Genomic DNA, 226,777 nt, shown 5'->3' with positions numbered 1-226,777 from the left:
GCAGAAGGCCCGCACCAAACGGCTGCAGCGTGATGCCCTCGACCGGGTGCTGACCGAGCTGACCACCTGGTACCGCGACGTGCTCGGGATGCAGACCGGGGCCCTGGGTCCGGACCTGCCCTCAGAGACCGGGGGCGGGCCGCACCTGATCAACGCCGAGCAGGCCCAGCAGGTCACCCGGGCCGCCCGCTCGTCCACCCCTGAGCAGACCATCCGTCGCATCGACGCGATCCTGGCCACCCGGGTGGCGCTGGAGCAGAACGTGACGCCGTTGGTGGCGATGGAGTCGCTGATGGTGGGGTTGGCCGACCCGCGCTAGGTGTGGTGCGTCGTGCGTGTCCACCGGGGATCGGTCGCCGTGCGGTGTTTGAATGGACGCTGACTGAGCCCACGAGAGGAGCTGCGATGAGCCAGGAATCGCCGGTCACCCACGATCCGCGTGCCGAGGACGAGCACCACGAGGGCCACCCGGAGCACCTCGACGAGCAGGAAAACCTCGCGGAGCAGGAGCACCCCGAGGACGACAACCCGTTCACCTCGCACGGCTCCGACGACCAGCCCACCCAGGAGTTCACGCCCCAGCTGGACGAGTCGGACGAGCCCACCCGGCAGTTCGAGACGCACTCCGATGTCGCCGACGACGAGCCGACCCAGGAGTTCGACCCCAGCGACGACGGCGCGGACAGTGAGCCGACCGAGGTTTTCGTCCCGGAGGACAACGCGGACGACGAGCCGACCCAGGAGTTCGTCCCCAGCGACGGCGCGGACAGTGAGCCGACCGAGGCCTTCGTCCCGACCGACGACGCGGACGACGAACCCACCCAGGAGTTCGTCCCGCAGGCCGACGACCCGGAACCGACCATGGCCCTGCCGGTGACCGACGACTCGTCCGACACCACGGTGCGGCCCCGCTCGCAGGCCACCCCCAGCCAGCACTACCAGCGCCAGCCCGTGTTCAGCCCCCGCGGGTTCGACCCGGTCCCCGAGGCGGAAGCGCCCCCCGCAGGCCCGCTGGGTGCCGGCGCCGCCGCCTTCGCCGCCCCCCAGGAGTCCCCCGAACAGCGCGACGCCCGGATCATGCAGGAGCAGGCCGACGACGCCGAGCGCGCTCGGGCCATCGAGGCCGAGAACGCCCGCCGACGCGAAGCCGCCGAGCAGGCCCGCCAGCGCTCGCTGGGCACCGTGACCCCCGACCAGCAGGCCTTCGAACCGGAGCGCCAGCTGCCCCCGCGCCGCTCGACCGACAAGTGGTTCGCCTCGCTCGGCATCTTCCTGCTGCGCATCGTGCTCGCCGGCATCCTGGCCATTCGCGGCTACCAGATGATCACCGACATTCCCGGCACGCGTGACCTGCTCACCCAGATGGGCATGCCCTACCTCGACTACCTGCCCTGGGGCCTGGCGATCGTCCACGGCCTGGCCGCACTCGCCCTGGTCTTCGGGCTCGGCGTCCGCGTGGTCGGCCTGTGCGTGACAGCCCTGGCCGGCTGCGCGTTGGCCCTGGTCAAGTGGGGCGTCGTCCCCGTCTTCCAGGACGGGATGCCCGGCTTCAACGGTGAACTCGAAGTGCTCGTGGCCGCCGTCGGCTTCGTCCTGTTCACCCTCGGCAGCGGCGGCTGGGGCATGGACGCCGGGTGGCGCCACAACCGCTGGCGCGACAAGTACGGGACCGCCTAACCCGCCGGGGGGACGACCGGGCCCGGGCCGTGGTGCCGGGCCTGGTGGCGCTCGCGACGCAGCTGCCTGATCCGGGCGACGGCGCGCTTGCGGGCCTTCAGCATCACCCGCAGCTCGGCCACGGCCTCGGGATGACCGTAGAACCGGCGCACGCTGAAGTAGATCAGCGTGAGTGCGATCAGGCAGGAGGCCACCAGCGTCACCCCGACGGTGCGCCCCCCGACCAACCACCACCGCTCCGGGACCGGCCACCATCCCGGGGCGTCGGGCTGGACCAGCCACAGCACCCCGAACGCGCCGATGCACAACGCCCCCAGGCACGAGGCGACGATCCGCCAGCGCTGCTCGACCCCCTCCGCGGCCCCGAGCAGGGCGGTGAGCTTGACCGGACGCAGCAGGTAGCGCGCCCAGGAGTGGTGCCGTGAGAGCAGGTAGACCCCGCCGAAGATCATCAGCATCCCGGGGCCGGGCAGGAACAGGGCGGCGATGCCCACCAGCACCAGCAACCACCCGAGCATGATCACTGCGCCATGACCGATCATGCGAACGGTGGTCTTCCTGATCACAGGTGTCCCTTCTGGCGGTGGCGTCCGGTTGCCGGTGTCCAGTCTATTGATGTGCTCCAGCCCGTTGTTACGGTCAGTAGGGTGTCTGCATGACCCGGGTGATGGCGGTGACCTTTGAGCGGCACGGCCAGTTGCACTACCTGCGAGCCGGCGACGTCGCCTACGCCGTCGGCGACCACGTGCTGTACCCGACCTCCGGTGGGCCCGAGGTCGCCCAGGTGGTGTGGGCTCCGGAGTACTCACCCGACGAGGTCGGCGACATTCCCGAGTGCGCCGGTCGCGCCACCCCCGCCGACCTCGATCGTGACGCCCGCAACCGCTCCGAGCGCGCCAAGGCCCGGATCACGGCCAAGCGGTTGGCTGCCGAGCACGGGCTGTCGCTGAAGGTGGTGGCCGTCGACCTGGTCGACCGCGGCCCCGACCCGCTGGTCGCGATCTACTACACCGCCCCCGAACGCGTCGACTTCCGCGCCCTGGTTCCCGACCTGGCCCGGGCGCTGCGCTCCCGGGTCGACATGCGCCAGATCGCCTCCCGCGATGCCGCCTCGGTGGTGGGCGGTATCGGTTCGTGTGGACGGGAACTGTGCTGCTCGACCTTCCTGAAGAAGGTCGAGCCGGTCTCGCTGCGGTTGGCCCGCACCCAGAACCTGCCCAACAATCCCCTGCAGATCTCGGGTGCCTGCGGCAAATTGATGTGCTGCCTCAAATACGAACACCCGCTCTACGAAGACTTCGCCAGTCGTGCCCCCGCCGTCGGGGAGAATGTGGTCACCGACACCGGACGGGCCCGGGTCATCGGGCACGCGGTGCCCACCGACTCGGTGGTCGTCCGCTCGGCGAACGGCGCCGTGCGGCGCTGCCCGCTGGAGTCGGTCTGCCCGTCCCACCAGGCGCGCAGACAGCGCTCCGCCAGCCTGCAGGTTGATCACGAGGAGGAACCCTGATGCGACGCTCAATCGGCAGCATCGCCGCCATCGTCACCGCCGTGGCCCTGCTGACCAGCGGGTGCACCCTGCTGGGTATCGGCCCGTGGGGCAGCGACGACGAGACCACCGTCACCCAGACCGAGGTGCAGACCACCGAGGCCCAGCCGACGAACACCGAGACGGACGCGCCCTCGAGCGATGCGCCGGCGACCATCGACCCCAATGACGTGCCGGTGGCCTCCTACGACAGGTCGAAGCACGAGCTGTGGCCCAACGCCCCGACCGCACCCGACCGGCAGACGCTGACCTCGGATGCCAAGCCCGAAGGTTTCGCCGACCCGCCCGAGGGCCAGGGCATGGACCGCTACCTCAACCAGCGCATCACCTGGACCGACTGCGGCGGCATGCAGTGCGGCACCGTGCTGGTGCCGCTGAACTGGGACGACCCCGATGGCCAGGCCATCACCCTGAAGATGAAGAAGCGGCTGGCCAGCGCCGAGAAGCAGGGCACCATGTTCATCAATCCGGGTGGCCCGGGTGGGTCGGGGCAGGAGTACGTCGACGGCTTCAACGCCCGCGGCTTCCCCGGCTACGACATCATCGGCTGGGACACCCGCGGTGCCGGGGAGTCGACCCCCGTGGTCTGCGCTGACAACCAGCAGATGGATGACTACAACGACGTGGACATCTCACCCGACGACGACCAGGAGTTCACCGCGCTGGAGAATGCCCAGAAGGACTTCGCGAAGTGGTGCCGGGAGCAGTCGGGTGCGCTGCTCGACCACATCAGCACCATCGACACGGTGCGTGACCTCGACTACCTGCGCTATCTGGTCGGCGACCAGCACCTGACCTATATGGGTGTTTCCTACGGCACGTTCATCGGTTCGGTCTACGCCGAGCTGTACCCGAAGCGCGCCGGACGACTGGTGCTCGACTCGGCGGTGAACATCACCGACCGTGAGACGGTCATCCAGCAGATGGGCTTCGACCTGGCCCTGAAGGAGTTCGCGACCTGGTGCGGCGAGAACGCCGAGTGCCCCTACGGCGACAACCAGGACGCGGTGGTGCAGAACCTGACCGCGTGGTTCGCCGAGCTGGACCAGAACCCGATCCGGGGCGCGAACAACCAGGTGCTGAACCAGAACGACGGCGTCCTCGGGGTGGCGGCGTTCCTGTACTCGGGTGAGCAGGCCTACGACTCGCTGATGAACTCGCTGCGGTTCGCGCGGGAGGGCAGCGACCCGCAGTACCTCCTGCTGGCGGCCGGCTGGCTGCAGGGCAAGGACGACAACGGCAACTACGGCAGCCTGGCCTTCAGCTTCCCGGCCATCGCCTGCGCCGACTCCACCGATTCCGGTGCCGGCAGTGTCCAGGCCGACTGGGACGAGGCCAAGCGCCTCGCCCCGATCTTCGGCCTGTACATGGGCCCGGGCATGCAGTGCACGTTCTGGACGGCCAAGCCCATGGACCAGCTCAAGCTGACCGCCAAGGGTGCCCCGCCGATCCTCGTCCTCGGTGCCACCGGCGACCCGGCGACCCCCTACGAGCAGGCCCAGTGGATGGCCCAGCAACTCGAGTCGGGCACCCTGGTCACCTGGAAGGGCGCCGGCCACGGCGTGTACTCCTTGGGCAACCAGTGCGCCAAGACCGCGGTCGAGGACTTCGTGAACAAGAACGTCGTCCCCACCGACGGCCTCGAGTGCTGATGGGACCGTTCGTCCGCTGAGTACTCAGCCACCCCCGCCCGGGTGAGCGAGGTACGAGCGAACCCTCCCGCAAGCGAGTGAGGGACGAACGAGCGCGCCGGGATTGGTTGTCGGCGGCGCCGTCCGAGCGGAGCGAGGACAGAACACACTGCTATAGTCTTCCCGGCCGGGTCGCCCGGCAAGCCGTCTTAGCTCAGTAGGTAGAGCGGCGCTCTCGTAAAGCGCAGGCCACGGGTTCGATCCCCGTAGACGGCTCCACTCCTGTTTGCCCCTGAACGGTGCACTTGCCCCTGTTTCGGAACGGGGGCAAGTGCACCGTTCAGGGGCATTCTGCGGTGGGTGGCGCGTCCAACCGGTTGCAACGGTGGAGGGACAGGCCACCCCGCCCCATTCGCTGCGAACCCCCCTTTGTACAGTTGGGGCCGAGACCGTTGGAGAAGGGGGACTGTTGTGCTCGACTGCGTCATCATCGGTGCTGGCCCGGCTGGGTTGAGTGCCGCCGCCGAGCTGGTGGAGCATGGCCGCAGCGTGGCCGTCCTCGAGGCTCGTGACCGGATCGGCGGCCGGGTTGAAACGGCCGAACTCGGCAACGGCGATGTTGCCGACCTCGGCGGCCAGTGGATCGCCGACGCACACACCAGGATGCTGGCGCTGGTGCGCAAGTACGACCTGGAACTGACCGGTGCGAGCCGGGGTGATGTCTCCATCCGCATGGGCGACATGATCACCACCACCCCTAGTCAGGACGAGATTGACGCCAGCCTCAACCCCTTCGAGGTCGCTGACCTGGGGCAGGGGCTGGCCCGTTTCCGCCGTCTGGCCCACCGGATGAGTCGTGACCCGGCTTGGGCCCAGGGCAACAAGGCATGGCTGAACCAGCACCTGCGTCGCTGGGTGCACAGCAACCTGCGCACACCGGGCGGCCAGCAGTGGTTCGCCCGCGTCTTCGAGGGGGCCTTTGGGGTCGATGTCGATACCGTCACCCTCGCCGAGGGCCTGCGCCGCGCCAACAGCGGCGTCGACATGGAGTCGCTGATCGCCGTCAACGGCGGGGTCAAGCAGCAGCGCGTGGTCGGTGGCATGGCCCAACTGCCCCAGGCGATGGCCGCCGGGCTCGGCGATGTGATCCGGCTCGAGGCGGAGGTCGTCAGGATCGACACCACTGGTGACCATGCGGTGGTGACCCTGCACGACGGCAGTACCGTCGAGGGTCGCACGGTGATCGTCGCGATCCCGCCGAAGCTCGCGGTGCAGCTCGAGTACGACCCGCCGCTGGACCCGTGGCGTCGGGAGCTGGCCTCCCGCGTGCCGCTCGGCCGCATCGTGAAGGCGGTGGCCCGCTACCCGCGGGCATGGTGGCGCGACGCCGGTTTCTCCGGGCAGATGGGTGCCGACTCCGGCACCGTCCGGGTGCTGTTCGACATCAGTGACGACCCCGAGCGCGGGGGCATCCTGACCGGCTTCTTCGGTGCCGGCGGAGACGGCATGTCCGACCGCACGCCCGGGTTCCGCCAGGCTGCCCTGGCCCAGGCCGTCACCGCGGCCTTCGGTGAGGGTCCCGCGATGGAGGAGTACGTCGAGCGCGACTGGAGCGTCGCCCCGTTCACCGGCGGCTGCCACGGTGCCCACTTCGCCCCCGGGGTGTGGACCGCGTCCGGCCCGCCGCTGGCCGAGGCCCACGGGCCGGTCGAGTTCGCCGGCGCCGAGTACGTGGCCCGCTTCAACGGTTACCTCGAGGGTGCGGTGCGCTCGGGTCAGCAGGCGGCTGCGACCATAGGACGCCACCTCGGCGAACCGCTACCGTGAGGTCATGAAGAGACTCTTCCTGATGCGGCACGCCAAGGCCGAGCAGTGGGGGCCGGCCGGTGACAAGTCGCGCCCGTTGAACGACCGCGGACGACGCGACTCCCGCGAGCAGGGCGCGCGGCTGCGCGAGGCGGGCATCGACCTGGCCCTGGTCTCGTCCGCTGTGCGCACCACCCAGACGTTCACCGAACTCGGGCTGGACTGCCGGGTCGAGTACATGGACGCGCTCTACGACACCGATGTCGAGACCATGCGCCAGCGCATCGGTGAGATCGAGGACGACGTCACCGGCCTGCTGGTCGTCGGGCACGCGCCGACGATCCCCGCCCTGGCCGCGGAGCTGTTGTCGGTGACCCAGCCGCGGGCCGCCGACGACCTGCAGTGCCATTACCCGACTGCCACCGTCACCGCCTTCGAGGTCGAGGGCCCCTGGGACGAACTGGGGCAGCACACGGTCACCCTGATCGACTGAGCAGGGCCCATCGACTGATCCGGACGACCGGTCCGACCCGACCCGGGTCCGCCCGGTCAGCTCGGGGTGGACGAGGGCGTCGCCGGGGTGGACGCCACCGTCGGCGGCGGCCCGACGGGGTCCAACGGGTCCATCAGTTGGGAGGCCAGGAAGGTCACCAGCGCCAACGCTGCGATCACCAGCAGGGTCACCAGCACCGTCGCGATGATCGTCTGGCGCTGGGTGCTCGCCTCCGGGTTGTGCGCCGGTGCGGCCACGATCTGCTGGCCGTCGGTGGGGTCGCTGGGGGTGGACTGCACCTTCGGCACCAGCCGCGTCTCGAGTTCGGCCTCCTCGGCGTGGTCGCGCCGCAGCGAGCCCGCCATCGCCTCGGCCCGGCGCCGGGCCGCATCGTCCTCGTCAAGCCGGGCGACCAGGTGGTCAGGCAGCCCCAAGTCGGCGGCGTGCTCGTAGAGCCCACCGGCAGTCATCCGCAACGCCCCGGCGCGGGTCAGGTCGGCACCGCAGCCCAGGCAGACGATGGCCCTGGCGCCGACATCGGCGCCACATCGAGCGCAGTACATCGTCACCTCCCAAGCCGCGGAAACCCCGAAGTACCAGCATACAAAGCACCACCGACTCGACTCGAACCGCGACCACCCAGCCGCCCGGACCAGCCTGAAACCCAGCGGTAACACTCAAGCAGGCATTGAAACCTGATCGACGCGGACCGCACGGCCATGCGAAATATCGGCCCAGCAGAGTTTCCGCCATGAACATTCTCGAGCTCAACACCGGCGACACCGCATGGGTCCTCGCCGCAGCAGGCCTCGTCCTGCTGATGACTCCTGGCTTGGCGCTCTTCTACGGCGGCATGGTGCGCGCCAAGAGCGTCCTCAACATGATGATGATGTCGATCATCGCCATGGCCACCGTGGGTGTGCTGTGGGTGCTGTTCGGGTTCTCACTCGCCTTCGGGGAGTCCTGGAACGGCATCATCGGTGACCCGACCCAGTTCGCCGGCCTGCAGAACACCGCTGGTGTGCTGCTCGGCGACGAGGGCAACCAGATCCCGCTGCTGGTCTTCGTCGGCTTCCAGGCCGCGTTCGCGATCATCGCGACCGCGCTGGCCTCGGGTGCCGTGGCCGACCGGATGAAGTTCAGCGCCTGGGTGGTCTTCACCATCGTCTGGGCCAGCCTGGTCTACTTCCCGGCAGCCCACTGGGTCTTCGCCTTCGACGGCAGCGTCTCCGAAACCGGTGGCTTCATCGCCAACACCATCGGGGCGATCGACTTCGCCGGTGGCACCGCGATCCACATCAACGCCGGCATGGCCGCGCTGATGCTGGCGATCGTCGTCGGCCCGCGACTGGGCTTCGGCACCAAGCCGATGCGTCCCCAGAACCTCACCCTGGTCATGCTGGGTGCCGGCCTGCTGTGGTTCGGCTGGTTCGGGTTCAACGCCGGCTCGGCGCTGGGCGCCAACGAGCTCGCCGGCCTGACCTGGGTCAACACCCTGGTCGCCACCGGTGCGGCGATGCTGGCCTGGCTGGTCGTCGAACGTATCCGTGACGGGCACGCCACTTCGCTGGGTGCCGCCTCGGGCATCGTGGCCGGACTGGTCGCCATCACCCCCGCCTGTGCTGCAGTGACCCCGCTCGGTGCTGTGGCCGTCGGCGCGCTGGCCGGTCTCGGCTGCGCGCTGGCCGTCAAGTGGAAGAGCAAGCTGGGCATCGACGACTCGCTCGACGTGGTCGCCGTCCACCTGCTCGGTGGCCTGATCGGCACCCTGGCCGTCGGCCTGTTCGCCAAGGGTTCGCTCAATGACGGTGTCGCCGGCCTGTTCTACGGCGGCGGTGTCGACCAGCTCGGACGCCAGGCCCTGGGCGCGGTCGCGGTCATGGTCTACTCCGGCATCGTCAGCCTGCTGATCGCCCTGGCGATCAAGTACACCATGGGCATCCGGGTCACCCCGGCCGAGGAAGCCGCCGGCATCGACCTGGCCGCCCACGCCGAGAACGGCTACGACCTCAGCAGCGTCGGCTACTCCAGCTACCGGGTGCGTTCCACCCTCGTGGTGCCGGCCGCCCCGGCTGAGCCCGAGAGCCCGGCCGCCTCTGCTGTCGCCCGCGCCGCCGAGTCCGGCCCCACCCAGAAGGAAACCGTCTCATGAAGCTCGTCACCGCCATCATCCAGCCCGGCGTGCTCGCCGGCGTCCAGATCGCCCTTGCCCAGCACGGCATCCGCGGGATGACCGTCACCGAGGTCAGCGGGTACGCCCGCCAGCGTGGCCACACCGAGATCTACCGTGGTGCCGAGTTCACCATCGACTTCATCGCGAAGGTGAAGATCGAGATCCTGGTTGAGGACACCGAGGCCGACCCGGTCGTCGATGTGATCGTCGAACACGCCCGGTCCGGGTCCGTCGGTGACGGCAAGGTCTGGGTCACCCCGGTCGACCACGTGGTGCGGATCCGCACCGGTGAGGTGGACGCGCTGGCAGTCTGAGCTCCGGCCAGCTCGTCCACCCCCACCGAAACCAACCCATCCGATCCGACTCATTCGACCCGACTCATGCAGCCTCCGGGTCTGCTGACACAGCGTCAGCAGACCCGGAGGCTTGTCTCGTCCGTGGTGCCAGCCGCCGTCGTCCGTGGTGCCAGCCGCCGTCGTCCGTGGGCGCACGCGGCTCGCTGTCTGCAGAGCGTCCCGCCGTCTGCAGCGCGGCGCTGAGTCTGCGGGGCTGTACGACGTGCAGACACAGGCTCGGGCTGCAGACGGGGAGTGGGGCTGCAGACGTGGGTCCGGGCTGCAGACGGGGAGTGGGGCTGCAGACGTGGGTCCGGGCTGCAGACGGGGAGTGGGACTGCAGACGTGGGCCCGGGCTGCAGACCCGTGGTGGGGAGCCACAGACAGGCGGCCACAGACAGGCGGCCACGGACGGCCTAGGATCACGCCATGGCCCTCTTTGACCTCCCGCTGGACGAACTGCGCACCTATCGTCCCGACTTTGCCGAGCCCGCCGACTTCGAGGAGTTCTGGCAGGCCACGATCGACGAGGCGGCGCAGGTCGACCTGGGGGTCAGGGTCGAGCCGTTCGACAACCGGCAGAAGCTGGTCGATGCCTACGACGTGACCTTCGCCGGGTGGGGCGGCGCCCCGATCCGGGCCTGGTACATCGCCCCGACCGGCACCAGCGCACCGCTCAGCGTGGTGGTCAGCTTCGCCGGCTACGCCGGGGGACGACACCTGCCCTTCGCCTCCCCCTTCGTGGGCGCCGGGCACGCACAGTTGATCATGGACACCCGCGGCCAGGGCTGGAGCCAGCCCAGCGTCTTCGAACGCACCGCCGACCCCGACCCCAGTGCGGGGGAGTCCGCCTGGCCCGGGCTGATGACCCGCGGCATCGCCTCGCCCCAGACCTATTACTACCGCCGGCTCTACATCGATTGCCTGCGTGCGGTCCAGGTCGCCAAGACGCTGCCGCGGGCAGACCCCAGCGGGGTCTTCGTGCAGGGCGCCTCCCAGGGTGGCGGTATGGCCATCGCGGCGGCCGGGCTCGCCGCCATGGCCGACGTGTCCCTGGCCGGGGCCATGGTCGACGTCCCGTTCCTGTGCCACTTCGGACGAGCCGTCACCCTCACCGATGCCGGTCCCTACCAGGAGATCTCGCACCACCTGCGCAGCCACCCTGCCGACGAGCAGTCGGTGCTGCAGGTGCTGAACTACTTCGACGGCGTGCACCTGGCCAAGCGCACCGACATCCCGGCCATCTTCAGCGTGGGCCTGATGGACCAGGTCTGCCCGCCCTCGACGGTCTTCGCCGCCTACAACGCGTGGGGGTCGAGCCATGAAGAGGCGTCCGAGTCGGTGATCAAGGTCTATTCGCACGCCGGCCACGAGGGTGGTGCCGCGGTGCAGACCTGGGAACAGCTGGCCTGGCTCGAAGCCCTGTCAGAGGACTGAGCAGAGCCACGACTCCCGTCGTCAGAGCGGTTTGACGCCCACCATCAGGTCACGTTGGATCGCCGAGTCGACCCTGTGGGAGAACCGCAACCACGGCCCCTCGTCCATCACCTCGAGGCCCTCGGCCGCCATCATCGAGGCCAGGTTCTCGCGGGTGAGGCCGTGGGTGTTCCACGACAGCCCCAACGCCCCACCCGGACGAAGCTGTCCCGCCCACACCGGCACGGCCTCGGCCAGCAGCCCGGCGGGGGAACGGTCCCGCTTCCCGCCCGCCTGGCTGGCGCCGTGGACGACCCCGTAGGGCGCATCGGTGATGATGGCGTCGAACTTCCGGCGTCCCCACAGGGCACCCGAGTCGCGGGCGTCGCCGGTGAAGGTGGCCAACACCAGTTCGCGGCGGTCGGGCAGCCGCAAGGTGGCGTCGAACCGCTTGCCGATGGCCCGGCCCTCGCGGCGCACCGGGGTGGTCGCGGCGGTGTGCTTGTAGCGCTTGCGCCGCAGGTAGGTCTTCAGGAAGGCGCTCATCGCCTCGACCGCCTTCGGGTCGGCCTCGACGCCGAACCCGTCGTGGCCCATCGACCAGGCCGTCAGCAGGGTGGTGCCCCGCCCGGCCAACGGGTCGAGCACCTCGCGCGGCCCCGGCTCGCGGCGCACCGCCGCGAGAGTGACGTTGGTCAGCAGGCGGGTGAACTGCTCGTTGGTCTTTCCCGGGTACTTCTGGATGGTGACCAGGTCGTCGTCCAGCCAGTCGGGGTTCGCCAGCTCCAGCGGACGAAGCAGCTCACCGAGCCGCTCGAACAGCGCCAGGGAGGCGGACTGGCCGGCGACCACGGCGGGGTCGACCCGGTCGGCCTCCAGCGCCAGGTACTCGACCCCGGCAAGGACGGTCGGCTCGACGCTGACGGTGCCCGGGTGGGTGATCTCCAGTTCCGCGGCCGCCAGCACATCGGCGGCACCGGCGTAGACCCGGTTCGCGGAGGGGGCAAGCAGGACCAGGTACGAGCCCATCAGGCCAGGTTGGCGTGGTGGTGCTCGAAGGGGGTGCCCTTGGCGCGCTCGATGGAGGCGAGGATTTCCGCCTCCGCCTCGGGACGACCCACCCAGGTGGCGCCCTCGACCGACTTGCCGGGCTCGAGGTCCTTGTACACGGTGAAGAAGTGCTCGATCTCGAGCAGGATCATCTCGGAGACCGACTCGATGCCGGTGAGGTTCTTCTGGCGGGTGTCGGCGGTGGGCACGCACAGCACCTTGTCGTCGCCGCCCATCTCGTCACGCATGCGGAACATGGCCACCGCACGGCACTCGATCAGGCACCCGGGGAAGGTGGGCTCGGGCACCAGCACGAGCGCGTCCAGCGGGTCGCCGTCCTCACCCAGGGTGCCCTCGACGAAACCGTAGTCATAGGGGTACTGGGTCGAGGTGAACAGGGTGCGGTCAAGCCGGATGCGACCAGTGGTGTGGTCCATCTCGTACTTGTTCTTGGTGCCCTTCGCGATCTCGATGGTGACGTCGAATGTAAGGCCATCCGGGATGGGGCTGAGCTCAACAGACTGAGAATCGTTGGTCACGGCTTGCTCTCTCTATGATGGGGACACCCTCGTCAGAGGTTCAGCCTAGCGTGTTCGGAGGACGGACGTGGATCAGAACGATTCCGTGGCCGAACCCGCCCGCAAGCCCCGCCGCACCGGGTTGGCGGCGGCCGCGGTGGCGATGCTGACCTGCGGTCTGGTCGGCGGAGTGCTGTTCGCGCACAACCCGATCCTGGACGCCACCGGGCTGCGTGACACCGAGGCCCTGCCGCCGGCTGCGAGCACCCTGTTCCCGCCGCCGCCCAGCCCAACCAGCACCACCACGACCGGTGCGGTGACCGCCCCACCGATGGCTGAGCCTGACACCACCCTGTCCACCGAGACCCTCACAGCCCGCCTCAACGCGGTGCCCCGCCGCTTCGACGGGGTGTCGTCCGCGATGGTGCTCGACACGGCCAGCGGGACCGTGCTGTACGCGAACAACCCGGCCAGCATGCTGATCCCGGCCTCGAACATGAAGACCCTGACCATGCTCGGGGCGCTGGCCGCGATGCCCGGCGACCAGCAGCTGACCACCGCGGTCACCAGCCCGGCCGCCGGGGTGATCGTCCTGCGCGGCGGCGGTGACCCCTACCTGCGCAGCATTCCCGACCCGGACGAACCGGGTCTCGCCTCCACCCAGGTGCTGGCCGAACAGACCGCTGCGGCGCTGAAACAGGCCGGGACGACTACCGTCACGCTGGGCTACGACGAGTCCCTGTTCACCGGCCCGGACTGGGCCCCCACCTGGCCGACCGGCTACGTCGACCAGGTCACCCGGATCTCGGCCCTGATGGTCGACGGCGGCATGACCCGGGGGCCGGACGGCACCATCACCAGCACCGCCCGCAGCCAGACCCCGGCGCTCACCGCCGCGACCCTGTTCGCCACCCAGCTGGCTGCCCAGGGCATCACGGTCACCGGCCAGGTCAGCGCCCGTCCCGCGGGGGCCGGGGAGCCGCTGGCCGAGGTCGACTCCCTGCCGCTGGAACAAGTCGCCACTCTCGCGATGGTGGCCTCCGACAACACCGCCACCGAGATGATCCTGCGCCACGTCGCGATCGCGCGCGACGCCGAGGCCTCCTTCACCGGGGGGACGACGACGCTGGTCGAGGTGCTCACCGAGCTCGGGGTCTGGCGGGCCGGGGCCCAGTTCCACGACGGCTCGGGGCTGAGCCGTTCCAACCAGGTCAACGCCGAGATGCTGGCGGCGGCGTGGCGCACCATTGCCTCCACCGAACGGCTGCGGACCTTGATCACCGCCACCCCGGTGGCCCGGGTCTCGGGCACCCTGCGGGACCGGTTCCTGATCGACGAGTCGATCGGTGGGCGGGGTCGGGTGCACGCCAAGACTGGCACCTTGAGTGAGGTGTCATCGTTGTCAGGGTGGACAGTCACCGCCTCGGGGCAGAGCGTCATCATCGTGTTCATGGTCAACCAGTCGAAGGACGACTGGTGGGCCCGGGCCTGGATCGACACCGCCGCCGCGGTCGTCAGTGAGTGTGGTTGCGCGTGACCTCCCTGCCGTGGCTCGACTTCGACCTTGCCAGGAATGTCGGCCAGCGGCTGATGCCCGCCGGGCCCCCGACCACCGCCGAACAGCGCCGCGACGCCGTCGATGACCTGCGCCGTGCCGCCCGGGTGGCGCCGGCACTGATCTCGCAGGCCTCGGGACTGCCGCTGGTCACCGACGGGCTCGACCTGGTGATCGACCGCCGGTCCTGGGTGGCGTCCATGGTCAGCACCGCCGAAGCCATGTGGCAGCGGCTGGGCTCACCGGCCTCGCCGAACCTCGGCCAGCGCATCACCGGACGCGCGATGGCCTCCCAGCTCGGGGGGCTGCTGGCGGTGCTCGGCACGCGCATCCTGGGCCAGTTCGACCCGTTCAGCCCCACCCCGCGACTGTTGCTGGTGGCGCCGAATGTGGTCCAGGTGGAACGCCAGCTCGCGCTGGTGCCCCGCGACTTCCGGACCTGGGTGGCGCTGCACGAGCAGACCCACCGGGTGCAGTTCGCCGCCGCCCCCTGGCTGCCTGACCACCTGCTGGGGCTGGTCCGCCGGGTGCTGGCCGCCGAGGACGACGCGGGCGAGGGCATCCTCGACGTGCTGCTGCGGCTGGTCCGCCCGGGCGGTGGCCGGGCGAAGGACGGTGCGGACCAGTTGTCCGGGGAGCCCGCACGCTCCCACGGGGCGATGCTGGACGTGCTGTCGGCCCCACAGGCCGGCGAACCCCTCGACGAGGTCAATGCGGTCATGTCCCTACTCGAAGGGCACGCCGACGTCCTGATGGACCTGGCGGGGCCCGAGGTGATCGAAACGCTCCCGGTGATCCGCAAGCGGTTCGAGGCCCGCCGCGACGGCGGTGGGCGCTTCGCCGCCATCGGCAAGCTCGTCGGCATGGACGCCAAACTCGCCCAGTACCGCGATGGTGCCGTGTTCAGCCGGGCCGTGCTCGACGTGGCCGGCCACCAGGGGCTCAACCGGGTCTTCGAATCACCCCAGCACCTGCCCAGCCGCGACGAACTGCTCGAACCGGCGCTGTGGATGCGACGCGTCCTCGGCCTGGGTGGCCGACCGGCATGACCATGATCAGGCCCGAGTGTGGCACGGCGTGAGCTCGGCCCCGCGGCATGGCAGGTGGCCCGGGCGGTGCGGACTGCGCTGGAATCCGTAGCCAGCGTGGTGTTGCCGGGTCGCGCGTCATTGCCCGGACGGCCGCTGCCCGATCACCCGCTGCCCGATAACGGGCTGCCCGGACGGCCGGTGGTGCTCGGGGTCTCCGGCGGGGCGGACTCGATGGCGCTGGCGGCCGGGGCCGCGTGGGTACTCCGGGCGGCTCAGCGTGCAGGTGACCATGGTCCGGACCTGCGAGCGGTCATTGTTGATCATGGTCTTCAGTCGGGGTCGGACGAGGTCGCGGCGCTGGTCGCCGGTCGGGTTGAAGGGCTGGGGTTGGCCACCGAAGTGGTCCGGGTCGAGGTACGCGACCGCGGCCAGGGCCCCGAGGCGGCCGCCCGGGAGGCACGCCTGGCCGCACTGGCCCGGGTCGCCGACGGGGGCGTGGTGCTGCTCGGCCACACCCTCGACGACCAGGCCGAGACCGTGCTGCAGGGTCTGGCCCGGGGCTCGGGCACCCGGTCACTGGCCGGGATGCGGGCCGAGACGGCCGGTGGGGTGCGCATCCTTCGTCCGCTGCTCGGGCTGCGTCGGGAGGTGACTCGCGCGGCCTGCGCGGAATGGGGCCTCGAGGTCTGGGAGGACCCGCACAACGACCAGGACCGGTTCACCCGGGTGCGGGTGCGCCATCACGTGCTGCCCGTGCTCGAACGAGAGCTCGGGCCCGGGATCGCCGAAGCCCTGGCCCGGACCGCCGACCTGGCCCGGGCCGATGCCGACGCCCTCGACGAGTGGGCCCGCCGGGCCGGTGCCGCGGCACGCTCTGTGTTTGCTGACGGGGAGTCAGCAGACTCCGAGGCGCGCTCGGCACACTCTCACTCTGCTGACGGAGAGTCAGCAAACCTCGAGGGTCCGTCGCGCGGGCCCTTGCAGGAGCCCATGGGGCAGGGACTCGACTGCACCACGCTCGCCGAGTTACCGGTCGCGGTGTCGTCCCGGGTGGTGCGCAACTGGCTGCTCGACCTCGGCGCCCCGGAAGTCCAGGCCACCCACGTGGCCGCCGTGCTCGAACTGGCCACCCGCTGGCGGGGGCAGGGGCCGATCAATGTGCCAGGCCTGGTGATCGAGCGTCGAGGTCACGTGGTGCGGCGGGCGCCACGGCACTAGGGTGTTGCCCGTGGAAGCCAAGGACATTGCTGACGACCTCGACCACGTGCTGCACACCTCCCAGGAGGTGCAGGACCGCATTCGTGAGGTCGGCGCCCAGATTGATGCTGACTACCAGGGCAAGGAGCTGCTGCTGGTCGGCGTGCTCAACGGGGCGATCATGGTGATGGCTGACCTGTCGCGGGCGATGACCAGCCACTGCACCATGGACTGGATGGCGATCTCCTCCTACGGCTCGGGGACCCAGTCCTCGGGCGTGGTGCGCATCCTCAAGGACCTCAGCACCGACATCTCCGACAAGCACGTGCTGATCGTCGAGGACATCGTCGACACCGGCCTGACACTGAGCTACCTGGTGCAGAACCTGCAGTCACGAGGCCCCGCCTCGCTCGAGATCATGACCATGTTCCGCAAGCCCGAGGCGCTGACCAGCGACGTCACGGTCAAGTACGTGGGCTTCGACATTCCCAACGAGTTCGTCGTCGGTTACGGCCTCGACTACGCCGGCCGCTACCGCAACCTGCGCGACGTCGGCACCCTGGCTGAGCACGTCTACCGCTGAGATGATCAGCATCGAGCAGCGCCCGGTCTTCGCGGCCGGGTTCGACCGGCGTCCCGGCCTGCCGATCCTGCACGGCGGCGGCGGTCGACTCGCCACACCGGACGAACAACTGCTGCTCGGGGTCGGCGACGACCACGCCGAACGTCCGCCGACGATGCTGCCCTACCGCAACCAGCCGCGCTACAACCGCGACCCCCGGCTGTTCGACCAGCGGGTCGCCGTGGTCGAGAACCAGCACCTGCGCGCCACCTTCCTGCTCGACTTCGGTGGCCGGCTGTGGACCCTGACCGACCTCGACCACGACCGTGAACTGCTGCACCAGTCCGACTGGGTGCAGCCGGCCAACTTGGCCCTGCGCAATGCCTGGATCGCCGGCGGCGTGGAATGGAACCTGGGCGTCACCGGCCACTGGGCGCTGACCAGTGACCCCGTCAGCGCCGCGGTGGTCGAACGCGACGGCATCCAGGTGCTGCGGATGTGGGCCTACGAGCGCCTCCTCGAACTTGTCTGGCAGGTCGACGTCTGGCTGTCGGAGGACGCCACTGCCCTGGTCGTGCACGTCACCCTGGCCAACCCGCACCGCGAGGACCGGCCGGTCTACTGGTGGTCGAACATCGCCGTGCCGCAGGTCGAGGGCGGCCGGGTGCTGGTCGAGGCCGACTCCGCCTTCCACTTCGGCTATGTCGCCACCCTGCACCGGGTCCCGGTCCCGGTGCACCAGGGCGTCGACATCACCCGGCCCGACCAGGCCCGCCACAGCGGCGACTACTTCTTCGAGACCCGCGGCGAGCACCCCTGGATCGCCGCGGTCGACGGCCAGGGTCGGGGCCTGCTGCACGCCTCGACCCCACGGCTGACCAGCCGCAAACTGTTCGTCTGGGGCACCGGCTCGGGCGGCAACTCCTGGCAGCGGTGGCTCTCGGGCGGCGAGGGCGCCTACCTCGAGATCCAGGCCGGCCTGGCCGCCACCCAGCTGGAACACCTTCGCCTGCCGGCCGGTGAGACCTGGAGCTGGACCGAGACCTACACGGGCCTCGACCTCGGCCCGGGGGTGGCCGATGCTGACTACCCCGAGGCGGTGGCGGCCGCCGCGAAGGCCGTCGATGCCGACCTGGTCGACCGCGCCCACGCCCTGCTGGTCGACCTCGCGACCGAGCCCGTCTCACCCGGCTGGGTCGCGAGCGACGCGCCCGAAACCCAGGGCTGGGGTGCGCTCGCGGTGGCGGTCGGTGACCTGCCGGAGAACCCGGCCACTCCTTTCGCCCGCCCCTTGATCGTCGACGAACAGTGGTGGTGGTGGCAGACCGCGAGCACCGGTGTGGTCGCCGAGGAACTGCTGGCCGACGGCCTGTCGACCGGGGTCATCGCGGGCCGCGGCTGGCTGGACCGGTTGCGCACTGCCGAACCCGGCCCCGTCCGCGACCTCATGCTCGGTTTCGCCGAGCACGCCGCCGGTGACACCGAACGCGCCAGGCAGCTGTGGCAGGCCAGCGTGGACGAGCGCCCCACCGCGGCCGGGCTGCGCGCCCTCGCGCTGACCAGCGCCGATGCGGACGACCGCGCCGACCAGCTGCGCCGTGCCCACGCCGCGGCCCTGGGGCTGCGCGGGCCGGCGGTCGATGAGTTGTTGGTCGAGCTGCTGACCGCCCTGCGCGCAGCCGGCCACGACGCCGAGGTGCTGGAACGGGTCGAGCAGCTCGACGCCCACCAGCGCGAGCTGCCCCGCGTCCAGTTCCTGGAGACGGCGGCGCTGGTGGCCCTGGGCGAGGCCGACCGGGCCCAGGCGTTGCTGGCTCGTCCGCTGGTACTGCCCGACCTGCGCGAGGGCGACCTCGGCCTCGACCAGCTGTGGTTCGACCACCAGCGACTGCTGGGCACCGACGAGCCGCTGCCGGCCCACTACGACTTCCGGATGTTCGTCGACGCTCCCGGTGCAAACCAGTCGGGCGGTGCAGACCAGCCGGCCGGTGCAGACCAGTCGGCCGGGGCAGGCGACTCGTAACTCCTGGGCTCAGCGCCCCCGGTTGTAATGCAGCCGATTGGGGGTGCCGGGGCACTCGTCACCGATCATCAGCGGCGCAATGAGGTCAGCCTCACGCAGCTGGCCCAGCACCGGCAGCAGCCGGTCGCGCAGCGCGTAGGGGTCGAGAGTGTTCAGGTAGAGCTTGGTGCCGCCCTCGAAGCCGGCGACCGTTGACAGCCGCCACTTCACGGTGATGTGCCACGGCATCGCGACGTCCACGTCGGCGGGCCGGTGGTGCCATTCCTCGTTGCAGGCGATGTCCGACCCGGTCGCCGCGTGGATCGCGTGCAGCACGTCGCTCATGCCGCGCACCTCGTCGGCGGTCTGCTCGAAGGGGTTCGAGGTCGGTGACTTCGAGTAGATGTCGATGCTCGGGTAGCGGTGCCCGAACCCGGCGAAGGCGACCGCGTGCGCGTTCTCGGCCAGTAGCAGGTTGTGGTAGCTGGCGTAGTTCACCGCCGCCTCGTTGTACAGGTTCGGGTTGACCCGCAGCTTCGCGATGGCCGACTCGTTGTTGCCGCCACGCTCGTCGATGGCCACGACCTGTTTGTGCAGGTGGTCGAACGAGGCGCCGGCGGGCTTGAGCCAGTTCTGGAAGACCGCGACGTAGCGGGCGTAACGGTTGGTGGCGTACAACCGGGCCAGGGTCTCGACGGTGAACTTGATGTACTGGTAGTGCTCCTCGGGGGTCAGGGTTCCCGAGCTCGCCAACTGGGAGGTGTCCGAGGCGCCGTCGACGAAGTGGCGTCGACCCACGATCACGTCGTGGCAGCCGCCGAACAGCCCGTCGCCGGACTCGATGACCTCGTCGGGGCTCATCCGGGCCAGGTCGTCCTGGCGCCCGGCAGCCCGCAGCTTCGTGGTGGCGATCGCGAGTACATGCTCCCGGCCGGCGGGGGTGGCCAGGTAGGCGGCCCGCCGCAGCGCCACATGGTGGGGGATCTGGTAGCCGTAGTTGAGGTTCCAGTAGTCGAAGCTGAGGATCTCGAAGAGGTTGGGGATGCGCCGGAACTCGGCCACGGTGTCGAACAGTTCCTCGGCCGGCACGTGGCGAAGCGTCTGCCAGTGGCCGTCGTGGTGGATGACGCGGTACTTCTCCGGTGGGGTCTCCAGGTAGCGCTTCTCGCAGAAGGCGCAGTACCGGCCGTGGTCGGCCGGGTCCAGCGGCAGCGGTTGTTCGTGGTTGCTGGTCAATGGACGATGCCCGCGGCCGGGCACGGTCCACACGTTGGTGCCGCTGAAGGGGTTGCGCTGCTTGACCGTGCCGTCGGCCATGACGGAGATGTAGTTGTCGTGGTCCTGCGAGTGGAACGCCATGGCCCCAAGGCTAGTTGCCGACCCTGCGCGCGGTCGGGTCGCCCGCGGAACAGGCGCGCGGACGACACCGACGATGGGGCCGCCACCGACACGGCGCCTGCCCCTGGTGTAACGCCCTGATGCGGAGGTCGAGTCATGAACAACCGACTGCTGGCCGGTCTGGCTGCCGCGGCACTCCTCGCCGCCACCCTGGTGGGGCTGCACTCGGCATCAGCGGGCACTCTCATCATTGACGGCGGCGTCATCCAGGTCTGGGAGCAGCCGGTCGACCTGCCGACACCCACCGGGAGTCCCGCGGCGCCGAAGGTCGCTGCGCCCTCCACCGCCGGCGCGGAGACCGCGCAGGTCCAGACCACCCAACCCGAGACGACCCAACCCGAGACCAGGCCGGTCGAGCCCACCCAACCCGAGACGACCCAACCCGAGACCAGGCCGGTCGAGCCCACCCAACCCGAGACGACCCCGGCTGACACCACGCCGCCGTCGCCCTGAGCCCGGCCACGGGGTCGAATCCGGCTCCCGAGACGGCTGGATCCCCGCTGGTAGGCTTGCTCCGATCTGTCGGGCCCTTGGCGAGGACAAACATTGAACAACCTGAAAAAGGCTTTCCGCGGACCTGTGGTGTGGATCCTGATCGCACTGGTGCTGATCATCGCGGCGATGAACTTCGCCAGCCAGGCAACCGGGTTCAAGGACGTCCCCACCTCTGAGGCCGTGGCCATCATCAACAGCACCGACCACCTCGAGAAGGTCGAGCTGATCGACGGTGAGCAGACCATCCGCATCACCAAGGACGAAGGCCGCACCAAGGTGCAGGCCACTTGGGTGAACAACCAGGCCGACGAGTTGGTGGACAAGCTCAACGAGCGCTACGCCGCCAAGACCCTGGATGAATGGGTGGGCTCCAACCCCGGCCCGAGCTTCTGGTCGAGCCTGCTGTACAACTTCCTGCCGTTCCTGCTGCTCATCGTCGGCTTCTTCGTGGTCATGAACCTGATCCAGGGTGGCTCCGGTGGCGGGCGTGGCGTGATGGGCTTCGGCAAGTCGCGCGCCAAGGTCGCCAACAAGGACACCCCGCAGAACACCTTCGCCGACGTCGCCGGCTGTGAAGAGGCCATCGAGGAACTCCAGGAGATCAAGGAGTTCCTCTCCGAACCGGCCAAGTTCCAGCGGGTCGGCGCCAAGATCCCCAAGGGCGTGCTGCTCTACGGCCCGCCCGGCACCGGCAAGACCCTGCTGGCCCGCGCGGTCGCCGGTGAGGCCGGCGTCCCGTTCTACTCCATCTCCGGTTCCGACTTCGTCGAGATGTTCGTCGGTGTCGGCGCCAGCCGCGTGCGTGACCTGTTCGACCAGGCCAAGGAGAACGCCCCCGCGATCGTGTTCATCGACGAGATCGACGCCGTCGGACGCCACCGCGGCGCCGGCATGGGTGGTGGCCACGACGAACGTGAGCAGACGCTCAACCAGCTGCTGGTCGAGATGGACGGCTTCGACGTGCGCGGTGGCGTGATCCTGATCGCGGCCACCAACCGCCCCGACGTGCTCGACCCCGCCCTGCTTCGTCCGGGCCGTTTCGACCGCCAGATCGCCGTCGAGGCGCCCGACCTGTCCGGCCGCGCCCAGATCCTGCGGGTGCACGCCCAGGGCAAGCCGATGGCCGACGACGTCGACCTCAACTCCGTTGCCCGCCGCACCCCCGGGTTCACCGGCGCCGACCTGGCCAATGTGCTCAACGAGGCCGCCCTGCTCACCGCCCGGCTCAACCTGCCGCTGATCGGCAACCGCGAACTCGACGAGGCCATCGACCGCGTCATCGCCGGCCCCCAGAAGCGCACCCGCCTGATGAACGAGCACGAGCGCCTGGTCACCGCCTACCACGAGGGCGGCCACGCCATGGTCGCTGCGGCGATGCCCGGGGTCGACCCGGTGCAGAAGCTCACCATCCTCCCGCGCGGACGAGCACTCGGCTACACCATGGTGATGCCCGACCAGGACAAGTACTCCCAGACCCGCGGGGAGCTGCTGGGCCAGATGGCCTACATGATGGGCGGGCGCGCCGCCGAGGAGCTGATCTTCCACGACCCGTCCACCGGCGCGGGCAACGACATCGAGAAGGCCACCAAGGTGGCCCGGGCCATGGTCACCCAGTACGGCTTCAGCGCCCGCATCGGCACCGTGCAGCTCGGCGGTGGCGACTCCGAACCCTTCCTGGGCATGACCGGTGGCGCCGGCCGCAGCCAGGAGTACTCCGACCAGACCGCAGCCGTCATCGACCAGGAGGTCGCCGCGCTGCTCGAGACCGCCCACCAGGAGGCCTTCGAGGTGCTCGAGGCCAACCGGGAGATCCTCGACGACCTGGTCCGTGAGCTGGTCGCGAAGGAGACCCTCACCAAGGCCGACGTGGCCCGCATCTTCGCCGACCTGAAGCGCTGGCCCGAACGCGGTGGGTTCACCGGCTCCGACCAGCGGGTGCCCAGCGAGATCCCGCCGGTCGAACTGCCCGAACTGCCCAGCCAGCCGGACGAGCCGCACCCCGCCGGCGGGGCACAGCTGCCGCCGGGACAGTTGGGTGCCACCCCGCTGCCCGGTGACGGGCAGGGCCCGCACGAGCCCTGGCAGCCGCCGCAGGAGTGGGGCCCACCCGGGGGTGACGGGCAGGGCCCGCACGAGCCCTGGCAGCCGCCGCAGGAGTGGGGCCCACCCGGGTCGGGCCCGTCCCAGCAGCCCGGCCCCTACCCCGGGCAGCAGGGCCCCGGCCAGCAGTTCCCGGGCCCCTACCCCGGGCAGCAGTTCCCGGGCCAGAACTCCGGCCCCCAGAACCCCGGCGGGAACCCCTGGGGCCCGCCGCCGAGCAACTGAGCGGCCATGACCAGCAACGGCACGACCAGCAACGGAAACACCAGCGACCACTCCACTGACGGCTTCGACCTGCCCCGCATCGAGAACGCCGTCCGCGAGATCTTGCTGGCGATCGGTGAGGACCCCACCCGGGAGGGCCTGGACGGCACCCCGGAACGGGTCGCCCGCGCCTACACCGAGATCTTCGCCGGCCTGCACCACGACGCCGCCGACATCCTGTCGACCACCTTCGACATCGACCACGACGAGATGGTGCTGGTGCGCGACATCGAGCTGTGGAGCATGTGCGAACACCACCTGCTGCCCTTCACCGGGGTCGCCCACGTCGCCTACATCCCCGACGTCGACGGCAAGGTCACCGGCTTGTCGAAGCTCGCCCGGCTGGTCGACGTCTACTCCAAGCGCCCCCAGGTGCAGGAGCGGTTGACCAGCCAGATCGCCGACGCCCTGGTCGAACACCTGAAGGTGCGCGGCTGCCTGGTCGTGGTCGAGGCCGAACACCAGTGCATGACCATGCGCGGGGTCCGCAAGCCCGGTTCACGCACCACCACCTCGGCGGTGCGCGGCTCGATGCGGGCCGCCGAAACCCGCGCCGAAGCGTTCGCGCTGATCAACTCGACCAGGCGCTGAGCATGTCGGAGGCGCCCAGCCGCACCCTGGTGATGGGCATCCTGAACGTCACCCCCGACTCGTTCAGCGACGGCGGCGACCACTTCGCCCACGACGACGCCCTGACCCACGCCCAGCAGATGCTCGACGAGGGCGCCGACATCATCGACGTGGGCGGGGAGTCCACCCGGCCGGGGTCGGTGCGCCCGAGTGAGGACGAGGAACTCAGCCGCGTCATCCCGGTGGTCGACGCCCTCGCCGACCGCGGGGTCACCGTCTCGGTCGACACCATGCGCTCCAGCGTCGCCCGGGCGGCCATCGACCACGGCGCGGCCATCATCAACGACGTCTCCGCCGGGCTGGCCGACGAGGAAATGCTCAAGGTGGTCGCCGCTTCCGGCGCCGACTACATCGCCATGCACTGGCGCGGCCACGGCGCGGTGATGAACGACCTGGCCCACTACGACGACGTCACTGCCGAGGTCATGGACGAGCTGAGCGGCCGCATCGACGCCGCCCTGGCCGCAGGCATCCCCGCCGAACGGCTGATCATCGACCCCGGCTACGGCTTCGCCAAGGATGCCGACCAGAACTGGGAACTGCTGGCCGACCAGGAACACTTCCAGACCCTCGGCTACCGCGTGCTGGTGGGGGTGAGCCGCAAACGCTTCCTGGGCGAGTTGCTGCGCGACGCGAAGGGTGCTCGTCCGGTGTTGCAGCGCGACGACGCGGCGGTCGCCATCACCACGCTCAGCGCCCTGCAGGGGGTCTGGGCGGTGCGTACCCACACGGTGCGCCAGCACCGCGACGCCGTCGAGGTGGTCGCCCGGCTGCGCACCGAGTGGCAACAGGGGTGAGGGTCCACACGAGGGGGGTCCTCGAGGGCGTTTCCGGCGCTCCGGTATCGTCACGATCACAACTTGGAGGATGAATGGCAGCCGAACCCGTGTGGATCACCCTGACCGGTGTTCGTGCTACCGGTTTCCATGGTGTCCTGCCCGAGGAGACCCGAGTTGGCCAGGAGTTCATCGTCGATGTGCAACTGGAAACTGCCGTCGACCTGACCCGGGACGAGTTGGACGGTACGGTCAATTACGCCGAGGTTGCCGAGACGGTGGTGCGCCACATCACCGGGGAACCCCTGCAGCTGATCGAGACCCTGGCCGGACGCATCGCTGACGACATCGCGTCCATTGATGCCGTGACTACTGTGGAGGTCGTCGTCCACAAGCCCCATGCCCCCATCCCGGTGCCGTTCACCGACGTCACCATCACCGTGATCAGGAGCAAGCAATGACGTTCATTGACGTCGATACCCTCGGCAACCTGCGCCCCATCAGCAAGGTTGTCTTCAGCCTCGGCTCGAACGTGGGCGACAGCCTCGAGATCCTGCAGGCCGCTGTGACGCAGCTGGCCACCACGCCCGACGTGATCCCCGTCGACGTGTCGTCGGTGTACCTGACCGACCCGATCAGCGAGATCGAGCAGCCCGACTTCTACAACTTGGTCCTGATCTGCGAGACCACCCTCGAGCCGGTCACCCTGCTCGAGCGCGCCTTCGCCATCGAAGAGGCCTTCGGCCGCCGCCGCGACGTCCCCAACGGCCCGCGCACCCTCGACATCGACCTGATCATGGTCGGCAAGCGGGAACGGGTCTCCGACGAGCTGGTGCTGCCGCACCCGCGGGCCCACGAGCGTGGCTTCGTGCTGGTGCCGTGGCTGGAGGCCGACCCCCTGGGCGAGCTTCCCGGCAAGGGCAAGGTCGCTGACCTGGTCAAGGACGTCGACGTGTCCGGTGTGCACCTGACCGATGAGGTCATCGAGCTGCCGTGAGCCGCGAGTTCGACGACGAGCCCGAGCGTGCGCGTCGTCCTGAACCGCCCGCCTCGTCGAAGCTGAGGCTGGCCGGCCCCCGGCTCGTGCTCAGCGCCCTTGTGCTGGGAGTCGCCTTCGGTGCGCTGGCCGTCAGCCTGTTCCGGCTGGTCCAGGCGCCGCTGCCGGTCACCCCGTGGACGATGTCACTGCTGCTGGTGCTGCTGGGTGGTGCCGCCGCGCTGGGTTCGGTGTGGCTGCGCCGACGGCTGGACGACCCGGCCGGGCCCCCCGACTTCGAGGTGCCGGTGGCCGCGCTGGTGCTCGGCCGCAGCATGCTGGTCACCGGCTTGCTGCTGGCCGGCGGGCACGTCGCCTACGCCGCCTCACAACTCGGACGACTCGAGGTCGCGCTCTACCGGGAACGTGCCATCGCCGGCACTGCCGCACTGGTCGCCGCCTCGGTGTTCGCCCTCGGCGGCTACCTGCTGGAACGTGCCTGCCACGTCGAACCCGCCGATGACGACCAGAACGTGGATTTGTCGTAGTCGCGACGGCATGTCGCAAGGAGCGCAGGGCTCCCGACGCCTAGCATGACGCCCATGGCTTCCCATGCTCTTCCCCGCTCCATGTCCCGGGAGCGTCGCACCAGCCTCGTGCTGATGATCGTGGTCACCCTGGTCGGGTTGGCCTGTGCCTTCGGCCCCATCTGGATGGTGCGCGCCGGACTCCTGGCCAGCATCCTGGGTGCTGCCGCCTCGGTCTGGTTCGCGTTCCGTGAGATCAGCCGGCTCGAGGTGCTGCACCGCAGCGAGCTCAAGACCGCTCGTGATGCCGCCGCGCGTGCCGCGAACGCCCACCACGTCGAGTCGATGAACCTGATCGAGACCTTCACCACCCGATCCAAGGCCCACGCCGAACAGCTGGCCGGCCTGCGCGCCGAGCTGTCGGCCCGCAAGACTGAGCTGTCCTCGCTGCGCGGCAACCTCGTCTCGGCCCGCGCCGAGAGCGACCGTCGCGGCAGCCGGATCACCGAGCTGCAGGCCGAACTCGCCCAGCGCACGGCCGAACTGGCCACCCTCGAGCAGCAGCTGGCCGACCTGGCACCGGCCGAGGCCGAGGTCGTCACCCTGCCGCGCCGCACCGCGGCGCACACCGTGATGAACGGCAGCGTGCCCACCGCGGCCGAGCTGTGGAGCGACGGCAACCACCCCACCGTGGTCGACCTCACCCAGCTGAAGCTGAACTTCCCCGACCACCAGCTCAAGGAAGCCTGAGCAGCACCCCACAGGGACGCAGACAGATCGACCCCGCCGGATGGCGGGGTCGATCTGCGTTCCGGGCCCCGGTCTGCCGGGGACGGGGGCCGGGGCCACGGGGTCGGGGCTATTTGTCCAGGTCGCCAATGGTGTAGCCGAACGAGGCGATCACCGCGGGGGCCCATTGCTCGGGAACACCGACCAGCACCTGCTGCAGCACATTCACCTGGGCGAAGGTGGGGGTGCGCAGCTTGAACCGCCAGGCCGTGGTGCCCCCACGCGAGACCACGTGAATGCCGGCCAGGCCCAAAGGTGCCTCAATGGTCAGCCAGGTCTCGGCGTCGGGCAATTTGATGATCCGAGACAGCGGGGTGGTGATGGGTGAATCAATCCCTGCCAGTCTTTCGACGCATTGCCGCACCAACTGTGTCGAATATTGGATGTCATGTGTCAGCCAGAGGAATCGGGCGGTGACGTCACCGGTGGTGACCGGATTCTCGACGCTCGGCCACTCCAGGTCCGAATAGGCCAGATAGCCCGGTTGGCGGCGCAGGTCCCCGACCCATCCGCTGGCCCGCGCGGCCGGCCCGGATACCCCGAATGCCTGCACCTGCTCGAATGACATTTCCGCAAGCCCGCCCGGAAGTGCCAGATCAATGACGCCGTCACGCAAGGGCAATGAATCCACCTCGTCGAGCCACTGGGCCAGGGCCTTGAACCAACTCGGGTCGGGGTCGCCGGCCAGGCCCCCGAGGCGGTTCAGCATCGGGTGCAGGCGGTTGCCGCTCAGTGCCAGCATCAGCTCCCGGCAGGTGTCGCGCGCACGCCTCGTCCGGGCGGAGAGGCCCCTGTCGGCCAGGGCGTGGCCGACCCAGGTCAACAGGCCCAGGTGGGAGTGGATGCGGGCGACCTCGGCCAGCAGGGTGCGCAGCCAGACCGCCCGCGGCGGGGCGCTGAGCCCCAGCAGTTGTTCGCAGGCCAGGGCGGCCACCAGCTCGCCGCTGAACGGCGCCTGCCAATCATGGCGGTCGGCCAACATCAGCACCTGGCGGTAGTCGCGCACTTCGAACAATTTCTCGGCACCGCGATGCAGGAATCCGGGCTGAATGGCCACACTGCTGATGCGGCGTCGGTCGTCGAGGTCGACCCGCAGGCGCAGCAGCCCCGCGCGGCTGGGGTGTTGCGGGCCGAGGTCCACAATCTTTCCCGGGGGAGTGGCCACGCCGTCGGTGGTCTGCGGCGCCAACGCCCCGAGCCACCAATCCTCTGTCTGGTTCACCCCACCAGAGTGCCGTAGTTCGCCACTGGTTGCACCAGCGGCGGCCATCACCGGGTGGGGGGGCATATCCCCCAATTGTCGCGATGACCCCCCAGCGGGTAGGTTGACCATTAACTGGTGCACGCGACTTGCCCCAGAACGCGGGATTGCACACCGTCTGGGGTGCACAATAGTATTCATCGGCTGGTCGCCACCAGATGACCTAGATGATGACCGGGGGAGCCGGTCAATGTGACGATGGGGGATACACAGATGGTTCAGCGCACAATTCTGGTGCTTGAAGATGATCTCGACGGGGGTGACGCAGCCGAAACTGTCAGCTTCGCCCTCGACGGTGTCTCCTACGAGATCGACCTGAATGAGGCCAATGCCAGCAAGCTGCGCGACTCACTCGCGCTGTGGATCGGCAATGCCCGCCGCACCGGTGGTCGTGCCCGTGCCGGCGCAGCCTCGCGTGCGGCCCGTGGCCGCCGCTCCCAGGGTGCCGACATTCGCGCCTGGGCCCAGAGCCAGGGCATCAAGGTGTCCGAGCGGGGACGGGTCTCGAAGGAGATCGTGGAGGCCTACGAGGCCGCCCACGCCTGAGCGGTGCCGGTGGGCGATTGCCCCCGGTTGGTGAGCGCATGACGCCCGACCCCGTGAGGTTCGCGGGGGCGGGCGTCGTGGTCGTCCGATGCTGTTCACCTGCCAGCGAACCGCTGGAAGGTGTGTGGGGTTGGTGTCGTTACTAGACTGAAGGCACCGGCTGTTGGGATCATCAAGGACCCTGCGGCCCCAGACGATGCGAATCGTTCGGCTCACAGGTTCGTGGGAAGTGCGATGAAGGAGATTTATGTTCGAGCGGTTCACTGACCGGGCACGCCGCGTTGTCGTGCTCGCCCAGGACGAAGCCAAGATGTTGAACCACAACTACATCGGCACCGAGCACATCCTGCTGGGCCTGATCCACGAGGGTGAAGGCGTTGCCGCCAAGGCCCTGGAGCAGATGGGGATCTCACTCGAGGCCGTCCGTGAGCAGGTCGAGGAAGTCATCGGCCACGGTCAGACCGTGCCCACCGGGCACATCCCGTTCACCCCGCGTGCCAAGAAGGTGCTGGAACTCTCGCTGCGCGAGGCGCTGCAGATGAACCACTCCTACATCGGCACCGAGCACATCCTGCTCGGCCTGATCCGTGAGGGTGAGGGCGTCGCGGCCTCGGTGCTGATCAAGCTCGGCGCCGACCTGAACCGCGTGCGCAACACCGTCCTGCAGCTGCTCAGCGGCTACCAGGGCAAGGAGCCCTCGACCTCCGGTGCACCCGAGGGCAGCGCTGCGCCGCAGTCGGGGACCGTGCTCGACCAGTTCGGGCGCAACCTCACCCAGGCTGCGCGTGAGAACAAGCTCGACCCGGTGATCGGGCGCGAGAAGGAAATCGAGCGCGTGATGACGGTGCTGAGCCGTCGCACCAAGAACAACCCCGTGCTGATCGGTGAGCCCGGTGTCGGCAAGACCGCCGTCGTCGAGGGCCTGGCCCAGGCCATCGTACGCGGTGATGTCCCCGAGACCCTGCGCGACAAGCAGATCTACACCCTCGACCTGGGTGCCCTGGTGGCTGGTTCGCGCTACCGCGGCGACTTCGAGGAACGCCTGAAGAAGGTGCTCAAGGAGATCAAGCAGCGCGGCGACATCATGCTGTTCATCGACGAGATCCACACCCTGGTCGGTGCCGGTGCTGCCGAGGGTGCCATCGACGCGGCCTCGATCCTCAAGCCGATGCTGGCCCGCGGTGAGCTCCAGACCATCGGTGCCACCACCCTCGACGAGTACCGCAAGAACATCGAGAAGGACGCTGCGCTCGAGCGCCGCTTCCAGCCGATCCAGGTGGCCGAGCCGTCGATCTCGCTGACCATTGACATCCTCAAGGGCCTGCGTGACCGCTACGAGGCGCACCACCGCATCACCATCATCGACGAGGCCCTGACAGCGGCCGCGAACCTGGCCGACCGCTACATCCAGGACCGGTTCCTGCCCGACAAGGCCATCGACCTGATCGACGAGGCCGGTGCCCGGCTGCGGATCAAGCGGATGACCGCCCCGCCGGACCTGCGTGAGTTCGACGAGCGGATCTCGTCGGTGCGGCTGGAGAAGGAAGCCGCGATCGACGCCCAGGACTTCGAGCGGGCCGCCGGGCTGCGTGACGACGAGCAGAAGCTGCTCGCCGAGCGGGCCGGCAAGGAGGCCGAGTGGCGCGCCGGTGACACCACCACCGCCGCCGAGGTGGGCGAGGAGGAGATCGCCGAGGTGCTGTCCAGCGCCACCGGCATCCCGGTCTTCAAGCTCACCGAGGAGGAGTCGGCCCGCCTGCTGCGCATGGAGGACGAGATCGGCAAGCGCATCATCGGCCAGCGCGACGGCGTCAAGGCGCTGTCCCGTTCGATCCGGCGCACCCGTGCCGGGCTGAAGGACCCCAAGCGTCCCAGCGGCTCGTTCATCTTCGCCGGCCCCTCGGGTGTCGGCAAGACCGAGCTGACCAAGGCGCTGACCGAGTTCCTGTTCGGCGATGAGGATGCCCTGATCACCCTCGACATGTCGGAGTACTCCGAGAAGCACACCGCCTCGCGGATGTTCGGCTCGCCCCCCGGCTACGTCGGCTACGAAGAGGGCGGCCAGCTCACCGAGAAGGTGCGCCGCAAGCCGTTCAGCGTGATCCTGTTCGACGAGGTCGAGAAGGCCCACCCCGACATCTTCAACTCGCTGCTGCAGATCCTGGACGAGGGTCGTCTGACCGACGCCCAGGGCCGGGTGGTCGACTTCAAGAACACCGTGATCGTGATGACCACGAACCTCGGTTCGCGGGACATCGCCAAGGGCGCGAGCCTCGGCTTCAGCCGCAGCGGTGACGAGGTCTCCAGCTACGAGGCGATGAAGGCGAAGGTGGCCGACGAGCTCAAGCAGCACTTCCGCCCCGAGTTCCTGAACCGCGTCGACGAGATCGTGGTCTTCCACCAGCTGACCCAGGCCGAGATCGAAGAGATCGTCGACCTGATGGTGGCCCAGATCGAGTCGCGCCTGCGCGACAAGGACATGGGCATCGAGCTGACCGCTGCCGCCAAGTCGCTGGTCGCCAAGCGCGGCTACGATCCGGTGCTGGGCGCTCGTCCGTTGCGTCGTGCGCTGCAGCGTGACGTGGAGGACGTGCTGGCCGAGAAGATCCTGTTCGGTGAGCTCAAGCCCGGCGAGGTCGTCCTGGTCGACGTTGCCCCCGAGGGTGCCGAGCACCCGTTCACCTTCACCGGCACCCCCAAGTCGGAGGTGCCCGACGACCCGGCCGCCCTGGCCGGTGTCACCGGGTCCGCCCCCACCGAGGGCCCCGCTGAGACGGGTGAGGGTCAGGCCTGAGCCCAGCCTGAGCTGCCACATGCCGACGGACGGCGTCGAGATCTGATCTCGGCGCCGTCCGTGGTGCTTGTTTGGCCCTGAGGGGGTCACCCGGACGAGGAAGTGGGTGATCGTGGAGTCACGATGGTGTGCTGCGGGCTACTTCTGCTTGGGAGGCACCGCGCAGCTCGCGGTGGTGGTGTTTCCGGCCGCGTCGGTGGCGGTCAGCGTCGCGTCGCCCTTGAAGGTGAAGTGCCAGTCAACCGCCCCGGAGAAGGGAACGGCGCTGGGGGTGGCGCCCGGGGCCTGGGTCAGCTTGAAGTAGGTTCCGGGGTCGTAGGGGCCAAAGGTTTCGCCGGAGACATTGTCGGTGATGGTCACCATGACTCCGGGCAGGTTGTCCTCGGCCACCATCTGGAAGAAGCCGGCGTTCTGCCAGCCGCCCGGGGTCTTGCCGGCCGGGTTGACGCCCGGTCCGCAGGCCACGGTGGGTGGGGTGACGTCGTTGACGGTGATGGTGACGGTCTGGGTGTAGCCGTCACCGGCATCGGCGCCGTTGATCGTGAAGGTGGTCGTGCAGCCCAGGGTGCCCCCTTGTGGGGCATCCGGGGCGACCGTGATCGTCTCGGTGAGCACCAGGTCGGTGCCGCTGGGGACGGTCTGGGGCAGTGTCGGGCTGAACGAGACCGACAGGCCGGGGTCGCACACCGTGGTGGCGTCGACTTCGGCCGGCAGGTTGGTCAGGCCCTCCAGGATGGCGGTGGCGGTGCCCGTGACCGGGATGTTGGTCAACAGCACACCGCCGGTCGCGGCCGTGATGGCCGTGGCCTGACCGGTGAAGTCGAGGCGGTTGGCCCCGACACTGATGGCGACGACCTTGGCGCTGACGCCCTGCAGGGAGGCGATGGCATCTGCCATGGTGTGGCCGTTGCTGGGGTCATGGCCCTCGAAGTCGCCGAACCACACGACGATCCGCGACGAGCCGGGGCGGAAGTTGATGGTGCCGCCGCCCGAGCCGATCTCGTAGAGCGCGTTCAATTGTGATTCGGGATTGTCACCGCCGCCGGCTGCGGTGACGCTGTTGATGCCGGTCTGGGTGACGGTTTCGTCGGCGGTGAGGCTCGAGTGCACGTTGAACAGGTAGGCGTCGCCGATGTCACGGTAGCTGGTGACCGCGAACTGGGCGTCGGGCTGTGCGGCCTTCACCGTGGTGATGATGTTGCCCATCTCGGACTTGACGTTGTTGATGGAGCTCGCCATGCTGCCGGTCGCGTCAACGACCAGGACGATGTCGGGTTTGGGCGGAATCACCGGGGTGGAGACCGTCTTGTTCACGGTGATCACATCACCCGGGTCGGCGGAGTCGGAGACTGACGTCGGGCTGACCCCGTCGGCCATGGCGATCATGGGGGCGGCGATCAGGGCTCCTGCGGTGAGGAGGGCGGCAAAGGCTCTGCGGAGCAAGCGGTACATCTGGTTCCCTGCTTCCTTGGCGTGGGAATCCTGCGATAAAGAACGGGCCTCCCTTAGCGTAACGCTGTTACTGCCTCTGGGGGAAGAGCCTTCCGGTGGGGGTGAGCGCGCCCCCCCAGTGCGCTTATCGCGTCGAGCGGCGTGGTGGGTGCTACGTCGCGACCCGGGTTGGGTGCCCCCACCTCCAGCAGCCGTGACGGCGTCGTCATAGGCTGGGGCCAGGCCCGTCTCGTCGAACAACGGAGGAAACCATGGCACGCATCATGCTCATCGGCGGTCACGGCAGGGTTGCCCTGCTGGCCGCACCACTGCTGGTGGCGGCGGGCCACCGGGTCACCTCGGTCATTCGCAACCCGGAACACGAAGCCGATGTCGCGGCCACCGGTGCCATTCCCTACGTGACCGACATCGAAACCCTGGACAAGGACGGGTTCGCCGACCTGGTCGCCGGCCAGCACATCATCGTGTGGTCGGCCGGCGCCGGTGGCGGCAACCCGCAGCGCACCTACGCGGTCGACCGTGATGCCGCGATCCTGTCCATGGCGGCCGCGCAGGAGGCCGGGGTGCAGCGCTACGTCATGGTCTCCTACGCCGGGGCCAGCGCTGATCATGGAATCGACCCGGAGGATTCCTTCTTCGCCTACGCCGAGGCGAAGGCTGCCGCCGACGAGGCGCTGCGGGCCAGCAGTCTTGACTGGACGATCCTGGGCCCCAGCCGGTTGACCTTCGAGGAACCCACCGGCCGGATCGACACCGAGGTGTCCGACGCCGGTGGTGAGGTGTCGCGCGCCAACGTGGCCCGGGTGATCAAGGCGGTCGTCGCCGAACCGGCCACCATCGGCCGCACGATCAACTTCAACGACGGCCAGACCCCGATCGAGCGGGCGATTCTGGGCTGAGGCAGCTCACTTCCCGGTGCGGATCAGCCGGATCAACTCCGGCATCGCCGTGGACGGCATGGGTCCCTTCCGCCCGAACCGCAGTTCTGGGTCCTTCCGAAGTGCCATGGCGATGGCTCGGTCCACTGCGTCCAGGTCCAGCGTCAAGGAGTAGCTGTTGGCCAAGGCTTTCCCCGACAGCACGTTGGCGCCTGCGATCTCGCGCTGCAGGCCGGACGAAGTGGTGGGCGCTTTGTCACTGACGTGCCACAAGAGCCACAGCTCGAAGCAAGGCTGGGTGATGACCAACGGCGAGCTTTCAGAGGCCGCAAGCGCCGTTGCCTCCGAAAGGCTTTGGTGCTGGTCCACGTCGACCACGGCGCAGCACCAGTCATACTTTTCATCACCCCTCGCTGCTCGGCGCCGCTTCAACGCGGTGCGCACTACTGAGAGCGGGTCCTGACCGACGCCAACCACGTCAATGGTGCCGACGTCACGAGGCAGCAGTTGCTTGAGCCGATCGAAGTACAGCGGCTCGGTGACAGTGCCTTCAGTGACGATCAGGCCACGCCGCCTGAGCAGTCGACGTGGACGACGCGGTCGGGCCATCATGCCGTTGCCGGTACTTCGTCGAGGATGCGGTGGATCATGCTGGGCGCGGGGCTGGGGGTGGCTCCGTAGCGGCCGGCCAGATAGCGGCGAGCTACGTTGGCGTCCTTGTGGCGTGGGAACTCGGCCAGGCTGAACAGTGAGGTGGCTCCTTCGCGGTCCTTCTCGGTGAACCAGACCTGCTCTGGGCTGAGTTTCAGTCGCATGTCATTACCCAGCAGGTAGGTGTCGTGACTGGTGAAGATGAGCTGGGCGCCGTGACGGTTGACAGTTTCGTCCATGAAGTAGCCGAGCACCACCTCGACCAGGTGTGAATGCAGGCTGGAATCGATCTCGTCCACCACGAGGAGCCCACCATTGCGAAGGGCATCGACGGCAGGGACGATCAGCGCCAGCCAGGCGACCGTTCCCGAACTTTCCACCTGCAGTGGAAGGCTTCGGTCAGTTGCACCCGCGTGGGTGAACTCCAGACTGCGGCGGACCTGTTCGTTCAAGGACTTCGCCTCGTTCGGCGAGTCCGCGGGAAAGATCTCCCGGATCTTCGCCAGCATCTCGACAGCCTCCGGGGTCAACTCGTCTTCGCGCAGGGACGCCTTCTGGATTCCGACATCGGCGATACTCAGCAGCGTTGCGAGGCCGTCGAGATCCAGCACACCATTGCTCAGCGCCTCGATGATCGCCTGAAGCCGGTACTGGCGGTAGTTGTCGCCGAGTCGGGACACGTCGATTCCCTCGGTCAGAGCCCGGGAGATATCACTGAGTTGCGGATGCTCCAGCACCGTGGCCCGGCTGAGGATGAGCTCTCGACGGGCTGGGGTGAACGGGGCGCCCAGGCTGGTGTGGAAGGTCAGCGTCCCTGCTCGCGTGTCACGCGAGATGAGCTGGCGCCAACGCGTACTTGGCAGGTATTCCAGCGTCTCCCCCGTGACACCAGACTCGTCCATCGCGAAGCCGTACCGGTGGCGAATGCCTTCCACCACGAAGTCGAACTCATACCGGCTGGGGCGGAGCCCGTCATCGGGAACCAGAGCGAAAGGTTCGTAGGGGTGCGCTGGCAGCCCCAACCATTCGGTGGCAGAGGCCTGCACGGCAGACAGGGCGTAGTGCAGCGCATCGATCACGTTCGACTTGCCGGAGGCGTTCGGTCCGAAGATTCCCGCGACCGGCAGCGCGCTCTGCGCCCATGTGCGTCCCTTGTGGGGGTGCAGGGTGTGCCAGCCCGGGATCGTGAGGTCCAGGACAGCTTCGTCGCGGACACTCTTGTGGTTCGACACCGTGAAAGACAGCAGGGTCATGCCTCAAGTATCCACTTGAACTGGCCGTTCTCAACGAAAATCGTCGAAAATGGATGCTTGAAGCGCTCGTGGTCGCATGGAAGATCAGCCTCGGGGCTGCGCAGGCAGGTCGGGTAGCCTCACACAGGTGAGGATCGCCACCTGGAACGTCAACTCCGCCAAGCAACGCCTGCCCCGACTGCTGCCCTGGCTCGACCAGCGCAACCCCGACGTGGTGTGCCTGCAGGAGACCAAGTTGTCCGACCCGGCCTTCGACGAGTTGTTCGCCGAGCCGCTGGCCGAGCGCGGTTACCGGGTGGCCCACCATGGCCAGGGCCAGTTCAACGGGGTGGCGCTGCTGTCCCGGGTGGGGCTGGACGATGTCGAGCTCGGGTTCGCCGGGCAACCCGACTACGACGGGGTGGTCGAGGCCCGGGCCATCAGTGCGACCTGTGCCGGCATCCGCATCCACGGGCTCTACGTGCCCAATGGTCGTGAGGTCGACCACGCCCACTACCAGTACAAGCTGGCCTGGCTCGATGCCCTGGCTGCGGTTGTCGCCGCCGGGCCGGACGACGTGGTCGTCTGCGGGGACATGAACGTCGCCCCCGCCGACCAGGACCTGTTCGACCCGGCCGCCTATGTCGGCCACACCCATGTCACGCCCGCCGAACGGGAGCGGATCGCGAACTTCGGCCTGGTCGACGTCGTGCGGGAACGCTGGCCCGACCATGATCGACTGTTCTCGTACTGGGACTACCGCGCCGGCATGTTCCACCAGGACCTAGGCATGCGGATCGACCTGGTGCTCGCCTCGGCGCCGGTGGCTGCCCGGGCGAGGGCGGCGTGGGTCGACCGGGCCGCCCGCAAGGGGAAGCTGCCCAGTGACCACGCCCCGGTGATCATAGACCTCGACACCGCACCGGACGGGGACATCGGGCCGGTCGTGCCGCCGCCGTCCAACCCCAAGCGCTCGGGCAAGCCGGTCGCGCTGCCCCAGGCCAAGGACTGAGCCGCTCGTCCGGGAGGCTCAGCCGTGCCTCGCACTCTGCTGACACAGAGTCAGCAAACACAGAGCGCCCGGTCACACCCGCCGGAACTGGGCCGCCAACGGGCACCCGAACGGGTCCCGCGCGGCCAGGCCGACCTCGCTGAGGTAGCGCACCACGATGCCGTACGACTGCCACAGTGAGGTCTCGGTGTAGGGCACGTTGTGGGTCGCGCAGAACTCCTTGACGATCGGACGAATCCTCGCCAGATGGGGGCGTGCCATGGTCGGGAACAGGTGGTGCTCGATCTGGTAGTTCAGCCCGCCCATCAGGGCGCTGGCCCAGCCCCCACCGCGGATGTTGCGCGACATCACCACCTGCTTGGTGAAGAAGTCGAGCTTCGCCTTCTCGGCCACGATGGGCATGCCGGTGTGGTTCGGGGCGAACGAGGCGCCCATGTAGAAGCCGAACACGCTCACGTGCACCGCGACGAACGCGAAGGCCATGCCCAGCGGCAACAGCCAGAACACCGGGACGAGCAGCACTGCGAAGTGGGCGGTGAGCAGGGCCAGCTCGGTCCAGCGACGTTCGACCCGGCCGCGCCCGAGCACATGGGCGAAGCTGTGCTTGTACAGGTTCGCGCCCTCCAGCGGCAGCAGCAGGAAGAACAATGCGCCCTGGTGCTTGTTGATCCAGCGGACCAGGCCACGGGAACGGGCAGCGTCCTCGGGCAGGAACGAGATGGTGTCACGCTCGATGTCGGGGTCCTTGCCGACCCGGTTGGGGTTGCCGTGGTGGCGCGAATGCTTGTTGTCCCACCACGACAGACTCAGCCCGACCACCCCGACCGCCAGGATGCGCGCCAGCCGACTGTTCGAGCGGGTTTCGTTGAACACCTGGTGGTGGGCAGCCTCGTGCCCGATGAACGCGAACTGGGTGATGATCACGCCCAGCGCGGCGGCGACCAGCAGCTGGAACCACGACTGGCCGAGCAGGATGAACCCGGCCACGCAGCCGGCCAGCGCCAGCCCGAGCACGCTCATCAGCAGGATGTAGAACCATCGGGCCTTCTTCATCAGGCCGAGTTCCCTGGCCACATTGGTCACCTCGACCATGGCGCGCAGCTGCTTGGGGAAGGTGCTGGCGTCGCGGTGGTGCGGCAGGGCCTCGCCGGGTGGTGGCGCGGTTCGGGTGGGGACGGCAACGGAGCTGGGAGTCATGTGGGCTCACCTATGGCTCTGGACGCGAAGTGCGTCAATGGGCGCCACAGGCAATCGCCGACAGCTGTTGCCAGTGTGGCACACGGGCCCAAGGGTTCGGCGCCCTGCCACGGATCGATGTCTTGCCGTGAGACGCCGACCGGCGGCACCGATCCATGATCGGTGCCGCCGGGGGCGTGCGAGTGGGGCAGGTCCAGGGGGACGAGTGGCTCAGGCGATCAGCACGATGTTCGTGCTCACCGAGCCCAGTGGTCGCGCAGGGCCCCACGAACCCATGTTGTTCTGGTAGGTGAACAGTTGGCCGTCGTTGCGCAGGCCCATCAGGTCGTAGCGCCCGTCGCCGGACCAGTCCCCGGCGCAGAAGGCCAACCTGAAGTTGCCCCAGCCGTGGCCGACCTGTTGGCCCGACCCGATGGTGCCCTGGGGGGTGCCGAGGTAGCGCCACAGGGTGCCGTCGCTGGCCCGGATGGCCAGGATGTCGGAGCGGCCGTCACCGTTGAAGTCACCAACGGACAGGATCTGGCGCATGCCATTCCAGTTCTGCCCGATCTGCTGGATGCCGGTCAACCCGTTGGGGGTCAGGGTGTAGCGGAACAGCTTGCCATCGGAGGCGCGGCGGGCCACCACGTACTGGGTCGAGCCGCCGGCCAGGTTGAAGACCGGGACGATCTGGTCCATCCCGCCCCAGTTCTTGCCCATCTGCTTCCAGCCGGTGACGTAACCACCGCCGATCTGGGCGTAGACCCACAGCGACTGGTCATTGCCGCGCCTGGTCATCAGGTCGGAACGGTTGTCGCCGGTGATGTCATTGATCTGCACCATGTAGGTCATCGTGTTCCAGCCGGTGCCACGGAAACCGAGGAAGGTGGGGCTGCCGCTGGCGGAGCCCTGCGAGGCGCGCAACTGTCCGTCGGGGAAGATGCCGAACAGGTCGCCGATGCCGTCGCCGGTGTGGTCGCCCAGCTTGCCGGTGGCGGTGGGCTGGGTCACCTGCTGGGTGATCGTCCCGTTGAACTGGCCCCACGAGAAGCTGCTGGACTGGTTGGCGAAGTTCATCGTCCGTGACCCCAGCGAGGGGTACTGCAGGTAGCCACCGACGTGGGTGACCCCCGCCGGCACGGTGATCTGGACGGTGAGGTTGCGATGATCGCGCATCGGGACGTTGTAGGGCACCCCGATGAAGGCGTTCGGCAGGGTGACCTGCTGGCCCGCCGCGTTGATGTAGGCGGTGGTGGGCGTCCAGGCCAGCCCGGACAGGTTCTGCAGCCGGTTGTTCTGCAGGTAGACATGGGCGAGCTTGGTCATCGTGCTCGGCAGCGCGAAGCTGGTCAGCCGGTTGTTGCGCAGGTCAACGTCGGCGACCTCGGTCAGGGTGCTCGGCATGGTGACTGCGGTGAGCTGGTTGAACGACAGGTTGAGGTGTGTCAGCTTGGTCAACTGGGTCGGCACCGACAGCGAGCCGCTCAGGGACATGTTCTGCCCGTTGAAGATCACCATGCTGGTCAGGTACTGCCAGCCGGCCAGGTTGGTGATCGGGCGGGTGTTGCAGTCGAGGGAGAACAGGCTGGCGAGCTGGGTGTCCTGGATGGTCGCGTTGGGCGGCTGGCCGAGGGCCTGGTTCAGGCACGCGCGGAAGTTGGCGTCGGGAATGGTCACGACGGCGGCGGGGACGACCTTGGCCGGGGCCTGCAGGGGAGTGATGGCGAGCAGCAGCCCGAGGACGAGGCCGACTGCGAGACGAAGTGCGGATCGCACGGGGTTCTCATTTCTCGAAACGCCGGCGGCAGGGTCGAACGCGGTCGGCCGGTACGGCGTGAAGGATGGGGAGGGCCCCTGGGGGTCGTGGCCTTGCGATGGCGGCGGAGTCCGTATCCGCGCTGGATCATTGTAACGGTGTTACACGATGGGTGAACAGGGCAAGCGCGGGCGGGCGCCACTGGTGAGTAGTGCCCGCCAGGTGTGGTGATACGTCGGGATCGGCCTGTGTGTGTCCATCGGATGGCATCCGTGGAGTAGGGGTTTGGCTGGGCGGGTGGGGTGAGGGGAGCGTGGCGGCGAGGTCACGGCTGCTAGCGTCTGGGCCAGGACAATGCCAGCGGTGCGTCGGGGGCACGACGACGCACATCATGCTCTTGTGCCAGGAGGAATGATGGCGCGGTTGCGAACGCTTACTCGAGGTAGCCAGAACATCAAGGTGCACCCCTCAGAGGTGGACGGGTACTTCCAGGTCGTGACGACTGCGGGAGGTGAGCGCTACCTGCACTTGAGCACCTTCGGCTCTGATACGCGAGTGCGTGAACCGAAGAGCAGCCAGTCGTTGCAGCTGAATGAGCAGATGGCCCAGGAATTGGTGGACGCGCTGCGCGAGGTGTTTCCCGGGCTCAAGTAGTTCGAGGCGATTCGAGGCAGCCCAGCCGGACGAGATGCTACCGTCTGCCGTCCCTAGGGGAGCAGTCGCTCTTCGGCAGAATCGACCACCTCAATCGCCTCGAGCAGCTCCTCGCTCGGATACACCACGTCCGGGGTGGTGGTGACGCTGATGGGGAACTCCTGCTCCAGGAACTGCCTGACCTCGTCGACGGTGCTGTAGCCCATGCTGCCCAGCAGGTCGACGACTTCACGACCCGCCAGTATCACGATGGGATGCTGGTCCTCCCGCACCTCTTTGTAGGCCTGTTCAGCCACGTGGCTGGTGGTCACCATCACGCCGAAGTCACGGTGCTTGATACGCGAGATGAGCCGGCTCATCTCCCGAACTCCAACGCTGTTCGACTCCGGCCGAAAACACTTGGCCTCCATCGCGAACTCGATCTTGACTGGGTCCTGACGCGGTCCCACCAAGTAGAAGCCCAATCCATCACGCCCACCGTCGCGGCTGGGGCGTGTCACATCTACGGGCATCACATTCGGGTCTGATCGCTCCCAAAGCATCGCCGCGAGGTGCTCAAACAGAGTTGGATGTGGCGCGAAGTGGTCGTACACGGCTTGCAGGATGGGCATCTTGGCTGCCGTTGGGTATTGGTCACCTCGGCTTCTGGTGCTGATGGTGCGCGGGGCCTCCAAGGCTTCGTAGACGCGTCCGCGGATCCAACTCCGCCAAGGGCGGGGGCACGCGGTACCCATGACATTGCCGTTCAACACCTGGCCCAGCCACTCCCGGCTGACGACCGGTACATCCAGGACTGTGAAGTGCGCTCGATAGTTCTGGAAGCGACGCTGGTCCTTGGTGCGCCACACGGCGACCAGCTCTTCGTCGCTGGCCAGCCGGGACGAACCTGGGGCGGCCAAGCCCCTGAAGATCACGTCTCGGCCAGAGGTCGCTGCTCGCTCGAAAAGAAAGATTGGTGGCACCTGCTCGCGCTGCACGGGGGAGGTATGTGCCTTCTGAAACATCTGTCGCAGTAGTTCGTTGCCGCGCCGTTGCGTGTCGTGGAGTTCTCGACCAGGGCTCTTGTTGTCACCGTAGTAGGTGAAGTCGCCGGTGGCAGGGTCGAGTCCGTCCGGCCAGTCGGGGTCGGTGCCGCTGCTGTAGAGAACGACGGCACGCACTGTGCCCTGCAGTACACTCCCGGAGTAGCGAAAGCCACCTTGGTTTCCGATGCCAGGCAACAACCGGTTCAGGGGATCGTCACTGGTATTTCCGCGCGTGCCACCCCGGTAGACACGGTCCACGATCAAGTCGGCCGTGGAAAGTGCCTCGAACGGAACGGGCTCAAGGGGCATATGGGCAGCCTAGGGGGAATGGCTCGGATTCGCGCGTGGCGGCACTTCTGCCCGGTTCGTGGCGGTTCTCCCTGCCCGTGCGAGAGCCGAGGCCACGTGGGCGAAGGCGTCCTCCGGGGCCTCGTGTTCCCACACGCGCAGGACCGTCCAGCCAGCGGCTTCAAGCAGGGCTGTCGTGTCCCCGTCACGGGCCAGGTTGTGGGCGAGTTTGTTCGACCACCACTCGGAGTTGTGCTTCGGGATGTGGCCGTGCTCCGGGCAGCCGTGCCAGAAGCAGCCATCCACCATGACCGCCAGCCTCTGGCGAGGGAAGGCGATGTCGATCGTGCGACGTGGTGCCCCGGGCACCTTCAGATTCACCCGGTAGCGATACCCGGCAGCGTGCAGGGCGCGGCGCAGCAGCAACTCAGGTGTCGTGTCGCGGGAACGCTGGTCGACCATCCGCTGTCGGATGTGCGCTGACAGCGGTACCGGATCTGGGAGTCCCGCCATATTGCGACCTTACGCGACGGTCAGTGGCCGAAGACGCCCAGGCCGATGAGGTGTTCGCCGATCGCCTTGGCCATGAACACCGGCACGGCATTGCCGATCTGCGTGTACTTCGGGACGTCGCGCGTCCAGTCGTCAGCGTCCGGGTCGCCCGCCCGCCGCCGCCCCCCAGTGGTACGGGGCCCCGAGAACTCGTACCAGTCTGGGAACGTCTGCAGACGTGCCCACTCACGCACCGTGCAAGCGCGGTCCTGGGCAAAGTGGACGAAGTCATCGGGCAGCGATGCCACCGTGATCGTCGGCCCAGCGGCGCCCCATCTCTTGGGAATGGGGCGTTGGGCGAACTTCCTCGTCTTCAGGTTGTCGGGGATGGAGCCGGTGAGTCGGATTTCCCTGAATCGTGTGGTCACTGCAGGGGAGTGGCGGGAGTACTCCTGTTCGCTGAGTTCGGCCCCCTTGCTCAAAGGTTCACCGCCGTTCTGGGGTTTGCGCATCTCGCGTGCGAAGGGCGTTGTCGCCGGCTTGGGATACGTAAGGGTCTGGGCTGTCGTGGGCCAGGCATCGTCCACCAGGTCGCCAAGTACGTCGATGGGGTCCGGCGCCGGGCCCTGCTTTGGGGGGTGCCACCGACCTTTGTCGGGGAAGCTCGGCGCGATGTCACTGCGCAGGCCAATCAGGATGAGGCGCGGACGGTTCTGGGGAACCCCGTAGTCGGACGCGAAGAGCAACTTGGGATAGATCTCGTAGCCGCGCCCGTCATCAGTCCGAATGCTCTCGAACGCGTCTTGGACATCAGTCCAGATCTCGCCCCTGCGCCCCTCCTTCGTCCAGCGGGCTGACTGGAGCCCCCGCACGTTCTCGAACACGAATGCCTTCGGCCTGAGCGCCCCGATGAACGTGGCCATCTCGCGGTACAGGTGGTTCGAGGGAATGTCCTTCTTCTCGAGGTCCACGAACGTGCGCCGGTGCCCGATCCCCGAGAAGCCCTGGCAAGGAGGACCACCCACCAGCAGGTCGACCTCACCGCCGTTCTCTGCCCGCAGCCGCTCCGTGAGCTGCAGGAGGCGGTCTCGGTGCTGGGTCAGTTCAAGGATGTCCCGGGCCTGGTTCTCCGGCTTGGCGACCGGCAGGAGCTGCCGGTTCCGGGTGTAGGTCTCCATGGCGTGGTGGTGCAACTCGGAGACGAAGACGGGCGTGAACCCCGCCTGTTCCAACCCCAGCGACATCCCCCCGCAGCCCGCAAACAAGTCGACCACGGTATAGCGCTCAGCCATTATTCGAGTAGCTCCTCAGATCCGACAGTCGTCAGTTCTGGTGGCGCTTGACGAGCTCGAAGTATGGGACAGTGCGGATGAACGTGCCGTCCACACCCAGCGAGCGATAGTAGCACTGGAACTGTCCTAGTTGTGGGATCTGCTGCGCGGCGCGCGCCTGGTCGCCGCTGATCCCCAGCTGGGTCAAGTCCTTGCCCGCCACCCGCGGCACCCTGTGGATGAACCATGTCAGCAGGGGCTGGCCGTAGTCGTTGCCGCTGGTCTTGAAATGGCTCAGGTACTGCGAGGACAGGATCACCCCGATGCCGAACTCCCGGCCCTGGACCAACAGGTCACCCAGAGCAGGGAAGTCGTATCGCATCAGGTTCGAGGCTTCGTCGACGACGAGGTACGAGTTGATGCGGCGCAGTTGGGGGTCTGAGCCCTCGAAAGGCCATTTCATGCTCTCGAGCATGTACTCGTAGTACATGTTCAAGAACAGTGCCACGAGCGCGTTCTTGGTGTTCTGGTCGGCGCCCAATGAGTTCAGGCTGAGCGTTACCACCTTGCCGTCGATCAGTTCGCGGAACGGGATGAGTTCGTCCCTGTCACTGCTGAAGACGCCACCCCGAACGAAGTTGTACAGGATGGAGGTGACGGAGTCGTCCTTGCCATCCGTACGTTCCCTGTAGATCTCGAAGACTTCAGCGAGCGTCGGGTCATCTGGGTCAGCGTTGTCGTAGGCCTCCATGATTGACTCGCTGAGCCGCATCCTCTGCACCGGGCCAACTCCCGAGTAGATCTTGTCGAGCACATCGATGAATGACTGGGCACGCCTGAAGTTGTCACTGGCGCCCCTTGCGAAGATGTTGAGCGGGATCCCGCTCGGTTTCAGGACCCGGCCGCCCATCGTGGACATGAATTCGTCATCGCTGTAGTCGCTCTTGTAGTCCAGCACGAGCATCGACACCGGGGTCGGCTGCATCTGCTGGCCCTGGGAATGCAGGTTGTACAACAGTGACTTGAGCAGTTGGGTCTTGCCCGTGCCAAGGTCCCCGACAACGCCGATGTTCAACTGCGTCAGGGCTGTGTTGCTTGGCCACAGGGTGATGGGGGATGGTGGGGTGACACCCAGGCGGGTTCCGACGGTGAACTTGATCCCAGGTGGAGTAAGGGTTTCACGCTGCGGGGTTGGCTCTTCGCCGGCAGGTGGTCGTAGGTCTCTGCCGTCCTCCCCAAGCGCTACTTCGCCCCCATCCTGAGGTGCGCCTTCGTCCTCTGGTTGAGGCGTGGCGTGGCGGTCAGGCTCGTCGTTCTCGACCAGCGCCCGGCGGGGACGGTAGGGCTGCTCCCGGGCGTGTTCGGGTTCCACTGCTGGCTCCGCGTCCTCGTCCACCCTCGTTGGGTCGGTCGCAGGGGATGGGACAGGATCCGGCTCGGGCACCTGCTGTGTGGCGCTGGGGGTTGGATCGCCCTCGCCCCCAGCGGCGGCGGCGAGCGAAGTTGAGAAGAGGGAACGCCAGGCCGTCACTACTTCGCTGTCAGGGTCTTCGACCTGCTCGAAGGTGGCGCGAGTCTCGGTGACCAGTGCCCCGTAGGGCTGCTCCGAGGCTGTGTACACCCCTGACTTGGGCGTGGGGTCACTGGCCCCCAGCTTGAAGTAGCTGATCAGTGGGGGTGCCGTCTTGAGTTCGAGGCCATCGTCGGCCGCAGCCTGCAGGAGGGAGGCCGCCGCCGACGAGTCGCCCCCCTGTTGGGGCTTGAGCCGGTAGGCCGCTTCCAGAAGGCTCGCCAGGCCTGCATTCCACAGTGCCAATTCATCCCTCGGCTCGGCCTCATTGCTGCTCCCGGCGGCGTCCCGCAAGGTCTCCTGCTGTGCGATGCATGCCTTGAGTAGTTGGGCAGAGGCGAGTGCTTGCTGGGTCGCCTCTGTCAGGCTCGTTGGCTCGGGCAGCGGGCCCTCGGAAAACTCGCCAGCTGCCCCGTAGAACTTGATCTCAATCGGGACCAGCGTGACCGAACTACCGCTGGTGACCAGGGCAAGCAGGTCGGCTCGCTGCTTCGTTTCGTTCTCATTGTTGTCAGCGGCGAGAGCTCGCAGGAATGCGTCACAGGCATCCATGGGGAGCACCAACACATCAGTGCCAGGCACCGTGACATGCTCCATGAGGCGGAAGGCCAGGTAGAAGCCCAAGGCGCCAGAAGCGTGGGCACCGCCGATGGCAACCAGGGAAGACAACCCCACCCCGCGAGTGCCCAGGGTTTCCAGCACCTGGTCAACGACCCCCGCCCCACCGGCTGGGTGGCAGGCCTCAACTTGCTTCGCCAGGCCTGTCCGGAACGCGCCAGGGATGCGGACGACCGAGATGTGGGGGCGCCTCTGCAGCAAAGCTTCGGCCTGCATCGCCCTCATGACCGGTGGCTGCCACTCCCACAGCATCTGCTTGCCGCCGCTGGCCTTCTCGACCAGGGAGGCGAGTGCGGCGGGACTCAACATGCTCTCCCCGGTGACCGACCAGTCAGCGTCACCTGACACTAACGCGCTCCCGTGCAGGCGCGCCCGCAGGGCCGACCCGGGGCTCAGGGACTCGTAGGCCCGGATCGCCTTGTGCATGAGTGTCCCGGAGCTGCTCAGCGCCGGGAGGGAGTAGTAGTCACGTCCCTTGGCCCCGCCTGAGGGTGCCTCAAGTCGGCGCAGTGGCACCTGTCCTAGGATGCCTGCACCTGTTCGTGCGTCGCTGGTCAGGGCCACGTGCACACCGGCATCCTGGAGCAGGCGGATGTTGGAGTGCGGCGCCTGGCCCCGGTAGCGGTGCCACGTCAATGGAACTGCTCGGTCACCCGCGAGACTTCGCTCGATGCTCTCGGCGGGGATTGGCCCCCGCCTGTTGAGGGAGTCCGCCACGCGCACTCCACCGGGCAGTGTCCGCTCGTCACGGAAGCTCGAGAGCACGTCGAGCACTGCCTCATCGAGTTCCTGCATCCGAGGCGAGTTAGCGGCGGCTGCCAAGTCGACGGTCAAGGTGGTCACGTGTGGGTTCAGGCGCCTGTAAGAACGCAGTGCGTTGCGTGCTGTTGCGCCATTCAGCCCGCTTGAGGCCGCGCCCGGGGTATCGAGCCCCGCTGAACGTGCTGGTGGGGTGGGCGACTGCGGCGAGTTCGGGGAGACCTCAACGAGTTGGCTCCAGCCGACGAAAAGCCCACGCTCGCCGGCATCGATGGGGACCGCCAGGAGCGGTTCACTGTCAGGGCCGGTACCCATGACGGGGATGTTCCAGCCCTCCACCAGCCCAGCCATGGCCCGTGCCGATTGCTGGCTCGCATTCCACAGAGTGCTCTCCACATTTGCCAGCCAGGCCAACCGCAGCGGGTGCAGTGGCGACAGCATGACGGCTCGGCACTTGGTCTCTGACTCCCAGATTGAGAGCGAGAACGGGTGCGCTGCCCAAAAACATGCGTTCTGATCATGGAGTGACTCGGCGAGCTCCACGAGCGCGACGTAGCTCTCCAGATAGGCGTCGAGCGCGGCGGAACCTGCCAAGTCACGCCAACTGACACGTGACGGCCATTCGAAAGTTTCCCCCTCGTCGGTCCGACGCATACGAGCAGGCAGGTCGAGTGCTTCGAAGGCAGCACGGAAGGTCTTTGCTTCCTGGGAGTCGCCCAGTTCGTCCGGGACTTGGAAGACCGAGGAGTCCTTCCAGTCTGAATGCAGTGCTTCCGGGAGGAGCCCAGTTCGGCCGCGGAATGGTCGCAATCGTTGGTTGTCACCATCCTGCGAACTGGTGATGACGTGGCCATGGCACTTGAGCCATTCGACGGACTCGATGTTGTCGCTGAGCTGCTGCTCGTACCAGCCACGCACCCCACTGTCTCGCCAGGAGGGCTGCTTGCCCGTGACGAGGGACTGCGTGATGGCAGCCTCAAGCGGGGTCTGGTACTCCGTTTTGTCGGTGACCCCATGGCACCGGAACTCTTCATCACCGATCAACACTTCATGCTCGTCTGAGAGAGCAAAGCGGGCACAGAAGAGTCCCGGCAAGGCCCACTCCTCCATGGGCTGGCCATCAATCCGCGGGGACGAGTCGGGCGACACAGCCACGACCACTACGTCATTGGCGCCTTCCAGCGGGACAGAGGTAACGCCGAGCCCCTCGCCTTCAGGCAAGTGCAGTTGTGCTTTCCCGAGGCGGGTCTTGGTGCTCAACGCAAGTGAAACCAGAGCCGGCGCGGTACCCGGGATGACGATGAGAGGAGCCGTGGGACGACCGATGAGTAGTGCGGCCTTGGAACGTGCTGGGACGTCCACGGTGGCCTTGGTCAGGCGCAAGCGGTCGCACTTTGCCATCTGAATCCGGCCAGGGACGCGCAAGGTCCCGCCGCGTGCCGAGGGCGTGCCAGCGGGGACCCACTGGATACCTCTTGATGAGAACTTGAGGTCCACATCAGCCAGGAGGCGCTCCCAACCGGGCTCCCGGTCGTAGCCATCGACGAGGGGGACGTTGGCAATCAGCCGCGGGGACTCGAACACTGCTCCCTCCGCCCTGAGGTACATGGGGACCAAGGCGGGGGCGGTCAGTTCGCCCAGTTCGTGCAGGCTCTTTCCGGCGTCTCCTCCATGGAACGTGAGTGGCCTGTCCTTGACGCCGTCGGGGTCGGTCAACTCCTCCCAGGTGAGTGTGGACAGTGCGTCAATATGGCGCTCGGGATCCTTCGTGATGCCTGTCGTGTGCATCGCCAGGATCGGGTGGTCGTAACCATCCTCCGCTGACTGGCTTGAGAGTTCGTCCCATGGCCCTTGCTCCAGCCACTCCAAGTCCGGATGGGGGTGCGTGCGTCGTTGCTGGAGTTGGCCTGCGCTGGTGCGAATTTGCTCAGCGTCAGCCCAGTTGGTGGCGATGGCCTCGTGCAGCTGCGTCCCCGCCCTCGCACCCTTCGGGAGCCCGACGGGCAGGGACATGGCCGCTTGGATCACGCCCTTCAGGGCGTCGAGCGTGGTGACGTGCTGTGACTCCATGAACCTGTGGATTCCGTGGAGTCCCTCGTCGATGTGGCGGAACCAGTAGGAGTTCCACACCTCTGTGCCGCTGCCCGAGGCACGGTAGGCGTCTGCGAGCACCGTCATGCAATCGGCGAGCTCTTTCGCCGGTGAGGCTACCGATACGACGTTGGTGTGCTGCGCGGCGAACAGCAGTTCCAGCGCGGCTGTGGCCACTGATCCCATGCTGGTCGCGTCAGTGGTGCTGTGCGGGTAGTCAGGCCCGAGTTGTTCAACGAATGCCTGCACGAAGGACGACAAGTCAGGGTGCTGGCCCACTACGACCACGAGCCGGTCGCCCGTGCGGTACCGGATCGCCTCCTGGGGGGAGAGGGTGCCCTTGATGCCTGTCGATGAACATGCGATGGCGAAGTCGGGTTCACGGCCCGACAACTTCCCCGCGGCCCGGCGCGCGTCGTTGGCGGCAGAGACCATGGCCAGGGCGGCGTCCGGGGGGACTGACGACGGCAGGTAGGCAGCCGAGAGGCCATCGGTCTGGGCCATCGCCCGGCCGAGCGCTTCGCCCAACCAGCTGGTGGGGTTCGTGCTAGTAGGCATTCGTGATCTCCAATGCGTCATCAGCGTCGGCGCTTCCGCGAGTCAGGCCAGCTGTTTCCAGCAGCAGGACGACATCACGCAGTTCGGGCCGCAGGCCCATGTCGAACAGGGTGCTCATCAGGCGATTGACGGTTGTTGGTCGACCCGGTCCACCTGCCGTCAGCCCTGCGAGCACTGTGATCCATTCGGCGCCGGGTTCGACGAATGTGAAGCGTCCCCTACTGCGCAGCAAGCCGTAGTGGTCTGCGTACCGCCCAGACTCTTCGCGGGACTTGAGTGCGTACTTGATGGCTTCCCAGACGTTGTTTCCTGCAGTACCCGGGTTGTTCAGTGCTTCGTCGATGTCGCGATCATCGAACTGGTCGCGGTCAAGAAGCTTGCGGACTGCATCCCCCCGCCGGATCCTGCCCAAGAGCAGGCTGGCAACGTCACGCACACCCAAGTGCGCATCTGAGGGGGCCCAAGGTACGAGCTCCGTCTTGGCCACCAGGTTCGCGATGTCTCGTGCATCGGGCTGTTCGCCTCGCATGCGTGACCGCCCATACTGGTCATAGAACAGGGTCTCCCACAAGAACCCGAGCCCGAGGCCAAGCCTGAGCACTGTGCAGCACCAGTCCACCCACACCCGCGCTGGCAGGGCGTCAACCCAGCGGTCGTCCGTGAGCTGGTTCCATGCGTTGACAAACCAGGTGAAGGGGGAGCGATCAGCGATTGCTCGTCCGTCAACGGGGCTCGGTGTCACCCGAACCAGGCCACGGGGTAGCAGGGCTTCGGCAGCTGCCTTGTCGAGTCGGCCCAGGACAGGGTCATTCGCTGTCTTGTGTTCCGCGGCGCGGAGCCAACGGGTGGAGGGGCCCTCGACCCGGGAGCCGGTCGGCACACCGAGGGCATAGAGCTGTTCCAAGATGAGACCGAGGTCTGGGGGGTTCATCGTGCGCTGGTAACCACGCATGGACTGCAGCAGGGCGAGGTGAGGTGTGAGTGGGGCAGCAGGATGCTGTTGGCCCTTCTCCGGCTTGATCCCCAAGACCGCATCGGCGAACGCCAGCGCCATCTGTTCTCGGGGGAGGCTCATGTCCGCAGAGAAACCGGCAGAAGTCAGCGCCTCCCCAAACTGGCGCAGTTGGTCACTGCTCTCCGGGTAGGTCGTGATGATCTGTACCTTGCCTGCCCCTTTGTTGTCGGTTCGGTACATCAACCCGCTGTTGGGTGGGGCATCCGGCGCGTGGAACTGGCGCCATGCGAGCGCCGACACCAGGGCTTCCGGGGTTGCGACGTACTGGGGGCGGTTCAGCCCCAGCGAGATGGGCTGCGCGGTCATGGCTTGATCCCGATCTGGAAGGTGGTGTCCTCCATGGCCACGCTCAGGTCGACCGTGCCAAGATTCCTGCTGGCAAGTCGGGCCGACCTGATCCTCTCCAGTCGCGGGGCAATGACGGGTGTCAGGTCCGTCAGACCGGGGTGGCCGGTCTCTGAGTAGGCGAGCGCTTCCCGGATCAGGACGACGTCCAGTTCCAGGGTGCCGACGAGGGTGCCCTGCTCGAGTAGTTGGACTGAGAGTTGCTGGCCCGAGGTCGGTTCGCAGCGCAGCTCTACCGAGGCAATCCGCAGTGCGAGCTGGGGCCGGCCGTGGCCCACGGTCAGCGGCTGGGTCTTGGGGGCGAAAAGCGGAAGCAGGCCTGGAGAGTTGGGTTGATCGGGGTCGAACTGAGGTCGCAGCAGCGGTGGAAGCCGATCGTTGAGTGCCTGTGGGAGGTTGCGCCCGTGGTGCCAGGACTCGACCCACAGCGTGACTGCAGGAAGGAACGCGGTGATTCCGCGTGAGGCTGCGTAGAGCCGGGTCAGGTAGCCGCCGTACCAGGCACCCAGGTCGGCACGTTTACGGTCGGTCTGCATCGCCTTCGCAGAGGATCGGCCCCAGTAAGCCCGGTCGAGTGCCTCGTCGAATGGCTGGACGATCTTGTGGAAGGGATCCTCCTGTGGCAGGGCGCTGAGCAGGCCCTTGAGGGGGGACTGGTCCTCAGATTGGCTCGCGAAGGCGTCCAAGACTGGTGTTGCCCACCCGGAGTCCCACTGGGCGGGGTTGAAGTTCCCTGGGCGTGCGTCCCGTGCTGGGTCAGCTGACCATGTGATCCGCCCGACCGGGTCCCGCCCGGCACGCACAGTGGGGGCCGATGAATCAAACATGGCTTGCGGCCACCGAAGGGCTGCCTGCGATTTCAGGAGCTCCCATTCGTTGTCATGGGTTCCCGGGTCCTGCTCCCACTTCGTGATGGAGTTCCGGTCGATCATGCGGGGGAGGTCGCCCACCAGGGATCGGGCGATGGCTCCCCAGAGCTCGCGGTACGTGAATCCCTGGGCTGCCTGCAACTCGGCACAGCGGAGCATGGTGGCCCACGACCGCTGCAAGGTTTCGTCGGCCAGGTTTGCGAGGTTTGCGTGGATCACCCCCTGGGGGTGCAGGTAGGGCAGGTCTTGTTGCAACTCGCGCGCGGTGTCGGCCATCACGGACAAGGCTGGTACATCGCTCACGTCCAGGTCGTCTCGCTGATGGATGCGGCATGGCAGGACCTGCTCCACGTGCACATCCGACTTGTCGTCGCTCTCGCCCACCTCGACGTGGGGTTGCGGTTCGAACAGGGAGCACATGTCGAGGTAGACCACGAGTACGTCGACGCCGCTCTCCGTGACGATGGATCGGACTGGCTGGGTTGCGTCGTCGGGGGAGCCCTCGTACTGGCCACCCATGAGCCAGCGCACGACTTGCGCGCCCTCGCTGTCGTTCACGGCCCCATTGTCTGCTGCCCTGTCCTGCACCAGAATGCCGCGGTTCACGCAGGCAAACAGGTGCCTGCCATCGCGGATAGCTGTATTGATGTCGGTGGAGATACTGATTTCACCGGTCCGTGGGTCGGGGATGGTGGCGTCATTCACCACCGTGAGCCTCGCGGGCCCAGCTTCGTAGTCGTAGCGGCGATTTGCGAGTCCGTCATCGGTGCCGCCCACCTCTTTGAAGTCCTGCACCAGGCTGGCCGCGGTGTGTGATTTCCCGGCGCCGGGAGCCCCCACAAGGAACAGCATCGCCGGGCTGGGCAGCGCTTGCTGCAATCGACTGCGGAACCAGGCCAGGGCGGCTTCGACGCCTGGGGCGGCCGGTCCGTTGGCCAGGCGAACGATGTCCCCGTCCGGTGCCGCCGCGACCAGGGCACCACCCGTAGCCACGTCCCACAAGTGGGGGAGCATGGCCAGGTCGGTTGCGGCGGCCTCGTTGCCGGCCAACAGTGCGCTGGGGAGATCGCTCCTGCTGGCCAAGCGCGCAGCCTTGGCTCGTGGCTGTGGGTCCTTGACCGGTGAGATGTCCCCTTTCTGGGCAAGCCTGCGCTCGGCTGCGGTTGACAGGGAAGCCTGGTAGTTGCCCCGTGGCTTGTAGCCCTTCACCCAGGGGTACCCGAGGTCGTCCAACGCTGCGCTGAGGTTGCAGAACTTGAACTCAATGGACCCTTTGGTGCGGCCGGTGCGTCGCTCCACTTCGCGATTGGCCTCGGCTTTTACCAGTTTCTGCCCGCGCAACTCTGCGCGCAACAGTTTCAGGTACTCGTCGAGCAGTGCCTCGATCTCATCATCGCTCCATACCCCAGCCATGGGCGTCAGGCTAGCGGCCCCGGATCGTTGGCGGAGGGAGGGGTGGCATTCCCGGAATGTCCGCCCTCACCGTCAGCCCCGATGGCCTCCTGCACTTCGGTCAGCAGTTCCCGCATCGAGACCTCGGCGCCGAGCACCTCGCCGATCTGTACCGCGGCAGCAACCCGTTCATGCAGGTCCAGCGCCTCCGGTCGGGGGCACCTGGGCATCAGGCCGTGCTCGGTCCGTCCCGCCAGCACCTCGCCGACCACCCCGGTCAGTGAGGAGAACATTTCGTTGCCGGAGGCCTGCAGCAGCAGCGCGTGGTAGTCGACATCGGCCGCCAGGAACTCCTCGATCCGCCCAGCCTCCCCGAGCGTCCGCAACTGGGCGGCAAGTTCCACCAGTCGCGCCCGCTGCTCCACACTGGCCCGCTCCGCGGCGCCGGCGGCGGCGATCGGTTCGATCGCCAGGCGCAACTCGGTCAGGGTGGCCAACTGCTCCGAGCGGCCCGGCCCGTCCAGGCGCCACCGGATCACCCGGGTGTCGAGCACCCGCCAGCAGCCCATCGGCTGCACCACCAGACCCACCCGGCGCCGCGGTGCGACCAGTCCGAGCGACTCCAGCATCCGCATGGCCTCGCGCACGACTGTCCGGGACACCCCGAAGCGGTCCTGCAGTTGTTCGAGGGTCAGCGCCTCCCCAGGGCGGTGCACGCCCGAGGTGATCTCGAGGCCGATCCCGGTCAGCACAGCGTCGTGCATGCCGGGCGCCGATGTCGGGCCGACGGCCCCTGCTGGCTTGCCCATGTGCCCACCCCCGTTGGTGAGAGACCGAAGATGTTCCATCCTAGCCCGGGCGCTGGCGACGGCCGCCGACACGTCGTCCGCGAAAAGTATTACTTATCTCTAGACAAAGGTAATACCTTTGTGTGACGATCCTCTCAGGAACCACTCGCTCCGGGGCGCGACGAAGCTGTCGCCACCGCTCGTCTGGACCTCCTGCCACACATCACGACAACGGCCGCCCGACCCCTCCCGGGCCCGTCGCTCGGCCGTCCCAACGAAGGGAAAGCAAGAGATGTCATCCCCCCACACCCGCACCCCACTGGGGCGGCTGCGTACGGCCCTGGTGGCCGCGGCAGTCACCAGCCTCGCCGCTGCCGGTGCCGTCGCTGCGCCCGCACAGGCCGCTCCCAAGGCCCAGCTGGGTCCCACCGTCGTCCGTACTGATGTGGCGCCCACCGGTCACAGCGTGACCTTCCGCTACGAGGCCCCGGCCGACGTCACCCAGGTGCGCATCGTCGGTGAATGGTGGTTCAAGGACCCCGCCGACGTGACCTCGCTCAACGCCGGCGTCGCCCACACCGGCGCTGATTGGAAGCCCGGTGACATCCTGGCCGACCCGTGGCACCCGATCGAGATGACCAAGGGCGCTGACGGTGTGTGGACGTTCACCACGCCGCTGCCCTCGGGCACCTTCCGCTACGCCTTCACCCACGACTGCACCAGCAACTGCACGCTGATCCCTGACCCGGTGAACCCGCTCGAGGTCTGGCCCCACAGCGAGGCCACCGGCGCGGTCATGAGCCGCGTCTACGTGCCGAACAGCAACAAGTTCCCGACCTACGACAACGACTACCAGGCCCCGCTCGCGGCCAACAAGGCCGGCACCCTCGAGCAGCGCTGGTACACCTCGCCGCTGTCGACCAGCCCGGTCGGCCAGCATGACGTGGTGGTCTACCTGCCCAAGGGCTACGACGCGAACCGCGCCACCCCCTACCCGACGCTCTACCTGAGCCACGGCGGCGGGGGCAACGCCACGGACTGGACCGTCGAGGGTGTCGCCCACCAGATCCTGCAGAACGCCATCAACTCCGGCGACGCACAGAACATGGTGATCGTCTCCACCGACTTCAACGGCCTGCCCGGCGGCAACCAGGGCTACGCCAACGAGCTGCGCAACAACGTGATCCCGTTCATCGAGGCCACCTACAACGTCTCGACCGAGCGCGATGACCGTGCCTTCGGTGGCCTGTCCGCCGGCGGCGCCCGTGCGCTGACCATCCTCTACGACAACCCTGACCTGTTCGGCTACGTCGGTGCCTGGGGTGCAGCCACCACCACCACCGCCACCGATGCCCAGCTCGAGGCAGCGAAGACCGCCACCGGGTTGCACCTGGCCACCGGACTGCAGGACTACCTGATCAACATCAACGCCCACTCGCTGGCCCGCGGCAACCAGTGGCGCGCCGCCGGTATCGACTTCACCGAGTTCAACATCAACGGCATGCACGTGCACGATGTCTGGCGCCAGATGCTGAACCACTACATCCGCACCGTGGCGTTCAAGGCGACCAGCACCGAGGTCACCTCGGCCACCACCCCGGCCGGCAACTCGGGCAACACCAAGGTGACCGCCACTGCCACCGTCACCACGGCCACCACCAGCGTCCACGCGCCCACCGGCAAGGTCGAGTTCTACTCGGGCGACCAGTACCTGGGCTCGTCCCCGCTGAAGAAGGACGGCACCGCCACCTACAACGGTGTGATCAAGGGCGCTGTCGGCCCGATCACCGCTCGTTTCCCGGGCGACAAGCTCTACAACGCCAGCCAGAGCTGACCGGCCGGGCTGTCCCCACCACGGCAGCCAGCGGCACGATCCCACCCGGGGCGTGCCGCTGGCTGTCGGCCTGTTCACCCCCTGTCACGCAGGCCTGGGCAGCCTGGCAGACTGGGCTCATGCGTGGCACGACATGACCCACCAGGATGACGGGGCCGACCTGTCGCCGAGCCTGTACAGCCCGGTTCGCGGGCTGGCCCGCTGGCGCGCCCGCCCGCCCCTGGCCTTCGGGTGGCTCGAACCGGGACACCCCTACCGCCGGGGTCAGGCACCGGTGGCCGTGCTGGTGGCGCTCGAACAGTTGGCGCTGGCGCCGGTCGACCAGACCCGCGGCTACCACGGCTGCGGCTTCTGCCGTCACCCGGGCCTGTCCGGCACCCCCTACCGCACACTCCACGGCCACGACCTGCTGCTGGGCAGCGCGAGCATCGCCGCCACCATCGAGGGGCGCCGCTGGGTGGCGCCGAACCTGGTGCTGCACTACCTCACGTCCCACGACTACCTGCCACCCGCAGAGGTGGTGGCCGGGCTCGAAGCATCTCCGCCCCGTCCCTGACCGGCGGCCGGCTGCCTGACAGACTGGGGGCATGCGCGTAGCCATTGCCGGTGCCACCGGACTCCTAGGAACCGCCCTGACCCAACACCTGCGCCAAACCGGGCACCAAGTCATCCGGCTCGTTCGCCGTGAACCCTACGGACCCGATGAACGCCGCTTCGACCCGGCCGAGCGCCGACTCGCCGCCCCGGGCCTGACCGACCTGGACGCGGTGGTCAACTTCGCCGGCGCCGGCATCGCCGATGCCCGCTGGACCGAGTCCCACAAACGGGCCATGCGCGCCTCCCGGCTCGCCACCACCCAGACGATCGTCAACGCGCTGGCCGAGGCACCCGACTGCAAGGTCTTCCTGTCCGGGTCGGCGATCGGCTACTACGGTGACCGCGGCTCCGAAACCTTGGACGAGACCTCCTCGCTCGGCGAGGGTTTTCTCGCCACCCTTGTCCGGGACTGGGAGAAGTGCGCCGACCAGGCCCCCGCCCACGTGCGGCTGGTCAAGCTGCGCACCGGCCACGTGCTCACCCGCAGCGGCGGCATCCTGGGCAAGCAACGACTGATCTACCAGTTGGGCGCGGGCGGGCGCATCGGCGACGGCCAGCAGTTCGTCAGCTGGATCAGCATCGACGACTACGTGCGGGCCTGCGAGTTCCTGCTCACCCACGACGTCAGCGGCGCGGTCAACCTGACCGCACCGAACCCCGTGCGCAACAGCGAGTTCAGCAAGGCGTTCGCGGCAGCGCTGCATCGTCCGGCGTTGCTGCCGCTGCCCCTGCCGGCCGCCAAGCTCATGTTCACCGGTGAGATGGTCGCCGACGCGATGCTGGCCAGCCAGAAGGCGCTGCCCCGGGTGCTGCTCGACAACGGCTTCGAGTTCCTGCACGACGAGGTCGACGAGGCGATGGCCGCGGTCAATCGGTGAGGGGCACTCTCGCCGCAGGTCGATCCTTTGATCGCTGACGTCTGTGCAAGCTTGATACCGCAAACTTGCATGGAACGATCCAGGATGAAGGGAAAGCGGCTGCACTCGACGGAATGGAGCACGGCCGAATCCTCGACCCCTGCCCGCTAAACTGTGCCCATTCCATCACCAGCGAGAGGCATCATGAGGCGTCCCGCCCCGCAGCCCCCAGCCGCCAGGGGGGCCGAGAGTTGATCTCCCACAGTCCGAGGCCCCCGCATGAGGGGGCCCCACGATGACACCAGTGGTCTCGCTGCTGGTCGGCCTGCTGGTGGTCTTCCTGATCACCATCGCCACCGGCTACTTCGTCGCCCAGGAGTTCGCCTACATGGCGGTCGACCGGGCGAAGCTGCAGGCCCGTTCGGCCGGCGGTGACGCAGTCGCCACCCGCAGCCTCGACATCACCCGCCGCACCTCATTCATGCTCTCGGGTGCCCAGCTGGGCATCACCGTCACCGGCCTGCTCGTCGGTTACGTCGCCGAACCGCTGATCGGGCAGGCACTCGCGGAGCTGTGGCCCGGTGCCACCACCGCGATCGCCGTCGGCATCGGCGGTGTGATCGCGATCCTCTACTCGACGTTCATCCAGATGCTGTTCGGGGAACTGTTCCCGAAGAACTACGCCATCGCCAACGCCGAGAAGGTCGCCGGCACCCTGGCCCGCAGCACCCAGGTCTACCTGGCGGTCTTCGGGCCGCTGATCTGGGTGTTCGACCGGGCCGCCGAGGGCCTGCTGCGGCTGCTGCGCATCGAACCCGTGCACGACGTGGAGTCCTCGGCCAGCGCCCGCGACCTGGAACGGGTCATCGAGGCCTCCCGCGAGGCCGGCGACCTGTCGCCGGACCTCTCGCTGGTCCTCGACCGCATCCTCGACTTCCCGAATCGCGACGTGGGCCACGCGATGATCCCTCGTCCGCGCATCGACATCGTCCGCACCGGCACCAGCATCGAGCAGGTGCGCACCCTGATGGCCACCGGCCACACCCGCTACCCGGTGCTCGACGAGGACGACCGCATCGTCGGGGTGGTCCACCTCAACCAGGTGATCGCCAAGCAGGTCGACCCCAACGCCCCCGTCGAGAGCCTGGCCGCTGAACCGCTGGTGGTCGCCGAATCGATGCCGCTGCCCGGTGCGCTCGACCTGATGAACGACGCCGGCCAGCAACTGGCCTGCGTGGTCGACGAGTACGGCGGTTTCGCCGGCATCATCACCGTCGAAGACCTGGCCGAAGAGGTCATCGGCGACATCGTGGACGAACACGACCCCACGCCGCCGGAAAGCCTGGACGACCTGGGCAACGGCACCTGGCGGGTCAACGGTGAGGTGCACGTCGACGAGGTGGAACGCACCATCCACCGGGACCTGCCGCGCGGCGACTACGAAACGATCGCCGGCCTGGTCATCCAGCAGGTCGGTGGGCTGCCCGAACCCGGCCAGGTGGTCGAGGTCGAGCTGCCGCCCACTGGTGAGGCGCTCGCCGAGACCGACCCCGAGGCCGAGGTGCTCACCGCCACCGTCGTGGAGGTCGACAACCACGTGCCCAGCCTGATCGAACTGAAGCTGCCCACACCGGCCGCCGACGAGGAGGAGTCGTCATGAGCTGGGGTTGGGTCACGATCGCGACGATCGTCATCATCGGCCTGAGCGCCTTCTTCGTCGCCGCCGAGTTCGCGCTGATGTCGGCCAAGCGCCACCGCCTCGAAGAGGCCGCGCAGCACTCGGCCGCCGGGCGTGCCGCACTGAAAAACTCCAGTGAGCTGACGCTGCTGCTGGCCGGTTCGCAGCTGGGCATCACGATCTGCACGCTGGCGCTGGGTGCGATCACCAAGCCGGCGGTGCACCACGCGTTGACGCCGCTGCTGGAGGCCCTGGGCCTGCCGCTGACCGTCGCCGACGTGGCCGCCTTCGTGCTCGCGCTGTTCCTGGTCACCTTCCTGCACCTGGTGGTCGGCGAGATGGCCCCCAAGTCGTGGGCCATCGCCCACCCGGAGAAGTCGGCCATCATGCTGTCGCTGCCTATGCGCGGCTTCATGACGCTGACCCGGCCCATCCTGAAGCTGCTCAACGGAGCGGCGAACTGGCTGGTCCGCAAGACCGGCTCGGCGGTGGTCGACGAACTGTCCTCGGGGCAGGACCCCGACAGCCTGCGCCACCTGGTCGAGCACTCGGCCAACGTGGGGGCGCTCGACATCAGCTACCGCGCCAGCCTCGGCCACGCCCTCGACCTGCGTGAGCTGACCGTCGCCGACGTCGCCGTGGTGGAGGACATCACCTGGGTGGCGCCGGGCGCCAGCATCGAGCAGGTGCAGCAGGCCAGCGTCGACAGCGCCCATCGCCGCATCATCGTGCGCCAGGACGGGCACACCGTCGGGGTCGTGCACGTGCGCGACACCCTGCAGCCCGAGGCCGAGGGCCGCACCGCCGGGGAGCTGGCTCGCCCGGCCCTGGTGCTGACCCCGGACGAACCGCTGGCCAGGGCCCTGCGGCAGATGCGTGAGGGCGGCACCCAGCTCGCGGTGGTCGCCGACAAGGGCGTGGAGGCCGGCCTGCTGTCGGTCTCGGACATCATGCTGCGGATGCTGCCGGTGGGGGCCAACCAGACCCGCTGAGGGATTCCCTCAGCCTGGCAGTTCGGCGAGCCTTTGCTCGCACGTGGGACAGGTCGGCAGGCTGGCGTGGTCCTGGCGGGGGACAAAGAAGGGACCGCACAGCGCACGGACTGCCTTGCCGTGGACGACGGCGTAGCCGATGTGACCCTTGTGTGCGTAGTGGGCGATTGCGTTTGAATCGGACACCGCCAGATTGTTCTCGGCCACCAGGGCCGCCAGCTTCTCAACCCGGCTTGCCCACGCCCCCGGTTCCCCAATCGTGGCGTAGGTATCGCGGTACCGGTCCCACCCCTGCTCGGGTGGCTCGATGGAGATCAGTATTCGCTGGACGAGGGTCCACACCAGGTCATGGTTCGCCGCAGCGGTCGGGAACACTTCCACGAAAACCTCGTCGGCCTCGTAGTCGGCATCCCGCACCTGGGTGATGGTGACTTCCACCTGGGCGAGGACACCGTGGGCGGGGAGTGGGTGATTGAAGTCTCGCCGTAGGCAGCCGCCGGCGTGAATCTGTTGCATGATCTCCAGCACCTGGCTCTGGACGCCCAACTGCCACTCGGTGCGGATACGGGCTGCGGTTTCCCGTTTGAGAAGACGGACATCCTCGGGGGTGGGGAGCCAGGTGCTGGGGTCTCCGTGCTGCTCCTCGCGCTCGACCCTCTTGTAGAAGTCCTCATGGTCCTGGTGGTCCCCCTTCGACAACCCGGCGACCACCAGCCAGTTCACCTCGGTCTCAGGGTCCTGCCACACACCACCTCGCCATTGGCTCTGCTTGATCTCAAGCAGGCGAACCGTGGTGCAACTGCGGATCGGACACTCGAAGTTGTCGTCTGCGGGATTCGAGTCGAAGGACGAGGATGCTTTGGCGATGATGGGATGGTCGAGATTGCTCAGTGGATGGAGATCGCCCAATCGCCCCTCGTCCAGGGCACGACGAGGCTGCGGAGAACCCCAGCCCGTGGTGAGGTCCTCGCGCAGCACTCGTAGTGTTGGGCGGGCGCGCCGACTGTGCACGCCTTCATCATGCCCGAGGCCACCGACACAACGGTGGGTGGGCGCGGTAGTTCAGAGCAGGTCGGCAATCGCGTCGTCGGCGGCTGCAGCGGTGCGCTGCTGGTGTGCGAAGCGCTCGGCGAGCTCTCGGCGGTCGTGCTGGCGCTGGCGTTCGAACTCGACGATGTCCTTCATGCGGATGCGACGATCACGGCCGACGTGGTGGAAGGGGAGCTCTCCGCGGTCCAGCAGCTTGTAGAGGTGGGTTCGGCTCATCCCGAGGCGTTCAGCCACTTGACTCGGGGTCATGGTGGCATCAGAGTCGAACGCCACGAGTTCCTCGCCATTGCGCAGGCACTGGCTCAGGGCATGCATGAGTTCGCGCAGCTCGTAGTTCTGAAGAGAGTCCGCGAAGTGGTCGAACTTGGCGAACTCCTCAGGGTTCAACGTGATGGTGGGAAAGGTACGCATGCCGGGCTCCAGTGTCACAGATGACTTAGATGTCACAGATGACACTACTGTACGCCCAGTTCACGCTGGCGCAAAACTGATTAATCGGGCTCCACCGCACTGCCAGTGCGCTCAGTCGAAGCTGACCTGCAGCTGGCGGGGGCGCACGATCGTCCACAGGCAGGCGGTGGCCAACCCGGCGCAGACCAGCATGGCCACACCGAGCGGCACCGGGCTGGTCATGTCGAAGCGGCCCAGCACCGGGCCGACCATCGCGGCCATCAGCATGTTCAGCGCACCCATCAACGACGCGGCGACACCCGAGTCGGTGCGGTGGTTCTGCAGGGCCAGTACCTGGGCGGTGGGCATGCAGGCGCCGAAGCCGGTGGTGTAGGCGAACAGGGCCGGCACCAGCACCACGTAGCTGGTGGGGTAGCTGCTGTGCAGCAGCAGGAAGGCGGTGGCGGCCACCACCATCAGCGCGGTGCCGGCCACCAGGATCCACTGCGGGCCGACCTTGGCGGCCAACCGGCTGCCGGTCTGGACGCCCACGAACACGCCCACCGAGCAGGTCGCGAACACCGCCCCGAAGCCCTGCGGGGTCAGGCCGTAGCCTTCCTGCAGCAGCACCGATGAGCTGGCCACGTAGCTGAACAGGCCACCGAAGGCGAGTGCGGCGACCAGCCACACGCCGACATAGATCCGGTCACTGAGCACCCGGCGGTAGGCGGCGAACACCGCGGTGATGCCACCGGTGGTGCGTTCGGCCGGTGGGCGGCTCTCGACGATCAGGGTGACCACCAGCACCACGATCAGCGCGCCGTAGCAGGCCAGCACCCAGAACACCCCGCGCCAGTCGACGAAGGTCACCAGCCAGGACCCGAGCAGGGGAGCGATGATCGGGGCCAGCCCGTTGATCAGGGCCAGGTTCGACAGCATCTTGATCAGGCGGTTGCCGCTGAACAGGTCGCGGGCCATGGCCATGGCGACCACCGCACCGCCGGCGGCGCCGATGCCCTGCAGCGCCCGCATGATCGTCAGGGACTCCAGGCTCTGGCTGAGGGCGACCAGCACCGAGGCGGTGACGTGCAGGGTGGTCATGGCCACCAGCGGCCACTTTCGTCCGAGTCGGTCACTGACCGGGCCGATCAGCAACTGGCCGAGCGCGAAGCCCAGGGTGGTGGCCGACAGGGTGACCTGCACCTGGGCGTCGGTGATGTTCAGGTTCTGCTTGATGGCCGGGAAGGCCGGCAGGTACAGGTCGATGGTGAAGGGGCCCAGCGCGGTCAGCAGCCCGAGGGTGATGATGGTGAACAGGCGCCGCCGGGGCGTCATCTGGTCGCCGCGATTGGCCAGCGCTGCGGGCGCCAACTGGTGCATGGGTGGACTCCTGGGGTTCGCGCCGCGGTGCAGCGCTGGGTCAGTCTAGAACACCGGACGAGGCGTCTGGAGCCCGTCCAGTGCTGGCCCGGGCCCACGGTGGGGGAGCGACTCAGGCGGCGGAGTCGCGCATCCAGGCCATCCGGTGCTTCGGGGTTGCCAGGGCCGCGATGGCCAGGCCGATGCCGAGCAGGTTCAGCCAGGTCGCGGGCCCGGAGGCGACCGTGTCGTCGGCCGCCACCCCGGCCAGCAGCAAGAGCATGAACAGGCTGATCAGCACGTCCGCGGCGAGGGCGAGTCCCCAGAGCATGGTCAACAGTCGGCCCATCATCCCGGCCGCAGCCACCAATGCCCCCAGCGCGCAGGCGATGGTGGTGATGAAGTACGAGACGAACAAGCCGGTGACGAACTCGGTGTCGCCGCCGAGCAGGTGCGGGGTCCACTGCCACAGGAAGAAGCCCCCGGCCCAGGGCTGGCCGGCCGGGTAGAACACCGGCGTGACCATGCTGCCCACGAACGCCAGGGCACACGCGGCCAGCAGCGCGATGATGACCAGCTTGCGCTTCTCGCTGGGCGGCTGCGGTGGGGGCGGGGTCAGCGGACGATACGCGTACCAGCCCGGCTGGCCCAACTGCTGCGGCATGGGTCGCGGCGCCATGCCCTGGGGTGGGCGGGGGCCGATCCCGGCACCAGGCGGCGGGGTCCACGGACGCGGCTGCGGCTGACCCGGACGAGCCTGCCCGAGCCCGGGCTGACCCGGACGAGGTTGACCCGGGCCGGGCTGCCCCGGGCGGGGCTGCTGCGGGTGCTGCTGACCAGGTCGCATGTGCGGAGGCATCTGCGGCGACGGGCGCCCCGCCGACTGCTGCTGCGGGGGGCCGCTGGCTGGCTGCTGGGGTGAACTCATCGCTGCGCCCCTCCCACCGGCACCAGGGCCTCGGTCACCAGGGCCTCGGTCACCAGAACGAGATCAGCACGGTCACCAGGCCGCCGCCCAGCAGGACGAACTCGAGCAGCCACATCAGGTCCCGCTCCCCACGTCGTCCGACCAGACGGGCGCACACGCCCATGACCAACAGCAGGATTCCGACCAGCAGAAGAGGGGACACCAGATGCTTTCGCTCGAGGAACAGGAAGCGGGCCACACCGGCCCGGGCCCTCGTCCGACGTGGCCCCCACCGGACCGGTTCCGAAGCCAGCCGCCGCGTCCCACATCATGAGCGCACCACGGTCACCAGGGTCTGCAGGATCAGGCGCAGGTCGCCCAGCAGCGAGTTCGTCCGGACGTAGTCGCGGTACAGGGCAACCTTTCGCGGGAGGATGACCTCGACGTAGTGCTGTTCGGGGTCCTCGGCGGCGGCCAGTTCGTCCTGTTCGTTGCGGTAGACGATCGAGGCCGGGTCGGTGATGCCGGGGCGCACCGAGAGGATCTCCTCGGCGGCTTCCTCGCCCCACATCGCGACGTACTTCGGCACCTCCGGCCGGGGCCCGACCAGGGACATGTCACCGACGAACACGTCGATCAGCTGCGGCAGCTCGTCCAGTTTCGACTTGCGCAGGAACGCACCCACCCGGGTGATCCGCGCGTCATTGGCCGAGGTGACCAGCGCGCCGGAGTTGGCCACGGTCATGGAGCGGAACTTGTGGATGCGGAAGGTGCGCCCACCCAGGCCGACGCGTTCCTGCCGGAAGAAGACCGGGCCGGACGGGTCGTCCACCTTGATCGCGACCGCCGAACCCAGCAGCAACGGGGAGGCCACCACGAGCCCCGCACCGGAGGCCGCGAGGTCGAAGACCCGCTTCGCGGTGAAGCGCCTGGCGGTGGTGGTCATCGAGTGCTCCTTGGGCTTGGGGTCGAGGGGGGTGTTCGGACGAGGGTGTTGGGCGATGGGTCACTCCCCGCGGTCAGGACAGCACCGCGCGGACGGCGGTGATGACGTGGTCGACCTCCTGGTCGCTCATCGAGCTGAACACCGGCAGGCTGACGATGCGGGCGAACTCGGCGCTGGCCACCGGGTACATCTCGGGGGCCAGCTGGTACGTGTCACGCCAGTAGGGCTGCAGGTGCAGCGGGATGAAGTGCACCGAGGTGCCGACCCGCTCCTCGACCATGCGGGCGACGAACTCGTCGCGGTCCACGGTGGCGTCCTCGGTCAACCGCACCGGGTACAGGTGCCAGGCGTGGGAACTGTCGGCGGCCGGTTGGGCCGGCAGCTGCAGCGGCAGGTCGGCGAAGGCCTCGTCGTAGCGGGCGGCGATCGCGGCGCGGCGGGCGGTCATCTCGGGCAGGCGGTGCAGCTGGACCCGCCCCATCGCCGCAGCGGTATCGGTCAGGTTGTACTTGTAACCGGGGGCCACGACGTCGTAGTGCCACGACGGCTTGCGTGATGTGTAGCGGTCGAAGACGTCACGGTTGATGCCGTGCAGCCGCATGGTGCGCATGCGCTTGGCGATGTCCTCGTGGGGGGTGACCACCATGCCGCCCTCACCGGTGGCCATGGTCTTGGTGGCGTAGAAGCTGTACACGGTGGCGTCGTGGCCGTGGGTGCCGATGAGCTTGCCCTCGTTCAGGGTGGGCAGCGCGTGCGCGGCGTCCTCGACGACCTTGAGGTGATGGGCAGAGGCGAAGTCGGCCAGGGCCTGGTTGGGCACCGACAGCCCCGAGTAGTGCACCGGGGCGATCAGCTTGGTGCGTTCGGTGACCCGGCGGGCGGCGTCGTCCAGGTCGAGGCACAGGGTCTCGGGGTCGCTGTCAACGAAAACGGGGTCGGCGCCGAGGTAGCGGACGGCCTCGGCGGTCGAGGTGAACGTCCAGGTCGGCACCAGCACCTCGTCGCCGGGCCCGATGCCGAGCGCCTCGTAGGCCAGGTGCAGGCCCGAGGTGGCCGAGTTGACCGCCACCGCGTGGATGCCGCCGGCGCCGTCGGTGAGGAAGTCGATGAACTCCTGCTCGAAGGCGGCAGCGTTCGGACCGGTCGTCAGCCACCCGTTGCGCATCGTGTCTGCCACAGCGTCAATTTCGGCCTCGGTGATGTCCGGCCGGGCGAACGGGATGAAGTCGTCGGTCATACCCGCGAATCTACCAGCGCAACAGGGGCGCCCCGGCGGAGAAATCGACCACGATGTCAGCCAGACCACGCGGACGATGGGCCAGCCAGTGGTCGCGTTCCTGCGCCGCCCACAGGTCCCACCACGGACGATAACCCTCGCCGTCGCGGTCGAGGGCCTGCTGCTTGCGGGTCTGCTCGTCCAGTTCGACCCACACCCCGACGTCGGCCAGCGCCCGGTTGGTCGGGGTCAGGGCGCCGCAGCCCTCGATGACGATGTCGGCCTGCGGGTCGAGCCCGACCCAGCCGGAGGTGCGGTGGGCCACCCAGTCCCAGGTGGGGTGGCCGGGGTCGTGGGCGCGCAGCATGTCGGGGATCATTGCCGCGCCGGCGGCAAGGCCTTCCCAGCCGGGGTAGCAGTCGTCGAGGCTGACCAGTTGGGTGGCCGGGCGCTCCCGGCGCAGGTGGACGACCAGCTGCCGCGCGAGGGTGGTCTTGCCGGCGCCGGAGCCGCCGTCGACCAGGATGACGAGCCGGTCGCCGGCGGGGTGGGAGCCGGTGTTGGTGCCGGTCTGGTTGGCGGGGTTGGCGCGGGCCAGATTGCGGGCGGCGTCGGCGAGTGCGCGCGGCAGGTCGTCACGGGTGGGCTGGTCGTGGGGGACCTGGTCGCGGCCGATCGCCTCGCGGGTGGGGGAGCCGGCGTCGAGGGGGGTCATGTCAGCTGCCCACGATCCACAAGGTGTCGAAGTACCAGGCCGCGCCCAGCGCCAGCGCGCCCACGGCAAGCGCGACCAGCACTGCGACCACGTCGGCGCCGCCCAATCGGGAGGGTCGTGCCCAGGTGCGTGGGCCGCCGCCGAAGCCGCGGGCCTCCATGGCGGTGGCCAGCCGTGAGCCCCGTCGCACCGCGAACACCATCAGGGTGAAGGCCATGGTCAGCCAGCGCCTGACCCGGTTGGTGTCGCCCAGGCCGCGGGCGCGACGGGCGTGGCCGAGCGTGCGCCAGTCGTCCAGGAACAGGCCCACCATGCGCACCCCGGCGAGGCTGCCGAGCACGAAGCGGGCCGGCAGTTTCAGCACCTGCGCCAACCCGTCGGCCATGTCGGTGGGGTCGACGGTGGTCAGCAGCAGGATCGAGGGGATGCCCAGCGCGAAGACGCGGATGAACACCGCCAGCGCCAGCATCAGGGACTGGTCGCTGATCACCACCAGACCCCAGTCGACGTGCACCCGACCGTCCCGTTCGCCGTAGAGGGCCATCGAGATCGCTGCGATCGGGGCCACCACCAGCAGCGGGACCAGCCGCTTCAGCATGCGGGTGGTGCCGAAGCCGAGCGCGACGGCCAACCCGAAGCAGACCACCGCCATGATCAGCGCCGAGAGCCAGTCGAGGGTGATGATCACCGGGATCGACAGCAGCACCGCGATGATCACCCGGGTGACGGGGTTGATCCGGTTCATCGTCCGGCCCCCTCGGTGGTGTGGCCGCCGTGCAGCACCTCGAGCCCGGACGAGCTGAGTCGCAGGTGGTGCTGGCCGAGCGCGGCCAGGTAGGCCGCGTCGTGGGTCACCGACAGCACGGCGGCACCCTGGTTGACCTGGTCGGCGACGAGTCGGACCAGTTCGGCCCAGGTGTTGCGGTCCTGGCCGAAGGTGGGTTCGTCCAGCACGATGACGCGGGGCCCGGTGGCCAGTACGGTGGCCACTGACAGGCGGCGTTTCTCCCCGCCGGACAGGGTGAACGGGTTCGCCTCGGCCAGCCGGGTGAGGTTCAAGGCCTCCATGAGTTCGTCGGTGCGGGCGCGGATGCGGGCCTCGTCCCAGCCCAGCGCGCGGGGCCCGGCGCGCAGTTCGTCGGTGACGGTGGAGGCGACGAACTGGTGTTCGGGCTCCTGGAAGACGGTGCCGATGCGGGTGGTCAGGTCGGCCGAGTGCCAGGTGGTCGGGTCGACCGGGTTGGTCTTGCGCCACCGCCAGCCCGTCCGGGCCGGTGGTTGCAGTGACTCGGCGGCCCGCACCTGACCGGCCAGGGGCGGCAGCAGCCCGGCCAGGGTCAGCGCCAGGGTGGACTTTCCGGCCCCGTTGGCGCCGGTCAGCACCGTGGAGGTGCCCGCCGGCAGGGCGACGTTGAGCCCCGAGGCGACCACGTGGTCGCGGTGTCGTCCGATGGACAGGTCGTGGCCCGACAGGATCGTCGGCCTCTTCCGGTGGGGTGCCGGTCCGGGTGCTCTTACGGCTTCCTCGATGTTTGCTGACTCTCCGTCAGCAAACTCTGAGTCTGCTGACTCTGTGTCAGCAAACACAGAGGAAGCCCCAAGGATGTGGCTGCCGGTGAGGTGGCCGGCAGGGAGGTAGCCGCGGGCGAGGTCCCCGCCGGGAATCGGCGGTGGGGAGTCCGGCACCCACACCCCGGCCGCGAGCAGTGTCTCGCGCTGGGCCTCGATGGTGGGCCGGGCCGGGCCGTCGGCCAGGATCCCGCCGCCCGCGCCGAGCACGATCACCCGGTCGACCAGGTCGAGCCAGGTCTCGACGCGGTGCTCGACCACCACCAGGGTGCGGCGACGTCCGGACACCGCCCGGGCGACGGCCTCGGTGACCTGGTCGATGCCGTCGGGGTCGAGGTTGGCGGTGGGCTCGTCCAGCAGCAGGATGTCGGCCTGCATCGCGATCGCCCCGGCCAGCGCGAGACGTTGCTTCTGCCCACCCGACAACGCCGAGGTGGGGTGGCGCAGCGACACGTCGAGGCCCACCTCGTCGAGTGCCTGGTGGACCCGCGGCCAGATCTGGTCGCGGGGCACCTGCAGGTTCTCGCAGCCGAAGGCCACGTCGTCGCCGACCCGGGCCAGTACGACCGACGACTCCGGGTCCTGCTGCACCAGCCCGATCCGCCCGATGCAGCGGGTCGGGTGGCGCCCGTCGATCAGCAGCCGACCGGCCTGTTCGCCCTCGTCCCCGGCGATGACGCCGGCCAGGGCGTGCAGCAGCGTCGACTTGCCCGACCCGCTCGCACCGAGCAGCAGCACCCGCTCACCCTCAGAGATGGTGAAGCTGGCGTCCTGCACCGCCCAGGTGGTGCGTGAGGCGTGGCGCCACCCCCAGTTTTCTGCCGTGATCACCTGGTCTCAGCGATCACGCCCGACGACCGGCGGTGGCCTCACGGCCGGAGGCGAAGCGGTCCAGCGCCCCGGTGCGGGCCAGTGCCTTGGTAAGCAGCCAGCCGAGCACCCCGGCCAGCACGGCGCCCGAGATCATCAGGCAGACCAGGTAGATGCTGTTGAACTCGAACGACTTGGCACGGTTGCCGAGCACCCATTCCAGCACCCAAGCCCCGACCCCGGCGCCGGCACCGGCCAGCATGGCGACACCCAGGCTGAAGCGGCGGTACAGGAAGAACAGCAGCACCAGTTCGGCGCCGAGGCCCTGCGCCAGGCCGGAGTAGAGGGTGGTGATGCCCCACTGGTTGCCGATCGCGGCCGAGACTGCCGCGGCGATGAGTTCGACGAGCAGGGCGGCGCCGGGCTTGCGGATGATCAGGCCCCCGACGACGCCACCGAGCAGCCAGATGCCGACGGCCAGGCCGCCGAGGCCGGGGGTGAGGGCGTCCATGGCGCCGAACCAGACGCCGCCGATGCCGTTCCAGACCCAGAAGACCAGGCCAAGGGCGACGCCGAGCACGGCGGCCACGACGATGTCGACCACTCGCCAGCCGCGCTGGGCGCGGGGTGCGGCCAGGTCTTCGCCGGCGGCCTCGGGGCGGGTCTGGTGGTCCTGGTGAGTCTTCTTGGGGGTGCTGCTGGTGGTCATGATGTGCCTCTCTGGAAGAAGTGGCACGGGTAAATGTCGGCTTTCGACATGAAGAGCATCTCCCTGCGCTGGCATGACCCAGATCAGGTTCGACGGTCGGGGCGAACTAGCCCCCTCTCAGCCCGGTTCCCGGACTCCCGTGGGTTGTGGCACCACTATAGGACGCCCCGACCAGGGCTGCCACCCGGGTTCGCTCACAGGGTGATGCGGTGGTGCTCGCCGGCCCCCGCGGCGCCCACTTCGTCGCGGGACCTGGCCAGGCCGTCGTCCAGCAGGGAGTCGAGGCAGCGTTCGGCCTGGGCGGCGTCTTCCCACAGCGCCACCAACTGCTCGCGGGTCAGCCCGTCGCGGTGTGCACGCAGGGCGGCCAGCAGCACCCCGCGGCACTGCCGGTCGGTGCCCTCCCACGTCTGGGTGCGGCGTGGGGCGCTCGATTCGGGACGACCGGCTGCCAGCCAGGCGCAGTCATCCCGCACCGGGCAACTGCCACAGTCGGGGGAGCGGGCGGTGCAAACCAGCGCCCCGAGTTCCATGGACGCCGCGGCCCAGCGGGCGGCGGTCGCCGCGTCCTCGGGCAGCCAGTCCAGCGCCCGCTGCCGGTCGGCCACCCCGGGGGACTGTTCACCCTCGGGCAACTCCAGCCGGGCCAGTACGCGGCGCACATTGGTGTCCACGACCGGGGTGCGTCGTCCGAATCCGAAGCTGGCGATCGCGGCCGCGGTGTACTCGCCGACCCCCGGCAACGCCCGCAGTGACTCGAGGTCATCGGGCACCCGGCCGGCGTGCTGGTCGCGGATCACGCGGGCGGCGGCGTGCAGGCGCAACGCCCGACGCGGGTAGCCCAGTCGTCCCCAGGCTGCCACTGCCTCGGCGGAGTCCTCGGCGGCCAGGTCGGACGGCGTAGGCCAGCGCTGCAGCCAGGTGTGCCACGGCCCCAGCACCCGGTTCACCGGGGTCTGCTGCAGCATGAACTCGCTGACCATCACTCCCCAGGGGGTGCACTCCTCGCGTCGCCAGGGCAGGTCGCGGGCGGCCCGGTCGTACCACTCGAGCACGTCGGCGATGACCCCAGAGCGCGGACGACCAGTACGCGGACGAGCAGTCGTGCGCGGACGATCAGTCGTGCGTGGGCCGGCGTTCATGCGCCCATGATGTCAGCGACCGCCCGACGCCAGCGACTGCCCGCTGCCAGCATCCGCCGAAGTCAGCGCCTGGCGGCCTGCCTGCGCCAGGTTCGCGCGTCGGGTTTGTAGCCTCAGCACATGAGTGCGCTGCTGCATCCAGTTGGGCCGGAGCCCGAGGAGACCTATTGGAAGCGGCGTGCTGCGGTGCTCGCCATCCTGGTCGTGGTCCTGATCCTGCTCGCCTGGGGCATCAGCAGCCTGTTCAACCGCAGTGACGACACCAGCGGCACCCCCGTGCAGGTCTCCACCAGCCCGGAATCGACACTGAGCGACCCGCCGACCACCCCGGGAACCACCCCCGAGTCCACCGACCCGGAGTCCACCGGCACCGAGTCCACGGAAACCGAATCAACCCCGACCGGCACCGAGTCCGGGTCGCCGGGCGCGACCCCGGAGGCAACGCCCTCGTCCACTGCCTCGACGAGCGCGACCGAGTCCACCGCGCCCGCCTCCAGCCCGGCGACGACCAGTGCGTCCCCCTCACCGAGCAGCAGCCCGTCACCGACCGGACCGGTGCTCTGCACGGCCAGCGACGTGGTGGTCGAGGTGAGCGGCGCCCAGCGCGTCAATACCGGCCGCACGATCAACCTCAACATCGCCCTGACCAGCAAGAGCCCCTGCGTGCTCGACTTCACCGAGACCCCGTTCGAACTGCGGATCTACTCCGGGTCGGACCGGATCTGGTCGACCAACGACTGCTCCAGCTACCGCTTCGGCGGCCAGGCCAGCCTGACCCCGGGCGGCACCTGGACCCACACCATCCCCTGGAACACCCGCCGCTCACTGGGTGACTGCCAGCTCGACTCCCGCTTCCTGCTGCCGGGCACCTACGTCGCCACCGCCCTGGTGTCGGGCGGCGAACCGTCGCAGCACGTGATGACTGTGCTCGCCTGAATACACTTCGGGTCATGGCGACCCCCGAGAACCTGCAGCACTACCAGGCCCTGATCGCTCCCGGCACCCCGTTGCGCGACGGGCTGGAGCGCATCGTCCACGGGCGCACCGGTGCCCTGATCGTGCTGGGCAATGACGACGAGGTCCGCCAGGTCAGCTCGGGGGGTTTCCACATCGATGTCGAGTACTCCGCGAGCGCCCTGCGGGAACTGTCCAAGCTCGACGGAGGCATCATCCTGAGCGAGGGCCTCGACCGGATCGTGCGGGCCGGGGTCCACTTCGTGCCCCGCGGTGACCTGCCCACCCCCGAGACCGGCACCCGGCACCGGTCGGCTGACCGGGTCTCACGGCAGACTGGGGTGCCGGTGGTGACCGTCAGTGCCTCGATGTCGACCATCACCTTGTTCCTCGACGGTGTCCGGTACCCGGTTGAGCCGGCCCAGCTGGTGCTGGCCCGCACCAACCAGGCGTTGACGGCGATGTTCAGCCACCGGGTGCAGATCGCGGCCCTGGCCCGCACCTTGAACGTGCTCGAAATCCAGGACCAGGCCAGCGTCGTCGACGTCGTCCGGTTGGCACAGCAGGTGGAGTACAGCCGCCGACTCGAGATCGAGGTGCTCGACGCCCTGGTCGTGCTCGGGGTCGAGGGACGACTGCTGGGCACCCAGCTCGCGGAGGTCAGCCAGGGCCGCGACGAGATGGCCGAACTGCTGCGCCGCGACTACCTCGACAAGCGCCCCACCCAGGGGCTCGAGGCGCTGAGCGACCAAGAACTGCTCGACCTCGTGCGCGCCGCCGAAGCATTCGGGTTCGGCTCACAGCACCTCGACACGAAGGTCCAGGCCCATGGGTACCGGCAGTTGCAGGGGGTGCCGCGGGTCACCGAGGCCCAGGCCGAGGCACTGCTCGGCCACTTCGGCCACCTGCAGGAAGTGCTGGCCGCGACCTCGGCCCAGTTGGCGGAGGTCGAGGGCATCAGCGTGCAGCAGGCCCGCAGCATCCGCGACGGGCTGATGCGGATGACCGAGTCGGCGCTGCTCGAGCCCGGCTTCTCCTGACTGATTCCAGGGCTGATCGGTTCCGGGGGACGACGACTCAGGCGGACGAACGGTCGGTGCCGAGCACGCCGTTGATGAACCCGCTGACCACGCTGATCACCACGGACCCCGCCAACGCCCACCAGAACCCGTCGACGTTGAAGCCGAGGTTGAACTGACCGGCCAGCCACGAGGTCAGCATCAGCATCAACGCGTTCACCACGAACAGGAACAGCCCGAAGGTCACCAGGATCAGGCAGCCGGTCAACACCGAGAACAGCGGCTTGACCACGGCATTGACCACGCCGAAGATCAGCGAGACGAGGATCAGCAGCCACACGGTGTCGGCGAGCCGGTCCGACCCGGCATCAACCGTGACGCCGGGCAGCAGCCACGCGGCGAACCAGACGGCGGCGGCGGTGGCCAGGACGCGCAATGCAAGCTTCATGCAGCGAGCCTTCCACCTGGTGCACCCGGAAACCACCCGGGAGCACCCCCGTTTCCCCCTGAATGCGAACTACTCCGCCGTGCGGCGCAGGTCGAGGACCCCCAGTGCCTCGGCGAGGCTGGAGACCTCCACCACCCGCAGCCCGTGCATCCGGGGCAGCTTCTGGGACTTGTCGCGCGAGTTCGCCGGGACGATCGCCAACTCGAAGCCCAACCGGGCCGCCTCGGCGACCCGACGCTCCAACCCGGGCACCCGGCGCAGGTCCCCGGCCAGGCCGACCTCACCCATGGCCACCACCCGCTGCGGGAAGTTCCGGTCCACCGCCGCCGAGGCCACCGCGATCGCCACCGCCAGGTCGATGCTCGGATCACTCACCCGCGCCCCACCCACCGTCGAGACGTAGACGTCCTTCTGCGACAGCGGAATCCGTGCCTTGCGTTCCAGCACGGCCAGCGCCAGTGCGACCCGGGCACTCTCCAGCCCGTGGGTGGTGCGTCGCGGTGAGGTCTGGTACGGCGAGGGCGCGACCAGCGCCTGCACCTCGGCCAGCAGCGGGCGGCGCCCCTCCATGGTGACCGTCACGCAGGTGCCCGGCACCGGTTCATTGTGCTCGGTGGTGAAGATGTGCGTCGGGTCGGGCACCTCGACGATGCCGGAGTCGTTCATCTCGAAGCAGCCCACCTCATCGGCCGGGCCGAACCGGTTCTTGGTGGCGCGCACCATCCGGAAACCGGAGTGCCGGTCACCCTCGAAGGCCAGCACCACGTCGACCAGGTGCTCCAGCATCCGCGGGCCGGCGATCGCACCGTCCTTGGTGACGTGACCGACGATCACTACCGCCATCCCTCGTCGCTTCGCGACCCGCACCAGCGCACCGGTCACCTCACGCACCTGGGTCACCCCACCGGGGGAGCCGTCGGCCTCGGCGGTGCCGATGGTCTGCACCGAGTCGACCACCAGCAGGCTGGGGTCGACCTGTTCGATGTGCCCCAGCACGGTGCCGAGGTCGTTCTCGGCGGCCAGGTAGAGGTTGTCGGCCAGGGCGTGGGTGCGTTCGGCGCGCAGCCGCACCTGGGCTGCGGACTCCTCCCCGGTCACGTACAGCGTCCGGCCACCCGAAGCGGCCGCGCCCTGGTTGGCTGGCGCGTCACCCGCTCGTCCGGGCGGTGCCCCGCGGGCCCACTTGGCGGCGACCTCGAGCAGCAGGGTCGACTTGCCCACCCCCGGTTCACCGGCCAGCAGCACCACGACGCCGGGCACCAGGCCACCGCCGAGGACCCGGTCGAGTTCACCGATGCCGGTCAGGCGACGGTCGGCCTGGCCGGGGGGCACCTCGGAGATCGGGACGGCGCGGGTGGTCGGCACCGAGGACGCCACCGACGCAAGTTTCGGGGCCCCGGCTTCGACGACGCTTCCCCAGGTCTGGCACTCGCCGCAGCGGCCGACCCACTTCATGCTGGTCCAACCGCACTCGGTGCAGTGGAATGCGTCCGTCTTTGCCTTGGCCATGGTGTTCACCCTAGGGGCAGGCACCGACACAACTTGTCGGGCTCACCCACGGACAAGGGGCGTGGGCGCGTCCCGAGGGCAGCCTGACGGCGCCCGGCCAGCGGGTGGCTCAGATGCGCACTTCGCCGCGGCCGGGAACCTCGAAGATGGCCGCGTCCAGGCCGGGCTGGCCGTTCTCGGAGCGGAACCGCATCTCGACACCGTCGAGTTCGTTGCCGATCTCGACACCGATCCAGTCCTCCACCCGCTGGGGGCTGCCGGAGATCTGCATCGTCTTCAGCTTGATCTCACCCTTCAGGGCGCTCGGCTGCACCTCGGGGTCCGACTTCCACTTCAGGAAGTAGGGCAGCTGCGGGTCGGCCATCAGGCCGCGGATGCCGATCTGCTCCCATTCGAGCAGGCGACCGTCGGGGAAGTGGCGCGAGCCGGGCACCGCCTGGCGTTCCAGGCGCGCTTCGTAGGGGCTGAGGTCATCGACCGAGACGGCCCAGCCCAGCCAGCCGCCGCCCATCTCGGAGCGGGCGCGCACGGCCTGGCCGAAGACTGCCTTGTCAGCGGCGGGGTGGTCGAGCACCTCGACTGCCTCGATGTAGCGGCCATCGGCCAGCGGCAGCAGGTTGTTGCGGGTGCCGAAGCGAGGATGGAATCCGCCGTTGATGAACGACGCCCCAAGGGCATCGCCCAGACGCTCGACGGTGGACGCCAGACCCTCGGGCCCCGCAGCGAAGATCAGATGGTCCACATGCATGTCTTCATCATGGCCGACGGTCGATGGTTCCGCGAAATCGGCCCCCGCAATGCCTGTTGGCAACCGGTGTTACTGAATGCGGGGGCTGTCTGCCGCCTCGTCGAGGTAGAACCAGCGCCCACCCTCGCGGACGAACCGCGACACCTCGTGCTGAATCCCCAGCTCGCCGCCGGCCAGCAGGTACGTCGCCCGGAACTCGACGACGCCGGTGTCGTCGCCGACGCCTCCCGCCTCGGTGCGGACGACCTGCAGCCCCCGCCAGCGGGGGTTGTCGCCCAGGTCCAACTCATGCGGGCGGGTCGAGGAATGCCACGACGCGAGCAGCCAGTCGGAGTCACCCTCCTTGAATGCCTGGAACCGTGACCTCATCAGGGCTTCCGCGGTGGCGGGCCACTCGCGTGCACCGTCGTCGCCGTCGGGGCCGGGGGGAGGAGCATCAGCAGCGGGCATGATCCCAGTCTCGCTCACATCGCCCTCGGCCGCCCATGCCTGCCCAACCGCCTGCCGGTCAGCGGGTACGGGCCGCCACGGTGGCCGGGTGCAGGGGCATCCGGCGGGCCAGGAAGCGTTCACACTCAACCGCCAGCGCGGCGTAGGCGGGCTCACCCAGCAGTTCCACCAGCTCGGCGCGCCCCGACCGGAACAGCGGCTCGGCGCCGACATGGGCGGTGGGGGAACCGGTGCAGTACCAGTCCAGGTCGGCCCCACCCGGCCCCCAGGCATCGCGGACGAACTCACCGATGCTGACCTCCAGGACCGGTGACCCGTCGACCCGCTCCCCATGGCGGTAGGTGCGCCGGAACGGGAGTTGCCAGCACACCTCGGGCTTGGTCGTCCACGGCTCACGGCCGGTCTGCAGTGCCAGCAGGTGCAACGCGCAGCCACCGCCGGCCGGGAACCCGGGATCGTTCAGGAAGATGCAGGCACCGTCGAGCCGGCGGGTCTGGCGGGCCGGGCCGGGGGAGTCCTGCTCGTCAGCCGGGTCGTCGCCAGCCGGGTCCTTGTCAGCCGGGTCCTTGTCAGCCGGGTCGTCGGCGTGAGGGTCGTCCATCGCCCACCCGTTGGCCAGGCCCTCGGCGCGGTGCTGCCAGGTCTGCTCGTCCAACTGGGCCACGAACCGGGCCACGCGCTGCTCGTCGGCCGGTTCGGTGAAGTGGGCCCCGAAGGCGCAGCAGCCGGCATCGGGCCGAGACGCATCAATGCCGCGGCAGCCGGAGCCGAACACGCAGGTCCACGAACTGGTCAGCCAGGTCAGGTCGGCGCGGATGACCTGGTCGGCATCGCCCGGGTCGGCGAACTCGACCCAGTAGCGGGTGACATCGCCGAGCACTTCGTCCGAGCGGCCGGCCGGGGTGGGCGGGGTCATCGGGTGAGTGTATCGCCGCTGCCACCACGCCCCGGCGAGCGGCTGCACGATTTTGCCGTGGGCGGGGAAGGGTTTGCTTGGTCCGGCCGGGCCACGTGCTGGGGTTGGGGGATAGTTTGGAGGGGTGAGCGCTGAGAACCGGATCGTCCTGTCGACGTCGTCGGTCTACCCCGAGGCGACTGCCAGCGGCTTCGAACTCGCGGCCCGGTTGGGCTACGACGGTGTCGAAGTGATGATCGGCATTGACCCGGTCGCCTCCGACATCGACCGCGTCGAGGCCCTGCGTGACTTCCACGAGGTGCCGGTGACCTCCATCCACGCCCCGACGCTGCTGGTCACCCAGTCGACCTGGGGCACTGACCCGTGGGACAAGCTGCGCCGCTCCGGTGAGGCCGCCAAACGGCTGGGTGCCGACGTGGTGGTGGTCCACCCGCCGTTCAGGTGGCAGCTGGGTTACGGACGAGGGTTCATCGCCGGCATCGACAAGTTGAACCAGCAGTTCGCGCCGATCAAGTTCTGCGTGGAGAACATGTACCCGTGGCGTACCAAACTGGGCAAGTTCATGGCCTACCTGCCCCACTGGGACCCGACCGACCTGCCCCACGAGTACCTGACCCTCGACCTGTCCCATGCCTCGACCGCGCACAAGTCGTCGCGTGAGTACGTGCGGGACTGGGGCCGGCGGCTGCAGCACGTGCACTTCACCGACGGTTCGGGCAGCTTCAAGGACGAACACCTGCTGCCGGGGGAGGGCAACCAGGAGGCCTACGCCCTGCTCGACGACCTGGTCGCCACCGGCTACACCGGCCAGGTGGTGCTGGAGGTGAACTCGCGGCGGGCCGGCAACCGCGCCACCCGTGAGGCGCTGCTGGGGCAGGTGCTGATCGACATGCGCCATCGACTCGGCCAGCAGGTCGACGAAACCACCACCCGGCACACCGAGGCGGCACTCGAACTGGTGGCCACCAGCGCCCCCGAGGAGCTCGGGCACGACCCGGCCGGTGCCATCGGCGACGACTGGAGGGACGGCTGATGCGCCGCACTGCCCTGGAGCGACTGGCCGACAGTCGCCACGTCGAGTCATGGCTGCGTCGTCCACCGGCGCTGGACGAAGTACTCGACCGCTTCCTCGCCGGCGAGCACCCCGCCGAAGCGGTGGTGGTCGCCCTGGACCATGCGTCCAAGGGGATGGACGTGAGCTTTGCCCAGTCCGCGACGACCGCCGCCGACGAGGCCGCTGCGGAACGGGTCGCCGAACGCCACCTGGAGGTCGTCCGGCTGGCGGCGGCCTCGGGCCTGACCGGTTTCGACGTCTCGGTCGGCCTCGGACCGCTCGGGTTGGCGCTCGGCGAGCAGGGCCCAGCCCTGGCCATGGCCCACACCCGCCGGATCGTCGAACGGGCGGCCGCCGCCGGGGCCACGGTCACCATCGACGCGGGGCCGCTGCAGCAGACCGATGCGGTGCTGGCGGCGGTGGTCGACCTGCGCCGTGACCACCCCGATGTCGCGGTCACCCTGCAGGCCAAGCTGCGCCGCTCGGCCGCCGACCTGGCCGAGTTCGCCCACGAGGGCAGCCGGGTGCGGCTGTGCAAGGGGGCCTTCCCCGCCGACGAAGCCGACGCCTACCCCTCACGGGTGCAGGTCGACCGCAGCTTCGTCCGGTTGCTGCGCACCCTGATGGAAAGCCCCGCCTACCCCATGACCGCGACCCATGACTCCCGGATCGTGTCGATCAACCACGAACTGGTGCGCCGCAACGGCCGCACCCGCGACGACTACGAGTTCCAGATGCTGCTGGGGGTGCGCTCCTTCGAGCACCGCCGGCTGGTCGACACCGGTCGACGGATGAGGGTCTACCTGCCGTCGGGGCCCGACTGGTTCCCCTATGTCGTCCATCGCCTCAGCGACAGCCCCCGCACCGTGGCGCTGCTCGGCCGCCAGTTCGTGAGCCGTCGGTGAAGCTGCTGGCCACCCCGGTGGTCGAGCCGCTCACCCGCGCCCCGCTGCGGCGTCGGTTGCAGTGGGAGACCTGGCTGCTGCTCGCCCTGACCCTGGGCCAGTCCGGTGTCTATGCCGTGCTGCGGATCATCGAACGGATGACCCGCCCCGAACCCCTCTCGACCCAGACCTCGGTGCTGAACACCTCGGCCACCCCCGACCGGCCCTGGTTGGACCTGCTGTACCAGGTCGCCAACGCGGCCTTCCTGGTGGTGCCGGCGCTGATGGCGGTCTTCCTGCTGGTGACAGTGCTGCCACCGGCCACCGGGCGCCGGTCGATGGGCCTGGACGGGGACCGGCCACCCTTCGACATCGGCTGGGGCTTCGCGATCGCGGCCTGCATCGGGGTGCCCGGGCTGGCGTTCTACCTGTTCGCCAAGGCGATCGGCATCAACACCACCGTGGCAGCCGCGAACCTGGCCGACAACTGGTGGACCATCCCGATGCTGGTGATCGCCGCGTTCGCCAACGCGATCGTCGAGGAGGTCGTGATGGTCGGCTACCTGTTCGTCCGCTGGGCGCAGGCGGGGTGGTCGATGCTGCTGGTGCTGGGCGTCTCGGCGCTGGTGCGCGGCAGCTACCACCTGTACCAGGGCTGGGGCGGGTTCATCGGCAATGTGGTGATGGGCATCGCCTTCGGACTGTTCTTCCTGAAGACGAAACGGGTCTGGCCGCTGGTGATCGCCCACGGCCTGATCGACGTGGTCGCTTTCGTCGGCTACGCGCTGGTGGCGCCGCACGTCTCCTGGCTGTGAGCGGCACTGGTTGTGAGGACCCTGGTTGTGAGTGCCCCGGCTGAGCGCCCGGCGGACGGCCCATGGGGGAGGGGGTGCGGCGGCGGTAGGCTGGGCGCCATGCATATTGGAGTTTTTGGGGCCACTGGCCAGGTCGGTGGCGTGATGCGCACGCTGCTCGTCGAACGCGATTTCCCGATCACCTCGATCCGGTTCTTCGCCTCTGCCCGGTCGGCGGGCACCACCCTGGACTTCAAGGGCAGCCCCGTCGTGGTCGAGGACATCGCCACCGCTGACTTCTCCGGCATCGACATCGCCCTGTTCTCGGCCGGGAAGGGCGCCTCGCAGGAATACGCACCCAAGGTGGCTGCCGCCGGGGCCGTCGTGGTCGACAACTCCTCCTGCTGGCGGATGGACCCCGAGGTGCCGCTGGTGGTCAGCGAGGTGAACCCCGAGGACATCGCCCAGCGACCAAAGGGCATCATCGCCAACCCGAACTGCACCACCATGGCCGCGATGCCGGTGCTGCGTCCCCTCAGCGACGCCGCCGGGCTGCGACGGCTGGTGGTGGCGACCTACCAGGCCGTGTCCGGGTCGGGCGTGGCCGGGGTGGCCACGCTCGCCGGGCAGATCGAGCACACCCCGAACCCCGAACGCCTGGCCCATGACGGCACCGCCTTCGACCAGGACGAGCTCGACAACGGTCCCTATATCGCCCCGATCGCCCACAATGTGGTCGCCCTGGCCGGGGCCATGGTGGACGACGGCTCGGGTGAGACCGACGAGGAACAGAAGCTGCGCAACGAGTCGCGCAAGATCCTGCACCTGCCTTCGCTCCCGGTCGCCGGCACCTGCGTGCGGGTGCCCGTGTTCACCGGCCACTCGCTGGTCGTCCACGCCGAATTCGAGCAGCCCATCAGCCCCGAACAGGCCACCGACATCCTGGCCGGGGCGCCGGGTGTCGAGCTGGTCGACCTGCCCACCCCCCGCGCCGCTGCCGGGGCCGACCCGTCGCTGGTCGGGCGCATCCGCGTCGACCAGTCCGCCCCCGAGGGCCACGGACTGGTGCTGTTCGTCTCCAACGACAACCTCCGCAAGGGCGCAGCCCTCAACACCATCCAGATCGCTGAGCTGGTCGCCCAGGAGCTGCAGGCCGCACGATGAGCAACTTCGGCCGACTGACCATGATCGGCGCCGGCAACATGGGCGGTGCCATCCTCAGCGGACTGGTGTCGGCCGGGGCGGACCCGGCGCTGCTCACCGCCGTTGAGGCCTTCCCCGTGCGCCGTGATCAACTGGCCGCTGACTTGGGCATCAACGTCACCGACAATGCCGCCGAAGCGGTCGCGGACGCTGATGTGATCATGGTCGCCGTCAAGCCGAAGCAGGTCGCCGACGCCCTGGCGGGGCTGCCCGTGCGGGACGGGGTGCTGGTCGTCTCGATCGCCGCCGGCGTGTCCACCGAGGTGCTGGAAGGGCTGCTGCCCACCGCGCGGGTGGTGCGGGTGATGCCCAACACCGCCGCCCTGGTCGGGCAGGGCTTGGCCGGCATTTCGGGTGGCGCCTCGGCCCGCCCCGAGGACGTCGAGGTGGCCGTCGAACTGCTCTCCAGCGTGGGCACCGCGGTGGTCGTCCCCGAATCGCAGCAGGACCTGATCACCGCGACCTCCGGGTCGGGGATCGCCTACCTGTTCATGGTCGCCGAGTCGATGATCGAGGCGGCCGTGACCCTGGGGCTGACCCGCGCGCAGGCCGGCGACATCGTCCGGCAGACCTTCGTCGGTGCCAGCGAGCTGCTGGCCACCGGGGAACACCCGGTGATCCTGCGCGAGCAGGTCACCAGCCCGGGCGGCACCACCGCTGCGGCGCTGGCGACGCTCGAGGCCCACGGGTTGCGCACCGCGATCCTGGACGCCATGACTGCCGTGGTGGACAAGTCGTCCAAACTGACCTGAACCGGCGATTGTGAGCAGCCCGCCCACGCACGGTATGATCAGTCCTTGCCTCCGGCGTGCGCCGGACCATCTTTGACCCTCTCCGAAAGGCACACCGTGGGTTCTGTCATCAAGAAGCGTCGCAAGCGCATGGCCAAGAAGAAGCACCGCAAGCTGCTGAAGAAGACGCGCATCCAGCGCCGCCGCGCTGGCAAGTAGTCGACGCTTCGCCGGAGAACCTGATTCCCGGTCCACTGTCGCGCTGGTTCCACCCACGCGGCACTTGTCGCCAGGCAACCGCACCCGCGGCCACCGACACCGGTGCCGCTCAGGGTGCGGGCTTTGTCGTCCCTGAGCCCGAACTCGTCCCGGTCGTCCCGGAAGCTCTGGTCGTCCCGGACGCTGTCGCCGGCACCAGGGTGGTCGTGCTCAGCAGGGTCGGCTGCCACCTGTGCGAACAGGCCGAACAGGTCGCCGAGCAACTCTGCGGCCCCGACGAATGGGCCCGGGTCGACGTCGACGCCGAGCCCGCCCTGGCCGCCAGGTACACCGACCACGTGCCGGTGGTATGGGTCGACGGACGCCTGCTCACCTACTGGACGTTGTCCGAATCGCAGCTGCGTGATGCCCTCGCCGGGCATGACTGGCCTGCCCCACCCCAATTGTGAGAGCATTCACATACGCGCTGACAAGCGCTGATTCGTGAAGCGTCGGCCTCTGGCAAGGAGTGTTCAAGTGAGCGACTCGTCCACCATTTCGGAAGCGAGCATCGGTCGGCTGCCCCTGTACCTGCGGGCGCTGGCCGAGATGCTCGAGCAGGGCATCACCACTGCCAGCTCCGAGACGCTGGCCGCCGCCACCGGCGTGCAGTCGTCCCTGGTGCGACGAGACCTGGCGCAGTTCGGCAGCTACGGCACCCGGGGGGTGGGCTACAGCGTGACCTCCCTGCAGGACGAACTGGAGCGCATCGTCGGGGCCACCCGCACGTGGCGCGTGGCCATGGTCGGGGCCGGCAACCTGGGCCAGGCGCTGGTGCGCCACTTCGAACTGGCCGCCAAGACCTTCGAGGTGGTGGCCATCGTCGACATCGCCCCCGACATCGTCGGCTCCACCATCAACGGCACCACCGTCACCCACCAGCGCGAACTCGCCGGCACCGTGGCCGAGTCGGGGGTGGAACTGGCAGTCATCGCCACGCCCGCCAGCGCCGCCCAGGACGTGGCCGATGCCCTGATCGACGCCGGCGTGATGAGCCTGTTGAACATGGCCCCCACCACGTTGCGGGTGCCCGAGGGGGTCAATGTGCGCAGTGTCGACTTCACCCAGGAACTGCAGATCCTCTCCTACCATGAGGCCCGGCGCCATGTCGCCGAACGTCCGGAGAGGGACAGAAGCTAGCCCATGACAGTCGAATTGGTCATGATGGGGTCCACCACGAACAAGGAGGTCCGATGAGCGCGCAGGAAGCCGGAGCGACGCCAGCGGCCGAAGCAACACCAGGTCTGGACACCCCGACCCACACGCGCGTCGCCTTCGTCGGCGGCGGGCCGGGACCGGCGTGGCTGCTGACCCTGGCCGCGGTGGAGACGATGAACGCGGCCGACGAGGTGATCGTCACCTCGCCCGACCTCGACACCAGTCACCCGCGCCTGCACCTGCGCCACCTCCTGCGTCAGGGCCTCGACGAGATCGACCCGCAGTCCCTGCGCGGCCGCCAGGTGGCCATCCTGGTCTGGGGTGACCCCCTGCTGTCGCCCCGGGCGGCGGCGCTGGCTGCCCAGTGTTCCGAGGCCGGGCTCGACGTCGACGTCATCCCCGGTGTGGCCGCGCGCACGTCCCTGCCCGGTTTCGCCGGTGTCGCGCTGGGTGACTCCGCCCAACTGGTGACGCTCGAACCGGGTGCCGACGCCGAGAACCTGCCGGAGCTGGCTGCCGCGGGCACGGTCGTGCTGCTGGCGCGGGGCGACCAGCTGGCCCTCGTGGCCGAACTGGCCGGGACCGCCCACCGCGACCCGGACGAGCCGGTGCTGGTCACCGCGAACGCTGCCACCCCCGAACAGGCCTCGATCTCGACCACCATGGACGACCTGGGTGGGGTGTTGAAGGACCTGAACGCCACCGACGACTCGGCGCTGGTGATCGTGCTGGGCGCCAACACCGCCCCGGCCGTGCGTGACCCGCTGAACTGGTTCGAGTCGAAGCCGCTGTTCGGCTGGCGGGTGCTCGTGCCCCGGACGAAGGACCAGGCCGGGACGCTGACCTCGCGACTGGCCTCGCACGGTGCCGTGCCGGAGGTCGTGCCGACCATGTCGATCGAACCGCCGCGCACCCCGCAGCAGTTGGACAAGGCGATCACCGGACTGGTCGAGGGCCGCTATCGCTGGGTCGCGTTCACCTCGGCGAACGCCGTGCGTGCGGTGCGTGACAAGTTCCTCGAGTACGGGTTGGACGCCCGCGCCTTCGGTGGCATCCAGATCGCCGTGGTCGGCGCCGCCACCGCGGAGGTCTGCCGGGCCTGGGGCCTGGAACCCGACCTGATCCCGCTCTCGGAGCAGTCGGCCGCCGGCCTGGCCGCGGAGTTCCCGGCCTACGACGACATGCTCGACCCGATGAACCGGGTGCTGCTGCCCAAGGCCGACATCGCCACCGAGACCCTGGCCGCCGGCCTGGTCGACCTCGGCTGGGAGGTCGAGGACGTGGTGGCCTACCGCACCGTCCGGGCCGCCCCGCCGCCGGCAGAGACCCGCGAAGCGATCAAGACCGGCAAGTTCGACGCCGTGGTGTTCACCTCGTCGAGCACCGTGCGCAACCTGGTCGGCATCGCCGGCAAGCCGCACAAGGTCAGCATCATCGCTGCAATCGGCCCCCAGACGGCGGAGACGTGCCGCGAACACGGCCTGCGGGTCGACGTGCAGGCCGACAACCCGTCGGTGGTTGAACTGGCCGACAAGCTCGCCGAGTTCGCCATCTCCCGCAAGCAGGACCTGATCGCCCGCAAGAAGCCGACGGTTCGTCCGTCGTTGCAGCGTCGTCGCGGCCGCCCCGTCGGCAGCTGACTCGCTCGTCCGGCCAGCGCGCACCCTTGCGGGCCCCCTTCCTGCCCCATGCGCTCGTCCGATCTTGCATTCCTTGCGCCAACGCAACGAATGCATCCTGTCCCACCCGGACGACGTGTATTCGTTGCACCCACGCAAAGAGTGCAGGACGAGGAATCCAGCTACAGCGCCGAGCGCAGCACCAGCTCGAGCAGTGGACGCACGTCTGAGTTGTCGTGCCGGGCGATGCGGTGCAGGATCAGCCCCTCCGCGCAGGCCATCACCGCTGCGGTCGCGGTCTGCGGGTCGTCGGCCCCGAGGTGTGCCAGCACCGGCTCGAGGAACGCCCGCATGGCCGCGCGCCCACCCGAGAGCTTTTGACTCAGCGCGGGCCGGTGTGCGGCCTCCACGAAGACGACCAGGCGTGCGCTGGTGAGGACCCGTTGCTCGCCGGTGGTGCGGTCCAGCAACGCCACGAGCAGGTCGACCAGCTGATCGACCGACTGCGGGGCGAACCCCGCCGGGTCGATGCCGCGCAGCTCCCGGTCGAGGATGGCCTCGGCGACACCCTCGAGCAGGGCCTCCCGGGTGCGGAAGTAGTTGGACGTCGACCCCGGCGGCAACCCCGCCCGCTCATCGACCCGGCGATGCGTCAACGCCTTCAAACCCTGCGTGCCCAGCAACTCGATGGCAGCAGCCAGGGCCCGTTCTCGAAGCGCGGTCATATCACCACTATAGAAGTAGTGTCATGAGCTCACTACGAGAGTAGTGTCGGCAGTGGCAATCTCGCCCGGACGAAAGGCAGCCCGAATGCCAACAGCACTCATCACCGGAGCCGGTCGAGGCATCGGCGAGGCCAGCGCCCTGCGGCTCGCCGCGGCCGGCTGGACAGTCCTTGCCGGGGTCCGGGACGAGGCCAGTGCCGAACGCCTGGCCGCGCAGCACGTCGGCATCACGCCAGTCCTGCTCGACATCACCAACGAGGCGCACATCGCCGCCCTGGCCCAGGTGCTCCCGGAGCGTCTGGACGGGCTGGTCAACAACGCCGGGATCGGCGTGCTCGGCCCCGTCGAGGCCGTCAGCATCTCGGACTTCCGCCGCCAGTTCGAGGTCAACCTGTTCGGCCAGGTCGCCGTCACCCAGGCCTGCCTGCCGAGGATCCGGGCAGCGGCGGGGCGCATCGTGTTCATCTCCTCCACCGGTGGCCGCACCCCGGTGGCGATGGAGGGCGCCTACTGTGCCTCCAAGTTCGCGATCGAGGGGCTGGCCGACGTCCTGCGGGTGGAACTGCGGCCGTGGCACATCGGCGTGTCCGTCGTCGAGCCCGGCCCCACCGACACCGGGCCCTGGCGCGAGATCGACACCATGCTGGACGACATGGAGGAGGCCATGTCGCCCGACCACCGCGAGCTCTATCGTCCCCACACAGTCGGCATGCGCAAGATGGTGGGCGTCCTCCAGCCCCGGACGGTCCCCGCCGACGTCGTGGCCCGCGCCGTCGAGCGGGCACTCACCGACCGCAGACCACGGGCGCGGTATGCCGGCGGGGCCCAGGCCCGCGCGATGCTCACCCTGGGTCGGGTATTGCCCACCAGGGTCGGCGACGCCCTGGCCGCCCGCATGGGCGGGTGGAAATAGGGCCCCGAGACGTCAGGGGCCCGGGTCAGACGATGCCGGTGGTGCCCAGCAGGGAGCCGATCAGGTAGGTCGCGGCCAGGGCCAGGGCGCCACCGATGACGACCCGGGTGGCGGCCCGACGCTTCGAACCGCCGGCGATGCCCGCGGCGACTGCCCCGGTCAGGGCCAGCCCGGTCAGGGTGGCGACGAAGGTGATCGGTACCCGCAGCTCGGGCCCGGGCAGCAGGATGGCCAGCAGCGGCAGCAGTGCTCCCACGGCGAAGGCGATGAACGAGGCGGCCGCGGCATGCCAGGGGCTGGCGACGTCGGTGGCGTCGATGTTGTGGCGCTCGCGCAGGTGCGCATCCAAGGGGTCGCGGGCCGACAACTGTCGCGCCACTTCGTGGGAGGTCTGCGAGGTCAACCCGCGCCGTTCGTACAGGCCGGCCAGGGCGTCGAGTTCGGCCTCAGGATCCTGCTGCAGGGCGCGGCGGGTGTGGTCGATGATGTGCTGTTCGCTGTCACGCTGGCTGCTGACCGAGACGTACTCACCCAGTGCCATCGAGACCGCCCCGCCGATCACCGCCGCGATGCCGGCCATGGCGATCGTGCCGGTGGCGGTGGTGGCCCCGGCGACCCCGACGACCACCGCAGCGGTGGACACGATGCCGTCGTTGGCGCCGAGCACCCCGGCCCGCAGGGCGTTGAGCTTCTGCTCGAGCCCACCCCGACGCTCACCGTCGGTACCCGTGAATCGACCAATGATGGTCGAGCCGGAATTCGCTTCGGAAAGGTCAACAGCAGTCATGTCGGCATTCTATTCCTCCGTGACATTTGCCACAACGAAGGAAAGGCAACCCTCACTTTCGGGGAATTAGGCAAGGAATGCCTTACCTGAATGCATTTCCCACCCCGCGGGCGGTCAACTGGCCCGGCCTTGGGCCCTCACGTATCATGGTCGGAGCACATGACCCGGCACCGCCCCACCGACGTGTGGGCCGTGGCCCAGCCAGGAGGAACAGTGAACCAGCCAGCAACGGCCGAGGCCGTCGTCCACCTGGTGCGCCACGGCGAGGTCAACAACCCCGAGGGTGTGCTGTACGGGCGACTGCCGGGCTACGGGCTGACCGAACGCGGGGCCGCGATGGCCGAGCGGGTCGCCGAACACCTGGCCGAACTGCCCATCGCCCACCTGGCGACCTCGCCCCTGCAGCGTGCCAAAGAGACCATGGCCCCGATCGCGGCCCGGTTCCCCCACGTCGAGGTGGTCGAGCAGCCACTGGTCATCGAGGCCGCCAACGACTTCCAGGGCATGGTGTTCGGCCGCGGGAACAAGGCATTGAAGGACCCGCGCAACTGGTGGAAACTGCGCAACCCGCTCAAGCCCAGCTGGGGTGAACCCTTCACCGAGGTCGCCACCCGCATGCAGTGGGCCCTGCAGGTGGCTGCCGATACGGCCATCGAGGCCGGGGGGCAGGCGGTCGTGGTCAGCCACCAGCTGCCGATCTGGGTCGCAAGGCTGAGCGCCGAAGGGAGCCGACTGCCGCACGACCCGCGCAAGCGTGAGTGCACGCTGGCCTCGGTCACCACCTTCCACCTGCGCCAGGGCCGGGTCGTGCGGGTCAGCTACGCCGAACCGGCCAAGGACCTGATCCCCGAGAAGGACCGCCGGATGAACTTCTCCGCTGGTGGCAAATGAGCGCTCCACTGACCAGGCGCCACATCTTCCGGGCAGGGCTGGGGCTGGCCGCCACCGTCGCGCTGGCCGGCTGCCAGGACAACCCCACCGCCAGCAGCGAGGTCGGCTTCGTCGTCGGTGACGGCTCGTTCACGATGATCCCCGTCAACCAGCGCAAGGTGCTGCCGGTGCTCGAGGGCACCGACCTCCACGGCGAGGCGCTCTCGACGGCCGACCACAGCGGCAAGGTCCTCGTCCTCAATGTGTGGGGCTCGTGGTGCGGGCCCTGCCGCAAGGAGGCCCCTGACCTGGTCGCGGCCGCCGCCGCGACCACCGACGTGGCCCAATTCATCGGCATCAACACCCGCGACAACTCGGCTGCCACCGCCCAGGCCTTCGACCGTTCCTTCGGCGTGACCTACCCCAGCTTCTTCGACCCCAACGGCGACCTGCTGCTCAAGCTCAGCGACCTGCCGCCCTCGGCCATCCCCAGCACCCTGGTCGTCGACCTGCAGGGACGAGCGGCTGCCCGCGTCCTGGGTGCGACGACCAGCACCACCCTGCAGGGGATCATCGACGACGTGGCGGCCGGCAAGTGATCGGTGAACTGGTCACCCTCGACGTCGGCACCTGGGCCCGCCAGGCCGTGGGCGGCTCGATGCTCCTCGCCGTCCCGGTGGCGATGCTGGCCGGCCTGGTGTCCTTCTTCTCCCCGTGCGTGCTGCCGCTGCTGCCCGGCTACCTCTCCTACGCCACCGGGTTGAGCGCCGCCCAGGTCGCCTCCGGTGAGGGGCGACGCAGCCAACTGCTGCTGGGCACCCTCGGCTTCGTACTCGGGTTCGCGGTGCCGTTCATGGCAATGGGCGCCATCTTCGGGTCACTGGGGGAGGTCCTGGCGGTGCAACGCCAGACGATCACCGTCGTCATGGGCGTACTGGTCATTCTGCTGGGGCTGGTCTTCTGCGGGGTGATCAAGATCGGCGGCAGCACCCGACGGCTCAACATCACCCCCAAGGTGGGCGTGGCCTTCTCACCGCTGCTGGGCCTGGTCTTCGGCATCGGCTGGACGCCGTGCATCGGCCCGGCGCTGTCGGTGGTGATGAACCTCAGCTACCAGGAGGGCGCCGCGGTGCGCGGCAGCGTGCTGGCCTTCGTCTACGCCATGGGGCTGGGCATCCCGTTCGTGCTGGCCGCACTGTTCATGAGCCGCTTCTCGGTGGTGATCAACTGGGTCAAGAAGCACCAGCGGGCCGTGCAGGTCACCGGTGGCGTGATGATGATCCTGGTCGGGGTGGCCATGGTCAGCGGGCTGTGGGACACGGTGGCGAACTGGCTCTACATCCTGGCCGGTAGCTGGGGGATGCCGATCTGATGAGTGAGACCACCACCGATCCCGAGACCCCGGGGGCACCGGAGCCCGAGACGTCCGACACCCAGACGCCCGAGACCCCGAAGTCCGAGACCCCGAAGGCGGGGCGCACCGACCAGGGGCTGTCCCCGGTCGAGTTCCTGCGCTGGGGCTGGACCCAGCTGACCAGCATGCGCACCGCCCTGGTGCTGCTGTTCCTGGTCGCGCTCGCCGCGATCCCCGGCTCGCTGATCCCGCAGGAGGCGGTCTCCCCGATCCGGGTGCTCGACTTCGCCGAGGCGAACCCCCAGCTCGACCGGATCTATCGTCCGCTGTACCTCTACGACGTCTACGGCTCACCCTGGTTCGCCGCGATCTACCTGCTGCTGTTCGTCAGCCTGATCGGCTGCATCCTGCCGCGCATCAAGGTCTACTGGCGAGCCCTGCGCACCCCGCCGCCGAAGATCCCCGCCCGGCTCACCCGGCTGCCCGAATGGGGACGCGGCAAGCTCGCCCTCAGCCGGGACGACGCCCTCGCTGCGGCCACCCAGGAACTCAGGGCCCGTCGCTTCCGGGTGGTCGCCTCCGAGCAAGGGCTCTCGGCCGAACGCGGCTACCTGCGTGAACTGGGCAACCTGGTCTTCCACCTGAGTCTGGTCGTGGTGCTCGGCGCGGTCGCGTTCAACAACATCTTCACCTTCAAGGGCACCGCCACCGTGGTCGAGGGTGCCGGGTTCAGCAATGTCATCACCCAGTACGACGAGTTCAACGCCGGCCCCGGGGTCGACATGAACGACCTGCCGCCGTTCTCGCTGCGGGTCAACCGTTTCCACGCGGCCTTCGAGCGTGGCAACACCCAGCGGGGTGCCGCGCGGCTCTTCGATGCCGACATCACCGCCACCACGGCCTCGGGCACCAAGGACGTCAACGTCCACGTCAACCAGCCGCTGAACATCGACGGGGTCAACGTGCACCTGCTGGGCCACGGTTACGCCGCCCATGTCACGGTGCGTGACGCCAATGGCGACATCGCCTTTGCCGGGCCGGTGGTCTTCCAGCCCCAGGACGGCAACTTCAGCAGCTTCGGGGTGATCAAGGCCCAGGACGCCCGCCCGAAGCGGCTCGCCTTCGAGGGCTGGTTCCTGCCGACCGCGACGGTGGACGAACTCGGCCCGCGCTCGACCTTCCCCGATGCCGACAACCCCGAACTGTTCCTCAACGCCTGGACCGGTGAACCCAAGGAAGAAACCGGGCGACCCGAGAACGTCTACGTCCTCGACAAGACCGGGATGACCCAGATCACCCGTGACGGCCAGATCGTGTCCTTCCGCCTGAAGCCGGGCCAGCTCTACGAACTGCCCGACGGGCAGGGCAGCATCCAGTTCGACGGTTGGTCGCGGTGGACCAAGCTGCAGATCAGCCGCTCACCGGGCCTGCCGTGGGCCGCCGGGGCGCTCGCCATCGGGGTGATCGGCCTGTGCTTCAGCCTGTTCGTCCGCCCGCGGCGCCTGTGGATCAAGCTGCTCGATGACGACCAGGTCGAGGTCGGTGGGCTCGACCGGGCAGACTCGCGCGCTGGTCTGGCAGATGACATCACGGCGGTGTTGAGTAGTGTCAGCCCCAGAACTCACGCCCCACCCGAAGGAGATGACGCATGAGCACCGCCGAATACTCGAGCCTGGCCATCGTGGCGTCCTTCGTGATCTACATCCTGGCCCTGGTCGCCCACAGCGCTGAATGGGCCTCGATCCGCGGCGTGTCGCTGAAGTCCGAGGCTGATGCGGCCGGCGGTGATGACCTCGACCCGGTGCGCGTGCGCAGCGACATGTGGGGTCGGCTCGGCGTGATCCTCACCGGGCTCGGGGCCGCCTGCCACGGCATCGGGGTGGTGCTGCGCGGCATCGCCGCCGACCGCATGCCCTGGGGCAACATGTACGAGTTCGTCATCACCGCGCTGTTCTTCGCAGCGGTGCTGTACCTGGTCGGTGTGTGGCGTTGGAACCTGCGCTGGCTCGGCCTGCCCGTCTCGCTGCTGATGGCGGTGGGCAATGGGCTGGCGGTGACCGTCTTCTACGTCGATGTGGCGCCGCTGGTGCCCGCCCTGCATTCGGTGTGGTTCATCATCCACATCGTCGCGGCCTGCATCTCGGCGGCCGCCTTCAACCTCGGCGCCGCCGCGGCCATCCTCTACCTGGTCAAGCGGCGCGCCATCCTCAAGGCCGAGCAGCGGGCGACGGACGACGCCGACCCCGGGAACGAAATCGACGGTGGGGCGGGGGTCGTGCGCACCGGCGACCGGTCCCCCGATCGTGCCCCGGCCACCAGCGCCGACGAACTCGAGCAGGAGTGGGCCGGCACCGTCGCCACCACCACGAAGCGAACCTCCGGGGAACCGGTGCTCAAGGGCTTCCTGGCTCGGATGCCGTCCCTGGCGTCCATCGACCGGTTGAGCTACCGGGCACACGCCTTCGCGTTCCCCGTGTGGACCTTCACCATCGCCGCCGGGGCCGTCTGGGCCGAGTACGCCTGGGGGCGGTTCTGGGGCTGGGACCCCAAGGAGACCTGGTCACTGGTCACCTGGGTGATCTACGCCGCCTACCTGCACGCCCGGGCCACCGCCGGGTGGAAGGGGCGCAATGCCGCCATCATCGCCATCGTCGGTGTCGCGTCGTTCTGGTTCAACTTCATTGGCATCAACCTGCTGGTGAGCGGGCTGCACTCCTACGCAGGCATCTGATCGGTTCGGGCAATGGCACGGCGCGAGGACGTGTGGCTGCGGGAGCTCTACGAGGCCCAGTGGGACCCGATGGTCCGCCTCGCCACCCTGCTGCTCGGCTCGGCGAGCACCGCCCCCGACCTCGTGCAGGAAGCCCTGCTCGCCACCCACCAGCGCCGACGCCACTTCGACACCCTCGAGCAGGCCGAGGTCTACCTGCGGGTGGCGGTGGTCAACCGCACCCGGGCTGTCCGCCGGGCGGATCCACCGACCACGGGCACCCAGGAGATCCTGGCCCGGGTCGCCGCCCTTCCCCAGCGGCAGCGTGAAGTGCTGGTGCTGCGCTACTTCCTGGGACTGGGGGACCCCGACATCGCCGCCACCCTCGGCATCTCGCGCAGCGCCGTGGCCTCCCACGGCCACCGTGGGGTGCTGGCGATCGGGGCGCAGTTCGAAGGTGGCACCGACCCGGACGAGTCGCTGTCGCCGGAGCCGCTGGACGCGGTGGATGCCGAGGCCACCGAGGTCGTGATCATGGAGGTCCTGGCGCAGCGGGGCGCCGAGGTCGAGGTGCCCGACCGCCGGGCCGAGGTGATGGCCGGCGCTGCTCGTGCCGCCGGCAGCACCGGTGGGTCCGGTGGCCGACGATTCCGCTGGTTGGTGACCTCTGCGCTGTGTGCGCTGCTGGTGGGCCTGGCGCTGCCGGTGGTGGTGCCGGGGTTCTCCCTGCTGGGACGGGTGCAGCAGACCACGTCGGCACCCTCACCCACCGCCGAACCGTCGCCGCACACCCCGCCGTCGCTGGCCACCCTGCAGCGTGACCTGCCGGTCTACTACGTCGGTGCCGATCGGCTGCTCTACCGCGAGTTCCGCGACCTGCCGACCCAGGGCGACAGGTTGTCCACCGCGGTCGGGGCGGTGCTGAACGTCGCCCCGCAGGACTCGGCCTACAGTTCCCTGTGGGCGGGTGGCCAGGTGAACTCGGCCACCATCATCGGCCCGCGCATCGTCATCGACATCTCGGCGGCGGCCTTCGCCAACTTCACCGACCGGGCCATCGCCGATGCCGCCATCAATCAGGTCGTGTACACCGCGATTGCTGCGGTCGGTGACCAGAGTGGTGAGCGCAGCGTGCAGATCCTGATTGACGGGTCACCCAACCTGCCCGTCATCGGCACCCCCACCGAAGACTTCACCCGGAATGGTGTCGTGCCCCTGGGGCGGCTGTGGATCCTGACCCCCGGGCCGGTGACGCCCCTGCCGGCCGGTGAGATGACGCTGCGCGGTTACCAGCAGGTGGCCCTCAGTGACACCACCATCCACTGGGAGGTGCTGGACGCCGATGAGTTGGTGGTGCGCCAGGGCACGGTCGCGGCCACCGGCAACGAGCAGGGCTGGCGCTATTGGGTGGCGGCGGTGATCCTGCCCGCCGGTGAGTACGAGCTGCGGGTCTGGACGACGCAGATTCCTGAGCAGCGGCGACACTTCACGGTCGCCTGAGCCCGTCGTCCGGGCAGCGGCTCAGCCGCGGGTGACCACCCGGGCCAGCACGGTCGAGACCCGTTCGGGCACCAGCCGGTTGGCCCAGGCGGTGACCTTGTTGGCGGTGCCGTCGATGACCGTCGGACGATTGGCCTTCAGCGCCGCGAAGGTGGTGGCGACCACGTCGCGGGGTTCGCGGCGACGGCGCAGCACGTTCTCGTTGCCGGCCCGCTTGAAGAAGCCGGTGTCGGTGGGGCCGGGGTTGATGCAGACCACCCGCACGCCGGTGCCCTGGGTTTCGTGCCAGATCGCGTTGCTGAAGCTGCGCACGTACGACTTGGACGCGGCGTAGACCGCCATCCGCGGGATGGGCTGGTAGCTGGCGGTGCTGGCGACGTTGATGATGCTGCCCTGCCCGGCCTCGAGCATCGCCGGCAGGAAAAGCCTGGTCAGGTGGGTCAGCGCGACCACGTTCACCTCGAGCAGGTCGTTCACCTGGTCGGGGTCGGACTCGACCAGCGGCTCGATGATGGCGTAGCCGGCGTTGTTGACCAGCGTCGAGACGTGGATGCCCTCCTCGCCGAGCCGGCGGTGCAGGTCGACCCGGGCCTGCCGGTCGGTCAGGTCGACCGGTTCCAGGGCGATGCGCACGCGGCCGCCCAGTTCGTGGGCCAGGTCGCCGAGCTTGACCGTGTCTCGACCGGTCAGCACCAGGTTGGTGCCCTGCCGCGCGAGGTGGCGGGCGAACTCCGCCCCGATGCCGCCGGTGGCTCCGGTCACCAGCGCCCACCCTGCGGCACTGGGGTCGATGGTGTGCTGGGCTGGGCCCGGGGCCTGGTCGCTGGATGCCATGGTTCCACTCTAGGTGGAAGACTGGCCGACATGGAGCCCACGCACTACGACCTCATCATCATCGGCTCAGGGTCCGGCAACTCCCTGATCGACCCGCGCCTCGACGGCCTGACCATCGCCATGGTCGACGACGCGCCGTGGTACGGGGGTACCTGCCTGAACGTGGGCTGCATCCCCACCAAGATGTTCGTCCTGCCCGCCGACCACGTGGTCGACGCGGACGAGGCCGCCCGGCTGGGCGTCACCCAGCAGACCACGGCGGTCGACTGGCCCGCGATCAGGGACCGCATCTTCGGGCGGATCGACCCGATCAGCGCCGGGGGGCTGGACTGGCGCGAACGCCAGGCCCATGTCGGGGTCTACCGCGAAACGGCCACCTTCGTCGACCCGTACACCCTGGCACTGGCCCCTTCGGGTCGGCGGATCACCGCCGACCGGATCGTGCTGGCCGCAGGCTCCCGGCCACGGCAGGTGGTCGAACCCGACGCCGACGTGGAGCACCTGGTGCACACCTCCGACTCGATCATGCGCGTCGATGAGCTGCCTGCCAGGTTGGTGGTGCTGGGCGGCGGGTTCGTCGCCGCCGAGTTCGGCCACGTCTTCTCTGCCTACGGGTCGCAGGTGACCATGATCATCCGCGGTGATCGGCTGCTGCGCCGCGAGGACGAGGATGTCTCTGCCGCGTTCACCGAGCTCGTCTCGCAGCGGATGCAGGTGGCCACCCAGGAGCGGGTGCAATCGATCAGCGCCGGTCCCGACGGTGGGGTGCGGGTGACCACCGTGGCGGCCGACGGCACCGAGCGACACCACGATGCCGACCTGGTGCTGAACGCGACCGGTCGCATCCCCAACGGTGACCGGCTGAACCTGCCGGCCGCCGGGGTTGAGGTCGACGACGCCGGGTTCGTGAAGGTCGATCAGTACCAGCGCACGAGTGTCGAGCACATCTGGGCACTGGGTGATGTCTGCCAGCCGTGCATGCTCAAGCATGTCGCCAACCGCGAGATGCGCACGGTGATGCACAACCTGCTGCACCCCGACGACCTGGTCGCCACCGATCACCGCCACATCCCGCATGCGGTCTTTGCCCACCCCCAGATCGGCGCCGTGGGGGCGACCGAGGCCGAGCTGAAGGCCCAGGGCAGGCCCTACGTGGTCAAGACCCAGCGTTACGGCGATGTCGCCTACGGGTGGGCGCTGGAGGACCAGTCCCACTTCGCCAAGCTGCTCGCCGACCCGCAGACCGGCAAGCTGCTCGGCGCGCACCTGATGGGGCCGCAGGCCGCGACCCTGGTGCAGCAGTTGATCCACATGATGCAGTTCGAACAGGACATCGAATCGGTCGCCACCCAGCAGTACTGGATCCACCCCGCGCTGCCGGAGCTGGTCGAGAACGCCCTGCTCGGCCTGGTCGAACAACGCCGCGAGTGGCTGGCCGGCCGGCTGAGGGCTGCCGGCGACACCGGGCAGGTGTCATGACCAGCCGCCGGGTCGTCCTGGGCGGGCTGGCCGCCGGTGGGTTGACGGTGCTGGCCGGCTGCGCCACCGACAGCGGTGAACCTCCGGGGTCGGTCACGCCGAACCCGAGCGACAGATCGCCGGGCGGGGACAGCTCGACGAGTGCCGCGTCCAGCCCTTCGTCCCCGGCCAGCAGCCCGAGCGGCGCTGCCGGGTTGTCGTTGGAAGCCCAGGTCGGGCAGTTGATCATGGTTGGTCATGATCGTCCGCAGCTGGACAATGCCACCCGTGACCTGCTGACCACCCACCAGGTCGGGTCGCTGCTGCTGCTCGGCAATGCGCTGGGTCCCAGCAGCGGAATCCGGGCGATGACCATGGAACTCGAGGCGCTCGACCTGGCCGCACCGATCATCGTCGCCGTCGACCAGGAGGGCGGGCAGGTGCAGCGGCTCAACGGCGAGGGGTTCAGCCGGATTCCCGACGCCGTGGCCCAGTCGGCCATGGCTCCCGCCGAGCTCGAGCGGGCCTGGGTCGAGTGGGGTGCCGAACTCGCCGGGGCAGGGGTGCACTACAACCTGGCGCCCGTGGCCGACGTGGTGCCGGCCGACAATGTCTCCCGCAATGCCCCCATCGGGCAACTGCGGCGCCACTACGGCACCACCAACGCGGCGGCGATTCCTTCGCTGCGGGCTGTCGTGGGTGGGCTGAGCGCCGCTGGGGTGGCGACCAGCCTGAAGCACTTCCCGGGGCTCGGCAGGGTCAGCGTCAACACTGACTTCGGGGTCGCGGTCGACACCGTGACCAGCGCGACCGATGAGGAACTGTCCCCGTTCGTCGAGGCGATCGAGGCCGGGGCGAGTTCGGTCATGGTCTCCAGCGCCATCTACGAACAGATCGACCCCGGGCAGCAGGGGGTGTTCTCGTCGAAGGTGATCACCGACATCCTGCGGGGGCGGCTCGGCTTCGAGGGGGTCGTGATCGCCGATGACCTGGGTGCGGCCGTCGCCGTCAAGGACGTCACCCCCGGCGAGCGGGCGCTGCGTTTCCTGCGGGCCGGCGGTGACCTGGTGATCACCGCCGACCCCGGTTTGGTCGAGGAAATGGTGTCCGCAGTGCTCGACGTTGCCCGCTCCGACGAGGCCTTCGCCGACGAGCTGGCCCTCAAGGCCGGGCGGGTGCTGGCCCTGAAGGACTCGGTGCTCCCGGCCTAGCCGGACCCGGCCCGGACGCGCGGGCTGACCGCCGCCGGGCGGGGGCGGCGCCTCGACCTGGTGGCTCGGCCTTGTCTGCCCTGCTTGTGCATCGTTGCCTCAGTTCACCGCGGGGCATGGCGTCGAACTGAGGCAGACGCGGACCGCCCTTGGCGGTGGCCCGGCTGCGAAACCAACACGGCCACCCACCCGGCTGGGGCGTCCGGAAGAAACTGCTAGCTGACCCGCAGCTGGTCGAGCAGGTCGCGGGCCACCGGCAGGTACTGCGCGGCGTTGTCGGGGATGGAGGCGTAGTAGATCGAGTTGCTGTTGCCGGCGGTGGCCACGATGGCGATCAGGGCGGTCTCCCCCTTGGCCTCCAGGCCGGGGATGTCGAAGGTGAGGTGCATCTCGAGCAGGTAGCCCTCGCGCCCGTCGATGACGATGCTGCGGGCATCGACGTCCTCACGTTGCACGGGGGAGTCGCCGTAGAACGCGCCGACGATGCAGCGCGAGACCATGTCCATGCCGGCCTGCGGTGAGACGAACCCGTCCCCGTCGACCAGTTCACCGACCAGGATCGAGGCCACCCAGTTCTGGCCGGGGCGGTAGTCGGCCTCGATGGTGATGGTCTGGGTCTGCACGTCGCGGCCGAAGGGCACCCTGCCGTCGACCTGCGGGGGTGACCACGGCGACCCGAGCCTCGGGTAGGACAGCCCACCGCCGTACACCCGGCCATCATTTGGGTGCGGATCGACCGAGTAGTTCCCGGGACCGACCGGCGGGCAGAACTCGGTGGGGTTGGACGCCGGACCGTCGTCACCGCCGAGGATGCCGACCTGCGCCAGGGCCCAGATCAGCGCGACCACGGTGACCAGGGCGATGCCGATGATCATGAACGGGCCCTTCACCCGTTGCCACCCTGAGGCCTCAGTGACCGGTTCGTCGTCGAGCGGGTCGGCGACCTTGACCACGATCGGGGCGTTCGGGTCAGCGCCGGACGCCCCGGACGCTGCCGACGACGAGGACGACGCGCTCCCGGACCCACCGGGGGAGGAAGCGGCGCCCGGAGTGGCGCTGGTCTCGGACGACCAGGACTCACCGTCCCAGTAGCGGTAGCGGCCCTCGGCGCCACCCGGGTCGGGGTACCACCCTGCCTCAGCCATCAGTCGACCCCACCATCAGTCCATCTCCGTCAGCTGCCAGCGGACCACGGCGTCGAGGCCCTTGCCGCAGGACGAGGGCAGTTCGTCCGGCCCCACCTGCTTGGTGACCCGCACCCGGCGCCCGGCGACGTTGACCAACCAGGCCTGGTCACCGGGCTCGTCCAGTTCCTCGGCGTGCATCGCGGTCGACTCGAGGCCCTGCCAGCGGGCCCAGGCGTCGGCGACCTGCAGGTGGTTGGGCAGGTGCGACAGGCCCCGGTCGTGGCGGGGGCCGGCGGCCAGCGGACGACCGCTGCGCACTGCTGCCACAGCGTCAGCAGTGCGCAGTGGGTCCAGTCGGGCCAGCGCCTGACCGGTTGGCAGCACCAGTGCGGTGGGGGCGAAGCGGTGGCCTCCGAGGTGGCTGACCTCCCAGAAGCCGGGGTGTCCTTCGAAGTCGGCGAGCAGTTCGCGGCCCGAGAGGGCGCAGCACTGGTCGCGGCGGGCGTTGGTGCACACGGCCACGACCGGCTCGGCCTCGTCCAACCATTCGGGTCGGGGGCCGCGGGCCAGGTCGTCACCCAGTTGCAGCAGTTCGACGATGTCGTAGTGGCTGCCCAGCCGGGTGCTGCCCAGCCACGGGGTGCCGGCCAGCAGCCCGCCGGAGACCAGCACGGTGAACGGTCCCTCGCCCACGTCGGCGTGGCGCCCGGGGCGGCGGATCAGCACGGCTCGTCCGCCGGCTTCGCTGCACAGGGTCTCGAGGTGCTGGCCCAACTCGGGGTCGAGGTGGCTCTCGGTCAGCGCCTTGGCGCCCCAGGGGCCGGGTTGTTCGAGGGCCACCCAGAAGTCCGCCCGGCTGGCCGTGCCCCAGGCAGGCAGGTCGTCGGCGCGCCACTGCACCGAGCAGCGCTGGGCAGGTGCGATGTGGCCGGTCATGCTTCCAGCATTCCACGAAACGGGCCCGGCGAGCGTACCGGTGGTGCTGCTCGCCGGGCCCGATGGGGGCACCAGCTGAACCGGCTCAGCCGAAGCGGCCGGTGATGTAGTCCTCGGTGGCCTTCTTGCTGGGGTTCGAGAACATGGTCTCGGTGTCACCCATCTCGACGAGCTGGCCCGGCTGGCCCTGGGCCTCGAGGTTGAAGAAGGCGGTCTGGTCCGACACGCGTGCCGCCTGCTGCATGTTGTGGGTCACGATGACGACCGTGTACTGCTCCTTGAGTTCCTGGATCAGGTCCTCGATGGCCAGGGTAGAGATGGGGTCGAGGGCCGAGCAGGGCTCGTCCATCAACAGCACCTGCGGCGAGACCGCGATGGCGCGGGCGATGCACAGGCGCTGCTGCTGGCCACCGGACAGGCCGACACCGGGCTTGTCGAGGCGGTCCTTGACCTCGTTCCACAGGTTGGCGCCCTGCAGCGACTTCTCGGCGACCTCCTGCAGTTCCTTCTTGTTGGACACACCGTTGAGGCGCAGCCCCGCGACGACGTTGTCGAAGATCGACATCGCCGGGAAGGGGTTTGCCCGCTGGAAGACCATGCCCACCTGGCGGCGCACGGCCACCGGGTCGACGTCCTTGCCGTACAGGTTGACGCCGTCCAGGTTGACCTGGCCCTCGCAGTAGGCGCCGGGGATGACCTCGTGCATGCGGTTCAGGGTGCGCAGCACCGTCGACTTGCCGCAGCCGGAGGGGCCGATGAAGGCCGTCACTGAACGAGGTTCAACGGTCAGCTGGACGTCCTTCACGGCATGGAACTTGCCGTAGTAGATGTTGAGGTCCTTGACCTCGATGCGCTTTGCCATGTCTGTGGTATTCCTCGTTCTCAGCGGGACTTCTTGGTGGAGCCGGCGAACTTGGCGGCCAGGTTCAGGCTCATCACGATCAGGATCAGGGTCAGGGCCGCGCCCCAGCCTCGTTCAGCGCCGGGGTAGGACTCGGCGACCTCGGAGGCGGTCATGATCATCGTGGGTAGCGACCCCATGTTCTGGGTGGTGGGGTCGAAGTTGAGCCGCGGGCCGTAGTTCAACAGGATGATCAGCGGGGCGGTCTCACCCATCACTCGGGCCACGCCCAGCACGATGCCGGTCAGGATGCCCTTGATCGAGGTGGGGATGACCACGCTCAAGATGGTCTTCCACTTGGTCACCCCCAGCGCGTAGGACGCCTCACGCAGGCTGTCCGGCACGAGCTTGAGCATCTCCTCGGTGGACCGCAGCACGGTCGGCAGCATCAGGATCACCAGAGCCAGTGCCGAGGCCACGGTTGATCGTCCGAAGCCCAGCATCGTGATCAGCAGGGTGTAGATGAACAGGGCGGCGACGATGGACGGCACACCGGTGAGGATGTCGACCATGAAGCTGACGACCCGGGCGAACTTCTTGCCGCGGGCGTACTCGACCATGTACACCGCACCGAGCACTGCCAGCGGCACCGCCACGATCGAGGTCAGCAGGCCGAGCATCAGGGTGCCGACGATGGCGTGCAGGGCGCCACCGTTCGGCTTGAGCATGTCGGTGCTGCGCTGGTCGTCGGTCCACCAGATCGCCGAGGGGATCCGCAGGGTGCCGGCCTCATCGGTGTCGGGGATGCCGATCGAGTGCCCGGGGGACTGCGGCACCTGGCCGCGGATGCGGATGGTCGGCACCGCGTTCGGGTCCTTGGTCACCGGGGTCACCGGCGCGTAGGCGACGAACTCGTTGACGGCCGGGTAGTCGCCACCGGTCAGCCACGTCCACTCGGCATCGCCGGAACCGGACTCACACTGGTCGGCCGAGACGCGCTTGAAGTCGAGGTGGCCGGCCGGGGCCGACTCCTGGACAGCGCAGATCTTGGTGAAGTCGGGCTCGGCGGTGAACAGCAGCGGGGCGCCGCGCACGATCACCGTGGCCAGGATCCAGACCAGCGGCACGATGGCGATCGCCGCCGCGACCCAGACCAGGGCCCGCACGGCGTTGTCCTTGACCTGGCGCGACCCCTTCGGGCGGCGCAGGTCGAGGTCGCGGTCGGCCTCGTAGCCTGCGGTCTTCTCGTCAGTCGTGGTGCTCATGCCTTGGCCTTTCCGGACGAGGCCACCGAACGGGCCACAGCGTTGACCGCGAAGGTCAGGATGAACAGCACCAGGCCGGCGGCGATGTAGGCACCGGTCTTGGTCGGGCTGTCGAACTCGGGGGCACCGTTGGCGATCTTCGAGGCGAAGGTCTCGCCACCGCTGAAGATCGAGAAGCTGAAGCTCGGCACCGCGGACAGGATGAGCATGACGGCGATGGTCTCACCCAGGGCGCGGCCGAGGCCCAGCATGGAGGCGGCCACGACACCCGAGCGGCCATAGGGCAGCACTGCGGTGCGGATCATCTCCCACTTGGTGGCACCCAGGGCCCAGGCGGCCTCGATGTGGTCGGAGGGGGTCTGCTCGAAGACGTCACGCGAGAGGGCGGTGATGATCGGCAGGATCATGATGGCCAGCACCAGGGAGGCGACGAAGACCGTGCCCGACGAGGCGATGCCGGGGGCGAACAGCGGGATGTTGCCGACCCAGGTGCCGGTCAGCCAGTTGCCGAAGGGGGCCACCACCGGCCCGAAGACCCGCATGCCCCACAGGCCGTAGACGACCGAGGGCACCGCAGCCAGCAGGTCGACGGTGAAGCCGATGATCATGCCGATCCGCTTGGGGGTGTAGTGGGTGATCAGCAGGGCGACACCGATGGCGACCGGCACGGCCAGGACCATGGCGATGATCGAGCTGATCACCGTCGTCCACATCAGGTCGGCGATGCCGAACGCGAGGCGGTTGTCGGTCACGGTCCACTCGGTCGAGGTCAGGAAGTTGACCTCGTTGCGGGACAGGGGGCTGACCGCAGTGATCAGCAGGAAGAGGAAGATGGCGGCGACCAGCACCACCAGGAAGACACCGACGAAGGTGGTGGTCGCACTGAATGCCTTGTCCGGACCCTTGCGCGGGGGCGGCAGCTTGACCGGCTTGATCTTGATTTCCCGTGGCTCCACGGGCTGGTGGACATCGACGGGGGACGCTTCGGCGCTGCTGGGCGTCGGGTCCGCCTCGAGCACCTCATCCCCCTGCGGCTGGGGTGTGGTCATCAGAACTCCCTCACATGCGGGTGGCCCCTCCGCGGTGCAGAGGGGCCACCCAAGTTTCACATGTTGTGATGCGGACGCGCAGGGCGTCGATCACAGTGACCCGGTGGGGTCATTGATCAGGCCAGGGCCTCGATGGCGGTGTGCAGCTTCTCGAGCATCTCCTGGGGAACCGGGGCGTAGCCCTGGTCGACCAGGGTGGCCTGGGCGTCAGCGCTGGAGGCGTAGATCAGGAAGTCCTTCAGCAGGGCAGCCTCACCCTCCGGCAGGCCGGCGGAGCAGGCGATGGTGTAGGTGATCATGACCATCGGGTAGACGTTCTCGCCCAGGTCGGTGAACTTCAGCTCGACGACCAGGTTGTTGCCCTCGCCGGTGACCTCAGCCTGGTCGATGGCAGCGCCGGCGGTCTCGGCGGTCAGCTCAACGGCACCCTGACCGTTGTCGATGGCGGTGATGCCCAGCTGGGCGTCCTTGGCGAACTTCCACTCCATGTAGCCGAAGCCACCAGCGGTCTCCTTGACGGCGTCAGCGACACCCTGGGTGCCCTTCTTGCCCTCACCGGCGGTGCCGAAGTACATCTTCGAGGGCTCGCCCTTGAACTGCTCGGGAGCAGTGGCCTGCAGGTAGTTGGCCACGTTCTCGGTGGTGCCCGACTCGTCGTTGCGGTAGAAGACGTTGATCGCCTGCGAAGGCAGGGTGGCGTCAGCGTTCAGGGCCTTGATCTCGTCGTGGTCCCAGGTGGTGATGGTGCCGTTGAAGATGTCCATCATGACCTTGGGGGTCAGGACCAGGTTGTCGACGCCCTCGAGGTTGTAGGCGAAGGCAACCGGGCTGACGATCAGCGGCAGGTTCCAGCCGTCGTTGCCGGCGCAGCGCTCCTTGACCTTCTCGGCCTCGACGACGCCATCGGAGTTGGCCGAGGTCTTCAGGGCCGAGTCCGAGCCGGCGAACTGCAGCTGGCTGTTGTAGAAGTCCTTGATGCCGGCGCCGGAGCCCGACTTGGTGTAGATGACCTGGCCCGAGTTGCACGCGGTGTTGTACGACTGGGTCAGGGCCTGCATCGCGATGTCCTGCGACGAGGCGCCGCCACCGTTGACCGTGCCGGCGGGGCAGGTCAGCTCCAGGCCGGTCTCTTCGGGGGCCGACTCGCTGGCAGCAGTGGTGGTGGTGTTGGCGGTCGTGCTGCCCGTCTCGGTGGTGCCACCGCAGGCAGTGAAAGTGAGGGCGCCCACGGCGACGAGGGCCGCGATCTTGGCGAAGCGGTTCATCTTCACTCGATTTCCTTGGTCTGGTTGGGATCTTGTTCCGAAGTTCGCTGCGCATCGTGCGCGGTGTGGTGCCAACTTCTTCACCCGTGAAGGTAATGAGGGCAGGTGACACGATGAATGTGGTTTGGTGAACAGCAGGTGAACGGCCGGCCAAGGTGCCTGCGAATCGACTCTGACTAGGCCATACGCCGAGGGCTGAAGAAGTCCTGTTGCGCAATCGTGACCTTCTGGAGGGGTCCTGGTGCACGTTTGCCAGCCCCCTGCCGTGGCCGTGAAGCGGGCCGGGATCAGAAGGCTGAGGGGATCCGCTCGACGGCCACCTGGTTGCCCTGGTCGTCATGGTGGACGACCAGGGTCTCGCCGACCAGCATCGGCTTGTCGCCCAGGCCCAGCAGGCCGCGCATCATCGGCAGCAGCGGGCGGTGCCCGCAGATCGCCATCGGTGCGCCCGGCTGGGTGTGGGCCTGGTTGAGCAGGTCGACCATGGCGCGCTTCGAGACGCCCGGGTCGTCCTCGAAGACTTCTTCGCTCAACTCGTCCATCGTCACCAGCTCGAGCCCGGTGCGTTCGGCGAAGGGCTGCAGGGTCTGCACGCAGCGGGTGCTCGACGAGGTGATCGGCTGGGTGACGCCGTAGGCCTCCAACAGCTTTGCCAGCCGGCGGGCCTGGCGGCGGCCCCGCTGTGACAGTGGCCGCTTCCAATCCTTGCCACTCCAGTGCTTGCGCTGGACAGCCTTGGCGTGGCGCACCAGCAGGACTGTGTGCCCGGGCACCGTCGCGAGGGCCCGTTCAACCATTTCCCGGTCGTCGGTGTAGCTCAGCTTCGCGGCCGCCTGCTTCGGCGTCCACCACTCCACCCGGTCGACCTCGACGTCACCGTTCTTGCCCTTGCCGTTGCTCTTGCCGTTGGTCTTCGTCGTGGTGACCGGTGGGTGGATCCGGCCGCCGACCACCGTGCCGACCCACCAGAGCACCGACTTCGGGGCGCCCTTGGCGATGTACTCGGCCCGGCCCAGCGGCACCCGCAGCCGCACCTTCAGGCCGGTCTCCTCCTCAACCTCGCGCACGGCCGCGACCTGGGCGTCCTCGTCCGGTTCGAGTTTGCCCTTGGGCAGGGACCAGTCGTCGTAGCGCGGACGATGGATCACCAGTACCTGCGCGTCCTCGCCCTGTCCCTGGAGGACCACCGCCCCCGCGGCTGTCGGGCGCCGCTTCCTGCCCATCGACGCTCAGTCGTTCTCGTCGGTGCGCCGCGAATGGCGGCTGATCAGCTCGGACTGCAGGTCGCGCAGGATCTGGCCGTCCTTGTCGCGGGAACGTTCGGTCCACACCGTGTCGTTCAGGTGCCAGGACACCGTGCCCGGGTCGAAGCACAGGTCGAACAGGTCGGTGATCTGCTCGATGTGCCTCTTGTTGGTGATGCTGACGATCGTCTCGACGCGGCGGTCGAGGTTGCGGTGCATCAGGTCGGCCGACCCGATGCCGACCAGCGGCTGGCCATTGTTGGCGAACCAGAAGATGCGCGAGTGCTCCAGGAAGCGGCCCAGCACCGAGCGCACCCGGATGTTCTTGCTCAAGCCCTTCACCCCCGGGCGAATGGTGCAGATGCCCCGGACCCACAGGTCGACCTTCACCCCGGCCTGGGACGCCTTGTACAGTCGGTCGATGATGCGTTCGTCGACCAGCGAGTTCACCTTCATCCGGATGTGGCCCTGGCCACCGGCCTCCTGGTGGGCGATCTCGCGGTCGATGTTGGCCAGCAGCCCGGCGCGGATGCCGTGGGGGGCCACCAGCAGGCGCCGGTAGGAGGTCTCCTGGGTGAGCCCGGAGAGGTGGTTGAAGACCTTCGCGACATCTTCGGTGACCACCGGGTTCGAGGTGAGCAGGCCCATGTCCTCATACATCCGGGCGGTCTTGGGGTTGTAGTTGCCGGTGCCCACGTGGGCGTAGCGGCGCAGCGTCCTGCCCTCGTCGCGGATGACCAGGGACAGCTTGCAGTGGGTCTTGAGCCCGACCATGCCGTAGACCACGTGCACGCCGTACTTCTCGAGCTTGCGGGCCCAGGCGATGTTGGCCTGTTCGTCGAAGCGGGCCTTGATCTCGACCACCGCCAGCACCTGCTTGCCTGCCAGCGCGGCCTCGATCAGGGCATCGACGATGGGGGAGTCACCACTGGTGCGGTAGAGGGTCTGCTTGATGGCCAGCACCTGCGGGTCGGCGGCAGCCTGCTCGATGAAGCGCTGCACCGAGGTCGAGAACGAGTCGTAGGGGTGCTGCAGCAGCACGTCACGGCTCTTCAGCGCGGCGAACATGTCGGCCGGCTGGGCGGTTTCGACCTCGGCCAGGTCACGGTGGGTGGCCGCGATGAACTTCGGGTATTCCAGGTGCTCCTTGTCGACCGCCCCCAGCGAGAACAGGCCGGTCAGGTCGAGCGGGGCGGGCAGGGTGAAGACTTCCTTCTCGCTGACGTCGAGCTCGCTCATCAGCAGTTCAAGCATCTTCGGGGCGATGTCGTCCTGCACCTCGAGGCGCACCGGCGGACGACCCACCTTGCGGCGCAGCAGTTCCTTCTCGAGGGCGAACAGCAGGTTCTCCGCGTCATCCTCCTCGACCTCGAGGTCTTCGTTGCGGGTCACCCGGAAGGTGGTCTGCTGCAGCACCTCCATGCCGGCGAACAACTGGCCGAGGTGGCGCCGGATCACTTCCTCCAGCGGCAGGAATCGTCCCTCACCGAGTCGGATGAAGCGGTCGAGCAGCGCGGGGACCTTGACGCGGGCGAACTGCTTGGTGCCGGTGACGGGGTTGCGCACCAGCACCGCCATGTTCAGCGACAGGCCCGAGATGTAGGGGAAGGGGTGCGAGGGGTCCACGGCCAGGGGGGTCAGCACCGGGAAGATCCGCTCGCTGAACAGCTGGCGCATCTCGTCCTTCTCGGAGGCGGTCAGTTCCTCCCAGGTCAGGATGCTGATGCCCTCGGCGGCCAGCGCGGGGCGCACGTCCTCCTGGAAGACCCGGGACTGCTCCTGCACCAGGGCGCGGGTGCGCGCCAGGATCGCGTCGTGCAGTTCGCGCGGCATCATGCCGGTGACCGAAGGCACCCCGACGCCGGCGTCGATGCGCCGCTTCAGGCCGGCCACGCGGACCATGAAGTACTCGTCCAGGTTGGACGAGAAGATGGCCAGGAACGAGGCCCTCTGCAGCAGCGGAACCCGCTCGGCGTCGCGGGCCAGGTCGAGCACCCGGTTGTTGAAGGCCAACCACGACAGCTCGCGGTCGGCGTACAGCGGGGTGTCGGCATCCGGGCGGTCCAGCGGTGCGGCCTGGTCGGTGATCAGGGCCCCGGTCTCGTCCTTCGGGGTGGCCTCGGACGCGGCAGAGGGTGACATGGGCCTACTTTCAGGTCGTGGTGGGGCGCTCATCATTGTGCCAGCTTGCAGCGGGCTGTCGACAGCCTCAGGCCCAGCGGGTGTCGCGCTGCACCTCGCGGAAACCGGCGTTCTCGTACATGGTGACCACACGCTGGTTGGCTGCCTCGACGTAGAGGTCGATGACACGCACCCCGCGGGTGGTGGCCAGGTGGTGCAGGCCCAGTTCCAGCAGGTACCGACCCAGGCCACGGCCGTGTTCGAAGGGGTGCACGCCGATGACGTAGACCTCGCCGACGTCACCCTCGGTCTTGGTCCAGTGGTAGCCGAGCAGGGCACCGTCCTGGTTGCGGGCCAGGAACAGGCCGGGGCCCTCGAACCATTCCTCGGCCACCTTGTCCTCGACATCGCGGCGCGACATGCGGCCCTGCTCGGGGTGCTCGGCGAAGGCCAGGGCATTGACCTCGACCAGGTCGTCGATGTCGGCGGCGGTGAAGGTGGTGACGGTGATGCCCTCAGGGGCCGGCCCGGGGTGGTCGAAGGTGTGCTCGGCGACGGTGGTCGACATCTTCAGCAGACCGCGCACCGGGGTGAGCCCGAGCCGGGCGGCCAGCGCCCTCGCACCGTCGGTGGTCCCGAAGGACCACCACTGCAGGCCCGGCTCCTGATGGCGGGCGACCTCGGCCAGCGCGGCGCCGATGCCCCGGCGACGCGCCGCCGGCGCCACGAACAGCTGGACCGACGCATCGGCGTGGTCGACCTGGGCGTAGCCGAGTACCTGGCCGTCCTGTTCGGCCAGGACATGGGTGCCGGGCAGCTGCCCGGCCAGGATGCGGTGGGCCTGTTCGTTGAGCGGCCCGACCGCGTCGGTCGCGGTGGCCTGCTCGACCAGGGGGGCCACCCGGCCCGCGAGGTCGGGGGTGTGTTCGACGATGCTGACATCCCAGAGGTGTTCACCAGTCATGCATGAAGGGTAGCCACGTTCCCGACTTCCGGCCGGGGAGCACTACTGTGGCGCCATGGAATGGCGAGGGCGCGTCTCATGGCCACGGTGGAAGCGTCGCCGTGCGCGTGGGGCACAACCCGTGCCCGTTCCCGGGCAGGAGCCGCTCGTCGAGGCGGACCCGGCTGGGGAGTCGTGGGACGACCCCGATGCCGTGGACCCTGGGGGGCGGGCCCCGAACGCAGTCCTGCCCGGGGGAACCGGGTCCCCCCACGAACTCGACCCGCTGGACGAGGACTTCGGCGAGGATCGCGAGCTCCTGGACCACGAACACTCGGACCACGAACTCCTGGCCGAGGAGTCCGACGAGTCGGACTGGGAAGACGACGCGGAGCCGGGCGAGGAGTTCGAGGACCTGGACGGGCCGCTGTACCAGCGCTCGCCCCACGACCCTCGTCCGCTGGTGGCCCAGCCGGTGATCGCCATGCGCGCCCGGGGGCACCTGTCGATGATCACCGTCGGCCTGCTGTTCGCCATCGTCGGGGCACTGTGCACGGTCGGCTCGTCGGTGACCATGCTGCGACTGACCGACACCAGCCCGATCCTGCCGGCGGTGGGCAACCTGGCCGCGGTGCTCAACGCCCTGGTCGCGTTCCTGCAGTGGCAGTTGTGGCGGATGGGGCTGAAGGAATGGGCCGGCATCAAGGATGCGGGCCTGCATGAGTGGATCAACATCACCAAGACCGGGGTGTGGATCTCGGTGATCGGCGCGGTCGTGGTGCCGATCTGCGCCTGGGTGATGCTCGAGGACTCGTCCCGCTCGGAGAGCTCGTGGTGGCTTGCCCTGGTCGGTGCGATCTGCGTCATCCTGGGCACGGCCCTGGCCGGCGTCCACCGGTTCCGGCCCGAGGGGCCGCGAGGGGTGCCCCCACGGATCCGCCGCAACCACCAGCGCCACGCCGTCTGGCGTGCCCAGATGCAACTGGACGACTGAGTACCCGGGCGGGTGGGTCCCGGCGACCCGGGTCCTGCGAGGGGTCAGCTCTCGCGGGTGGCGGTGAAGCGGTAACCCACGTTGCGCACGGTGGTGATGTGGCCGTCGTGCTCGGGCGCGAGCTTGGCCCGTAGCCGTCGGATGTGCACGTCGACCGTCCGGGTGCCGCCGTAGTAGTCGTAGCCCCAGACCTGGCTGAGCAGGTGTTCGCGGCTGAGCACGCGGCCGGGGTGGGAGACGAGGTGCTTCAACAACTCGAACTCGGTGTAGGTGAGGTTCAACGGACGACCACCCGCGGTCACGGTGTAGGCGTCCTCGTCGATCACGATCGGGCCCTGGCTGAGCAGGTTGGCCGACGGGCTGGAGGTCGCGAGCAGGCGCACCCTGGCATCGAACTCGGCCGCCGCGGCGCGGTCGACGATGAAGTCGTCGAACCCCCAGGTCCGCTGCAGCACGGCCAGCGTCGAGGCGCCCACCATCAGCAGGATGGGCTGGTCGGCGTGGGCGCGTGCGTGGACGCACAGGTCGCGACCGGCGGCGGCATCCTCACGGGCGTCCACCAGGACCAGGTCGGTCGAGGGTGGCAGGTCATCGGGCAACTCGGTGCGAAGGTCCAGTGCATGGGGCAGCAGAGTCAGGGCATCGGGCAGGTCCGCGTGGTCGTCACCTACCAGTACGACAATGCTTGCCATGCGCGTCCCTCCAGACTCTTCAGGTCACATTCTCGCACGAGCCGACCCTGCCCCGGGAAGCCGTCTGACTACACTCACGAGGGTGAGCGGAGAGTTTCCGGAGGACTGGTTCCGCCCTGACCCGTCGGACGACGCGGCCGGGGTGAGTGAGGCCACCCCTGACGCCGCCCCGGAAGCGGGCCCCTCGGGGACCCCGGCCGACGCGCCGGGGACGGGTTCGCCGGCCGAGGCGCTCCCGGAACCGGGTGGTACCCCGGTGCCTTCCCCCGATGCGGCCGGCTCCACCCCTTCCGCAGCCACCACCGCGGCCACGACTCCTTCAGCGGCGGCCGCGTCCCCTTCGACGACCCCCCCGGCGAACGCGGCTGCGGACGGCCCCTCGGGGGCGCCCGGGGTGCCGGGAACAGCGGTGGCATCCGGGTCGCCCGCATCCCCCGGGGCGGGCGTCGCGCCCGCAAGCGACCAGGCGGACTCGACTCCGGGCCCGGACGTCAGCCCCGGCAGTGGGGCCCAGCCGACGTGGAGCCAGTCGTCCCCCGTGGCCGGCTCGCCCGGCGGCGAACCCGGGATCTCGTCGGCGTCTGCCGCCGCACCTGGTTCCTCGTCCACCCCCTCGCCGGCGGACCCGGCGACGACCCGCGGCGCACGGGCGGGTTCGCCCGGGTGGCACCTGCAGCAGTCGGGGGATGTGCCGGTGCTCACCTCGGCAGCGACTGCCGGCACCGTCGACCTGGAGGACTTCCTGCCCTCGCCGCAGCACCGCGGGGTGCGGCTGCGCCGGTTGTGGCTGTTCCTGGTCACGGTGGTCGCCCTGGCCCTGGTCGCCGGGCTCGCCGGCGGGGCATTGATCCGCCGGGCGCTCGACAGCCGCGGGGCACAACCATCGACCTCGGGCGTGGTGACCCAGACCGCCACCACCACCGCGGTGCAGCCCTGGACCGGTGACACCACGACGCTGCCCCCACTGGTGGTCAATGCCAGTTGCGTGGCCCCCGCCGGTGTGGATGCTGCCGGTGACTACGTCACCTACGACCCGGCCCACCTGCTCGACGAGCAGGCCACCACCGCCTGGCGCTGCAACGGTGACGGGGTCAACCAGACCCTGGACTTCACCTTCGGGCCGGGGGCCGAACTGGTCGGCGTCGGGGTCCTGAACGGCTACTCGAAGAGCGCAGGGGAAACCTCGTTCTACGACCAGTACCGCCGGGTCGTCTCGGTGCGCTGGGACCTGCCCGACGGCAGCTGGTTCATCCAGAACCTCAGCGAGAACAACTCGTCGGTGCAGCAGTTGATGATTCCCCCCACCGATGTCGAGGGCAATGTGCGGCTGACGATCCTGTCGTCGACCACACCGGGCCAGCGTGGCGACCCGAGTCGCGACGCGGTGCTGATCTCGACGGTGAACTTCCTGACCAGGGCGTGATTGGCGCTCGGATGAGGGGCTGGTGAGCTAGTGGCTCGGCGGGTGGTGCCCGCGGCGCGGCCCGGCGAGTTCGGCGCTGTCGAGCACCACGGTCACCGGGCCGTCATTGACCAGATGCACCTGCATGTCGGCCCCGAAGACACCGGTCTCCACGTGGGCACCCAGGCGTCGCAGCTCGTCCACGAAGGTGTCGAACAACGGTTCGCTGACCGCGGCCGGGGCAGCCGCCGACCAACTCGGACGACGACCCTTGCGGGCATTCGCGTAGAGCGTGAACTGGCTGATCGCCAGGATCGGGGCCGAGGTGTCGCTGGCCGAGGTCTCGCCGGCCAGAATGCGCAGCCCCCAGGCCTTGGCCGCCAGCGCGGCGGCATCGGCGGGCGTGTCGTCATGGGTGATGCCGACCAGCAGCACCAGGCCGGGGCGGGGCAGTCGGCCGACCACCTGCTCGTCCACCACCACCTGCGCCGAGAACGCCCGTTGGATCACGATTCGCACCCCGCCAGACTAGGGCGCCCGGCCGCCCGGGGTGGCAGTCCGCAGCGGTGCGAGCGATGCCCGGGGCGCGGGCGGGATAGAGTGGACCCCATGGCCGTGGGCATCTCGATCGTGCTGATCATCGCAGTCGTCCTGTTGGGCCTCTGCTTCCTCGGCGCGCTGATCCTGGTGCTGGTGTTCTCGGCGTCCAGGAAGGGCAGCTGGGCACCCGCACCTCGCGACCTCGACACCCACGACCTGTGATGCCCGCTGGCCGACCAGCCCGACCACGACCAGCCCGACCGAAACACTGCGAAATGCGAGACAACAATGGCCTTTGAAATCCCCCAGGACCTGCCCCCGAGCCTGATGGGCGTCGCCTGGATGATCGGCCGTTGGGAGGGCAATGGCCACGGCCGCTGGCCCGGCCAGGATGACTTCGAGTACGGCCAGACCGTCGACTTCACCCACAACGGCGGCGATTTCCTGCACTACGTCAGCCAGATCTACACCACCGATGACGCGGGCAAGCCGCAGTCGCCGATCACCATGGAGACCGGCTTCTGGCGCCCGAAGCAGGACGGCACCATCGAGGTCGTCCTGTCGAGCCCCGAGGGCTGGTCGGAAGTATGGGCCGGCAAGGTCGACGGCGCCAAGATCGAACTGATCACCGATGCCGTGATGCGCACCTCGACGGCCAGCGTCGAGTACACCGGCGGCCAGCGGCTCTACGGCTCGGTCGACGGCGACCTGCTGTGGACCTTCGACCGCGCCACCACCGAGGAACCCCTGCAGTCGCACCTGTGGGCTCGACTGAAGCGGGTCTGAGATGGCGGTGGAGATTCCCGCCGGTATTGACCAGGGTGCTGTCTGGCACCACGGCAACCCGGTGGCCGAACAGCGCGCCATGGAGTCCGGCACCGCGGTGGTGGACCGTGGGCACCACGGGGTGCTCGAACTGCGCGGGGCTGACCGGCTGCAGTTGCTGCACGCACTGACCAGCCAGCAGACCGAGGGCCTGGCGCCCGGGGTGGCCACCAGTGGACTGGTGCTTTCACCCCAGGGCCACATCGAGCACGGCTTCCGCGGCATCGATGACGGCACCAGCTTCTGGGCGGTGACCGAACCGGGCGCGGCCGCGGGACTGGCCGCGTTCCTGACCAGCATGACCTTCATGATGCGCGTCGAGACCATCGAGCGCACCGACGACTTCCGGCTCTGCTGGGTCGGTGACCGCATCGAAACCGGTGACGCGCCGGCCTGGTCGTCCGAGGTGGGCGCCGGACGAGACGTCCTGCTGCCCCGTGCCGCCGAACTGCCCGAGGGCGTCCCTGCCGGGGTGTGGGCCTTCGAGGCGCTGCGGATCGCAGCCGGGGTGCCCAGGATCGGCGTCGACACCGACCACAAGACCATCCCCAACGAGATCGGCCTCTACGCCACCCACCTCGACAAGGGCTGCTACCGCGGCCAGGAGACGGTGGCGCGGGTGCACAACCTCGGTCGTCCGCCGCGCAGGCTCACCCGCCTGCTGCTGGACGGCTCGGTCGACACCCTGCCCCCGGTGGGCAGCGAGGTGCTGGGTGATGGCAAGCCGGTCGGCGTGATCGGCTCCTCGGCGCGCCACCACGAGGACGGCCCGATCGCGCTCGCGCTGGTCAAGCGCGGCTTCGACCCCGAGGCGGCACTGGTCGCCCGGGGTGAGGACGGCACCGAGATCACCGCCGGCCAGGAACTGCTCGTCGACCCCGACGCCGGGCTCCACTTCCGCGCCGCCCTGCGCTGACGGCCTCGTCCGTACCTGGTGCGGGCATCGGCCGTACCCGGGTGGGCGCCTCGCGTGCTCGCTCGGGCCTACTTGCCCTACAACGGTGCACTTGCCACTGTTCCGGAACGGCGGCAAGTGCACCGTTCAGGGGCAATTGAAGGTTGGCCCGGTGCGGTTGGCCCGGCGCGGTTGGGCAACTGGCTACGGCTGGACGGGGATCACGCAGCCCTGGACGATGGTCTCGCCGGGGTGGGCGTTGGCCCAGTAGTGGGCCGTCGAGCACTCGTAGTTGATGGTGTCCCCGGCCTCGACCACGACGCTGGTGGTGCCCACGACGACCTGCAGCCGCCCCTGCAGCACCGTCACCGACTCATAACCCAGGTGCCGGTAGGGGCTGTCCTGGTTGGTGTAGCCCTCGGGCAGCACGGTCCTGATCACCTGCAATGCCGCCAGCCCCGGTGGGGTCAGCAGCTCGCGGCGGTAGCCCTCGAGCTGGTCGGGCAGTGGCAGGTCGGTGCGCTGGTCGCTGCGCACCACGGTCACCCCCTCGGGGCTGGTGCGTGACAGCAGGGACGCGACCGTCGTGCCGAGGGCCGTCGCAACCTTGTCCATCGTCTTCAGCGAGGGGTTCGCCAGGCCGCGCTCGACCTGGGAGATCTGCCCGGTGCTCACCCCCGACTGCTCGGCCAGCCCTTCGACGCTGAGCCCCAGCCGTTGACGGGCCCGGCGCACGGCGGCACCCAGCGTGACGGTGTCGGCCTGGTGGGGGAACGGGGAGTTGGACACTGTCGTGAGGCTACCCGCCCGAGAGCGGGTGGTGGTCGGGCCCGTGGTCACCGCGGTGCAGCACGACCAGCCGGGCCAGCTCGGTGACGGGGTCGGCATGGTCGTCGACGCGCAGGTCCACCAGGGTCTCGGGTGGTGTGACCGGGTGCTCGGGACGATGGGCGTCGACCACCAGCAGCGCTGCGCTCTGGCGCCCCCGCCGGTCACCGCCGGTCCGCTCGCCGACCCGCAGCACGTCGACCAGCAGCCCGGCCAGGTCCTGGTGCGCGGCCAGGCCGGCCGCGACCCGCTCGGCCATGGCGTCGAGCACCCCGGGGCCGGTCAGCAGGTTGCCCAGCACGACCCAGCCGTCGCCGGTGCGGTGCCCGGCATGGTCGGTGCAGTCGGCGCCGGTATGGGCGGCCACCCGCCCCAACGCGTCGACCAGCCCGACCTGGCGCAGACGGAAGTCGGGATCGGCATGGTGCAGGCGCTCGAGCACCTCGTCCGGTTCGGTGCCGGCGGCCAGCAGTGCCAGGCCCAGGCCGCGCAGGGAACGGTTCGTCCAGGCCTGGGAGGCAATCACGCCGACCCCCGGGGCCCCGGCCGGGACAGCCGCGCCCACGCTGAGCGTGCGGGTGGCGCTGGCCACCCCCAGCTCGGCAGTACGGCCGGCTCGGGCCAGGACGGTGAAGGTCATCGGTCTCCCAGTCTGTGGCACCCGGTCGGACGATGCGGTATCGGGACGCGGTTATTTCGATCGTGTTACTCCCGTCGAAATCTCTTCCGTTCCCGCTGACTCATCACTAGGGTGCCTAAAATGAAGGTTCCTGCAGCATAGTGAAGGCTGGAGCCATAAGGAAAGGTCATCATCCATGATCAAGAACTCTCGCAGGACCTTCCTGCTGGGCTCACTGAGCGCCGTGGCGCTGGCTGCTGCCGGATGCAGCACCGGTGAGGGCGTGGACATCAACAACACCGCCGGCGGCGCTGCCGGCGCCCTGGTGGCTGCGATCAGCGGTGAGCCGGACAAGCTGGACCCGAACTCGACCACCTCGTACAACGCCTTCCAGGTGCTCGAGAACGTCTTCGACACCCTGGTCGAACCGGACGACTCGCTGGTCATGCAGCCGGCCCTGGCCGAGAGCTGGGAGACCAGTGACGACCAGCTGACCTGGACCTTCACCCTGCGCGAGGGAGTGAAGTGGCATGACGGTGCCGACTTCAGCTCGCAGGACGTGCTGTACACCTACCGCCGCATCATCGACGAGGAACTGTCGAGCTCGTGGCGCTTCTCGGCCATCGAGGACATCCAGGCCCCCGACGCCACCACCGTGGTCATCACCGTGAAGTCCCCCTCGCCGAACCTGCTGGCCAACCTGGGCGGCTTCAAGGGTGTCGCCATCGTCCAGCAGGCCAACGTCGAGGGCGGTGGCATCACCACCAGGCCGATCGGCACCGGCCCGTTCAAGGTCGACTCCTACACCCAGGGCGACACCATCAAGCTGTCGGCCAATGCCGACTACTGGGGTGGGGCCCCCAAGCTCAGCGGAATCACCTTCCGGTTCATCAGCGAGCCCAGCACCGCGCTGGCCGCCTTGCGGGCCGGTGAGATCCAGTGGACCGACGTCGTCCCGCCGCAGCAGGTCGAGACCCTCGGCAACGACTCGGCGCTGTCCCTGGGGAAGGTCGGTTCGAACGACTACTGGTACCTGGCCGCGAACCAGGCCCGCGACACCTGGAAGGACGTCCGGGTGCGCCAGGCCATCGCCTACGCCATCGACCGCGAGGCCATCATCCAGGCCACCCAGTACGGCAATGCGACGCTGAACCAGCTCGCGATCCCGGCCAGCAGCGACTACTACGTCGAGTATTCGCCGTTCACCAAGGATGTCGAGCGCGCCAAGTCACTGATGTCCGAGGCAGGGGTCAGCTCGGCCAACATGACCTTCCTGGCCACCAGCGACTACCCCGAGACGGTCACCGTGGCCCAGCTGCTGGCCGACCAGCTCGGCGAGATCGGCATCACCGTCACCGTCAACACCGTCGACTTCGCCACCTGGCTCGACGAGCAGGGCAAGGGCAACTTCGACCTGCTGATGATGGGCTGGCTGGGCAACATCGACCCGGACGACTTCTACTACAGCCAGCACGTCACCGACGGTGGCAACAACTACCAGAAGTACTCCAACACCCGCGTCGACGAACTGCTCAACCAGGGCCGTACCGAGACCGAACAGGGTGCCCGCAAGGGCATCTACGAAGAGGCGGCCAAGATCATCGCCGACGAGTGCAGCTACATCTACCTGTACAACCCCGATGTGGTCCAGGTGCACAGCCCCAAGCTGACCGGTTACACCGTGCGCGGCGACCGGGCGATCCGCTTCCGTGCAGCCGAGCTGACCAGCTGAACGGGTTGAGCACATGTTCGTGCTGAAGCGGCTGGGGCACGCCCTGATCGTGATGCTGGGCGTCAGCATCGTGGTCTTCGCGCTCGTCCACCTGGTGCCCGGCGACCCGGTGCGGCTCGCCCTGGGGACCCGGTTCGACCAGGCCACCTACGATGCGCTGCGCGCTGCCTCGGGGCTCGACAAACCCCTCGTCGAGCAGTACTTCAGCTACCTCGGCAATGCCCTGACCGGAAACCTCGGCGTGAGTTTCCGGTCAGGGGCGCCGGTCACCGACCTGCTGCTGCAGCGGTTGCCGGCCACCCTGTCGCTGGCCTTCGTGGCGCTGCTGATCGCCCTGCTGATCGCCTTCCCGCTGGGGACGCTGGCGGCCCTGGGCCGCGGCAAGCCGATCGACGTGGTGGTGCGCTTCCTCAGCCAGCTGGGTGTCTCGGTGCCCGACTTCTGGCTCGGCATCATGCTGATCCTGCTGTTCAGCACGACGCTGGGCTGGTTGCCCTCCAGCGGGTACGTGCCGTTCACCGAAGACCCCGGGGCATGGCTGCGCAGCATCCTGCTGCCGGCCTTCACCGTCGGCACCAGCACCGGCGCCATCATGACCCGCTACGTGCGCTCCTCGGTGCTGGAAACCCTGGGCGCCGACCATGTCCGCACTGCGCGCAGCAAGGGGCTGCGCGAACGTACGGTGCTGGTCTCCCACGTGCTGCGCAACGCCCTCGTCCCGGTGATCACCGTCGGTGGCACCCAGTTGGCCGGCCTGCTCGGCGGGGTCGTGGTCGTCGAGGTGGTCTTCGCCTGGCCGGGCCTGGGTCGACTGGTCTTCGACTCGGTCTCGGCACGTGATTACCCCGTCATCCAGGGGGCGGTGCTGTTGATCGCGGTGCTGTTCCTGGTCATCAACTTCCTGGTCGACGTGCTGTACTCACGCGTCGACCCCCGGATCAAGCTGTGAGGGGGCGGGCATGACTGTCATCGACCCGCGGCTGACCGCCGCCGAACCGGAACCGGCGACTCCCGGCATGCTGCGCCGGGCCGTGCGCCAGATGCTGAGAAACCCGGTGGTGATCGCCTGCCTGGTGGTGCTGCTCGCCGTGGTGGTCTGCGCCCTGTTCGGCCAGTGGATCGCCCCGCACGGGGCCAACGACACCAACGTGCCGGCAGCATTCACCCCACCCGGGGCCGAGTACCTGTTCGGCACCGACGACCTCGGGCGTGACGTGTTCAGCCGGGTGGTGCTCTCGGCCGGTGCCACCCTGCGGGTCAGCCTGTTCGCGGTGGGCATCGCCATGGTCATCGGGGTGCCGCTCGGGCTGGTCTCGGGCTTCTTCCGCGGTTGGCTGGACGCGGTCATCATGCGCCTGGTCGACACCATGTTCGCCTTCCCGGTGATGCTGCTGGCGATCGCCATCGTCGCCGTGCTCGGGCCGGGCCTGAACACCGCCATCATCGCCATCGGCGTCGTCTACACCCCGATCTTCGCCCGCGTCACCCGTGGCAGTGTCCTGCAGGTGCGCGAGGAACCCTACATCCGCGCGCAGCGTGCCCTCGGCGCCGGGAACACCAGGATCATGGTGCGCCACGTGCTGCCGAACGTGAGCGCGCCGATCATCGTCCAGACCTCGTTGTCGTTCGCGTTCGCGATCCTGTCCGAGGCGGCGCTCAGCTTCCTGGGCCTGGGCGTGCAGCCGCCGGAACCCAGCTGGGGGCGGATGCTCTTCGAGGCCAAGGAGTTCATGCACCTGGGCTGGTGGATGGGCCTGTTCCCCGGCCTGGCCATCTTCGTCACGGTGCTGGCGTTCAACCTGCTGGGTGACTCGCTGCGCGACGTGCTCGACCCGAAGACCATCACCCGGGAGGACGCGTCATGAGCGCCGTGTTCAGCGTCGAGGACCTCACCCTGCGGATTGGGTCGGCGCAGATCCTGTCGGGGGTGTCGTGGTCGGTCGAACGCGGCCAGACCCTGGGCATCGTCGGTGAGTCCGGTTCGGGCAAGTCGATGTCGGTGCTGGCCGCCACCGGGCTGGTGCCCCGGCCGCCGGCCGTCATCGGCGGGCGAGCGCTGCTCGGCGACGCCGACGGCAAGCAGGTCGACCTGCTCAGCCTCAACAACCGGCAGCTGGAATCGGTGCGTGGCAAGCGGATCGGGTTCGTCTTCCAGGACCCGTCGAGTTCGCTGAACCCGCTGATGAGCATTGAGAAGCAGTTGCTCGAGTCGCTGCAGGCCCACCTGAAGCTGACCCGTGAGCAGGCCCGGCGCCGCTGCCTGGAACTGCTGGAACTGGTCGGCATCCCCGACCCGGAACGCCGGTTGAAGGCCTACCCCCACGAACTGTCCGGCGGCATGAGGCAGCGGGTGATGATCGCCATCGCGCTCGCCTGCGACCCCGAGGTGCTGATCGCCGACGAGCCGACCACCGCGCTGGACGTCACCATCCAGGCCCAGATCATCTCGGTGGTCAAGGACCTGCAGGAACGCCTGGGCACCGCCGTGGTCTGGATCAGCCACGACCTGGGTGTCATCGGTGGGCTCGCCGACGACGTGGTGGTCTGCTACGGCGGCCAGGTCGTCGAACAGGCCCCCGTCGAGGTGCTCTACGCGGAACGTTCGCACCCCTACACGCAGGGGCTGTTCGCGGCTCGTCCGACCCTGGGCCAGACCGAGGGCGAACTGAGCACCATCCCCGGCTCGCCACCCGACCCGCGGTCGCTGCCGAAGGGCTGCGTGTTCTGGGACCGCTGCCAGGTGCGCTCCGACCCCCGGTGTGAGGACGAGCGCCCCGAACTGGTCCAGATCGGTGAGGCGCACTGGGTGCGTTCCTTCTGTGCTGAGGCAGGTGCATCGTGACTGAACCCGTGACCATTCGTCCGGCGCTGCCCACGGGCGAGCCACTGCTGCAGGTGAACAACCTGCAGGTCCACTTCCCGATCAGCCTGGGCGACCTGTCCCTGCGCAGCCTGCTGAAACGCGACCGCGGACCCCGCCCGGTCGTCCATGCCGTCGAGGACGTCAGCTTCGAGATCAGGCAGGGCGAGACGCTGGGGCTGGTCGGTGAGTCGGGGTCGGGCAAGTCGACCATCGGCAATGCCATCATGCGGCTGGTCGAACCCACCGGCGGCACCATCATGCTGGACGGGCTCGACGTGACCGCTGCCCGCGGTGCGCAGTTGAAGGCGGTGCGTCGGCGGGTGTCAATGGTCTTCCAGGACCCGTTGGCCTCGCTCGACCCGCGGCGCAGCATCCGTGATGCACTGGTCGACCCGCTCGAGGTCCACGGCCTGCACCAGGGCAACCGGTCGGCGCGGATCGCCGAACTGATGGACCTGGTGGGCCTGCCGCAACGCTTCCTGGGCCGCTACCCGCACCAGCTCTCGGGTGGGCAGCGGCAGCGCGTCTGCATCGCCCGGGCGCTGGCGGTCGAGCCGAAACTGATCATCCTGGACGAGGCCACTGCGTCGCTCGACGTCAGCGTGCAGGCCCAGGTGATGAACCTGCTCAAGCGTCTGCAGGACGAACTGGGCCTGAGCTACATGTTCATCGCCCATGACCTGGCCGCGGTGGAGTACATGAGCCACCAGGTACTGGTGCTCTACCTCGGACGAGCGATGGAGCGCGCCCCGCGGGAGGCGATCTACGGCGCGACTGCGCACCCGTACACGACGGCGCTGATGTCGGCCATCCCGAAGCTCGACCCGGTCGAGGAGAAGAACCGTGACCGGATCGTGCTGCGCGGTGATGTGCCCTCACCGGTGAACCCGCCCACAGGCTGCGTCTTCCGGACCCGCTGCCCGGTGGTGATGGACGAGTGCGCCGAGCAGGTGCCCCCGATGGTGCCGGTCGATGACGAGCACCAGGCGGCCTGCCTGCGGGTGCAGGCGGGAGTCGGCCTGAGCACGTAGGCTCCCCCTGTGCCTGAACCGCTGCCGATGAGCCCTGACAACCCGATCCTGGTCGAGGTGGTGCGGGAAGACCTGGTCGAGTGCGTCCACCGGGCCGCCGTGGTGGTCACCGGGCCGGACGGGCAGGTGGTGGCGAGCCTCGGCGAGGTGACTCGTCCGATGTATGCGCGCTCGTCGCTGAAGCCCGTGCAGGCGCTGGCGATGCTGCGCGCGGGGCTGGACCTTGACGGGAAGCTGTTGGCGCTGGCGGCCGCCTCGCATTCGGGGCAGGACTACCACCTGGCCGGGGTGCGCGAGATCCTCGGGGGAGTGGGGCTGGGGGTCGAGGCCCTGCAGAACACGCCCGACCTGCCGCTGCACGCCGGGTCGCGGGCGGACTGGGTGCGGTCGGGGCGCGATGCCGAGTCACTGACCCAGAACTGTTCGGGCAAGCACGCGGCGATGCTGCGCACCTGCGTGCTGGCGGGGTGGGACCCGTCGAGCTACCTGGCGGTGGACCACCCGCTGCAGCAGGCGGTCGCCGAGGCGGTCGACGAGTACTGCGGCAGCCACCGGCCGTTCACGGTCGATGGCTGTGGGGCACCGCTGTTCGCCACCAGTTTGGCGGGCCTGGCGAGGGCCTTTGGACGAGTGGCTGGTGCGGCTGACGGGCCCGAGCGCCGGGTGGCCGAGGCGTTCCGGCGGCACCCGGAGTACGCCTCGGGTGAGGGCCGCTACGACCTGGCCCTGCACCGGGCGGTGCCCGGCATGGTGGCCAAGGCCGGGGCCGAGGCCTGCGTGGGGATCGGCCTGGCCGACGGACGCGGGCTCGCCATCAAGGTGGATGACGGCGGGGATCGGGCGGTGCTGCCCTTGGCGGCGACGGTGCTGCAGGCGATGACCTCCGGGGCCGGTGGTGACGTTGCGGCCCTGGAGGCATTGAGGACCGCCCCGGTGCTCGGCCATGGCCGCCCGGTCGGCGAGGTCCGGGTGGTCGGCGACGCACTCGCGGCCCTGCTGGCCCAGGTGGCCGCCTGACCCCTCTACTTGCCCCTGAACGGTGCACTTGCCACCGTTCCGGAACGGTGGCAAGTGCACCGTAGTAGGGCAACTAGGAGGATTCAGGCCCGAGGGTGGCGCTCAGGCCCGGGGATGAGCCGGGGTAAGCACACGGGCAGGCCCTCAGCGCTCAACACCGGGCAGTGGACGACCAACTCGGCTCGCGGCGACCTTCATCGCGGCCTCGATCCGGGCACGAAGGGCAGCCGGACGACGCACCTCCTCCTTGCCCCACCGCGCGAAGACCCACCCCACGGCTTCCATGCGCTCCTGGCGCCTCTTCTCGCACCGCATCACCTGGACCGGGGTCTCGCCGGGTCGGGCGAGGCTGTCGTACTTGTCCTGGCCGTCGTACTCACCGAGCACCCCGAGCTCGGGCCAGGCGAAGTCAGTGGTCCCGAGCCAGGAGCCGTCCTGGTCGACCACCGAGTACTGCTGCACTGGTGTCGGCAGGCGCAACTCCCGAATCCTGATCAGGCTGCGGGTTTCCATCGGGCTCTGCGACCGGGACGAGGCGCTGGCCAGCGCGATGCGTGCCCGCTGGACCCCGCGTCGTCCGCTCAACAGCTCGATCGCCTCGCCGGTCTCGGCATCGAACCGGTCCAGGAGCTTGGCCTCGCGGGCTCGCCAGCGGGCTGCCTCCCAGGCCACCAGCCCGGGTTCAAGCCCCCTCGTCCGAGTGATGTCGACCACGGTGCGCGCGACAGTGGTGAGCCGCGCACCGTTCACCTCGGTGATGTGGGCAGCGGGCAATGGCGCGCTGGTCACCCGCTTCACCCCGCGCGTTCGCGATCGTCCGGCGCCGTGCATGATGACCTGCACGAGCTCGGGCAGCTGGCTGATGGGCAACCCGTGGACGAGGGCGGCCGACTCCAGGGCCAGCACCTGGTCGGGGCACGACAGGGCCCGCTGGAGGTGCAGGGCCTGCTCGTCCGGCACCGAGCACAGGTAGTGGCCCCGCAGGACTCGGGTCAGTTCGCCGGCGGAAACCCGGCGGGCGATCTCGCGGTTGCCCAGCCCCTGCAGGCGCAGCTGGGCCGTGGGAATCAGGTCGTCCATCGCCCCAGTGAAGCCGCGGGACCGCGCGTTCACCAGCAGTCCGGACGATCTGTGGACAACTCTGCCGCGATCGCGCTACTTGCCCTAGAACGGTGCACTTGCCCCTGTTTGGGAACAGGGGCAAGTGCACCGTTCAGGGGCAAACAGAGGGGAACTCAGGGGATGGGAGCCCTCAGACCACTTCGCCCTTGATGACCAGGTTGCCGTCGGGCACCAGGTCTTCGGGGTGCCTGCGCAGGGCCAGGCCGAGCAGCACCAGCACGATGCCCCAGAGCACCACGGTGATGCCGAGCACCACCACGATCGCCTTGGCGGCGGTGGTCGGGTTGAGGAAGAACACCACGCCGAGCACGATGTCGAGCAGTGCGCCCAGCAGCAACCACCAGCGGGTGCCCCCGCGGGCCAGCACGAGGGCCAGCGCCGCGCCCGCCAGACCACGCACCACCAGCCAGATGCCCACCAGGGTCACCAGCACGGCGACCGTCAGCCCGGGCCGGAAGATCGCCAGGGCGCCTGCGACCACGGCGAGCAGCCCCAGCACGACCAGCACTCCACGCCCGAGGCCGGACAGCCCCGGCGAGAACGCCGAGGCGAACCAGCCGAGGCCGTCTAGCACCACGAAAATGCCCCACAGCAGGACGAAGACCAGCGCCGATGTCGGCCAGATGATCAGGATGAGCCCGAAGACGATGCCGATGACGCCACGGATGATGCTGAGCTTCCAGCCTGCCTGCGCGATCTCGTTCATGGGCTCATCCTCGCACCCTCAAGCGGCGCGGGAGCTGCGGTGCAAGGGCAGTTGCGGCACAAGGGCAGCCCCGGCAAAGAACCCGGCCCGCCCCGCGCAGTGGCGGGACGGGCCGGGTTCGAAGCAGCGGCCTCAGGCCTGGACGATGGCCAGGGTGCCCACCGGGACGCGGTTGAAGATGTACTCCGCGCCGGCGTAGTCACGCAGGTTGATGCAGCCGTGGCTGCCGCCGCGGGCGTTGTTCCAGCCGACCCGGGCGAAGTCTGCCGAGTAGTGGAAGGCCTGGCCGCCGGAGAAGTACATCGAGAAGGGCATCGGGACCATGTTGTACAGGTAGCTGACCTCGTCACGCACCTTGCGGGTGATCCGCCAGTTGGCGTTGCGGGTCGGGGTGCTGGGGGCGCCGAAGCGGGCGTCGAACTCCTTGACGACCTTGCCGTTCTCGAGGTACCAGACCTTCCGGCGGGACTGGTCGGCGCACAGCACCTTCGCCTCGTCATCGCACTTGGAGTTGAGCTGGTACTTGACGACGTCCGAGACCGGGGTGGGGGTCGGCGTCGGGATCGGCTTGGCGACCTGGCGCTTGACGTTCTTCGTCGGCAGGTTCGCGGTCTCGGCGGCGCGGTAGGCGGCCAGCAGCTGCTGCTGGGTGATGCCGTCGACGATGCCGGTCTCGGCGAGGCCCTTCTGCTTCTGGAAGGTCTTCACCGCCGCGGTGGTGGTGGCGTCGTAGGTGCCGGTGCGCTCGTTGAGGCGCAGCAGGCCGATGCGGAACAGCATCGCCTGGATCTGGTTGACCTCTTCGCCGGTGTCACCGGGCTGGGCCTGGACCGTGATGAACTCGGGGACGACGATCTCGGCCTGGGCGTCAGTGACGACGAACAGCGAGCTGGCGGCCAGCGCGATGGCCGCAGCCACTGCCGCGATTCGACGTCCCGGACCGGTTGCTGGACTGCGCATGACGAAAACCCTTCACTCACCTTGAGGCGTACGCCTCATCCTCAACTACTCGAGGCGTACGCCTCATCCTCACCTACATACGCGCCGGTCACCCAATCGGTTGCCCGCTGCCGCAAGAAATTTCAGTTGAATGTCACCCACGGGGGACTGCCCCGGGAGCCCAGATCATACCCCAGTGGGGTGACTCAGCCCTGCTTGGCCCTGTTGCGCAGCTTGGCCCGGTCGTTGGCGTTGAGGGCCACCTTGCGGATGCGCACGTCGGTCGGGGTGACCTCCAAGCACTCGTCCCCGGCGCAGTACTCCAGCGCCTGCTCCATGTTCAGCAGCTTCGGCGGGATCAGCCGCTCGAGCTCGTCGCCGGTCGAGGAGCGCACGTTGGTGAGCTTCTTCTCCTTGGTGGGGTTGACGTCCATGTCGTCGGCACGGGCGTTCTCACCCACCACCATGCCCTCGTAGACGGCCGCACCCGGGCCCACGAACAGGGTGCCGCGCTCCTGCAGGTTGAACAGTGCGTACGAGGTGACCACACCGGTTCGGTCGGCCACCAGCGACCCGGTGCCGCGGGTGCGGATCTCACCGACCCACGGTTCGTAGGAGTCGAAGACGTGGTGCATCATGCCGGTGCCACGGGTCTCGGTCAGGAACTCGTTGCGGAAGCCGATCATGCCGCGGGCGGGCACGACATACTCCAGGCGCACCCAGCCGGTGCCGTGGTTGACCATCTGCTCCAGGCGTCCGCGGCGCAGGCCCATCAGCTGGGTGACCACACCCAGGTAGTCCTCGGGGACGTCGACGGTGAGCTTTTCGAACGGCTCGTGCAGCTTGCCGTCGATCATCCGGGTGACCACCTGCGGCTTGCCGACGGTCAGTTCGAACGACTCGCGCCGCATCATCTCGACCAGGATCGCCAGCTGCAGTTCGCCTCGTCCCTGCACTTCCCAGGTGTCGGGACGATCGGTCGGGTTCACCCGGATCGAGACGTTGCCGACCAGTTCCTGCTCGAGGCGGGCCTTCACCAGGCGGGCGGTGAGGTTCTTGCCCGACTTGCCGGCCAGGGGGGAGGTGTTGATGCCGATCGTCATCGAGATCGACGGCTCGTCGACATGGATCAGCGGCAGCGGCTTGGGGTTGTTCGGGTCCGACAGGGTCTCACCGATGGTGATGTCGGCGATGCCGGCGATCGCGACGATGTCGCCGGGCCCGGCCTTGTCGGCCTGCTTGCGCTCGAGCGCATCGGTCATCAGCAGTTCGGACAGCTTCACATTGGTCACGGTGCCGTCGGCCTTGCACCAGGCGACGGTCTGCCCGCGGACGATCTCGCCCTCGATGATGCGGCACAGTGCCAGCCGGCCCAGGTAGGGCGAGGAGTCGAGGTTGGTGACGTGGGCCTGCAGCGGCGCGCCCTCGGTGTAGCTGGGCGCCGGGATGGTCTCCATGATGGTCTCGAACAGCGGCTCGAGGTTGGTCTCGGCGGGCATGGCGCCGTTCTCGGGCTGGGTGCGCGAGGCTCGTCCGGCCTTCGCCGAGGCGAAGACGACCGGGAAGTCGAGCACGGCGGCGTTGTCCTCGTCGACCAGATCCATGAACAGTTCGTAGGTCTCGTCGATGACCTCGGTGATCCGGGCATCGGGACGGTCGACCTTGTTGACCACCACGATGATCGGCAGCTTCTTCTCCAGCGCCTTGCGCAGCACGAACCGGGTCTGCGGCAGCGGCCCCTCGGAAGCGTCCACCAGCAGCACCACGCCGTCGACCATCTCGAGCCCGCGCTCGACCTCACCGCCGAAGTCGGCGTGGCCGGGGGTGTCGATGATGTTGATGGTGACCTCTTCGCCGTTGATCACGTGCTTGACGGCGGTGTTCTTCGCGAGGATGGTGATGCCCTTCTCGCGTTCGAGGTCCATCGAGTCCATCACTCGGTTGTCGATGTCGGCACCCTCGCGGAAGGCCCCGGACTGCCACAGCATGGCGTCCACCATGGTGGTCTTGCCGTGGTCGACGTGGGCCACGATGGCGACATTGCGCAGGTCATTGCGTACTGGCATGGGTGTGTGGGCTTTCGCGTGGGGAGGCCAGCGCAGGGACGTCAACTGGCAGGTGGCCCCTGACCTCAGGCGCGCGGAGGGCAACGTCGGGTGAGTCCTGGACGTGGTGAGTCTAATGCGCTGCGCCCGGGTGCTCACAATTGGCGGCGTGCTCCGGTGCTGCTTGTAGACTCAGCAAGTCTGCAGATTGGCCGCTCGGCCGGCATGTGAAAGGGGTCGCTGTCCGATGTCATCCCAGAGCCCGCGCGACGGCTTGGGTGACGGTGAAAACATGTCGGACGACGACCAGCCGACCCTGGCGAACCTTCGAGCCGTGGGCCGGCGCGCCGCGCGCCGCGCCGTGGCGGACGACCCCGCAGGGACGGACGACGACACCCAGCCCGCGCGGGCAAGCCGCCGCGCGCGAGTTGAAGAGCCCGAACTCGACAGCCCCGAACCCGACAGCCCGGGGGAGCCGGACAGCCCTGAGGAACCCGACAACCCTGGGGAACCCGACAACCCTGTGCCGCAGGCTCGACCGAGGGGGCGCGCGGGACGACGGGGCTTTGCCTCCGCCGAGGACGTCGAGGACCAGCCGGACTCCCCACCACGGCGCGGAAGACGCGGGCTGGTGGTGCCCGAGGACGCCGACTCCCCGGAGTCCGCGCCCCGCCGCGGCGGACCGTCGCGCATCGAGGAGGGCTGGACCCCGCCGGTGCGGGTCTGGGCCATGCGCGGCCTGGCCGCGCGGGGAATGGTGGGCGCCCCCACTGATGCCGAATCGGACGAGGAGAACGCGCCCAGGCGCTTCCGCACCGCCCGTGGCATCGAGAGCCCCGAGGACGCCGACGACGAGCTGAACGCCCCTCGTCCGCGCCGATTCCTGCCGTCGCTGGAGCGGATGGGGGAGTCAGGCAGCGGGCAGGCCGGTGCCCACCTGGCCGACCAGGCCCCGGAGCCCGAGCCGGAGCCGGAACCCGAGCCTGAGCCGGAACCGGAACCCGCGCCGGAACCAGAGCCCGCGCCGGAACCGGAACCCGAGCCCGAACCGGAACCCGAGCCCGAACCGGAACCCGCGCCGGAACCCGACCCCGAACCCGAACCCGGCCCGGAACCCGAACCGGAACCTGACCCCGAACCGGAACCAGAACCCGAACCGGAGTCGCCCCCGTCCCCGGGTGGGGCGTGGGTCCCGGTCACCGAGACGCCCGTCCCGCCACCTCCGCCCGGCGACCTCGCCCGGCACCGGCAGGCCCGGCTCGCCTCCCCTGGCAGCGCGGAATCGGCGTCCCTGCGGCGGGGCCTGGTCGAGGACCGTCCCGAACCCTGGGGCCTGCGCCTCAAGCGGGTGCTCGGCCCGGGCCCGAAGTACTCCCGCCTGCGCGGCGACATCGAGGGCCTGCGTGCCATCGCGGTGCTGTGGGTGCTGCTGTACCACCTGGGGGTGCCGGGCTTCCGCGGCGGCTTCAGCGGCGTCGACGTGTTCTTCGTCATCTCCGGCTTCCTGATCACCTCCCAACTGGTCGGCCAGGTCCGGCGCGGGGAACGGCCCAAGCTGTTGACCTTCTATGCCAACCGGGTGCGAAGACTCGTCCCGGCCGCCACCCTGGTGCTGGTGTTCACCGCGGTGGTCGGCTGGATGGTCATGCCACAGTCGCAATGGCGCGAACTCGGCCTCGACGTGCTCGCCTCGGCGTTCTACGTCGTCAACTGGACCCTCGCGGCCAGGTCAGTCGACTACCTGGCCGAGGACTCCGGTGCCTCAGCCGTGCAGCACTACTGGTCACTGGCCGTCGAGGAGCAGTTCTACCTGGTCTGGCCCCTGCTGGTGATCGGCTGCTTCCTGCTCGCCAAGTTGCTGCGCACCCGGGCCGTGTGGCTGCTCACCGCCGCCCTGGTGGCGATCGTCGGTGGCTCCTTCGCCTGGTCGGTGCACTACACCGCCACCCACCCGGCCGAGGCCTACTTCGTCTCGACCACCCGCTTCTGGGAGATCGGGGCAGGGGCGCTGATCGCGATCGCCGCCCCCTGGCTGCAACAGCGCCTGTGGGACGAGCGTGGCCGCAGGTTCCTGGCCGGCCTGGCCCTGGCAGGGGTCGCGCTGGTGGTGGCGGCCGGGTTCGTCATCTCCACCGAGATGCCCTGGCCCGGGTCCATGGCACTGCTGCCGGTCATCGGCACCATGCTCGTGATCACCGCCGGCGTCGCCGATGGCGACAACATCGTCGGACGAGCCCTGGGGGCTGCCCCCATGCGTTTCCTGGGGGCGATCTCGTACTCCTTGTACCTGTGGCACTGGCCGCTGATCATCTTCGCCGGCGCCCTGTGGACCAGCCCGGCCAATCCCGAGCTCGGCTGGGGCCACAAGTTCGGTGTCGCCGTGGTGGCGATCCTGCTGGCGTGGCTGACCGGCAAGGTGCTGGAAACCCCGATCCGCTTCGGCAACATCCGGTCCTGGCAGGGCCGACTCGCGCTGCGCAACGCCCTGGTGGCGATGCTGGTGCCCGGCATCCTGGGCGCCATGGTCTGGGGGCGGGCACCCCAGTTCCAGGGCACCGTGGTGTCACCACCGCCCACGGTCAGCCTCACCCCCGTGCCCTCGACGGCGGCGAGCACCCCGGCCGCCCCCTCGCTGGGCCCGGTCACCGGTGACTACATCGGGGCGCTGGCCCTGGTCGCGGACGCCGGCGCGACCGGTGTGCCCGAACTGAGGACGCACCTGGCTCCCGCGCTGGCCCAGACCCAGCCGGTGCAACCGGCCCCCGCGGTGGCCGACCAGGACCTGCCACCCGGCTACCTGAACGGCTGCCAGCGCGAGCGCAACACCTCCACCGTGGTCGGGGCCGACGAGTGCCTCTCGGGTGACCCGAACGGCACCCTGCGGGTGGCGCTGGTGGGTGACTCCAAGATCGACCAGTGGCAGCCGGCCTTCGACGTCATTGGCCAACGCCACGGCTGGCGCGTGCAGAACCTGTCGAAGTCGGGCTGCGCCTTCACCTCCCGCGACCAGTACGTGCAGTGCAACCAGTACAACGCCAGCCTGCTGAAGGCGCTGTTGGGGGTGCCTCCCGACCTGGTGATCACCAGCTCACTGATGTTCGTCGAGGACTCCGCGCCGGGGCTGGCTGACTACTTGACGCAGCTGCAGGCCCGTGGCAGCAAGGTGTTGATCATCGCCGACACCCCTGCCCCGCCGAACGAGACCTCGGTCTACACCTGCGCCGAGCAGGTCAGCGACCTGACCGAGTGCGAGTTCCCCACCAACCAGGGCACCGGCACCGCGCAACTGACCCAGGCCTACCAACGCCTGACCAATGCCGAGATGATCAACCTCAACGACTGGATCTGCCCCCCGGGCCGCGCCACCTGCCCGGTGGTGATCGGCAACGTCTTCGTCTACCGCCAGACCAGCCACCTGAGCAACACCTACGTCCAGACGATGATCCCGCTGCTGGAACGCAAACTGGTCGACGTCGGCCTGCTCACCGCACCCACGATGCCGCTGCAACCCTGAGCGCGACCCCGCCGCCGCCCGCGCCCTCGTCCACTCTCACCATCGTCCGCTGTGGACCGGTGAGCCGCGCCGCGGGGGCTGCCCGCCCACGATCGGCCCCATGGATAGAGTGAGGCCATGGCCGGACCTGAGACCCACCCGAACCTGATGGCGGCAGCCAGCGGCGCCCCGACCCGACTGCCGGACGACCCGGCGGTGGACGCCCTCATCGACCGCGGGCGCGACGCCTTCTACGAGGTGCTGCGCGAGAACCCCGCGTCGTCGCTGTGCTGGGCGATCCTGGCCGAAGGGTCGCTGATGACCCACTCGGAAGCCGCCGACATCGCCGCCTACGCCTACGCCCGCACCGGCTACCACCGTGGCCTCGACGCACTGCGCCGCAGCGGGTGGAAGGGTGCCGGGCCCATCCCCTACGACCACGAACCCAACCAGGGGTTCCTGCGCTGCCTGTGGGCATTGACCATCGCCGCCGAGCGGATCGGCGACAACGACGAGGCCGAACGCTGCGCCCAGTTCCTGCGTGACTCCACCGAGGAGGGCTACCAGGAACTCAGCCAGCAGGAGTTCTGAGCCGGCAGGAGTCCCGCGCCGGCAGGAGTCCCGGGCCAGCAGGGTTCTTGGCCCCACCTCACCCTCGCGTCCGGGGGAACGCCCGCGGCCGGGTCACAGTTCGCTCTCACCCACCGTCATTGGTCGAGTCGCGTCCTCGCACGGATCTAGAGTGAAGCGGTACGTCACCTAGCGAAAGGACGCCGCGATGCCCGGAATTGTCGTGGTCGGAGCCCAATGGGGCGACGAGGGCAAGGGAAAGGCCACCGACAACCTCGGTGACCGCGTCGACTACTGCGTCCGGTTCTCCGGCGGCAACAACGCGGGCCACACCATCAAGGTCGGCGGCGACACGTTCATCCTGCACCTGCTGCCCTCGGGCATCCTGAACCCCGGCACCACGACGGTGCTCGGCAACGGCGTGGTCATCGACCTCGACGTGTTCAAGCAGGAACTCGACGCGCTGGCCGCGCGCGGGGTCGAGGTTCCGCACCCGCTGGTCTCGGCCAATGCCCACATCATCACGCCGTACCACACCACCCTGGACAAGGTCACCGAGCGCTTCCTCGGCAAGCGCAAGATCGGCACCACCGGCCGCGGCGTCGGCCCGGCCTACGCCGACAAGGTCAACCGGGTCGGCATCCGCGTGCAGGACCTGTTCGACGAGTCGATCCTGCGCCAGAAGGTCGAGGCCAGCCTCGACAACAAGAACCAGGTGCTGGTCAAGCTGTACAACCGGCGCGAGATCGACCCCATCCAGGTGACCGAGCGGCTGCTCAGCCACGCCGAGGGCCTGCGCCCCCACGTGGTCGACAGTGCACGGGTGCTGAACGAGGCATTGGACCAGGGCAAGGTCGTGCTGTTCGAGGGTGCCCAGGCCAGCCACCTCGACGTCGACCACGGCACCTACCCCTACGTCACCTCGTCCAGCCCGACCGCGGCCGGCGCCTGCACCGGCACCGGTGTCGGCCCGACCCGCATCGACCGCGTGGTCGGCATCGCCAAGGCCTACACCACCCGCGTGGGGGAGGGGCCCTTCCCGACCGAACTGTTCGACGAGGACGGCGAAACCCTGCGCGAGAAGGGCGGCGAGTACGGCGCCACCACCGGCCGCAAGCGCCGCTGTGGCTGGTTCGACTCGGTGCTGGTCGAGCATGCCGTGATGGTGAACTCGTTCACCGACGTCTTCCTGACCAAGCTCGACATCCTCTCGGGGTGGAAGAAGATCCCCGTCTGCGTCGCCTATGACGTCAACGGGGTGCGCCACGACACCATGCCGATGAGCCAGTCGGAACTGCACCACGCCGTGCCGATCTACGAGTTCCTCGATGGCTGGGACGAGGACATTTCCGACGTCCGCAGCTTCGATGACCTGCCGGCCAACTGCCAGGCCTACGTCCGCTTCCTCGAGCAGAAGATCAACTGCCGCATCTCGGGCATCGGTGTCGGACCGGGCCGCGACCAGTCGATCGTGATCAACGACCTGCTGGGCTGATGCTGCTGGCCCTCGGCAGGTTCCTGGGGCTGCAGGCGCTCGCCCAACTGGCGGGGCGCCTGCCGCTGCGCTTTGGCTGGGCACTCAGCCTGCTGGTGATGGTGGTGGTCAACGCCGGGCCGGTGCTGACGCTGCTGTTCGGCTCGTGGGGTGTGAGTGACCTGGTCATGTTCTACGCCATCGAGAACGTGCTGATCATCGTGACGACGGTGGTGCGGCTGCTGACCTACCACAGCCCCAGCCCGATCACCATGTTCATCACGAAGCCGCCCACGTGGTTGACCGGCTCGGAGCTGTTCGCCTTCGTGTTCGCCATGATCGCCGGCATCTTCACGCTGGTCGGGACGATCCTGGCGATCGTGTTCGCGGCCAGCGTGGGGCTGCACGGCTCGGCGGCCAGCTGGGTGCTGAACCTCGTGCTCCTGCTCACCGGGTACGTGGTGGCCCTGGTGGTGTTCTGGTTCGCCCAGGGCGGCCGGTGGTCGGTGACCAACGCGGCCTACCTGGCCTTCCCGCCCGTACCGCGGGTGCTGGGCTTGCACCTGCTGGTGGTCTTCACGTTCCTGCAGCGCTTCGAAGTCGGCCAGGTACCGCAGATCGTGTGGGTGATCGTGGTGCTCAAGACCGTCTGGGACCTCGGCTTCATGGTCGTCGACCTCGTGCTGAGGCTGCGTGCGCCCGCGCATACGCTGGGAGCATGACGAGGTCGAAGAAGTCGAAGAAGCCTCAGGACTGACTCGCGGCCTGCAGCCGGGCCAGCAGCGCCTGGTGGATTTCGGGGGTGGCCGCGCCGATCGAGTGACCGTTGTAGATGCTGCGCTCACCGGCCAGGTCGGTGAACACGGCCCCGGCCTCCTCCAGGATCACCGGCATCGGGGCGATGTCGAACGGTGAGACCTCGAAGTCGACCATGGCCTCGGCGTGCCCCTGGGCGACCAGCAGGTAGCCGAAGGCATCCCCCCAGGTGCGCACCACGGTGCCGCCGGACTGCAGCTGGTCGATCAGCGGCAGCGGCCACTGCTCCAGCCAGCTGGCCATCACGTAGGCGCCGTCGAGATCGGTCTTCTTCGACGCGCTGACCCGTCGTCCGGCCTGGTCGAAGCAGCCCTTGCCGCGCTGGGCGTAGACCAGCTGCCCGGTCGCGGGGCAGGAAATCGCCCCGAACTGCACGCCCTCAGCGGTCTCGTAGGCCAGCAGGGTGGTCCACAGCGGGGTGCCGTGGATGAACGACTTGGTGCCGTCGATCGGGTCGGCGATCCAGCGCCCACCCGAGGTGCCGGGGGTCTCGGGGAACTCCTCGCCGAGGAACCCGTCCTCGGGGAACAGGGCACCGAGTTCGGCGCGCAGGAAGCTCTCCAGGTCGCGGTCGGCAGCGGTCACCGGCGACCCGTCACCCTTGTGCTCGACGTCGAGCGAGGCCTTCTGGAACCAGTCCAGGCCGCGTTCGGCAGCCGCGCGCAGCACCGTCAGGGCAGATTCATAGCGTTCGTCAACAGACATGTTCTCAGGCCTCCACGACCAGGTCGGGCCACTCGGTGTCGAGGGCGAGCTGCGCTTCCACGAATTCAGCGATGTTGAGCAGCGACCAGTCGTCGCGGCGGCGGGCGATGAGCTGCAGCCCGACCGGCATGCCGTCAGCGGCCAGGCCCATGTTGAGGCTCATGGCGGGCTGGCCGGTCTGGTTCCACCAGGCGGTGTAGCCGCAGTGGTGCAGCAGCGGCTTCGACAGGTCGGGCCCGAAGTCCTCGGCGGGGAAGGTGTGGTCACCCATCACCGGCGAGACGATCAGGTCGAACGCCGAGGCGGCGCTCAGCAACTGGCCGGCGCGCGCCGAGAGGTGCTCGAAGTCGCGGTAGTAGTCGGCGGCCGACTGCTCGGGGCCGGCATCGAGCCACGCCCGCACCTGCGGCAGCAGGTACTGCACCCGATCAGGCTCCACGGCGGCGATCTCGGCCTGGCCGCGCACCATCAGGCAGCGGTCCAGGGCGGCGAAATCCTGCTCGGTGGCCCCGAGGGTGTAGTCGACCAGTTCGGCGCCGGCACCGGCCAGCAGGTCGACCGCGCCACGGAACAGCCGGGCGGTGTCCTCATTCATCCGGGGCCCGTAGCCGGGCCATTCCATCACCCCGACCCGCAGTCCCTTGAGGTCCTCAACCGGACGACGGGTGCTGCCGGGGGCCACGTCGTAGCCGAAGCCCAGCTGGTCGGAGGTGTCGGTGCGCGAGACCACCTCGAACAGAGTGCGGGCGTCGGCCACCGTGCGGGCCATCGGGCCGGCCGAACGCCAGGTGCTGGCCGAGGCGTAGGGCAGGGTGTTCTGGGTGGGCTTCAGGGCCACGATCCCGCAGTGGGCCGCGGGCAGGCGCACGCTGCCGGCAATGTCGGTGCCGATACCGGCCACGGTGACACCGGCCGCGATCGAGGCGCCGGCACCCGAGCTCGACCCGCCGGGGGTCTGCGCCGGGTTCCAGGGGTTGCGCACGACCGGGAACTGGGAGCCCAGCCCCGAGGCCAGCAACCCCATCTCCGACATGGAGGTCTTGCCGACGATGACGGCCCCGGCCTCCTGCAGGCGCTGCACCGGCGCCGAATCGAAGGTGGACACCTTGCCGGTGGCCAGGGCGGTGCCGTGCCAACGGGGCAGGCCGGTCACGTGCAGGCTGTCCTTCACGCTGAGCGGCACCCCGAACAACGGCCGACCGGCTGGGTCCTGGGTGGCGAGCTCCTGAGCGGTGGACTCGGCGGCGGAGTTGACGCAGGTGAACGCGCTCAACTGCTCGGTGGCGAGCTCGGCCGCCCGGGCGGACGAATGGGTCTGGGTCACCACTGACTGGGGGTCGCTGGCGAACTGCTCGTGGAGCTGGCTGACGGAACGGGGGCGAGCTGACATATGGTCCTCATTTACTTGAAACATGGGCGCAACAATTGTTCGCTGAACTAGGCATGCATTGCAGTCAACATACCACCCACAATGTGCAGGAAAGGACGCAATGGTTTATTCAGATGTGCCATTTGTTGCGCCGGGTCGGTGCCGCACACGCTCAGGCTACGGCGCGGGCGGCCCTGAGGGAACGGCCGGCTCACCTACTGATACCGGGGTTGAAATCCTGTGAGTTGTGTCACAGACTTGCCACACCAGAACACCAAAGGAGGTGCTCAAATGGTCCAATCCGCTGAACCAAATACGGTGGATTCTTTGGTCGACAGCCTCGTGCTGTTGATGGCCGAGCGGCGTGCCGCCGGCCAGTCACGACTGCCCTCGGAACGCGACCTGGCCGCCGAGCTGTCCACCTCCCGCGGGACCCTGCGCAAGGCCCTGGCCCGCCTCGAGGACGACGGGCTGCTCGAACGCCGCGTCGGCCGCGCCGGTGGCATCTACCTGCGCGAAGTCCGCCCCTCCCTGCGGGCCGACCCCGTCGAGCCCGCCGCACCGTTCTCGATCCGCCGCCAACTCGACCGCATCCAGGGGGTGCCCGCATTGCTGGGTGAACAGGGCCACCAGAGCACCACCCGGGTGATCTCGGCGGTCGAGCGCGAAGCCGAACTGGCCGAAGCCAGCGGCCTCGACATCAACGTCGGCGACCCCGTCACCGTTCTCCTGAGGCTGCGGCTCGCCGACCAGGAACCCCTGTCCCTGGAGCAGATGATCCTGCCGTCGGACCGTTTCCCCGGCCTGCTCGAGCACTCCCTGGGGTCGATCTACGAACTGTTGGAGCAGCACTACGGCGTCGCCATCGCCGCAGTCGACGAGACCATCAAGATCGGCCGCGCCACCACCAACGTCGCCCACCTCTTGCAGGTCAAGGTCGACACCCCCCTGTTCGACGTCTCCCGGATCGGACACGACGCCGAAGGGCGTCCTGTCGAGATGTCGCACGACCTGTTCAACGCCACCATCACCACCCTGTCCACCAGCGTGCACACGCCGGGCAACTGAGAATCGAAGGGAACGTCTTTGAACGCCAAGCAGAGGTTGCTGGACTTCGCCAGCCACCACGACCTCGGCCACATCGAGTGGTCTGACGTCGTCGCCCAGGTACCCTCACCGAGCTGGTGGGCCTCCGACAACGTGCTGATCAAGGGGGAGAGCGAGCGCTTCGGCCCCGTTCTCGCCAAGGTCATGAGCCGCCACGCCTGGTCGTGGCGCAACCGCTACAACAACATCACCGCCGCCAAGGCAGCCGGTGACCTCGGCATCGCGCCGAAGGTCTACGCCACCGACCCCGAGACCGGCATCGTGCTCACCGAACTGCTCGCCAACGGGTGGCGGGTGGCCCGGCTGGACTACTACGCCGACCCCGACTTCCGGGCACGCCTGCGCAAGGCCCGCGCCGACTTCGCCGAGCTCGAGATCGAGCTGACCCAGCGCAGCCCGCTGATCGACGTCCTCCACCTGCTCGACGAGTGCGAGGACCGCAACATCACCGTCGACCCGCGCGTGCTGGGCATGATCGAGCGGCTCAAGCCGTTCACCGACGTGCTGCTCGAGGACCGCAAGGACCTGACGCTGCTGCCCTCCCAGGGCGAGGCCACCTCGTCCAACATCATGGTCAACCAGGACGGCGACATCCGCCTGGTCGGCTGGGGCTCGGCCGCCAAGCTGTCCAAGGTGCACGACGCCGCGCTGCTGCTGTCTGAGGCCACCCCGACCGTGCTCGACGCCCAGACCCTGCTCACTGAACTGCTGCCTGACTCCTCGGCCAAGGACCGTGCCGTCGCCCTCGTCGTGGCGGTGCTCGAACACCTGCGCTGGGCGCTGCTGACCACCCTGCGCTCGCGCACCGACCCCGACGACAGCCTCGACTCGGTCAAGTACGGGCTGTGGCACATGACCCTGGCCGAGATCGCCATGAATGACACCAATTGGAAGACCCAGGTCGAGGAGGCGCTGGCATGAGCAACCCCACCAACATGGACCTGCTGCAGCAGAGCTTCGAGCGCAACCCCGAGTGGGCGGGCAAGTCCTACACCCATGAACCCGTCCCGGGTGGCCTGACCAACTTCAACTTCAAGCTGCGCATCGACGGGGTCGACGGCGAGGTCTTCGCCAAGATCCCCGGGCCCGGCACCGAGGCCTTCATCGACCGCAATGCCGCCAACCTGGCCGCCGTGCAGGCCGCCGAGGCCGGCATCAGCCCGAAGGTCTACTTCCTCGACGAACAGACCGGCGTCGAGTACTCCGAGTTCATCGGCAACGAGTACCGCACCGCCACCACCCTGGACTTCCAGGACATGGACGTCTTCGGCAAGGTGATGGACGTCTACCGCCAGTGGCACGCCACCCCGGCGCTGGCCGACACCAAGACGATGTTCGACATGGTCGATGAGCACTACGACCAGGTCAAGGCCGACAACATCGAACTGCCGGCCTTCGCCACCGAGGTGCTGGCCAACTACGAGCGGGCCAAGGAGCGCTACCTGGCGGCCGGGCTGACCATGGTGCCGGCCCACAACGACCCGATGCCGGGCAACTTCCTGCTCAGCGACGACAAGCCGGTCAAGCTGCTCGACTTCGAGTACGCCGCCAACAACGACGTCGCCTACGAGCTCGGCGTGCTGCTGTGCGAGATGTTCGTCAGCGAAGAGAACACCCGTCTGCTGGTCGAGCGCTACCTCGGCCACTTCGACGAGAAGTTCTTCGCCCGCGTGATGATCAGCCGCATGATCGCCGACACCAAGTGGGGCCTGTGGGGCCTGATCAACAACGCCGTGCGCAACGAGGAGTTCGACTACTACAAGTACGGCGCCTGGAAGCTCTACCGCACCTTCACCATCTCGCGTCACCCCGACTTCGAGACCTGGCTGGAGCAGATCTGATGCAGGAACTGGTTCCCGACTTCCTGGCCGACTTCGCCGAGTTCTCCACCTTCGGGGAACGCAACGGGGGGCTGCACCGGCTGACCCTGACCGACGAGGACCGCCGGGCCCGCGACCGGCTGGCCGCCCTGGCCGCCGCGCGCGGGTGGTTCGCCCGCACCGACCAGGTCGGGAACCAGTTCTTCTTCGTCGCCGAACCGGACGAGCGGCCCGTCGTCATGGTGGGGTCCCACCTGGACTCCCAACCCGACGGCGGTCGCTTCGACGGCCAGGTCGGTGTGGTCACCGCCTTCCACGCGGTGGCCGCGCTCGAGGACCGGGTCCGGTCGGGCGACTACCGCTACAACCTCGCGGTCGTGAACTGGACCAATGAGGAGGGCGCCCGCTTCCAGCCCAGCGTGCTGGGCAGCAGCGTCCACATCGGCGCCGTGCCGCTGGAGACCGCCTGGGGGCTGCGCGACACCGCCGGGGTCGTCCTGAAGGACGAACTCGAGCGGATCGGCTACCTCGGGGGTGACGAGGTCGCGCTCCCGGCGGCCTACGTCGAGGTCCACGTCGAGCAGGGCCCCGTGCTCGAGGACGAGGGCATCGACATCGGGGTGGTCGAGGGGGCCTGGGCCGCACTGAAGCTCGACCTGACCATCCACGGGGAGCAGACCCACACCGGACCCACCCCGATGGCCCGCCGGGTCGACGCCATGTACGCGATGGCCAAGGTCATCACCGCCGTCCACGAACTCGGGCTGGCCGACCCCGACGGCCGCCTGCACACCACCGTCGGCTCGCTGGGCACCGAACCCGGCTCACCCAACTGCACCCCCTCGCGGGTCTGGGCCAAGGTCGAACTGCGCTCCGACGACATCGAGAAGGTCCGGGCTGCCCGCTCCGCCCTCGACGAGGTGCTCACCGACCTGGCCGCCACCACCGGCGCACGTCCGGAGGTCACCAGCGAATCACTGCGCGACGTCGGTCGCATGTGGGCCCCCGGCACCACCCTGGTCGAACAGGTCAGTGCGGCCGCCGGGCTGAGCTCGAAGCGGGTCAAGACCATCGCCGGCCACGACGCGGTCGTGATGAACAATGCCGTGCCCACCGTGCTGTTCTTCATCCCGGCCCACGGTGGCTTTACCCACAATCGCCACGAATTCACCTCCGACTCTGACCTTGGCAACGGACTTCGTGCCATGGTGGGCGTACTCGACGCGCTGCCCGGCCTGGAGGAACTGCCATGAAGACTGCCCGCGTGATCGGCTCGGTGGTCTCGACCATGAAGGTCGAAGACCTGCGCGGCTCAAAGCTGCTGGTGCTGCGCGCCGTGGCCCCCGACGACACGTTCACCGGCGACCCGTTCGTCGCCGTCGACGCGATCGGGGCCGGCCACGGCGAGGTGGTGCTGGTCGCCGAGGGATCGGCCGCCCGCCACACCGACCGCACCGCCAGCAGCCCGGTCGATGCCCTGATCATCGGCATCATCGACTCGATCGAGGTCGATGGGCAGACCACCTTCAGGAAGAACTGATCACCGGTGACCACCCGCGAGATGCTCAGCGTCGGCATTGACGTCGGCACCACGACCAGCCAACTCGTGGTGTCGCGCCTGTCGGTCGCCAATCGGGCACGCGCGGGCACGGTGCCCCGCATGGACGTCGAGTCCCGCGAGGTGCTCTACCAGGGTGAACCAGCGCTGACCCCGCTCAGCAGCGACGACGCCATCGACGTCGAGGCCCTGGTCGAGGTGATCCGCTCCGAGTACGAGGCCGCCGGCATCCGACCCGAGCAGGTCGAGACCGGGGCGGTGATCATCACCGGCGAAACCGCGCGCACCCGCAACGCCGAGGCCATCCTGGCCGGGCTGTCCGACCTGGCCGGAGACTTCGTGGTGACCGTCGCCGGCCCCCACATCGAGTCGCAGATCGCCGGGCGCGGCTCGGGTGCGGCCGAATGGTCGGCCCGGCACTACGCCACCATCGTCAACGTCGACATCGGCGGCGGTTCGGCCAACGCCGCCGTCTTCCGCAACGGTCGCCACCTCGGCTCGTCGGCGGCCATGGTCGGCGGCCGGCAGGCCGTGATCGACCCCGGCACCGGCACCCTGGTGCACCTCAAGCACGCCGGACGAGAACTCGTCCGCGCCGCCGGCCTGCCGCTGAGCGTCGGCCAACGGGTCGACCTGGCCGCCCTGCGCCAGTTCACCGACCTGATGGCGGAGATCACCGTCGACCTGGTGCTGGGGAGGACCTCCCCGCTGGGTGACCTGGTCGCGCTGACCGGGCCGCTGCAACTGGACGGGAGGCCGGCCGGCTTCTTCGTCTCCGGGGGAGTGGGGGCGGCCTACTACGAGAACCTGCCCACCACCACGGTCGCCGAGGTCGCCCGCTTCGGTGACGTCGGCCCTCTGCTGGCCCAGTCGCTGAAGGACAACTCACGCTGGCGTGAGCTGGTCGTCCACCAACCCGTGCAGACCCAGCGCGCCACGGTGCTGGGGGCAGCCAGCCAGCAGGTCACCCTGTCCGGCTCGACGATCTGGGCCGAGGACGACCACCTGCCGCTGCGCAACCTGCCCGTGGTCGAACCCGTGCTCGCCGATGCCGCTCAGGGGTTGGACGACCCGCAGCGGGTCCGCGCCGCGCTGGTGGCAGCGGTGCGCCGCTGGGACGCCGAACAGGACCACCGCACCACCTTCGCGCTCAGCCTCGACCTGCCCGAACGGATGCAGTTCGCCCAGTTGAGCGTGCTCGCCCAGGGCCTGGTCGGTTTCGCCGCCGACACCCTGCCCGCCGGGCAGCCGCTGGTGCTGGTCATCGAGGAGGACTACGCCCAGGTGCTCGGCCAGACCATCCGGGCCAACGACGCCCACCTGCCCATCATCGTGGTCGACCAGATCGGCCTCGACGAGGGCGACTTCATCGACATCGGGGAACCACTGTTCGACGGCCGGGTGGTTCCCGTATCAGTCAAGACGCTCGTCTTCTACCAATGAGCGCCGCGGAGAGGACCCCCAGATGAGAGACCCCCACGCCCACACGACCACGCAGGAGGTGGCCTGAATGTTGCTCAGGACGAAGCTGTTCGGTGAGACCTTCGAGTTCGGCAGCATCAAGGAACTGCTGGCCAAGGCCAACGAGGAGAAGTCCGGTGACCGGCAGGCAGGCATCGCCGCCAATTCGGCCGCCGAACGGGTCGCCGCCCGCCTCGTGCTGGCCGAGGTGCCGCTGCAGGTGCTGCGGGAGAACCCGGCCGTGCCCTACGACGAGGACGAGGTGACCCGGGTCATCGACGACGGGGTCAACGAGACCATCTACGCCGAGATCAAGCACTGGAAGGTCGGCGACTTCCGCGAGTGGATCCTCGCCGAGACGACCACCAATGACGAGATCCGCCGGGTCAGCAACGCCCTGACCGGTGAGATGGTGGCCGCGGTCACCAAGCTGATGAGCAACCTCGACCTGATCGTGGGCGCCAAGAAGATCAGCGTCGTCAAGCACTGCCGCAACACCATCGGCCAGCCCGGCCGGCTGGGCTCGCGCAACCAGCCGAACCACCCCACCGACTCCGTCGACGGCATCCGGGCCTCGCTGTACGAGGGCCTGTCCTACGGCTCGGGTGACTCGGTGCTCGGCATCAACCCCTCCGACGACAGCGTCGGCAGCGTCAGCCGCCTGCTTGAGATGACCAAGCAGGTCATCGACGAGTGGCAGATCCCCACCCAGAACTGCGTGCTGGCCCACGTCACCACCCAGATGGAGGCCATGCGCCGCGGCGCCCCGGTGGGGCTGCTGTTCCAGAGCCTGGCCGGCTCCCAGAAGGCGATGGAGAGCTTCGGGGTCAGCGTCGACCTGATGAACGAGGCCTACGACGTCGCCCAGAAGTACGCCTGGCCAGAGGGCCCGAACTACATGTACTTCGAGACCGGGCAGGGCACCGCGCTGTCGGCCGACGCCCACTACGGCGCCGACCAGTTGGTGATGGAGGCGCGGATCTACTCGATGGCCAAGCGGTGGGACCCCTACCAGGTCAACACCGTGGTCGGTTTCATCGGCCCCGAGTACCTCTACGACGCCACCCAGATCACCCGTGCCGGGCTCGAGGACAACTTCATGGGCAAGCTCACGGGGCTGTCGATGGGTGTCGACGTCTGCTACACCAACCACGCCAAGGCCACCCAGAACGACATCGAGAACCTGGCCGTGCTGCTGGGTGCGGCCGGCACCAACTTCGTGATCGGTGTCCCGATGGGGGACGACGCGATGCTCAGCTACCAGACCAACAGCTTCCACGACGCACCGGCCCTGCGACAGGCTGTCGGGTCGCGCCCCCTGCCCGAGTTCGAGGCCTGGCTGGAGGACCTGGGCCTGTACCGCGACGGCCGGCTCACCGAGCTGGCCGGCGACCCGTCCTTCTTCCTGAAGAGGTGATTGACCATGTCAGACAAGCTTGAAGACATCGTTGCCCGGGTGCTGGCCGAACTGGCCAAGGAAGGCATCAGCGCACCGGCCGCCCAGAGTGGTTCGTCCGGGGTGGGTGCCGACGGTGACCTGGTCATCGACCTGCCCGACCCGACCCTGCCGGAGGCCCGCCGGGCCCTGCGCGTGGTCAACCCGGTCGACCCCGACGGCCTGCGCAACCTGGCCGCCACCACCAGCGCGCGGCTGGGTGTCGGACGAGCCGGTGCCCGTCCGCTGACCCAGTCGCTGCTGCTGTTCCAGGCCGACCACGGCGTCACCCAGGACGCGATCCATGGTGTGGTCGACGAACAGGTCAAGGCGCCGCTGAACCTCTTCAGCGTCACCTCCCAGGTCAAGGACCGTGAGGAGTACCTGCTGCGTCCCGACCTCGGCCGGAAGCTGTCCGAGGAGGCGAAGCAGACCATTGCTGAACGCTGCACCAAGAACCCCGACGTGCAGATCTGCGTCGGTGACGGGCTGTCGGCGGCAGCGATCGACAGCAACCTCAACGACATCTACCCGGTGCTCGAGCAGGGGTTGACCGCGGCCGGGTTGAGCATCGGCACCCCCTTCTTCATCCAGAACGCCCGGGTTGGCATCATGAATGATGTCAACACCATCGTCGGGGCCAAGGTGCTGCTGCTGCTCATCGGTGAGCGGCCCGGTCTTGGCATCGCCGATGCGATGAGCGTCTACATGGGCTACGACCCGCAGCCGGGCAAGAGTGACGCCGACCGTGACCTGATCTGCATGATCACCACCAACGGTGGCACCAACCCGCTGGAGGCCGGCGCCTACGTGGTCGAAGTCGTCAAACGCATGATGCAGCACGGCGCTTCCGGCGTGAAGCTGCGTGAACTCGCCGGCCAGGCCTGAGAGAGGACGAACAATGGCAGTTCTGGACCCCATCAAGGCCACCGTGCTGGCCGCCCGGATGATCAGCAATGTCGACCGTGGCTACGCCGAACACCTGAAGCTCGACCCCAGGCACCGGGCACTCGGCCTGGTCACCAGTGACATCGACGATGCTCTCTACGTCGCGCTCGACGAGGCGACCAAGTTCGCCGAGGTCGAGGTCGTCTACGCCAAGAGCTTCTACGCCGGCTCGGGCAATGCGTCGGGACCGCTGTCCGGGGAGATCATCGGCATCCTGGCCGGGCCCACCCCGGCGGAGGTCAGCGCCGGGCTGGATGCCTGCATCGCCCACTGCGAGCAGGAGGCCTTCTTCTACGCCGCCGACGAGGCCGGCGAGCTGGCCTTCTTCCCGCACCTGGTCAGCAGCACCGGCTCGTTCCTGTCCAAGGAGGCCGGTATCGCCCAGGGTGAGCCGCTGGCCTACCTGATCGCGCCGCCGCTGGAAGCGACCTATGCGCTCGATGCGGCCATGAAGGCCGCCGATGTGGAGATGAAGGCCTTCTACGAACCGCCGAGTGAGACCAACTTCGCCGGTGGCCTGCTGACCGGTAGCCAGAGCGCCTGTCGGGCCGCTGCGGCCGCCTTCCAGGAGGCCGTCCTCGACGTCGCGCGCAACCCCAGGGCCTACTGAGAGGAACGATGACAATGACGACCATCGACAAGGACCTCCGCTCCGTCCAACAGGCCCGCGACCTCGCGTCCGGGGCCCGCGAGGCCATGCGCCAGTTCCAGTTCACCGACCAGGACAGCGTCGACCGGATCTGCCGGGCCATGGTGGACGCCGCCATGGCTGAGGCCCAGCGGCTGGGCCGGATGGCCCACGCCGAGACCGGCTTCGGCCACGCCGCCCACAAGCAGCTGAAGAATGAGTTCGCCGCCAAGAACCTGTGGGACTCGATCAAGGACGAACCGACCTGCGGGGTGCTGCGCCGCGACGACGTGAACAAGGTCGTCGAGATCGGCTGGCCCGTCGGTGTGGTGGTGGCGCTGACGCCGTCGACCAACCCGACCTCGACGGCCATCTTCAAGATCCTGATCGCGGTCAAGGCGCGCAACGCCATCGTGGTCGCACCGCACCCCTCAGCGAAGGACTGCACCGCCGAAGCCGTCCGGGTGCTGGCCGAGGCCGGTGAACGGGCCGGGATGCCGAAGGGGCTGGTCACCTGCATGACCGAGCTCAGCCTCGAGGGCACCAACGAGCTGATGAACCACTACGCCACCTCGCTGATCCTGGCCACCGGCGGCCCCGGCATGGTGAAGGCCGCCCACAGCGTCGGCAAGCCGGCCATCGGTGTCGGCCCCGGCAACGTGCCGGTGTGGGTCGACCGCTCGGCCGACATCAAGCAGGCCGCCCGGATGATCGTCGAGTCGAAGTCGTTCGACTGCTCGACCATCTGCGCGACCGAGCAGCTCATCATCGCCGACGCCCCGATCGCCGACCAGCTGCGCGCCGAGATCAAGGCGGCCGGGGCGCACTGGCTGAACGCGGACGAGGCCAAGCAGCTGGGCAACCGGATGTTCCGCCCGAACGGGATGATGGTCGCCGGACTGGTCGGGCGCACCCCGCAGTACATCGCCGAACAGACGGGGCTGCGGGTGCCCGATGACGCCCGCATCCTGGTCGCCGACCTCGACGGCATCGGCCCCGAGAACCCGCTGTCACGTGAGAAGCTGACCACCGTGCTCGGCTTCATGGTGGCCGACGGCTGGAAGGCCGGGTTCGACCTGGCCGGCCGGGCGCTGCGGTTCGGTGGCGACGGGCACACCGCCGTCATCCACTCCCGCGACGAGGAGCAGGTGCTGCAGTTCGGCATCGAACAGCCCGCCTTCCGGCTGCTGGTCAACACCTGGGGATCGCTGGGTGCGGTGGGTGCCACCACCACGCTCGACCCGTCGATGACCCTGGCCCCGGGCGGCGTCGGGGGAGCGGTGGTCAGCGACAACATCACGCTGCGCCACGTGCTCAACACCAAGCGGCTGGCCTACCACGCCACCGACGCGCCGGCCGTCGCCCGGGCCCACCGGGGCCTCGAGGGTGGCGCTGCCGGGTCGTCCGGGGCGTCGGGTGAGTCGCGCAATGGCATCCCCCGTGATGCCAACGCTGAGGCGATCGAGCGGATCGTCGCCAAGGTGCTGGCCGAGATGGGCCGATGAGAGGACAGTGAGCCATGCCACGACCCACCCCACTGCCGCAGCAGCCCCCGGCTGCCGTGCCGGACATTGCCGCACCCGCTGCTTCGTCCGAACCTGGAACGAGCGAACCTGCTTCGTCCGAAGTTGAAACCACCGAGCCTGCGTCGCAGGTTCCCGACCAGGGTGCCGATGAGGCTCCCGCCCCCGAACAGCCAGCAACCACCAACAAAAGGAGTACTCCCATGGCTGATGTGAACATGATCGCTCTCGGACTCGTCGAGACCAAGGGCCTGGTCGGCGCCATCGAGGCCGCCGATGCAATGGTCAAGGCCGCCAATGTCAAGCTCATCGGCAAGGAGCAGATCGGTGCCGGCCTGGTCACCGTGATGGTCCGCGGCGACGTCGGCGCCGTGAAGGCTGCCACCGATGCCGGTGCCGCTGCTGCCAGCCGCGTCGGCGAGCTGGTCAGCGTGCACGTGATCCCGCGCCCCCACGGTGACGTGGAGGCCATCCTGCCCGGCTGAGCGTCCGCGATCCGCTGACGCGGAACTGTGTGTTTGCCCCTGAACGGTGCACTTGCCGCCGTTCCGGAACAGGGGCAAGTGCACCGATCAGGGGCAAGTAGAAGAGATCAGGTCCTGAAAGGGGGACGCAGTGGCCCGAGTGGTCATTTCGGCACGCGACGTCGAGGATGCGCCCGGCGATGAGCTGGTCGTGCCCGAGGGTGCGATCGTGACCGCGCTGGCGGGTGAGGTTGCCCAGCAGCGCGGCATCCGGCTGGTCACCAGTGACCCGTCGGCGCCGTCGTCGGGTTCGTCTGCGGCCGGTGCGTCTGTGCCGGGGTCATCGGACGATGCGGCTGTCCCCACGACCAGGGCCCCTGATCCCGCGGTGAGGGCTGCGGCCCTCGCACTGCTGGCTGGTGGTGGGGTCGGTGCTGCCGACCCCACCACGGCGGGCCGGCACCCGGTCAAGCACGTCCGCACCGGTGAGGAGCGGCCCACACCGCTGCCCCGACCCGGCGGCTCGACCGACCCGGACGTGCGCACCGCCGACGTGGTCACCGCAGCCGACGGTTCACCCATGACCGCCGGCTACATGACGCTCACGTGTGGGACCTTCCCCTGGCACCTTGACTACGACGAGATCCAGGTCGTGCTCGAGGGTGAACTCCACATCGGCACCCTCGACGGTGTCAGGATCGGGCGGCCCGGCGACATCCTGTTCGTCCCCAAGGGGTCGAACATCACCTTCGGGACCCCGTCGTGGACGCGGTTCGCCTACGTCACCTATCCGGCAGACTGGCAGGGGTGATCACCATCGAGACAACTACGATGGCAGCGATGGCCACTGACGACGCCGTGAAGGCCCCCAAAACCCCCGTCACCGAGGACGACCCTGTCACCGGTGACGACTTGGCCATGGACGGGGCCCCTGTTGCCGAGGACGGCACCGCCGCCGAACCGGTCGGCCCGGACCCGGCGGCGACGATGGCGCTTGCCCGCGCCGCGATGAGCTCCAACGAACCCATTCCCGATGACCTGCCGATCAAGGTCGGTGTCGACCTGGGTACGGCTTTCAGCGTGATCATGATCACTGACGAGCATGATCGTCCGCTGGCCGGCGCCACCGTGTTCGCCGACGTGGTGCGCGACGGCATCGTCTGGGACTTCAGCGGCGCCCAGACAGTGATCGCACGGCTGCGCGACGAACTCGAACGACGCACCGGACGACTGGTCACCTCCGGCACGGTCACCGTGCCGCCGGCGGTGAACAATGCCGACCACCGCGCGCACCGGTTCGTCCTCGAAGGGGCCGGCATCGCCTGCACCGAGGTGGTCGACGAACCCACCGCTGCGAACGCGGTGCTCGGCCTGCGCCACGGTGCGGTGGTCGACATCGGTGGCGGCACCACCGGGGTGGCGATCATCTCCGACGGTGAGGTCGTGGCCACCTATGACGAACCCTCCGGCGGCACCCACCTGTCGCTGGTGATCTCCGGGGCGCTGGGCATCCCCCTGGAGGAAGCCGAAGTGATGAAGCGTGACCCGAAGAACCACGAACGCCTGTTCGGGCTCGTGCTGCCGGTCATGCAGAAGATGTCCACCATCGTCGCTCGCATGATCGAACCCCACCACGTCGAACAGATCCACCTGGTCGGCGGCACCAGTGCCTTTCGCGGCCTGCCCGATGTCATGAGCGGCATCACCGGGCTGCCCTGCGAACTGGCTCCTGAACCGATGCTTGTCACCCCGCTCGGGGTCGCCCGCTGGGCCAACCCCCATACCCAACCCAGGAAGTACTCATGAGCACCGAGCAATTCCAGCTGCGCGCCTTCTGCCACATCGACCGGATGCAGCCCCAGTTCGCCGCCTTCATCGGCACCATCACCCAGGGTGACCCGCCGGTCGAGGGCATGGCCAGCCTCGCCGTCGAGATGGCCCCCGGCAACTGGGTGTTCAAGATGGTCGACAAGGTGGTCAAGAGCACCGACACCCGCCCCGGCACCCAGATCGTCGAGCGCCAGTTCGGCATGTTCGAGGTGCACTCCCTGTCGCAGGCCGACGTGATCCGCGCCGGTGACATCGTCCTCGACGAACTCGGGGTGACCGTCGAGGAGCGCATCCGCCCCAGCGTTGCCTCCGAGCAGGTCATCACCAATGTCGACCCGTACCAGGCGCAGCTGCTGAACCGGTTCAACCGCGGCACCATGATCGTCGCCGGTGAGACGCTGCTGGTGCTCGAGGTCGAGCCCGCCGCCTACATCACCCTGGCCGCCAACGAGGCCGAAAAGGCCGCGCCGGTCAGTCTGAACCACTTCTCGTCGGTCGGTGTCTACGGCCGCCTGTGGATGTCGGGCACCGAGTCGGCCGTGCGGGCCGCCCGCGACGCCGCGATCGCGGCCATCGAATCTGTCACCGGACGATAGGACCTCGCCCATGGCACGCCAGATCATCACCGCTGACGCCATCCACCAGGCCGCCGCCGGGGGGTCCACCGAGATCCGGCTCGAGGCTGACGCCATCGTCACCGACGCTGCCCGCGAGTTGGCGGAGTCCAAGTCCGTCCGGCTCGTCCGACCCGGTGGCGACGCCGACACCGGACGAGGGTCGGGCGCGGCCCCGGCTTCTTCGGAGGGTCCCGGGGACCGGCAGCAGGTGCGCCAGGCCGTGATCGCCGCCCTCGGCGGGGAGGTCCCCGCCGGGCTGGATGCGGCCATCAGTCGGGCCATCGGCAATTGATGTCGGAGTGGCCCATTAGTCTGACTGCGTGACCCAGCCCAAGTCAGACCTGTCCCTGCGAGTCCTCGTCGTCGGCTCCGGTGGGCGCGAACACGCCCTCGCCCGGGCGATCGCCGCCGACCCGGCCGTGACCCAGGTGCATGTCGCCCCCGGCAACCCCGGCACGGCCGCGTTCGCCAGCAACCATCCGGTGGCCGCCACCGACCCGGACGCCGTGGCCGCGCTGGCCCGTGAGCTCGACGTCAACCTGGTCGTGGTCGGCCCCGAGGCCCCGCTGGTGGCCGGTGTTGCCGACGCGGTGCGCGCCGCCGGCATCGCCTGCTTCGGCCCCAGCAAGGCCGCCGCCCAACTCGAGGGCTCCAAGGCCTTCGCCAAGCAGGTGATGGCTGCCGCCGGCGTGCCGACCGCCGCCAGCCGCTACTGCACCACCCCGGACGAAGCGGCCGCGGCATTGGCCGAGTTCGGCGCCCCCCACGTCGTCAAGGACGACGGACTGGCCGCCGGCAAGGGCGTCATCGTCACCGACGACGTCGAAGAGGCCCAGGCCCACGCCGATGCCTGTGAGGCCGTGGTCATCGAGGAGTACCTCGACGGCCCCGAGGTCAGCCTGTTCGTGATCACCGACGGCACCACCGCGCTGGCCATGCAGCCGGCCCAGGACTTCAAGCGTGTCGGTGACGACGACACCGGCCCCAACACCGGTGGCATGGGCGCCTACTCGCCGCTGCCCTGGGCACCGGCCGACCTGCAGCAGCAGGTCCTCGACCAGGTCGCGCTGCCCACCATCGCCGAGATGGAACGACGCGGCACCCCCTTCCAGGGCCTGCTCTACTGCGGGCTGGCACTCACCTCGCGCGGGCTGCGGGTGGTCGAGTTCAACACCCGCTTCGGTGACCCCGAGACCCAGGCCCTGCTGGCGCTGACCGACTCCCCGATGGGGCAGGTGCTGTACGCCGCGGCCACCGGCACCCTGGCCGAGGTCGGCGACCTGACCTGGCGTGACGACTACGCCGTCACCGTGGTGATGGCCGCCGACGGCTACCCCGGCAAGCCCGAAACGGGCGGCTCCATCGTCCTGCCCCCCGATGCCGAGGACGCCTGGACGATCCAGGCCGGCACCGCACTCGACGGTGACAACCTGGTTGCCGCCGGGGGGCGGGTGCTGGCGGTGGTCGGCCGCGGCGCCGACCTGCGTGAGGCCCGCGGGGTGGCCTACGAGCACCTGGTGCAGATTGATTTCCCGACCGGTTTCCACCGCTACGACATCGCCGAAACCGCCGCCATCCAGCAGATCGAGGAGGGCTCCTGATGAGTGTGCCCAATGTCCTGGCCAACCGCTACGCCTCGCAGGGCATGCGTGACATCTGGAGCCCGGAGAACAAGATCGTCGCCGAGCGCAAGCTGTGGCTGGCGGTCATCGAGGCCCAGCGCGACCTCGGGGTCGACTTCGGTGGCGATGACCCCGACCAGGTGCTGGCCGACTACCGCGCGGTCATCGACCAGGTCGACCTGGCCTCGATCAACGCGCGCGAGCGGGTCACCCGTCACGACGTGAAGGCCCGCATCGAGGAGTTCAATGCGCTGGCCGGCCACGAGCACGTCCACAAGGGCATGACCAGCCGTGACCTGACCGAGAACGTCGAACAGCTGCAGGTGCTCAGCTCGCTGAAGCTGGTGCGCGAACGCATCATCGCTGCGCTGGCGTTGCTGGCCGAGTTGGCCGTGCGCTACGCCGACCAGCCGATCGCCGGGCGCTCGCACAACGTGGCCGCCCAGATCACCACCCTCGGCAAGCGGTTCGCCACCGCCGCCGACGAACTGCTGGTGGCCCATCAGCGCATCGACGAACTCATCAACCGCTACCCGGCCCGCGGCATCAAGGGCCCGGTCGGCACCAGCCAGGACATGCTTGACCTGCTCGACGGGGACGAGGACCGGCTGGCCGACCTCGAGGGTCGCATCGCCGCCCACCTGGGCTTCGCGCAGGTGTTCACTTCCACCGGGCAGGTCTACCCCCGGTCCCTGGACTACGACGTCGTCAGCGCACTGGCCCAGGTCGCGGCACCCCCGTCCAATGTCGCCACCTCGATCAGGCTGATGGCCGGCCACGAGCTGGTCACCGAGGGCTTCAAGCCCGGCCAGGTCGGGTCGTCGGCGATGCCGCACAAGATGAACACCCGCTCGTGCGAACGCGTCAACGGGCTGGCCGTCATCGTGCGCGGCTACGTGTCGATGGTCGGCGAACTGGCCGGTGACCAGTGGAACGAGGGCGACGTGTCGTGCTCGGTGGTGCGCCGGGTCGCGCTGCCCGACGCCTTCTTCGCCCTCGACGGGCTGTTCGAGACCTTCCTCACCGTGCTGGTCGACTTCGGTGCCTTCCCGGCCGTGATCGAGGCCGAGCTCGAGCGCTACCTGCCCTTCCTGACCACCACCAAGATCCTGATGGGTGCGGTGCGCGCCGGTGTCGGCCGAGAGGCCGCCCACGAGGCGATCAAGGAGAACGCCGTGGCCGTCGCGCTCGAGATGCGCGAGTCGGGTACCCGGACGAACGACCTGCTCGACCGGCTGGCGGCCGACCAGCGGCTGGGGCTCTCGCGCGAGCAGCTCGACGCCATGGTCACCGAGCCGCTGGAGCTGACCGGTTCTGCCCGCAGCCAGGTGGTCCGACTGGCGAATAGAATTGCGGAACTGGCCGCGGAGAACCCCGCGGCCGCCGCCTACCGCCCGGGAGCCGTCCTCTGACGGGTGCGTCGATCGCTCACCTCGGCTGAATGCCCACCTGGCTGTGATTCTCGCATCGGTTGGACGGCCACGAGAGGAGCACCCGATGACCACTCACTCGACCACACGACGAAGCATCCTGCTGGGTGGGCTGGGGCTGGTGGGCCTGGCGGCCTGCTCGTCCGACGAGCCCACCAGCACGACCAGCCCGACGGCCGCCGACCCGAGGTCGTCGGTGCCCGCCAGCAGCAGCCCGGCCCCGACGAGCCCGGCATCGTCCGGGCCGGCGTCGTCCAGCCCCGCCTCGACCGTGCTCAACATCGGCGAACCCAGCGACCTGGTGACCGGGCTGACCTCGCCCTGGGGGCTGTGCGCGCTGGACGACGAGAGGTTGTTGATCAGCGAGCGTGACACCGGCGCCATCAAGCTGGTGCGCGACGGCGAGGCGACCACCATCGGTGAGGTCGCCGACGCCCGTCCCCGGGGGGAGGGTGGACTGCTCGGCATCGCCGTGAGCGAGGATCGTCGGGCACTGTTCGTGTACCTGACCGGTGCCAGTGACAACCGGGTGGTGCGCTACGACCTGACCGTGGGTGGTGCAGGTGGGGCCTCGTTCAGCAACCCGAAGGTGCTGCTCGAGGGCATCCCGGCGGCCGGCAACCACAACGGTGGGCAGTTGGCGCTGGGGCCCGACGGGCACCTGTACATCTCGACCGGTGACGCCGCGAACCGGCAACTGGCGCAGGACCAGAACTCGCTCGCGGGCAAGGTGCTGCGGATCTCCTTCGGTGGGACGGTGCCCGCGGACAACCCGTTCGGCAACCCCGTCTGGAGCCTCGGCCACCGGAACGTCCAGGGCCTGGCCTTCGCCCCCGACGGGACGTTGTGGTCGGCCGAGTTCGGTGACAGGTCGGCCGACGAGCTGAACGTGATCACCGCGGGAGGCAACTACGGCTGGCCCGAGGTCGAGGGCAATGCGGGCCAGCGGGACCCGTTCATCGCCCCCAAGGTGACCTGGGAACCGACCGCGAGCAGTTCCCCCTCGAGCCTGGCCGTCGCCCAGGGCAATGTCTGGGTGGCGTCCCTGGCGGGCAACACCTTGTTCCAGGTGCCCATCAACGGCACCGAGGCAGGCGAGCCCGTGGCCCACTTCGCCGGTGAGTACGGACGCCTGCGCTCGGTCATCGCCCACCGCGACGGCATCGTGTTCGGCACCTCGAACACCGACGGCCGCGGCTCAGTACGCTCCGGGGACGACCGGCTCATCTACCTGCCGCTCAGCTAGTTGGTCCTCGCTCCGCTCGGACGGCGCGGCCAAACCAGAATCGTGGCGCGCTCGCTCGTCCCTCGCTCGCTTGCACGAGGGCTTCGCTCGTCCCTCGCTCAGCCGGCCGCGGTGGTGGCTGGGTTCTGCTGGGCCCGCCCATTTCCCGTGTCTGCAGCGCAGGGCTGAGTTTGCCCGTCTGTACTACGTGCAGACGCAGGCTCGGGCTGCAGACGGGGCCCAGCTCGCCTGGGCAGCGGCTGGACCTGCACTCTTTGCGTGGGCGCAAGGTATGCGCCTCGTCCGGGTGGGAGAACCTGCACTCGTTGCTGTGGCGCAAGGATTGCAGCTTGGACGAGGACGCGCGGGCTCGGACGGGGCGGCCAACCCCCTTTCCGGTCGCCGGAAGCAGACCGGGGGGGGTTGCGCGGGTCCGCTAGGGTAATCCTGACCGCCCCAACGACGCCGACCTTCGGCCGATAGGACGACCCCTGATGCTGCTTGCCCTCATCATGGCCCATTTCGCCATGGGGGCTGTCGCGCCTGCACTCAGCCGGGTCCTCGGGCGCCGCGCATTCTTCGCCGCCGCACTCGTCCCGCTGGTCTCCTTCATCTGGTTGCTCTGGCAGACCCCGACGATCACGTCCGGGAATGTCGTCACCGAGAGCTACTCGTGGATCAGCGTGCTCGGGGTCAGCATCACCTTCCAGATGGGGCTCGTGCAGTGGGTCCTCGGGCTGGTGGTCACCGGCATCGGCGCCTTGGTGCTGTTCTACTGCCGCTGGTACTTCGGGGCCTCGGGCACCGCCACCCGCTGTCTGGGCCTGCTGACCGCCTTCGCCGGTGCCATGCTCGGCCTGGTCACCAGCGACAACCTGGTACTGCTCTACGTCTTCTGGGAAGTCACCACCGTCTTCAGCTACCTGCTGATCGGCAACGACTTCACCCGAAAGGCCAACCGAGGCGCCGCGCTGACCGCGCTGATCGTCACCACCTTCGGTGGCCTCGCGATGCTGGCCGGCATCATCGCGCTCGGCGTCAGCACCGACTCCTTCAGCCTGGCCGTCATCCTCGAGCGCCAGCCCACCGGGGCCGTGGCGGTCGCCGGCGTGCTGCTGATGCTCGTCGGGGCGCTCAGCAAGTCGGCGCTGTTCCCGTTCCACTTCTGGCTGCCCGGCGCCATGGCCGCCGCCACCCCCATCTCGGCCTACCTGCACGCCGCCGCGATGGTGAAGGCCGGTGTCTACCTGGTGGCCGTGCTGGCCCCGGTGTTCGCCGACATTCCCGGCTGGCGGGTCACCATCTCGGTGCTCGGTGCGGTCACCATGCTGCTCGGCGGCTGGCGCGCCCTGCGTCAGGACGACATCAAGCTGCTGCTCGCCTACGGCACCGTCAGCCAGCTGGGCTTCCTCGTCCTGCTGACCGGCATGGGCACCCAGTCGATGGCGCTGGCCGGCCTGGCCATGGTGGTCACCCACGCGCTGTTCAAGGCCACCTTGTTCCTCACCGTCGGCATCGTCGACAAGTCCACCGGTACCCGCGACCTGACCATCCTGTCGGGGGTCGGACGACAGCTCCCGTGGCTGGCCGTCATCGCGGCCATCGCTGCGGCCTCGATGGCCGGCCTGCCGCCGCTGATGGGCTTCACCGCCAAGGAGTCCGCCCTCGAGGGCCTGGTCAACCTGACCCGCGGCGGCGACGGCACCAACATGCCGGCGGCGCTGTCGGTGGCACTGGTCGTGGTGATCGTGGTCGGGTCGATGCTGACCCTGGCCTACTCCCTGCGGTTCGTGTGGGGCGCCTTCTCGCAGAAGGAGGGCATCCCCGTCTGTGACGTGCGCAAGCAGCCCTGGGGAATGACCCTGGCCCCGGCCGTGCTGGCCAGCGGGTCACTCGCCGGTGGCTTCTCCGGTCCGCTGCTGACAAGGCTGTTCACCCCCTACGCCGAATCGATGGAGGTGGGCCTGCACCCGGACGGCCTGGCCCTGTGGCACGGTTTCACCCTGCCGCTGGGACTGTCCGCGATCGCCATCGCCGGCGGCTTCCTGCTGTTCTGGCAGCGTGAGCGGGTCGCCCACCTGCAGGAAACCTTCCCGACCACCACCACCGCCCACGATCGCTACCTGCAGATCATGCGGCTCGTCGACCAGGCCGGTGTGGAACTGACCTCCCGCACCCAGCAGGGTTCGCTGATCGTCTACCTGTTCAGCATCTTCATCGTCTTCCTGGTCGGGGTGGGCATCCCGCTGATGCTGACCTCGTCGTGGCCGGAATCGGTGATCCTGTTCGACAACATCGGCCAGCCCGCCGTCGGTGGCGTCATGATCATCGCCGCCCTGCTGGCCGCGATGTCGCGCGGACGCATCCGCGCGGTACTGCTGGTCGGTGTCACCGGCTACGGCACCGGGCTGATGTTCCTGCTGCACGGCGCCCCCGACCTGGCGCTGACCCAGCTGCTGGTCGAATCGGTCACCGTCATCGTCTTCCTGCTGCTGCTGCGCCAGATGCCGCGCTACTTCACCAACCGCCCGCTGGCCGCCAGCCGCTGGTGGCGGGTGCTGCTGGCACTGACCGTCGGCACCGTGGTCACCCTGTTCGCACTGGTCGCCGCCGGGGTCCGCAGCGACATCCCGGCCTCCGAACCATTGAAGACCCTGGCCAAGGAATACGGCTACGGCAACAACATCGTCAACGTGATCCTGGTCGACACCCGAGCCTGGGACACCCTCGGTGAGGTCTCCGTGCTGGTCATCGCCGCCACCGGCGTCGCCAGCCTGATCTTCCTGCAGTCGCGGGCGCAGAGCATGCGCCGCCGGGTCCGCCCCGCCAGCAGTGCCGCCGCCGAGCGGTCCTGGCTGAGGGGCTCCACCAGCCTCGACCCGGCCGCCCGCAGCCTCATCTTCGAGGTCGTCACCCGACTGGTCTTCGGGGTCACCGTGATGGTCGGCGTGTGGGTGCTGCTGCGTGGCCACAACGAACCCGGCGGGGGATTCGCCGGCGGCCTGATCGTCGGCATGGCGCTGCTGCTGCGCTACCTCGCCGCCGGACGAGAAGAGCTGGCCGAGGCCGCCCCCTTCGAGGCCGGCCACCTGCTCGGCGGCGGCCTGTTCATCTCGGTGGTCTCGGCCTTCGTCCCGGTCTTCTTCGGCGGCAGCGTGTTGCAGTCCTACGACATCTACGTCAACCTCGGCCCCGAGCACCTGGCCACCCCGATCGGCATGATCCCCTGGCTCGGTGAACTGCACCTGGTCTCGTCGGTGGTCTTCGACGTCGGCGTCTTCCTGATCGTGGTCGGCGTGCTGCTCGACTACGCCCGCAGCCTCGGTTCGGGCATCGACGTGCAGGCCAGCGAACACCGTGCCCCGATCCCTCGTCCGCGGTCGACCGTCACCGTCCGGGCAGGTGAGTTGCGATGAGCCCCAACCTCACCCTGGCGATCGTCGCCGGCGTCCTGGTGGCCTGCGGGGTCTACCTGCTCACCGAACGCTCGTTGTCGCGCATCCTGATGGGCGTCATCGTGATGGGCAACGGCGTCAACCTGCTGTTCCTGGTGGCCGCCGGTCCTGCCGGGATCCCCTCGTTCGTCGGACGAGGAGACCCTGCCGAGCAGACCGACCCGCTTCCACAGGCGATGGTGCTCACCGCCATCGTGATCAACATGGCCGTCGCCGCATTCGTGATGACGATGGCCTACCGCAGCTTCCAGCTCTTCGGCCATGACGAAGTGCAGGACGACCGGGAGGATGCCCGCATTCGCGCGCTCGCCGAGAAGGACCAGGTTTCCAGCACCTACGAGGAAGCCCGCTTCCAGGACACCGGGGAAGACATGGTGAGCGAATGAACAACCTGTTGCCCCTGCCGGTGCTGCTGCCGATGGTCGGCGCCGCCCTCACCCTCATCGTGGGCCGTCGTCCCCGCCTCCAACGCCTGATCTCGATCATGGTGCTGGTCGGTGTGGTCGCCGTGGTGGGCCTGTTGGCACTCACCGCCCACACCCAGGGGGCGCTGGTGCTGTGGTTCGGCGCCTGGCCGGGCACCGCCGGCATCGCCCTGGTCGCCGACCGGTTGTCGGCGTTGATGCTGCTGGTGGCCTCGCTGGTGACGCTGGGCGTGCTGGTGTTCTCGGGGGGCCAGGACGAGGAGGAGATCCGCCAGGAAACCCCGGTGTCGATCTTCCACCCCACCTTCCTGCTGCTGTGCTCGGGGGTGTCCAACGCCTTCCTGGCCGGTGACCTGTTCAACCTGTTCGTCGGCTTCGAGATCCTGCTGTTCGCCTCCTACGTGCTGCTCACGATGGGGGCGACCCGTCCCCGCATCCGCGCCGCCTCGATCTACGTCGTGGTGAACCTGGTCTCCTCGGCGCTGTTCCTGATCCTGCTGGCGACGGTCTACTCGGCGGTCGGCACCGTCAACCTGGCCCAGTTGGCCCAGCGCATCCCGTCGCTGCCCGCCGACGTGCAGATGATGATCCAGGCCCTGATGCTGACGATCTTCGGGTTGAAGGCCGCCATCTTCCCGCTGCAGGCGTGGCTGCCTGACTCCTACCCGACCGCACCTGCGCCGGTCACCGCGGTGTTCGCGGGCCTGCTCACCAAGGTGGGCGTCTACGCGATCCTGCGCACCCAGACCCTGCTGTTCCCGCACCGCCCGATGACCGAGTTGCTGCTGGTGCTGGCCGCGGCCAGCATGCTGGTCGGCATCTTCGGCGCCATCGCCCAGTCGGAACTGAAACGTATGTTGTCGTTCACGCTGGTCAGCCACATCGGCTACATGCTGCTGGGCATCGGCCTGGCCACGGTGGACGGGCTGGCGGCGACCATCTACTACACCAGCCACCACATCACCATCCAGACCACGTTGTTCCTGGTGGTGGCCCTGGTCGGCCGGGTCGCCGGGTCGACCTCGCTGGAACGGGTCTCCGGCCTGGTGGCTGTTTCGCCGCTGCTCGCGACACTGTTCTTCGTCCCCGCGATGAACCTGTCGGGCATCCCACCGTTCAGCGGGTTCATCGGCAAACTCGGGTTGATCCAGGCCAGCCTCGAAATCGGTGGGGGATGGGGCTGGACCCTGGTCGCCGCGGCGCTGGTCACCAGCCTGCTGACCCTCTATGCCATCGCCAAGGCCTGGAACCGCGCGTTCTGGGGTGAACCCGAGTTGGTCGCCCCCGACCAGGACGACGGTGAAGACCTGCTGCCCGGCAAGATGCCGGCCGTCATGGTGGGCGCCGCGATCGGCATGATCGCGCTCACCCTGGCCCTGACCATCTTCGCGGGCCCGCTGTACGACTACTGCCAGCAGGCTGCCATTGCCCTGACCGATGGTGACTACGCCCGAGCTGTCCTGGAGGGCCGATGAGTTTCGAGAAGTCCGCTGCCACCCGCCGCAAGTTCCGGCTGCGCGGCCAATGGGCGAACCTGGTCCTGCTCACCCTCGTCTGGGTGATGCTGAACGGCAACGCCTCGCTGCTGACCCTGGTCAGCGGTTTCCTGATCGGGCTGCTGATCCTGATCGTCTTCCCGCTGCCCAGCATCGAGTGGAGCGGACGACTTCGTCCGTTCGGCCTGGTCAAGCTCGTCGTGATCCTGCTGTGGGAACTGGCCAGCGCCTCGGTGCGCCTGGCCCGCTACGCCTTCAGCCGTGACCCGCAGCTGCGCACGGCCATCATCGCGGTCAGGTTGAACTCCAACAACGACCTGTACCAGGTCGGCACCGGCAGCATCCTGACCATCGTGCCCGGGTCGGTGGTCATCGACGCCCGGCGCAAGACCCGCACTCTCTACCTGCACCTGTTCGACACCTCGCTCGACAAGCTGAAGGACGAGAAGCGCCACGCCCTGCGCGAGGAGAGCCTGATCCTCGGGGCCTTCGCCTCGAACGCTGAACTGCGCGCTACCGAGGAGCGCCGCGAGGAGCGCGCGGCAGAACTCGAGCGTGCGCCCAAGGCTGCCCGTCCGACGACCGGGGCGGGGGACCAGGCATGAGTCTCGCCACCACGATCCTGCACGCGGCGGCACTGGTGATGCTGCTGGTCTCGGCCGGTTTCGCGCTCTACCGCATGGCGGTCGGGCCCACCAGCCTCGACCGTTCGGTCGCCTCCGACGTGATGATCGCCATCCTGATCGGCGCCACCGGGCTGTACACGGTCACCTCCGGCAATGAGCTCGGGGTGCCGGTGCTGCTGGTGCTCTCGCTGCTCGGTTTCACCGCCGCCGTGGGCATGGCCCGGCTGATCTCGAACAGGTCTGATCACATCCAGACGCTGCGGGAACGCCGCCAACGCGAGAACGAGAGCGCTGAGCGTCGCGACGGAGGTGCCCAACAGTGACGGAAGTGATCGACGTGGTGGCCGCCGTCTTCGTGCTGGCCGGGACCTTCTTCTGCCTCTCGGGGGCGGTCGGCATCGTCCGCTTCCCGGACGTCATCACCCGACTGCACGCGGCCACCAAGCCGCAGGTCTTCGGCCTGATCCTGATCCTGACCGGGGTCGCGCTGCGGATGTGGTCGTGGCAGGTCACCCTGCTGGGTACCCTGATCGTGGCCTTCCAGATCATGACCGCCCCGGTCTCGGCGCACATGGTCTCCCGCACCGCCTACCGCCTCGGCCTGTGGGATTCCGACCACGCCCTGGCCGACGAACTCGCCGAAGACCTCGAAGAAGCCGGCTTCACCCACCCCCAGGACGAGGACGAGGGTGTCCCGGCGCGCTTCGGCTACCGCTGGAAGCCGGCTGCCACGTGGCTGCCGCCCACCAAATTCAGGCAGGCCCCCCCGCCCGGGGCGGCACCCGAACCCGGTCCGAGCGCCCAGCCCGAACCGGCGTCCCCGGTCTCACCTTCGCCCGGGGCCCCGCAGCACGACACGGTCGTCGCCGAGGAGCAGCAGGTCGCTGCCCAGGAGGCTGGGACGACGAGCGCGGAGGTTGACGCGAGCTGGGACGAGGGCGACGACGAGGACTGAGGTCGGCCCCACCCCGCTTGGGTGCCCGGGCTGAGCCGGGGCACCCAGGATCGCTCACCAGGTCCGCAGGCTGGCGGGGCTTCGTCCGGCGGTCAGCGACGGGTCGGTCACGATGTGGCCGGCCAGCACCTCATCGATGCGCACCATCAACTCGTCGGGAATCTGCACCCCGGAGGCCTTGGCGTTCTCGGTGATCTGCTCGGGGCGGCTGGCCCCGACCAGCGCACTGGAGACGTACTTGTTCTGCAGCACCCAGGCGATCGCCAACTGGGCCATGGTCAGGCCCAGCTCGGCGGCGATCGGGCGCAGGTCCTGCACCGCCACCAGCAGCGCCTCGTTCTTCAACCAGGAGTCCACCATCCGCTGGCCACCCTTCTCGTCGGTGGCCCGCGACCCGGCCGGCGCCGGCTGCCCGGGCAGGTACTTGCCCGTCAGTGTGCCCTGCGCGATGGGTGACCAGACCACCTGGCCGATGCCCAGGTCGACCGAGGCCGGGATCACCTCGGTCTCGATGACCCGGTGGATCATGTTGTACTCGGGCTGGTTCGACACCAGCGCGAAACCGGCCTGGCGGGCCAGGTGCTGCCCGGCGCGCAACTGGGCTGCGGTCCATTCCGAGACGCCGATGTAGATGGCCTTGCCCTGCCGCACGATGTCGGCGAAGGCGCCGATGGTTTCCTCGAGCGGGGTGGAGTGGTCGTAGCGGTGGGCCTGGTAGAGGTCGACATAGTCGGTCTGCAGGCGGGTCAGTGACCCGTTGATGGCCTCCATGATGTGCTTGCGGCTCAGCCCCCGGTCGTTGGGCCCCTTGGGGCCGATCGCGCCGTGAACCTTGGTGAAGATCTCCAGCGACTCGCGCCGCTGGCCCTTCAGGGCCTCGCCCAGCACGGACTCGGCCACCGTGTTGGCGTAGACGTCAGCCGTGTCGAAGGTGGTGATCCCGGCATCGAGGGCGGCGTGCACACAGGCCGTCGCGGTGTCGTTCTCCACCTGCGACCCGTGGGTCAGCCAGTTGCCGTAAGTGATTTCAGTGACCTGCATGCCTGAGGCGCCAAGAAAGCGATATTCCATGACCCCAGTCAACACCCTGACTCAGCTGTTGTGCGCCAAGGACTGCTCGACCAGCTCCACTGCGCGCACTGCGCGGGCGCCCTCCTCGCCGGGCACCGGGCAGGGCTCACCGCGTTCGACGGCCCGGACGAAGGCTTCCAGCTCGCGGCGCAGGTTCCCCCCGGACATGGCCTCGTCGAAGGTCCAGTTGTGCGTGTCGACCCGCCTGGTGATCGGGGCCGAGTCGCTGACCACCTCCAGTTCCTGGGTGGACAGGTCGAGCAGCGCCTGGCCGGCTTCACCGAAGACCTCCACCCCGGCCAGGCAGCTGCGCTGGGCGGCAGGATGGATGAGCCAATGGTTCTCCACCTGGGCGAACAGCCCACCGTCGAGCTCCAGGCAGGCCACCGAGATGTCCCAGTGGTCCCCGAAGATCTTGCGTCCGGAAGCGTTGGCCGAGACCACATCACGCCCGGTCAGCCACATCAGCAGGTCGAGGTCGTGCACACCCAGGAAGGCGCTCACGCCCACGCGGGTGCCCACCCTGGCGGCGCCGGAGGTCGGGTTGGCGCGCCAGACTTTGACGTAGCGCAGGGGACCGAACTCACCGGCGTCCAGTCGTCGTTTGAGTTCCTGGGTGCGGGGGTCGAAGCGCAACAATTGGCCGACCATGAGCCGACCCGGGGCCACCTGGGCCTTGAGGACCAGCTCACAGTCCTCGGTGCTGGTGGCCAGCGGCTTCTCGACGAGCACATAGGCGCCCTCCTGCAGGAATGCGACCGTGGGCGCGACATGCAGGTGGTCGGGCAGCGTCACGGCCACGGCATCGACCTGGCCCAGCAAGCCACGCCAGTCATCGGTGGTGGTGATACCGGTCTGCCGGGCAACAGCTTCGGCCCGTTCGGTGTCGAGCTCGACCCCGATGACGTTGGCTGGTCCGAGCCTGTCGGCCAGAATGCGGGCGTAGAAACTGCCCATCAGGCCGAGTCCGAGAATGGCGATCTTCACTGTGTCTGGTCCTTGTCGTTGTGGGGCAGTGGTGCCGGTGGGGGGAAATCGGTCATGGGGTGGCAGCGGTCCGTGGTGCCGCCAGGGTGACCAGTTGGAGGAGGTTGCGGGTCACGTGGTAGGGGTCCTTCAGCGGGAGTGCCACCACGGTGTCCAGCGGAGCGCCCTGCCGGTCGCGGACCTGGATCCACTCCTCGCCCTCGCCGCGGGCCGGGAAGGTGGTGCGGGTGTAGTCCCAGATCTCGTCACGCCACCGGGCGAGGTCGTCGCGGCGGGTGTGCTCGGCCAGCAGGGTGAGGGTCCAGCTGGCCTCGGAGTGGACCCACCACAGCTTCGTGTCCCAGGTGCGCAGCACGAGGTTCTCGTACGGCAGCCCGGTCAGGCGACCCCGTGGCGGTCCGCCATCGTGGTGGACATAGCGGAACAGGCCCCCGTGTTCACGGTCGTGGCCCAGCTCGCACAGGGCCACCGCCCGGTCGGCCAGTTGGTCGAGTCCCGGGGCGCCCAGCGCCGTGCCTGCCCCGGCCAGCATCCACAGTCCTTCCAGCGCGTGGCCGGGGGTCTGGTGGGTGGTCAGCAGCAGGTCGTCGGCCAGGTACTCGCCGCGCACCTCGGTGAAGGTGCCCGACGCCCGGGCCATCGACATCACCCCGGCGACCGCACGCTGCAGGTGTTCGGGGTCGTCCGGCAGGCCGAGGGCGGTGCGGGCCCGGGCGATGTCGAGCTCGAGGTTGAGCAGGATCATGTGCACGCCGAAGGCCTTGATGTCCGCGGGCAATTGGTAGGGGGCAGTGGGAACCTCGCGAGCGCCGGCAGTGCGCCAGGCGGTGTCGGTGACCCGACGAGCCAGCTCCAGCCAGTCGACATCCCGGGCGACCCGGGCCAGTCCGGCGAAGCCGATGGCGGCGAAGCAGTCGGCGTAGAAGCTGCGCTCCCCGGTGTCAATGGGGACACCGTCACCGTCGAGCACGTAGTGGGTGGTGTCGTCCTCGCGCAGGGCGTGGTCACGGACGAACTCGGCCCCCTGTCGGGCATCGGTGAGCAGCTGGTCGGCGTCGACCTGCAGCAGCCCCGCGCGGCCGGCCTCCGCCAGGCCGGCACAGACTGAGACGAATCGGCCCTGCGACCAGGTGTACTTGCGGTCGGAGCTGAACCGTCCGCGGTTGTCGTAGCAGGTGTAGTACCCGCCGCGCCCACGGTCCACCGCTTGGGGGAACCAGAATGGGATGATTTCTTCCATGAGGTGCCAACGGGCCTGCTCCCCGATCCGCGCAAGTCGACCGGTCGTGTCGCCGCCGTGGTCTGTGGCCGTGCCGGTCCGCGCCGGGTTGCCGCTCAAGGTGTCGTCCGCGTCCAGCATTCCCATCCCCGTCCCGCGCTCTTGCAACCGGTGGCATTCACCGTCATTATGTAAGCATCTGGCAGGCACCGCAAGGGGGCACCGATGAGTCGGCCCACGATCTACTCGTTGGCGGCGCAGTTGCAACTCTCGCCGTCGACGGTCTCTCGTGCGTTCTCACGCCCGGAAAAGGTGCGTCCCGAGGTGCGCGAGCGGATCCTGAAGGCTGCCGCCGAGGTCGACTACCACCCGCACGCGGCCGCCCGGAGCCTGGCCACCGGCCGCACCGGCCTGCTCGGGGTACTCGTGCCCGACATCACCAACCCCTTCTTCCCGCCACTGCTGCGCAGCCTGCGGTGGATGGCGGCCTCCTACGGCATGGAGGTCATGTTCATCGACTCGGGTGAAGCGGTGCGCAGCGAGGAGCGGCTGGTGGCCCAGGTGCGCCAGCAGGTCGACGCCTTCATCATGGCCTCGCCCCGTTCCCCGGTGGAATCCCTGGTCGCCGCAGCCGCCTCGACCCCGGTGACCTTCATCAATCGCACCCACCCCGGCATGTCGGCGACCTACTGCGACGACGACGACGCCCTGTTCGCCGCGGTGGGGCACCTCAGCGCACTGGGGCACCCCCGGATCGCCCTGGTGGAGGGCCCCCAGCGGTCCTGGTCGGGGCAACGCCGCTCGGCGGCCGTGGCGGCCGCCGCGGCCGAGCTGGGGGTCGAGATCGTCAGTGTCGGTCATTTCGAAGCGACCTTCGATGCCGGCCGGGCGTCCGCCCCGGTGGTGGCCCGCTCCGGCGCGCGGGCGGCGCTGGTCTTCGACGACGTGATGGCCTGCGGGGTCATCGCCGGGCTGGCCGAGATGGGGTTCAGCGTGCCGGGGGACTTCAGCCTGGTCGGCTGCGACGACGTGCCCTTCGCGGCGATGCTGACCCCGCAGCTGACCACGATCACCGTGCCGGTTGCGCAGTTGGGCTCCACGGCCGTGGACCTGATGTGGGCGCGACTGCAGGACCCGCAGGCCGCTCCCCAGGTGGTGGCGCACCGCTCTGCGCTGACGGTGCGCGGCACCACGTCGCGGTGGGTCGACCACCGCGACCGGTGACCCAGGTCACGATTTCGACAACACCATTGACCTGCGTGTCATTGCCTGCCTAGATTGATGCAATCGGTTGCACAGCAGTTGCAGCCAGAGGTCTCACATGGGGAGGTGCTGGGTGCCATCACGCGGGTCCACCGTACGACGTAGCGCCGGGTTCAGGGGCAGTCGGGCCGGCACGCTCGGGGCCGGTCTGATGGCCGTGCTGCTGCTGTCGAGCCTGTTGGCGCCCTGGATCGCCCCCCACGCCCCGCTCGACCAGTCCTTCGGCATCCTGCAACAACCCTCACTGTCGCACCCCTTCGGCACTGATGAACTGGGCCGAGACGTCTTCTCCCGCGTGCTGCACGGGCTGCGGGCCTCCCTGCTGGTGGCGGTCGCCACCGCGGTGCTGGCCGGGCTGGTGGGGGTGTTCCTGGGCCTGATCGCCGGCTACCTCGGTGGCTGGGTCGACGCAGTCGTGATGCGGCTGATGGACATGGTGCTGGCCTTCCCCGCCATGCTGCTGGCCGTTGTCATGGTCGCCGTGATGGGTGGCGGTCTCGTCCCGCTGATCATCGCGCTCACCGTGGTGGGCGTGCCGCCCTATGCCCGGTTGACCCGCGCGGCGGTGATCAGCATCCGTGAACGGGGCTACGTGACCGCCCAACGCGCCGCAGGTGCCAGTACGCCGGACATCATGGCCCGCACCGTGCTGCCCAACTCGCTCGGCGGGGCCGCCGTGCAGTTCGTGGTGGCCGCCTCGACGGCCGTGCTGACCGAGTCGGGGTTGAGCTTCCTCGGTCTGGGTCTGCCGCCGCCCAACCCGGCGCTGGGCGCGATGCTCGCCGCCGGCAATGACAACCTGTTCATCGCCCCCTGGTACGCGCTGGCCATCGGCCTGGTGATCACCGTGGTCGTGGTTGCCCTCGACCTGCTCGGCAGTGGCCTGCAGCGGCAGTTCGGTGCTGCCGCCCGTCGATCGGCGGTGGTGGCCTGATGGTTCGTTACCTCGCCAAGCGGTTCCTGCAGCTGCTGGTCACCATGTTCCTGTCATCGGTGGCGGTGTTCTTCATCATCTACGCCGTCCCCGGCAGCCCGGAGACCACCATCGCCGGCCCGAATGCCACCCCCGAGCAGCTGGCCCAGGTGCGGGCCCGGTTGGGTCTCGACCAGCCGGTCGTGGTCCAGTACCTGAAGTGGCTGGGCAATGCGGTCCAGGGTGACCTGGGCACCTCGCTCGCCTTCCAGGTGCCCGTGATCGACCTGCTCAGCACCCGCTTCGTCGCGACCGTGCAACTGATCGGGTTCACCCTGGTCATCGGGTTGGTGCTGGCGATCCCGTTGGGCACCTACGCGGCCCTGCGTCCGAAGAGCGTGGTCGCCCGGGTGACCTCGGTGGTGCAGGTGGTGCTGCTCGCCACCCCGAGCTTCTGGCTGGGCATCATGTTCATCTGGCTGCTGGGGCTGGAACTGGGGTGGTTCGCTACCTATTCCGACTACGTCCCCTTCTTCGAGGACCCCGGCAGGGCGATCCGCAACTCCGCCCTGCCCGCCCTGACCCTGGGCCTGTTCATGGCAGCCGTGCTGCTCAGGTTCGTCCGCAGTGCTGTCTGGGATGCCCTGCACGAGCCGTACATCCGGGTCGTCCGGGCCAAGGGTGCCCCGGAGTGGCGGGTGGTGACCCACCATGCCCTGCGCAATGCCCTGGTGCCCATCGTCACCGTCGTCGGGCTGCAACTCGGCGGCTTCGTCGGCGGCACCGTCGTCACCGAATCCATCTTCAACTACCCCGGTCTCGGCCGACTGGTGTTCACCTCGGTCGTTGCTCGTGACTACCCCGTCGTGCAGGGCTCGTTGCTGCTCGTCGTGGTCTGTTTCGTGTTCATCAACATGTTCGTCGACCTGCTGTACGCGGTCCTCGATCCCCGCGTCCGTGTCTCATGACCCCCGAAGGAGTCCTCCCATGACCATCAACATGTCGCGACGCCGACTACTCAACCTGATGACCCTGGCCGGCGGCGCCGCCGTGGCCGGGCCCATGCTCACAGCCTGCAGTGACGACGAGTCCGGTGGAGCCGAGGGCCGCGACACCATCGTCGTCGGCTCGGCGGTCGACGTGCTCAACTTCGACCCCTACGCCCAGACCACCAACGCCATCATCGTGCTGCGGCTGCTGAATGGGTGGCTGCTCAACTACGACGAAGACCTCAAGCCCCAGCTCGACCTGCTGGAGGGCTACGACATCTCTGCCGACAACACCTCCTGCACGCTCACCCTGCGTGACGACGTCACCTTCACCACCGGCAAGAAGATGACCGCCGAAGACGTCGTGTTCGCCTTCGAACGCGCCAAGAACCCCGAGACGGGGTTCAACCTGGCCAGCCCATCCCAGATCATCGACTCGGTCAGCACCCCCGGTGAGGGGGTCGTCGAACTCAAGTTCACCGGCCCCACCGCCACCAGCCTGATCGAGGACCTGCTGGTCGGCCAGCCGATCGTCGACTCCGACCGCAACTCCGCCGACGGGCTGGCCACCGAACCGGCCAGCGCCGGCCCCTACCGCCTCGCGGAACGCCAGCCCGGCCAGAGCCTCGTCCTGGAGGCGAACCCGGACTGGTACGGCGGTGAGGTCGAAACCCAGCGCATCGAGCTGCGGATCTTCACCGACACCCGGGCGCTCACGTCGGGCCTCGAATCGGGGGCGCTCGACCTGGCCGTCTACGTGCCGCCGCGTGACGGCCAGCGCCTGCGCGAGCAGTTCAACTACCTGGACAGCTACCCGGGTTCGGCCACCATGCTGCTGCGGGTCGCGGCCAAGACCGCCCCGTTCACCGACAAGAACCTGCGCCGGGCGCTGTGGCACGTGATCGACCGCGAGCGCATCGTCAACGACGTGCTCTTCGGGTTCGGTGGCGCCGCCGCCCTGCCGTGGGGGCCGAACTCGCCGGCCCAGGACTCGTCCTACGACGATGCCGTCGCCTACGACCTCGACCGGGCACGGGAGCTGATCAGCGGCGTCTCCCAGAAGTCCGGCAAGGCCATGGTCAACGGCTCCGACCCGATCAGCATCTCGGTGATGCAGATCATCCAGTCCAGCCTGCAGGAGGTCGGTTTCAACCTGGACATCGAACAGGTCGATGCGGCCAGCTTCCAGGACCGGTTGGTCGCCGGCGACTTCGGTGTCGTGCTGGGCCAGATGGGCGGCGGGCAGTTGAGCCTGCCACGCATCACCCAGAACAGCCTGTTCCGGCTCTCGAACAACCCGCTGTGGCCCGACGGCACCCCGCCCCAGCCCTACGTCGAGGCGATCCAGGCCCTCACCGGTGAACTGGACGAGGCCGGCCAGGCCGAGGCGTACAAGAAGCTCAACGACGTCATCGTCGACGAGGGCTGGGCGATCGGCGCCTACTACGTGCCGCAGCTCTACATGTTCAAGAAGGAGTTGACGGGGGTCGGTCGCGACCACCAGAACGCCCTGCTGCTCGCCGATGCCAAGTTCTGAGGAAGGCCGATGACCGACCAGCCCCTGTTCGAACTCGAAGACCTGCGCGTCTCTTTCCCCTCGGGGGACGCGCAGGTGAGGGCCGTGCGCGGCGTCTCCCTGCGGGTGGAGGCCGGCGACTCGGTGGGGGTGGTCGGTGAATCGGGCTCCGGCAAGAGCGTGTCGTTCCTGGCGGCACTGGGGCTGCTCGGCCCCAGTGCCGTGATCGACGGGGCCGTGCGGCTCGACGGACGAGACCTGGTCGACCTGCCCGCCAAGCAACGCCGTGGCCTGCTCGGCAAGCAGATGGCCATGGTCTTCCAGAACCCCATCACCGCCCTCGACCCCGTCATGTCGGTCGGGGCGCAGATCGCCGAGGCGTTGCGCATCCACGACCCCGGGCTGGGGCGTGCAGAGGCTCGCGCCAAGGCAGTCGACCTGCTTGACCGGGTGGGCATCACCGACCCGGAACGGCGCGCCGGCCAGTACCCGCACGAGTTCTCCGGTGGCATGTGCCAGCGGGTGATGATCGCCATGGCGATCGCCAACAAACCCCGGCTGCTGGTGGCCGATGAGCCCACCACCGCCGTCGACGTGACCATCCAGGCGCAGTTGCTGAAGCTGCTCCACGAGGTCGCCAATGACCTGCAGGGCGCCTTCGTCCTGATCACCCACGACCTCGGCGTGGTGGCCGAGAACACCCGCCGCATCGTCGTGATGTACGGCGGGCGGGTGATGGAGGCGGGGCTGACCAGCGAGGTGCTGGCCGACCCGCGCCACCCCTACACCCAGGGCCTGCTGAGCTGCCACCCCAGCCTGGAATCGGACGCCGCACTGGTGCCGATCCCGGGCAGTCCGCCCGACCCCGCCACGCTGGGGGAGGGGTGCCCGTTCGCGGCCCGCTGCCCGATTGGCAAGGACAAGGACCTCTGCCACCAGGTCACCCCTCCGCTCGAGGACCACGACGGCCGTCTCACCGCCTGCCACTTCGCCGGGCAGGTCGCCTTCGCGCAAACCCACGACAGCCACGCCGGCCCCGAACACACGGCGGACGAAGCCACGGGTGAGCCACTGCTGAGCGGTCGCTCGGTCAAGGTGGAGTTCGGGCGCAAGGGGCTGCGGCTCTCACGTCGCTCCAAGCCGCTGGTCGCGGTGGACGAGGTCGACGTCGAGCTACGACCCGGCGAAACCCTCGGCGTCGTCGGCGAGTCCGGGTCGGGCAAGTCGACCCTGGCCCACGCCATGGTCCGGCTCACCGACACCACCTCCGGCGAGATCCTGTTCGACGGGCAGGACATCACCAAGGTGGGCCGCCGCGGGCTGAACGGCCTGCGCGACAACGTCCAGGTCGTCTTCCAGGACCCCTACACCGCACTGAACCCCAGCCTGAGCGTGGCTGCCAATGCCGCCGAACCACTGCGGGTGCGCGGGGTGCCGGCGCGGGAGCGCCGCGAGCGGGTGGCCGCCCTGTTCGAAGAGGTCGGCCTCAACAAGAACATGCTCGACCGGTTGCCCGGTGAGCTGTCTGGTGGGCAACTGCAGCGCGTCGGCATCGCCCGCGCCCTGTCGGTCGACCCGCAGGTGCTGGTGCTCGACGAACCGGTCTCGGCCCTCGATGTCTCGGTGCAGGCCCAGATCCTGAACCTGCTCAAACGGCTGCAGCAGGCCCGCGGCTTGTCGTACCTGTTCATCAGCCATGACATGGCGGTGGTGCGCTACATCTCCCACCGGGTCGCGGTCATGTACCTGGGCCGCATCGTCGAAACCGGTCCCGCCGAGCAGGTCCTCGCCCACCCGGTCCACCCCTACACCGAGGGCATGATCGCCGCGGTGCCCGAGCTGGGACGTCCGGACAGCAGCGACCAGCACAAACAACTCGCCACCGAGCAGTCCCGCGGTGCGCTGACCCATTCCGGGTGCCGCTTCGAACCCCGCTGCCGGCTGCGGGTGGCCGACTGCACCGACATCGACCCCCTCCTGGTGCCCACCGACCCTGCGCACCAGGTGGCATGCCTGGTCCGAGCCCCTTCCAGTCAGGAGAACCACCGTGAATCCCCCATCCAGTGACCCGGGCATCGGCGCCGACCGGCTGCATGTCTTCGACAGCCACGAGGACCTCGGGCGGGCAGCGGCCAACCTCGCCGCCGCCGCGATCAGCCAGGCCGTCGACCAGCGCGGCAGTTGCACCCTGATGCTGGCCGCGGCGCCATCCCAGGCCCCCCTGCTGGAGGCACTGGTCGCCATGACCGACCTGCCCTGGGACCGGGTGACCCTGTTCCACATGGACGACTACGTCGGACTGCCGCCGCAGGCCCCCCAGCTGTTCGCGCGCTGGCTGCTCGAGCGACTCGACGCGGTGCCCTACGCCCGGTTCCACGCCCTCGACAGCCAGGCGGACGACCCGGTGGCCGAGGCCGAGCGCTACGGCGCCCTGGTGCAGGCCGCCCAGCCCTTCGACCTGGCCTTCGTGGGGGTCGGCGTCAACGGCCACCTCGCCTTCAACGAACCCGGCGACACCGACTTCGACGACCCCCGGCCGGTCCGGTTGATCGACCTGGAGGTCGCCTCACGCCAGCAGCAGGTGGACGAGGGGCTCTTCGATGACCTGGCATCAGTGCCCCAGCAGGCCCTGACCGTCACGCTGCCCACCCTGCTCGGCAGTCGCACCTGCCTGTTGTCGGCGCTGGGTGCGGCGAAGGCGCAGGCCGTGAAGGACATGCTGACTGGGCCCGTCGGACCGCAGTGCCCGGCCTCGGCGCTGCGCCACCACCCCGACCTGCACGTGCACCTCGATGCCGAGGCGGCAGCCCTGCTGGGGGAGCGGCAATGAACGCCGAACAGGTCGCCACCGACATCCTGACCGGCTACCTCCTGGCGGTGGTCGAGCACCTGGACGGCATCCGTGCCAGCCAGGCCGGGGCCGTCGCCCGGGCCGGGCAACTGGTCGCCGGCAAGGTACTCGCCGACGAACTGGTCCACGTCTACGGCCCCGGCGGCCATTCCAACCTCGCCGCCCAGGAGGTGTTCTTCCGGGCCGGGGGACTGGCCAACATCAGTGCCCTGCTCGACGAGGGTACCCTGCTGTCGTCCGGGGCCCTGCGGTCGATGGCCATGGAACGGACCCCCGGCTACGCCACCGTGGTGATGCAGGACAACCTGCGCCCCGGCGACCTGCTGGTGCTGGTCAACGCCTACGGCATCAACACCGCCCTCATCGAGGCCGCCCGCTGGTGCCGGGAGCATGGGGTCACCACCATCGGCATCTCGTCGCGGGTGCACGCCGAGAACACTGCCGCCGACCACCCGGCGCGGCACCCCGACGGGGGCAACCTGCACGACCTGGTTGACGTGCATGTCGACACCAGGGTGCCGATCGGTGATGCCCTGGTGCAGGTCGACGGGGTGGGTGAGCGCACCGGGGCGGTCTCGACGTTCGCCAATGCCTATGCCATCAACGCCGTCATGGCCACGGCCATCGCCATCGTGGCCGAACAGGGCCACGAACCCACCATCTGGCGCAGCGGCAACGCCCCCGGCGGCGACGAACACATGGCCGGGTTCATCGAGCGCTACCGCAGAAGGGTCAGGTGGCTGTAATGGCACCCACAGCAGAGCACGAACAGGTCGGCGTCGGCATCATCGGCGCCGGCATCATGGGACGCAGCCACGCCGCCTCCTTGCGGATGGACCCGCGTGCCACCCTGGTGGGTGTGGCCGGGATCCCGTTGGACTCGGCCCACGAGCTGAGCTCCCGCTACGGCGGGTACGCCACCGATGACTACCGCCGGCTGCTCGACGACCCGTCGATCCGCTACGTCACGGTGGCCACCCCCGACAACCTGCACCACACCATCTGCGCTGACGCCATCGCCGCCGGCAAGGACGTCTTCGTCGAGAAACCGCTGACCACCTCGCTGGCCGAGGCCGACTCCCTGATCGCGGTGGCCGAGGAGGCCGGGCGGGTGTTGATGACCTGCTTCAACCACCGCTGGATCCCCGCCTATGCCCAGGCCCACCAGCAGCTGCGTTCCGGCGCGCTGGGCCGGCCCCGGATGGCCTATGCCCGCAAGAACGACCGCATCTTCGTGCCGACCACGATGCTGGGCTGGGCCGCCGACACCACCTGCGCCTGGTTCCTGTCGAGCCATGACATCGACCTGGTCAACTGGTTCATGGACGACCAGCCGGTCTCGGCCTACGCGGTGGCCGCCACCGGGGTGCTGCAGGCCAGGGGCATCGACACCTTGGACTCGGTCCAGGCGCTGGTCCGTTACCGCAACGGCGGGTTCGCCACCTTTGAGAGCTGCTGGACCTACCCCGACACCTTCCCCACCATGACCGACTCGTTCATCGAGGTGGTCGGTGAGTCGGGCGTCGTGCAACTGCCGAGGGTCGACGACCAGGTGCACCTGGCCACCCGGGAGGCCTTCACCTACCCGCGCACCTCGATCGGCATGGACGTGCACGGCCAGCAACTGGGTGCGGTCACCGCGGCACTGCACGAGATGACCAGTTGTGTCATCGAGCGTCGTGAACCACTGGTGAGCGCCCGCAGCTCGCGTGACGTGATCGCCACCCTGGAGGCCATACACCGGTCCATCGAGTCCGGGCAGGTGGAGACCGTGCGCTGAGCGCCCGACCCCGGCGGGGCGGGGGACCGGTAGCCTGTGGTCGTGCCCCTGCTTGACCTGCCCCTGATCCATTCCGGCAAGGTGCGTGAGCTCTACGAGCTGCCCGCCGACCCGCAGACCGGTACCGAGCGCATGCTCATGGTCGCCACCGATGCGGTCTCGGCCTATGACTTCGTGCTCACCCCGGGCATCCCCGACAAGGGGGCGATCCTGACCCAGATGTCCCAGTGGTGGTTCGAGCAACTGGCTGACCTGGTGCCCAACCACGTCCTGTCGACCACCCTGCCCGCCGGTGTCACCGACCGGGTCGCCGGGCGCGCGGTCGTGGTCGAGAAGCTGCGCATGGCCCCGGTCGAGTGCGTCGCCCGCGGCTACCTGACCGGGTCGGGCTGGGCCGAGTACCAGCAGTCGCGCACCGTCTGCGGCATCCCGCTGCCCGACGGGCTGGTCGATGGTGACCGGCTGCCCGAGCCGATCTTCACCCCCGCCACCAAGGCCGAGCAGGGTGAGCACGACGAGAACATCACCTACGAGCAGATGCTGCAGGTCACCGGGCCCGAGCTGGGGGAGCAGTTGCGTGACCTGACGCTCGCGATCTACCGCCGCGCGGAAGGGATTGCCCGCGAACGCGGCATCATCCTGGCCGACACCAAGGTCGAGTTCGGGCTGCGCCCCGACGGCACGATCGTGCTGGCCGACGAGGTGCTGACCCCCGATTCGTCCCGATTCTGGGATGCCGCGACCTGGCAGCCCGGCGAACGCCTGGACAGTTTCGACAAGCAGTTCCTGCGGGATTGGCTCGTCCACGAGTCCGGCTGGGACCGCGCCGGCGACCAGCCCCCGCCGCCGCTGCCGGACGAGGTCGTCACCGCCACCCGCCGGCGCTACCTCGATGCCTACGCCCGACTGGTCGGCCAATCGTTCACGCCCACCGCGCCCACCGCTAGGATCAGCCCCATGGCCACCGTAGTTGTCGATGTCATGCCCAAACCCGAGATCCTTGACCCCCAGGGCAAGGCCGTCACCGGCGCCCTGACCCGGTTGGGCTTCGAGGGCCTGACCGTGCGCCAGGGCAAGCGCTTCGAGGTGCAGGTCGAAGGCGAGGTCACCGACGAGGTCCTGGCCCGCATCGGTGAGGCCGCCGAACGCCTGCTCGCCAACACCGTCATCGAGCAGTACGTCGTGCGCGTCGAGGAGCAGCAGCAATGACCCGGATCGGTGTGGTCACCTTCCCGGGCTCGCTGGACGACCACGACGCCCTGCGCGCCGTCACCCTGTCCGGGGCCGAGGCGGTGCCGCTGTGGCATGCCTCCGACGACCTGGGCGGGGTGGATGCGGTCATCCTGCCGGGCGGGTTCTCCTACGGTGACTACCTGCGCTGCGGGGCGATCAGCCGGTTCAGCCCGGTGATGGGCTCGGTCATCGACGCCGCCAACCAGGGCATGCCCGTGCTGGGCATCTGCAACGGCTTCCAGGTGCTGTGCGAATCACACCTGCTGCCCGGCGCGATGATCCGCAACGAGTCCCGCCAGTTCATCTGCCGTGACCAGCGGCTGCGGGTCGAGTCGATCGACACCACCTGGACCTGCGACTTCGAGCAGGACCAGGAGATCACCATCGTCCTGAAGAACGGCGAGGGCAACTACGTCGCCGACGCCGAGACCCTCAAGCGGCTCGAGGACAACAACCAGGTCGTCTTCCGCTACCTCGGCAACCCCAACGGCTCGGCCAACGACATTGCCGGCATCACCAACGAGCGTGGCAACGTGGTCGGTCTGATGCCGCACCCCGAGCACAACATGGAAGAACTGACCAGCCCGAGCCTGGACGGTCGTCCGTTCTTCACCTCGGTCCAGCGCTTCCTCGCGCGGGTCTGACCCCCGGCGCTGCCACCGCCGCCCGCGGCCCCTCGCGCGTCCCATGTCGCTGCCGATCTTCCGTTGGGGATTGGCATGCAATCGATTGCATGGGATGTTGGGACGGTGAGTGCACACACCTCGGGTCGCCGCGTCGAGGGCCGCGACCCCGCCACCGGCCAGGTCCTCCGGGTGCAGCTCGAACGCGGCACCATCGGCGCCGTCGAACGTCGTGGCCACAGCGGCAGTGACCTGCCGTGGCTCGTGCCGGGGCTGGTCGACCTGCAGGTCAACGGCTACGCCGGGTTCGACGTCAACCACGAGACCCCCGGAGCCGAGCACATCGTGGGAATCACCGAGGCCCTGCGTTCACGTGGGGTCACCACCTGGGTGCCCACCGTCATCACCGGCTCGCAGGAGCAGGTCATTGACCGGCTGGCCGCGATCACCCGGGCGCGGTGCGACCCCGACATCGCGGCAGCGATCCCGTTCGCGCACGTCGAGGGGCCGTTCATCTCCGACCAGGACGGTGCGCGGGGGGTGCACGACCCCGCCCACATCCGCCCGCTCGACGCGGCTGAGGTGCGCCGCTGGGCAGCGCAGGGGCCGGTGGGCTACCTCACCGTCTCACCGCACCAGCCCGATGCCCCCGACCAGGTGGCCCGCGTGGTCGCCGACGGGGTCGCGGTCGCCATCGGCCACACGCACGCCACCCCCGACCAGATCAGCGCCGCCGTCGATGCCGGGGCCAGCCTGTCGACCCACCTCGGCAACGGCATCTTCGCCACCCTGGCCCGCCACCCCAACCCGATCTGGACCCAGCTGGCCGACGACCGGCTCACCTGCGGGTTGATCGGGGACGGCCACCACCTGCCCGGCGACACCTTCACCGCCATGGTCCGAGCGCTCGGGCCGGGGCGCGCATTCCTGGTCTCGGACTCGGTGGAACTGGCCGGCTCACCCCCGGGTCGCTACCGCACCGCGGTGGGCGGGGAGGTCGAGTTGGACCCGACCGGTCGGCTGTCCTACGTGGGCACCGAACTGCTTGCCGGCGCGGCTGTGAACCTCGCCGACTGCGTCGTCTGGGCGCTGGCGAACACCCCCTTCTCCCTGGCCCGGGTCATCGACCTGGCGGCCACCACCCCCGGACGAGTCGTGGCCGAGCTCGGCGGCACCCGCCCGGGACGGCTCCGCGTCGGCGGACGGGCTGACCTGTGCCTGCTCGACGAGCAGGGCAAGGTCGTCGAGGTCGTCGCCGGTGGGCGGGTGCTGTGATGACCTGGCAGCCGCGCGTCGGGGCCGCGACCGGTGAGGTGGAGGTGCCGCCGGGCACCCCGATGGCGGGATATGCCGCCCGCGCCAGCGGCACCACCGGGGTGCATGACCCCATGACGGTGCGCGCACTGGTGGTCGACCGGGTCGCTGTCGTGGTGATCGACTGCTGCACCCTGCACGAGGACACCTGCGCCCGGGTGCGCGAGGCCGCCCTGGCCGCCGGAGCTGTCGACGAAGTGGTGGTCGCGGCCACCCACACCCACGCCGGGCCCTGCGTCGGCGGGGGCCGGGTGGGTGAGGACGCCCCCGAGGTGCGCGAAGCCATGGTCGCGACCGCGGTGGCCACCGTGGCCCGGGCAGCCGCCGGGGCCACCCCCGCCACCGCCGCCCACGCCGTGGCCCACGGGGTCGACCTGGCCCGCAACCGGCGCCACCTGGACGCCTCGATCGACCCGCCCGTGCACCTGGTCAGTTTCGACGACCTGACCGGCGCCCGGGTCGCGACCGTGGTCAGCTACCCCTGCCACCCGGTCGTGCTCGACGCCTCGAACACCCTGGTCAGCGCCGATTACGTCGGCCCCTTGCGGCAGCGGGTCGAGGCCGACCGCGGGGGAGTCTGCCTGTTCCTGACCGGTGCCGCCGGCGACATCAACACCGGGCACAGCGCCGAGGCCTCCTACAGCCTGCACGGTGCCGGGCAACGCACCTTCGCCGAAGCGGCCCGGGTGGGCCACCGCATCGCGGAGGCCGCGCTGGCCGCCGAACCCACCCTGCTGTCGGCCCCGGCACCGACCCCGGTGCGCAGCAGCCGGGTCGTCCTCGACCTCGACGAGCTCGACCGTGCCCGGGTCGCCCAGCAGGCCCGGGGCTGGCGTGCCGAACTCGCCGACGACCCACCGCACGCCACGCTGCTGCAGGTGTGGGCCGAGTGGGCCGACAGCCTGCCCGACGACTGCCCGACCAGCTGGGCGGGCCGGGTCACCGTGCTGGGCTGGGGGTCGCTGCGGGTGGTCGCGCTGCCCGGGGAACCCTTCCTGGCCGCCGCCGAGGACCTGGCCGCGCAGCGTGAGGCTCCGACCATGGTGCTGGGCTACTGCGACGGGGTGCCCGGCTACCTGCCCTCGGCACCCGAGTACCCGCTGGGCGGCTACGAGGTCGCAGACGCCCACCGCTACTACGGCATGCCGGCCGGCTTCGTCCGCGGCAGCCTGGAGCGGCTCGTGGAGGCGGCCACCGCGTTGCTGGACGAGTGAGAACATCGCCCCCCGGTGGGGTCGAATTTCCCTCGCCATCCGCCCTCCCGCGGACAAGGGTCGGCTGGTAGCGTGAATGACACCACGCACACGCGTGCGGGCTGGTGAGGCGTGCTCCCGGCCACCCTGACAACGATGAGGTAGTCATGGCTCAAGTCAAGAAAATCATGAACAAGCCCGAGGACCTGGTCGACGAAACCCTCGATGGGCTCGTCGCCATCTCGCAGGGCCTGCTGGCCCGTGACCCGGGCTCCCGGGTGGTGCGCAGCACCAGGATCGAACAGGGCAAGGTCGGCCTGGTCGTCGGCGGCGGCTCGGGCCACGAACCCATGTACGGCGCCTTCGTCGGACCGGGCCTGGCCAACGCCAGCGTCTCGGGCAACATCTTCGCCGCCCCCGCCCCGCAGCACGTGCAGGAGGCCATTGAGGCCGCCGACGCCGGCGCCGGTGTGCTGATCGTCTACGGCAACTACGCCGGTGACATCCTCAACTTCGACCTGGGTGCCGAGGACGCCGAGGACAACGGGGTGAAGTCGCGCACCGTGCTCGTGCGTGACGACGTTGCCACCGACGACCGCGAGGGTCGCCGTGGCATCGGCGGCGCCTACTACGTGGTCAAGGCCGCCGGCGCCGCCTGCGCCAAGGGGCTGTCGTTGGACGAGGCCGCTGAGGTCACCGAACGGGTCGAGTTCAACACCCGCACCATCGGCATCGCCCTGCGCGCCGGCGTGCTGCCCGACACCGGCAAGCGCACCTTCGAGCTCGGCGACGACGAGATCGAGATCGGCCTGGGTGTGCACGGTGAGGTCGGTGTCGAGCGGACCAAGCTGCAGACCGCCGACCAGATCGCCGAGAACATGCTCAACCGCATCCTCGTCGACCTGCCGTTCGAGTCCGGTGACCGGGTTGCGGTGCTGATGAACAACCTCGGTGCCACCACCCAGATGGAGATGCTGATCGTCTACCGCCGCATCGCCCAGCTGCTGGAGGAGAAGGGCATCACCGTCGAACGCACCGACATCGGCGCACCGTTCACCTCCCAGGACATGGCCGGCTTCTCGTTGACGTTGCTGAAGCTCACCGACGAGATCGCCGAACTGATCGCCGCTCCGTGCGAGTCGGTGCCGTGGACCCAGGCCTGAGCGATGGCCGATTCACTCGACAAGGAACAGGTCAGGACCGTCCTGCTGGCGGCCTGCCAGGCCATCATCGACGCCAAGGAGGAACTGGGCGAGGCCGACCGGGCCACCGGTGACGGTGACCACGGGCAGGGCATGGCCAACGGTTTCGGCGCAGGCCAGGAAGCCCTGGGCACTGCTGAGCTGGGCACCGTCGGCGACGCCTTCAAGACCGTGGGGTCGGCCGTGATCGGCACCAGCGGCGGGGCGTCCGGGGTCATCTTCGGGACGATGTTCCGGGCCCCGGCGAAGGTGCTGAAGTCCGAGGTGCTGGACGCCGAGGGTTACGCCCAGGCGCTGGAGGTCGCGGCTGAACAGGTCTCCACACGGGGGAAGGCACAGCGCGGTCACAAGACCATGCTCGATGCGCTGATCCCGGCGGCCGAGGCTGCCCGCGCTGCGGTCGGTGACGGGCTCGAGGCCACAGCCCGGGCCGCCGCCGAGGCGGCCGAGCAGGGTTCTGCCGAGACCGCTGACATGATCGCCACCTTCGGACGAGCCAAGTCACTGGGGGAGCGGGCCCGCGGTCACCGCGACCCCGGTTCGATCTCGGTGTCGATCCTGTTGGCGACGATCGCCGACGGCATCGCCCAGGCCTGAGCGGGCCCGGGCCTGAGCGGGGCCCGGGTCAGCTGGCGGCGGGGCCGGTGAGCAGCACCTTCAGGTTCTCACCGGCCTTCGCCGCCTCGAAGGCCGCCCCGGCCTGCTCGATCGGGTAACTGCCGGTCAGCAGCGGCGCGAACACCTCGGGCACGGCGGCCAACAGGTCGAGGGCCTCACGGTTGTCGGCGTTGGTGTTGGCTGTCGACCCGGTGACGACCAGTTCGCCGTAGTGCACCAGGTTGGCGTCCAACCCGACCACGCCCCTGCCGGAGGGCAGCCCGGCGAAGAAGTTCACCCGGCCCCCCTTGGCGGCTGCCCGTAACGCATCGGCGAAGACCTCACCGACCGGGGTGGCCACCACGATGGCATCGGCCCCGGCGCCATCGGTGTGGTCCCTGACCTGCTCGGCCAGGTCGCCGGCCCGGGGGTCGAGGGTGACATCGGCCCCGAGGTGGGCGGCGAGTTCACGCCGGGGGGCCGAGGTCTGGCTGACGATGACCCGGCCGACCCCGCGGTGCTTGGCCACCAGCAGCGCGATCAGCCCGATCGGGCCTGCCCCGCAGACCAGCAGGGTGTCCTCGGGGCCGACCTGCAGCGGACGAAGCCCACGCACCACCGCGGCGATCGGTTCGGTCAACGCAGCCGTTGCCAGGTCGAGGCCATCGGGGACGACCAGCACGTTGCCGGCCGCCACCCCGGCCGCCGGGATGCGCACCCGCTCTGCAAATCCCCCGTCGAAGGTGAGCCCGACCGAGGTGTAGTTCTCGCACAGGTTCCCCAGCCCCCGCCGACACGGCCGGCACCGGGTGCAGGCAATGTTCGGGGCGATGGCCACGCGGGTGCCGGGGGTGAAACGCTCCTGGCCGCTGCGGTTCTGGGTGACGATGCCGACCGCCTCGTGGCCGGGCACCCGCACCGTGCCCGGGGGGTAGAGCCGGTGCTCACCGCGGGCGATCTTCAGGTCGGTGCCGCAGATGCCGCAGGCGGCGACCTCGACGACCAACTCGCCCTCGTCCGCGACCGGATCGGGTCGCTCGACCAGTCTGAGCACGCCGTCTGCCTGGTATTCGTAGGCCAGCATCGCGCTACCCCTTTCGCTGCTGTGGTCACCGGTGCGGACCACGCTAGCGCCTCGGCCGGCCTCGTCCGGCAGTGGTGGCGAACCGGGGCTCACTCGCACCTGCGGAGGTTGCGGCGGGGCGGGTGGGTCAGCCGCGGACATTTCCCGGCGGGTATTCCGTAAATCGCTGCCGGGGACTTTGTGGGGCAATTGTCGCACCGATTCCCGGGCGATATTGTGGGTGGTTGTCAAGACATTGTTCCACCGTGAAAAGGTGAAGTTCATGAAGCTCAGCGCTCGCAACCAGCTCAAGGGCACCGTCGTCGGCATCGAGGCCGGCGCGGTCAACTCCATCGTCCAGATCGAGGTGGCCCCGGGCCTGGTGATCACCTCCTCGATCACCAACGCCGCCGTGGCCGAGCTCGGCCTCAAGGAGGGCGCCGAGGCCTACGCCGTCATCAAGGCCTCCAGCATCATGGTCGGCGTCGACGACTGAGCCCTCTCGGCGGCCCGAGTGTCGGCCCTCCGAGGCACGTGAGGCCCCGCACCACCGAACAGGTCGGGTGCGGGGCCTAGTCTTGTTGCATGACGGCCAACCTCACTCGTGACACCGCCCGGCACCGCAGCCGGCACCTCAATCTGGACACCATCGAGGTGTGGCTCGACATCACCGGCGCGGTCGACCCCGAGCAACTGGCCTTCCCCAGCCGGTCCACGCTGCGGTTCACCTCCACCACCGACCGGGTCGGCATCGACTTCCTCGACGGTGAGGTCGATGCGGTGCAGGTCAACGGGCTCGAGGTCCCGGTGGACTACGACGGTGCCACCGTCCGGGTGACCGGCCTGCGCACCGATGGGGCGACCAATGAGGTCACCATCAGCGGACGAGCCCGCTACTCCCGCTCGGGCCAGGGCCTGCACCGCTTCACCGACCCGGCCGACGGGCAGACGTTCTGCTACACCCAGTACGAACCGACCGATTCGCGGCGGGTCTACGCCCAGTTCGACCAGCCAGACCTCAAGGCCCGGCACACCTTCCACGTGGACGCCCCCACCGGCTGGACCGTGCTGTCGAACCAGCCGGCCACGGTGACCGGCTCCCGGCACGACTTCGCCGAGACCCCACCGCTGTCGACCTACATCACCGTCATCGTCGCCGGCCCCTACCACGGGGTCACCGACAGCTGGACCAGCGCCGACGCCACCCTCACCATCCCGCTCGGGCTGTGGTGCCGGGCCTCCCGCGCCGACACCCTCGACGCTACCGAACTGTTCCGGGTGACCAAACTCGACCTGGACTTCTTCCACGAGAACTTCGCCTACCCCTACCCGTGGGGAAAGTACGACCAGGTGTTCGTCCCCGAGTACAACCTCGGCGCGATGGAGAACCCGGGCTGCGTCACCTTCACCGAGCAGTACCTGTTCCGCTCGGTAGCCACCCGCGCCCAGTTCGCCGGGCGCGCGAACACCATCGCCCACGAGATGTCCCACATGTGGTTCGGTGACCTGGTCACCCCGCGCTGGTGGGACGAACTGTGGCTCAAGGAGTCGTTCGCCGAGTTCATGGGCAGCCACGCCACCGCCGAGGCGGCCGGGTTCCCGGAGGCGTGGGTCAGTTTTGCCGGTCGCCGCAAGGCGTGGGCCTACGCGCAGGACGAACTGCCCACCACCCACCCGATCGCCGCCGACATCCCCGACGTCGAGGCGGCCAAGCAGAACTTTGACGGCATCACCTACGCGAAGGGTGCTGCCGTGCTGAAGCAGTTGGTGCACCACGTCGGGGTGGAGGCCTTCTTCGCCGGCGCCCGGAAGTACTTCGTCGACCACGCGTTCGGCGCGACCGAGTTCGCCGACCTGGTGACTGCCCTGGAAACGGCCTCGGGGCGTGACCTGTCGGCCTGGACCCACGCCTGGCTCGAGACCGCCGGCCCCGACACCCTCACCGGTGTGCTCGAGGTCGGCGCCGACAACACCATCACCCGGGCGGCGATCGAGCAGGTCTCCCTCGATGCCATCACCGGTGAGCACGTCGGACGACCGCACACCCTCGCTGTGGGCCTCTACGACCTGACTCACGGTTTGCTGACTCTCCGTCAGCAAACACGGATGGACCTCGACGGCACCCCCACGGCGGACGAGACTCCCGGTGGCCGGACCCAGGACGGCCGGACCCCCACCGGCACCCGGTCGTCCGTGACCGACCTCGGCCTGGTCGGCCAACCCGCCCCCGACCTGATGCTGGTCAACGATGCCGACTGGACCTACGCCAAGGTCGTCCTCGACCCGCGGTCACTGGCCACCGCGCTGGCCCACCTGCCGACCCTCGCCGACCCGCTGGCCCGGGCACTGCTGTGGAGCCAGCTGTGGTCGATGGTCCGCGATGCCCTGCTGCCGGTGGCCGACTACGTCGCTGCCGTGGAACGCCACGGCCCCGGGGAGACCGACGCCGCCACCCTGACCACGCTGCTGGCCAATGCCCACGCCGCCATCGAGAACTTCCTGCCACCACAGGCCCGACCCGCCGCGCGGGCCGACCACCTGGCCGCTCTGGGTCGGATGTTGGACCAGTCCGACCCCGGCTCGGACACCCAGCTGATCCTCGCCCGGGCGGTGGCCCGACAGGCCGCGGTGGTGCCCGATGCTGGCCCCCAGCAGGCGACCACCCTGGCCGAGAGCCCGCCGGATGGGTTGGAGGTCGGCCCCGACCTGCGCTGGTCACTGCTGCAGGCCCGCGCCGCCACTGACGACATCTCCAATGACGACCTGGCCACGGCACTGGCCGCCGATGACACCCTTGACGGCAGCCACGAGCACCTCACCGCGACCGCCGCCCGCCCCGATGCCAACACCAAGCGTGACCTGCTGTTCGCGATGCTCGAGCCCGGCGCCTGCACCAACGCGCAGGTCGACGCCATCGTGGCGGGGTTGAACCAGCCACTGTCGCGGCACCTGCTGGCGCCGGAGGACTCCCACTACTTCGACCAACTGGCCCGCTGGTGGCAGCGCTACCCGATTGAGATCGCCCAGCGGCTGGTCGGCGGGCTGTTCCCACCGCCCAGCGAGCAGGTGGTCGAGGCCGGTGCCCAATGGCTGGCCCAGAACCCCGACTCACCGCGGGCGCTGCGCCGGCTCGTCCACGAAGAGACCGACCTGGCCGCCAGGGCGCTGCGGGCGCAGGCCGCCAACAGCACGCGGGCGCAGGCCGCCAACGGCCTGGACGTGCAGTAGGACCTCTGCCATGAACCCCGCCGCCCGCTCACCCGCCGAACCCCCGCCGTCCGAGCCCGGACGCGGGGAACCCCGATGGGACGAGTCCCGCCTGGACGACCCGGGCGTGGCCGACCAGGCGGGGGCGGCCGCCGAGCAGGTGCGGGAGTGGCTGGCCGTGGCCCGCGACATCCCGGTGGGGTCGAGCCCGGCGCAGGTGGCCCGCCTGCTGCGCGACCCGGCCGGTCTCGACTTCGCCGTCGGGTTCGTGGACGGGGTCATCCGCCCCGAGGACCCCCACGTCGCCGCCACCACCCTGCGCCGCCTCGCCGGCTCCGGACCCGACGGCGCGGCCGTACCCCGTTCGATCCCCCTCCACCTGCGCTGGGGGCTGGGCCTGGCGGCCCGCGGGGCCGGTCTCGTCCCGGGACTGGTCGTGCCGGTGGTGCGCCGGGCGCTGCGTGCCCTGGTCGGTCACCTGGTGGTCGACGCCGGTGACCGGGCGCTGGGCCGACACCTGAGCCGGCTCCGCGGGCAGGGCACCCGGCTGAACATCAACCTGCTCGGGGAGGCAGTGCTGGGTAGGGCCGAGGCCGACCGTCGGCTGGCCGAACTGCTGCGCCTGGTGCGCCGCGACGACGTCGACTACGTCTCGGTGAAGGCCTCCGCGGTGATCGGTCCGCACTCACCGTGGGCCTTCGAACAGGCCGTCGACGAGACCTGCGACCGGCTGCTTGAGCTCTACCGGGCCGCCCGCGAGCACCACACCTTCCTCAACCTCGACATGGAGGAGTACCGCGACCTCGCCTGGACGCTGGCTGTGTTCACCCGCCTGCTGGACGAACCCGACCTGGCCGACCTCGAGTCCGGCATCGTGCTGCAGGCCTACCTGCCCGACTCGCTGGCGGCCATGCAGCAGCTGCAGGACTGGGCGTCGCGCCGCCGGGCTCGCGGCGGCGCCCCGATCAAGGTGCGGCTGGTCAAGGGTGCGAACCTGCCCATGGAACAGGTCGAGGCCGAGCTGCGGGGCTGGCCACTCGCGACGTGGTCGTCCAAGCAGGACACCGACACCCACTACAAACGGGTGCTCGACTGGGCACTGACCCCGGAGCGCACCGACGCGGTGCGGCTGGGGGTGGCCGGGCACAACCTGTTCGACATTGCCTGGGCCTGGCAGCTCGCCGGGCGGCGCGGGGTCCGGGGCGCCGTCGACGTCGAGATGCTGCTCGGGATGGCACCCGCCCAGGCCGAGGCCGTCCGGCGCAGCGTCGGGTCGCTGGTGCTCTACACCCCGGTGGTGCACCCGGCGCACTTCGACGTGGCCATCGCCTACCTGGTGCGCCGGCTGGAAGAGGGCGCGGCCCCGCAGAACTTCATGAGGTCGCTGTTCGACCTGGACGACCCGGCCACCTTCGAGCGTGAGTTCGGTCGGTTTGTGGCCTCCCTCGAGGCGCTGGCGACCCCGGACGGAGGTGACCGGGGCTACGCCGGCCCGGGAGAGGCCCACGCGGGCGTGACCGGCCCGGACGAGGGCGCTGCACCGGCCGTCCCCGCCCCGCGGCGAACCCAGGACCGAACCGCTGCCCCCGAGCCGCCGGTGCCGGGCGCCTTCCGCAATGCCCCCGACACCGACCCGGCACTGCCCCGCAACCTCGCCTGGGCCGACAGGGTGCTGGACCTCGCCCGCAGCGCGCCCACCGATCGTCCGACTGGTCGCGGCGCCGCTGGGGCTCCCACCACGCGGATCGAGGACCCCGCTGCCCTCGACCAGGTCCTGACCGCCGCCAGCACCGCCGCGCCGGCCTGGCAACACCTCGGCAGCACCGGACGGGCCGCGGTGCTGCGCGCCGCCGCGGTCGAACTGGAACGCCGCCGCGCCGACCTGGTCGCCGTGATGGCTTCCGAGTGCGGCAAGACCATCGCCGAGGCTGATCCCGAGGTGAGCGAGGCCGTCGACTTCGCGGCCTGGTACGCCGACCAGGCCGAGCGGCTCGACCACATCGACGGGGCCCGCCACCAGCCGGTGAACCTGGTCGTGGTCACCCCGCCGTGGAACTTCCCGGTGGCGATCCCGGCCGGCTCCACCCTGGCCGGGCTGGCCGCCGGGGCCGCCGTCGTCCTGAAACCGGCCCCGCAGGCCGAACGCTGTTCGGTGCTGCTGGCCGAGGCGCTGTGGGCGGCCGGGGTGCCCCGCGAGGTGCTGCAGCTGGCCCTGCTGGACGAGGGCGGCCTGGGCAGGCAGCTGGTCACCGACCCCCGCGTCGACCGGCTCGTCCTCACCGGCGCCTGGCAGACCGCCGAACTGTTCTCGCGCTGGCGCCCCGAACTCCACCTGCTCGCCGAGACCAGCGGCAAGAACGCCATCGTGGTCACCCCCAGCGCCGACATCGACCTGGCCGTGCGCGACGTGGTCGCCTCGGCCTTCGGGCATGCCGGGCAGAAGTGTTCGGCGGCCTCGCTGGTGATCCTGGTCGGGGCGGTGGGTCGATCGCGGCGGTTCCGCCACCAGCTCATCGACGCCACCCGGTCGCTGCAGGTCGGCTGGCCCACCGATGCCGCCACCCAGATGGGCCCCCTGGTCGGCCCGGCCGTGGGTAAACTGCGGCGCGCACTGACCAGCATCGAACCGGGCCAGAGCTGGTGGGTCGAGCCCAGGGCGCTGGACGACTCGGGTCGGCTGTGGTCACCGGGCATCCGGGCCGGGGTGCAGCCCGGCGATGAGTTCAGCCGCGTGGAGTACTTCGGGCCGGTGCTCGGGGTGATGGTCGCCGACGACCTCGAGCAGGCCATCGCCTGGCAGAACCAGACCGACTACGGGCTGACCGCAGGCCTGCACAGCCTCGACGACGCCGAGATCGCCACCTGGGTCGAGCGGGTCGAAGCCGGCAACCTCTACGTCAACCGCGCCACCACCGGCGCCATCGTGGCCCGCCAACCCTTCGGGGGCTGGAAGCACTCGGTGGTCGGGGCCGGGGCCAAGGCCGGTGGGCCGAACTACCTGTTCGGCCTGTGTGACTGGACGAGCGCGCCGGCTGCCAGCGACGCCCGCCCGCTCCCGGCCGGCGAGCGGGTGCTCGCCGCCGCCCGCAACCTGGGCGGGGGACTGGTCGGCGCCGATGACCTGGCCATGCTCACCCGGGCGGTGCGCAGTGATGCCGCCGCCAGCCTGGAGTTCGGCGGTGCCCACGACCCGGTCGGGCTGGCCGCCGAGACCAACCAGCTGCGCTACCGCGGCGCCGGCACCCGGGTGCGGGTGGGGGAGTCGGCTCGTCCGATCGAGGTCTTGCGGGTGGCCGCCGCAGCCCTGGCCACCGGCGCCCGGCCGCTGGTCTCGTGCAGCCCCGGGCTGGACCCTGCCCTGCCGGCGGCCCTGCGTGAGTTCGGCCTGGTGGTGCAGGTGGCCGACCAGGACTGGTGGCAGGACCTGCCCGAGGGCCGCCTCAGGCTGGTGGGGGAGGACCGCGACTGGTTGGCCCGCCGACTGGCTCGTCCGGGAGTGGCCCTGTTCGCCCAACCGGTGACCGAATCGGGGCTGCTCGAAGGGCTGCCGTTCGTCCGGGAACAGGCGCTCAGCATCACCAACCACCGCTTCGGGGTGGTCAGGGGTCAGCGGCAACTCGGCAGCGGCGTGGCTTCCCGCGCCGGTGCGTGGTGAAGGCCAACCGCATCAATCTCACCATCGAGGATGGGGAGTTCCTGGTGCTGGTCGGCCCCTCCGGGTGTGGCAAGTCCACCACCCTGCGGATGCTGGCCGGCCTCGAACCCGTCGATGAGGGCCAGATCTTCATTGACGGCGCCGACGTCAGTGAGGTGCCTGCGCGTCACCGCGACACGGCCATGGTGTTCCAGAGTTATGCCCTGTACCCGAACATGACGGCGCGCCAGAACATGGCGTTCGCGCTCGAGAACGTCCGGATGCCCAAGGACCAGATCAAGCAGAAGGTGGCCCGGGCGGCCACCATGCTCGAGCTCGAGCCGCTGCTGGACGTGAAGCCGGGAGCCATGTCCGGTGGCCAGCGCCAACGGGTGGCCATGGGACGCGCCATCGTGCGCGACCCCAAGGTGTTCTGCATGGACGAGCCACTGTCGAACCTGGACGCGAAGCTGCGGGTGGCGACCCGGGCCCAGATCTCGTCCCTGCAGCGTGAACTCGGCGTCACCACCGTCTACGTGACCCACGACCAGACCGAGGCCATGACGATGGGCGACCGCGTTTGCGTCCTCAGGGATGGCGTCGTGCAGCAGGTGGACGACCCGACCCACCTCTACGAGCACCCGGCCAACACCTTCGTTGCCGGCTTCATCGGCTCGCCGGCGATCACCCTGATGGACGGCATCGCCATCGAGGACGGACGCGCCGTGATGGGGGAGGGCCACACCGTCGACCTGGGCATCCAGCGCGACCAGGCCAGCAGGGCCGACACCGGCCGGGTGATCGCGGGAGTGCGCCCCGAGGCGTGGGAAATCCTGGACGCCACCAGCGACCACCGCGACTCGGTGCCGTTGACGGTGACCATGATCGAGCACCTCGGTTCGGAGGCCTATCTGTACTGCGAGCCGCACCTGAGCCCGGACTCCACGGTCAGCATCCGCGGGGGACGGGTCGTCCTTCGTGCCCCGACAAGCGACACCGGGTGGTCGTCGGCGACGTGCTTCGGGCCCGGCCACGCCACGGAGAGTCCTATTTCTTCGACCCGGACACCGAGACGAACCTCGAGTACCTCTAGGTTCTCCGCGGGGCGGTGCGCCCGTTCACGGGGCCCTAGACTTGAATCGTCCCCTCCGAAAGAAGGTGGTCATCATGCGCACCGCCGCGCGTGTCACCCGGTGGACCGCATTCATCCTCACAGCACTCTTCGTTGCTCTCGCCACGCTGTTCGCACTCGGCTATGCATTCGAAGACCTGCCGCTCGGATCCGCCCTACTGGTCACCGCAGCGAACGTGCTACCCCTCGCTGCGCTCGTCATCGCGGTTCGAGTCTGGCCAGCCCGAGCACCCATGGTGCTGGGCATCGGTATCGCGCTGGTCCTGGTGTGGGGGGTGGTCAGCAACTTCGTCGAGGCTGACTTTCCCGTGCTCCCGATGATGACGCTGATACTGGCCCTGCCAATCGCCGTGATGGGCCTGAGTCGGCCATCCATCGCGGGAATGATGCTCCTGGCGTTGGCGGCGATTCCTTTCCTGTCGCTGGTCGTTCGCCTGGTGCGCATGCGTGGTCCTGAAGGACCTGGCATGCGAACCCTGCTGAGCACCTCGTCCGGGGCAGTGATCGTCCCACTGGCACTGTTTTCTGTCCTCTTCCTGGTTGCGGGGGAACTCGGCAGACGGATCCAAGAAGGTCACGGGTTGGGCGAGCAGGCCCGCCCCTGGCTGCCCGATGACTGAAGACCTCTCGCGGCTGGTGCCCCCGGCCGTCGACCTGGTGCGCGACTGGCTGGCCGTGGCCGCGGGTCTACGGGCCGACCCGGGGGCCGAGCAGTTGGCCCGGCTGCTGCGCGACCCGCGGGGGCTGCCGTTCGCAGTCGGATTCGTCGATGGGGTCATCCGGCCCGAGGACCCACACGTCGCCGCCGCCAACCTGCGCACCCTCGCCGTCGACGTCCCCCGGGCCATCCCGATCCATCTGCGCGGGGCGCTGTCGGCCGCATCCCTGGGCGCATCGTTGGCTCCTGGCCTGGTCATCCCGGTCGTCCGGCGGGCACTGCGGGCACTGGTCGAGCACCTGGTCGTCGACGCCGGCGAGCTGAGTCTTGGCCGCAGCCTGGCGCGGCTGCGTAGCCCCGGGACTCGCCTGAACGTCAACCTGCTGGGAGAGGCCGTCCTGGGTCGGCGGGAGGCCGGGCGCAGACTCGAGCAGATCATCCGGCTGGTCGGCCGCGATGACATCGACTACGTCTCGGTGAAGGTGTCTTCGGTGATCGGGCCGCACTCCCCGTGGGCCGTGGACGAGGCCGTCGCGGAGACCTGCGAACTGCTGGCGCCCCTCTACCGCGCCGCCCGGGACACGGGCACCTTCGTGAACCTCGACATGGAGGAGTACCGCGACCTGGCGCTGACCACCGCCGTCTTCACCCGACTGCTGGATGCGCCGGAGTTCGCCACCATGGACGCCGGCATCGTCCTGCAGGCCTACCTGCCGGACGCACTGGCCGTGATGCAAGACCTGCAGGCGTGGGCCAGCCGCCGCCGCACCGCGGGCGGGTCCCCGGTCAAGGTGCGCCTGGTCAAGGGTGCGAACCTGCCGATGGAGGTGGTCGAGTCGCAACTGCGGGGCTGGCCGTTGGCGACGTGGTCGTCCAAGGTGCAGACCGACACCAACTACAAGCGGGTCCTGGACTGGGCGCTGACCCGCGAGCGCACCGATGCCGTCCGGCTCGGGGTCGCCGGGCACAACCTGTTCGACATCGCCTGGGCCTGGCTGCTCGCCGGCGAGCGCGGTGTGCAGGACGCGGTCGAGGTCGAGATGCTGTTGGGGATGGCGCCGGCGCAGGCCGAGGCCGTGCGCCAGACGGTGGGCTCAGTGCTGCTCTACACCCCGATCGTTCACCCGGCCCACTTCGACGTCGCGATCGCCTACCTCATCCGACGCCTGGAAGAGGGGGCCGCACCGCAGAACTTCATGTCGGCGGTGTTCGACCTGGACCAGGACGCCGCCCTGTTCGCCCGCGAACGAGAGCGCTTTGCTGCCTCGGTGGCAGCACTCGACACCCAGGTGCCCCGACCGCATCGCCGGGCCGGACGCGGCCTGATCCCCCGGGGCGCTGTCTTCGTCAACACCCCAGACACCGATCCGGCGCCGGGGGCGAACCGCGCCTGGGGTCGGGCGATCCTGGCGAGTGTGCCTCGGCGCGGTGGGATGCCGCCGCTCGACCACCCGCGGATCGACACCGTGGAGCAGGTCGACGACGTGCTGGAGGTGGCGGGGGCGGCCTCGGCTGGCTGGCACGCACGGGGTGCAGTGGGTCGCGCCGACGTGCTGCGCGAGGTCGCCGCGGAGTTGGAACGACGCCGTGGCCCGCTGCTGGCGGTGATGGCCGGCGAGTGCGGCAAGACCCTCGCCGAGGGGGACCCGGAGGTCAGTGAGGCCGTCGACTTCGCCAACTACTACGCCGACCAGGCCGAGTTCCTCGAGCGCATCGACGGCGCCACCCCGGTCCCGGTGCGGCTGGTGGTCGTGACCCCGCCGTGGAACTTCCCGCTGGCGATTCCGGCCGGCTCGACGCTGGCCGCACTCGCGGCCGGGGCCTGCGTCGTGCTCAAACCCGCACCCCAGGCCGAACGGTGCGGGGTGGCGCTGGCCGAGGCGCTGTGGGCTGCCGGTGTGCCGCGGGATGTGCTGCAGGTGGCGCTGCTGGACGAGGGCGACCTAGGCAGGCGACTGGTGGGCGACGCGCGCGTGGACAGGGTCGTCCTCACCGGCGCCTGGCCGACCGCCGAACTGTTCGCCGGGTTTCGTCCGGGGCTGCAGTTGCTGGCCGAGACCAGCGGCAAGAACGCCATCGTCGTCACTCCCAGCGCGGACATCGACCTGGCGGTGAAGGACGTGGTCACCTCGGCCTTCGGCCACGCAGGGCAGAAGTGCTCAGCCGCCTCCCTGGTGATTCTGGTGGGGGCGCTCGGAGGGTCCCGGCGATTCCGTGAACAACTCATCGACGCCGTCGAATCGCTCCGCGTCGGCTGGCCCGAGGACCCGGCAGTCCAGATGGGGCCGCTGGTCGGCCCGGCCGAGGGCAAGTTGCTCGAAGCGCTCACCCACCTCGAACCGGGTCAGGAATGGTGGGTGCGACCCCGAAAGCTCGACGACACCGGCCGGCTCTGGAGCCCCGGCGTTCGCGCCGGGGTGCGGCCCGGGGACCAGTTCCACCTGACCGAGTACTTCGGACCGGTGCTGGGGGTGATGGTGGCGGACACCCTGGCGGAGGCCATCGACTGGCAGAACCAGGTCGACTACGGCCTCACCGCCGGGCTGCACAGCCTCGACCCCGCCGACATCGCCACCTGGACCGACCGGGTGCTGGCCGGCAACCTCTACGTGAACCGGGGCATCACCGGCGCCATCGTCGCACGCCAACCCTTTGGCGGCTGGAAGCGGTCGGCGGTGGGCGCCGGGGCCAAGGCCGGCGGGCCGAACTACCTGGTCGGGCTCAGCGACTGGACCAGCGCGCCCGCCTCTTCCGACGCCCGGGTGCTGCCGACCGGTGCCGCGCTCCTCGCCGCGGCCGGCGGACTGTCAGCCGATGACCGGGCCCAGCTCGAGCGGTCGCTGCGCTCGGATGCCGCCGCGCGGACGGAGTTCAGCGGTGTCCACGACCCGACCGGACTGGCCGTGGAGGCGAACCTGTTCCGGTACCGGCCCGCCGCCACCATGATCCGGTTCGGCTCATCCGCGCGTCCGGTCGAGTTGCTGCGGGTGGTGGGCGCCGCGCTGGAGGCCGGGGCTCGTCCGGTGGTGTCCTGCGCCGGCACACCGGGGGAGGAGATCGTCGGGGCCCTGCGCGACCTCGGTCTGGAGGTGCGCCTCGGGGACGTCGACTGGCTCGCGGACCTTCACGTCCCGCGGGTGCGACTCGTCGGCGAGGACCACCGCAGCGTGGCAGAGGCGCTGGGCCCGCGCCCCGACGTCGCCCTCTACGGGCAGCCGGTCACAGAATCGGGGCGACTGGAGGCGTTGCCGTTCCTGCTGGAGCAGGCGCTGAGCATCACGAACCACCGCTTCGGGACGCTCCGGCCGATGTTCGAGCATCCAGGGCATCCGGATCGGTCAGCAGGATCTCCGACCCGCTGACCCGGATGGCGCCGTCCTTCTCGAGCCGAGCCAACGCCCGACTGAACGATTCCGGGGTCGTGCCGAGGTAGGACGCCACTTCTCGCTTGGTCATCGGCAGCACCACCGCGATGCCGCCCTCGGCTGGGCGGCCGGGCAGGCTGAGCAGGTAGTCAGCCAGTCGGGCCGGCACGTCGGTGCCGGCCAGGGTGGTCAGCCGCTGCTCGGCATCGACCAGCCGCTGACTGAGCGCCCGCAGCAGTTCCACCGCGATCCGGGGGTGGGTGGCGGTCAGCCGGCCCAGGTCCCGGTGGTCGAAGACACAGGCGGTCACCGGCTCCAGCGCGACGACGGTGTGGTCGGGGCGGGCACCGGTCAGGAAGGCGTGCTCGCCCACGACCTCACCCGGGCCGACGGTGCGCAGAACCTGCTCGTGCCCGTCCGCGCGCAGGTGGGTCAGCTTCGCCTCGCCCTGGTGGACGACGAACAGTTGGGCGACGTGCTCACCCTGCCGGTAGAGGGTTGCGCCCTTGCGAATTCGACGTGGCCGGGCGAAGCCGGCGACCTCGAGCTGTGCCTCGGCGTCGAGGGTGGCGAAGATCGGGACGAGGGTCACGCAGGTGTCGGCGTCGTCGGGCATGTGCCCATTGTGCCTCGCCTTCGGCCCCGTGGGGCTTGACATCCGTCAAGGCGGAAGTCCTCGGTCCCCCGTAATTTTGAAGCATCGGCGGGCAACAAGTCACCCGCCACTTCGAAAGGAACAGTCATGACCAGCACCACCCACACCACCCACACCACCCTGCGCGCCGAAGGCTTCTCCTGCCCGTCATGCGTCCAGAAGATCGAGAAGCAGGTCGGCAGGTTGCCCGGCGTCGCGAAGGTCGAGGTGAAGTTCGCCAGTTCCAGGGTTGAGGTCGACCACGACCCCACCGTCTCCAGCGTGGACGACCTGGTCGCCGCCGTTGACAAGGCCGGCTACAAGTCAGTCCCGTCAGCCTTCTGAACCCCGAGCGAGTTCCGCCACGCCAACCCCGGACAAAGAGAGAAGTGAACATCATGAGAATGGCGCTCGGTCGTCTTCGCGCATCGAAGTGGACGGTGCCCGTCCTTGCCGGCGCCCTGATCGTCGCCGCATGGGCGACCGGGGCACGCGGCGGGTCGGGCCTCGGCAATGCATTCATGCTGGCAGCGGCGGTGGTCGCCGGGGCGCGGATCGCGGTCAGCGCGGTCCGCGCGCTGAGCGTCCGCACCATCGGCATCGACCTGCTGGTCACGGTCGCCGCGATCGGCGCCATCTTCCTGCGCAACTACTGGGAGGCCGCCGCGGTCACCACACTGTTCGCGATCGGACACGCCCTCGAAGCCGTCACCCTGGCCAAGACCCGATCGGCCCTCGCCGAGCTGGTCGAGACCGCACCCGACGTCGCCCTCGTTCTGCGGGACGGGCAGGAGGTGGAGGTGCCCGCCGCCGAGGTGTTGCTGGGCGAGACGGTGATCGTCAAGGCGGGGGCGATCGTCCCCGTCGACGGGGAGGTCGAATTCGGTGAGGCGGCCGTCAATGAGGCCAGCATCACCGGCGAGTCCATCCCCGCCGCCAAGGGGCCGGGCGATCGCGTCTTCGCCGGCACGGTGCAGACCAACGGCCACCTGCGGGTCCGCACCGAGGCCATCGGCGGTGAGACCACGCTGGCCCGGATCATCCGCCGGGTCGAGGACGCCCAGGATGCCAAGGCCCGCACCCAGGCCTTCATGGATCGCTTTTCGAGGTGGTACACCCCCGGCATCATCGCGATGGCCATCGTGGCCGGCCTGCTCAGCGGCAACCTCGAACTGGCCCTGACCCTGCTGGTGATCGGATGCCCCGGCGCGCTGGTGATCTCCATCCCCGTCTCGATCGTCGCCGGCATCGGCCGCGGCGCCCGCGACGGTGTGTTGATCAAGGGTGGCGAACACCTCGAACGAGCCGCCACCATCACCGCCGTGGCCCTCGACAAGACCGGCACCCTCACCCTGGGGCGTCCCCAGCTGACCGACGTCGTCGTGCTCGACCCGCGGTTCGAGCCGGACGAGGTGCTGCGACTGGCCGCAGTCGCCGAGGTCGGCAGCGAACACCCGCTGGCCCGCCCGATCGTCGACGCGGCACGCGAGCGGGGGCTGCCTGTGGAAGTCGAGGGCACCACCTTCGACCCGGTCGTCGGCCACGGCATCGTGGCCCGCACCCCGGCTGGGGAGGTCGAGGAGGGACTGCACCACCGGCGGATCGTGGTCGGCAAGCCGGAGCTTGTCGCCCGCACCTTCCCCGGCATCGACCTGGCCGAGGCCACCGCGCGGGTGGAGTCCCTCGGCGAGCTGGGTCGCACGGCCATGGTCGTCGCCGCCGACCACGGCCCGGGTGTCGAACAGCACGCCGCCCCGCACCCGGACATCCCGCACCCGGACATCCCGCACCCGGACACCCCGCACCCGGCGGTGATCGGCCTGGTCGCGGTCGCCGACACCCTGCGTCCCGGCGCCCGGCAGGCGGTCGCCGACCTGCGCCGGGTCGGCGTCGAGCGAGTGGTCATGCTCACCGGCGACCGGGCGTCCGTGGCAAGGGCAGTGGCCGCCGAGGTGGGCATCACCGAGGTCCGCGCCGGCCTGCTGCCCGAGGACAAGCTTGAGGCGATCGCCGAACTGCAGTCGTCCGGGGCTCGGGTGGCGATGGTTGGCGACGGCGTCAACGACGCACCGGCCCTGGCCACCGCCGACACCGGCATCGCGATGGGGGCTGCCGGCAGCGGGTTGGCCGTCGAGACCGCCGACATCGCCCTGATGACCGACCGGCTCGACCGGGTGGCCCATGCCCTGGGCCTGGCCCGGGCCACCGTGCGGGTGATGCGGCAGAACATCGCCGTCGCGCTGGTCACGGTGGCGCTGCTGCTGGCCGGGGTCTTCGCCGGGGGAGTGACCATGAGCATCGGCATGCTCGTGCACGAGGCCTCGGTGCTGCTGGTGATCATCAACGCCATGCGGCTGCTGCGCCGCACCGCCCCACCCCGGCGTGAACCCGGTGACGTCGAGGGCCGCAGTGACCACGCCGCGGCCCGGCGTGCGGACGACCGGGTCCCCGCGATGGCCGGGTGAACCCGGGCCACCAGTGACCGGGGCGTGGGGCCTGCCAGTGCCCCACGCCCCGGACCGCTAGATTGGTGGCGTGGTCGATACCGTTGAGAATGCCCGCAACACGCCGGACGTCGAGCTGCCCTGGTCGGAACTGGGGCTCAAGGCCGATGAGTACCAGCGCATCGTTGACATCCTCGGGCGGCGCCCCACCGGCGCAGAACTGGCGATGTACTCGGTGATGTGGTCGGAGCACTGCTCCTACAAGAGTTCCAAGGTGCACCTGAAGCGGTTCGGGGCCCTCGAGCAGACCACCCCCCGCGGGCCACTGCTGGCGGGCATCGGTGAGAACGCCGGCGTGGTCGACATCGGCCAGGGCTATGCGGTCACCTTCAAGGCCGAGTCCCACAACCACCCGTCCTACGTGGAGCCCCACCAAGGTGCGGCGACCGGTGTCGGCGGCATCGTCCGCGACATCCTGGCAATGGGCGCTCGTCCGATCGGAGTGATGGACTCGCTGCGCTTCGGCCCGCTGGACGCCCCCGACACCGCCCGCGTGCTGCCCGGCATCGTGTCGGGTGTCGGCGGCTACGGCAACTGCCTCGGCCTGCCCAACATCGGTGGCGAGGTCGGCTTCCACGAGTCCTACTACGGCAACCCGCTGGTCAATGCCCTGTGCGTGGGCCTGCTGCGCCACGAGGACCTGCACCGGGCCTTCGCCTCGGGCACCGGGAACAAGGTCATCCTCTACGGGGCGGCCACCGGCGGTGACGGTATCGGCGGCGCGTCGATCCTCGCCTCGGAATCCTTCGACGACTCCAAGCCCAGCAAGCGGCCCAGCGTGCAGGTCGGCGACCCGTTCATGGAGAAGCTGCTGATCGAGTGCACCCTCGAACTGTTCGCCGCCGAGCTGATCAGCGGCATCCAGGACTTCGGTGCGGCCGGCATTTCGTGCGCCACCTCCGAGCTGGCCAGCGCCGGCGACGGCGGCATGCATGTCGAGCTCGACGTGGTGCCGCTGCGTGACCCCACCCTGTCGCCCGAAGAGATCCTGATGTCGGAGTCGCAGGAACGCATGATGGCCGTGGTCGAACCCGACAAGGTCGAGCGGTTCATGGAGATCTGCGCCAAGTGGGACGTCCAGGCCACCGTCGTGGGCGAGGTCACCGAGGGTGACCGGCTGATCATCGACTGGCACGGCCAGACCATCGTCGACGTCGACCCCAAGACCGTCGCCCACGAGGGACCCGTCTACGAGCGGCCCCTGGCGCGTCCGGCCTGGATCGACGAGGTCAACGCCAACGCGGCCAACGACCTGCCCCGCGCCACCGACCCAGCCACCCTCGAGCAGCAGGCCTGGCAGGTGATCTCGTCACCGCTGAGTGCCGACAAGTCCTGGGTCACCAACCAGTACGACCGCTACGTGCGCGGCAATTCGGTGCTGGCCCAGCCCGAGAACTCCGGCATGCTGCGCATCGACGAGCAGACCGGCCTGGGCATCTCGCTGAGCCTGGACGGCAACGGCCGCTACGCCTACCTCAACCCCTACCTCGGGGCCCAGTTGGCGCTGGCCGAGAGCTACCGCAACGTGGCCGTCGGCGGGGCCGAGCCGGTGGCGATCACCGACTGCCTGAACTTCGGCAGCCCCGAGGACCCCGAAGTCATGTGGCAGTTCCTCGAGGCGATCATGGGGCTGGTCGACGGCTGCCGTGAGCTGGGCACCCCGGTCACCGGCGGCAACGTGAGCTTCTACAACCAGACCGGGATGACCCCGATCCTGCCCACCCCGACGGTCGGCATGCTCGGCGTGATCGACGACGTCAACCAGCGGGTCCCGATGGGGTTCCAGCACCCGGGCGATGCGCTGGTGCTGCTGGGCACCACCGGCGCCGACCTGGGTGGCTCGGTGTGGGCCGATGCCGTGCACGACGGGCACCTCGGGGGCATGCCGCCGCAGGTCAACCTGGCCGCCGAGAAGGCCCTGGCCAAGGTGGTGTTGGCCGCGTCCAAGGAGGGCCTGCTCAGTTCGGCCCATGACCTGGCCGACGGTGGCCTGCTCATGGGGCTGGTCGAGTCCAGCCTGCGCCACGACATGGGTGTCTCGCTCACCCTCGAGCTGGACGCCGAGGTCGACCCGACCTTGGCCCTGTTCAGCGAGTCGGCCGCGCGTGCCCTGGTCACCCTGCCCGGCAGCTCGTTGGCCCGCTTCGAGGAACTGTGCCGTGAGCACGGGGTGCCGATGGACCGCATCGGTGAGGTCACTGGCGACGACCAGATCGAGATCCAGTCGCTGTTCAGCCTGCCGCTCGCCCGGGTGCGCGAGGTCTGGTCGGGCGTGCTGCCCGCAGTCCTGGGCTGACGAGGGGCTGGCCGCCGCCGTCGGCGGGCATGACCCTGCACTTCTTGCACCCAGGCAAGGATTGCAGCCCGTCGTCCGCCCAGGACGTGTATTCCTTGCACCCACGCAAGGAATACACCTTGTCGTCCGGGCACGACGTGCGAACCTTGCGCCCACGCAACGATTGCAGCCTTGTCACCCGGATGAGGGGCTGGCCGCGTCCGTCGGGGGGCATGACCTGCACTTCTTGCGCCCACGCAAGGAATGCAGCCCGTCGTCCGCCCAGGACGTGTATTCCTTGCACCCACGCAACGAATACACGTTGCCAGCGAGGGACGAGCGGGCGCGACACGATCGTGGTTTGGGCCGTGCGTCCGGGCGGGGCGGGGACAGAGAACACGCCCACAGGCTCCACACCTCAGGTCAGGGTGACCAGGTGGCTCGCGGAGATCACCCCGTTGCTGCTCACCCAGACCGCGTGCGTCCCGGACGGCACCGTGGCCGGGATGGTGGCCGTGAGCGTGCCGTCCCCGGTGCGGGTGAAGGTGAGCTGCTGCTGCGCGATCCAGACCTGGGTCACGCTGGTGAACCCGGCGCCGGACAGGGTGAGTTGTCGTCCCTGCAGGGTGGCCGAGCTGAGCACCGGAACCTTCGCGGCGGCGGCTGCGGCGTCCAGGATGCCGGCCCCGCACCCCGAGCAAGTAGGGCTCGAGACGGCAGTGGAGACCAGGATCTGCTCGAGCTGGGCCACGCTCAGGGTAGGCTTCAGCGACAGCAGCAGCGCGGCGGCGGCCGAGACGTAGGGGGTGGCCATCGAGGTGCCCGACATCCAGCCGTAGGAGTAGCCGGTGTTGTTGTTGGCGCCGGGGTTGGTCAGCCAGGTGCTGAGGATGGCCTGGTTGGTGCCGTCGTCACCGCCGGGGGCGGCCAGGTTCACCCCGGTGCCCCAGTTGGAATACGAGGCCAGCGCACGATCCTTGTTGTTGGCTGCCACGGTGAGCACCCCCGCGCAGTTGCCGGGGGTCTCGGTCGAGGATTGCGCGCTGCGGTTGCCGGCCGCGACCACCGACAGCGCCCCCAGGCGGCGGGCCATCCTCAGCGCGGTCTGCAGTTCGTAGGAGCAGCTTTCGCGGGCGCTCAGCGACATGTTGATGACCCGCGCCGGGTACGGGTTCGCGGCCATCCCGGGGACCCGGCCGCCGGCCGACCAGACGATGGCGTCGATCAGGTCGGCCATCTCACCGTCGCAGCGGCCGAGCACCCGCACGGGGACGACCTTGGCCGCCGGGGCGGCGCCGGCCACCCCGATGCCGTTGTTGCGGCGGGCGGCGATGATGCCGGCGACGTGGGTGCCGTGCCAGGTCGAGGAGGTGCCTCCACAGAAGTCGCCGGTGTCGGTGGCATCGGCATCGCGCCCGTTCCCGTCACCACCGGAGGCTACGTCGCTGATGAAGTCGTAGCCGCCCAGGAACTGCCCGGCCAGGTCGGGGTGGTTGGTCTTGCCCGAGTCGATCACCGCGACCCGGGACCCTTCACCGAGGGTGCGGTCCCACACGGACGTGAACCCCACCCCGGGGCCGCCGGCAGGCATGGCCCACTGCTGGGCGAACAGGGGGTCGGTGGCGCTCGCCACCCGGGTGATCCGGCTGTTGGGGCTGGCGGCGACCACCCCCGGGTGGTGCCGCAACGCCGCCAGCCAGGCCTCGCCAGAGCCGGTGGCCCGGGCGAGCAGGGCGCCGGTGGCCAACTCCCGCACGACCGCGACCTCACGCAGCCCGGCCGCCGCTGCGGTGCTGCGCAGCACCTGCTCGCGGGTGGCCGGGTCCTCGGTGGTGAAGCGGACGATGACCTGGGCGATCGCGGCGTCCTGCTGCGGGGTGCCGGGCGTGGTGGTCGTCGGGCTGGTGGTGCGCCGGGTCGGGCCAGCGTCCGGCGGCGGGGTGGTCGGCGTCGGTGTGCCGTCGGACGAGGGCGTCGCGCTGGGGGAGGGCACGCTGCTCGGGGTGCCCGTCGGTGCCTGGACCACCCGCGGCAGGGGCAGGGACAACCCCATCGGGGAGGCCGAGCCCCAGACCGGCGCGAGCACGGCGAGGATCATCGCCAGCAGTTTCCACGAGTGGATGGGGGGAGGAAACATGGGGTGCTCCGATCGTCTGGCCCAGCCTAGGCCAGCCGAATCGGATCATGACATCATTACCACGGTGTCGAAACTAGCGCGGTGTCGACATCAGCGCGGTGTCGAACCCGCCACGCCCGACCCCCGGCTGCACCGCCTGCGCGATCCGAAGTGCTGACGCCGAGAGGCTGCCGGCCAGGACGGTGGCACCGGCAACGCGCCCAGCTGCTCGTCCGCCGACGAAGACGTGAGGGGTACCGGCCGCCCGGCAGGCCTCAGCTGCCCGCGTGGCCGGGGTGACGTCGCGACCGACGGTGGCACCGATGACCACTGCCGGCGGACGGTAGCGCTGCAGCACCGCCTGCCAACTGGCGGCAGGCACGTCGGCGCCGAGGTAGACCACCTCGACACCCTGGCGGCGCAGGCACACGGCCAGGGCCAGGGCGGGCAGTTCATGCCTGGCGCCGGCCGGCAGCCCCACCACCACCCTCGGCCCCCGGGCGCGGGTGGTGCTGAAGAGTGCGGCCAGTCGGTGCATCACCGCCGCGCTGATCAGATGTTCTTCTGCCACGTCGATCTCGCCGGCCTGCCAGGCAAGCCCCACCCGGTGCATCGACGGCAGGAGCCACTGGTCGATGACTGGTTCCACCGGTGCCAGCGTGAAGAACTGGTCGAGCACCGCCTCGAGCGCCGGCACGTCGGTGCGGGCCGCCAGCAGGGCCTCGTGGTCGAGCAGTGGCGGCCGGTCCTGGTTCCGTGAGCCGGGTGCCTCATCGAGCAGACCGGCCGCGCGACGTGGGGGAATCCCGGCCTCGACCAACTCACGCATCCGGACCAGACGAGCCACCTGTGCATCGTCGTAGCGGCGGATGCCGCCCCCATTGCGGTGCGGGACCACCACCCGGTAGCGCTGTTCCCAGGCGCGCAGTGTGGCGATCGGCAGCCCACTGCGTCGTGACGCCTCCCCGATGGAATGGCCCGGTCCTGTCATGGCACACCTCCTCGCTTCCATGATCTTGACAAAAAGCTAGACAAGATGTCCAGATCCATGGACGCAGTGTCGAGGTTTGCGGACGATGGTTGCATCCCGGGTGGGCATTCGCCCATCGCCATCTCCCAATCCAAGGAGTCCATCATGAAGCGCACCAAGCGGGCGGCAGCAGTCCTGACCGCCGCACTCATCGCGATGGTGGGGTTCGGTGCCCCGCCCGCCCAGGCCGATGACACCTCGGCAGTCAGCATCCTCCACGGCGTTCCCGGCGCGGTCGTCGACGTCTGGGCCAACGGCAAGCCGCTGCTCACCAACTTCAAGCCGGGCACGCTGACCGAGCCCCAGATGTTGCCGGCCGGTTCCTATGACATCAAGATCGTCCAGGCCGGTGCCGGTGCCGACGGCGCCGCGGTGATCCAGGCCGAGGACCTGCAGGTTCCGGCCGGTGCCAACCTGACCCTGGCAGCGCACCTGGACGCCTCCGGGGCCCCGGTGCTGACCGCCTTCACGAACGACACCTCGGCCTCGACCGAGGGCTCACGGCTGACGGTGCGCCACCTGGCGGCCGCGCCCGCCGTCGACATTCGAGCCGGCGGCACGGTGGTGATCGAGAACCTGGTCAACCCGAAGGAAGCAGTGCTGGACCTGGCCCCGGGGACGGTCTCTGCCGACGTGGTGCTGGCCGACACCGACACCGTGGCGATCGGCCCGGCCGACGTGACCCTGACCAAGGACATGAACACCATCGTCTATGCCTGGGGGTCGGCTGAGGGCAAGAACCTGGCCCTCGCGGTCCAGCAGGTGGGGATCGGGAGTCGCGGCATGCCGTCGACCGGTGTGGCCGATGACCAGGGCGCAGGCGCCCCCTGGGCGCTGCTGGTCGCCGGCGGTCTGGCAGCGATCGTGGTGGCGGCCATGGGCAGGCGCACCGCAGGCCAGCGACAGGACTGAGACGCTCCTGCGCTGAGGCACGGCGGTCGACTCCCACGAGTCGACCGCCGTCGCCGTGCCGGCATCGGCTGCCCCTAGGGTGGGTCCATGGACGACGCAGTGACCATCCCTTCCGCAGCCGAACTTCGCCAGCGGGTCGAGGCGGCCCGGGCCCAGACCCTGGCCGACCTCGCCGACCTGGTCCGGATTCCCTCGGTGAGCGCCTGGCCTGATCACGCCGACCAGGTGCTGGCCAGCGCCGAGGCAGTCGCCGACCTGCTGCGCGGCGCCAATTGCCCCGACGTGCGCATCGTCGCCGAGGGCGGCCAGCCGGCGGTGATCGCCCGCTACCCTGCCCCCGCGGGCCGGCCCACCATCTGCCTCTACGCCCACCACGACGTGCAGCCCCCCGGCAACGCCGCCGACTGGACCAGTGAGCCCTTCCGCGCCGAGGTTCGCGGCGAGCGGATGTATGCCCGTGGCAGCGCCGATGACAAGGGCGGTGTCGCCGCCCACCTGGCCGCGCTGCGCGCCTTCGACGGGAACCCGCCGGTGGGGGTGACCCTGTTCATCGAGGGCGAGGAGGAGATCGGCTCACCCACCCTGGCCCGGACGCTCGAGCGCCATGCCGACCTGCTGCGCGCCGACGTCTACGTCATCGCCGACTCGGTCAACTGGGCCGTCGGCCAGCCCGCCTTCAGCACCACCCTGCGCGGCATCGCCGACGTGGTGGTCGAGGTCGCCACCGCCCGCGCACCGCTGCACTCGGGCCAGTTCGGTGGCTCGGTGCCCGACGCGCTGGGTGCGCTGATCCGGATGCTCGACAGCCTCACCGATGCCGAGGGCACCTGCGCGGTCGAGGGCCTGCACCACGGCAGCGCCGCCGACCTGGACTACCCCGAAGACCGGCTGCGCCGGGAGGCGGGCATGCTCGAGGGCGTCGAGTTCGTCGGCAGAGGGAAGCTGGTCGACCGCATGTGGGCCAAGCCGGCGGTCACCGTGCTGGCCATCGACACCGTCGCCGTCGACCAGGCCTCCAACGTGCTGCTGCCCAGCGCCCGGGCCAAGGTCAGCCTGAGGGTCGCTCCCGGTGACGATGCCCGCCGGGCGCTCGAGGCGCTGAAGGCCCACCTGGTGGCCCACGCCCCCTATGGAGCCCGGGTCAGCTTCGGCGCCGAGACCGCCGGCCAGCCCGGGGTGGTCAGCTTCGAGGGCCCGGTCGCCGAGCTCGCCGCCCAGGCCTGGACCGAGGCCTGGGGAACCGAGCCCGTGCAGGTCGGCATCGGCGGTTCCATCCCGATGGTGGCCGATTTCCAGCAGGCCTTCCCCGAGGCGACCGTGCTGGTCAGCGCCGTCACCGACCCCGACTCGGCGATGCACGGCACCGACGAGTCGGTCGACCAGGCCGAGATCGGCCGGGCCGCGCTGGCCGAGGCGCTGCTGATGGCGGGTCTGGCGGGCTGATGGGGGACGAGCAGGACGGCGCTGCGCCCGAGCCGCACGAGCGGCCCCGGCCCCCGCGCCGCGAGCAGCATCGTCCGATGGTCTTCGAAAGCTGGATCGACAAGCAGATTCGTGAGGCCACCGAGCGCGGCGAGTTCGACAACCTGCCCGGGGCCGGCAAGCCGGTCGACCTGGGTGACCCCAACGACGAGTTGTGGTGGGTGCGCAAGAAGCTCAAGGACGAGGACCTCACCGGCGCCCTGCCGACCAGCCTGCAACTGCGCAAGCAGAAGCAGGACATCCAGCAGCACCTGGCCGAGGTCCGCGACCCCGACCTGGCCCGCAGGCTGGTCGAGGACCTCAATGCCCGCATCACCGACGCCAACCTGCGCCAGGTCGAGAAGGTGCCGATCTTCACCGCCACCCTCGACGTGGAGGAGACCCTGCGCGAGTGGCGGCGGCTGCGCGGGCACTGAGCCCGTAGCGCACCGCCGCCCGCCCCACCGCGCCGACCCCTCGGAATCAGCCCGATGGGCTGGTTCTAGGCTCGGTTTTCACAAGGTCACCGGGCCGCGGCGTGGGCTGGGTCGAACAGTGGCTGGTGAGGGGGAAGCGTGCGCGTCGCGGTGGTCGGGGCAGGGGTTGCCGGGCTGGTCCTGGCCAGACGTCTGCACCTGGCCGGGGTGGACACCACCGTGTGGGAATCCTCGCCCCAACCCGGCGGGCAGCTGCGCACCCTGGCGTTGTGGGGTTGCCCGGTCGACGTCGGCGCCGAGGCGCTGCACCTGGGCACACCGTCGGTCGCGCGGCTGCTGGACGAACTGGGGCTCGGCGGGCGCATCGTCCACGCCTCGCCGGGGGCGTCGTTGCTGGTCACCCGCAGGGGACTGCAGCCGCTGCCCGCGGGGGTCGGGCCCGTCGGGCCCACCCGGATCGGCCCCGTCCTCTCGTCGGGAATCCTGAGTGTCCGTGGGCTGGCCCGCGCCGGTCTGGAGCCGATCCTCGCCCGCCGCCGGGTGGACCAGGACATCTCCGTAGGTGCCTTCATCCGCAGCCGGTTCGGCGACGAGGTGGCCGACCAGTTCGTCGACCCGCTGCTGGGCAACCTGCACTCGGGCGACATCGACTCCCTGTCCCTGCGCTCGACCGCCCGCCAACTGGTGCCCCGGGCCCGGGATGGACGCTCACTGCTGCCCAACCCGCTGACCAGACGACCCCATCGGGTCGCCGGCGCCCAGTTCGGGTCGTTTCCCTGTGGGCTCGAGGAGTTCATTGCCGCGCTCGTCCTCGGTCTGGACCTGCGCCTGGACTCCCCGGTGCTGGCGCTGGCCCCCGAGGCCGACGGCTGGCTGGTGCGCACCCGGGCAGGCGTTGACAGGGTCGACGCGGTGGCGCTGGCCTGTCCGGCCGGGGTTGCCGGGGCGCTGCTGGAGCCGCTGCGTGCCGGGATCGGCGAGCAGTTGGCTGCCGGACGCACCGCCGACGTCGCCACCGTCGTGCTGGCCTACCCGAAGCCGGTCGGCGGAGTGCTCCAGTCACACAACGGGTTGCTGCTGCATTCCCGATCCGGCCACCTGACCAAGGCGTTCACCAACCTGTCACGCAAGTGGCCCCAGGTGGGTCACCCCGACCTCCACCTCGTCCGGGCGTCGGTGGGGCGCGCCGGTCACGACGAGCTGGCCCGGCTCACCGACGCCGAGGTCGTGCGCCAGGTGGTCGCTGAACTGCACGAGCTGGCCGGACTGCCCGCGGGGGTGACCGACAGCCGCGTGGTGCGCTGGCCCGGGGCCATGCCGCAACTGGAGGTTGGCCACGGCGAACGCATCGGCCGGGTGCGCGCCGGCCTGGCCGGGCTGCCCCCGGTGGTGCTGGTCGGGGCCCCCTACGACGGAATCGGCGTGGGCTCGACCATTGCCTCCGCCGAGGCCCGAGCCCACGAACTCAACACCATGGACGAGGAAAGATGACTACCAGCCATGCCACCGCCGCCCACCGCGGACCTGTCGTCCGGATGGGTCACCACGACCCCCATGACCGGCCGTTCATCGTGATCTGGGAGGTCACCCGCGCCTGCGCCCTGGTCTGCCGGCACTGCCGGGCCGACGCCCAGCACCGTGCGCACCCCGACCAGCTGACCACGGCCCAGGGCAAGGCCCTGCTGGACGAGATCGCCGCCTTCGGGCGGCCCCAGCCCATCGTCGTCCTCACCGGAGGGGACCCGTTCGAACGGTCCGACCTGGACGACCTGGTCCGCCACGGCAGCCGGGCGGGGCTGGCCATGTCGCTGTCGCCGTCGGTGACCCCCCGACTCACCCGTGACCGGGTCGCCGCCCTGCACGAGGCCGGGGGCAAGGCCATGTCGGTCTCCCTTGACGGCGCGGTCGCCACCACCCACGACGCCTTCCGCGGCATCGAGGGCACCTTCGCCAGCACCGTCGATGCGGCGCGGATGATCACTGACGAGGGGTTCCGGCTGCAGGTCAACACCACCATCACCCGCGGCAACGTGCGCGAACTGCCACTGCTGCTGGCAGACGTCATCGGCATGGGCGCCAAGATGTGGTACCTGTTCTTCCTGGTCCCGACCGGCCGCGGGGCCCAGTTGCAGTCGCTGTCGCCCCACGACAAGGAGGACGTCCTGCACTGGTTGCACGACGTCTCCGACCGGATCGCCATCAAGACCACCGAGGCACCCCAGTACCGCCGGGTGGCCCTGCAGCGTGACGCCCTGCGGCAGGCCGGTGAGCCGCTGCCCGAGCGCGGCGAGCTGTGGCACTGGCTGACCGAGCAGACCACCGGGCTGCTCGGCGCCGCCGCGCAGCGGCCCAGGGTGCCGCGGGCACCCATGGCGGTGAACTCCGGCAATGGGTTCGCCTTCATCGACCACATCGGTGACGTCTATCCCAGCGGGTTCCTGCCCTTCGTGTGCGGCAACGTGACCCGCGAATCCTTCCGGCAGATCTACCGCGACGCCGACCTCATGAAGAAGCTGCGGCGCCCCGACCAGTTCGGCGGGAAGTGCGGGTCGTGTGAGTTCAACACCGTGTGCGGCGGGTCCCGGTCCCACGCCTATGCGCTGACCGGTGACCCGTTGGCCTCCGACCCCACCTGCCCGCACGTCCCGGCCGGGTGGTCCCAGGGCTGAGCACGCGGGGTCATCGTCGGCCGGCGCCGACGGCGGCGGCCACCACCGCGGCTGCCCCCGACAGCGTGCCGGGCAGCACCACCGCGCCGCTGACCTCGCCGGCGGCGCGGCCGCCGACGAACACGTGCGGGGTCCCGGCCCCGACGCAGGAGCGCACCGCGGCCTGGGCGGCGCCGACGTCGGCGCGGGTTGTCACGCCCACCACGGCCGCCGGCGGACGGAACCGGTGCAGCACCACCGGCCAGCTGGTCGCCGGGACGTCGGCGCCCAGGTAGACCACGTCCACGTTCTGGCGACGCAGGCAGACGGCCAGCGCGAGCGCGGGCAGCTCATGGCGCGACCCTGCCGGCAGGCCCACCACCACCCGGGGGCCGCTGGCCCGACCAGCGGTGAAGGTGGCGGCCAGGCGGTGCATTACCGCAGCACTGATCAGGTGCTCCTCGGCCACGTCGATCTGGCCGGTGGACCAGGCCTCACCGACCCGGTGCAAGGAGGGCATCAACCACTGGTCGATGACCGTCTCCAGGGACGCCAGGGCGAACGTTTCGGACAGCAACGACTCGACCTGCCCACGCTCGGTGCGGGCACGCAGCAGCGCCTCATGGTCGTGGAGCGGTGACACGTTCTCATTCTGCCTGGAGGAGTCGACCATGGCGGCGGCCCGGCGCGGCGGGATGCCGGCCTCCACCAGTTCACGCATGCGCGTCAGTCGGGCGACCTGGTCGTCGTCATAGCGGCGGATGCCATTGCCGCTGCGGTGCGGGCTGACCACTTCGTACCGGGTCTCCCAGGCGCGCAGCGTGGCAATGCCCAGACCAGTCAGCCGCGACACGTCGCCGATGGAATGAGGTGCCTCAGCCATGGTGGATCCCTTCCTCGTCCGGAACCGCCTACGGGTCGATCTTCACAAAAACCTATACAAACTGTCCAGTTATCTCGACGGACTGTCTAGATATCCGCACCATGGAGACATCCCCCGGCACCGGGACCGAACACCTCGGACCCTCGCCACCAGTGAAGGAGCAACCATGTTCACGATCCGACGCGCTGCGGCAGTGATGTCCGCAGCCCTGCTCACCGTGGTGGGCCTCTCGGCTCCCGCCGCCCAGGCCGACAACCACACTTCGGCCGTCAGCATCCTGCACGCGGTGCCTGACGCCACCGTCGACGTCTGGGCCAACGGCAAGCCGCTGTTGACCAACTTCGCCCCCGGCACCCTGACCGAACCCCAGATGCTGCCGGCCGGTTCCTACGACATCAAGATCGTCAAGGCCGGCGACGGGGCCGATGGTGCCGCCGTCATTGAGGCCAAGGGCCTCAAGGTCCCCGCCGGCGCCAACCTGACCCTGGCGGCCCACCTGGACGCCGCTGGCAAGCCGGCCCTGGCCGCCTTCGCCAATGACACCTCCGCCTCGGCCAAGGGCTCGCGGTTGACCGTGCGCCACCTCGCCGCGGCTCCTGCTGTCGACATCCGCGCCGGTGGCACGGTCGTGGTCCCCGGACTGACCAACCCCAAGGAGGCCAAGCTGGACCTCGCTCCCGGCAAGGTTTCGGCCGACGTCGTCCTGGCCGACACCGACACCGTGGCGATCGGCCCCGCCGACGTCACCCTGACCCAGAACATGAACACCATCGTCTACGCCTGGGGCTCGGCCGAGGGCAACAACCTGAAGCTCGCTGTCCAGCAGGTCGCGCTCGGCGGCAAGGGCATGCCAGACACCGGCGTCGCCACTGCCGACTCCGACCTCACCCTGCCGCTCGGCCTGGGCGTGCTGGGCGTCATCGCAGCCGTGGGTGCGGTGGCCACCCGCAAGGTCGCCGCTGTCCGTTCCTGACCCACACCACACCGCGGTCCCCGCAGCCGGTGCCCCCGGCTGCGGGGACCGCTGCGTCCGCACCGGCCCGCCGCTGAACAGTGGCGGGCTCGCCGGCACCGCGGGAGTAGTCTGGCGGGGTGCTTTTCAGCTCCTCTCGCCCAGGTGACGGCCGTCTGACCCAGGAACTGGACCCCCAGGACCAGGGTCCCCAGGACGCCTGCGGCGTCTTCGGGGTGTTCGCGCCGGGTGAGGAGGTCGCCCGGCTCAGCTTCTTCGGCATGTACGCCCTGCAGCACCGCGGCCAGGAATCGGCCGGCATCGCGGTCAGCAATGGCAAGCGGATCATGGTCTTCAAGGACATGGGCCTGGTCAGCCAGGTCTTCGACGAGGGCACGCTCAGCTCCCTCAAGGGTCACCTGGCCATCGGCCACACCCGCTACTCGACCACCGGCGCCTCGGTGTGGAACAACGCCCAGCCGACCTTCCGGTCCGGGCCCCGCGGCGGCATCGCGCTCGGCCACAACGGCAACCTGACCAACACCGAAGAGCTCGAGGCGCTGCTGGCCGAACGCGGTGTGGCCGACGTGCCCCGCAAGCTGACCATGGACTCCACCAACGACACCTCGCTGGTGACCGCGCTGCTGTCGACCTACGACGCCGACCTCGACGAGGCCGCCCGTGAGGTGCTGCCGCACCTGAAGGGAGCGTTCTGCCTGGTCATGATGAACGAGCACACCCTGGTCGCCGCCCGCGACCCGCAGGGCATCCGCCCGCTGGTGCTCGGACGACTCGAGCAGGGCTGGGTGGTCGCCTCCGAAACCGCCGCCATCGACATCGTAGGGGCCAGCTTCGTCCGCGAGATCGAACCCGGCGAGATGGTCGTCATCGACCAGGCCGGGCTGCGCACCGAACGCTTCGCCGAGGCCCGGCCCAAGCACTGCCTGTTCGAGTACGTCTACCTGGCCCGCCCCGACACCATCATCGGTGGGCGTCGCATCCACAACGTGCGCGTCAAGGTCGGCAAGATCCTGGCCGAGGAATCACCCGTGGAGGCCGACCTGGTCATCCCGGTGCCCGAATCGGGCACCCCGGCGGCGATCGGCTACGCCGACCAGTCCGGCATTCCCTTCGGGCAGGGGCTGGTCAAGAACAACTACGTCGGACGAACCTTCATCCAGCCCTCGGACACCATGCGTCGGATGGGCATCCGGCTCAAGCTCAACCCCCTGCGTGACGTGATCAAGGGGAAGCGACTGGTGGTGGTCGACGACTCCATCGTCCGCGGCAACACCCAGCGCCAGCTCATCGCCATGCTGCGCGAGGCCGGTGCCGCCGAGGTGCACGTGCGCATCTCGTCACCCCCGGTCGAATGGCCCTGCTTCTACGGCATCGACTTCTCGACCCGGGCCGAGCTGATCGCCGCCGGCCTCGAGATCGACGAGATCTGCCGCTCGATCGGCGCCGACTCGCTGGGCTACATCAGCCTCGACGGGTTGATCCGGGCCACCCACGTGACCAAGGACAACCTGTGCCGCGCCTGCTTCGACGGCGTGTACCCCGTGCAGGTGCCGCCCGGTGCCCGCGAACTTGGCCTGACCCCCACCCAGGAGCCGACCACATGACCGAGCAGCCCTCCGCCTACGCCGCCGCAGGTGTCGACATCGAGGCCGGTGACCGCGCCGTCGAACTGATGAAGCGCCACGTGGCCGCCACCGCCCGCCCCGAGGTCCTCGGCGGCCTCGGCGGTTTCGCCGGCTTCTTCGACGCCTCGGCGTTGAAGGACTACCGGCACCCGGTGCTGGCCACCTCCACCGACGGGGTGGGCACCAAGGTCGCCATCGCCCAGGCCATGGACGTGCACGACAGCATCGGCATCGACCTGATCGGCATGCTCGTCGATGACCTGGTCGTCAGCGGCGCCGAACCGCTGTTCGTCACCGACTACATCGCCTGCGGCAAGGTCGTGCCCGAACGCATCGCCGACATCGTCAAGGGCATCGCCGCCGGCTGCGAGGCCGCCGGTGCCGCCCTGCTCGGCGGCGAGACCGCCGAACACCCCGGCCTGCTCGCCCCCGACGAGTACGACATCGCCGGCGCCACCACCGGGGTGGTCGACAAGGACCAGATCCTCGGCGCCCACCTGGTCGCCGAGGGCGACGTGGTGCTGGCCGTGGCCAGCAGCGGACTGCACTCCAACGGGTACTCACTCGTCCGCAAGGTGCTGCTGGCCGACGCCGGCTGGGCCCTTGACCGGGACGTCCCCGAGCTCTGCACGACACTCGGCGAGGCGTTGCTGGTGCCGACCCGGATCTATGCCCGCCCCCTGCTGGCCATGGTCGCCGAGTTGGGTGGCCCGGCCGGGGTGCACGCCATGAGCCACATCACCGGCGGCGGCTTCGCCAACAACCTCGCCCGGGTCATCCCCGAGGAGTTCTCGGTCACCATCGAACGCTCGACCTGGGCGCCGCCGGCCATCTTCGAACTGGTCCGTGAGGTCGGCAAGCTGAGCCGCGCCGACGTCGAGGCGACCCTCAACCAGGGTGTCGGCATGGCCGTCGTCCTGCCGGACGCCTCGGTGGAGGCCGCCCAGCGGTCGCTGGGCGCCGCCGGACTGTCGTCGTGGGTCTGTGGACGGGTCCATGCGCCCGGCGACGAACGGGTCGCGCTCGTGGGTGATCACGCTTCCTGAGCGGGGTCACGCCGTGGGCGAAACGGTGCGGTCCCGCAGGTCGGGTCTGCTTTGGCTGGGTGCCCCGGCTCTAGTACCCTTGCTCTCACGATAGGACTACCAATTCCGCGATTACCGCGATGACACAGCGAGGGGGTCGACCCAATGGGGCGCGGCCGTGCAAAGGCGAAGCAGACCAAAGTCGCACGAGATCTCAAGTATCGAACCGTCGACACGGACTTTGCTTCCTTGGAGCGAGAGCTCCGCAGTGAATCGTCAACCGCTTCGGGCGGCTACTACGACGAGCCGGACTACAGCCAGCTCGCCGAGGCCTACGATGACGACGACTCCGACGACGAGGACGATCCTCGCTGAACAGTGAGCCGCTGCGCTCCACTGTTCGTCCACGTTGACCAGCCCCGGGTTGACCAGCCCCGGACCGCGCCGCGCTACTGTCATGGCCATGTCCACCTGGAATGACGGGGCCGACGGCCCGCCCGGGGACCAGTGGGTCCCCGACGAGCTGTTGGCAGGCTATGACTACCTCAGCCTGCACCTGGCCGACCCCGTGCTGGCGGCCGGTGAACCGGCCGACACCCAGGTCAGCGCCGGGCTCATGCGACGCAACCCGCCTCGGCGACGGCGGGCCGTGCTGTACCTGCACGGCTGGAGCGACTACTTCTTCCAGACGTGGCTCGCCGACTACTTCGACGAGCAGGGGTTCGACTTCTACGCCCTCGAGCTGCGCCGCTACGGGCGTGACCTGCGCGAGGGGCAGCTCGGCGGCTACACCACCGACCTGACCGAGTACTACGAGGAGATCGACCTCGCCTTCGACCTGCTGGGGCGTGACCACGACACGATCACCCTGATGGGGCACTCGACCGGCGGGCTGGTGGCCTCGCTGTGGGCCCACGAGCGGCCCGGCCGGGCCCACGGGCTGATCCTGAACTCGCCGTGGCTCGACTTCCAGGGTTCGCCGGTGCTGCGTTCGGCCGCGGCCATGTTGGCCAAGAGCGTCGTCAAGGACGTCAACCGGGCCGCCCGGACGATCCCGTTGCCGGACTCGAACACCTACCTGCGCTCGATCCACTCGTCCATGGACGGGGAGTGGGACTTCGACTTGTCGATCAAGCGCAACCCGGCATTCACGATTCGTCCGGGGTGGTTGACCGCGATCGCGGTGGGCCACGAGCGGGTGCGGGCCGGCCTGGAGATCGACACCCCGGTGCTGGCGATGCTGAGCCGGCGCTCGGACTTCAAACGCACCTGGCATGACGGCCAAATGACCGCCGACACCGTGTTGGACGTGCACAAGCTTGCTCGGCGCTGTCACCAGCTGGGGCCCAACGTCACCATCGTGCGGATCAATGACGGACTGCATGACCTAGTCCTGTCGAGGTCGGACGTGCGCGCGGAGGTGTTCGACTCGATGACCCGGTGGATGCGGGCATGGTTGCCGGAGAAGGTGTTGGACGTCGAAGCGTGACACAATTCACGTATGCCGAACAATTTGGGACGCGTTGTCGTGGTCGGTGGCGGATTCGCCGGCCTCGCGGCGACGACAAAGCTGACTCAGGCCGGATTCCACGTCACCCTCGTGGACCGGCACCCGTACACCACCTTCCAGCCGCTGCTGTACCAGGTGGCCACCGGAGGGCTGAACCCGGGTGACATCACCTACGCCTTGCGCCGCTTCGTCAGCAACCAGAAGGGCCACCTCGGCCACTTCCGGCGCGGCACCGTGACGGGCATCGACACCGAGAACAAGATCGTCCATGTCACCCGCGGTGAAGACCTGCCCTACGACTACCTGGTGCTCTCGCAGGGCGTCGGGGCCGGCTACTTCGGCATTGAGGGTGCCGCCGAGCACACCCGTTCGATCTACACCCGTGGCGCGGCCATCGAGGTGCGCGACATCATCTTCAGCGGCCTGGAGCACCTGGCCAGCGCCAAGGACCCCGACCGCCGCTTCACGGTCGCCATCGTCGGCGGTGGCCCCACCGGTGTCGAGATGGCCGGCGCCCTGGCCGAGATGAAGTCCGAGGGGCTCCCGGTGCTCTACCCCGAGCTGCACATCGACGCGTTCCGGGTGGTCATGGTCGAGATGAGCGACACGCTGCTCGGCCCCTTCGACGCCAAGCTGCGCGACTACACCATCGACGAGCTGCGCCTGCGTGGCGTGGACGTGCGCCTGAACACCGCCATCGAGAAGGTCGAGCCCGAGCAGGTCACCTTCAAGGGTGGCGCCACCATGGACGTCGACCTGGTCATCTGGGCTGCCGGTGTCGCCGCGCACCCCGTGGTCAATGACTGGGGGCTGCCCCAGGGTCGCGGCGGACGGATCCTGGTCGACGAGGACCTGCGCGTGCAGGGCTTCTCGGACGTCTTCGCCATCGGTGACGCCGCGCTGATCGAGAAGAACCCGCTGCCGCAGCTGGCCCAGCCGGCGCTGCAGCAGGGCAAGCATGTCGCCGAGCAGATCACCCACGTGCGCAACGGTGAGCCCACCGAACCGTTCGTCTACTTCGACCAAGGCACCATGGCTACCATCGCCCGCAACGCCGCGGTGGTGCAGACCGAGAAGATCGGCCCGGTGCCGGCGCTGAAGATGACCGGCTTCCTGGGTTGGCTGGTGTGGGTGGTCGTCCACCTGCGCAGCCTGCTCGGTGGGCGCAACCGCCTGCAGGCCATGATCAACATGGCCTTCCGCTACCTCAGCTGGCCCAAGTCGGCCACCGGCATCCAGGGTGACGTGGCCGATTCCCCGGCCGTGCAGGCCCGCAGCGGGGTGCGCGCCGAGCAGGCGGACGAGGACGACGGCGGCGAGTAGTTCGTCCGGGTTCGGGCCCGAAAATTGCAATTGCCCCTGAACGGTGCACTTGCCCCTGTTCACACGGGGGCAAGTGCGCCGTTCAGGGGCATTCTTGCGTCGGGCCCGGCCCCGGTGCGCGGCCCGGCGTATGGCCTCAGCGTCCGGCCTCAGCGTCCGGCCTCAGCTCCAGGACGGGGGCTGCTGGCCGCGCTGGGGCTGCGATGACTGCTGCGGCGGCTGCTGGCCCCAGGGCTGGCCACCCTGGACGGGGGGCTGCTGCTGCGGAGCCTGCCACTGCTGCGGCTGCGCGGGCGCCTGGCCCGGCTGCTGGCCGTACCAGGACTGGGCTGCGGTCTGGTCGATGGTTTCCAGCTTGCGCGCCTTCGAGTATCGGACGAGGCCCTGGATGATGATCACCACGCCGAAGATCGGCAACACGTAGAACAAGCGGTCCGCGAAGATGAGCATGATCACGGTGAACACGATCATGCCGATACCGGTGGCCAGGGCAGTGATCAGGTACTTGCGGGCCGAGCCCTGCGGGGCAGCGGCGGGCGCGGGCGCCGGGGTGTACGGCGCGGGTGCCTGCTGCTGGGGAGCCTGGGGCTGCTGCTGGCCGTACTGGCCGGGCGACTGCTGGGACTGGGCCGGCTGTCCGTACTGGCTGGCGGACTGCTGGGAGTAGGGCTGCTGCCCGTACTGGCCGGGGGACTGCTGCGAGTAGGGCTGCTGCGGCGCGGACGGCTGGGACTGGGCCGGCTGTCCGTACTGGCTGGCGGACTGCAGGGAGTAGGGCTGCTGCCCGTACTGGCCGGGGGACTGCTGCGAGTAGGGCTGCTGTCCCGGCGACTGTTGAGACCGCGGTTGCTGGTTCCACTGGTCATTCGGGTACTGGGACATCTGTCTTCCTCACGTGGGGCGGTTGCTGCTCGGAACAGGCTACGGCACCAGTGGGGCGCCGGCGTCTGCAGACGCGGGGCCGGGCTGCAGACGCGGGGCCGCGCTGGAGACCGCCTCCTGGTCGCGTCCTCGTCCGGCTCGATGCTCGCCTGACAAGCAGAATTGGCCCCCGGACGAGGGGTCCGGGTTCCCGATTTCACAATCAGTTCCAACGTCGGTATAGTTCTTCAAGCTGCCTCACTGAGAGGCGGCAGCCTTAGGGCCACCAAGGCCCCGTAGCGCAGTTGGTTAGCGCGCCGCCCTGTCACGGCGGAGGTCGCGGGTTCGAGTCCCGTCGGGGTCGCTGAAGCGGTGATGGTCTCATCACCGCTTTTGCGTTGGATCACCCAACACGGCCAGGTAGCTCAGCTGGTAGCAGCGTTCGCCTGAAAAGTGAAAGGTCGCCGGTTCGAACCCGGCCCTGGCCACCCAATCATTTCCCTCCGGGACTTCCCCGGGCAGGGAGCCGGACCTCGCCTCGTCCGAGGAGCCCTCACCTCATCGGCGGTGGCTGGCCCCGGCAGGACGCACTGCAGGCGATGGCCCACATCCCCACCGCGCAGCCGGGTCAACCCGGTGGCGGCGTGGCGGAACCGTCGCCTGCGTCGGACGAATCGCTCAGTGCTCGTCGTAGTGGTCTGCGTGCGCGGCGTGCTTGTGCCCGTCGTGGACGTAGTCGACGTGGTCGCCGTGTTCGACGGCCTCGTGCCCGCAGTCGGTGCCGTGTTCGTGCTCGCCGGTGGTGTGCTCAGCCTTCACCTCGGTGCTGGTCATGCTGCCTCCTTCGGGTCGCTCGGGTGGCTGCAGGTCGAACAGTGCAGCGCCGCCCGTCGGCAGGCGTGCGGCGAGTTCGGCCAGGACTGCGGCCCGCTCCCCGGCGTCGAAGTGTCCGATCACGCCGAGCAGGACCGCTTCGCCCAGTCGCGGCGGCAGCGTGGCAGAGAAGAAGTCCTCCGTCGCACGGTCACCCGGTCGAACCAGTCCGTCGGGTCCAGGTGCGGCAGCAGGGCGTCCAGTGCGGCGACCTGTCCCGCGCGGGCGGGTGCGTTGAACAAGTCGTAGGCACCGGCCGGCGCGGCATAGGGGTCTGGCGTCATTGCCTGCTGCTTTCTCTCGCGGCCACCAAGGATGGCGGCACGCTCATGGTATTGAGAATCAGAGTCATCGCCAACGACGGGGGCCGGACGACGGCTGCGGTGGTGCCCCACGCCCGGGCGGAGCCTGTCAGGGGCCGGGCCCAAAACGACGAACTGCCGGAACCTGGACGAGGTTCCGGCAGTTCTTTCGTATCCCCAACGGGATTCGAACCCGCGCTGCCGCCTTGAAAGGGCGGTGTCCTAGGCCGCTAAACGATGGGGACGCGACTGCAAGAGCATAGTCGATATGGGGCCCGCGCCCCAAAAGACACCGCTGGGCCGAGGTGGCATCCCCACCTCGGCCCAGCCGGTTCAGGTGCCTGTCACGCCGTGGTCAGTCCTCGACCAAGCGACCAGGCCCTGCGTCCGGACGCAGCTCACAGCCCCTTGGTGGTCACGTGGACGTGGTCCTTGTGGTTGGCGGTGGCGCTGCCGCGGTTGGCCATGGTGCGCCAGCCTTCCTTGTCCCGGGCGACGTTCCAGATCTTCTGGTCGAAGATCACGTACTGGATGTCCAGGGAAGCGGCATTGGCCCGCAGGTAGTTGGCGATCTCCCAGCCCCGGGCCTTGCCGGCGCTGGTGCTCCACTGGGGCAGCATGATGTCGACCGCATGGCCACTGGGGTGGTCGGGCAGGGCGTCGGGACGAACACCGTAGAAGGTGGTCAGGCCCCAGCGCGAGGCCACGACGTTGACGATGTTGCGGGCGCTCGGCTTGAGGCCGTTGAGGCCGATGGAGCCCTTGAGGTCGATCGTGCCGCCGGTGTTCCCGCCGCCGGAGCCGCTGCCACCGCCGCTGTTGCCGCTGCTGGGGGTGCTCGACAGGTAGGCCGCCGAGACCCAGCGGGTGGCGCCGTTGTAGTTGATCTCGGCGAAGCCGTTCTTCACCGTGCCGGTGATCTTCAGTGCAGTGCCCTGGGCGACCGTGGTGACCAGCGCGTAGTTGGTCCCGGCCCCGGTGCGCACGTTCAGGGCGGTGGTGGCGTAGCGGGTGCCGATCTCTGCGGGGAGCTTCTCCGGTTCGGGGTTCGGGGTGCTGCCGACAGCGCTCACATAGGCGGACGTGACCCACACCCGGGCCCCGCGCCAGACGACCTCGGTCAGGTGGCCGGCCAGCTGTCCGGTGGCCGGCAGGACCGTGCCGTTGGGAATGGCGGTGTAGCCGGCGATGCTTCGTCCGCTCTGGTTGCGCACGGCCAGCGCGGCGGTGGCCTTCACCGACGAGGTGGTGGTGATCGAGCCACCACCGGACGACTGGGCCTGGCCCAGGTAGGTCGAGGAGACCCAGGCGCGGGAGCCGTCGTGCAGGATCTGGGTGAAGTCACCCGAGACCAACCCGGTGCGCTCAACCTTGGTGCCCTTGGCCAGGGTGGTGATGATCCTGTACTTGATGGTCGGGCCGGTGCGCACGTTCAGCGGTTCGGTCGTCCAGGCGGCACTCGTGTCGCCGGACTTCGTGGTGGCGGCCGAGTTCTCGCTCGCCTTGGCCCCGGTGAGGTAGTTCGCCGAGATGTAGGCGGTCCGCGAGCCGTACTTGACTGGGACCCAGCCTGCCGTGATGGCGCCGACCTGGGTCAGCTTGTTGCCCGCGTAGAGCACACCCAGGATGGATGCACTGGTGCTCGGCGAGGTACGAATATTGACCGCCGTGGTGGCCGTGACGGCCCCATAGTTGGCGATGGCGTCGGGGCTGAGCGCGATGCTGGCGACGGCCAATGAGGCCGTCACCCCCATCGCGGCAGCCCCTGCCTGCATCTTCCTGGTGAATTTCACAGCAAGCTCCCGTGTCGGGGGCCTTCCCGGGCCCCCGTAGTGGATGGTGTGTCGGGCGGACCACCAGACGTCTTCCCCGGGGTCGCCCCCACGCCTGAGCGGTAGTCCGCCGACGCGGGGAATCTAGGCCCCCCGACAAATGCGGCTCAACCAGATCTCCAAGGTCACCCCCAGCGGGCAGGGTGAACTACAGGAATGGAATTACAACATTGTGATTGCTGCCTGTGTGGGTGCGCTGATCTGCTGTTGACTAGGGATTTCGTGGTGTTGGGGAGGCGTTCGCCCGCCCGTCGCCGGGCTGGATCTGACAGCGAAATGTTTCCTGAAAATGCATTCTCAGAAACCGGACGAGTGTCTCAACACTCACTTGACAGTTCAGGTTCAGGTTCGGGGATGGACTGGGGTCGGTCCCCCCGGGGCGCCGACCAGCCCGGGGGTCGCCTGGGCCGGCGGTGCGACCAGGACCGTCTCGTCCAGCCCCGCGACCACCACCAGCGCCCGGCCGTAGACCGAGTGGGGCAGGTAGCCTGACTGCAGGTCGGCCCGCGGCACCCCGGTCGCCCCGGTGAGCCCGGCGACCTGCTGGCAGACCTCGGCGTCGGCGTGCAGGGGGATCGCCTCGATGATGCCGCGTTCAACGTTGATGCTCATCACGTCGAGCACCTCGGGGTCGAAGCTCGGGGCGACGAGCACAATTCCCGACTTCTGCTGCGAGGCGCGTTCCAGGGTGTCCAGCACTTCGCGCAGGCTGCCGATCCCCTCGGGGCAGACCATCACCAGCGGCCCGCGCAGGATGGCCCGCTGCGGCTCCGAGGTGGTCGCCAGCCGGTCGTCGGCCAGGACGGCGCTCACCGTGTGGGTGTGGTCACCGGCCAGGTCCTCGGCCAGGGTGGCCTGCTCGTCCTCGGTCAGGGGGTGGCGCCGGGGCCGGTCGTCCGGGGCAGGTTCGGGGACGTACTCGGGGACCGGTGCGTCAGCCATGGCCGGGCCACGATCGGGGGCCTGGGTCATGGCGGCCTCGATGCGCTGCTTCGATCGCCAGTCGGCGAAGGCGGCGATGGCCAGGGCGATGATGCCGCCCACCACGATGATGACCACGCCGAGTGTGCCGTCCATGCCTCAAGCCTGCCACGACAGGGTTAGGTCGGCTCAGGCCAGGGCCACCAGGTTGGTCAGGCCCACCGAGAGCTGGGAGGCCGGGCCGAAGGCCCCGTTGCCGCGGTGCGGGTAGAGCCACAGCGTGCCGTCGTTGCGCAGGGCCACCAGGTCACGCCGGGCGTCGCGGGTGAGGTCACCTGGCGAGCTCAGCAGGGTCATCGACTGCCAGTTCCTGCCGATCTGGTGCACGGCCACAATCGAGCCGTTCTCGATGGAATAGCGCAGCAGGGCACCGTCCTGGGTCACCGCCAGCAGGTCGGGCACCTGGTCCCCGCTGGCATCGCCCACGCTGGCGGCCAGGCGGATGCCCTGCCACCCCGACCCGATCACCGCCGCGCCAGTCAGCAGCCCACCGGCGGGGTCCATGCTGTCGGTCGGGAAGGAGTAGCGCAGCAGGTCACCGGTGCGCGAGCGGGCGAGCAGGTCGGGCAGCGCGTCGCCGGTGATGTCCGGCATGACGGTGAGCAGTTCCACCTCGCCGAACCCGCGCCCGATCAGCCGTGGTGCGCCGAACTCACCGCCGGCCAGGCCGCGGTAGAGCCACAAGGTGCCGTCGTTGCGCCGGGCGACCAGTTCACTGATGAGATCGCCGTCGATGTCGGGCACCATCGAGACCCAGGTGTGGGCCAGCCACCCCTGGCCGGTGGCATGCGGCTGGCACAATCGGGCGCCGCGCACGGGGTAGAGCAGCAGCGTCCCGGCATCGCTCAACGCCAGCAGGTCTGCCTGGCCGTTGCCGTCCTGGTCGCCGAGCAGGCTCGGACGACGCTCTCCCGGCAGGGTGACGGTGGGCATCGCGTCCGAGGGTGAACTGCCCAGCGTGGCCTGGGTCCAGGCGAGGACACTGCCGGGTTCGGGGCGGAAGGCCTTCGGGCCGCTCTGGGCGAAGGTGAAACCGCTGAACCCGCCGCGTGCGGTGGGGGTGGCGTGCCAGAAGGCCCAGTAGCGCTGGCCGTCGACGCTGGAGGGCACCCCATTGATCCTGGTGATGAAGGGGTCGCCCTCACCGCGGAAGCCCGCGCTCGCCAGTGCCGCCAGCCCGGTGGGGAACTCGGTCGCGCAGCCGGTCCAGGTGAGGCTGGTGACGGGCTGGACGACCACCCAGACGTTCCCCTCACGCAGGCAGTCGGTGCGCGGGTCCGCCACGGCCGGGGCGGCTGGCAGCAGGAATGAGGCCAGCGCCAGCAGGCATGCCAGCAGCCAGGCTCCAGCCCGGGGATGCGTGGCTGCTGGCTGCACTGTGTGCCCTTCGTCCGGCGTGCGTTCGTCTGGGTGCGCCACCATCCGCGGCGCAGCGGGCTGCCCGGGGACGACGGTCACATGGTCCCTGCGTACAAGGCTGTCCGGTTCGTGCCTCGTCACCGTATCCCGCGGGAGGGGCACTGTAAAGAGGTCCTCGTTCGGCTGGTTGCCCTGCTACGGTGCACTTGCCGCCGTTCCGGAACGTGGGCAAGTGCACCGTTGCGGGGTAGGTGGGAATGGCGCTGCACGAGCGGCTGTGAAATGGGTGCCCCCAGCGGGGCTCGAACCCGCGACCCAAGGATTAAAAGTCCCTTGCTCTGCCAACTGAGCTATAGGGGCGCGGCAATACTAGCGGCCTGCACACCTGTGCCGACACTCGCGCAGCGGCTGCACGTCGACCCTCAATGCCCCTTTCCGGGGTCGGTGCACCTAGGCTGGGGGTGTGCGTACTCCACGTGATATTGAATGTTGGCTCACTGACATGGACGGCGTGCTCGTCCATGAGAACAGTGCACTGCCCGGCGCTACCGAACTGTTGAACCGCTGGGTGGACACCTCCCACCGGTTCCTGGTCCTGACGAACAACTCGATCTTCACCCCGCGTGACCTCTCCGCACGCCTCGAATCCTCGGGCATCACCGTGCCGGAGGAGAACCTGTGGACCTCGGCGATGGCCACCGCCGACTTCCTCGCCAAGCAGCAGCCCGGCGCCAAGTTGTCGGTCATCGGCGAGGCGGGCCTGACCACGGCCCTGCACTCGGCCGGGTTCATCATGACCGAGACCGACCCCGACTACGTGGTGCTGGGCGAGACCCGCACCTACTCCTTCGAGGCGATCACCGGCGCCATCCGCCACATCGACCGCGGGGCGAAGTTCATCGCCACCAACCCCGATGTGACCGGCCCCAGCCGGGACGGCCTGCTGCCCGCGACCGGCGCGGTGGCAGCCATGATCACCGCGGCCACCGGGCGCGCGCCCTACATCGTGGGCAAGCCCAACCCGATGATGTTCCGCTCGGCACTGAACAAGATCGAGGCACACTCCGAGACCACCGCGATGATCGGCGACCGCATGGACACCGACATCATCGCCGGCATGGAGGCGGGCCTGTTCACGATCCTGGTGCTGACCGGCATCACCACCCGCGAGGACATCGAGCGCTGGCCCTACCGTCCCAACCTCGTGCTCGAGAGCGTGGACGAACTCAACAGCCTCATCTGAGGCCACCCCTCCTGCGCGTCCCCGCGCAACACCCCCAGCGCCTCAGTGGCGCTGGGTCAGCCAGGTCGGCGGCAGCGTGACGTCTTCGACGTGCGGCTCCCAGTCGGCCCACCAGCTGCGCGCGTCCGCCGGCACCCGGGCCGAGTCGAGCAGTTCGAGCTGGTCGCGGACCAGGAACTTCACCCGGGCCAGCTCCAACAGGTTCGCCTCGACGTTCGGGTCGGCCAGCACCTGGCGTTCCAGTTCCAGGGCCTCCATCCGCAGTTCGATGACCTTGCGGTGCACGCTGGTCACGCTGCGCGGCAGGCCCAGGTGCGCCTCGGCGGCCCGCAGCCAGCCGTAGTCCCGGTTGATGCGCAGCAGTCCCGGGTCGACGGTGATGGCGTCGTGGACGAGCAGTTCCGGCTCCACCACCAGCGCTCCACTGCTGCGGGCGAGCGCGACCTCGTCGCGTTCGGCCTCGTCGGTCAGGATCTCTGCCGAGCGCATCAGGATGTGCAGCATCGACTTCGAGTCGAAGGAGTCGGCCCGCGGGTTCTCCGCCGGGGCCGAGACCACCACGAAGCACCGGTCCACCCCCAGCGGCCCGATGGCCATCTCGGCCGGTGTGGCCTCGCGGGTGCCACCGTCGACGTACCAGTCGTCGCCGATGCGCACCGGCGCGAAGACGCCGGGAATGCTGCACGAGGCCAGTACCCCGAGGCTGAGGTCGGCGACCGGGCTGTCGGGGATCGGGTTGTTGTCCCGGTCGACCATTTCACCGGTCTCGGTCATGTAGCGCAGTTCGCCCGACTCCAGGCCGACGATCGAGACCCGCACCGTGACCCCTGAGTTGCGGGTGCGTTCGGAACTGAAGAACTCCGAGTCCAGCAGGCGGGTCAGCACCCGGCCCGGGTGGTACATCGACCGGGAGGCATCGGCCCCGCGCAGGATCAGCGACAGGTCGCCCCCCGCGGTGCGCAGCCGCGGCAGCATCGACAACAGCGGCAGGATCACCTGCGGGCCCAACGCCTGCCCGGTCGGCTTCGGTTCGGTCAGGGCCACGTGCAGGGTCAGTTCGGCGCCGCTCAACTCGTCGGGGTCGACGACCTGCTCGTCCTCGTCGACCTCGGGCGCGCTGGGGGATCGCTTCGAGGAGAACCCCATCCGGGGCAGCGAGATGGACGCGGGTGGGCGCTGCGACTCCTGCTGGACCAGCGCCAGCCATTCGCTGCCGCGTTCCTGGAGTCGCTGGAACCAGGGGCGGGGGGTGAACATGTCGGTGCTGTGGCGCATGCCCAGCCACAGTTCCTCGACCCGGTCCAGGGCCTCGATCTGGCCCTCCCGGTCGAGCGACTGCGACAGCGCAGCCGTCAGGATGGAGCCGGCCGAGGTCCCCACCATCACGCTGGGCGCAATGCCGGCCCGGTCGTAGAGGTAGCGCAGCGCCCCGGTCTGGAAACTGGCCCGGGCACCACCCCCGCTGAGCACCAGCCCGTCGACTGGCACCTTGTCGGTGCTGCGGTTGATCCAGGACAGTGAGGGGAGCCCGCTCCACAGTCGCGCCATGCCGCCAGCCTAACGCGCCCCCGCGCCCCGACGATGGGACGAAGCCGACCGCACCCACCCGGACCGGGCGTGGGACAATACAAGGCGTGACTGATGTCAGTACCGAGACCCAGGCCGGCACGCGGCACTCCGCCCCCGTCGACCTGCGCAAGTACGCCTGGCTGTCGATCGCGGCCGCCCTGCTGACCATCCTGCTCAAGGGTGCGGCCTGGCAGGTCACCGGCTCGGTGGGCCTGCTCTCGGACGCCGCCGAGTCGCTGGTGAACCTGGTCGCCGCCGTGGTGGCGCTGATCGCGCTGACCGTGGCGATGCGCCCCCCGGACAAGAACCACCACTTCGGCCACTCCAAGGCCGAGTACTTCTCGGCCGCCACCGAGGGGATCATGATCATCGTGGCCGCCGGGGTGATCGTGGTCTCGTCGGTGCAGCGCTTCCTCAACCCGCAGCCGCTGGAACAGGTGGGCATCGGCCTGGCGATCTCGGTGGTCGCCTCGGTGATCAATGGCCTGGTCGGCCTGGTGCTGATCCGGGTCGGGCGGCGCCACCGCTCGATGACCCTGGTGGCCGACGGCAAGCACCTGTGGACCGACGTGGTCACCTCGATCGGCGTCATCATCGGGGTGGCGCTGGTCTGGCTGACCAAGTGGGACCGGCTCGACGCCATCGTCGCCTTCGCGGTGGCCATCAACATCTTGTTCACCGGCTGGAAGCTGCTGCGTGACTCCACCGAGGGCCTGATGGACATCTCCCTGCCCAAGGAGGACAACCAGGCCCTGCGCGGTGTGCTCGACCGGTTCCGCAGCGGCGAGATCGAGTTCCACGCCTACCGTACCCGTGAGTCCGGCCACCGCCGGTTCATGGAATGCCACATGCTGGTGCCCGGCGACTGGACGGTGCAGCAGGGCCACGACGCGATCGAGGACGTCACCGAGGCACTGCACGAGGTGATGCCCGAACTGCGCGTCCTGATCCACCTCGAGCCGATCGAGGACCCGCGCAGCTACGAGGACATCGAGGTCTGACCCCGGCCGCCACCCGGGCCGGGTGAGGCCCGCCCTCGTCAGATGATCGGACGAATGGGCCCGCCCGGACGGGTCAGGATGGTGCTCGCCGTGACCGCCTCGGCCGGGTACTGCACCGCGTAGCGGCCAAGCCAGTCCTCGGCGAAGGCGTCGGCACCCGCACTGGGCACCATCGCCCACACACTGCCCCCGAACCCGGCCCCGAAGCTGGTCGCGGCGACCGCACCCAGGGTGCGGGCCTGCTGGGCGAGGAACTCGGTCTGCGGCACCTGGTTGCCCAACAACGCCGAGGCCCGGTGCTGGGACTGGTCGACGGCCTCCCCGAAACCGGCCAGGTCCCCGGCGCCCAGCGCCTCGACGGCCCGGGGAATGATCTGTTCGGACTCGGCCACGAAGTGTTCCAACCGGCGCCGCAGGTAGTCCTCGTCCCCGGTCAGCGCCCGCAACTGCCCCAGCGCCTCGTCCGAACTGCGGACGGCCGCGGCCAGGCTCTCGTGCGGGCCGCTGCCGCGCTCGTCCGCACCGCTGTTCCAGCGGCGCAGGATCTCGGTGACCGCCAGTGCGGCCCGGTTGTACAGGTCGCGGGCGGCGCCGGTCTTCTCGGCAGCGACCCCGCTGACGGCCACCACGAAACTGTGGTCGGCCGGCATCGCCAGGCCGGCCTCCTCGCGGATCGGGCCGAACGAGAACAGCCCGAGGTGCCCGTCGCGGCAGCACAGCATCGCGGTGTGGTCCTCCGAGCCGCCGAAGGTGCCCACCCCGCGACGACCGGCCAGGTCGCCGAAGCTCATCCCGTTCTCGAAGCAGGCCAGGAACCCGGCCAGGTCTTCGGGGCCGTGGATGTGGCTGCGCCAGCGTGCGGTTTCCGTGAAGCCGTTGTACTCGGCCAGGCTGACCGCCAGCCCCACGACCAGCGCCGAACTGCTGCTCATGCCACTGGCCAGCGGCAGGTCGGAATCGATGGTGATCTCCACCGGGGCCAGTGGGGCGAAGTTCTCGAACAACCGGTCGACGACGGTCTGCAGGTAGTTGCCCCAGTGCCCGTCGGGCACGCTGAGCGGTTCGCCCGGGACGACCCGCAGGTCGCCGGGCAACGCGCCGGAACGGGCGGTGATGCCGTGCTTGGCCGGGATCAGGTTGACCCGCACCCCGCGGTCGACCGCGGCCAGCAGCGAACGGCCGCCCGCGTAGTCGGTGTGCTTGCCGAGCACTTCGATGCGCCCGGGCGCGAACCAGCCCAGGGGTTGCCCCAGGGGGGAGGCGTCGACGACGTTGGGCAGGCTCACAGGTGCGGTTCCCGGCCCACGAGCAGTGCCGCCACCTCACCGATGTCGAGCTTGGTCGACAGGTCGAGCACCCCGGCCTCCACCGGCACCACCAACACCCGTTCCCCGGCAGCCATCGCATCGCGGACCGCATCGACGATCTCGAGTTCACCGCGCGGTGAGGGCGCGACCTGCCCGCAGGCCGCCACCAGGGCGGGGGTGAACAGCCAGCAGTTCATCGACACCAGCGCCTCGTCACCGAGTCGGGCCAGGGTCTCGGCGTCCGGCTTCTCGTGGATGCCGGTCAACCAGTTGTCCTGGTCGCGGGTGAGCAGCGCAAACTTCGCCACGCGTTCGGCGGTGATGTTGGAGTTGGCGACCAGGGTGCCACGGTCGAACCCGAGGGTGGCCGAGCCGTCCACTGCGCGCAGCTTCTCGACCGCATAGGACGGGTAGTGGTTGTCGGCGTTGGTCACCAACACCCGCTCGTCGCCAGCGAAGTCGCGGGCCGCCCACACTGCATTGGCGGTGCCGAGGGGTTCGTCCTGCACGGCGTAGGTGACCTGCACCCGGTCGGTGCTCAGCGAGTCGTAGTAGTCACGCACCAACTGGTGTTCGGGGCCGATGACCAGGCACACCTCGTCGAAGCCGGCATCGGCCAGGTCGCTGATCACGTGGTCGAGGAAGGGTCGTCCGACTGAGACCATGCCCTTGACCCCGGCGTCGGCCACCGCCCGCTGCTCGCTGTTCAGGTGCGCCTCGTCGGCCTCGGCGCGCATGCGGGTGCCCAGGCCCCGCGACATCACGATGGCACGGTGCGGGGGGCGCTGGGGGGCGGGTGTCAGCTCGCTCATGAAGTGATCCTAGGGCGGTATGGGCGAGTCGTGGCGATGCGGCGTCGACGCGGGTGAGCGCTCGCTCAGGTCCACTGCCCGCCCGCCGGGTCAGTCTTCGTGGTTCAGTGTTCGTCGTCGAGGTCCACCGGACGATCGTCGTCGGCGAGAACCGAGTCTTCCTGCTGGGCGTCCTCGAGCAGGTCGGCCCCGTCCTTTTCGCTGACGACCTCGTCCTCGGCGTGCTCGCGCTGGAACTCCTCCTGGTCGGCCGGCGCGGCCCCGCGACCGGCCTCGGCCATCCGCTCCTGGTAGGCGGCCTGGATCTTCTCGGGCTCGTCCTCGGTGCCGTAGTAGGCCTGCAGCGCGTCCTCCTCGGCGACCGTCATCGGGGCCTCCGGGTCCTGCCGGGGGGCATCCTTGATGAACTCCTTGGTGAAGTCGACGTGCAGCACGCCGTCCTCGAGGCGGTGGTCAACCAGCGGGATGAAGCTCTCCTTGAGCCCGAACAGCCCGGTGCGCACGGTCACCCAGGACGGGCTCCCGGTCTCCTCGTCCAGGAACACCTGGCCGACGCCACCGACCTTCTCGCCATTGCTGTCGAACACGACGGCGTCGTAGTACTCGTCGAGGTTGATCTCAGTCATGTCAGAAAAACTAGCCTGCGCCGGGCCCCCGGGTGGCGTGGAACACCGAACTTGACCGAACCGTGGCCCGGTTAGGGTGGGGCATCATGTCACAGACGAGTCAGGCCACCCCGACCGCCGCCCCCGAGCGGGCGCCGGCGGCCCCCTCGCGGCGCCGGCAGGCCCGGGAACGCCGCCGTGCGCTGGTCGAGGGCCTGCCACGGCGCACCGCGCTGCTGGCCGAGGATGCCATTCGGGCGAACGTCTCGCTGCTGCCGATGGTGGTGGCGGCGCTGGTGGTCAACCCGACCCTGCCCCGGGAAACTTCGGCGGACGCGATCGTCTACTACATGGCCACCTTCGGTGGGTTCCTGGTCTGCTACGCCGTGCTGACCCTGGTGGCCTTCGTCGGCCTGCGCGGGACCACCCTGCGCCGGGCACTGGCCCTGTCGAAGCGCCGGGCCGTGCTGCGCCGCGAAACCAGCCGACTACCGTTCCTGTACCGGCGCCAGCGCCCCGACGACGTCGGCGGTGACGGTGCCATGTGGCCGGTCTTCCTGGCGATCATCGCCCTGCTGGCGGTCCTGGCGCTGCTGGTCGATCGCGGGTTGCGCAGCGATGTCGCCGGCGTGGTCAGCACGGTCATGCTGGTCACCGGCGCCTGGGGAGGCACCCTGATCGCCTACGCCCTGCACCTGGCCCGGATGGACCACAAGACCGGTGGGCTCCGCTTCCCGGGCGACCCGGCGTCCCCCGGCGACCCGGCTGCCTCGGACGACCCGGGCGGGGAGGACCGGGTCTTCGGTGACTACCTGTACCTGGGCCTGACCACCCAGGTCTCGTTCGGCCCCGGTGACGTGGCGGTCATCGCCCCGAGGATGCGCCGCACGATCGCCGGGCACATGTTCATCAGCTACCTGTTCAACACCCTGGTGGTGGCGATGATGGTCTCCCTGCTGGTCTCGGTGGCCGCCTGAGCGCCCTATGTCAAGCAGCCTTCGTCAGGAGGCTGTTGAGTCGGCCGTGTAGGTCGGGGTTGTAGGGCGTGTGGTCGTGCCAGCAGCGCCACAGGATCCTGGTCCAGTTTTGGGCCAGGATTCTTGCTGCGTGGGGGTGTCGGCAGCCGCGGGCTCGGGCGCGGTCGTAGGTGTCGCGTGCCCAGGCGTTCGCGCGGGGCGTGTCTTGGGCCCAGTCGACCAGTGCTGCCCGGAGTTGTTTGTTGCAGCCGCGTCGGTAGGCGACGTTGAGGTGCTTGCCGGACTGCCTGGTCGATGGTGCGACGCCGGCGGCTGCGGCGAGTGCTGGGGGGTCGGGGAACCTGGCCCGGCAGTCGCCGATCTCGGCCAGCAGGGTGGCTGCGCGGACGGTCCCGGCGCGGGGCAGGGACTGGAAGATCGGGCCGTCGGGGTGAGCCAGGAGTGCTTCCTTGATCCGGGCCTCGAGCCGGGCTTGTTCATCACGCAGGGTGGCGAGCAGATCAACGAGGGTCAGCACGATGACCTCGCTGGCTTCGGCTGCCGCGCCGCTGACGCGGCCGGTCGCAGCTTCGTGCAGGTGGTCGACCAGCCGGGTCGGGGTGTGGCGGCCGCAGTATGCGTTGGCCTTGAGCCAGTGCGCCATCCGCAGCTCGCTGAGCCAGGCTGCTTTGGCTTCGCTGGGGAATCGGCGCAGGAACGCCAGGCTGATGGGGATGTCGAGCTGGCTGAACAGGCCGATCGCGCCGGGGAAGTTGTGCTGCAGCACTGCGAGCAGTTGGTTGTGCACGGCGATCCGGTGATCGATCAGATCGTGGCGGGCGCGCACCAGCATCCGCAGCGCGATCGTCTGTTCGCTGTCTGGTTGCACGATCGCCCAGCGACCGGCGTCGGTGCGCAACGCGTCGGCCAGCACGAACGCGTCGAACCGGTCGTCCTTGTTCCCCGCGGAGCCGTAGCGGGCACGCAGTGACTTCACCTGCCGTGCACTGATCACGACGACTTCGAACCCGTCGCGGATCAGGTGCTCGACCACCGGTCCGTCGCCGCGCTCGATCCCGATCCGTTCCACGCCATGGCGACGCAGCAGGGTGGTGATCTTGGTCAACCCGGGCCGTGTGTGCGGCACGGTTGCTTCCTCGATGCGCTGTCCGTCGTCGTCGACGATGCACAGCGCGTGGTGCTGCCAGGACCAGTCGATCCCGGCGTAGGTGGGCGTAGCCTCAATCATGAGAGTGCTCCTTCCGTCAGCCCACGGATTCAGCACTCCGGTCCGGGACGTGACGGTCGGTCGCTCACTGAGGCGCTCCGGGACCTTGCCGGGTCCTTGGCGCATAGCCCTATGGCCGATCTGCGCGTCCCGGGCCACCGAGCCCTGCAACTCTCAGCCAGGTCGTCCCCGAAGGGCGACTCGCTCAGCCTGGCAGTGGCCCGATGGACCCGGGGTGCAGACAAGACGATTCGCCTCGTCCACCCCA

At 69.2% G+C, this 226,777-nt stretch carries 203 protein-coding genes, 5 tRNA genes, 1 pseudogene and 1 riboswitch (1 of these 210 cut by a window edge); of the genes and pseudogenes, 131 read left to right on the top strand and 78 right to left on the bottom strand.

Annotated features, from left to right (window positions below; all coding sequences use genetic code 11):
* Both ACQE3C_RS06885 and ACQE3C_RS06880 read left to right on the top strand, forming a co-directional pair.
* On the top strand, positions 1-319 hold the end of the coding sequence (locus ACQE3C_RS06885) for a DNA polymerase III subunit delta' (RefSeq protein ID WP_434538440.1). Its footprint begins 869 nt before the window's first position; the window shows 319 of its 1,188 coding nt (coding positions 870-1,188); its start codon lies off the left edge, out of view; its stop codon occupies positions 317-319.
* Between the two features lie 86 nt (positions 320-405).
* Positions 406-1,677 carry a DoxX family membrane protein gene (locus tag ACQE3C_RS06880; RefSeq protein WP_434538439.1) on the top strand — a complete coding sequence of 424 codons (1,272 nt, stop codon included), beginning with the start codon at positions 406-408 and terminating at the stop codon, positions 1,675-1,677.
* Here the strand turns inward: ACQE3C_RS06880 and ACQE3C_RS06875 are convergent.
* Entirely contained in the window at positions 1,674-2,243 is a 570-nt protein-coding gene (locus ACQE3C_RS06875; RefSeq protein ID WP_434538438.1) for a PGPGW domain-containing protein, read from the bottom strand. The two genes, ACQE3C_RS06880 and ACQE3C_RS06875, sit on opposite strands and share 4 nt — an antisense overlap.
* Before the next feature lie 89 nt (positions 2,244-2,332).
* On the opposite strand from ACQE3C_RS06875, the gene ACQE3C_RS06870 reads away from it, so the two are divergent.
* The 5 genes from ACQE3C_RS06870 to ACQE3C_RS06850 all read left to right on the top strand — a co-directional run bounded on the left by ACQE3C_RS06870 (position 2,333) and on the right by ACQE3C_RS06850 (position 7,156).
* Positions 2,333-3,187: a PSP1 domain-containing protein gene (locus tag ACQE3C_RS06870; RefSeq protein ID WP_434538437.1), complete on the top strand. Its 855-nt coding sequence runs from the start codon at positions 2,333-2,335 to the stop codon at positions 3,185-3,187.
* The gene (locus ACQE3C_RS06865; protein WP_434538436.1) at positions 3,187-4,878 is read left to right on the top strand and encodes an alpha/beta hydrolase; all 1,692 of its coding nucleotides are present in this window, start codon (positions 3,187-3,189) and stop codon (positions 4,876-4,878) included. The genes ACQE3C_RS06870 and ACQE3C_RS06865 overlap by 1 nt, the downstream gene beginning before the upstream one ends.
* Positions 4,879-5,060: 182 nt before the next feature.
* A tRNA-Thr gene (locus ACQE3C_RS06860) sits at positions 5,061-5,136 on the top strand.
* A 192-nt stretch (positions 5,137-5,328) separates the two neighbouring features.
* A complete protein-coding gene (locus tag ACQE3C_RS06855) occupies positions 5,329-6,684 on the top strand; it encodes a flavin monoamine oxidase family protein (RefSeq protein ID WP_434538435.1) in 1,356 nt (451 codons plus the stop codon).
* Positions 6,685-6,688: 4 nt separating this feature from the next.
* A complete protein-coding gene (locus ACQE3C_RS06850; protein WP_434538434.1) occupies positions 6,689-7,156 on the top strand; it encodes a SixA phosphatase family protein in 468 nt (155 codons plus the stop codon).
* 56 nt (positions 7,157-7,212) lie between these two features.
* Here ACQE3C_RS06850 and ACQE3C_RS06845 read toward each other — a convergent pair whose 3' ends face one another.
* Entirely contained in the window at positions 7,213-7,719 is a 507-nt protein-coding gene (locus tag ACQE3C_RS06845) for a hypothetical protein (RefSeq protein WP_434538433.1), read from the bottom strand.
* Positions 7,720-7,907: 188 nt separating this feature from the next.
* On the opposite strand from ACQE3C_RS06845, the gene ACQE3C_RS06840 reads away from it, so the two are divergent.
* From ACQE3C_RS06840 to ACQE3C_RS06830, 3 genes are all read left to right on the top strand, one after another.
* Entirely contained in the window at positions 7,908-9,308 is a 1,401-nt protein-coding gene (locus ACQE3C_RS06840) for an ammonium transporter (protein ID WP_434538432.1), read from the top strand.
* Complete coding sequence (locus tag ACQE3C_RS06835; RefSeq protein WP_434538431.1) at positions 9,305-9,643, top strand: P-II family nitrogen regulator; 339 nt, start codon at positions 9,305-9,307, stop codon at positions 9,641-9,643. Before ACQE3C_RS06840 ends, ACQE3C_RS06835 begins: the two co-directional genes overlap by 4 nt.
* A gap of 450 nt (positions 9,644-10,093) precedes the next feature.
* Positions 10,094-11,101 (top strand): acetylxylan esterase, encoded by a 1,008-nt coding sequence (locus ACQE3C_RS06830; protein ID WP_434538430.1) that lies wholly within the window; start codon positions 10,094-10,096, stop codon positions 11,099-11,101.
* A gap of 21 nt (positions 11,102-11,122) precedes the next feature.
* Here ACQE3C_RS06830 and ACQE3C_RS06825 read toward each other — a convergent pair whose 3' ends face one another.
* Both ACQE3C_RS06825 and ACQE3C_RS06820 read right to left on the bottom strand, forming a co-directional pair.
* Complete coding sequence (locus ACQE3C_RS06825; RefSeq protein ID WP_434538429.1) at positions 11,123-12,109, bottom strand: TRM11 family SAM-dependent methyltransferase; 987 nt, start codon at positions 12,107-12,109, stop codon at positions 11,123-11,125.
* Entirely contained in the window at positions 12,109-12,669 is a 561-nt protein-coding gene (locus ACQE3C_RS06820; RefSeq protein WP_434538428.1) for an inorganic diphosphatase, read from the bottom strand. The genes ACQE3C_RS06825 and ACQE3C_RS06820 overlap by 1 nt, the downstream gene beginning before the upstream one ends.
* An 85-nt stretch (positions 12,670-12,754) precedes the next feature.
* Between ACQE3C_RS06820 and dacB the strand changes: the two genes are divergently transcribed.
* From dacB to ACQE3C_RS06795, 5 genes are read left to right on the top strand one after another with little or no spacing between them, the layout of a single operon-like run.
* Positions 12,755-14,185, top strand: a complete 1,431-nt coding sequence (dacB, locus tag ACQE3C_RS06815; RefSeq protein ID WP_434538427.1) for a D-alanyl-D-alanine carboxypeptidase/D-alanyl-D-alanine endopeptidase — start codon at positions 12,755-12,757, stop codon at positions 14,183-14,185.
* Positions 14,182-15,252, top strand: a complete 1,071-nt coding sequence (locus ACQE3C_RS06810) for a zinc-dependent metalloprotease (protein ID WP_434538426.1) — start codon at positions 14,182-14,184, stop codon at positions 15,250-15,252. The genes dacB and ACQE3C_RS06810 overlap by 4 nt, the downstream gene beginning before the upstream one ends.
* Positions 15,253-15,270: 18 nt before the next feature.
* A complete protein-coding gene (gene tilS, locus ACQE3C_RS06805) occupies positions 15,271-16,452 on the top strand; it encodes a tRNA lysidine(34) synthetase TilS (RefSeq protein WP_434538425.1) in 1,182 nt (393 codons plus the stop codon).
* A 10-nt stretch (positions 16,453-16,462) separates the two neighbouring features.
* The gene (gene hpt / locus ACQE3C_RS06800) at positions 16,463-17,014 is read left to right on the top strand and encodes a hypoxanthine phosphoribosyltransferase (RefSeq protein ID WP_434538424.1); all 552 of its coding nucleotides are present in this window, start codon (positions 16,463-16,465) and stop codon (positions 17,012-17,014) included.
* Position 17,015: 1 nt separating this feature from the next.
* On the top strand, positions 17,016-19,016 hold the full coding sequence (locus tag ACQE3C_RS06795; RefSeq protein ID WP_434538423.1) for a DUF5107 domain-containing protein: 2,001 nt from the start codon (positions 17,016-17,018) through the stop codon (positions 19,014-19,016).
* 9 nt (positions 19,017-19,025) lie between these two features.
* Here ACQE3C_RS06795 and ACQE3C_RS06790 read toward each other — a convergent pair whose 3' ends face one another.
* The gene (locus tag ACQE3C_RS06790) at positions 19,026-20,354 is read right to left on the bottom strand and encodes a DUF4921 family protein (RefSeq protein ID WP_434538422.1); all 1,329 of its coding nucleotides are present in this window, start codon (positions 20,352-20,354) and stop codon (positions 19,026-19,028) included.
* 135 nt (positions 20,355-20,489) lie between these two features.
* Between ACQE3C_RS06790 and ACQE3C_RS06785 the strand changes: the two genes are divergently transcribed.
* The 8 genes from ACQE3C_RS06785 (at position 20,490) to ACQE3C_RS06750 (ending at position 26,911) form a co-directional block, all read left to right on the top strand.
* On the top strand, positions 20,490-20,846 hold the full coding sequence (locus ACQE3C_RS06785; RefSeq protein WP_434538421.1) for a hypothetical protein: 357 nt from the start codon (positions 20,490-20,492) through the stop codon (positions 20,844-20,846).
* Between the two features lie 93 nt (positions 20,847-20,939).
* The gene (gene ftsH, locus ACQE3C_RS06780) at positions 20,940-23,213 is read left to right on the top strand and encodes an ATP-dependent zinc metalloprotease FtsH (RefSeq protein ID WP_434538420.1); all 2,274 of its coding nucleotides are present in this window, start codon (positions 20,940-20,942) and stop codon (positions 23,211-23,213) included.
* Positions 23,214-23,219: 6 nt separating this feature from the next.
* On the top strand, positions 23,220-23,843 hold the full coding sequence (folE, locus tag ACQE3C_RS06775; RefSeq protein ID WP_434538419.1) for a GTP cyclohydrolase I FolE: 624 nt from the start codon (positions 23,220-23,222) through the stop codon (positions 23,841-23,843).
* Between the two features lie 2 nt (positions 23,844-23,845).
* Positions 23,846-24,679 (top strand): dihydropteroate synthase, encoded by an 834-nt coding sequence (gene folP, locus ACQE3C_RS06770; protein ID WP_434538418.1) that lies wholly within the window; start codon positions 23,846-23,848, stop codon positions 24,677-24,679.
* Positions 24,680-24,753: 74 nt separating this feature from the next.
* Positions 24,754-25,119, top strand: a complete 366-nt coding sequence (folB, locus tag ACQE3C_RS06765; RefSeq protein WP_434538417.1) for a dihydroneopterin aldolase — start codon at positions 24,754-24,756, stop codon at positions 25,117-25,119.
* Complete coding sequence (folK, locus tag ACQE3C_RS06760; protein WP_434538416.1) at positions 25,116-25,655, top strand: 2-amino-4-hydroxy-6-hydroxymethyldihydropteridine diphosphokinase; 540 nt, start codon at positions 25,116-25,118, stop codon at positions 25,653-25,655. Before folB ends, folK begins: the two co-directional genes overlap by 4 nt.
* Positions 25,652-26,182 (top strand): DUF3180 domain-containing protein, encoded by a 531-nt coding sequence (locus ACQE3C_RS06755; RefSeq protein WP_434538415.1) that lies wholly within the window; start codon positions 25,652-25,654, stop codon positions 26,180-26,182. Before folK ends, ACQE3C_RS06755 begins: the two co-directional genes overlap by 4 nt.
* Before the next feature lie 54 nt (positions 26,183-26,236).
* Positions 26,237-26,911, top strand: a complete 675-nt coding sequence (locus tag ACQE3C_RS06750; protein ID WP_434538414.1) for a hypothetical protein — start codon at positions 26,237-26,239, stop codon at positions 26,909-26,911.
* Between the two features lie 109 nt (positions 26,912-27,020).
* Here ACQE3C_RS06750 and ACQE3C_RS06745 read toward each other — a convergent pair whose 3' ends face one another.
* Positions 27,021-28,172 carry an NADH-quinone oxidoreductase subunit D gene (locus ACQE3C_RS06745; RefSeq protein ID WP_434538413.1) on the bottom strand — a complete coding sequence of 384 codons (1,152 nt, stop codon included), beginning with the start codon at positions 28,170-28,172 and terminating at the stop codon, positions 27,021-27,023.
* A gap of 237 nt (positions 28,173-28,409) precedes the next feature.
* Here ACQE3C_RS06745 and ACQE3C_RS06740 point away from each other — a divergent pair, with 237 nt between their 5' ends.
* Positions 28,410-28,757 (top strand): histone-like nucleoid-structuring protein Lsr2, encoded by a 348-nt coding sequence (locus ACQE3C_RS06740; protein ID WP_434538412.1) that lies wholly within the window; start codon positions 28,410-28,412, stop codon positions 28,755-28,757.
* Between the two features lie 247 nt (positions 28,758-29,004).
* Entirely contained in the window at positions 29,005-31,551 is a 2,547-nt protein-coding gene (locus ACQE3C_RS06735) for an ATP-dependent Clp protease ATP-binding subunit (RefSeq protein ID WP_434538411.1), read from the top strand.
* Positions 31,552-31,689: 138 nt separating this feature from the next.
* On the opposite strand, the gene ACQE3C_RS06730 is transcribed toward ACQE3C_RS06735, so the two are convergent.
* Positions 31,690-33,003 carry a vWA domain-containing protein gene (locus tag ACQE3C_RS06730; protein WP_434538410.1) on the bottom strand — a complete coding sequence of 438 codons (1,314 nt, stop codon included), beginning with the start codon at positions 33,001-33,003 and terminating at the stop codon, positions 31,690-31,692.
* 251 nt (positions 33,004-33,254) lie between these two features.
* Between ACQE3C_RS06730 and ACQE3C_RS06725 the strand changes: the two genes are divergently transcribed.
* Positions 33,255-33,902, top strand: coding sequence for an NAD(P)H-binding protein (locus tag ACQE3C_RS06725; RefSeq protein ID WP_434538409.1), 648 nt, complete (start codon positions 33,255-33,257; stop codon positions 33,900-33,902).
* A 6-nt stretch (positions 33,903-33,908) separates the two neighbouring features.
* Here the strand turns inward: ACQE3C_RS06725 and ACQE3C_RS06720 are convergent, their stop codons facing one another.
* Positions 33,909-34,493 (bottom strand): RloB family protein, encoded by a 585-nt coding sequence (locus ACQE3C_RS06720; protein ID WP_434538408.1) that lies wholly within the window; start codon positions 34,491-34,493, stop codon positions 33,909-33,911.
* A complete protein-coding gene (locus tag ACQE3C_RS06715; protein ID WP_434538407.1) occupies positions 34,490-35,785 on the bottom strand; it encodes an AAA family ATPase in 1,296 nt (431 codons plus the stop codon). Before ACQE3C_RS06715 ends, ACQE3C_RS06720 begins: the two co-directional genes overlap by 4 nt.
* A 127-nt stretch (positions 35,786-35,912) precedes the next feature.
* Between ACQE3C_RS06715 and ACQE3C_RS06710 the strand changes: the two genes are divergently transcribed.
* Positions 35,913-36,776: an exodeoxyribonuclease III gene (locus ACQE3C_RS06710; RefSeq protein WP_434538406.1), complete on the top strand. Its 864-nt coding sequence runs from the start codon at positions 35,913-35,915 to the stop codon at positions 36,774-36,776.
* A gap of 72 nt (positions 36,777-36,848) precedes the next feature.
* On the opposite strand, the gene ACQE3C_RS06705 is transcribed toward ACQE3C_RS06710, so the two are convergent.
* A complete protein-coding gene (locus tag ACQE3C_RS06705; protein ID WP_434538405.1) occupies positions 36,849-37,973 on the bottom strand; it encodes a fatty acid desaturase family protein in 1,125 nt (374 codons plus the stop codon).
* A gap of 210 nt (positions 37,974-38,183) precedes the next feature.
* Positions 38,184-39,728: an FG-GAP-like repeat-containing protein gene (locus ACQE3C_RS06700; RefSeq protein WP_434538404.1), complete on the bottom strand. Its 1,545-nt coding sequence runs from the start codon at positions 39,726-39,728 to the stop codon at positions 38,184-38,186.
* A gap of 454 nt (positions 39,729-40,182) precedes the next feature.
* Here ACQE3C_RS06700 and ACQE3C_RS06695 point away from each other — a divergent pair, with 454 nt between their 5' ends.
* On the top strand, positions 40,183-40,362 hold the full coding sequence (locus ACQE3C_RS06695) for a hypothetical protein (RefSeq protein WP_434538403.1): 180 nt from the start codon (positions 40,183-40,185) through the stop codon (positions 40,360-40,362).
* A gap of 53 nt (positions 40,363-40,415) precedes the next feature.
* Here the strand turns inward: ACQE3C_RS06695 and ACQE3C_RS06690 are convergent, their stop codons facing one another.
* The 7 genes from ACQE3C_RS06690 to ACQE3C_RS06660 all read right to left on the bottom strand — a co-directional run bounded on the left by ACQE3C_RS06690 (position 40,416) and on the right by ACQE3C_RS06660 (position 53,419).
* Positions 40,416-41,696 carry a restriction endonuclease gene (locus ACQE3C_RS06690; RefSeq protein ID WP_434538402.1) on the bottom strand — a complete coding sequence of 427 codons (1,281 nt, stop codon included), beginning with the start codon at positions 41,694-41,696 and terminating at the stop codon, positions 40,416-40,418.
* 9 nt (positions 41,697-41,705) lie between these two features.
* Positions 41,706-42,137, bottom strand: a complete 432-nt coding sequence (locus ACQE3C_RS06685) for a very short patch repair endonuclease (RefSeq protein ID WP_434538401.1) — start codon at positions 42,135-42,137, stop codon at positions 41,706-41,708.
* 71 nt (positions 42,138-42,208) lie between these two features.
* A complete protein-coding gene (locus ACQE3C_RS06680) occupies positions 42,209-43,459 on the bottom strand; it encodes a DNA cytosine methyltransferase (RefSeq protein ID WP_434538400.1) in 1,251 nt (416 codons plus the stop codon).
* Positions 43,460-43,490: 31 nt separating this feature from the next.
* Positions 43,491-49,034, bottom strand: coding sequence for a hypothetical protein (locus tag ACQE3C_RS06675; RefSeq protein WP_434538399.1), 5,544 nt, complete (start codon positions 49,032-49,034; stop codon positions 43,491-43,493).
* Positions 49,024-50,355 carry a hypothetical protein gene (locus ACQE3C_RS06670; protein ID WP_434538398.1) on the bottom strand — a complete coding sequence of 444 codons (1,332 nt, stop codon included), beginning with the start codon at positions 50,353-50,355 and terminating at the stop codon, positions 49,024-49,026. Before ACQE3C_RS06670 ends, ACQE3C_RS06675 begins: the two co-directional genes overlap by 11 nt.
* The gene (locus ACQE3C_RS06665) at positions 50,352-52,676 is read right to left on the bottom strand and encodes a hypothetical protein (protein ID WP_434538397.1); all 2,325 of its coding nucleotides are present in this window, start codon (positions 52,674-52,676) and stop codon (positions 50,352-50,354) included. Before ACQE3C_RS06665 ends, ACQE3C_RS06670 begins: the two co-directional genes overlap by 4 nt.
* A 5-nt stretch (positions 52,677-52,681) precedes the next feature.
* Entirely contained in the window at positions 52,682-53,419 is a 738-nt protein-coding gene (locus ACQE3C_RS06660) for a FadR/GntR family transcriptional regulator (RefSeq protein WP_434538396.1), read from the bottom strand.
* A 316-nt stretch (positions 53,420-53,735) separates the two neighbouring features.
* On the opposite strand from ACQE3C_RS06660, the gene ACQE3C_RS06655 reads away from it, so the two are divergent.
* From ACQE3C_RS06655 to ACQE3C_RS06635, 5 genes are all read left to right on the top strand, one after another.
* A complete protein-coding gene (locus tag ACQE3C_RS06655) occupies positions 53,736-55,277 on the top strand; it encodes an alpha/beta hydrolase-fold protein (RefSeq protein WP_434538395.1) in 1,542 nt (513 codons plus the stop codon).
* Positions 55,278-55,410: 133 nt separating this feature from the next.
* Entirely contained in the window at positions 55,411-55,833 is a 423-nt protein-coding gene (locus ACQE3C_RS06650) for a hypothetical protein (RefSeq protein ID WP_434538394.1), read from the top strand.
* A 31-nt stretch (positions 55,834-55,864) separates the two neighbouring features.
* Positions 55,865-56,752, top strand: a complete 888-nt coding sequence (locus ACQE3C_RS06645; protein ID WP_434538393.1) for a TIGR01777 family oxidoreductase — start codon at positions 55,865-55,867, stop codon at positions 56,750-56,752.
* A gap of 274 nt (positions 56,753-57,026) precedes the next feature.
* Entirely contained in the window at positions 57,027-58,391 is a 1,365-nt protein-coding gene (locus ACQE3C_RS06640) for a hemolysin family protein (protein ID WP_434538392.1), read from the top strand.
* Positions 58,388-59,401, top strand: a complete 1,014-nt coding sequence (locus ACQE3C_RS06635; RefSeq protein WP_434538391.1) for a hemolysin family protein — start codon at positions 58,388-58,390, stop codon at positions 59,399-59,401. The genes ACQE3C_RS06640 and ACQE3C_RS06635 overlap by 4 nt, the downstream gene beginning before the upstream one ends.
* A gap of 9 nt (positions 59,402-59,410) precedes the next feature.
* Here the strand turns inward: ACQE3C_RS06635 and ACQE3C_RS06630 are convergent, their stop codons facing one another.
* From ACQE3C_RS06630 to ACQE3C_RS06575, 12 genes are all read right to left on the bottom strand, one after another.
* Positions 59,411-60,379, bottom strand: a complete 969-nt coding sequence (locus ACQE3C_RS06630; RefSeq protein WP_434538390.1) for a DUF3039 domain-containing protein — start codon at positions 60,377-60,379, stop codon at positions 59,411-59,413.
* Positions 60,380-60,463: 84 nt separating this feature from the next.
* On the bottom strand, positions 60,464-60,862 hold the full coding sequence (locus tag ACQE3C_RS06625; RefSeq protein ID WP_434538389.1) for a helix-turn-helix domain-containing protein: 399 nt from the start codon (positions 60,860-60,862) through the stop codon (positions 60,464-60,466).
* A gap of 111 nt (positions 60,863-60,973) precedes the next feature.
* Positions 60,974-62,221 (bottom strand): multidrug effflux MFS transporter, encoded by a 1,248-nt coding sequence (locus tag ACQE3C_RS06620; protein ID WP_434538388.1) that lies wholly within the window; start codon positions 62,219-62,221, stop codon positions 60,974-60,976.
* 112 nt (positions 62,222-62,333) lie between these two features.
* Positions 62,334-63,128 (bottom strand): hypothetical protein, encoded by a 795-nt coding sequence (locus ACQE3C_RS06615; RefSeq protein WP_434538387.1) that lies wholly within the window; start codon positions 63,126-63,128, stop codon positions 62,334-62,336.
* 49 nt (positions 63,129-63,177) lie between these two features.
* Positions 63,178-63,330 carry a hypothetical protein gene (locus ACQE3C_RS06610; RefSeq protein WP_434538386.1) on the bottom strand — a complete coding sequence of 51 codons (153 nt, stop codon included), beginning with the start codon at positions 63,328-63,330 and terminating at the stop codon, positions 63,178-63,180.
* 105 nt (positions 63,331-63,435) lie between these two features.
* Positions 63,436-64,053: a sugar transferase gene (locus tag ACQE3C_RS06605; RefSeq protein ID WP_434538385.1), complete on the bottom strand. Its 618-nt coding sequence runs from the start codon at positions 64,051-64,053 to the stop codon at positions 63,436-63,438.
* A 73-nt stretch (positions 64,054-64,126) separates the two neighbouring features.
* Positions 64,127-65,290, bottom strand: coding sequence for a DegT/DnrJ/EryC1/StrS family aminotransferase (locus ACQE3C_RS06600; protein WP_434538384.1), 1,164 nt, complete (start codon positions 65,288-65,290; stop codon positions 64,127-64,129).
* 10 nt (positions 65,291-65,300) lie between these two features.
* On the bottom strand, positions 65,301-65,984 hold the full coding sequence (locus ACQE3C_RS06595; RefSeq protein ID WP_434538383.1) for a cobalt ABC transporter: 684 nt from the start codon (positions 65,982-65,984) through the stop codon (positions 65,301-65,303).
* Position 65,985: 1 nt separating this feature from the next.
* Positions 65,986-66,729 (bottom strand): energy-coupling factor transporter transmembrane component T family protein, encoded by a 744-nt coding sequence (locus tag ACQE3C_RS06590; protein ID WP_434538382.1) that lies wholly within the window; start codon positions 66,727-66,729, stop codon positions 65,986-65,988.
* Entirely contained in the window at positions 66,726-68,384 is a 1,659-nt protein-coding gene (locus tag ACQE3C_RS06585; RefSeq protein ID WP_434538381.1) for an ABC transporter ATP-binding protein, read from the bottom strand. Before ACQE3C_RS06585 ends, ACQE3C_RS06590 begins: the two co-directional genes overlap by 4 nt.
* Positions 68,385-68,397: 13 nt before the next feature.
* Positions 68,398-69,072 (bottom strand): ECF transporter S component, encoded by a 675-nt coding sequence (locus ACQE3C_RS06580; RefSeq protein ID WP_434538380.1) that lies wholly within the window; start codon positions 69,070-69,072, stop codon positions 68,398-68,400.
* A 43-nt stretch (positions 69,073-69,115) separates the two neighbouring features.
* Positions 69,116-69,223: riboswitch (TPP riboswitch) on the bottom strand.
* A 43-nt stretch (positions 69,224-69,266) separates the two neighbouring features.
* Positions 69,267-70,214: an A/G-specific adenine glycosylase gene (locus ACQE3C_RS06575; RefSeq protein ID WP_434538379.1), complete on the bottom strand. Its 948-nt coding sequence runs from the start codon at positions 70,212-70,214 to the stop codon at positions 69,267-69,269.
* A 120-nt stretch (positions 70,215-70,334) separates the two neighbouring features.
* Here ACQE3C_RS06575 and ACQE3C_RS06570 point away from each other — a divergent pair, with 120 nt between their 5' ends.
* Positions 70,335-71,150 carry a hypothetical protein gene (locus tag ACQE3C_RS06570; RefSeq protein ID WP_434538378.1) on the top strand — a complete coding sequence of 272 codons (816 nt, stop codon included), beginning with the start codon at positions 70,335-70,337 and terminating at the stop codon, positions 71,148-71,150.
* Positions 71,151-71,164: 14 nt separating this feature from the next.
* The gene (gene disA / locus ACQE3C_RS06565; protein ID WP_434538377.1) at positions 71,165-72,208 is read left to right on the top strand and encodes a DNA integrity scanning diadenylate cyclase DisA; all 1,044 of its coding nucleotides are present in this window, start codon (positions 71,165-71,167) and stop codon (positions 72,206-72,208) included.
* Between the two features lie 37 nt (positions 72,209-72,245).
* On the opposite strand, the gene ACQE3C_RS06560 is transcribed toward disA, so the two are convergent.
* The 5 genes from ACQE3C_RS06560 to ACQE3C_RS06540 all read right to left on the bottom strand — a co-directional run bounded on the left by ACQE3C_RS06560 (position 72,246) and on the right by ACQE3C_RS06540 (position 76,258).
* On the bottom strand, positions 72,246-72,635 hold the full coding sequence (locus ACQE3C_RS06560) for a phage holin family protein (protein ID WP_434538376.1): 390 nt from the start codon (positions 72,633-72,635) through the stop codon (positions 72,246-72,248).
* A gap of 69 nt (positions 72,636-72,704) precedes the next feature.
* Positions 72,705-74,144 carry a DNA repair protein RadA gene (gene radA / locus ACQE3C_RS06555; protein WP_434538375.1) on the bottom strand — a complete coding sequence of 480 codons (1,440 nt, stop codon included), beginning with the start codon at positions 74,142-74,144 and terminating at the stop codon, positions 72,705-72,707.
* 109 nt (positions 74,145-74,253) lie between these two features.
* Positions 74,254-74,892, bottom strand: coding sequence for a VOC family protein (locus tag ACQE3C_RS06550; RefSeq protein ID WP_434538374.1), 639 nt, complete (start codon positions 74,890-74,892; stop codon positions 74,254-74,256).
* A 69-nt stretch (positions 74,893-74,961) separates the two neighbouring features.
* The gene (locus tag ACQE3C_RS06545) at positions 74,962-75,342 is read right to left on the bottom strand and encodes a YchJ family protein (protein WP_434538373.1); all 381 of its coding nucleotides are present in this window, start codon (positions 75,340-75,342) and stop codon (positions 74,962-74,964) included.
* 58 nt (positions 75,343-75,400) lie between these two features.
* Positions 75,401-76,258, bottom strand: a complete 858-nt coding sequence (locus tag ACQE3C_RS06540; protein ID WP_434538372.1) for a hypothetical protein — start codon at positions 76,256-76,258, stop codon at positions 75,401-75,403.
* 124 nt (positions 76,259-76,382) lie between these two features.
* On the opposite strand from ACQE3C_RS06540, the gene ACQE3C_RS06535 reads away from it, so the two are divergent.
* From ACQE3C_RS06535 to ACQE3C_RS06495, 9 genes are all read left to right on the top strand, one after another.
* Positions 76,383-77,291 (top strand): sugar phosphate isomerase/epimerase family protein, encoded by a 909-nt coding sequence (locus ACQE3C_RS06535; RefSeq protein WP_434538371.1) that lies wholly within the window; start codon positions 76,383-76,385, stop codon positions 77,289-77,291.
* Complete coding sequence (locus ACQE3C_RS06530) at positions 77,291-78,217, top strand: proline dehydrogenase family protein (protein ID WP_434538370.1); 927 nt, start codon at positions 77,291-77,293, stop codon at positions 78,215-78,217. The genes ACQE3C_RS06535 and ACQE3C_RS06530 overlap by 1 nt, the downstream gene beginning before the upstream one ends.
* Positions 78,214-79,011 carry a CPBP family intramembrane glutamic endopeptidase gene (locus tag ACQE3C_RS06525; protein ID WP_434538369.1) on the top strand — a complete coding sequence of 266 codons (798 nt, stop codon included), beginning with the start codon at positions 78,214-78,216 and terminating at the stop codon, positions 79,009-79,011. Before ACQE3C_RS06530 ends, ACQE3C_RS06525 begins: the two co-directional genes overlap by 4 nt.
* A 90-nt stretch (positions 79,012-79,101) precedes the next feature.
* Positions 79,102-80,154 carry an aspartate-semialdehyde dehydrogenase gene (locus tag ACQE3C_RS06520; protein WP_434538482.1) on the top strand — a complete coding sequence of 351 codons (1,053 nt, stop codon included), beginning with the start codon at positions 79,102-79,104 and terminating at the stop codon, positions 80,152-80,154.
* Positions 80,151-80,945, top strand: coding sequence for a pyrroline-5-carboxylate reductase (proC, locus tag ACQE3C_RS06515; protein WP_434538368.1), 795 nt, complete (start codon positions 80,151-80,153; stop codon positions 80,943-80,945). Before ACQE3C_RS06520 ends, proC begins: the two co-directional genes overlap by 4 nt.
* A 96-nt stretch (positions 80,946-81,041) precedes the next feature.
* Entirely contained in the window at positions 81,042-81,143 is a 102-nt protein-coding gene (locus tag ACQE3C_RS06510) for a 30S ribosomal protein bS22 (RefSeq protein WP_002550589.1), read from the top strand.
* Positions 81,144-81,349: 206 nt separating this feature from the next.
* Positions 81,350-81,592, top strand: coding sequence for a glutaredoxin family protein (locus ACQE3C_RS06505; protein WP_434538367.1), 243 nt, complete (start codon positions 81,350-81,352; stop codon positions 81,590-81,592).
* A 67-nt stretch (positions 81,593-81,659) separates the two neighbouring features.
* A complete protein-coding gene (locus ACQE3C_RS06500; protein WP_434538366.1) occupies positions 81,660-82,322 on the top strand; it encodes a redox-sensing transcriptional repressor Rex in 663 nt (220 codons plus the stop codon).
* A gap of 53 nt (positions 82,323-82,375) precedes the next feature.
* A complete protein-coding gene (locus ACQE3C_RS06495) occupies positions 82,376-83,980 on the top strand; it encodes a uroporphyrinogen-III synthase (RefSeq protein ID WP_434538365.1) in 1,605 nt (534 codons plus the stop codon).
* A gap of 161 nt (positions 83,981-84,141) precedes the next feature.
* Here ACQE3C_RS06495 and ACQE3C_RS06490 read toward each other — a convergent pair whose 3' ends face one another.
* Positions 84,142-84,684, bottom strand: coding sequence for a TetR/AcrR family transcriptional regulator (locus ACQE3C_RS06490; protein WP_434538364.1), 543 nt, complete (start codon positions 84,682-84,684; stop codon positions 84,142-84,144).
* An 85-nt stretch (positions 84,685-84,769) separates the two neighbouring features.
* On the opposite strand from ACQE3C_RS06490, the gene ACQE3C_RS06485 reads away from it, so the two are divergent.
* Positions 84,770-85,597 carry an SDR family oxidoreductase gene (locus tag ACQE3C_RS06485; protein ID WP_434538363.1) on the top strand — a complete coding sequence of 276 codons (828 nt, stop codon included), beginning with the start codon at positions 84,770-84,772 and terminating at the stop codon, positions 85,595-85,597.
* A gap of 25 nt (positions 85,598-85,622) precedes the next feature.
* Here the strand turns inward: ACQE3C_RS06485 and ACQE3C_RS06480 are convergent, their stop codons facing one another.
* The gene (locus ACQE3C_RS06480) at positions 85,623-86,384 is read right to left on the bottom strand and encodes a VIT1/CCC1 transporter family protein (RefSeq protein ID WP_434538362.1); all 762 of its coding nucleotides are present in this window, start codon (positions 86,382-86,384) and stop codon (positions 85,623-85,625) included.
* A gap of 213 nt (positions 86,385-86,597) precedes the next feature.
* Here ACQE3C_RS06480 and ACQE3C_RS06475 point away from each other — a divergent pair, with 213 nt between their 5' ends.
* Genes ACQE3C_RS06475 through ACQE3C_RS06450 form a run of 6 tightly spaced genes read left to right on the top strand, consistent with a single transcriptional unit; the run spans position 86,598 to position 92,818 of the window.
* Complete coding sequence (locus ACQE3C_RS06475) at positions 86,598-87,275, top strand: histidine phosphatase family protein (protein WP_434538361.1); 678 nt, start codon at positions 86,598-86,600, stop codon at positions 87,273-87,275.
* Positions 87,272-87,853 carry a TlpA family protein disulfide reductase gene (locus tag ACQE3C_RS06470; RefSeq protein WP_434538360.1) on the top strand — a complete coding sequence of 194 codons (582 nt, stop codon included), beginning with the start codon at positions 87,272-87,274 and terminating at the stop codon, positions 87,851-87,853. Before ACQE3C_RS06475 ends, ACQE3C_RS06470 begins: the two co-directional genes overlap by 4 nt.
* Before the next feature lie 8 nt (positions 87,854-87,861).
* Positions 87,862-88,626, top strand: a complete 765-nt coding sequence (locus tag ACQE3C_RS06465) for a cytochrome c biogenesis CcdA family protein (protein ID WP_434538481.1) — start codon at positions 87,862-87,864, stop codon at positions 88,624-88,626.
* A complete protein-coding gene (gene resB, locus ACQE3C_RS06460; protein ID WP_434538359.1) occupies positions 88,626-90,260 on the top strand; it encodes a cytochrome c biogenesis protein ResB in 1,635 nt (544 codons plus the stop codon). The genes ACQE3C_RS06465 and resB overlap by 1 nt, the downstream gene beginning before the upstream one ends.
* Positions 90,257-91,339 carry a c-type cytochrome biogenesis protein CcsB gene (gene ccsB / locus ACQE3C_RS06455; RefSeq protein ID WP_434538358.1) on the top strand — a complete coding sequence of 361 codons (1,083 nt, stop codon included), beginning with the start codon at positions 90,257-90,259 and terminating at the stop codon, positions 91,337-91,339. The genes resB and ccsB overlap by 4 nt, the downstream gene beginning before the upstream one ends.
* Positions 91,340-91,351: 12 nt before the next feature.
* Positions 91,352-92,818 carry a sigma factor-like helix-turn-helix DNA-binding protein gene (locus tag ACQE3C_RS06450; protein ID WP_434538357.1) on the top strand — a complete coding sequence of 489 codons (1,467 nt, stop codon included), beginning with the start codon at positions 91,352-91,354 and terminating at the stop codon, positions 92,816-92,818.
* Positions 92,819-92,839: 21 nt separating this feature from the next.
* Here the strand turns inward: ACQE3C_RS06450 and ACQE3C_RS06445 are convergent, their stop codons facing one another.
* Positions 92,840-93,652 (bottom strand): SDR family NAD(P)-dependent oxidoreductase, encoded by an 813-nt coding sequence (locus ACQE3C_RS06445; protein ID WP_434538356.1) that lies wholly within the window; start codon positions 93,650-93,652, stop codon positions 92,840-92,842.
* A gap of 30 nt (positions 93,653-93,682) precedes the next feature.
* Between ACQE3C_RS06445 and ACQE3C_RS06440 the strand changes: the two genes are divergently transcribed.
* Positions 93,683-95,131: a mycothione reductase gene (locus ACQE3C_RS06440; protein WP_434538355.1), complete on the top strand. Its 1,449-nt coding sequence runs from the start codon at positions 93,683-93,685 to the stop codon at positions 95,129-95,131.
* Positions 95,128-96,321 carry a glycoside hydrolase family 3 N-terminal domain-containing protein gene (locus ACQE3C_RS06435; protein ID WP_434538354.1) on the top strand — a complete coding sequence of 398 codons (1,194 nt, stop codon included), beginning with the start codon at positions 95,128-95,130 and terminating at the stop codon, positions 96,319-96,321. The genes ACQE3C_RS06440 and ACQE3C_RS06435 overlap by 4 nt, the downstream gene beginning before the upstream one ends.
* Positions 96,322-96,536: 215 nt before the next feature.
* Here the strand turns inward: ACQE3C_RS06435 and ACQE3C_RS06430 are convergent, their stop codons facing one another.
* From ACQE3C_RS06430 to mshD, 9 genes and pseudogenes are all read right to left on the bottom strand, one after another.
* Complete coding sequence (locus ACQE3C_RS06430) at positions 96,537-97,466, bottom strand: DUF2510 domain-containing protein (RefSeq protein WP_434538353.1); 930 nt, start codon at positions 97,464-97,466, stop codon at positions 96,537-96,539.
* A gap of 15 nt (positions 97,467-97,481) precedes the next feature.
* The gene (locus ACQE3C_RS06425) at positions 97,482-98,384 is read right to left on the bottom strand and encodes a sucrase ferredoxin (protein ID WP_434538352.1); all 903 of its coding nucleotides are present in this window, start codon (positions 98,382-98,384) and stop codon (positions 97,482-97,484) included.
* A gap of 85 nt (positions 98,385-98,469) precedes the next feature.
* Positions 98,470-99,246, bottom strand: coding sequence for a phosphate ABC transporter ATP-binding protein PstB (pstB, locus tag ACQE3C_RS06420; RefSeq protein WP_434538351.1), 777 nt, complete (start codon positions 99,244-99,246; stop codon positions 98,470-98,472).
* 20 nt (positions 99,247-99,266) lie between these two features.
* A pseudogene (gene pstA, locus ACQE3C_RS06415) lies at positions 99,267-99,989 on the bottom strand (phosphate ABC transporter permease PstA); the annotation flags it as partial.
* 497 nt (positions 99,990-100,486) lie between these two features.
* A complete protein-coding gene (gene pstC / locus ACQE3C_RS06410; RefSeq protein WP_434538480.1) occupies positions 100,487-101,410 on the bottom strand; it encodes a phosphate ABC transporter permease subunit PstC in 924 nt (307 codons plus the stop codon).
* 245 nt (positions 101,411-101,655) lie between these two features.
* Entirely contained in the window at positions 101,656-102,804 is a 1,149-nt protein-coding gene (gene pstS, locus ACQE3C_RS06405; RefSeq protein ID WP_434538479.1) for a phosphate ABC transporter substrate-binding protein PstS, read from the bottom strand.
* Between the two features lie 287 nt (positions 102,805-103,091).
* Complete coding sequence (locus ACQE3C_RS06400; protein WP_434538350.1) at positions 103,092-104,027, bottom strand: NUDIX hydrolase; 936 nt, start codon at positions 104,025-104,027, stop codon at positions 103,092-103,094.
* Between the two features lie 6 nt (positions 104,028-104,033).
* Positions 104,034-106,190: an RNA degradosome polyphosphate kinase gene (locus ACQE3C_RS06395; RefSeq protein ID WP_434538349.1), complete on the bottom strand. Its 2,157-nt coding sequence runs from the start codon at positions 106,188-106,190 to the stop codon at positions 104,034-104,036.
* A gap of 67 nt (positions 106,191-106,257) precedes the next feature.
* The gene (gene mshD, locus ACQE3C_RS06390) at positions 106,258-107,133 is read right to left on the bottom strand and encodes a mycothiol synthase (protein ID WP_434538348.1); all 876 of its coding nucleotides are present in this window, start codon (positions 107,131-107,133) and stop codon (positions 106,258-106,260) included.
* A gap of 121 nt (positions 107,134-107,254) precedes the next feature.
* Between mshD and ACQE3C_RS06385 the strand changes: the two genes are divergently transcribed.
* On the top strand, positions 107,255-108,106 hold the full coding sequence (locus tag ACQE3C_RS06385; protein WP_434538347.1) for a hypothetical protein: 852 nt from the start codon (positions 107,255-107,257) through the stop codon (positions 108,104-108,106).
* A gap of 44 nt (positions 108,107-108,150) precedes the next feature.
* On the opposite strand, the gene ACQE3C_RS06380 is transcribed toward ACQE3C_RS06385, so the two are convergent.
* Entirely contained in the window at positions 108,151-108,798 is a 648-nt protein-coding gene (locus tag ACQE3C_RS06380; protein ID WP_434538346.1) for a winged helix-turn-helix transcriptional regulator, read from the bottom strand.
* A 538-nt stretch (positions 108,799-109,336) separates the two neighbouring features.
* On the opposite strand from ACQE3C_RS06380, the gene ACQE3C_RS06375 reads away from it, so the two are divergent.
* Complete coding sequence (locus ACQE3C_RS06375; protein WP_434538345.1) at positions 109,337-110,221, top strand: NADase-type glycan-binding domain-containing protein; 885 nt, start codon at positions 109,337-109,339, stop codon at positions 110,219-110,221.
* A gap of 27 nt (positions 110,222-110,248) precedes the next feature.
* Here ACQE3C_RS06375 and dtd read toward each other — a convergent pair whose 3' ends face one another.
* On the bottom strand, positions 110,249-110,719 hold the full coding sequence (gene dtd / locus ACQE3C_RS06370) for a D-aminoacyl-tRNA deacylase (protein ID WP_434538344.1): 471 nt from the start codon (positions 110,717-110,719) through the stop codon (positions 110,249-110,251).
* Between the two features lie 90 nt (positions 110,720-110,809).
* Between dtd and ACQE3C_RS06365 the strand changes: the two genes are divergently transcribed.
* The 3 genes from ACQE3C_RS06365 (at position 110,810) to ACQE3C_RS06355 (ending at position 112,481) form a co-directional block, all read left to right on the top strand.
* The gene (locus tag ACQE3C_RS06365; protein WP_434538343.1) at positions 110,810-110,962 is read left to right on the top strand and encodes a hypothetical protein; all 153 of its coding nucleotides are present in this window, start codon (positions 110,810-110,812) and stop codon (positions 110,960-110,962) included.
* A gap of 66 nt (positions 110,963-111,028) precedes the next feature.
* Positions 111,029-111,526 carry an FABP family protein gene (locus ACQE3C_RS06360; RefSeq protein ID WP_434538342.1) on the top strand — a complete coding sequence of 166 codons (498 nt, stop codon included), beginning with the start codon at positions 111,029-111,031 and terminating at the stop codon, positions 111,524-111,526.
* A gap of 1 nt (position 111,527) precedes the next feature.
* Complete coding sequence (locus ACQE3C_RS06355; protein ID WP_434538341.1) at positions 111,528-112,481, top strand: YgfZ/GcvT domain-containing protein; 954 nt, start codon at positions 111,528-111,530, stop codon at positions 112,479-112,481.
* Positions 112,482-112,664: 183 nt separating this feature from the next.
* On the opposite strand, the gene ACQE3C_RS06350 is transcribed toward ACQE3C_RS06355, so the two are convergent.
* Entirely contained in the window at positions 112,665-113,249 is a 585-nt protein-coding gene (locus tag ACQE3C_RS06350; RefSeq protein ID WP_434538340.1) for a helix-turn-helix domain-containing protein, read from the bottom strand.
* A gap of 10 nt (positions 113,250-113,259) precedes the next feature.
* Positions 113,260-113,928: a DUF1028 domain-containing protein gene (locus ACQE3C_RS06345; protein WP_434538339.1), complete on the bottom strand. Its 669-nt coding sequence runs from the start codon at positions 113,926-113,928 to the stop codon at positions 113,260-113,262.
* Between the two features lie 175 nt (positions 113,929-114,103).
* On the opposite strand from ACQE3C_RS06345, the gene ACQE3C_RS06340 reads away from it, so the two are divergent.
* From ACQE3C_RS06340 to ACQE3C_RS06315, 6 genes are read left to right on the top strand one after another with little or no spacing between them, the layout of a single operon-like run.
* Positions 114,104-115,639 carry an ABC transporter substrate-binding protein gene (locus tag ACQE3C_RS06340; RefSeq protein WP_434538338.1) on the top strand — a complete coding sequence of 512 codons (1,536 nt, stop codon included), beginning with the start codon at positions 114,104-114,106 and terminating at the stop codon, positions 115,637-115,639.
* 13 nt (positions 115,640-115,652) lie between these two features.
* Complete coding sequence (locus ACQE3C_RS06335; RefSeq protein ID WP_434538337.1) at positions 115,653-116,588, top strand: ABC transporter permease; 936 nt, start codon at positions 115,653-115,655, stop codon at positions 116,586-116,588.
* A 10-nt stretch (positions 116,589-116,598) separates the two neighbouring features.
* Positions 116,599-117,504 carry an ABC transporter permease gene (locus tag ACQE3C_RS06330; protein WP_434538336.1) on the top strand — a complete coding sequence of 302 codons (906 nt, stop codon included), beginning with the start codon at positions 116,599-116,601 and terminating at the stop codon, positions 117,502-117,504.
* Positions 117,501-118,481 carry an ABC transporter ATP-binding protein gene (locus ACQE3C_RS06325; RefSeq protein ID WP_434538335.1) on the top strand — a complete coding sequence of 327 codons (981 nt, stop codon included), beginning with the start codon at positions 117,501-117,503 and terminating at the stop codon, positions 118,479-118,481. Before ACQE3C_RS06330 ends, ACQE3C_RS06325 begins: the two co-directional genes overlap by 4 nt.
* Positions 118,478-119,533: an ABC transporter ATP-binding protein gene (locus ACQE3C_RS06320; protein ID WP_434538334.1), complete on the top strand. Its 1,056-nt coding sequence runs from the start codon at positions 118,478-118,480 to the stop codon at positions 119,531-119,533. The genes ACQE3C_RS06325 and ACQE3C_RS06320 overlap by 4 nt, the downstream gene beginning before the upstream one ends.
* Positions 119,534-119,542: 9 nt before the next feature.
* Positions 119,543-120,550, top strand: coding sequence for an asparaginase (locus ACQE3C_RS06315; RefSeq protein WP_434538333.1), 1,008 nt, complete (start codon positions 119,543-119,545; stop codon positions 120,548-120,550).
* Positions 120,551-120,694: 144 nt separating this feature from the next.
* Here ACQE3C_RS06315 and ACQE3C_RS06310 read toward each other — a convergent pair whose 3' ends face one another.
* The 4 genes from ACQE3C_RS06310 to typA all read right to left on the bottom strand — a co-directional run bounded on the left by ACQE3C_RS06310 (position 120,695) and on the right by typA (position 125,383).
* Positions 120,695-121,630, bottom strand: a complete 936-nt coding sequence (locus tag ACQE3C_RS06310) for a hypothetical protein (RefSeq protein ID WP_434538332.1) — start codon at positions 121,628-121,630, stop codon at positions 120,695-120,697.
* A 172-nt stretch (positions 121,631-121,802) separates the two neighbouring features.
* Positions 121,803-122,378, bottom strand: a complete 576-nt coding sequence (locus ACQE3C_RS06305; protein ID WP_434538331.1) for an HdeD family acid-resistance protein — start codon at positions 122,376-122,378, stop codon at positions 121,803-121,805.
* Between the two features lie 132 nt (positions 122,379-122,510).
* Positions 122,511-123,296 carry a L,D-transpeptidase family protein gene (locus tag ACQE3C_RS06300; protein WP_434538330.1) on the bottom strand — a complete coding sequence of 262 codons (786 nt, stop codon included), beginning with the start codon at positions 123,294-123,296 and terminating at the stop codon, positions 122,511-122,513.
* Between the two features lie 227 nt (positions 123,297-123,523).
* A complete protein-coding gene (gene typA / locus ACQE3C_RS06295) occupies positions 123,524-125,383 on the bottom strand; it encodes a translational GTPase TypA (protein ID WP_434538329.1) in 1,860 nt (619 codons plus the stop codon).
* A 226-nt stretch (positions 125,384-125,609) separates the two neighbouring features.
* On the opposite strand from typA, the gene ACQE3C_RS06290 reads away from it, so the two are divergent.
* The 4 genes from ACQE3C_RS06290 (at position 125,610) to ACQE3C_RS06275 (ending at position 131,621) form a co-directional block, all read left to right on the top strand.
* Positions 125,610-128,876 carry an acyltransferase family protein gene (locus ACQE3C_RS06290; RefSeq protein ID WP_434538328.1) on the top strand — a complete coding sequence of 1,089 codons (3,267 nt, stop codon included), beginning with the start codon at positions 125,610-125,612 and terminating at the stop codon, positions 128,874-128,876.
* 117 nt (positions 128,877-128,993) lie between these two features.
* On the top strand, positions 128,994-129,446 hold the full coding sequence (locus tag ACQE3C_RS06285) for a DUF3151 domain-containing protein (protein WP_434538327.1): 453 nt from the start codon (positions 128,994-128,996) through the stop codon (positions 129,444-129,446).
* Between the two features lie 187 nt (positions 129,447-129,633).
* Positions 129,634-130,920, top strand: coding sequence for an adenylosuccinate synthase (locus ACQE3C_RS06280; protein ID WP_434538326.1), 1,287 nt, complete (start codon positions 129,634-129,636; stop codon positions 130,918-130,920).
* The gene (locus ACQE3C_RS06275; RefSeq protein WP_434538325.1) at positions 130,920-131,621 is read left to right on the top strand and encodes a DUF6498-containing protein; all 702 of its coding nucleotides are present in this window, start codon (positions 130,920-130,922) and stop codon (positions 131,619-131,621) included. Before ACQE3C_RS06280 ends, ACQE3C_RS06275 begins: the two co-directional genes overlap by 1 nt.
* 25 nt (positions 131,622-131,646) lie before the next feature.
* Here ACQE3C_RS06275 and ACQE3C_RS06270 read toward each other — a convergent pair whose 3' ends face one another.
* Positions 131,647-132,420 (bottom strand): inositol monophosphatase family protein, encoded by a 774-nt coding sequence (locus ACQE3C_RS06270; RefSeq protein ID WP_434538324.1) that lies wholly within the window; start codon positions 132,418-132,420, stop codon positions 131,647-131,649.
* A gap of 4 nt (positions 132,421-132,424) precedes the next feature.
* Complete coding sequence (locus ACQE3C_RS06265; RefSeq protein WP_434538323.1) at positions 132,425-133,810, bottom strand: amidase; 1,386 nt, start codon at positions 133,808-133,810, stop codon at positions 132,425-132,427.
* A 306-nt stretch (positions 133,811-134,116) separates the two neighbouring features.
* Here ACQE3C_RS06265 and ACQE3C_RS06260 point away from each other — a divergent pair, with 306 nt between their 5' ends.
* From ACQE3C_RS06260 to mnhG, 24 genes are all read left to right on the top strand, one after another.
* Positions 134,117-134,857: a GntR family transcriptional regulator gene (locus ACQE3C_RS06260; RefSeq protein ID WP_434538322.1), complete on the top strand. Its 741-nt coding sequence runs from the start codon at positions 134,117-134,119 to the stop codon at positions 134,855-134,857.
* An 18-nt stretch (positions 134,858-134,875) separates the two neighbouring features.
* Complete coding sequence (locus tag ACQE3C_RS06255; protein WP_434538321.1) at positions 134,876-135,817, top strand: hypothetical protein; 942 nt, start codon at positions 134,876-134,878, stop codon at positions 135,815-135,817.
* Positions 135,814-136,737 carry a phosphotransferase gene (locus ACQE3C_RS06250; protein WP_434538320.1) on the top strand — a complete coding sequence of 308 codons (924 nt, stop codon included), beginning with the start codon at positions 135,814-135,816 and terminating at the stop codon, positions 136,735-136,737. The genes ACQE3C_RS06255 and ACQE3C_RS06250 overlap by 4 nt, the downstream gene beginning before the upstream one ends.
* Entirely contained in the window at positions 136,737-137,969 is a 1,233-nt protein-coding gene (locus ACQE3C_RS06245; protein WP_434538319.1) for an allantoate amidohydrolase, read from the top strand. Before ACQE3C_RS06250 ends, ACQE3C_RS06245 begins: the two co-directional genes overlap by 1 nt.
* The gene (locus ACQE3C_RS06240) at positions 137,966-138,256 is read left to right on the top strand and encodes a EutN/CcmL family microcompartment protein (protein WP_434538318.1); all 291 of its coding nucleotides are present in this window, start codon (positions 137,966-137,968) and stop codon (positions 138,254-138,256) included. The genes ACQE3C_RS06245 and ACQE3C_RS06240 overlap by 4 nt, the downstream gene beginning before the upstream one ends.
* Before the next feature lie 6 nt (positions 138,257-138,262).
* Positions 138,263-139,717, top strand: coding sequence for an ethanolamine ammonia-lyase reactivating factor EutA (locus ACQE3C_RS06235; RefSeq protein ID WP_434538317.1), 1,455 nt, complete (start codon positions 138,263-138,265; stop codon positions 139,715-139,717).
* A 67-nt stretch (positions 139,718-139,784) separates the two neighbouring features.
* Positions 139,785-141,152, top strand: a complete 1,368-nt coding sequence (locus ACQE3C_RS06230; protein WP_434538316.1) for an ethanolamine ammonia-lyase subunit EutB — start codon at positions 139,785-139,787, stop codon at positions 141,150-141,152.
* A gap of 6 nt (positions 141,153-141,158) precedes the next feature.
* Positions 141,159-142,058, top strand: coding sequence for an ethanolamine ammonia-lyase subunit EutC (eutC, locus tag ACQE3C_RS06225; protein WP_434538315.1), 900 nt, complete (start codon positions 141,159-141,161; stop codon positions 142,056-142,058).
* 13 nt (positions 142,059-142,071) lie between these two features.
* Entirely contained in the window at positions 142,072-142,728 is a 657-nt protein-coding gene (gene eutL, locus ACQE3C_RS06220; protein WP_434538314.1) for an ethanolamine utilization microcompartment protein EutL, read from the top strand.
* A gap of 14 nt (positions 142,729-142,742) precedes the next feature.
* Positions 142,743-144,251 (top strand): aldehyde dehydrogenase family protein, encoded by a 1,509-nt coding sequence (locus ACQE3C_RS06215; protein ID WP_434538313.1) that lies wholly within the window; start codon positions 142,743-142,745, stop codon positions 144,249-144,251.
* 230 nt (positions 144,252-144,481) lie between these two features.
* A complete protein-coding gene (gene eutM / locus ACQE3C_RS06210; RefSeq protein WP_434538478.1) occupies positions 144,482-144,754 on the top strand; it encodes an ethanolamine utilization microcompartment protein EutM in 273 nt (90 codons plus the stop codon).
* Positions 144,755-144,884: 130 nt separating this feature from the next.
* Complete coding sequence (locus ACQE3C_RS06205; RefSeq protein ID WP_434538312.1) at positions 144,885-145,544, top strand: cupin domain-containing protein; 660 nt, start codon at positions 144,885-144,887, stop codon at positions 145,542-145,544.
* A gap of 29 nt (positions 145,545-145,573) precedes the next feature.
* Positions 145,574-146,539: an ethanolamine utilization protein EutJ gene (eutJ, locus tag ACQE3C_RS06200; protein ID WP_434538311.1), complete on the top strand. Its 966-nt coding sequence runs from the start codon at positions 145,574-145,576 to the stop codon at positions 146,537-146,539.
* Positions 146,536-147,159 (top strand): hypothetical protein, encoded by a 624-nt coding sequence (locus ACQE3C_RS06195; protein WP_434538310.1) that lies wholly within the window; start codon positions 146,536-146,538, stop codon positions 147,157-147,159. The genes eutJ and ACQE3C_RS06195 overlap by 4 nt, the downstream gene beginning before the upstream one ends.
* A gap of 10 nt (positions 147,160-147,169) precedes the next feature.
* Complete coding sequence (locus ACQE3C_RS06190) at positions 147,170-147,472, top strand: hypothetical protein (protein ID WP_434538309.1); 303 nt, start codon at positions 147,170-147,172, stop codon at positions 147,470-147,472.
* Positions 147,473-147,500: 28 nt separating this feature from the next.
* A complete protein-coding gene (gene purD, locus ACQE3C_RS06185; protein WP_434538308.1) occupies positions 147,501-148,781 on the top strand; it encodes a phosphoribosylamine--glycine ligase in 1,281 nt (426 codons plus the stop codon).
* Positions 148,781-150,214, top strand: coding sequence for an adenylosuccinate lyase (gene purB / locus ACQE3C_RS06180; RefSeq protein WP_434538307.1), 1,434 nt, complete (start codon positions 148,781-148,783; stop codon positions 150,212-150,214). Before purD ends, purB begins: the two co-directional genes overlap by 1 nt.
* 85 nt (positions 150,215-150,299) lie before the next feature.
* Positions 150,300-151,478, top strand: a complete 1,179-nt coding sequence (locus tag ACQE3C_RS06175; protein WP_434538306.1) for a PQQ-dependent sugar dehydrogenase — start codon at positions 150,300-150,302, stop codon at positions 151,476-151,478.
* Between the two features lie 473 nt (positions 151,479-151,951).
* Positions 151,952-154,873: a Na+/H+ antiporter subunit A gene (locus ACQE3C_RS06170; RefSeq protein WP_434538305.1), complete on the top strand. Its 2,922-nt coding sequence runs from the start codon at positions 151,952-151,954 to the stop codon at positions 154,871-154,873.
* Entirely contained in the window at positions 154,870-155,298 is a 429-nt protein-coding gene (locus ACQE3C_RS06165; RefSeq protein ID WP_434538304.1) for a Na(+)/H(+) antiporter subunit C, read from the top strand. Before ACQE3C_RS06170 ends, ACQE3C_RS06165 begins: the two co-directional genes overlap by 4 nt.
* Positions 155,295-156,812, top strand: coding sequence for a Na+/H+ antiporter subunit D (locus tag ACQE3C_RS06160; RefSeq protein WP_434538303.1), 1,518 nt, complete (start codon positions 155,295-155,297; stop codon positions 156,810-156,812). The genes ACQE3C_RS06165 and ACQE3C_RS06160 overlap by 4 nt, the downstream gene beginning before the upstream one ends.
* Positions 156,809-157,438 (top strand): Na+/H+ antiporter subunit E, encoded by a 630-nt coding sequence (locus tag ACQE3C_RS06155; protein WP_434538302.1) that lies wholly within the window; start codon positions 156,809-156,811, stop codon positions 157,436-157,438. Before ACQE3C_RS06160 ends, ACQE3C_RS06155 begins: the two co-directional genes overlap by 4 nt.
* Complete coding sequence (locus ACQE3C_RS06150; protein WP_434538301.1) at positions 157,435-157,782, top strand: monovalent cation/H+ antiporter complex subunit F; 348 nt, start codon at positions 157,435-157,437, stop codon at positions 157,780-157,782. Before ACQE3C_RS06155 ends, ACQE3C_RS06150 begins: the two co-directional genes overlap by 4 nt.
* Positions 157,779-158,414, top strand: a complete 636-nt coding sequence (gene mnhG, locus ACQE3C_RS06145; protein WP_434538300.1) for a monovalent cation/H(+) antiporter subunit G — start codon at positions 157,779-157,781, stop codon at positions 158,412-158,414. The genes ACQE3C_RS06150 and mnhG overlap by 4 nt, the downstream gene beginning before the upstream one ends.
* Before the next feature lie 54 nt (positions 158,415-158,468).
* On the opposite strand, the gene ACQE3C_RS06140 is transcribed toward mnhG, so the two are convergent.
* Genes ACQE3C_RS06140 through ACQE3C_RS06130 form a run of 3 tightly spaced genes read right to left on the bottom strand, consistent with a single transcriptional unit; the run spans position 158,469 to position 161,838 of the window.
* Positions 158,469-159,455 (bottom strand): aldo/keto reductase family protein, encoded by a 987-nt coding sequence (locus ACQE3C_RS06140; RefSeq protein WP_434538299.1) that lies wholly within the window; start codon positions 159,453-159,455, stop codon positions 158,469-158,471.
* 51 nt (positions 159,456-159,506) lie between these two features.
* On the bottom strand, positions 159,507-160,472 hold the full coding sequence (locus ACQE3C_RS06135) for a Gfo/Idh/MocA family protein (protein WP_434538298.1): 966 nt from the start codon (positions 160,470-160,472) through the stop codon (positions 159,507-159,509).
* 52 nt (positions 160,473-160,524) lie between these two features.
* On the bottom strand, positions 160,525-161,838 hold the full coding sequence (locus tag ACQE3C_RS06130; RefSeq protein WP_434538297.1) for an AGE family epimerase/isomerase: 1,314 nt from the start codon (positions 161,836-161,838) through the stop codon (positions 160,525-160,527).
* Between the two features lie 78 nt (positions 161,839-161,916).
* Between ACQE3C_RS06130 and ACQE3C_RS06125 the strand changes: the two genes are divergently transcribed.
* From ACQE3C_RS06125 to dhaL, 14 genes are all read left to right on the top strand, one after another.
* Positions 161,917-162,915, top strand: a complete 999-nt coding sequence (locus tag ACQE3C_RS06125) for a LacI family DNA-binding transcriptional regulator (RefSeq protein ID WP_434538296.1) — start codon at positions 161,917-161,919, stop codon at positions 162,913-162,915.
* 97 nt (positions 162,916-163,012) lie between these two features.
* Entirely contained in the window at positions 163,013-163,888 is an 876-nt protein-coding gene (locus tag ACQE3C_RS06120; RefSeq protein ID WP_434538295.1) for an ABC transporter permease, read from the top strand.
* Positions 163,888-164,835 (top strand): ABC transporter permease, encoded by a 948-nt coding sequence (locus ACQE3C_RS06115; RefSeq protein ID WP_434538294.1) that lies wholly within the window; start codon positions 163,888-163,890, stop codon positions 164,833-164,835. Before ACQE3C_RS06120 ends, ACQE3C_RS06115 begins: the two co-directional genes overlap by 1 nt.
* Before the next feature lie 19 nt (positions 164,836-164,854).
* The gene (locus tag ACQE3C_RS06110; protein ID WP_434538293.1) at positions 164,855-166,393 is read left to right on the top strand and encodes an ABC transporter substrate-binding protein; all 1,539 of its coding nucleotides are present in this window, start codon (positions 164,855-164,857) and stop codon (positions 166,391-166,393) included.
* Positions 166,394-166,402: 9 nt separating this feature from the next.
* Entirely contained in the window at positions 166,403-168,439 is a 2,037-nt protein-coding gene (locus ACQE3C_RS06105) for a dipeptide ABC transporter ATP-binding protein (protein ID WP_434538292.1), read from the top strand.
* Positions 168,420-169,202 carry a 6-phosphogluconolactonase gene (locus ACQE3C_RS06100; RefSeq protein ID WP_434538291.1) on the top strand — a complete coding sequence of 261 codons (783 nt, stop codon included), beginning with the start codon at positions 168,420-168,422 and terminating at the stop codon, positions 169,200-169,202. The genes ACQE3C_RS06105 and ACQE3C_RS06100 overlap by 20 nt, the downstream gene beginning before the upstream one ends.
* Positions 169,199-169,969, top strand: a complete 771-nt coding sequence (locus ACQE3C_RS06095) for a sugar isomerase domain-containing protein (protein WP_434538290.1) — start codon at positions 169,199-169,201, stop codon at positions 169,967-169,969. The genes ACQE3C_RS06100 and ACQE3C_RS06095 overlap by 4 nt, the downstream gene beginning before the upstream one ends.
* Positions 169,969-171,003 carry a Gfo/Idh/MocA family protein gene (locus tag ACQE3C_RS06090; protein WP_434538289.1) on the top strand — a complete coding sequence of 345 codons (1,035 nt, stop codon included), beginning with the start codon at positions 169,969-169,971 and terminating at the stop codon, positions 171,001-171,003. Before ACQE3C_RS06095 ends, ACQE3C_RS06090 begins: the two co-directional genes overlap by 1 nt.
* A 36-nt stretch (positions 171,004-171,039) precedes the next feature.
* The gene (locus ACQE3C_RS06085; protein WP_434538288.1) at positions 171,040-172,212 is read left to right on the top strand and encodes a phosphoribosylaminoimidazolesuccinocarboxamide synthase; all 1,173 of its coding nucleotides are present in this window, start codon (positions 171,040-171,042) and stop codon (positions 172,210-172,212) included.
* Positions 172,209-172,880 (top strand): phosphoribosylformylglycinamidine synthase subunit PurQ, encoded by a 672-nt coding sequence (purQ, locus tag ACQE3C_RS06080; protein ID WP_434538287.1) that lies wholly within the window; start codon positions 172,209-172,211, stop codon positions 172,878-172,880. Before ACQE3C_RS06085 ends, purQ begins: the two co-directional genes overlap by 4 nt.
* Before the next feature lie 105 nt (positions 172,881-172,985).
* Positions 172,986-174,134: an N-acetylglucosamine-6-phosphate deacetylase gene (locus tag ACQE3C_RS06075; RefSeq protein ID WP_434538286.1), complete on the top strand. Its 1,149-nt coding sequence runs from the start codon at positions 172,986-172,988 to the stop codon at positions 174,132-174,134.
* Positions 174,134-175,387 carry a neutral/alkaline non-lysosomal ceramidase N-terminal domain-containing protein gene (locus tag ACQE3C_RS06070; protein WP_434538285.1) on the top strand — a complete coding sequence of 418 codons (1,254 nt, stop codon included), beginning with the start codon at positions 174,134-174,136 and terminating at the stop codon, positions 175,385-175,387. Before ACQE3C_RS06075 ends, ACQE3C_RS06070 begins: the two co-directional genes overlap by 1 nt.
* 146 nt (positions 175,388-175,533) lie before the next feature.
* Positions 175,534-176,529 carry a dihydroxyacetone kinase subunit DhaK gene (locus ACQE3C_RS06065; RefSeq protein ID WP_434538284.1) on the top strand — a complete coding sequence of 332 codons (996 nt, stop codon included), beginning with the start codon at positions 175,534-175,536 and terminating at the stop codon, positions 176,527-176,529.
* A 3-nt stretch (positions 176,530-176,532) separates the two neighbouring features.
* Complete coding sequence (gene dhaL / locus ACQE3C_RS06060; RefSeq protein ID WP_434538283.1) at positions 176,533-177,165, top strand: dihydroxyacetone kinase subunit DhaL; 633 nt, start codon at positions 176,533-176,535, stop codon at positions 177,163-177,165.
* A 28-nt stretch (positions 177,166-177,193) separates the two neighbouring features.
* Here the strand turns inward: dhaL and ACQE3C_RS06055 are convergent, their stop codons facing one another.
* Positions 177,194-178,249 carry a zinc-binding dehydrogenase gene (locus ACQE3C_RS06055; protein ID WP_434538282.1) on the bottom strand — a complete coding sequence of 352 codons (1,056 nt, stop codon included), beginning with the start codon at positions 178,247-178,249 and terminating at the stop codon, positions 177,194-177,196.
* A 262-nt stretch (positions 178,250-178,511) separates the two neighbouring features.
* Between ACQE3C_RS06055 and ACQE3C_RS06050 the strand changes: the two genes are divergently transcribed.
* The 6 genes from ACQE3C_RS06050 to ACQE3C_RS06025 all read left to right on the top strand — a co-directional run bounded on the left by ACQE3C_RS06050 (position 178,512) and on the right by ACQE3C_RS06025 (position 190,221).
* Complete coding sequence (locus tag ACQE3C_RS06050; protein ID WP_434538281.1) at positions 178,512-178,724, top strand: TOBE domain-containing protein; 213 nt, start codon at positions 178,512-178,514, stop codon at positions 178,722-178,724.
* An 89-nt stretch (positions 178,725-178,813) separates the two neighbouring features.
* Positions 178,814-181,456: an aminopeptidase N gene (gene pepN / locus ACQE3C_RS06045; RefSeq protein ID WP_434538280.1), complete on the top strand. Its 2,643-nt coding sequence runs from the start codon at positions 178,814-178,816 to the stop codon at positions 181,454-181,456.
* 10 nt (positions 181,457-181,466) lie between these two features.
* Positions 181,467-185,090, top strand: coding sequence for a proline dehydrogenase family protein (locus tag ACQE3C_RS06040; protein ID WP_434538279.1), 3,624 nt, complete (start codon positions 181,467-181,469; stop codon positions 185,088-185,090).
* A complete protein-coding gene (locus tag ACQE3C_RS06035; protein WP_434538278.1) occupies positions 185,087-186,502 on the top strand; it encodes an ABC transporter ATP-binding protein in 1,416 nt (471 codons plus the stop codon). Before ACQE3C_RS06040 ends, ACQE3C_RS06035 begins: the two co-directional genes overlap by 4 nt.
* Positions 186,435-186,821 carry a hypothetical protein gene (locus ACQE3C_RS06030; protein WP_434538277.1) on the top strand — a complete coding sequence of 129 codons (387 nt, stop codon included), beginning with the start codon at positions 186,435-186,437 and terminating at the stop codon, positions 186,819-186,821. Before ACQE3C_RS06035 ends, ACQE3C_RS06030 begins: the two co-directional genes overlap by 68 nt.
* A complete protein-coding gene (locus tag ACQE3C_RS06025) occupies positions 186,814-190,221 on the top strand; it encodes a bifunctional proline dehydrogenase/L-glutamate gamma-semialdehyde dehydrogenase (RefSeq protein ID WP_434538276.1) in 3,408 nt (1,135 codons plus the stop codon). The genes ACQE3C_RS06030 and ACQE3C_RS06025 overlap by 8 nt, the downstream gene beginning before the upstream one ends.
* Here ACQE3C_RS06025 and ACQE3C_RS06020 read toward each other — a convergent pair.
* Positions 190,136-190,840, bottom strand: a complete 705-nt coding sequence (locus tag ACQE3C_RS06020; protein WP_434538275.1) for a Crp/Fnr family transcriptional regulator — start codon at positions 190,838-190,840, stop codon at positions 190,136-190,138. The genes ACQE3C_RS06025 and ACQE3C_RS06020 overlap by 86 nt on opposite strands.
* Before the next feature lie 126 nt (positions 190,841-190,966).
* On the opposite strand from ACQE3C_RS06020, the gene ACQE3C_RS06015 reads away from it, so the two are divergent.
* From ACQE3C_RS06015 to purL, 3 genes are all read left to right on the top strand, one after another.
* On the top strand, positions 190,967-191,203 hold the full coding sequence (locus ACQE3C_RS06015) for a heavy-metal-associated domain-containing protein (protein ID WP_434538274.1): 237 nt from the start codon (positions 190,967-190,969) through the stop codon (positions 191,201-191,203).
* Between the two features lie 53 nt (positions 191,204-191,256).
* Positions 191,257-193,323, top strand: coding sequence for a heavy metal translocating P-type ATPase (locus ACQE3C_RS06010; RefSeq protein WP_434538273.1), 2,067 nt, complete (start codon positions 191,257-191,259; stop codon positions 193,321-193,323).
* Positions 193,324-193,393: 70 nt separating this feature from the next.
* Positions 193,394-195,658, top strand: a complete 2,265-nt coding sequence (gene purL, locus ACQE3C_RS06005) for a phosphoribosylformylglycinamidine synthase subunit PurL (RefSeq protein WP_434538272.1) — start codon at positions 193,394-193,396, stop codon at positions 195,656-195,658.
* A 397-nt stretch (positions 195,659-196,055) separates the two neighbouring features.
* On the opposite strand, the gene ACQE3C_RS06000 is transcribed toward purL, so the two are convergent.
* Both ACQE3C_RS06000 and ACQE3C_RS05995 read right to left on the bottom strand, forming a co-directional pair.
* Entirely contained in the window at positions 196,056-197,774 is a 1,719-nt protein-coding gene (locus ACQE3C_RS06000; RefSeq protein WP_434538271.1) for a S8 family serine peptidase, read from the bottom strand.
* A gap of 73 nt (positions 197,775-197,847) precedes the next feature.
* The gene (locus tag ACQE3C_RS05995) at positions 197,848-198,744 is read right to left on the bottom strand and encodes a MerR family transcriptional regulator (protein WP_434538270.1); all 897 of its coding nucleotides are present in this window, start codon (positions 198,742-198,744) and stop codon (positions 197,848-197,850) included.
* A gap of 144 nt (positions 198,745-198,888) precedes the next feature.
* On the opposite strand from ACQE3C_RS05995, the gene ACQE3C_RS05990 reads away from it, so the two are divergent.
* The 5 genes from ACQE3C_RS05990 (at position 198,889) to ACQE3C_RS05970 (ending at position 204,262) form a co-directional block, all read left to right on the top strand.
* Entirely contained in the window at positions 198,889-199,695 is an 807-nt protein-coding gene (locus ACQE3C_RS05990; protein ID WP_434538269.1) for a DUF4397 domain-containing protein, read from the top strand.
* Positions 199,696-199,782: 87 nt separating this feature from the next.
* Entirely contained in the window at positions 199,783-201,138 is a 1,356-nt protein-coding gene (locus ACQE3C_RS05985) for a dipeptidase (RefSeq protein ID WP_434538268.1), read from the top strand.
* On the top strand, positions 201,138-201,593 hold the full coding sequence (locus tag ACQE3C_RS05980; protein ID WP_434538267.1) for a DUF1992 domain-containing protein: 456 nt from the start codon (positions 201,138-201,140) through the stop codon (positions 201,591-201,593). Before ACQE3C_RS05985 ends, ACQE3C_RS05980 begins: the two co-directional genes overlap by 1 nt.
* A 138-nt stretch (positions 201,594-201,731) precedes the next feature.
* On the top strand, positions 201,732-203,084 hold the full coding sequence (hemG, locus tag ACQE3C_RS05975) for a protoporphyrinogen oxidase (RefSeq protein WP_434538266.1): 1,353 nt from the start codon (positions 201,732-201,734) through the stop codon (positions 203,082-203,084).
* Positions 203,081-204,262, top strand: coding sequence for a TIGR04053 family radical SAM/SPASM domain-containing protein (locus tag ACQE3C_RS05970; RefSeq protein ID WP_434538265.1), 1,182 nt, complete (start codon positions 203,081-203,083; stop codon positions 204,260-204,262). Before hemG ends, ACQE3C_RS05970 begins: the two co-directional genes overlap by 4 nt.
* Before the next feature lie 10 nt (positions 204,263-204,272).
* On the opposite strand, the gene ACQE3C_RS05965 is transcribed toward ACQE3C_RS05970, so the two are convergent.
* Positions 204,273-205,124: a MerR family transcriptional regulator gene (locus ACQE3C_RS05965; protein ID WP_207474224.1), complete on the bottom strand. Its 852-nt coding sequence runs from the start codon at positions 205,122-205,124 to the stop codon at positions 204,273-204,275.
* 166 nt (positions 205,125-205,290) lie between these two features.
* On the opposite strand from ACQE3C_RS05965, the gene ACQE3C_RS05960 reads away from it, so the two are divergent.
* The 6 genes from ACQE3C_RS05960 (at position 205,291) to ACQE3C_RS05935 (ending at position 211,580) form a co-directional block, all read left to right on the top strand.
* Complete coding sequence (locus tag ACQE3C_RS05960) at positions 205,291-206,097, top strand: DUF4397 domain-containing protein (RefSeq protein ID WP_434538264.1); 807 nt, start codon at positions 205,291-205,293, stop codon at positions 206,095-206,097.
* A gap of 119 nt (positions 206,098-206,216) precedes the next feature.
* On the top strand, positions 206,217-207,701 hold the full coding sequence (gene purF, locus ACQE3C_RS05955) for an amidophosphoribosyltransferase (protein ID WP_434538263.1): 1,485 nt from the start codon (positions 206,217-206,219) through the stop codon (positions 207,699-207,701).
* Complete coding sequence (gene purM, locus ACQE3C_RS05950) at positions 207,698-208,768, top strand: phosphoribosylformylglycinamidine cyclo-ligase (RefSeq protein ID WP_434538262.1); 1,071 nt, start codon at positions 207,698-207,700, stop codon at positions 208,766-208,768. Before purF ends, purM begins: the two co-directional genes overlap by 4 nt.
* 144 nt (positions 208,769-208,912) lie before the next feature.
* Complete coding sequence (locus ACQE3C_RS05945) at positions 208,913-209,122, top strand: DUF3073 domain-containing protein (protein WP_434538261.1); 210 nt, start codon at positions 208,913-208,915, stop codon at positions 209,120-209,122.
* Positions 209,123-209,210: 88 nt separating this feature from the next.
* Entirely contained in the window at positions 209,211-210,236 is a 1,026-nt protein-coding gene (locus ACQE3C_RS05940; protein ID WP_434538260.1) for an alpha/beta hydrolase, read from the top strand.
* Between the two features lie 12 nt (positions 210,237-210,248).
* Positions 210,249-211,580: an NAD(P)/FAD-dependent oxidoreductase gene (locus ACQE3C_RS05935; RefSeq protein WP_434538259.1), complete on the top strand. Its 1,332-nt coding sequence runs from the start codon at positions 210,249-210,251 to the stop codon at positions 211,578-211,580.
* A gap of 162 nt (positions 211,581-211,742) precedes the next feature.
* Here the strand turns inward: ACQE3C_RS05935 and ACQE3C_RS05930 are convergent, their stop codons facing one another.
* A complete protein-coding gene (locus tag ACQE3C_RS05930; protein WP_434538258.1) occupies positions 211,743-212,462 on the bottom strand; it encodes a hypothetical protein in 720 nt (239 codons plus the stop codon).
* Positions 212,463-212,731: 269 nt separating this feature from the next.
* On the opposite strand from ACQE3C_RS05930, the gene ACQE3C_RS05925 reads away from it, so the two are divergent.
* Together ACQE3C_RS05925 and ACQE3C_RS05920 are read left to right on the top strand one after the other, a co-directional pair.
* Positions 212,732-212,805 (top strand) — tRNA-Asp (locus tag ACQE3C_RS05925).
* Between the two features lie 50 nt (positions 212,806-212,855).
* Positions 212,856-212,929, top strand: a tRNA-Phe gene (locus ACQE3C_RS05920).
* Positions 212,930-213,119: 190 nt separating this feature from the next.
* Here the strand turns inward: ACQE3C_RS05920 and ACQE3C_RS05915 are convergent.
* From ACQE3C_RS05915 to ACQE3C_RS05885, 7 genes are all read right to left on the bottom strand, one after another.
* Complete coding sequence (locus tag ACQE3C_RS05915) at positions 213,120-213,398, bottom strand: hypothetical protein (protein ID WP_434538257.1); 279 nt, start codon at positions 213,396-213,398, stop codon at positions 213,120-213,122.
* Positions 213,395-213,598 carry a hypothetical protein gene (locus ACQE3C_RS05910; protein ID WP_434538256.1) on the bottom strand — a complete coding sequence of 68 codons (204 nt, stop codon included), beginning with the start codon at positions 213,596-213,598 and terminating at the stop codon, positions 213,395-213,397. The genes ACQE3C_RS05915 and ACQE3C_RS05910 overlap by 4 nt, the downstream gene beginning before the upstream one ends.
* Positions 213,599-213,788: 190 nt before the next feature.
* Positions 213,789-213,861 (bottom strand) — tRNA-Glu (locus tag ACQE3C_RS05905).
* A gap of 153 nt (positions 213,862-214,014) precedes the next feature.
* On the bottom strand, positions 214,015-215,409 hold the full coding sequence (locus ACQE3C_RS05900; RefSeq protein ID WP_434538255.1) for an SH3 domain-containing protein: 1,395 nt from the start codon (positions 215,407-215,409) through the stop codon (positions 214,015-214,017).
* A gap of 381 nt (positions 215,410-215,790) precedes the next feature.
* Positions 215,791-216,525 (bottom strand): hypothetical protein, encoded by a 735-nt coding sequence (locus ACQE3C_RS05895; RefSeq protein ID WP_434538254.1) that lies wholly within the window; start codon positions 216,523-216,525, stop codon positions 215,791-215,793.
* Between the two features lie 33 nt (positions 216,526-216,558).
* The gene (locus ACQE3C_RS05890; RefSeq protein ID WP_434538253.1) at positions 216,559-217,806 is read right to left on the bottom strand and encodes a hypothetical protein; all 1,248 of its coding nucleotides are present in this window, start codon (positions 217,804-217,806) and stop codon (positions 216,559-216,561) included.
* A gap of 269 nt (positions 217,807-218,075) precedes the next feature.
* Positions 218,076-218,148: transfer RNA gene (locus ACQE3C_RS05885), tRNA-Lys, on the bottom strand.
* A 142-nt stretch (positions 218,149-218,290) separates the two neighbouring features.
* Between ACQE3C_RS05885 and ACQE3C_RS05880 the strand changes: the two genes are divergently transcribed.
* Positions 218,291-219,031: an HAD-IIA family hydrolase gene (locus tag ACQE3C_RS05880; protein WP_434538252.1), complete on the top strand. Its 741-nt coding sequence runs from the start codon at positions 218,291-218,293 to the stop codon at positions 219,029-219,031.
* A 42-nt stretch (positions 219,032-219,073) separates the two neighbouring features.
* On the opposite strand, the gene ACQE3C_RS05875 is transcribed toward ACQE3C_RS05880, so the two are convergent.
* The gene (locus ACQE3C_RS05875; RefSeq protein WP_434538251.1) at positions 219,074-220,579 is read right to left on the bottom strand and encodes a patatin-like phospholipase family protein; all 1,506 of its coding nucleotides are present in this window, start codon (positions 220,577-220,579) and stop codon (positions 219,074-219,076) included.
* Positions 220,580-220,665: 86 nt separating this feature from the next.
* Here ACQE3C_RS05875 and ACQE3C_RS05870 point away from each other — a divergent pair, with 86 nt between their 5' ends.
* On the top strand, positions 220,666-221,601 hold the full coding sequence (locus tag ACQE3C_RS05870) for a cation diffusion facilitator family transporter (RefSeq protein WP_434538250.1): 936 nt from the start codon (positions 220,666-220,668) through the stop codon (positions 221,599-221,601).
* 38 nt (positions 221,602-221,639) lie between these two features.
* On the opposite strand, the gene ACQE3C_RS05865 is transcribed toward ACQE3C_RS05870, so the two are convergent.
* From ACQE3C_RS05865 to ACQE3C_RS05855, 3 genes are all read right to left on the bottom strand, one after another.
* Positions 221,640-222,881: a galactokinase family protein gene (locus ACQE3C_RS05865; protein WP_434538477.1), complete on the bottom strand. Its 1,242-nt coding sequence runs from the start codon at positions 222,879-222,881 to the stop codon at positions 221,640-221,642.
* Between the two features lie 2 nt (positions 222,882-222,883).
* Complete coding sequence (locus tag ACQE3C_RS05860) at positions 222,884-223,720, bottom strand: nucleotidyltransferase family protein (protein WP_434538249.1); 837 nt, start codon at positions 223,718-223,720, stop codon at positions 222,884-222,886.
* Between the two features lie 104 nt (positions 223,721-223,824).
* Positions 223,825-224,346, bottom strand: coding sequence for a PRC-barrel domain-containing protein (locus ACQE3C_RS05855; protein WP_434538248.1), 522 nt, complete (start codon positions 224,344-224,346; stop codon positions 223,825-223,827).
* 86 nt (positions 224,347-224,432) lie between these two features.
* Here ACQE3C_RS05855 and ACQE3C_RS05850 point away from each other — a divergent pair, with 86 nt between their 5' ends.
* A complete protein-coding gene (locus ACQE3C_RS05850; RefSeq protein WP_434538247.1) occupies positions 224,433-225,302 on the top strand; it encodes a DUF1345 domain-containing protein in 870 nt (289 codons plus the stop codon).
* A gap of 10 nt (positions 225,303-225,312) precedes the next feature.
* On the opposite strand, the gene ACQE3C_RS05845 is transcribed toward ACQE3C_RS05850, so the two are convergent.
* The gene (locus tag ACQE3C_RS05845; protein WP_434537930.1) at positions 225,313-226,530 is read right to left on the bottom strand and encodes an IS110 family transposase; all 1,218 of its coding nucleotides are present in this window, start codon (positions 226,528-226,530) and stop codon (positions 225,313-225,315) included.
* Between the last annotated feature and the right edge of the window lie 247 nt (positions 226,531-226,777).

Source organism: Aestuariimicrobium sp. Y1814, assembly GCF_050113895.1.
Lineage (GTDB): Bacteria > Actinomycetota > Actinomycetes > Propionibacteriales > Propionibacteriaceae > Aestuariimicrobium.
This window is presented reverse-complemented; position numbering and strand designations above follow the sequence as displayed.

What these genes read in the sequence shown, in the direction of transcription:
- ACQE3C_RS05935 (WP_434538259.1), top strand. Translation starts at nt 210,249, where the DNA reads ATGCCGAACAATTTGGGACGCGTTGTCGTGGTCGGTGGCGGATTCGCC.
- eutC (WP_434538315.1), top strand. Translation starts at nt 141,159, where the DNA reads ATGTCAGACAAGCTTGAAGACATCGTTGCCCGGGTGCTGGCCGAACTG.
- ACQE3C_RS06790 (WP_434538422.1), bottom strand. Translation starts at nt 20,354, where the DNA reads ATGGCGTTCCACTCGCAGGACCACGACAACTACATCTCCGTCATGGCC.
- ACQE3C_RS06480 (WP_434538362.1), bottom strand. Translation starts at nt 86,384, where the DNA reads ATGACTGCTGTTGACCTTTCCGAAGCGAATTCCGGCTCGACCATCATT.
- ACQE3C_RS06640 (WP_434538392.1), top strand. Translation starts at nt 57,027, where the DNA reads ATGACACCAGTGGTCTCGCTGCTGGTCGGCCTGCTGGTGGTCTTCCTG.
- ACQE3C_RS06330 (WP_434538336.1), top strand. Translation starts at nt 116,599, where the DNA reads ATGACTGTCATCGACCCGCGGCTGACCGCCGCCGAACCGGAACCGGCG.
- ACQE3C_RS06020 (WP_434538275.1), bottom strand. Translation starts at nt 190,840, where the DNA reads ATGCCCGACGACGCCGACACCTGCGTGACCCTCGTCCCGATCTTCGCC.
- ACQE3C_RS06110 (WP_434538293.1), top strand. Translation starts at nt 164,855, where the DNA reads ATGACCATCAACATGTCGCGACGCCGACTACTCAACCTGATGACCCTG.
- ACQE3C_RS06620 (WP_434538388.1), bottom strand. Translation starts at nt 62,221, where the DNA reads ATGCACCAGTTGGCGCCCGCAGCGCTGGCCAATCGCGGCGACCAGATG.
- purM (WP_434538262.1), top strand. Translation starts at nt 207,698, where the DNA reads ATGACCGAGCAGCCCTCCGCCTACGCCGCCGCAGGTGTCGACATCGAG.
- ACQE3C_RS06065 (WP_434538284.1), top strand. Translation starts at nt 175,534, where the DNA reads ATGGCTCAAGTCAAGAAAATCATGAACAAGCCCGAGGACCTGGTCGAC.
- ACQE3C_RS06600 (WP_434538384.1), bottom strand. Translation starts at nt 65,290, where the DNA reads ATGACCGACGACTTCATCCCGTTCGCCCGGCCGGACATCACCGAGGCC.
- ACQE3C_RS06335 (WP_434538337.1), top strand. Translation starts at nt 115,653, where the DNA reads ATGTTCGTGCTGAAGCGGCTGGGGCACGCCCTGATCGTGATGCTGGGC.
- ACQE3C_RS06545 (WP_434538373.1), bottom strand. Translation starts at nt 75,342, where the DNA reads ATGCCCGCTGCTGATGCTCCTCCCCCCGGCCCCGACGGCGACGACGGT.
- ccsB (WP_434538358.1), top strand. Translation starts at nt 90,257, where the DNA reads ATGAGCACCGCCGAATACTCGAGCCTGGCCATCGTGGCGTCCTTCGTG.
- folP (WP_434538418.1), top strand. Translation starts at nt 23,846, where the DNA reads ATGTCGGAGGCGCCCAGCCGCACCCTGGTGATGGGCATCCTGAACGTC.
- ACQE3C_RS06155 (WP_434538302.1), top strand. Translation starts at nt 156,809, where the DNA reads ATGAGTTTCGAGAAGTCCGCTGCCACCCGCCGCAAGTTCCGGCTGCGC.
- ACQE3C_RS06715 (WP_434538407.1), bottom strand. Translation starts at nt 35,785, where the DNA reads ATGACCCTGCTGTCTTTCACGGTGTCGAACCACAAGAGTGTCCGCGAC.
- ACQE3C_RS06485 (WP_434538363.1), top strand. Translation starts at nt 84,770, where the DNA reads ATGCCAACAGCACTCATCACCGGAGCCGGTCGAGGCATCGGCGAGGCC.
- ACQE3C_RS06470 (WP_434538360.1), top strand. Translation starts at nt 87,272, where the DNA reads ATGAGCGCTCCACTGACCAGGCGCCACATCTTCCGGGCAGGGCTGGGG.
- ACQE3C_RS06355 (WP_434538341.1), top strand. Translation starts at nt 111,528, where the DNA reads ATGGCGGTGGAGATTCCCGCCGGTATTGACCAGGGTGCTGTCTGGCAC.
- ACQE3C_RS06450 (WP_434538357.1), top strand. Translation starts at nt 91,352, where the DNA reads ATGGCACGGCGCGAGGACGTGTGGCTGCGGGAGCTCTACGAGGCCCAG.
- ACQE3C_RS06550 (WP_434538374.1), bottom strand. Translation starts at nt 74,892, where the DNA reads ATGCATGTGGACCATCTGATCTTCGCTGCGGGGCCCGAGGGTCTGGCG.
- ACQE3C_RS06595 (WP_434538383.1), bottom strand. Translation starts at nt 65,984, where the DNA reads ATGACCCCCCTCGACGCCGGCTCCCCCACCCGCGAGGCGATCGGCCGC.
- purB (WP_434538307.1), top strand. Translation starts at nt 148,781, where the DNA reads ATGAGTGTGCCCAATGTCCTGGCCAACCGCTACGCCTCGCAGGGCATG.
- ACQE3C_RS06240 (WP_434538318.1), top strand. Translation starts at nt 137,966, where the DNA reads ATGAAGACTGCCCGCGTGATCGGCTCGGTGGTCTCGACCATGAAGGTC.
- ACQE3C_RS06435 (WP_434538354.1), top strand. Translation starts at nt 95,128, where the DNA reads ATGACCAGCCGCCGGGTCGTCCTGGGCGGGCTGGCCGCCGGTGGGTTG.
- ACQE3C_RS06425 (WP_434538352.1), bottom strand. Translation starts at nt 98,384, where the DNA reads ATGACCGGCCACATCGCACCTGCCCAGCGCTGCTCGGTGCAGTGGCGC.
- ACQE3C_RS06840 (WP_434538432.1), top strand. Translation starts at nt 7,908, where the DNA reads ATGAACATTCTCGAGCTCAACACCGGCGACACCGCATGGGTCCTCGCC.
- ACQE3C_RS06280 (WP_434538326.1), top strand. Translation starts at nt 129,634, where the DNA reads ATGCCCGGAATTGTCGTGGTCGGAGCCCAATGGGGCGACGAGGGCAAG.
- ACQE3C_RS06175 (WP_434538306.1), top strand. Translation starts at nt 150,300, where the DNA reads ATGACCACTCACTCGACCACACGACGAAGCATCCTGCTGGGTGGGCTG.
- ACQE3C_RS06575 (WP_434538379.1), bottom strand. Translation starts at nt 70,214, where the DNA reads ATGAACGCCGGCCCACGCACGACTGATCGTCCGCGCACGACTGCTCGT.
- ACQE3C_RS06880 (WP_434538439.1), top strand. Translation starts at nt 406, where the DNA reads ATGAGCCAGGAATCGCCGGTCACCCACGATCCGCGTGCCGAGGACGAG.
- ACQE3C_RS06055 (WP_434538282.1), bottom strand. Translation starts at nt 178,249, where the DNA reads ATGCTGGCCTACGAATACCAGGCAGACGGCGTGCTCAGACTGGTCGAG.
- ACQE3C_RS06215 (WP_434538313.1), top strand. Translation starts at nt 142,743, where the DNA reads ATGACGACCATCGACAAGGACCTCCGCTCCGTCCAACAGGCCCGCGAC.
- ACQE3C_RS06590 (WP_434538382.1), bottom strand. Translation starts at nt 66,729, where the DNA reads ATGAACCGGATCAACCCCGTCACCCGGGTGATCATCGCGGTGCTGCTG.
- ACQE3C_RS06850 (WP_434538434.1), top strand. Translation starts at nt 6,689, where the DNA reads ATGAAGAGACTCTTCCTGATGCGGCACGCCAAGGCCGAGCAGTGGGGG.
- ACQE3C_RS06395 (WP_434538349.1), bottom strand. Translation starts at nt 106,190, where the DNA reads ATGTCACCCTCTGCCGCGTCCGAGGCCACCCCGAAGGACGAGACCGGG.
- resB (WP_434538359.1), top strand. Translation starts at nt 88,626, where the DNA reads ATGAGTGAGACCACCACCGATCCCGAGACCCCGGGGGCACCGGAGCCC.
- ACQE3C_RS06430 (WP_434538353.1), bottom strand. Translation starts at nt 97,466, where the DNA reads ATGGCTGAGGCAGGGTGGTACCCCGACCCGGGTGGCGCCGAGGGCCGC.
- folB (WP_434538417.1), top strand. Translation starts at nt 24,754, where the DNA reads ATGGCAGCCGAACCCGTGTGGATCACCCTGACCGGTGTTCGTGCTACC.
- ACQE3C_RS06670 (WP_434538398.1), bottom strand. Translation starts at nt 50,355, where the DNA reads ATGACCGCGCAGCCCATCTCGCTGGGGCTGAACCGCCCCCAGTACGTC.
- ACQE3C_RS06675 (WP_434538399.1), bottom strand. Translation starts at nt 49,034, where the DNA reads ATGCCTACTAGCACGAACCCCACCAGCTGGTTGGGCGAAGCGCTCGGC.
- ACQE3C_RS06865 (WP_434538436.1), top strand. Translation starts at nt 3,187, where the DNA reads ATGCGACGCTCAATCGGCAGCATCGCCGCCATCGTCACCGCCGTGGCC.
- ACQE3C_RS05940 (WP_434538260.1), top strand. Translation starts at nt 209,211, where the DNA reads ATGTCCACCTGGAATGACGGGGCCGACGGCCCGCCCGGGGACCAGTGG.
- ACQE3C_RS06740 (WP_434538412.1), top strand. Translation starts at nt 28,410, where the DNA reads ATGGGGGATACACAGATGGTTCAGCGCACAATTCTGGTGCTTGAAGAT.
- ACQE3C_RS06365 (WP_434538343.1), top strand. Translation starts at nt 110,810, where the DNA reads ATGGCCGTGGGCATCTCGATCGTGCTGATCATCGCAGTCGTCCTGTTG.
- ACQE3C_RS05985 (WP_434538268.1), top strand. Translation starts at nt 199,783, where the DNA reads ATGGACGACGCAGTGACCATCCCTTCCGCAGCCGAACTTCGCCAGCGG.
- ACQE3C_RS06830 (WP_434538430.1), top strand. Translation starts at nt 10,094, where the DNA reads ATGGCCCTCTTTGACCTCCCGCTGGACGAACTGCGCACCTATCGTCCC.
- ACQE3C_RS06655 (WP_434538395.1), top strand. Translation starts at nt 53,736, where the DNA reads ATGTCATCCCCCCACACCCGCACCCCACTGGGGCGGCTGCGTACGGCC.
- ACQE3C_RS05855 (WP_434538248.1), bottom strand. Translation starts at nt 224,346, where the DNA reads ATGACTGAGATCAACCTCGACGAGTACTACGACGCCGTCGTGTTCGAC.
- ACQE3C_RS06105 (WP_434538292.1), top strand. Translation starts at nt 166,403, where the DNA reads ATGACCGACCAGCCCCTGTTCGAACTCGAAGACCTGCGCGTCTCTTTC.
- ACQE3C_RS05980 (WP_434538267.1), top strand. Translation starts at nt 201,138, where the DNA reads ATGGGGGACGAGCAGGACGGCGCTGCGCCCGAGCCGCACGAGCGGCCC.
- ACQE3C_RS06730 (WP_434538410.1), bottom strand. Translation starts at nt 33,003, where the DNA reads ATGTACCGCTTGCTCCGCAGAGCCTTTGCCGCCCTCCTCACCGCAGGA.
- ACQE3C_RS06115 (WP_434538294.1), top strand. Translation starts at nt 163,888, where the DNA reads ATGGTTCGTTACCTCGCCAAGCGGTTCCTGCAGCTGCTGGTCACCATG.
- ACQE3C_RS06685 (WP_434538401.1), bottom strand. Translation starts at nt 42,137, where the DNA reads ATGGTCGACCAGCGTTCCCGCGACACGACACCTGAGTTGCTGCTGCGC.
- ACQE3C_RS06165 (WP_434538304.1), top strand. Translation starts at nt 154,870, where the DNA reads ATGAGCCCCAACCTCACCCTGGCGATCGTCGCCGGCGTCCTGGTGGCC.
- ACQE3C_RS06000 (WP_434538271.1), bottom strand. Translation starts at nt 197,774, where the DNA reads ATGTTTCCTCCCCCCATCCACTCGTGGAAACTGCTGGCGATGATCCTC.
- radA (WP_434538375.1), bottom strand. Translation starts at nt 74,144, where the DNA reads ATGGCCAAGGCAAAGACGGACGCATTCCACTGCACCGAGTGCGGTTGG.
- ACQE3C_RS06190 (WP_434538309.1), top strand. Translation starts at nt 147,170, where the DNA reads ATGGCACGCCAGATCATCACCGCTGACGCCATCCACCAGGCCGCCGCC.
- ACQE3C_RS06650 (WP_434538394.1), top strand. Translation starts at nt 55,411, where the DNA reads ATGACCCACCAGGATGACGGGGCCGACCTGTCGCCGAGCCTGTACAGC.
- ACQE3C_RS05910 (WP_434538256.1), bottom strand. Translation starts at nt 213,598, where the DNA reads ATGACGCCAGACCCCTATGCCGCGCCGGCCGGTGCCTACGACTTGTTC.
- ACQE3C_RS06160 (WP_434538303.1), top strand. Translation starts at nt 155,295, where the DNA reads ATGAACAACCTGTTGCCCCTGCCGGTGCTGCTGCCGATGGTCGGCGCC.
- disA (WP_434538377.1), top strand. Translation starts at nt 71,165, where the DNA reads ATGGCGACCCCCGAGAACCTGCAGCACTACCAGGCCCTGATCGCTCCC.
- ACQE3C_RS06530 (WP_434538370.1), top strand. Translation starts at nt 77,291, where the DNA reads ATGCGCCGCACTGCCCTGGAGCGACTGGCCGACAGTCGCCACGTCGAG.
- ACQE3C_RS06580 (WP_434538380.1), bottom strand. Translation starts at nt 69,072, where the DNA reads ATGACCACCAGCAGCACCCCCAAGAAGACTCACCAGGACCACCAGACC.
- ACQE3C_RS06195 (WP_434538310.1), top strand. Translation starts at nt 146,536, where the DNA reads ATGAGCACCGAGCAATTCCAGCTGCGCGCCTTCTGCCACATCGACCGG.
- ACQE3C_RS06305 (WP_434538331.1), bottom strand. Translation starts at nt 122,378, where the DNA reads ATGAACGAGATCGCGCAGGCAGGCTGGAAGCTCAGCATCATCCGTGGC.
- purQ (WP_434538287.1), top strand. Translation starts at nt 172,209, where the DNA reads ATGACCCGGATCGGTGTGGTCACCTTCCCGGGCTCGCTGGACGACCAC.
- ACQE3C_RS05875 (WP_434538251.1), bottom strand. Translation starts at nt 220,579, where the DNA reads ATGGCGCGACTGTGGAGCGGGCTCCCCTCACTGTCCTGGATCAACCGC.
- ACQE3C_RS06445 (WP_434538356.1), bottom strand. Translation starts at nt 93,652, where the DNA reads ATGGCATCCAGCGACCAGGCCCCGGGCCCAGCCCAGCACACCATCGAC.
- ACQE3C_RS06625 (WP_434538389.1), bottom strand. Translation starts at nt 60,862, where the DNA reads ATGCGTACCTTTCCCACCATCACGTTGAACCCTGAGGAGTTCGCCAAG.
- ACQE3C_RS06795 (WP_434538423.1), top strand. Translation starts at nt 17,016, where the DNA reads ATGATCAGCATCGAGCAGCGCCCGGTCTTCGCGGCCGGGTTCGACCGG.
- ACQE3C_RS06720 (WP_434538408.1), bottom strand. Translation starts at nt 34,493, where the DNA reads ATGATGGCCCGACCGCGTCGTCCACGTCGACTGCTCAGGCGGCGTGGC.
- ACQE3C_RS06785 (WP_434538421.1), top strand. Translation starts at nt 20,490, where the DNA reads ATGAACAACCGACTGCTGGCCGGTCTGGCTGCCGCGGCACTCCTCGCC.
- ACQE3C_RS05995 (WP_434538270.1), bottom strand. Translation starts at nt 198,744, where the DNA reads ATGACAGGACCGGGCCATTCCATCGGGGAGGCGTCACGACGCAGTGGG.
- ACQE3C_RS06680 (WP_434538400.1), bottom strand. Translation starts at nt 43,459, where the DNA reads ATGGCTGAGCGCTATACCGTGGTCGACTTGTTTGCGGGCTGCGGGGGG.
- ACQE3C_RS06290 (WP_434538328.1), top strand. Translation starts at nt 125,610, where the DNA reads ATGTCATCCCAGAGCCCGCGCGACGGCTTGGGTGACGGTGAAAACATG.
- ACQE3C_RS06125 (WP_434538296.1), top strand. Translation starts at nt 161,917, where the DNA reads ATGAGTCGGCCCACGATCTACTCGTTGGCGGCGCAGTTGCAACTCTCG.
- ACQE3C_RS06380 (WP_434538346.1), bottom strand. Translation starts at nt 108,798, where the DNA reads ATGGCAAGCATTGTCGTACTGGTAGGTGACGACCACGCGGACCTGCCC.
- ACQE3C_RS05930 (WP_434538258.1), bottom strand. Translation starts at nt 212,462, where the DNA reads ATGTCCCAGTACCCGAATGACCAGTGGAACCAGCAACCGCGGTCTCAA.
- ACQE3C_RS06345 (WP_434538339.1), bottom strand. Translation starts at nt 113,928, where the DNA reads ATGACCTTCACCGTCCTGGCCCGAGCCGGCCGTACTGCCGAGCTGGGG.
- ACQE3C_RS06340 (WP_434538338.1), top strand. Translation starts at nt 114,104, where the DNA reads ATGATCAAGAACTCTCGCAGGACCTTCCTGCTGGGCTCACTGAGCGCC.
- ACQE3C_RS05945 (WP_434538261.1), top strand. Translation starts at nt 208,913, where the DNA reads ATGGGGCGCGGCCGTGCAAAGGCGAAGCAGACCAAAGTCGCACGAGAT.
- dhaL (WP_434538283.1), top strand. Translation starts at nt 176,533, where the DNA reads ATGGCCGATTCACTCGACAAGGAACAGGTCAGGACCGTCCTGCTGGCG.
- mshD (WP_434538348.1), bottom strand. Translation starts at nt 107,133, where the DNA reads ATGACTGGTGAACACCTCTGGGATGTCAGCATCGTCGAACACACCCCC.
- ACQE3C_RS06560 (WP_434538376.1), bottom strand. Translation starts at nt 72,635, where the DNA reads ATGAAGCTTGCATTGCGCGTCCTGGCCACCGCCGCCGCCGTCTGGTTC.
- ACQE3C_RS05990 (WP_434538269.1), top strand. Translation starts at nt 198,889, where the DNA reads ATGAAGCGCACCAAGCGGGCGGCAGCAGTCCTGACCGCCGCACTCATC.
- ACQE3C_RS06140 (WP_434538299.1), bottom strand. Translation starts at nt 159,455, where the DNA reads ATGCAGGTCACTGAAATCACTTACGGCAACTGGCTGACCCACGGGTCG.
- pepN (WP_434538280.1), top strand. Translation starts at nt 178,814, where the DNA reads ATGACGGCCAACCTCACTCGTGACACCGCCCGGCACCGCAGCCGGCAC.
- eutL (WP_434538314.1), top strand. Translation starts at nt 142,072, where the DNA reads ATGGCAGTTCTGGACCCCATCAAGGCCACCGTGCTGGCCGCCCGGATG.
- ACQE3C_RS05970 (WP_434538265.1), top strand. Translation starts at nt 203,081, where the DNA reads ATGACTACCAGCCATGCCACCGCCGCCCACCGCGGACCTGTCGTCCGG.
- ACQE3C_RS06495 (WP_434538365.1), top strand. Translation starts at nt 82,376, where the DNA reads ATGAGCGCGCAGGAAGCCGGAGCGACGCCAGCGGCCGAAGCAACACCA.
- ACQE3C_RS06570 (WP_434538378.1), top strand. Translation starts at nt 70,335, where the DNA reads ATGAGTGCGCTGCTGCATCCAGTTGGGCCGGAGCCCGAGGAGACCTAT.
- ACQE3C_RS06010 (WP_434538273.1), top strand. Translation starts at nt 191,257, where the DNA reads ATGAGAATGGCGCTCGGTCGTCTTCGCGCATCGAAGTGGACGGTGCCC.
- ACQE3C_RS06265 (WP_434538323.1), bottom strand. Translation starts at nt 133,810, where the DNA reads ATGTCAGCTCGCCCCCGTTCCGTCAGCCAGCTCCACGAGCAGTTCGCC.
- ACQE3C_RS06245 (WP_434538319.1), top strand. Translation starts at nt 136,737, where the DNA reads ATGCAGGAACTGGTTCCCGACTTCCTGGCCGACTTCGCCGAGTTCTCC.
- ACQE3C_RS06095 (WP_434538290.1), top strand. Translation starts at nt 169,199, where the DNA reads ATGAACGCCGAACAGGTCGCCACCGACATCCTGACCGGCTACCTCCTG.
- eutJ (WP_434538311.1), top strand. Translation starts at nt 145,574, where the DNA reads ATGGCCACTGACGACGCCGTGAAGGCCCCCAAAACCCCCGTCACCGAG.
- ACQE3C_RS06735 (WP_434538411.1), top strand. Translation starts at nt 29,005, where the DNA reads ATGTTCGAGCGGTTCACTGACCGGGCACGCCGCGTTGTCGTGCTCGCC.
- ACQE3C_RS06040 (WP_434538279.1), top strand. Translation starts at nt 181,467, where the DNA reads ATGAACCCCGCCGCCCGCTCACCCGCCGAACCCCCGCCGTCCGAGCCC.
- proC (WP_434538368.1), top strand. Translation starts at nt 80,151, where the DNA reads ATGAGCAACTTCGGCCGACTGACCATGATCGGCGCCGGCAACATGGGC.
- ACQE3C_RS06270 (WP_434538324.1), bottom strand. Translation starts at nt 132,420, where the DNA reads ATGTCTGTTGACGAACGCTATGAATCTGCCCTGACGGTGCTGCGCGCG.
- ACQE3C_RS06825 (WP_434538429.1), bottom strand. Translation starts at nt 12,109, where the DNA reads ATGGGCTCGTACCTGGTCCTGCTTGCCCCCTCCGCGAACCGGGTCTAC.
- ACQE3C_RS06615 (WP_434538387.1), bottom strand. Translation starts at nt 63,128, where the DNA reads ATGAGTTCACCCCAGCAGCCAGCCAGCGGCCCCCCGCAGCAGCAGTCG.
- ACQE3C_RS06400 (WP_434538350.1), bottom strand. Translation starts at nt 104,027, where the DNA reads ATGGGCAGGAAGCGGCGCCCGACAGCCGCGGGGGCGGTGGTCCTCCAG.
- ACQE3C_RS06285 (WP_434538327.1), top strand. Translation starts at nt 128,994, where the DNA reads ATGGCCGGACCTGAGACCCACCCGAACCTGATGGCGGCAGCCAGCGGC.
- ACQE3C_RS06015 (WP_434538274.1), top strand. Translation starts at nt 190,967, where the DNA reads ATGACCAGCACCACCCACACCACCCACACCACCCTGCGCGCCGAAGGC.
- ACQE3C_RS05895 (WP_434538254.1), bottom strand. Translation starts at nt 216,525, where the DNA reads ATGGACGGCACACTCGGCGTGGTCATCATCGTGGTGGGCGGCATCATC.
- folK (WP_434538416.1), top strand. Translation starts at nt 25,116, where the DNA reads ATGACGTTCATTGACGTCGATACCCTCGGCAACCTGCGCCCCATCAGC.
- ACQE3C_RS05965 (WP_207474224.1), bottom strand. Translation starts at nt 205,124, where the DNA reads ATGGCTGAGGCACCTCATTCCATCGGCGACGTGTCGCGGCTGACTGGT.
- ACQE3C_RS06310 (WP_434538332.1), bottom strand. Translation starts at nt 121,630, where the DNA reads ATGGACGACCTGATTCCCACGGCCCAGCTGCGCCTGCAGGGGCTGGGC.
- ACQE3C_RS06230 (WP_434538316.1), top strand. Translation starts at nt 139,785, where the DNA reads ATGTTGCTCAGGACGAAGCTGTTCGGTGAGACCTTCGAGTTCGGCAGC.
- folE (WP_434538419.1), top strand. Translation starts at nt 23,220, where the DNA reads ATGACCAGCAACGGCACGACCAGCAACGGAAACACCAGCGACCACTCC.
- ACQE3C_RS06665 (WP_434538397.1), bottom strand. Translation starts at nt 52,676, where the DNA reads ATGGCTGGGGTATGGAGCGATGATGAGATCGAGGCACTGCTCGACGAG.
- ACQE3C_RS06360 (WP_434538342.1), top strand. Translation starts at nt 111,029, where the DNA reads ATGGCCTTTGAAATCCCCCAGGACCTGCCCCCGAGCCTGATGGGCGTC.
- ACQE3C_RS06605 (WP_434538385.1), bottom strand. Translation starts at nt 64,053, where the DNA reads ATGACCACCACCGCCAGGCGCTTCACCGCGAAGCGGGTCTTCGACCTC.
- ACQE3C_RS05960 (WP_434538264.1), top strand. Translation starts at nt 205,291, where the DNA reads ATGTTCACGATCCGACGCGCTGCGGCAGTGATGTCCGCAGCCCTGCTC.
- ACQE3C_RS06170 (WP_434538305.1), top strand. Translation starts at nt 151,952, where the DNA reads ATGCTGCTTGCCCTCATCATGGCCCATTTCGCCATGGGGGCTGTCGCG.
- ACQE3C_RS06645 (WP_434538393.1), top strand. Translation starts at nt 55,865, where the DNA reads ATGCGCGTAGCCATTGCCGGTGCCACCGGACTCCTAGGAACCGCCCTG.
- ACQE3C_RS06440 (WP_434538355.1), top strand. Translation starts at nt 93,683, where the DNA reads ATGGAGCCCACGCACTACGACCTCATCATCATCGGCTCAGGGTCCGGC.
- ACQE3C_RS06705 (WP_434538405.1), bottom strand. Translation starts at nt 37,973, where the DNA reads ATGACTCCCAGCTCCGTTGCCGTCCCCACCCGAACCGCGCCACCACCC.
- ACQE3C_RS06635 (WP_434538391.1), top strand. Translation starts at nt 58,388, where the DNA reads ATGAGCTGGGGTTGGGTCACGATCGCGACGATCGTCATCATCGGCCTG.
- ACQE3C_RS06025 (WP_434538276.1), top strand. Translation starts at nt 186,814, where the DNA reads ATGACTGAAGACCTCTCGCGGCTGGTGCCCCCGGCCGTCGACCTGGTG.
- pstB (WP_434538351.1), bottom strand. Translation starts at nt 99,246, where the DNA reads ATGGCAAAGCGCATCGAGGTCAAGGACCTCAACATCTACTACGGCAAG.
- ACQE3C_RS06250 (WP_434538320.1), top strand. Translation starts at nt 135,814, where the DNA reads ATGAGCAACCCCACCAACATGGACCTGCTGCAGCAGAGCTTCGAGCGC.
- ACQE3C_RS05850 (WP_434538247.1), top strand. Translation starts at nt 224,433, where the DNA reads ATGTCACAGACGAGTCAGGCCACCCCGACCGCCGCCCCCGAGCGGGCG.
- ACQE3C_RS06130 (WP_434538297.1), bottom strand. Translation starts at nt 161,838, where the DNA reads ATGGGAATGCTGGACGCGGACGACACCTTGAGCGGCAACCCGGCGCGG.
- ACQE3C_RS05880 (WP_434538252.1), top strand. Translation starts at nt 218,291, where the DNA reads ATGGACGGCGTGCTCGTCCATGAGAACAGTGCACTGCCCGGCGCTACC.
- ACQE3C_RS06050 (WP_434538281.1), top strand. Translation starts at nt 178,512, where the DNA reads ATGAAGCTCAGCGCTCGCAACCAGCTCAAGGGCACCGTCGTCGGCATC.
- typA (WP_434538329.1), bottom strand. Translation starts at nt 125,383, where the DNA reads ATGCCAGTACGCAATGACCTGCGCAATGTCGCCATCGTGGCCCACGTC.
- ACQE3C_RS06325 (WP_434538335.1), top strand. Translation starts at nt 117,501, where the DNA reads ATGAGCGCCGTGTTCAGCGTCGAGGACCTCACCCTGCGGATTGGGTCG.
- pstS (WP_434538479.1), bottom strand. Translation starts at nt 102,804, where the DNA reads ATGAACCGCTTCGCCAAGATCGCGGCCCTCGTCGCCGTGGGCGCCCTC.
- ACQE3C_RS06845 (WP_434538433.1), bottom strand. Translation starts at nt 7,719, where the DNA reads ATGTACTGCGCTCGATGTGGCGCCGATGTCGGCGCCAGGGCCATCGTC.
- ACQE3C_RS05845 (WP_434537930.1), bottom strand. Translation starts at nt 226,530, where the DNA reads ATGATTGAGGCTACGCCCACCTACGCCGGGATCGACTGGTCCTGGCAG.
- ACQE3C_RS06275 (WP_434538325.1), top strand. Translation starts at nt 130,920, where the DNA reads ATGCTGCTGGCCCTCGGCAGGTTCCTGGGGCTGCAGGCGCTCGCCCAA.
- ACQE3C_RS06150 (WP_434538301.1), top strand. Translation starts at nt 157,435, where the DNA reads ATGAGTCTCGCCACCACGATCCTGCACGCGGCGGCACTGGTGATGCTG.
- ACQE3C_RS06835 (WP_434538431.1), top strand. Translation starts at nt 9,305, where the DNA reads ATGAAGCTCGTCACCGCCATCATCCAGCCCGGCGTGCTCGCCGGCGTC.
- ACQE3C_RS06070 (WP_434538285.1), top strand. Translation starts at nt 174,134, where the DNA reads ATGACCTGGCAGCCGCGCGTCGGGGCCGCGACCGGTGAGGTGGAGGTG.
- ACQE3C_RS06030 (WP_434538277.1), top strand. Translation starts at nt 186,435, where the DNA reads ATGGTGCTGGGCATCGGTATCGCGCTGGTCCTGGTGTGGGGGGTGGTC.
- ACQE3C_RS06725 (WP_434538409.1), top strand. Translation starts at nt 33,255, where the DNA reads ATGGCACGCATCATGCTCATCGGCGGTCACGGCAGGGTTGCCCTGCTG.
- ACQE3C_RS06750 (WP_434538414.1), top strand. Translation starts at nt 26,237, where the DNA reads ATGGCTTCCCATGCTCTTCCCCGCTCCATGTCCCGGGAGCGTCGCACC.
- ACQE3C_RS05860 (WP_434538249.1), bottom strand. Translation starts at nt 223,720, where the DNA reads ATGAGCGAGCTGACACCCGCCCCCCAGCGCCCCCCGCACCGTGCCATC.
- ACQE3C_RS06120 (WP_434538295.1), top strand. Translation starts at nt 163,013, where the DNA reads ATGGGGAGGTGCTGGGTGCCATCACGCGGGTCCACCGTACGACGTAGC.
- ACQE3C_RS06540 (WP_434538372.1), bottom strand. Translation starts at nt 76,258, where the DNA reads ATGACCCCGCCCACCCCGGCCGGCCGCTCGGACGAAGTGCTCGGCGAT.
- ACQE3C_RS06690 (WP_434538402.1), bottom strand. Translation starts at nt 41,696, where the DNA reads ATGCCCCTTGAGCCCGTTCCGTTCGAGGCACTTTCCACGGCCGACTTG.
- ACQE3C_RS06090 (WP_434538289.1), top strand. Translation starts at nt 169,969, where the DNA reads ATGGCACCCACAGCAGAGCACGAACAGGTCGGCGTCGGCATCATCGGC.
- ACQE3C_RS06870 (WP_434538437.1), top strand. Translation starts at nt 2,333, where the DNA reads ATGACCCGGGTGATGGCGGTGACCTTTGAGCGGCACGGCCAGTTGCAC.
- ACQE3C_RS06490 (WP_434538364.1), bottom strand. Translation starts at nt 84,684, where the DNA reads ATGACCGCGCTTCGAGAACGGGCCCTGGCTGCTGCCATCGAGTTGCTG.
- ACQE3C_RS06660 (WP_434538396.1), bottom strand. Translation starts at nt 53,419, where the DNA reads ATGCACGACGCTGTGCTGACCGGGATCGGCCTCGAGATCACCTCGGGC.